Below are 225,017 nucleotides of genomic sequence, written 5' to 3'. Positions count from 1 at the left end.
GGGCTGGCGCCGGTGGCGATGAGCACCACGTCGGCCTTCAGCGTCGCGACGCGCCCCTCCTTGGTGGTGACCCGCACCCGGTGGTGGGCCATCCCCGGCACGTCGTCGACCAGCTCACCGCGGCCGCCGATCACCGTCACACCTTCGCGCAGCAGTTGGCTGCCGATGTCGGCGGACTGGGACCGGGCCAGCGTCTTGACGCGGTTGTGGATCTGGGGCAGCGAGATCTTGGCGTCCTCGATGCTGATGTCGAAGCCCAGGCCCGACGCGCGGCGCAGCTCGGTGCGCACCCCGGTCGAGGCGATGAACGTCTTCGACGGCACGCAGTCGTAGAGCACGCACGCCCCGCCCACCCCGTCGGAGTCGACGACGGTGACGTGGACGTCCGGACCACTGCCCGCGGCGACGAGGGCCGCTTCATAGCCGGCGGGCCCGCCGCCGAGGATCACGATGCGGGTTGCCACGGACACAATCTAGCCGCTGGGCCCCGGGGGACTGTGGCTGACGCTTCCGGGCGCGGCCGCGCGGTCGCCGGTTAAGCTCTCCTACCGTGCCGCTCTACGCCGCCTACGGGTCGAACATGCATCCCGAGCAGATGATGGAGCGTGCACCGCATTCGCCGATGGCCGGCACCGGCTGGCTGCACGGCTGGCGGCTGACGTTCGGCGGCGAGGACATCGGCTGGGAGGGTGCGCTCGCCACGGTCGTGGAGGATCCGCTGTCGAAGGTGTTCGTCGTGCTCTACGACATGACCAAAGAGGACGAGGAGACCCTCGACCGCTGGGAGGGCTCCGAGCTCGGCGTGCACAAGAAGATCCGCTGCCGCGTCGATCGGGTTACTGGGTTCTCGACGGACACCCCACTTGAGCCGGTGCTCGCGTGGCTCTACGTCGTCGACGCCTGGGAGGGCGGGCTGCCCTCGGCGCGCTACCTCGGGGTCATGGCCGACGCGGCCGAGATCGCCGGTGCCCCAGCCGAATACGTGCACGACCTGCGCACCCGCCCGTCGCGCAGCGTCGGCCCCGGCAGCCCGGGCTGACCCTCCCCTCCCCCCGCGAGCGTGCGGGTCTGCACACGACACGCCGCGGAAATCTCGGCAAGTGCGCACCCTCGCACCCCGTCGTTTTGACAGGGTGGTGGTATGGCCGTGCCTGAACTCCGGCTGCGCACCCCGAGTGCCGGACTGCTCGCCCTGCCGTGGGACCGACCCCTCGCGGAGTGGGCGGTGCCCGACGTGCCGTTACGCGACATCGCGGTAGGTCCGAGCCGCCACCTGGTCAAGTTCGTCGCCTGCGACGACGCCCTGTGGGCGGTCAAGGACCTCCCGCCGCGCATCGCGGAGAAGGAGTACGGCGTGCTCGGCGCACTGGAGGAAATGGGGCTGCCCGCGGTGCGGCGGGCCGGGCTGGTGCACCAACCCGACTTCGAGACCTCGCTGCTGCTGACCCGTTTTCTCGACGGGTCCTGGCAGTACCGGCGGCTGTTCCGCCGGCTGCCGCCCGAGGAACCCAAACACCGCGCGCGGTTGTTCGACGCGATGGCCACGCTGCTGGTCGAACTGCACCGCCACGGCGTGTTCTGGGGTGACTGCTCCCTGGCCAACACGCTGTTCTCCCGCGACGGGCAGGTGCTGCAGGCGTGGCTCGTCGACGCCGAGACCTCCGAGGTGCACCCGCGGTTGTCGGACGGTCAGCGCCGCCACGACCTGGACATCCTCGTCGAGAACGTGGCCGCCGACCTGATGGACCTGGCCGCCTACCTCGGTTCGCCGGAGGAGCTCGAGGATGCGCTGATCGCCGAGGCGCAGGACATCCCGAACCGCTACCAGCGGTTGTGGGACGTGCTGCACGCCGAACCGGTCTTCGCGTTCAGCGACCGCTACCGCGTCGAGGGCACGATCCGCAGGCTCAACGAACTCGGTTTCGCCGTCGAAGAGGTCACGCTGCACCCGGTCGACGACTCCAGCCCCGACCGGCTGCGCCTGCACGTCGCCGTCGGTGACCGCCGCTTCCACGCCGAACGGCTGCGCACGCTGACCGGTCTCGACGTCGGTGAGGGGCAGGCGCGCACGCTGCTCGGCGACCTGCGGACCTTTCAAGCGCGGCTGAGTCAGGAGCAGGGCCAGGACGTGGACGAGTCGACGGCCGCGCAGCTGTGGGTGATGGAGGTGGCCACGCCGACCATGCACCGGGCGCACAAGGCGATCGGCCGGGCGGGCACGCCGATCCAGGCGTTCTGCGATCTGCTGGAGGTGCGGTGGTTGCTCAGCGAACGCGCGGGGCGCGACGTGGGCACCGAACGCGCGCTGGTCGCGATGGCCCGTGACGTCATCCCGCCCGATTCGGCGGCCAAGATGGCGGTCGCGGAGGTCCCGACGCAACCGATGCCGGTCATCGAGCTTGACGACGACTGACTACGGGACCAGGGCGGCCTGTTCGATCAGGTTCACCATCACCCGCACGCCGACGCCGAGCGCCCGCTCGTCGAGAACGAACGTCGGCTGGTGCAGATCCAGTTGCGGACCCTTGCCGCTCCACACCCCGAGCCGCGCCATCGCGCCGGGCACGTCCTCGAGGTACCAGGAGAAGTCCTCACCGCCACCGGACTGGCGGGTGTCGGCGAGCACGTCGGGACCGATCTCCTCGATCGCGTGGGTGAGGATGCGCGTGGACACCTCTTCGTTGACCACCGGCGGCACACCGCGGCGGTACAGCACGCTGTGCTCGATCTGCAGCGGCGCCAACAGGGACGAAACGGCTTCGCGGACAATATCTTCCAGCGTCAACCAGGTCTGGCGCGACGCGGTGCGGATGGTGCCCGCGAGCGTCCCCGTCTGCGGGATCGCGTTCGCGGCCACACCGGCGTTGACCGCACCCCACACCATCACCGTGCTGTTGCGCGGATCGATGCGGCGCGACAGCACGCCGGGCACCCCGGTGATCAACGTGCCCAGCCCGTAGACCAGGTCGCCGGTCAGGTGAGGTCGCGAGGTGTGCCCACCCGGCGAGTGCAGCGTCACCTCGATCTGGTCGGCCGCCGACGTGATCGGCCCGGGCCGCACCGCCACTCGGCCGACCGCCAGCCGCGGATCGCAGTGCAGCGCGTAGATGCGGGACACCCCGCTGAGCGCCCCCGCCGCGATCGCGTCGATCGCGCCGCCGGGCATCAGCTCCTCGGCGGCCTGGAAGATCAGCCGGACCCCGACGGGCAGTTCGGGCACCGAGGCCAGTGCCATCGCCGCGCCCAGCAGGATCGCGGTGTGCCCGTCGTGGCCGCAGGCGTGCGCCACGTTGGGCACAGTCGAGGAGAACGGCAGACCGGTCCGCTCGGCCATCGGCAGCGCGTCCATGTCGGCGCGCAGCGCGATCCGCGGACCGTCCTCCGGCCCGAAATCACAGGTCAGGCCGGTGCCACCGGGCAGCACCTTGGGGTTGAGGCCGGCGTCGGCGAGGCGGGCCGCGACGAACTGGGTGGTCGCGAACTCCTGGCGGCCCAGTTCGGGATGCGCGTGGATGTGCCTGCGCCAGGACACCAGCTCGTCGTAGTGGGCGGACAACCAGCGCGCCGCAGCATGTTTGAGCACGCTCATGACGCCCGCCTCTCCTGTCGTTCCAACACCCGGTCGCGCTCGGTGGGGGTCTCGGCCAGACGGACCACCGTGCGCGCCAGCATGATCGCACCTTCGACCACAGCACGGTCCGCGCTGGGTCCCGCGGCGGCCGCGGTGAACGCGGGCTGGTGGATGGACGCACCGCCGGCGTCCACACCCACCACCGGGTGGATCCCCGGCACCACGTGAGTGAGGTTACCCATGTCGGTACTGCCCAGCGGCAGCGCGGCCTCCACTTCGGGCGGCACCGGGGTGCGGCCCATGCGGTGCATCTCGTCGCGGAACACCTCGGACAGCCAGCGATCCGGGTGCAGTTCGGCGTATGCGGGCGAGGTGGCGACGACCTCGTGATCGCAGCCGGTGGCGACGGCGCCCGCGGCGAAACACCCCGCGACCCGGCCCTCGAGTTCGCGCAGCGCGGCCGATTCCGCGGCCCGCATCGTGTAGCGCATCCGGGTGCGCGCGGGGATGACGTTGCTGGCCTGCCCGCCCTCGGCGACGATGCCGTGCACCATCTGGCCGGGCGCCAGCTGCTGGCGCAGCAACCCGATCGCGACCTGCGCGACCGTCACGGCGTCGCCGGCGTTGACGCCGAGGTGCGGGGCGACGGCGGCATGCGATTCGCGGCCGGTGTAGGTGACGTCGACCTCCGAGAGCGCCAGCGAGCGGGCCGCGGCGATGTCGACGGGGCCGGGGTGCAGCATCACCGCGACGGCGATGTCGTCGAACACGCCCCGCTCGAGCATCAGGACCTTGCCGCCGCCCGCCTCCTCGGCGGGTGTGCCGACCAGCACCACCGTCAGCCCGAGTTCGTCGGCGACCTCGGCGAGCGCCAACGCGGTGCCGACCGCCGACGCGGCGATGATGTTGTGCCCGCAGGCATGACCGATGCCGGGCAGCGCGTCGTACTCCGCGCAGATCCCGACGGTCAGCGGACCGCTGCCGTAGGTCGCGCGGAACGCGGTGTCGAGTCCGCCGACCGCGGGGGTGATCGCGAAGCCGTACTCGGCGACGAGCGCCTGGGTCTTGGCGCAGCTGCGGTGTTCGGCGAAGGACAGTTCCGGTTCCGCGTGGATGGCGTGCGACAGCTCGATGAGGTCTCCGCGACGGCGATGGACGGCGTCTTCGACGCTCGTCGATGCGGTTGCGGAGGGCATTCACGCAGTATCTCACTGCACAGGCGGCCGCCGAGCGACAGCTAAGCTCGCCCCCGTGACCAGCCCGGCAGAGGCGGCCGAACAGGCCGCGGCGGCGATCCGCGAGCGCACCGGCGTCGACGAACACGACGTGGCAGTGGTGCTGGGCTCGGGGTGGGCGCCCGCCGTCGCCGCGCTCGGCACGCCCACCGCGACGCTGCCGATGAGCGAGCTGCCCGGCTTCACCCCGCCGACCGCGGCGGGCCACGGCGGTCAGGCGCTGTCGGTCCGGATCCGCGACCACCGGGTGCTCGTGCTCGTCGGCCGCATCCACGCCTACGAGGGCTACGACCTGCGCCACGTCGTGCATCCGGTGCGGGCGGCGTGCGCGGCCGGGGTGCGGACCGTGGTGTTGACCAACGCCGCGGGCGGACTGCGTGAGGATCTCACCGTCGGGCAGCCGGTGCTGATCAGCGACCACCTCAACCTGACCGCACGCTCACCGCTGGTCGGCGCCCAATTCGTCGACCTGGTCGACGCCTACACCCCTCGGCTGCGCGAACTGGCCGCGACCTTCGACCCCACGCTGGTCGAGGGCGTCTACGCCGGGCTGCCGGGCCCGCACTACGAGACCCCCGCGGAGATCCGGATGCTGCGCACCCTCGGCGCCGATCTGGTCGGGATGTCGACCGTCCACGAGACGATCGCCGCGCGCGCCGAAGGCGCCGAGGTGCTGGCGGTCTCGCTGGTGACCAACCTCGCGGCGGGGATGACCGGCGAACCGCTGTCGCATGACGAGGTGCTGGCCGCGGGCCGTCAGTCCGCGACGCGCATGGGCGCCTTGTTGGCCGGGGTGATCTCGGCGCTCTGATCGCCGCGGCGCCGGGCCAACCGCCGGCTCGCCCACACCACCGCCCGCGCCAGCAGCGGGGCGGCGAACAGCATCAGCAGCACGCGCAGGACCTGCGCGGCGATGATGAACGTGACGTTGGAGCCGGTCTCCACCGCGGTCGCCAACACCGCGTACACCCCGCCGGGACTCGTCGCGAGGTAGCCCTCCAGCGGCGTCAGCCCCGTGTAGTGCGCCAACGCGACGCCGAGACCGGCCGTGCCGACACCCAGCAGCAGGATCAGCGCCAGCGCCGCGGGCAGCACCCGGGCGATCGCCCGCAGGGATGCGGTGGTGAACGCCAGCCCGGCCTGCCAGCCGATGACGAAGTAGCCGATCTGCACCAGCACACCCGGAACGGACAGCCCGAACGACAGCCCGGTCAGCTGCAGGACGACGGTCAGCGCCATCGGGCCGAGCAGGCCGGCACCCGGCAGCCGCAGCAGCCGGCCGCCCGCGGCGCCGACGACCACCAGCACGATGAGCATGCCGATGCTGAGATACCAAGGCGCGGTTGCACTCTGGGCCAGCCCGTCGGAGGGGTGCGATTTGTCGGGGTGATAGACGAACGCGACGACCAGCGGCATGGAGGCGGTCACCAACGCCACCCGCAGGTACTGCACCACCGACACGACGCGGTCGTCGCCGCCGAGGTCGCGGGCGATCGCCACCAGCCCGGAGGCGCCGCCCGCGGTCAACGCCAGCGAGCCGGTCAACGGTGTGACGTCGCGGTGCAACCCGAGCAGCGCACCGGCGGCCACGCTGAGCAGCAGGGTCGCCACCGCGATGCCTGCGACGAACGGCCAGTCCGAGCCGAGGGCGGCGAAGGCGTCGTGCTGCACCATCGTGCCGATGTAGACGCCGAGCACACCCTGGGCCGCCACGCCCGCGGGGCGGGGCACGCCGGCGGGCGCCAGCGACGCCAGGGCGAGCACGATGCCGACGGCCAACGCGGCGAACAGCCCCGCCGAGGGCACCCCGGCCAGGGAGAGCGGCACGGTGACGGCGGCCGACGCCGCCGCCAGCAGGAGCCACTTCAGGATCTGCCGCATCATCGATACCAAGTATGTCCTTCACATCTCGGCGCGGCAAGACCGGGAAATGCAACTTTCTGGCGGGAAATATGAAGGTATAACTTGTTCATGACCGATCGCACCGCCCCCGCCACCGAACTCCGTGAGGCGATCATGGCCGTCGCGCGGCAGATGCGCAGGCACCGGCCCGACCACGGTCTGACGCTCAGCCAACTCGAACTGCTCGGCGAGGTGAGCCGCACCGGCGTCAGCACCCCGGCCGAACTCGGCGCCTGCCTGCACGTGCGGGCACAGTCGCTGACCGACAGCATCAACGAACTCGTGGCCCGCGGGCTCATCTCCCGGCGACCCGACGAGCGCGACCGCCGCCGCCAGTTGGTCGAGATCACCGCCGCGGGCACGGCGCTGCTGGAGGCCGACCGCGCCGAGCGCGACGCGTGGCTGCACCGGGCCATGGCCGACACGCTGACCGACCTGGAATTCGACCTGCTGATGCTCGTCGCACCGGTGCTGCGCAAGCTGGCATTAAACGATGCGAAAGCGGGCACACTTGCCCCATGACTTCCTCGGCACTCTCGACGACCGTGCAGGAGTGGATCGCTCATGACCCCGACCCGGAGACCGCGGCGGAGTTGTCCCAGTGTGATCCGGAGGATCTCGACGAGCGGTTCTCCCGCTCACTGACATTCGGGACAGCGGGCCTACGCGGGCCGCTGCGCGGTGGACCCAACGGCATGAACATGGCCGTCGTCCTGCGCACGACCTGGGCGGTGGCCAAGATCCTCGAAGACCGCGGCTTCGGCGGGTCACAGGTCGTCGTCGGCCGCGACGCCCGGCACAAGTCCGACGAATTCGCCCGTGCCGCTGCCGAAGTGCTCGCCGCCCGCGGCTTCGAGGTGATCCTGCTGCTGGCCGCCGTGCCCACACCGGTCATCGCATTCACGGTGCGGCACATGCACGCCGCGGCGGGTATCCAGATCACCGCATCGCACAACCCGCCCACCGACAACGGCTACAAGGTGTACTTCTCCGAGGGGCTGCAGATCGTCGGGCCCGACGACACCGACATCGAGGCCGCGATCGCCGAGGCGCCGTTCGCCGACGAGATCGAAAGGGCCGTCGTGGAAACCGGCGGTATGGAGGAGATCGCGCACTACGTCGAACGCGCGGCCAACGTCCGCAAGTCCACGACGCCGGTGCGGGTCGCGTTCACCCCGCTGCACGGCGTGGGCGGTGAGTACGCGATGGACACATTCGTGCGCGCGGGCATCACCGATGTGCACGTCGTCGAGAAGCAGTTCTCGCCCGATCCGGACTTCCCGACCGTCGAGCTACCCAACCCGGAGGAACCCGGCGCGGTCGAGGCACTGCTCGAACTGGCCGCCGAGGTCGAGGCCGACGTGGCGATCGCCCTGGACCCCGACGCCGACCGATGCGCGGTCGGGGTGCCCACCCCCGACGGGTGGCGCATGCTCACCGGCGACGAAACCGGTTGGCTGCTCGGCGATTACATCCTCGCCCAGGTCGAACCCGGCGAGGTGGCGGCGGCGACCGTGGTGGCCAGCACCGTGGTGTCGTCGCGGATGCTCGCGGCAATCGCCGAGTCGTACGGCGCCCACTACACCGAAACGCTCACCGGGTTCAAGTGGCTGTCCCGCGCCGACGACGATCTACCCGGCAAGACCCTGGTCTACGCCTACGAGGAGGCCATCGGGCACTGCGTCGACCCGGCGGCGGTCCGCGACAAGGACGGCATCAGCGCCGCGGTGCTGGTGTGCGACCTCGTCGCGGTGCTCAAGGACCACGGCCGCACGGTGCTCGACGTCCTCGACGACCTGGCCCGCCGCCACGGTGTCCACGTCACCGCCGCGGCCAACCGCACCGTCGCCGACGCCGACGAGGCGGCCGCGCTGATGGCCCGGCTGCGCGACACCCCACCGGACCGCCTCGGCGGTCATGAGGTGACTGTCACCGACCTCGCCACCGCCGACGAGCCGATGCGGTCGGATGCGGTGATCTTCACCGGCGGTGACGCCGACACCTCGGTGCGGATGGTGGTCCGCCCGTCGGGGACGGAGCCGAAAGTCAAGTCCTACATCGAGGTTCGTCGCGCCCCGCGCGGCGACGACGTGACGACCGCGCGCGCCGAGGCGCAGCAGCTGTGCGACGAACTGGTGGCGCTCGCCGGCCAGTGGTAGCTCAGCGGGGGCCGAACTGGCGGTCCCCGGCGTCGCCGAGTCCGGGCACGATGTAGGCGGCCTCGTTCAGCCCCTCGTCGATGGTGGCGGTGAACAACCGCATGTCCGGGGCGGCGCGTTCCAGGGTGGCCAGACCCTCGGGCGCGACCACCACACAGATCGCGGTGATGTCGACGGCGCCGCGGGCCTGCAGCAGCCCGACCGTGTGCGCCAGCGATCCGCCGGTGGCCAGCATCGGGTCGAGCACGAACACCGGCTGCGTGCTGAGGTCGGCGGGCAGCGACTCCAGATACGGTGTGGGCTGGTGGGTTTCCTCGTCCCGGGCCACGCCGACGAAGCCGACCTGGGCCTCCGGGATCAGCGCGTGCGCCTGGTCGACCATTCCGAGCCCGGCGCGCAGCACGGGCACCAGCAGCGGGGGCCGGGCCAGCCGCGATCCGCGCGTCGTGGTGATCGGCGTGCGCACCTCGATGTCCTCGCGGGCCGCGTCGCGGGTGGCCTCGTAGACCAGCATCAGCGTGAGGTCGCGCAGGGCGGAGCGGAAGGCCGCGTTGTCGGTGGCCTGGTCGCGCAGCGTGGTGAGCCGCGCAGCGGCGAGCGGGTGGTCGACGACGCGCACATCCATGGGCCAGACCTTAGCGGGAACCGAACGCCGGTCGCAGACGTCGTAATCGCATGCTCGCCGACACTCACACCATCCGCGCGCTCGCGCACATCCACACCGCACACGCCGCCGAACTCGCGGCGGCGGCGGCCGCACTGACCGCCGTCCCGGTCGCCGCGGCGGCCGAGGCGCTCGGCCCGGTCGGCGCACGCTTCCTCGCGGCGCTGTCCGACTCGGCGTCAGCCGGGTCGGCCGAGGCCGCCGCGCTGGCCGACCGGTTCACCGGCGGTGCGGGCGCCGCGGCGGGTTCGGCTGCCGCCTACGACGGCGCGGCACTGCGCGCGGCCGCGCTGTTCCGGGTGTGACGGTGCCGGGCGCGCTGGTGACCGCACTGTCCGCCCCGCTGCGCGAGGTGCGTGCCCTCGTCGGACCCGGCTGGCCGGACGCCTCGGGCGGTCCGCCGGCCGCCGCGCTCGGCGCAGTGCGCGACGGGCTCGACGAGGTGGCGGCCGCGACGCGCACCACGTGGGCGGACACCGCCGACGGATGGGCCGGCGCGGGCGCGCAGGAGGCCGCCGCGTTCGCGGCCTCGACCGCGGCGGCGGTCATCGATCTGGCCGAGCGCACCGGCCGGCTCACGGCGCGCACCCGGGAGGCGGGCGCTGCGGTCGTCCGCGCCGGCGCCCGCCTGCAGGAGATCGTCGACCGCTTCGAGGCCCGCGCGGCCGCGCTCGAACCGCACCTCGACCGCCCCGGCGTCGCCGAAGAACTCGTCGCCGAAGCCCAGCAGGCGCTGCGCGATGCCGTCGCGATCGTCGAGGAGTTGCGCACCGAACTGGACACCCACGCCGGTGCACTGCCCCCGAGCGGTCCGGCGCCGACGGTGCCCGCCGGCTTCGGCGGCGGCATGCCGCGCGGTCTGGGCGGCGCCCCGGGCGGTGCTACCCCGATGGCGTCGCTGGCCTCGTGGGCGTCGCCTGCCGGATCCGGCGTCGGCACGGCCGCCGAGAGCGCCGCGCGTTCGCGTGCCGCGTCACCGGATCCCGGGCTGTTCGGCGACGGCGTGGCGGTGCGGTTACCCGACGGCAGTACCGCGACCGCGCCGAATGCGGTCGCCGCCGAGGCGGTGCGCCACGCCCTGACCCAGCTCGGGGTGCCGTACCAGTGGGGCGGCACCACGCCGGGAGTCGGGTTGGACTGCAGCGGGCTGACGCAGTGGGCCTACCGCGAGGCGGGCCTGGAGCTGCCCCGGCTGGCGCAGGAGCAGGATGTCGGGGCGCCGGTCGACCCCGGCTCACTGCGGCCCGGCGACCTCGCGGTGTGGGACGGCCACGTCGCGATGATCGTCGGCGACGGCGTCATGGTGGAGGCGGGTGATCCGGTCAAACTCTCGGCGGTCAGGACGACGAATGCCGGACAGGGTTTTCAGGGGTTCTGGCGGCCGACGGCGTGAGGACGCCGTCGACCAGACGCTGCACCGCGCACGCCGCCAGGCCGCCACCCTCGCGGACGCCGCCGACGCGCTGGCCGCGGGCCGCGGACGGGCGCGTTCGGCCGACGGTGTCGTCGCCGCGGAGGTCGACGGCCACGGCATCCTCCTGGCGCTGACACTCGCCGACCCGGCGACCCGGCTGCCTCCGGAACGACTGGGCGCGGCGATCGTCGAGACCGTGCAGGCAGCCGCCCGCGACGCCCGAGTGCGGCGGCACGCGGTGCTCGGCGATCTGATCGCAGAACTCGATCGTTAGGCTGTGCCGCATGGCTGCTGACATCGTGCCGGTTCGGCTCGGGCTGACCAAGGGCGACCTGTACACACTGTGGGCTCCGCGCTGGCGCGACGCCGGCGACGAGTGGGAGGCCTTCCTCGGCAAGGACGAGGACCTCTACGCCTTCGAGTCGGTCGCCGATCTGGTGGCGTTCGTACGGACCAACACCGAAAACGACCTGACCGACCACCCGGCCTGGGAGAAGCTGACCGAGGCGTCCGCGCACCGGTTCACCCCGAGCGAGGACCGCGAGTACGACCTCGTCGGCGTCCCCGAGTCCGCGGCCGAGAAGGCCACCGAGACCGTCGTGAGCACGCTGCACCGCGCGCTGGCGATCGCCTCGTCGATCGGATCGGTCTGCGACCTGCCCGCGGTCACGAAGTTCTTCAACGGCAACCCGCAGCTGAGCACGGTGGGCGGCGGTGCTGAGGCGTTCAAGGGCCGCAGCGGCCGCAAACGCTGGGGCGAGATCGAAGCGGTCATCGCGCGCAGCTGGGACGGCGTGCTCGACGCGATCGACGAGATCGTCACCGTCCCCGACGTCGACACCGCCGCCTCGGCGAAGGCCGCCGCCGAACTCGAAGAGCCTGCGCCCGAACCCGAGGTCGACGAGGACACCGACGCGGCGGCCACCGTCGAGGACGCCGAGGACGACGACACCGTCGCCGAGGATGCCGAACCGCTCGAAACCCCCTCGGCCGCAGCGGTTCTCGGCAGTGACGAGGACTTCTGGCTGAAGGTCGGCATCGACCCGGTGCGGCTGATGACCCGGTCGGGCACCTTCTACACCCTGCGCTGCTACCTCGAGGACGAACCGGTCTTCCTCGGTCGCAACGGCCGCATCAGCGTCTTCGGCTCCGAACGTGCCCTGGCCCGCTACCTGGCCGACGAACACGACCACGACCTGTCTGACCTGGCCACCTACGACGACATCCGCACCGCCGCGACCGACGGCTCGCTCGCGGTCGAGATCATCGACGAGAACGTCTACGTGCTCAGCGGCCTGTCCGACGACATCGCCGACGGCCCCGACACCATCGACCGCGACCAACTGGAACTCGCGCTCGAACTGCTGCGCGACGTCGGCCAGTACGCCGAGGACAACACCGTCGAGAAGACCCTCGACTCGGGCACCGCGCTCGGGGCGTTCGTCACCTACGCGCTGAATCCCGACGCCGCCGAGCGGCCCGAACCGCCCTACGCGGAGGCCGTGCAGCAGTGGGAGGCGCTGGAGGCGTTCGTGGAGTCCCGCCTGCGTCAGGAGTGACCCGGGAATAGGTGACATGTCACCGATTGTTGGGTGCGAGTATCCGCAACCGACGATCGGAGACACGTCATGAAACTGCTCGAGAACAAGACCGCCCTGGTCACCGGCGCCAATTCCGGCATCGGACTGGCCAGCGCCCAGCGGCTGGCCGACGAGGGTGCCCATGTGTTCCTCACCGGCCGCCGCCAGGAGGCGCTCGACGCGGCCGTCGCGTCGATCGGTGACGCCGCCACCGGGATCCGCGGCGACGTGTCGCGACCGGAGGACCTCGAACCCGTCGTCGAGGCGATCCGCGCCCGTGGCCGCGGGCTGGACGTCGTGTTCGCCAACGCCGGCGGCGGCGAGTTCGCCGCCCTGCCCGACATCACCCCCGAGCATCTGGCGACCACGTTCGGCACCAACGTGTTCGGCACGGTCTACACAGTGCAGGCGGTGTTGCCGCTGCTCAACGAGGGCGCCTCGATCGTGCTGACGGGGTCGACCTCCGCGCACAACGGGACGCCGGCCTTCAGCGCCTACGCCGCGTCGAAGGCGGCCATCCGCTCCTTCGGCAGGACATGGGCGGCCGAGCTGGTCGGCCGCGGCATCCGCGTCAACACCGTCACCCCGGGGTCGACCGAGACGCCCGGGCTCAAGGGGCTGGCCGCGGCCGGTCAGGAGCAGCAGATGCTCGACGAAATGGTCGCCGCCACCCCGCTGGGCCGCCTGGGCAGGCCCGAGGAGATCGCCGCCGCCGTGGCGTTCCTCGCCTCGGACCAGAGCAGCTTCGCCACCGGCAGCGAACTGTTCGTCGACGGCGGCGCCGAACAGATCTGACGCACCTCTACCGCGGCCGGTCCTCGTCGATGACCGGCCGCGGCAGCGTGCCGTGCCGCAGGATCGACTCGTACGCCGCCTCGAGGACGTCGGCCAGGGTGTTCTCCTGCGCGTCGGTGAGATCGGCGAAGAACAACTCCTTCACCCGGGCGGCGTGCCCGGGCGCGGCGGCCTCGAACTGCCGGCGGCCCTCGTCGGTGAGCACCACATCCGTCACCCGCCGGTCCCCCGCGGACTCGGACCGCTCGACGAGCCCGCGCCGCCCCATCCGCTGCAGGTGGTGCGAGAGCCGGCTGCGCTCCCAGCCGATCGTCGTCGCCAGCACGTTGACCTGTGCGCGATACCGCGGCGCGTTGGTCAGCGCATTGAGCACGGTGTAGTCGGCCAGCGACAACCCGCTGTCGGCCTGCAGCTGACGGTTCATCTCGTATTCGAGCCGGTGGTAGACCCGCATGTAGGCCAGCCACGCGCGGCGCTGCGACGGGTTCAGCCTGCGGTCGTCGCCGCTCACCCCGCCAGCACCGCGTAGCGCGGTTTGATGACGTCGTCGATCAGCGCCAGCCGCTCGTCGAACGGGAGGAACGCCGACTTCATCGCATTGATCGTGAACCGGGCCATATCGGTCCAGCCGTAGCCGAACGCCTCGACCAGGCGCAGCATCTCCTGGCTCATCGTGGTGTCGCTCATCAGCCGGTTGTCGGTGTTGACCGTGACCCGGAACCGGGTGCGCGCCAACAGGTCGAACGGGTGCTCGGCGATGCTGGCCACCGCGCCGGTCTGCACGTTCGAACTCGGGCACAGCTCCAGCGGGATGCGTTTGTCGCGCAGGATCGCCGCCAGCCGGCCCAACTTCACCTGACCGTCCGGCGCGATCGTGATGTCGTCGACGATGCGCACGCCGTGCCCCAGCCGGTCGGCGCCGCAGAACGCGATCGCCTCGTGGATGGACGGCAGACCGAACGCCTCACCGGCGTGGATGGTGAACCGCGCGTTGTTGCCGCGCATGTACTCGAAGGCGTCGAGGTGGCGGGTGGGCGGGTAGCCGGCCTCGGCGCCGGCGATGTCGAACCCGACGACGCCGCGGTCGCGGAACCGGATGGCCAGTTCGGCGATCCCGCGTGAGCGGGCGGCGTGCCGCATCGCGGTGACCAGACAGCGCACCGTGATCGTGCGGCCCGCGCCCGCCGCGGCCTTCTCCCCGTCGGCGAACCCGGTGAGCACCGCGTCCACGACCTCGTCCAGGCTCAGCCCACCCTCGATGTGCAGTTCCGGCGCGAACCGCACCTCGGCGTAGACGACGTTGTCCGCGGCGAGGTCCTCGACGCATTCGAACGCGACCCGGTGCAACGCCGCCGGGGTCTGCATCACCCCGACGGTGTGGGTGAACGGTTCGAGGTAGCGCACCAGCGACCCGCTGTGGGCGGCGGTGCGGAAGAACGTGGCGAGGTCGTCGACGTCGTCGGCGGGCAGGTCCTCGTAGCCGTGCTCATGGGCGAGTTCCAGCACGGTCGACGGACGCAGCCCGCCGTCGAGATGGTCGTGCAGCAGCGCCTTGGGCGCCTGGCGGAGGTTCTCCAGGGTCAGCGGTGTCGTCATCGGCACATCTCCTCACGTTCCCTCGTCAACCGGTGATCCGATCGATGACCAGCGGCCTGCGTTGCGGGGCGTGGTCGGCCACGCGGAAGCCGCCGCCGAGTTCGGCGCGCGCGGGTCCGAGGCGTTCGGGGGTGTCGGTGTAGAGCGTGAACAGCGGCTCACCCGCGCGCACGGGTTCCCCCGGGCGGCAGTGGATGCGGATGCCCGCACCGAACTGCACCTGCTCACCGGGCGCCGAGCGGCCCGCCCCGAGCCGCCACACCGCCAGACCCACCGCCATCGCGTCGATGTCTCCCATCGTGCCACCGCGGGGTGCCGTGACGGTGTCACTGTGGCCACCGATCGGCAGCGGCTGGGAGAGGTCTCCGCCCTGCGCGGTCACCAGCGCCCGGAACGCGTCCATCGCGGTGCCGTCGCGCAGCGTGTCGGCGGGGTCCTTCGCGTCGAGGCCGGCCGCGTCGAGCATCTCGGTGGCCAGCGCCACCGTCAGCTCGACCACGTCCTCGGGTCCGCCGCCGGCGAGCACGTCCAGCGATTCGGCGACCTCGACGGCGTTGCCGACGGCGCGGCCGAGCGGGACGCTCATGTCGGTGAGCAGCGCGCGCGTCACCAGCCCGTGCGCGGCGCCCAGTTCGACCATGGTGCGGGCCAGTTCCCGCGCCTGGGTCTCGTCGGGCAGGAACGCGCCCGACCCGACCTTGGTGTCGAGGACCAGGGCGCGGGCGCCCTCGGCGATCTTCTTGCTCATCACCGAACTCGCGATCAGCGGCAGCGATTCGGTGGTGGCGGTGACGTCGCGCAGCGCGTAGATCTTGCGGTCGGCGGGTGCGAGCTCGCCGGCGGCGAAGATCGCCGCGCCGAGTTCGCTAAGTTGTTGGCGGATCTGGCTTTTCGTGAGTTCGGCGGTGAATCCCGGGATGGCCTCGAGTTTGTCGAGGGTGCCGCCGGTGTGGCCGAGCCCGCGACCCGCGGCCTGGGGTACCGCACCGCCGCAGGCCATCACCACCGGCACCAGCGGGATCGTGATCTTGTCCCCGACCCCGCCGGTGGAGTGTTTGTCGACCAGCGCGAGGGGACGGCCGTCGGTCGCGCGACGCAGGTCGGTGAAGTCGAACCGCTCCCCCGAGGCGACCATCGCCGCCGTCCACCGGGCGATCTCGGCTCCGGTCATCCCGCGCAGGAAGATCGCCATCAGCAGCGCCGACATCTGCTCGTCGGCGACGCGGCCGCGGGTGTAGGCGTCGATCACCCAGTCGACCTGCTCGTCGGACAGCACACCGCCGTCGCGTTTGGTCCGGATGACCGTCGGAGCATCGAGATGCGACATGGGCCGGGGCGCATCGAAGTCGAAGCGCGTCACCGCTTCTCCCCCGCCACGCCGCGGGCCAGGTCATCGGGTCCGAACGCGTCGGGCAAGAGTTCGCGCAGCGGCCGCGGGCCCTGCCGATGGTCGATCAACAGCTCGGGTCCGCCGTGTTCGAGCAGCACCTGGCGGCACCGTCCGCACGGCATCAGCAACTCCGCATCGGGGCCCACACACGACAGCGCGACCAGCCGTCCGCCGCCGCTGGAATGCAGGGCGCAGACCACACCGCACTCGGCACAGAGACCCAGGCCATATGAGACATTCTCCACATTGCATCCGGTCACGATTCGGTCATCGTCGACGAGCGCGGCGGCGCCGACCGGAAACCCCGAGTACGGCGCGTAGGCCCGTGCGGAAACGTCAATAGCCCTGCGGCGCAACACTTCCCAATCGATATCGACAGCCACGTGCGTCCTCTCACCCCAGCTCTGAATGGATTCCGAAAACCGCGCCGGACCGCCCCCCGCGGCACATAGGCGACCCTAACTTTCGGCCTCTGAGCGGCGCATACGGCAACACGCTAGTTCGTTCGGCAGTACAAAGGGGATTAGAGTCGCCCCGAGGTTTGGGGCAGCGGTTCAGCCCGACAGGTCCGGGTATCCGCCCCCAAGCGTCCACCGATGGCGTTGGAGGACTAATGAGTACTGCGACAGCAGCGGACGACGTCTCGTCGCCGCGATCCAAACCGTCCCGCCGCCGCACCCTCTACCGTGGCGACCCGGGTATGTGGTCGTGGGTGCTGCACCGCATCTCCGGGGCGGCGATCTTCTTCTTCCTGTTCGTGCACGTGGTCGACACCGCGTTGGTACGGGTCAGCCCCGAGGCCTACAACAGCGTCATCGAGACCTACAAGACCCCGATCATCGGCCTGATGGAGATCGGTCTGGTCGCCGCGGTGCTCTACCACGCCCTCAACGGCATCCGCGTCATCCTGATCGACTTCTGGTCCAAGGGCGCGCGCTACCAGCGGAAGATGCTGTGGGTGGTCGCCGGCGTGTTCATCGCGGTGCTGATCGCCTCCGTCGGCGTGATCGGCATGCACATGGCGGAGAGGTTCCTCTAAATGGCCGAGAATCCGTACGACCACATCAGCGATCGCGGCGGCCCCGCCCCCGTCCTGCAGCGCAGCTACGACCGGCCGCCGAGCCTGGACAACCCGCGTGCGCCCAAGCGCCCGGGCGGGATGCCCAACTTCGAGAAGTACGCCTGGCTGTTCATGCGTTTTTCTGGTGTCGTCCTCGTTTTTCTTGCCCTCGGCCACCTGTTCATCATGCTGATGTGGGACAACGGCGTGTACCGCATCGACTTCAACTACGTCGCGCAGCGGTGGTCCTCGCCGTTCTGGCAGACCTGGGACCTGCTGCTGCTGTGGCTGGCCCAGCTGCACGGCGGCAACGGGCTGCGGGTGATCATCTCCGACTACGCCCGTAAGGACTCGACGCGGTTCTGGCTGAACTCGCTGCTGGCGCTGTCGATGATCTTCATCCTCGTCCTCGGCACCTACGTGCTGTTGACGTTCGACGCGAACATCTCGTAAGGACGTGAGCCCTACATGCTGATTGAACATCGCTACGACGTCGTCATCGTCGGGGCCGGTGGCGCCGGTATGCGCGCCGCGGTCGAAGCGGGCCCCCGCGCACGCACCGCGGTGCTGACCAAGCTGTACCCGACGCGCAGCCACACCGGTGCGGCCCAGGGCGGTATGTGCGCCGCCCTGGCCAACGTCGAAGAGGACAACTGGGAGTGGCACACCTTCGACACCGTCAAGGGCGGCGACTACCTCGCCGACCAGGACGCGGTCGAGATCATGTGCAAGGAAGCCATCGACGCGGTCCTCGACCTCGAGAAGATGGGGATGCCGTTCAACCGCACCCCCGAGGGCCGGATCGACCAGCGCCGGTTCGGCGGCCACACCCGCGACCACGGCAAGGCCCCGGTCCGCCGGGCCTGTTACGCCGCCGACCGCACCGGCCACATGATCCTGCAGACGCTGTACCAGAACTGCGTCAAGCACGACGTCGAGTTCTTCAACGAGTTCTACGCACTCGACATCACGCTCACCGAGACCCCCGGCGGTCCGGTGGCCACCGGCGTGATCGCCTACGAGCTCGCGACCGGCGACATCCACATCTTCCACGCCAAGGCGATCGTGTTCGCCACCGGCGGTTCGGGCCGGATGTACAAGACCACCTCGAACGCGCACACGCTGACCGGCGACGGGCTGGGCATCGTGTTCCGCAAGGGTCTGCCGCTGGAGGACATGGAGTTCCACCAGTTCCACCCGACGGGTCTGGCCGGGCTGGGCATCCTCATCTCCGAGGCGGTGCGCGGTGAGGGCGGCCGTCTGCTCAACGGCGAGGGTGAGCGCTTCATGGAGCGCTACGCCCCCACCATCGTCGACCTGGCGCCGCGCGACATCGTCGCCCGCTCGATGGTGCTGGAGGTGCTCGAAGGGCGCGGCGCCGGACCGAACAAGGACTACGTCTACATCGACGTGCGCCACCTCGGTGAGGACGTGCTCGAGGCCAAGCTGCCCGACATCACCGAGTTCGCCCGCACCTACCTGGGCGTGGACCCGGTCAAGGAACTCGTGCCGGTGTACCCGACGTGCCACTACGTCATGGGCGGCATCCCGACCACGGTCAACGGGCAGGTGCTGCGCGACAACACCACGATCGTCCCCGGGCTGTACGCCGCGGGCGAGTGCGCGTGCGTGTCGGTGCACGGCGCCAACCGGCTGGGCACCAACTCGCTGCTGGACATCAACGTGTTCGGCCGCCGCGCGGGCATCGCCGCGGCGAACTACGCCAACGGCCACGACTTCGTCGAGTTGCCGGAGCGGCCGGCCGAGATGGTCGTCAACTGGGTCGGCGACATCCTCTCGGAGCACGGCAACGAACGCGTCGCCGACATCCGCGGCGAGCTGCAGCAGTCGATGGACAACAACGCCGCGGTGTTCCGCACCGAGGAGACGCTCAAGCAGGCGTTGACCGACATCCATGCGCTCAAGGAGCGCTACTCGCGAATCACGGTGCAGGACAAGGGCAAGCGCTACAACAGCGACCTGCTCGAGGCGATCGAGCTGGGCTTCCTGCTGGAGCTGGCCGAGGTCACCGTCGTCGGTGCGCTCAACCGCAAGGAGTCCCGCGGCGGCCACGCCCGCGAGGACTACCCCAACCGCGACGACACCAACTACATGCGCCACACCATGGCCTACAAGGAGGGCAGCGACCTGCTCTCCGACGTGCGCCTGGATTACAAGCCCGTGGTGCAGACCCGCTACGAGCCGATGGAGCGGAAATACTGACATGAGCGCACCTGCAATCACCAAGGACGAAGCCACCACACCGCCGGTGCCCGAGGGCGCCGTGATGGTGACGCTGAAGATCGCCCGGTTCAACCCGGAGGATCCGGACTCGGCGGGTTTCCAGAGTTTCCGGGTGCCGTGCCTGCCGACCGACCGGCTGCTCAACCTGCTGCACTACGCGAAGTGGTACCTCGACGGCACGCTGACGTTCCGCCGGTCGTGCGCGCACGGCGTTTGCGGGTCGGACGCCATGCGCATCAACGGGGTCAACCGGCTGGCGTGCAAGGTGCTGATGCGCGACATGCTGCCGAAGAACCCCAAGAAGCAGCTCACGATCACCATCGAGCCGATCCGCGGCCTGCCCGTGGAGAAGGATCTCGTGGTCGACATGGAGCCGTTCTTCGACGCCTACCGCGCGGTGAAGCCGTACCTGATGACCAGCGGTAACGAGCCGACCAAGGAACGGATCCAGAGCCAGACCGACCGGGCCCGCTACGACGACACCACCAAGTGCATCCTGTGCGCGGCGTGCACGACGAGCTGCCCGATCTACTGGACCGAGGGTTCGTACGTGGGGCCCGCGGCGATCGTCAACGCCCACCGGTTCATCTTCGACAGCCGTGACGAGGGTGCCGCCGAACGGCTGGACATCCTCAACGAGGCCGACGGGGTGTGGCGTTGCCGGACCACGTTCAACTGCACCGAGGCGTGCCCGCGCGGTATCCAGATCACCCAGGCGATCCAGGAGGTCAAGCGCGCGTTGATGTTCGCGCGCTGAGGTTTCCGCTCGCGAGCAGACGCAGAATCGCCCTCTTCCGTGTGGAAGAGGGCGATTCTGTGTCTGGTGGGCGCCTCAGATGACGACCACCGGGATGAAGACCCCGAACAGCCAGAAGCCCCATGTCCGGAAGCCCGGGTCGAAGATCGGCCGCACCGGATATCCCCAGTAGTCGATCACTGCGGGCGGATGCCCACGCCAGTGGGCCGGCGGCGGCGGTCCCCAGCCCCACGGCGGGCGGTCGTCGTTACGCCATCGGTTGGCCCGCCACCACTTGTCCCAGTCGCCGCCGCGGTCGTGCCAGTCGCGGTCCACCCACTCCCGGTCGTGATCCGGCTTGGGTTTCCAGTGCGGATCCGCGCCGGCGGGGGCGATGCCGACGCCCGCAGCGGCGGCGGTGAGCGCACAGGCGGCGACGCCGCTCGCGAGCATTCTCTTGATGGTCATTGTTCGCGACTCCTTGTCTACGTGGAACTGACCCGGATCGCCCCGACTCGATATGACCCCTGCCTCGATTGTCCGCCGCCACCCCACCCCCGACAACCGCGCGAGCAGACACAGATTCGCGCGAATGCCCCGGGATTCGTGCGAATCTGCGTCTGCTCGTGCTGTCACACTTCGGTGGACTGTCTCGTCTCCAAGGTATGACGACAACACGGATCGCACCCGTCCCGCCCGACCAAGCGTCCCTGCTGACCCGACTGCTCTACCGCGTGGCCAAGCGCCGCTTCGGTGAAGTGCCCGAACCGTTCGCGGTCGCGGCCCACCATCCACGACTGATGCTCGCCAACGTCGTACACGAGGGACTGCTGCAGAGCGGGTCGAAGACGCTGCCGGCCAGCGTGCGGGAACTCGCGGTGTTCTGGACCGCGCGCACCGTCGGGTGCTCGTGGTGTGTGGACTTCGGCTCGATGCTGCAGCGCCTCGACGGTCTCGATGTCGACCGGCTCACCGACATCGACGACTACGCGACCTCCTCGCGCTACACCGACGACGAGCGCGCGGCCATCGCCTACGCCGACGCCATGACCACCGACCCGCATACCGTCACCGACGAGCAGGTGGCCGATCTGCGCCGCCGCTTCGGGGACGCCGGTGTGCTGGAACTGACCTACCAGATCGGGGTGGAGAACATGCGGGCGCGGATGTACGCGGCGCTGGGCATCACCGAGCAGGGGTTCAGCACGGATGCGTGCCGGGTGCCCTGGGCCGCTACCGACGAAGCGGCGACCCCGTGAACTTGTCCGGGTTGGCGATGTCCCACACCGCGACCACCTTGCCGTCGCGCACGGTCACCGCCGTCACCCGCGGCGCCACCTCGGGGTAACCGTCACGCGCGGGGGCGCCGGGGGTCCAGCTGCCGAGCTGACCGTTGACCAGCGCGGGCTGCGCGGCATCCAGCCAGCCGGGTCCGTACCGTCGCGCAAGCCCGAACAGGAACCGCACCACCTTGTCGGCGCCGCGGATGACCTGCGCGGCCGTCGGGGCCCGTCGGTTCGCGTCGCCGGTGAACGTGACGTCCGAATGCAGTAGCGCCACAAGGGCTTCCATGTTTCCCGCGGCCAGCGCGGCCATCAGCGCCCCGGCCACCTCGGCGTGTTCGCCGTCGTCGGCCGGCGGCGGCGCCCCCCCCCCCGCCCGGCGGGCCCGCGACGCGAGTTGCCGCGCGGCCGGGACCGTCACGCCCAGCACGCCGGCGATCTCGTCGAACGGCACCGCGAACCCGTCGTGCAGGACGAAGGCCACCCGCTGATCGGGGGTGAGTCGTTCGAGCACCACCATGGCGGCGAACCGGGCGTCGTCGGCGGCGACCACCGCGGCAAGTGGATCGTCGCCGTCGAGTCCGGTCACCACCGGTTCGGGCAGCCACTCCCCGACGTAGGTCTCCCGCCGGTGCGCGGCCGAACGCAGGAGGTCGAGGCTCAACCGGCTCACCACCGTGGTCAACCACGCCCGCAGATCGTCGATCTCGCCGCCGTCACCGCTGCGTTGCCACCGCAGCCACGCGTCCTGCACGGCGTCCTCGGCGTCGGCCAGGGTCCCCGTCAGGCGGTAGGCGACGGACAGCAGATGCGGTCGCAGCCGTTCGAACTCGTCGACCCGCGTGGTCATATCGCCGAGTTTAGGAGCGGCCCCGACGCGCCGAGACTACGGTTGATGATCGATATCGCGGGGAAATCGAGCAGCAACCGTAGTCTCGGCGGTACTTGAAGCCCGGAGGTGGCCCACCATGATTCGAGCAGTCATCCCCACGATCGCCGTTGCGGCCGCCGCTATGGGCGGGGCGTTGGCCGGGGCGCCTCCCGCCGCCGCCGACGAGGCCGCCTACCTCGAACTGCAGCAGTACTTCGCGTTCCTGACCGCCGACCAACTCCTGCGCGAGGGCTACTGGGTGTGCCGGGCCGCCGAGAGCGGGATGGGCTCCTCGGAGATCGTCCCACTGGTGATGGATCACCTCAAGGACGAGGGTTCCTCGGTCGCCATCGCGAACCGGATCGTCTCGACCGCGATCGTCCAGCTCGACTGCTGACTACCGCTTGGCGAACACCGTGCGGTGCCACTCCTTGTCGGCGACGGCGGTGATATCGCTCATCACGTGCTTGATGGTGAGGTACTCCTCGAACGAGTAGTCGCTCATGTCCTTGCCGAAGCCCGACGCGCCCACCCCGCCGTGCGGCATCTCGCTGATGATCGGGATGTGGTCGTTGATCCACACGCACCCGGCGTTGATCTCGCGTGATGCGCGCTGGGCGCGGTAGACGTCGCGGGTCCACGCCGAGGCGGCCAGCCCGTAGTCGGTGTCGTTGGCCTGCCGCAGCGCATCGTCGTCGTCGGTGAACGACCGCACGGTGAGCACCGGACCGAAAACCTCGTCGCGGTAGATCTCCGAGCGCTCGTCGACGTCGGCGACCAGCGTCGGCCGGTAGAACGAGCCGGGCAGGTCCGGGATGGTCCCGCCGGTGACGACACGGCCGCCCTCGGCCGGGGCGCGCGACACCATGGCCGCCACCTTGTCGCGGTGGGCGGCGGAGATCAGCGGCCCGAGATCGGTGTCGGGGTCCTGCGGATCACCGACGACGATTTTGCTCATCACCTCGCCGACCCCGGCGACGAAGTCGTCGTAGAGGTTGCGGGCGACGATCGCGCGGGTCGCGGCCGTGCAGTCCTGTCCGGTGTTGATCAGCGAACCGGCGACCGCACCCTGGATCGCGGCGTCGAGGTCGGCGTCGTCGAACACCACGAACGGCGCCTTGCCGCCGAGTTCGAGCTGGGTGCGGTGGCCGTGCACCGCGGCGGCCGACATGACCTTGCGGCCCACGACCGTCGATCCGGTGAACGTCACCAGGTCCACCCCGGGGTGCCCGGCCAGCGCGGTGCCCACGTCGGCGCCCAGGCCCGTCACCACGTTCAGCACGCCCGGCGGCAGGCCGGCCTCAGAAGCCAGCCGGGCCAGCGTCAGCGTGGTCAACGGGGTCAGCTCACAGGGTTTGATGACGACGGTGCAGCCGGCTGCCAGCGCGGGCAGCACCTTCCACACCGCCATCTGCAGCGGGTAGTTCCACGGGGTGATGGTCGCGACGACGCCGATCGCCTCGCGCCGGATGCTGGAGGTGTGGTCGCCGGAGTACTCCGCGGTCGCCTTGCCCTCGAGGTGCCGGGCAGCGCCCGCGAAGAAGTCGATGTTGTCGATGCTGCCGGGCACGTCGAACTCGCGGGCCAGCCGCACCGGCTTCCCGGTCTGGCTGACCTCCTCGGCGATCAGCAGTTCGGTGGCCTCCTCGGCCAGTTTGGCGAGTTTGGCCAGCACCGCCGACCGCTCGGCCGGGGTCGCAGTGGCCCAGCCGGGCAGCGCGGCGCGCGCCGCGGCGACCGCCACGTCTACGTCGGTGTTCGTCGCGCGGGCGTACTGGGTGACCACCGAACCGGTCGCGGGATCCACGATCTGGAATGCGCCGCCGCCGGTCTGCACCGGGGCCCCGTCGATCCAGCTGCTGGCGAGCGCCACCGAGTCCGACATTCCTGAGTTCGACACAACCGCTGTCATGGGTGCAACGCTAGCCGACCCGTTCGGCCGCGGCTACGCATCCCGCATAGGCGGCGCCGTCAAACGAACGATTTCATCAATCTGGTTGCCCAATACGACGGAATCCGTGCACAATGCCACATATGGCCAATCCCGACGGCGAGCCCGACATCCAACCGGTGTCGCTGCGCGTCAGCCAGTCGCGCCCAGGTACATACTTCCAGCTCGACGAACTCTCGAAGGCGATCATCGAGAAGTTGCAGCAGGACGGCCGGCGCTCGTATGCGGGAATCGGCAAGGCGGTGGGTCTGTCTGAGGCCGCGGTGCGACAGCGTGTGCAGCGCATGGTCGACGCCGGCGTCATGCAGATCGTCGCGGTGACCGATCCGATGCAGCTCGGTTTCGCCCGCCAGGCGATGATCGGCATCCGCTGCACCGGCGACACGACCAAGATCGCGGAGAAGCTCGCCGCGATCCCGTCGGTCGACTACGTGGTGCTCACCGCGGGTTCGTTCGACGCCATCGCCGAAGTGGTCTGCGAGGACGACGACGACCTCCTCGACCTGTTGAACACGAGGATCCGCGCACTGCCGGGAGTGGTATCCACCGAGACGTTGGTATACCTCAAACTGGTTAAGCAGCAATATAATTGGGGAACACGATGACGCAGGACTACATCACCGAGCCCGTGACGAACGAGCTCGGCGCCAAAGCCAACCGGCACCTGTGGGGGCATTTCGCCCGCCACGGTGAAGGCATCACGCCGCCGATCATCACCCGCGGTGAGGGTGTGCGGATCTTCGACGACAAGGGCCGCAGCTACATCGACGGTCTGAGCGGTCTTTTCGTGGTGCAGGTCGGCCACGGCCGCAAGGAGCTCGCCGAGGCCGCCGCCAAGCAGGCCGAGACGCTGTCGTTCTTCCCGCTGTGGAGCTACGCCACCCCGCCGGCGATCGAGCTGGCCGATCGCCTCGCGAACTACGCCCCCGGCGATCTCAACCGCGTCTTCTTCACCACCGGCGGCGGCGAGGCCGTCGAGAGCGCGTGGAAGCTGGCCAAGCAGTACTTCAAGCTGACCGGCAAACCCGGTAAGTACAAGGTGATTTCGCGGTCCATCGCCTATCACGGCACCCCGCAGGGTGCGTTGGCGATCACTGGCATCCCGGCGTTCAAGGCACCGTTCGATCCGCCGACTCCCGGCGGTTTCCGCGTGCCCAACACGAACTTCTACCGCGCTCCTGAGCAGTTCAGCTCGGACCCCAAGGCGTTCGGGCAGTACTGCGCCGACCGCATCGCCGAGGCCATCGAATTCGAGGGTCCCGACACCGTCGCCGCAGTGTTCCTCGAGCCGGTGCAGAACGCGGGTGGCTGCTTCCCGCCTCCCCCAGGCTATTTCGAGCGGGTCCGGGAAATCTGCGACGAGTACGACGTGCTGCTGGTCTCCGACGAGGTCATCTGCGCCTACGGCCGCATCGGCTCGATGTTCGCGTGCGACGACTTCGGCTACGTCCCGGACATCATCACCAGCGCCAAGGGTCTGACGTCGGGCTACTCCCCGCTCGGCGCGATGATCGCCAGCGACCGGCTGTTCGAACCGTTCAACGACGGGATGACGACCTTCGGCCACGGCTACACCTTCGGTGGCCATCCGGTCTCGGCGGCGGTCGCGCTGGCCAACCTCGACATCTTCGAGCGCGAGGGCATCAACGACCACGTCAAGGAGAACGCCCCGGCGTTCCGCGCCACCCTGGAGAAGCTCTACGACCTGCCGATCGTCGGCGACGTCCGCGGCGAGGGCTTCTTCTACGGCATCGAGCTGGTCAAGGACAAGGCCACCAAGGAGACCTTCAACGACGAGGAGTCCGAGCGGCTGCTGCGCGGCTTCCTGACCCCGGCGCTGTGGGAGGCCGGGCTGTACTGCCGCGCCGACGACCGTGGCGACCCAGTCGTGCAGCTGGCCCCGCCGCTGATCAGCGGGCAGGCCGAGTTCGACGCGATCTACGACATCCTGCACGGCGTGCTCAGCGAGGCCGGCCGCCGGCTCTGACCCCTCTTCGCACTCGCCGAGCCTGCTGGGAGATCGCGATCCGCCCGGATTTCGCGATCTGACAGCAGGCTCGGCGCGTAGCGTCGGCGGCGTGGCCTCCACTCGCAAGCCGCCGATCGACCCCGTCCGCTGGCACCCGCCGCCCGTCGACGACCTGCCGCCCCTACCGTCGCCCCCGGTCACCGTCGTCCCGCTGCCCGGGCACGCCCCCGAGGATGTGGTGGTCGACGCCGAGGGTCGGCTCTACACCGGCGTCGACGACGGCCGCATCCTCTGGTTGACCGCCGACGGTGGCGATCCGACGACCATCGCGAACACCGGCGGGCGCCCGCTCGGGCTGGCCGTGGCGCGCGACGGCCGGCTCCTGGTGTGCGACAGCCCCCGCGGCCTGCTGGCGCTCGACCCGGACAGCGGCGCCATCGAGCCGTTGGTCGAGGCGGTCGGGGGCCGGCATCTGCAGTTCTGCTCGAACGTCGCCGAAACCGCCGACGGCACAGTGTTTTTCACCGAATCGACCAGTGCCTTCACCTACGAGCACTTCAAGGGTGCGGTGTTGGAGTCACGCGGGCGCGGCGGGTTGTTCCGCCGCGACGTCGACGGCACAGTGACCACGTTGGCCGACGGGTTGTACTTCACCAACGGGGTGACGGTCACCGCCGACGGGTCGGCGCTGGTGTTCGCCGAGACGCTGGGGCGGTCGCTGTCGAAGTACTGGCTGACCGGTCCGCGGGCGGGCACCATCACCTCACTGGTCACCAACCTGCCCGGCCATCCCGACAACCTCTCGACGGGCGCCGACGGCCGGATCTGGGTGGCGATGGTCTCGCCGCCCAACGCCGCCGCCGAATGGTTGGCCCCGCGGCCTCCCGTGTTCCGCAAGCTGATGTGGCTGCTGCCCGACCGGTTCACCCCGCAGATCGCCCCCGAGGTGTGGGCGGTGGCGTTCGATCCCGACAGCGGCGCACCCGTCGCCGGGCTGCGGACCACGCATCCGGAGTTCGGCATGGTCACCGGTCTCGTGGAGTCGGGCGGGCGGCTGTGGATGGGGTGCATCGGCGCCCCGGCGTTGGCGCACGTCGCGCTCGACGACCTGACCCTCTGAGGCCCTGCGCCGAGACTGCGGGGAGGTCACCGAAACGCGCGAAAACACGATCTCCCAGCAGTCTCGGCGGAGAGCAAAGGCCCGGCGAGTCACACTGACCACATCCGTCACAGCGAGCCTCCGGGCCACAACGGCCTCGATCCCCTAATCTCCGCGGTGATGTCCTGCTCACGGAAGCTCTCCACGCGCGCGGCGGCGGTGGTCGCGGCGATGGCCGTGCTGGTCACGCCCGCCCTGGTGGTGACGCCTGCCGCGGGTGCGCAGCCCGCCCCGCAGATCGCGACGTGTCCGTACCGCGAGACGACGCCGCCGGCGATCGACGCCTCCGAGGTGCCCAAACCCGGTCAGGCGCCACCGGTCGCGCTGTCGGTGCCCGCGACACCGCTCGGCGGGAAGGCGCTCGCGGGATGCGGCATCATCACCGCACCCGGCGCCCCGCCGGCCCCGGAGGACGTCTCGGCCGAAGCATGGCTGGTCGCCGACATGGACACCGGCGACGTGATCGCCGCCCGCGACCCGCACGGCAGGCACCGCCCGGCCAGCGTCATCAAGGTGCTCACCGCGATCCAGTCGCTCGAGGAGCTCAACCTCGCCAAGGCGGTCCCGGGCACCGAGGAGGACGCCGCGGCCGAGGGCACCCGCGTCGGCGTCGCCGCAGGCGGCCTCTACACGGTCAATGATCTGCTGCACGGGCTGCTGATGTACTCGGGCAACGACGCCGCCCACGCGTTGGCCCGCCAGCTCGGCGGCATGGACACCGCGCTGCTCAAGCTCAACCAGCTGGCGAGCAAGCTCGGCGGCCGCGACACCCGGGTGGCCACCCCGTCCGGTCTCGACGGGCCGGGGATGAGCACGTCGGCCTATGACCTCGCGCTGTTCTACCGGTACGCGTGGCGCAACCCGACGTTCACGAACATCGTCGCCACCCGCACCTACGACTTCCCCGGGCGCGACGGCAACCCGCCGTACCCGATCGAGAACGACGTCAAGCTGCTCTACAACTATCCGGGAGCACTGGGAGGCAAGACCGGCTTCACCGACGACGCCGGGCAGACGTTCGTCGGCGGCGCCGAACGCGACGGCCGCCGACTGGTGGCGGTGCTGTTGCGCGGCACCCGCCAGCCGATTGCGCCGTGGGAGCAGGCCGCCCGGCTGCTGGACTACGGGTTCGGCCTGCCGTCCGGCACCAAGGTCGGCACGCTGATCGAACCGGATCCCTCGCTGGGGCCGAAGCCCGAGAACGCCGAGACCGACACCACCGCACAGGCCGCGGCGGTGCTACCCGCCGCCGACGCGATGCCCGTGCGGGTCGGGGTCGGGGTGATCGGCGCGATCATCGTGTTCGCGTTGATCATGGCGGCCCGCTCGCTGAACCGGCGCCCGCAGCACTGACCGTCACGCCCACCGGCGCAGCAGCTCCTCGGCACCGGCACTCAGCCGGGCGATCAGCGCGGCGGCGGGCTCCGCGCCGGTCACCATGCCGACACCCTGCCCGGCGTTGACCGGGGTGGCTACCCCGTCGGCGTCGGTCAGCACCCGTTCGGGGAGGTGCTCGGGCCACGGATAGCCGGCGGCGATGTCGAATTCCCGTGTGAGCGTGGTCTGTTCGCCGGCCGCGGCGACCATCGCCGCACGCGCGGACGGATCCGTGGTCGCCTCCGGGCACGCCGCGAACACCGAACCCAGCCAGGCCGCCGAGGCGCCCGCGGCCAGTACGGCGGCCACCCCGCGCGCGTTGGCGATACCGCCCGCGGCGAGCACCGGGACGTCCACCCGGTCGAGCAGTTCGGTGAGCAAAGCCAGTGTGCCGAGCCGTGGCTCACCGTGCCCGCCGCCTTCCGCGCCGCGCGCCACCACGACGTCGACACCCGCCGCGACCGCACGGTCTGCAGCCGAGACCGTGCCGACATGAGTGACGGCCGCGACGCCCGCCGCGTGGGCGCGGGCGACCCAGCCGAAGTCCTCGCCGAAGCTCACCGACAGCAGTGCGGGCCTGGCCGCCAACGCCCGCTCCAGCAGCTCCGGGCGCGCCTCGGCCACCCAGTGCACCAGCCCGATCCCGAACGGCCGCCGCAGATCCGAGAGCTCGGCCAGCTCCCGATCGAGTAGTTCGGCGGTGCCCGCGCTGCCCATCCCGACCATGCCCAACCCACCGGCGCGCGAGACCGCGGCGGCCAACCGGCCCCCGGCGGCGCCGCCCATCGGGGCGTTGACGATCGGTACCTCGAGGCCGAGAGTCCGGCACCACGGCGTCGACAGGGGCTTCATCGAGGGCATGAAGTGCGACGTTACCGCTTTGCTACGGTGGTGTTGTCAGCAGATGACACCGGACGAGCGGCACCGTACCCGGCCAGCGACAAGACGGCGCTAGAAGGGTGTGCCGTGTACTGGCTGATCTTGATCCTCTCGGGCGCGCTCGAATCGGTGTGGGCGGTCGCCCTGAGCCGGTCCGAAGGGTTCACCCGACTGGTTCCCAGCTTGATTTTCCTTGTCGCAGCGCTGCTTTCGATGGCCGGGCTGGGTTATGCGCTGCGGGAGATCCCTGTCGGCACCGGATACGCCGTGTGGGTGGGCATCGGCGCGGCGCTGACGGTGGCGTACTCGCTGGCCTCCGGCGCGGAGAGCACCACACCGATCAAGGTGGCGCTGATCCTCGGGATCGTCGGGTGCGTCGTCGGACTGCAGTTGGTCAGCGAAAGTCACTGACGACGGCGCAGCCGCGAAAGACCAACGGCGCCAAGCGCTCCGACCGCTGCGGCGGCGACGGCACCGGGCACCCCGACGCCCTCGCGGACCTGCACCCGGGTGGTGATCTGGGCCGGACTGGGCGGATCCACCGGCGCGGCGAGCATGTTGTCGCGCGAGGTGGCCGCCCACGCCGTCGCGAACAGGATGAGCCGCGCGGTGATGTAGGCGAACACCATCAGGCCAAGGACGGGGCCGAACGTCGCGCCCGCCGGACCGTTGACCACCGACTGCAGATACACCGACCCGAGCTGCTTGAACACCTCGAATCCGACCGCCGCCAACAGGCCCGCGCGCACCGAACTGCGGAAGCTGATGGACTCCCGCGGCAGCCGCGCGATGATCCACGTAAACAACAGCCACGACACCAGAATCGACACCAGCAGCGAGGCGATGCGCAGCCCGAGGCTCAGCCCGGGCAGTTCCGGGATCTGCAACCAGGACAGGATCTTGCGCATGAGTGTCTTGTCACCGAGCGCGGTCATGCCGATCGTGACCGCGAGCGCGACGAACGTCGACAGCAACGCGAGCAGATCGGACAGTTTGGTGCCGATGAACCCGGCCTGCTCGCCGCGCTGCAGACCCCACATCTGGCTGAGCGCCTCGCGCAGGTTGTTCATCCAGCCCAGCCCCGCCCACGCCGCGGTCGCGAGACCGATGAGCCCGACCGAGGTCCGCGACTCGATGGCGGAGTTCATCACCTCGATGACCTGCTGGCCCATGTCGCCGGAGACCGCGGTGCGGATCCGGCCCTCGAGGTCGGCCAGCAGTTCGGGTTGGTTGGCCAGCACGAAACCGCCGATGGAGAAGCCGACCATGATGAGCGGGAACAGCGCGAACACCGTGAAGTAGGTGATGCCCGCCGCGTAGAAGTCGCCCTTGCTGTCCTGGTAGCGCTGCTGGGCGAGCATGACGTGGTCGAACCAGGCGTAGCGGGTTCGCAGCCGGTCCAGCACACCGGGTTTGGCCGGTTCGTCCACTACCAGCCTCCAGTCGTCACGCCCGCGGGGGCAGGAATCCCAGTCGGTCGTATACCCGTTGCAGCGTTTTCGCAGTCACTTCGCGGGCGCGTTCGGCGCCGGCGGCCAGCACACCCTCGAGTTCGGTGGGATCGGCCAGCAGTTCGTCGACCCGGTTCTTGACCGGCGTGACGAACTCGACGACCGCGTCGGCGGTGTCCTTTTTCAGATCGCCGTAGCCGCGGCCCTGATACGCCTCGACCAGCGCCTCGACGTCGGTGCCGGTGACCGCAGACTGGATCGTCAGCAGGTTGGACACCCCGGCCTTGGCCTCGCGGTCGAAGCGGATCTCCCGCTCGCTGTCGGTGACCGCCGAGCGGATCTTCTTGGCCGTCTTCTTCGGATCGTCGAGCAGGCTGATGAGCCCGGCGTCGGTGCCCGCGGACTTGCTCATCTTCGCCGTCGGGTCCTGCAGGTCGTAGATCTTGGCGGTGGCCTTGGGGATCATCGGTTCGGGCACGACGAAGGTGTCGGGGAACCGGGCGTTGAACCGCTGGGCGACATCGCGGGCCAGTTCGAGGTGCTGGCGCTGATCCTCGCCCACCGGCACGAGGTCGGTGTCGTAGAGCAGCACGTCGGCGGCCATCAGCACCGGGTAGGTGAACAGCCCGACGGTGGTGGCGTCGGCGCCCTGTTTCTGGGATTTGTCCTTGAACTGCGTCATCCGCGACGCCTGCCCGAAGCCGGTGAAACAGCCCAGCACCCAAGCCAATTCGGTGTGCGCCGGAACGTGGCTCTGCACGAAGACGGTGCTGCGCGACGGATCGATGCCCAGCGCCAGGTATTGCGCCGCGGTCACCAGGGTGCGCTGCCGCAGTGTCGCGGGGTCCTGCGGGACGGTGATCGCGTGCAGGTCGACGACGCAGAAGTACGCGTCGTAGCCGTCCTGCAGTGCCGTCCAGTGCGTCACCGCTCCCAGCGCGTTACCCAGGTGCAGCGAATCCGAGGTGGGCTGCACACCCGAGAAGACGACACGGGGCACGGCGGGCGGGGTCTCGACCGGAGAGTTCATGATCCCTCGATCTTTCCACGCGCCCGGATCACGAGTACTCGACGGTGACCGGCGCGTGGTCGGACCACCGCAGCGCGTACGCCTCGGCCCGTTCGACGCGGGCGGTGTGCGCGCGGGGCGCCAGCGACGGGCTGGCCAGCTGGTAGTCGATGCGCCAGCCGGCGTCGTTGTCGAACGCCCGACCGCGCCACGACCACCACGAGTACGGGCCGGGCACCTCGGGGTGCAGGGCGCGCACCACGTCCACCCAGCCGGTGCCGAGCAGGTCGGTGAGCCACGCCCGCTCGCTGGGCAGGAACCCGGACTTCTTGAGGTTGCCCTTCCAGTTCTTGATGTCCAGCTCGGTGTGCGCGATGTTCCAGTCGCCGCACACGACGGCGTCGGTGTCGCGGATCTCGGCCATCCGCACCGCCAGCGCGGCCATGAAGCGTTCCTTCTCCAGCTGGCGGTCGGTCTCGGCCTCCCCGGTCTGGACGTACACGCTGGCCACCGTCAGCCCGCCGGTGTCCACCTCGAGGTAGCGACCGTGCTCGCCGAACTCGTCGGACGCCATGCGGCGGTGCTCGTTGATCGGATGCCGGGACAGCACAGCGACGCCGTTGCGGCCTTTGAGGTGCGGGCTGGCCGAGGCGAGGAACCAGCCGTCGGCCAGGGCGGGGGCCAGCGCATCGGCGAGCTGTTCGTCGTCGGCACGCGTCTCCTGCAGGCACACCACCTCGGTGGGGGTCTCCTTGAGCCACGCCAGCAGCCCCAGGTTCTCGGTCGAGCGCTGTTTGACCGCCGCGCGGATGCCGTTGACGTTGATCGTGCTGACTATCACGGCGCCAGACCCTAACCCACCTCCTTGCGGTACCGGCGGTATCACCTTAATGTCGGGCGACATGACCGAACGCGCACCGATCCACGTCGGATCCGGCGAACCGATGTTGCTCCTGCACCCGTTCATGATGTCGCAGAGCGTGTGGAAGAACGTGGCGCCGGCAATCGCGGAGACCGGCCGCTACGAGGTGTACGCGCCCACGATGCCCGGCCACAACGGCGGCACCAAAGGCCCGTTCTTCCTGGACAGCGCCTCCCTCGCCGACGACGTGGAACGCCGGATGGACGCCCTGGGCTGGGAGACCGCCCACATCGTCGGCAACTCGCTGGGTGGCTGGGTGGCCTTCGAACTGGAACGGCGCGGACGCGCCCGCACGCTGACCGGGATCGCCCCGGCCGGCGGGTGGCGGCACTTCACCCCGGCCAAGTTCGAGATCGTCGGCAAGTTCCTCGGCGGCCTGCCGGTGTACGTGGTCACGCTGGTCTTCGGCCGCAAGGTCCTCAAGCTGCCGTTCACCCGCTGGCTGGCCCACCTGGCGATCAGCGCGAGGCCCGAGCGGCTGTCGGACGAGGATCTGGTCGACATCATCGACGACGTCTCGCACTGCCCCGCGTACTACCAGCTGCTGGTCAAATCGCTTACCCTGCCCGGGCTGCTCGAGATCGCCGACGCCGACGTGCCCACGCACCTGGTGATCTGCGAGAAGGACCGGGTGCTGCCGCATCCGCGGTTCACCCGGCACTTCACCGACCACCTGCCCGAGGACACCGAGATCACCCACCTCGACGACGTCGGGCACATCCCGATGTTCGAGGCGCCCGACCGCGTCGCGCGGCTGATCGTCGATTTCGTCGACCAGCACGCGACGCCGCCGCCGCACCAGGCGCTGGGCGGTTAGGCCTCTTCGGTGACCGGTGCGACGGTCGCCGCCTCCAGCGCCTCGTTGAGGGTCTTGCTCGGCCGCATCACCGCGGTGGTCTTCTCGCGGTCCGGGTAGTAGTAGCCGCCGATGTCGACGGTGTTGCCCTGCGCCTCGTTGAGCTCGGCGACGATGGTCTCCTCGTTGTCGGCGAGCGACTTGGCCAGCGGCCCGAAGTGGTCGGCGAGTTCCTTGTCCTCGGTCTGGTTCGCCAGCTCCTGGGCCCAGTACAGCGCGAGGTAGAACTGGCTGCCCCGGTTGTCGAGTTCGCCGGTCTTGCGCGACGGGCTCTTGTCGTTCTCCAGCAGCTTGCCGATCGCCGAGTCCAGCGTCTTGCCCAGCAGCGTGGCGCGCACGTTGTCGGTCTTGGACCCCATGTCCTCGAAACACGCACCGAGAGCGAGGAATTCGCCGAGCGAATCCCACCGCAGGTGGTTCTCCTCGACGAGCTGGTGGACGTGCTTGGGCGCCGACCCGCCCGCGCCGGTCTCGTAGAGCCCGCCGCCGGCCATCAGTGGCACGATCGAGAGCATCTTGGCGCTGGTGCCCAGCTCCAGGATCGGGAACAGGTCGGTGAGGTAGTCGCGCAGGATGTTGCCGGTCACCGCGATGGTGTCCTGACCGCGCGTCACGCGCTCGAGCGTGTACCGCATGGCCCACACCTGCGGCATGATCTGGATGTGAAGGCCCTCGGTGTCGTGGTCCTTCAGGTACTCCTTGACCTTCTTGCGCAGCTCGGCCTCGTGCGGACGTTCGGTGTCGAGCCAGAACACCGCGGTCATGCCCGATGCGCGCGCCCTGGTGACGGCCAGCTTCACCCAGTCCCGGATCGGGGCGTCCTTGACGATCGGCATGCGCCAGATGTCGCCCTCTTCGACGTTCTGGCTCAGCAGCACCTCGCCGGTGTCGATGTCGACGATGTCGGCAACCCCGGCCTCGGGGATCTCGAACGTCTTGTCGTGGCTGCCGTACTCCTCGGCTTTCTGCGCCATCAATCCGACGTTGGGGACGGTGCCCATCGTGGTCGGGTCGAACTGGCCGTTGGTCTTACACCAGTTGATCATCTCCTGGTAGATCCGGGAGAACGTCGACTCCGGGTTGACGGCCTTGGTGTCCTTGGTGCGGCCGTCGGCGCCGTACATCTTGCCGCCGAGGCGGATCATCGCGGGCATCGAGGCGTCGACGATGACGTCCGACGGGGAGTGGAAGTTGGTGATGCCGCGCGCCGAGTCGACCATGGCCAGTTCGGGCCGGTGCTCATGGCAGGCGTGGATGTCGTTGATGATCTCCTCGCGCGTCGACGCGGGCAGCTGCTCGATCTTGTCGTAGAGATCGCTCATCCCGTTGTTGACGTTGACGCCGAGCTCGTCGAACAGCTTCTGGTGCTTGGCGAACGCCTCTTTGTAGAACACCTTCACCGCGTGGCCGAACACGATCGGGTGGCTGACCTTCATCATGGTCGCCTTGACGTGCAGCGAGAACATCACGCCGGTCTCGTAGGCGTCCTGCATCTGCTCTTCGTAGAACTCGCACAGAGCCTTCTTGCTCATGTACATGCTGTCGATGATGTCGCCGGCGTCGAGCTTGACCTCGGGCTTGAGGACGATCTCCTCGCCACCCTTCGTGGTGAGCACCATCTTGACCTTGCGGTCCTTGTCGATGGTCATCGACTTCTCACCGTGGTAGAAGTCGCCGTGCTTCATGGTCGCGACGTGGGTGCGCGACGCCATCGACCACTCGCCCATGCTGTGCGGGTGCTTGCGGGCGTACTCCTTGACCGCCTTGGGGGCGCGCCGATCCGAGTTGCCCTCGCGCAGAACAGGGTTCACCGCGCTGCCGAGGCAGTTGGCGTAGCGGGCGCGGATCTCCTTCTCCTCGTCGGTCTTCGGATCACCCGGGAAGTCGGGCAGGTCGTAACCCTTGGCCTTGAGTTCCTTGATCGCGGCCAGCAGCTGCGGCACCGAGGCGCTGATGTTGGGCAGCTTGATGATGTTGGTGTCCGGGTCCTGGGTGAGCTTGCCGAGCTCGCCGAGGTTGTCCGGTACTCGCTGCTCGTCGGTCAGCCGCTCGGGGAATTCGGCGAGGATGCGGGCGGCGACGGAGATGTCACTGGTCTCGACGTTGATGCCCGCGGGCTCGGCGAACGTCCGCACGATCGGCAGGAAACCGTATGTCGCCAGCAACGGCGCCTCGTCGGTCAGCGTGTAGATGATGGTCGGCTGCTCGGCGCTCATGTGGTGTTCTCCCGGCGTCAGATCGAAGCTCCGCTTTGTCGGTTACGACGCTACCCGGCAGCGACCCGCCCGGTTACGCCTCCCTGCAGATCCGCCCGCGCTGGTGGCAGGTCCGCCGGACGGTGAGATAAGCTTCCTCACGGTCATGAGCGCCAGCGTCAAGCCCCGGCTTGCTGGCCGGCAACCCTCCAACCGCGGTGGGGTGCCCCGGGTGATGACCAGGTTGAGTAGCCATGACGGCTACGCGGCAAGCGCGGGTCCGCGCCGACGGACCCCCAGACACAGATGGAGGTCCGTTTCGCATGAGCACGCCAGAAGACCTGATCGCGAACTGGTCGTTCGAGACCAAGCAGGTCCACGCCGGCCAAACGCCTGACGCGGCGACCAACGCCCGCGCACTGCCGATCTACCAGACCACCTCCTACACCTTCCGCGACACCGACCACGCCGCGGCGCTGTTCGGGCTGGCCGAGACCGGCAACATCTACACGCGGATCATGAACCCGACCACCGACGTCGTCGAACAGCGCATCGCCGCGCTCGAAGGCGGTGTCGCGGCGCTGTTCCTGTCCTCCGGACAGGCGGCCGAGACCTTCGCGATCCTGAACCTGGCGAAGGCCGGGGACCACATCGTCTCGAGCCCGCGTCTCTACGGCGGCACGTACAACCTGTTCCACTACACGCTGCCGAAGCTGGGCATCGAGGTCAGCTTCGTCGAGAACCCCGACGACCTCGACAGCTGGCGGGCCGCGGTGCGCCCCACCACCAAGGCGTTCTTCGGGGAGACGATCTCCAACCCCCAGATCGACATCCTCGACATTCCTGCCGTCGCCGGCGTCGCCCACGACAACGGCGTCCCGCTGATCGTCGACAACACGATCGCGACCCCGTACCTGATCCAGCCGTTGAGCCACGGCGCCGACATCGTCGTGCACTCGGCCACCAAGTACCTCGGCGGGCACGGCAACGCGATCGCCGGCGTGATCGTCGACGGCGGCACCTTCGACTGGACCAACGGCCGCTTCCCCGGCTTCACCGATCCGGACCCGAGCTATCACGGGGTGGTGTTCGCCGAACTCGGCCCGCCGGCGTATGCGCTCAAGGCCCGCGTGCAGTTGCTGCGCGACCTCGGCTCGGCCGCCGCACCGTTCAACGCGTTCCTGATCGCCCAGGGGCTCGAGACGCTGAGCCTACGACTGGAACGCCACGTCGCCAACGCGCAGCGGGTCGCCGAATACCTGGCAGGCCACGACGACGTGCTTTCGGTCAACTACGCCGGGCTGCCCACCTCGCCGTGGTACGAGCTCGGAAAGAAGTTGGCGCCGAAGGGAACCGGTGCCGTGTTGGCGTTCGAGCTGGCCGGCGGCGTCGATGCGGGCAAGGCCTTCGTCAACGCGCTCACCCTGCACAGCCACGTCGCGAACATCGGTGACGTGCGCTCGCTGGTGATCCACCCGGCCTCCACCACGCACGCGCAGCTGAGCCCCGAGGAGCAGCTCGCCAGCGGGGTCACCCCCGGACTGGTGCGGCTCGCCGTCGGCATCGAGGGCATCGACGACATCCTCGCCGACCTCGAACAGGGTTTCGCGGCCGCCAAGGCGATCGCCTGAAACCGAAGAGACCGCAAGTGACAATTTCTGACGTGCCCATCACGACCTTGCCCGCAGAAGGCGAGCTCGGCGTCGTCGACATCGGCCCGCTGACCCTGGAGAGCGGCGTGGTGCTCGATGACGTGTCCATCGCCTTCCAGCGCTGGGGTGAGCTGTCGCCCGCCCGCGACAACGTGGTGATGGTGCTGCATGCGCTGACCGGCGACTCCCACATCACCGGCCCCGCCGGCCCCGACCACCCCACCCCCGGCTGGTGGGACGGCGTCGCCGGACCGGGCGCCCCGATCGACACCGACCGCTGGTGTGCGGTGTCGACGAACGTCCTCGGCGGCTGCCGCGGTTCGACAGGACCGTCGTCGATCGCCCCTGACGGCAGGCCCTGGGGCTCCCGCTTCCCCACCGTGACGATCCGCGACCAGGTGGCCGCCGACCTCGCCGCACTGGAGGCGCTCGGCGTCACCCAGGTCGCGGCCGTGGTGGGCGGTTCGATGGGCGGCGCCCGTGCGCTCGAGTGGATCGTCGGGCATCCCGACACCGTCCGCTCCGCGCTGATCCTGGCCGTCGGCGCCCGCGCGACCGCCGACCAGATCGGCACGCAGAGCACCCAGGTCGCCGCGATCAAGGCCGATCCGGACTGGTGCGGCGGCGACTACCACGACACCGGGCGCACACCGTCGACCGGACTGGCGATCGCCCGCCGCTTCGCCCACCTGACCTACCGGGGCGAACTCGAATTGGACAACCGGTTCGGCAACGACGCCCAGGGCGACGAGAACCCGACGACCGGCGGCCGGTACGCGGTGCAGAGCTACCTGGAGTACCAGGGCGACAAGCTCGTCGAGCGGTTCGACGCGGGCACCTACGTCACGCTGACCGATGCGCTGTCGAGTCACGACGTCGGCCGCGCTCGCGGCGGAGTGCGGGCCGCACTGGCGGGCTGCCGGGTGCCCGCGCTGGTCGGCGGCGTCACCTCCGACCGGCTCTATCCGTTGCGGCTGCAGGAGGAGCTGGCCGAGATGCTGCCCGGCTGCGCGGGTCTGGAGGTCGTCGACTCGATCTACGGCCACGACGGCTTCCTGGTCGAGACCGAGGCCGTCGGCAAGCTGATCCGGCGCACCCTGGAGTTGGCGGCGCGATGACCCAGGAGTCGACCGACCCGTCGCTGTCCTTCGGCGCCCAGGCCGCGGCGTACGAGCGGGGCCGGCCGTCGTATCCGCCCGAAGCCATCGACTGGCTGCTGCCCGGCGGCGCCCACACCGTGCTCGACCTCGGTGCGGGTACCGGCAAGCTCACCACGCGGCTGGTCGAACGCGGCCTCGACGTCATCGCCGTCGACCCGATCCCCGAGATGCTCGAGGTGCTGACGGGGTCGCTGCCCGACACCCCGGCGCTGCTCGGCACGGCCGAGGAGATCCCGTTGGACGACGACAGCGTCGACGCGGTGCTCGTCGCGCAGGCCTGGCACTGGTTCGACCCCGAACGCGCCATCAAGGAGGTGTCCCGGGTGCTGCGGCCCGGCGGGCGGCTCGGGCTGGTGTGGAACACCCGCGACGAACGCATGGGCTGGGTCAAGGATCTGGGCCGCATCATCGGCCACGAGAACGATCCGTTCACCGATCGGGTGTCGCTGCCGAAGCCGTTCACCGGCATCGAACGCCACCACGTCGAGTGGACGAATTACCTGACACCGCAGGCACTCATCGATCTGGTGGCCTCTCGCAGCTACTGCATCACCTCCCCCGCCGATGTGCAGACCCGCACGCTGGACCGGGTCCGCGAACTGCTCGCGACCCATCCGGCGCTGGTGAACGCGACGGGGCTGGCGTTGCCGTACGTCACGGTGTGCATCCGGGCCACGCTGTCCTGATCCTTCGCCGAGCGCACGGTTGTTGCCGGACCCTCTCGGGCGATGCGTACGACAACCGTGCGCTGGGCGGTCAGGCCTGGGTGGTGGTGAGCCGGCGCAGCTGCGCCGAGGCCACCGACACCGCCGCGAGGTCGGGTTCGGCGATGCCGCGGAACTCCTCCATCGTGCGCCGGGCGCGTTCCAGTCGCGGCCGGTTGTAGGCCTCGAACTCCTCGACCACGCTGACGTCGTCGGTGACCGGATACACACGACGGCTCACGTCGAGGGTGAGACCCCGCAGTGAGCGGTACAGGTCCTCCCGCAATGCCAGCCGGGCGAGTGAGTGCCAGCGGCCTGCGCGCGGCAGCGACGACACCGCGAGCAGCAGCGTGTCCACCCCGAGGTGGTCGGACAGCTCGAAATAGATGTGCGCGAGTTTCGTGGCGTCCTCGTCGTGCAGGTGGGCCAGGTCGACGATGTCGAGAAGGCTGAACGCGTACAGGGATTCGCTGATGGTCCCCGCGATCGCCGACGGCACACCCTGCTCGACCATCTCCTCGCGCGCCCGCGTGACCGCGGCCAGTTCGTTGCCGCGCAGCATCGCCCCGAGCTTGCCGCGCAGGGTCGCGACGTGGTGGGTGAACCGGGTTGTCTCGCAGTCGATCTGCAACGGTGCGGGCCGGTTGAGCAGGAACCAGCGCGCCGCCCGGTCGAGGAGTCTGCGGCCCTCGATGATCAGTGCATTGGTCAGCGCGGGCGGGAGGCCGGCGGCGTAGACGTCGGCCCACAGCGCGTCGAGGTCGAACACCTCGGACACCACCGCGTGTGCCCGCACGATGTCGCCCGTCGTCGCGCCCGTCTCCTCGGCGAGCCGGAACGCGAAGGTCAGCCCGGAGGTGGCGAGCATGTGGTTGACGATCGCGGTGGCCACGATCTCCCGGCGCAGCGGATGGTCGGGCAGCCGGTCGCCGAGCCGCCGCCGCATGGTGGCCGGGAAGTAGCGACGCAGCATGTCGCCGAAATGCGGGTCGTCCAGCTCGTCGTGGGCGAGCAGATCGGCCTTGAGGTCGAGTTTGACGTGGGCCATCAGCGTCGCCAGCTGCGGTCGCGTCAGACCCTCCCCCGCCTTGGCGAGTTCGGCGAATTCTCGTGCGCTGGGCATGATCTCGCGTTCGCGGTGCAGGCCGCGCCGCCGCTCCAGGTCGGTGGTCATCCTGGCGTGCACGCTGACCATCTGGGCGGCGTTGGACTGTGCGTCGCCGAGCAGCCGGTTGTGGGCGCGGTTGTTGTCCAGCACGAGGGCGGCGACCTCGTCGGTCATTTCCGCGAGCAGCCCGTTGCGGGCGCTGCGGGGCAGCAGGTCCGCGCCCACCGCGGCGTCGAGCATGATCTTGATGTTGACCTCGTGGTCGGAGCAGTCGACGCCGGCCGCGTTGTCGATCGCGTCGGTGTTCACGCATCCGCCGCGGCGGGCGAATTCGACGCGGCCCCGTGGCGACACCCCGAGGTTGCCGCCTTCGACGATCACCCGCGCGCGCACCTGGTCGGCGTCGACGCGCAGGCTGTCGTTGACCTTGTCGGCGACGTCGGAGTGCTGTTCGTCGGAGGCCTTGACGTAGGTGCCGACGCCGCCGTTGAAGAGCAGATCGACCGGGGCCCGCAGGATGTGGCTGATGAGTTCGTTGGGGGTCAGCGTGGCCGACGCGTCCGCGATGCCCAGTGCGGTGCGCATCTGCGCCGAGACCGGGATGGTCTTGGCGGTGCGCGGCCACACCCCGCCGCCGGCGCTGATCAGCGCGCGGTCGTAGTCGTCCCAGGAAGAGCGGGGCAGGTCGAACAGCCGCTGCCGCTCGCGGTGGGCGCGGTCGCCGGCAGGGTCGGGGTCGACGAAGATGTGCCGGTGGTCGAACGCGGCGACCAGACGGATGCCGCGGCGCAGCAGCATGCCGTTGCCGAACACGTCGCCGCTCATGTCGCCGATGCCGACCACCCGGTATTCGCCCTCGTCGGGGTCGATGCCCAGCGTCGCGAGGTGACTGTCGCCGCTGACCCACGCGCCGCGCGCGGTGATGCCCATCGCCTTGTGGTCGTAGCCCGCGGATCCGCCGGAGGCGAAGGCGTCGCCGAGCCAGTAGCCACGCTGGGTGGCGACGGCGTTGGCGGTGTCGGAGAACGTCGCGGTGCCCTTGTCGGCGGCGACGACGAGGTATGGGTCGGCGTCGTCGTGGCACACCACACCGCTGTGCGGGGGCGTGGTCCCGGGGGCGGCGCTGTCGACGACGTCGAGCAGCGCCGAGATGAACTGCCGGTAGCAGCGCAGGCCCCGGCTGCGCGCGGCGGCCGGGTCGGTGCCCGGGGTCGGCCGCACGACGAACACACCCTTCGCGCCGACGGGCACGATCACCGCGTTCTTCACCGCTTGGGCCTTGACCAGGCCGAGCACCTCGGTGCGGTAGTCGTCGTGACGGTCGGACCAGCGCAGCCCGCCGCGCGCCACCAGACCGAAGCGCAGGTGAACGCCCTCGAAGTCCGGGGCGTAGACGAAGATCTCCGACAGCGGCCGCGGCTGGGGCAACTCGTCGATGTCCTGGGCGCGCAGCTTGTGGACCAGATACGGCGCCGCGGCGCTCAACGCCTCGGGTGCGAACGCGTTCGTGCGGTCCGTCGCCTCGATGAGGTTGCGGTAGGCACGCAGGATTCGGTCGGCGTCGATGTGTACGACGCGGTCGATCTGCGCGGCCAATTCCTCTGCGGCGTCTGCCATCTCGGCCTGGCGCTGCGGACTGTGCGCTGAGCGGTCGCCGCCGCCGAAACGCGCCTCGAACAACGCGACGGCCGCCTGCGCGGCGGCCGGATGTTCGAGCAGCACGCTCTGGATGCGGCCCTGCCCGTACGGCATCGGCGACTGGCGCAGGTAGCGGCTGTAGCTGCGCAGTACGCACACCTGCCGCCATGTCAGGCCGGCCGCGGGCACCAGGGTGTTGAAGTTGTCGGCCTCGGCGCGGCCGGTCCAGATCGCGTGGAAGGTCTCGCGGATGCGCTGGTCGGTCTCGCGCCAGTCCCTGGCGAACCCGGCGGCGGCCTCGCGGCCGGTCTGCAGCACGAGATCGTAGACGTGGACCGGGGTTCCGTCGGGGCGGGTGGTTGACGTGGTGTGTTCGTGCAGGACTTCGAGGTCCATGCTCTGCAGCGCCGGAAGCATGCGCCGCAGCGGTACGGGCCGCGCGGCGGCGAGGACGAACCGCAGACGGGCGTCGTCTTCGGTGCGGGCCAGTTCCACGGCGATGTCGTCGCCGCTCAATGCGTCGATACGGGCGGAGTGCACGTCCACGGAAGCCCCTGTCGGTCAAAAGATCTCGGTCGTGGCGATACGCCACGAGGATCTGACCTCGGTGGCAGCGCCGCCATCCGTTGATGAGTCTGGCCTGTGTTGCGTGCGAGCCGCAGTGACATTCAGTCACGAGTCGGTGCGGACTGCTTACAGTGTGTAACGCCCGCCGAACGTGAGCCTGTGCACGAGTTTCGCGCGATTTCTCGCGCGCGGGCTCACGCTCGGCGAAGGGAAGAAGGGGCTAGCTGGTGCCGAGCGGGTCGATCGTCCACGCGACGTAGAGCATCGTCGCGCTGACCGTGGCGGTCGTGACGACGTCGACCATCCTGCTGCGCACCACCAGCAACCCGGCCCGCTCGTCGGGCAGCGAGATGCGCAGCGCCGCAGCAACACCCACACCCACGGCGAGGACCAGCGCACCACGCCGCCAGTAGCCGGCGATCACCAGACCGAACGCGGCGACGACTATCAGGCCGACCACGAGGATCGGCCACTGTCCCGCGAAGACCTTGCGGGCGAACTCCTTGACGGTCACCCGCGCGCGAGGACCTCGGCGCGCTCGACGACGTTCGTCAGCAGGAACGCGCGCGTCAGCGGGCCGACGCCGCCGGGGTTGGGCGACACGTGGCCCGCGACATCCCACACATCGGGGGCGACGTCGCCGACGAGCTTGCCGTTGTCGTCGCGGCTGACCCCGACGTCGATCACCGCCGCACCCGGCTTCACCATCTCCGCGGTCACCATGTGCGGCACCCCCGCCGCGGCGACGATGATGTCGGCCTCGAGGGTGAACTGCGGCAGGTGTCGGGTCGCGGTGTGGCACAACGTGACCGTGGCGTTCTCCGACCGGCGGGTCAGCAGCAGTCCGAGCGGACGGCCGACCGTCACGCCGCGACCGATCACCACCACGTGCGCCCCGGCTATCTCCACCTCGTAGCGCCGCAGCAGATGCACGATCCCGCGCGGGGTGCACGGCAGCGGCGCGGGTTCGTTGAGCACGAGCCGGCCCAGGTTCGTCGGATGCAGGCCGTCGGCGTCCTTACCCGGGTCGATGCGTTCGAGGGCGGCGTTCTCGTCCAACTGACCCCGAGGCAGCGGGAGCTGCACGATGTAGCCGGTGCACTCCGGGTTGGCGTTGAGCTCGTCGATCGTCGCATCGAGTTCGGCCTGGCTGATGTCGGCGGGCAGGTCGCGGCGGATCGAGTTGATCCCGACCTTCGCGCAGTCGGAGTGCTTCCCGCGGACATAGGCGTGCGAACCCGGATCGTCACCGACGAGCACCGTCCCCAGCCCCGGGGTGCGGCCCTGCGCGGTCAGCGCGGCCACCCGTTCCTTGAGGTCGACGAAGATCTCGTCGCGCGTGGCTTTACCGTCCAGCGTTATCGCACCCACGTCAGTCAGTTTGTCACGTCGGTGTGGCAGGCTTCGGGTATGAACACCCCGCCCGATGTGTTCACCCCGGCCAAGCTGGGCCCGGTGACGCTGCGCAACCGCATCATCAAGGCCGCGACGTTCGAGGCGGCGACGCCGAACGCGCTGGTCACCGATGATCTGATCCACTATCACCGGCTGCCCGCGGCCGGCGGCGTGGGCATGACCACGGTCGCCTACTGCGCGGTGGCGCCCGGCGGCCGCACCGACGGCTGGCAGATCTGGATGCGTCCGGAGGCGGTGCCCGGACTGCGCCGCCTGACCGAGGCCGTGCACTCCGAGGGCGCGGCGATCAGCGCGCAGATCGGCCATGCCGGCCCGGTCGCCAACGCCCGCACGAACAAGGCGAAGGCGCTGGCGCCGGTGCGGTTCTTCAACCCGCTGTCGATGCGGTTCGCCAAGAAGGCCACCCGCGAGGACATCGCCGACGTGACCGCGGCGCACGCCAACGCCGCCCGCCTGGCGATCGAGTCCGGTTTCGACGCCGTCGAGATCCACCTCGGCCACAACTACCTCGCCAGTTCGTTTCTGTCGCCACTGATCAACAAGCGCAAGGACGAGTTCGGTGGGTCGCTGGAGAACCGCGCCAAGGTCGCGCGCGGCGTGGTGCAGGCCGTCCGCGAGGCGGTCGGGAACCAGATCGCGGTGACCGCGAAACTCAACATGACCGACGGCATCCGCGCGGGCATCCCGCTCGAGGAGTCGCTGCAGACCGCCAAGTGGCTCGAGGAGGACGGCGGGCTGGACGCCCTGGAGCTCACCGCCGGCAGCTCCCTGGTCAACCCGCTCTACCTGTTCCACGGCGACGCCCCGGTCAAGGAGTTCGCGGGCGCGTTCAAACCGCCGCTGAGCTGGGGCATCCGCATGACCGGTAAGAAGTTCTTCCGCGAATACCCCTACCGCGAGGCGTTCCTGCTCGACAAGGCCCGGCTGTTCCGCGCCGAACTGACGATGCCGCTGATCCTGCTCGGGGGCATCACCAACCGCGAGACCATGGACCTCGCGATGGCCGAGGGGTTCGAGTTCGTCGCGATGGGTCGCGCCCTGCTCGCCGAACCCGATCTGCTGCAACGCATTCAGGCCGAGGATGTGCGCGGGTCGGTCCGCTCGGCGTGTACCCACTGCAACAAGTGCATGGCCACGATCTACAGCCACACCTACTGCGTGGTGACCGGCGCCCCGGATTCGCTGCCCGTACTGGGGTGAGGCCGTGGAGGCGACCAACGACGCGATGGTCACCTACCGCTACGTGCGAGTCGGGCTGGTCGCGCTGGTCGTCTTCCTGGCCGTATCCGTCGGCCTGACCTGGCAGCAGACCTGTCTGCAGAGTTCGATCAGCGCGTTCTTCTACACCCGCAGCCACGCGGTGTTCGTCGCCGCGCTGTGCGCCGCCGGGATCTGCCTGATCGCCTATCAGGGCAGCCGGCTCGGTGAGGACGCGCTGCTGAACTTCTCGGGCTTCCTCGCGTTCGTCGTCGCGTTGATCCCCACCGACGCCGACGGCCTGTGCCAGCCCTGGTTGCCGACCGAGGCCGACCCGTACGGCGCGGTCGCCAACAACATCACCGCCCTGTTCGTCGCCGCGCTCGCGGGCTGCGCACTCTATGTGGCCCTGCAGAAGTGGCGTCCGCGGCAGCACCCGCCCACCGCCGAACCCGACCACTGCGCCTCGCTGTGGAAACGCATCGCCGGGGTGCTGCTGCGCATCGAACCGTGGCTGCCCAAGGCGCTGTTCGCGCTCGTCGTGGCCGGGGCGCTGCTGTCGTTCTGGGACTGGTTCCTGGACCGCGCACACGTCATCGCCGCAGTCGCCTTCTTCCTCGGCATCGTGTTGGTGGCGGTCTATCACGCCTGCTACGCGCGCGCCGCCGATCGCACCCGCCTGGCCCGGTTCTACGCCGCGATCGCCGCGGTGATGCTGGCGACGGTGGTGCTCGCGGTCGTCTTCCTGCTCGCCGACGTGCGGTTCGGCGTCTTCGTCGTCGAGGCGGCGCTGATCGCCGAGTTCGCGGTGTTCTGGGGTGTGCAGACGTGGGACGTGTGGGATCCCGATGACCGCTACCCCGACGCCGCGGTGCCGAGCCTCGCCGACGCGAGGTGATGATCAGCCGGAATCTCCTGGCCTACCTATAGAGTTGGTCCCGATGAGCCGACCGTCCCCACCTGCGCTGACCGTTCGGTACGAAGGATCCACCCGCAGTTTCGCCCCCGGCAACGACGTTGTCATCGGGCGCGATCTGCGGGCCGACGTCCGTATCGCCCACCCCCTGATCTCACGCGCGCACCTGGTGCTGCGCTTCGACCAAGGCCGCTGGGTGGCGATCGACAACGGCAGCCTCAACGGCATGTTCGCCAACGGCCGCCGCGTCCCCGCGGTGGACATCCGCGACGGGCAGACCCTCAACATCGGCAACCCCGACGGCCCGCAGCTGATCTTCGAGGTCGGCCGCCATCAGGGTTCGGCGGGGCGGCCGCCGCAGACCACCGCGGTCCCCGTCGCACGCGCGGCGACCGGCGGCTGGACCCCGAGCGCGCCGCCGGCGTCCCGGCCGCAGCCGCGTTACCCCACCGGGGCGCAGCCGCCGGTGTATCCGTCCGGGCCGCAGGCGCACCACGCGCCGCCACCTCCCCCGCCGGCGCGGCCACACACCGCAGGCCACGCCATGTCCGTGCCGCCGCTGTCGGAGCAGGCCGCGCTCGAGCCGGTGACCCGGATGGGGCCGACGGCGGCGCCGCGGTCCGCCGACGCGGGGAACCTCGCGACGAGCATGCTGCGCATCCTGCGCCCTGGCCGGGCCCCGGAGGCGCCGGCCGGAGCGATCAAGATCGGTCGCGCGAGCGACAACGACATCGTCATCCCCGACGTGCTGGCCTCCCGCCACCACGCCTCACTGGTCCCCGCGGCCGGCGGCACCGAGATCGTCGACGCCCGCAGCATCAACGGCACGTTCGTCAACGGCGCCCGAGTCGAATCGGCACTGCTGCGTGAGGGCGACACCGTCACGATCGGCAACGTCGACCTGGTGTTCTCGGGCGGCACGCTGGTGCGGCGCACCGAGACCGCAGCAGCGACGGCCACCGGCGGCCTCGACGTCCGCGCCATCACATGGACGATCGAGAACAACAAGACCCTGCTCGACAACATCTCGTTGACCGCGCGCCCCGGAACGCTGACCGCGGTGATCGGGCCGTCCGGTGCGGGCAAGTCGACGTTCGCGCGGCTGGTCGCCGGCTACACCCATCCGACCGCGGGCTCGGTGGCGTTCGAGGGCCACAACATCCACTCCGAGTACGCCTCGCTGCGCTCCCGGATCGGGATGGTCCCGCAGGACGACGTGGTGCACGGACAGCTGACCGTCAAACAGGCGCTGATGTACGCCGCCGAACTGCGGCTGCCCCCGGACACCACGAAGGCCGACCGCGAGCAGGTCGTCATGCAGGTCCTCGAGGAACTCGAGATGACCAAACACCTCGAGACCCGCGTCGACAAACTGTCCGGTGGCCAGCGCAAACGCGCATCGGTCGCGCTGGAGCTGCTGACCGGCCCGTCGCTGCTGATCCTCGACGAGCCCACCTCGGGTCTGGACCCGGCGCTGGACCGGCAGGTCATGACGATGCTGCGCCAGCTCGCCGACGCCGGCCGCGTCGTGCTGGTGGTGACGCACTCGCTGACCTATCTCGACGTGTGCGATCAGGTGCTGCTGCTGGCCCCCGGCGGCAAGACCGCGTTCTGCGGGCCGCCCAGCGAGATCGGCCGGGCGATGGGCACCACGAACTGGGCCGACATCTTCAGCTCGGTGGCCAGCGACCCCGAGGCCGCCAATCAGCGGTTCCTCGCACTCAACGGGCCCCCGCCCACGGATCAGCAAGCTTCCGACGACGAACCAAGCGATCTCGGCGCACCGTCGAAGACGAGTCTGCGCCGGCAGTTCTCGACCATCGCGCGGCGCCAGATGCGGCTGATCATCTCCGACCGCGGCTACTTCGTGTTCCTGGCGCTGCTGCCGTTCATCATGGGCGTGCTGTCGCTGTCGGTGCCCGGCACCGTCGGCTTCGGGATCCCGGACCCGATGGGCGACGCACCCAACGAACCCGGTCAGATCCTGGTGCTGCTCAACGTCGGTGCGATCTTCATGGGCACCGCGCTGACGGTGCGCGACCTGATCGGCGAACGGGCGATCTTCCGGCGCGAGCAGGCCGTTGGTCTGTCGACGACGGCGTACCTGTTCGCGAAGGTCTGCATCTACGCGGTGTTCGCGATTCTGCAGTCCTCGATCGTCACCGCGATCACGATCGCCGGTAAGGGTGCCCCCACCCAGGGCGCGTTGACGTTCCTCAGCCCGACGGCGGAGTTGTTCGTGGTCATGGGTGCGACGACGGTGACCGCCGCGATGGTCGGTTTGGCGCTGTCGGCGCTGGCGAAGTCCAACGAGCAGATCATGCCGCTGCTGGTGGTGGCGGTGATGAGCCAGTTGGTGTTCTCCGGCGGCATGATCCCGGTCACCGATCGGCTCGTGCTCGACCAGCTGTCCTGGTTCACCCCGGCGCGGTGGGGCTTCGCCGCCTCGGCGTCGACGATCGATCTGATCAAGCTGGTCCCGGGTCCGCTGACCCCCAAGGACTCGCACTGGGAGCACACCGGCTCGGCCTGGTGGTTCGACATGGCGATGCTCGGCGCGCTGTGCGCCGGGTATCTGAGCTTCGTTCGCTGGAAGATCCGGCTCAAAACCGGTTAGTTTCAGTTTCAACAAGGTTCGGCAAATATTCGCGTCCGCGTCATTAGTGAGGTTATGGTGGTCCCTGTGCGCGGCCGACCCGCCGTGGTCGGTCGCCGTCGAAAGGCGCGTGAGAAGGGGGGCCCGGTGAACGCACCAGCGGCACCCCCTGTCCGCCGGGAGTCGTGGGCCACTCCTGATCTCGGCGAGGCCTTCGACCTGCTGCGAACCGAATACGGCGCCAGCCTGCGGATGAGGGAATCCCGCACAAAGGCCCGCGCGTTGAGCGTGGACCGGCGTCAGACGTCGGCGTTCGAATGCCATGACGTGCGGCTGCCCGCCCAGCTGCAGTTCGACGTCGAGGACTACGGCGCCGTGGTCATCGCCGAGCTGCAGGCCGGCACGGTCACCGCCAACAGCGATGCCCACGGGGTGTCCTACCGGCGCGGTGACGTGTTCATGTCCAACTTCCCCGGCGCGCATTACCGCTGCCACTGTGACCACGCGTTATCCCACACGGTGACCATCCCGGTGCGGGTGCTGGCGCAGTCGGCCGGTGTCGCACCGTCGTCGCTGCGGTTCATGTCCGGCAACCCCGTCAGCACCGCGGCCGCCGAATTGTGGGTCAACACCCTCACGTCCGTCGAGCGGCTGCTCGCCGACCCGGTGACGGCGAACCCGATCGTGCTCGGCAAGGCCGCCCGCATGCTGGCGACGCGGGTGCTCGAGATCTTCCCGATGACCCGCACTCCCGGCACCGAACACCCCGGCCGGCTGGTGCCCAACTTCCTGCGCCGCGCGATCGGCTACATGGAGGAGAACGCCGACGGCGACATCGGCGTCGCCGACATCGCCGCGGCGGTCGAGCTCACCCCCGACGGTGTGACCTATCTGTTCCGTCGGCACCTCGGGGTGGCCCCGCTCGAGCACCTGCGGCGCATCCGACTGGACCGCGCCCACCGCGAACTGCTCGACCAGGCCCCCGAATCGACGACGGTGTTCGCGATCGCGGCGCGCTGGGGTTTCGTCGACCTGGCGGCCTTCGAGGAGCAGTACTACGGCTCCTATGGTCAGAGCCCGCAGGTCACGCTGCAAGCCGGCTGACCGGTAGATTCACGAGGTGACACGCGCGCTGCACCTGGTTCGACGCTGCCTGGCCGGCGCTCCGGCGACGTTCGTCTGGCTGGCCGTCCTGGCCGCCACCACCTGGATTCAGCGTGAAGCGGGGCGGGAGCGCGCACAGCTGCTGCGCAGCCAGTCCACCAACCTCAACCATCTGTCGGAGGAACCGACGCGGGTGCTGGCGGCAAGCCTGTTCTGGCTCGACGGCAGCAGGTGGTGGCCGTACGTGCCTGCGTTCGTCACCGTGCTCGCCCCGGCCGAACGGCGGCTCGGCACCACGCGGTGGCTGCTGGTCGGCACCGCCGCGCACGTCACCGGCACCTATCTCGGTCAGGGGTATCTGCGCAGGTCGATCCGAGCCGAACAGGCCCCGCCGAAGCTGGCCGATGCCCGCGACGTGGGGGTCAGCTACTTCCTGCTCGGCGTTGCGGGGACGCTGTCGGCGTACCTGCCCCGCCGCTACCGCGGAGTCCTGCGCGCGGCGGGTGCCGCGGCGCTGACCGCCAACGTGATCGCGCGGCCGACGTTCACCGAGGTCGGCCACCTCAGCGCCTACGTGACCGGGCTGGCGCTGACCCCGATCGCTCCGGGACGTGACCGGCGGCCGTATCCGGGTACACAGGGGTATGCGCGCCACTGAGGTCAGGGCTCTCGGCGAGGTCGCCGGTGAGGGTGTCACGGTTCTGCACGGCGTCGTCCGCGGGATGCACAAGGGCATCGCTAGCCGGGTGTTCGCGTCGGTCGGCCCGGCAGCACGGCCGGTCCAGGTGATCCACGACGCCATCGCCGAGACCGTCTACACCGCTGTCGGCGCAGCGGGACAGCGCATCCCCGAGGCGATCGGCGCATTGGCGGCCAACCGGTTCGACGACGACATGCCCGTCGACCGGCTCCCCCGCGCCGCGGAGGCGATCGCTGCGCTCAACGGCATCTACGGCGATGAACTCGCCGACCGCGGCAACGCGTTGGCCACCACCATGGCGGTGCGCCTCAACGGCCACGCGGTCGATCTCGCGCCCGCGCCGCTGGCCCGGGCGTTCCCCGAGGCGACGAACCGCATCGTGGTGTTCGTGCACGGGCTGTGCCAGACCGAGTCGTCATGGCGCCGCCCGCCGCGGATCGCCACCCCCGACCCGCGGCCCTACGGCGAGCGGCTGCGCGACGATCTCGGCTTCACCCCCGTCGACGTCCGGTACAACACCGGGCTGCACATCTCGACCAACGGGCACGCGCTCGACGAACTGCTCGTCGCGCTGACCGAGGCGTGGCCGGTGCCGGTGTCCGACATCGCGCTCGTCGGGCATTCGATGGGTGGGCTGGTGGTGCGCAGCGCCTGCCACTACGGCGCCGAGAACGGCGACGACTGGACCCGACGGGTCCGGCAGGTCGTCTGTCTCGGCTCGCCGCACCTGGGCGCCGATCTGGAGAAGAGCGTCAACGCCGCGTCGTGGGCGTTGGCGAAGTTGCGCGAAACCCGTTCACTTGCACAGTTTCTCAACCTCCGTAGCGACGGGATCAAGGATCTGAGGTTCGGCGCGTTACTCGACGACGATTGGGGCGCGGCCGATCCCGACGAATTCCTGCGCGACCGGTGCGCCGAGGTGCCGTTCCTGCCCGATGCGTCGTACCACTTCGTGGCGACGTCGGCGGCGCCCCGGCCGGTCGGCATGGTGTTCGGCGATCACCTGGTGCGGCCGGCGAGCGCATCCGGGCGGGGCCGCCACCGCCGGATCCCGTTCGAACCAGACAACGGTCTGGTGATGACCGGGCTGCACCACTTCGACCTGCTCAACCATCCCGACATCTACGACCGGTTGGTGCACTGGCTGCACGTCAGCTAGGTCATAGTGGCGAGGTTGTGCCAAAGGTGTCGCAGACTGTCGGTGCCGCCGAACAGCGTGGTGAAGTGGGTGGAGTCGATCAACACGATGTGACCCGCCCGCGCTCCGGTCGGCGGCATCCAGATCAGCGCGTTGAACTCGGTGTTCCCAGCCGCGGTGAACGGGTGCGGACGGTCGGGGTCGACGCGCTGACGGCCCAGCACCCGCAGCTCGTCGCTCTCCGGCGCGGTCAGTTCGTAGTGCGGCAGGTGCGGGTGGAAGTTCAAGGTTGCGACGTCAGTCAGCAGTCCGGTGGTGTCGAGGTCACGAGAACCGTTGAGTGGCGCGATGTCCCGGGTGCCCGGCACTACAGCCGGGCGCAGGCCCCAGACGTTGCGCACCGGCACCCCGAGCGCCGCCATCAGTGACCGGGTGTACTGGCCGAAGCGCTGCTGACGCGGCACGAGCCGGTCACCGTGGTGTTCGTACTCCATCTGCCGTTGGCCGTAGTCCTCGGTGAACCCGACGTCATGGTGCGGGGCGAGGAGCAGGCAGGTGCCCTCGCGCTCCAGCCAGCGGGTCAACGCGGCAATCTCGTCCGCACCGGCGTGCTGGTCGGACAGCAAGTGGTCGAGTCCGAACACCATGAGGGTGTCGGCGTCGGCGAGGATGCGCTCGTCGATGGGCAGGAAGTAGCCGGCCTGGTCGACCCGTTGGAACACCGCGACGGGATGGCCGGTGGCGGCTTCGGCGACCTGTTGGAAGGCCAGCGCGGATCGGTGGAAGAGTTCGAGGGTGCCCGCGATGCCCTGCAGGAACATCGCGGCGTCGTATTCGGGGGTCTCGTAGGCCGGCCACAACACGTTGCGCACCTCGGTCATGGTCGAGAACCGGTTCTCCATGGCCGCCGGATCGCGTTGCGCCTCCCAGGGATAGCTCCACGTCCAGTAGATGCTGATTCGCCGCTTCCCGTCGTGCGCCCGGGCGGCGTGATTCTGGTTGTAAGTGCGTGCCGGTGGTCTCATGGTCGTCTCTCAGGCGCTCAGGTTTGCGAGGTGGCGCAACCCGCCGATGCCGGGTAGGAAGAAGTAGCCGCCCCCGGTCAGCGTGGTGAAGGCGGGCAGACCCTTGTGCACCGTGCGGATGGGCCGCTTCGGAACGGTGAACTCCAGTGTGCCGTCTTGCGTTCCGCAGATCGGGTCGTGTTCGTTCCCGAGCTCGTGGAACGTCTTGTCGTTAATCCATACGTTCTGAGCGAACTCGAACTGCCGGACCAGGTCGGCGCAGATGATGAACGCCGCGATGCCCCGATCGACGCCGTCGTCGGGCGCCCCCTCCGGCAGCGCGGGCCCATAGGTGGCGCCCCGCCGGATCATCCGCCGCCGGTTCATGTAATGCGCGGTGTCGCGCGGATTGAGCCTGCGCGCGTGCGCCCCGAGCGGACAGGCGTAGCCGAACGGATCCATCTTCTGATAGTCGAAATCGTTGTTGCGCTGTGGGTCCGCTCCCAGGTCCGGATCGTCCGCTTTGGGTGCGAGCACCAAAGGTGCGCCGCTGCGCCAGCGGCCCATGAACTTCGCGGCGAGCAGTTCCTGCCCCTCCGGAGTGTCCGCATGTTCGCGCAGGTAGTCGCGGAACACGGCCACGTGTTCGCGCAGCCGCCGGTAGGCCAGATAACTTCCGTTGCGGGACAATGCATCCGGCTGGGGAAGATCCCTGACGGGTCCGTTCTCGTCGGGGTAGCCGAGGATGAACTCCCCTGGCTCCAGCGGCGCACCGGAGCCCGGCGTCGGCTCCTCTCCGGATCCCTTCATCACCGGTTGCGACAGCCGGTCACGAAAGCCGAAGTGGTCGTGCGCGTAGTTGAACGGTGGGGTGGCGTTGAGGTCGAGGTGCGAGATGGACCGCACCCCCGGCGTGCGTGCGAGCAGCTTGTCGTGTTCGCCGACGCAGCGCCGGTACTCGGCGTCGTCGCGGGCGAACAGAATCGCGATGGCGTGCAGGTCCGGGGTCGCCAGGCCATCGGTCCAGTGTTCCGGTGCGCTCTCGCCGGTGTCGCCGAGGATGTCGGCGCGCGCGGCCATCCCCTCGCGGAAGGCGTCGGGGAACGTGGCCAGCGATTCGTCGGACACGCCGAGCGCGCGCAGGCCGGTCCAGGTGAACGCCAGCGTGACCCAACGCTTCGAACGATCCATGGTCTCGCGCGCCTGCGCGGCGGACTGCGTCGTGTCGATCAGCTCGGACAACCACGCCCGGCCCGCGGAGGGCTCGTCGAAGGTCAGGAACTCATAACGTCCGGTCAGCGCGGGCGTTCGGGTCAGCAGGATGTGCTGGATGTCGTCGAGTTCGAGCACGTGGCGTCCTTCACGTCACTGCGGGTTCGGCCGGCGCGCCCTTGGTCCATGCCCAGCCCGCGATGAGCCATGACGGACCACGGCGGTGCAACGCGAAGGTCAGCGAGGCGCCGGTCTGCACCATGCGGCGGCCGCGCAGGTCGAACGACATGGTCGCCGGGAGCACGACGTAGGCGTCGTCCCCGGTGACAGCATTGTGGGCGGGCGCGGCCAGTTCAACGAAATATCCTGTTGCGCCGAGATGTTCGCTCTCGGCCATGACGTCGGAGTACCAGTCGCGCGGTGCCGTGGCACCCTGCCACAGGTGGGGTGCCATCCCGTCGAGGATGCTGCCCGAATCGGTGAAGCAGGCGGCCATCGCGTCGACGTCCCCGCCGTTGAACGCTGCGACGTACCGGCGGGCGACGTCGACCGGTTCGTCTGCGACGGTGGTGTTCATTGCATCTGGTCGAGCATGGTGGAGAAGGCCGCCTTGAGCCGGAGCGCCTTCTTGATCTCGTCCGCGGTGACGAACGGGTACTCGCCGTACTCGAGGAAGCTCGGATAGTGGTGTTCGCGAACGAACTTCACGAAGGCCTCCGGGTTCTCCTTCCAGTCCTCCGGGAAACCCTCGAGATTGGTGAACACCGTGGTGATCCCGGTCTGGCTGAACAGCTGGACGGCGTCCTCGGTGTACTTGTCGAAGTCGGTGTCGAAAATCCCCTGGTACTGGAAGTGCAACCCGGACCCGACGTCGAAGAGCACCCAGCGCAGATAGTGCAGGCGCAACGGAGCCAGGACGTCTGGACTGCCCGCGACGGCCTCCTCGATCTGCTTACCGTAGGCGCGGACGGCCTCCTCGCGGCCCTCCTTGACCTTCGCGATGATCGAGAATCCGTAGCAGGCCGGTGTGCGGGGGAAGACCGGACCGTAGCGTCCGCGCTCGAGCTCGAGATACCCCTCGCGAGGAATCGCCATCGCGGCGGGATGTGCCCAATCTTGATCGGTTGCCGACATTCTCGGCTCCTCTGCTCGCACCCGATGGCCGGACAGTAACACCGCCGCAGCGGCGCCGACGCGGAACGAGCCCGCGGGACCGAGAAGCCTCCGATGTCTTGCTCATCGCAAGCACCGGGCGAACGTGTCAGCGCAGCGTGACCAGCTCGCTGACCGAATCCCGCGGCAGATCGCCGTCGACGATCGCGGTGACGGTCATGTTCTTCAGCGTGATCGCGCCGTCGTGGTTGTCCAGGAACGCCGTGTCAGCGGCGTCGCGACCGGTCGCGATGCGCACCAGCGACTGACGCGGCGCCAGACACGTCGCATCGACCACCCGCCACCGCCCGTCGACGAACGCCTCTGCCACGGCGTGGAAGTCCATCGGGCTGCAGCCGGGCGCGTAGACCGACACCAGCCGGGCCGGGACGTTGACCGCCCGCAGCAGCGCGATCACGAGGTGGGCGTAGTCGCGGCACACCCCCGCGCCGGCCAGCAGCGTGTCGGCGGCGCCGTCGATCGGGTCGCTCGAGCCGGGGACGTAGTCCAGCCGCGACCCCACCCACGATGACACCCGCTCCAGCAACGCCGCCGGGTCGTCGATGTCACCGAATTCCGTTGCGGCGAAACCGAAGAACTTGTCCGCTTCGGCGTATCGACTGGGCCGCAGGTAGGTCGACAGGTCGATCTCGCGGACCTCGGGCGGCTCGGCGAAGCCGGTGATGGTCGCGGAGTAGGACGCGGTCACCATTCCGGTGGCGGCGTCGAACTTGTGGATGCGGGTGCCGTGCTCACCGATCAACTCCGTCGCCTCGACCGGAGTACCGTCGTGGGCGAAGGACAGCGTCTCGGTGATCTCGGCGCCGGGCTGCGCGGCCAACGCGATCTGGAACTCCAGGGTGGTGGGCGCGGTGACCTCGATCTCGAGCTCGGCGCCGACGGTGCGGCTCATGGTGTCGCGGGACATCGGCACAGTCTTGTCGGGATCGCCGGTCACCGCAGCACGAGCCCGCCGAATTACACATGTGTCCGCCGTGGCGGTATTTGATCGAAACCGTGTTCGACCAGCGCTACGTGACTACAGCGTGATCCAACGGGCCGCATCGGATGTCGAACCGCTCCCGTACGGCGTCCAACGCCTGGCGCTGGTGCTCGCGCTCTCGCCGATGGGTCACCATGAACCGGGCCGTGTTCATCATCCGGCGCGGCAGCGGATACCAGCGGTCGAAGTCGAGGCCGCACTCGGCGAACACCTTCGTCGGCAGCGCGTCGGCCATGAGCCCGATGTTGTACTGCGCAAGGGTCAGCAACGCGTAGGGGAACACCGTCCGCGACTTGGGCTGCAGCGCCTGGACGTCGAGTTCGTAGAGCGGGGTCTCCGGCAGCCGTCCCGACAGCAGCATGTGTGTCATGAAGTAGCCCATGTACGAGCTCAGATGCAGTGTCGCCGAACGGACCTGGATCGACACCACCGAACCGCCCGCCGACATGTACGGTTCGTAGGGATCCTCCCGATGAGTGACGTACCCCGTACAGTTCACGATCCAGCTCCCGGGCGTGACCGGCAGCCGGGCACCGCTGCGCAGCACCATCTCCGCGCCGCCGTCACGGTCGACCACGTCGGCGAAGTAGTCCATGTGCACAGAGTGCAAACCCCTTGTGATGGTGTGGCATTCGTCGTCGGACAGCACGCCCAGGACGAAGTTGTTGGTGTCGGGGGTGAGCCAGGTGCCCCACCGGTCGCGGTGCCACCGCCACACGTCGTCCTCGTTCGTCCCGTCGAACCGGCGGGACGTCTCCGTCGCGAAGCTGGTGACCGGAGTGCCTCCGAACCAGCGACGGGCGCCGCCGGGGAAGAACTTGTCGCGGCAATTGAAGAACGTGCCGCCGCCCGCGACGAGGTTCACCTCGCGCCCGGGGCGATGCGTGATCAGGGCGTGCGCGGTGTCCATCGCGGTCTTCCCACCGCCGATCACCCACACGGGGCTGTCGCTGTTCCCGATGTCACCGGCGCGCACATCGCAGTGATCCGGTGACACCGAGCGCACACGCTCGCTCGAGGTGGGCAGTGGATCGTTGGGGGTGATGCGGAACCCGTAGGCCTTCACGAGCTTGCCTGCATCGATCTCGAGCGCCTCCCCCGCTGCCGACCGGCATTTCACCGACACCCGGCCGCCGACTTCCTGGTCGCCCGTCATCTCCCACCCGAAGTACTCGTCGACCTTCACCCGGGTACGGATCTCGTCGAGGCAGTACTGCAGGTGGTCGAGCACCTCGTCCTTCGTCGCGAGGTAGGACCGTTCCCGGCCCAGCGTCCACGCGATGTCGCCCGCGGTGAACATCCCATGCGGTTGATGCAGGCGCACATAGGGATACGTGTCGACCCACATACCGCCGACGCGGGATCTGCGGTCGACGAGGATGATGCGCTGATCGGGTCCGAGATGCCGGCTCGCCGCGAACAGGGCGTTGAGACCCGCGATACCGGCGCCGACGATGCACAGATCGCAGCTCTCGGTCATGGCCACCTCCTCGACCGCCCCAGTATTCGCTGGTGAAGCACGAGATGACCAGGGACCGTTGCGGACGCAAGTAGTGGCGTTCCGGACCGCAAGATTCGCCGCCATCGAATCCACGCGGACGTAAGCTGCCGACAGTAGGGCGTCTTCAATGGAGAGGACCGGCCATGCGAATTCTGCGACGCTGTGCGGCTACTGGTGCCGGGGTGGTGACCATCCTGTCGGCAAGTCTTGTGGCGGGACCCCCGTCCGCCTCCGCCGACTGCACCGAGACCGACGGAATCACGATGTGTCAGAACGTGATCCGCACCGCTGACACCGGTCCCGTCGAACAGGAGCTGTGGTACCCGTACCCGTGTGAGGACGACTACCTCTGCAATGACGGGGTCTCGGTGGTCTTCGACTACGACAACGACAACGACAACGTCCGGCCGCCCGACTCCGGCGACCGGCCCGACAGACCGGACTTCGGCCGGCCCGGCCGCCCGGGCAACCGCCCCGGTGGTGGCGGCGGAATCGGAGGCGGGCGATGAGACCCGGCCCCTATGAAAGGAGTGACATGACAAGGACACTCCGCGCCTTCGGCGGTTCGATCGCCGTCGGTGCCGCGATGTGCGCAGCGCTCGTTGGGGGTGGCGCCACCGCTGCGGCACAACCCCCGCCTCCCCCACCGCCACCGAACTGCACGGCAGCGGATCTGTCGGGGGTCTCCTCCGGCGTCACCGCGGCCACATCGGCCTATCTGTTCACCCATCCGGACGTCAACGCGTTCTTCACGAGCCTCAAGGGGCTACCGAAGGAAGAGGTGCGGGTGCGCGTCGCCGAATACGCCACCGCGAACCCTCAGGTGAAGACGGACCTCCAAGGCATCCGGCAGCCGATGGTCGATTTCCGTAATCGTTGCGACGCAAACTGATCGCCGAACATGCGCTCGTCGCAGCGCTGGCTGGCCGCAGCGTCCGCCGGCACCCTCCTCCCACTGGCCGCGCTGACATCTACCCCACCGGCGGCGGCGGATTGCACGAACGCCAACGGAGTGACCGTGTGCGCGCAGGGTGACGTTCGCGGCTCGAACACCGGCGGGGGCGCGGGCGGCACCACGGGTACGTACTACCCCTACCCGTGCGAGTACGACTATTACTGCGACGACTGGGGCGTCGACATTCTTCTCGACGTCGACGCCCCCGATTTCGACGTCGGCCGCCCCGGTAATCCAGGCGCAAGGCCCGACAACAACCTTCCGGGTGGCGGGCGGCGTGGTGGGGGCGGACGCCGGTGATCCTCAGCCGCCGTGCACGTCGAGTCCGTGCGCGGCGGCATAGGCCAGCGCCTGGTCGATGTCGATCCGCGCGCCGCGCACCTTGGCGGTGGTCCACAGCGTCGGATCGATGCGCGCACCCCGCAGATCGGCCTTCTCGAGTCGGGCGTCCTGGATGCGCGCGCCCTGCAGATCGGCGCGCCGCAGCACCGCCTCGCGGAGATCGGCGCCGACCAGGTTGGCCTCACGCAACCGGCAGTCGGACAGTTCGACGCGCCGCAGATCGCACCCGCCGAGCACCGCGAGCGTCAGGTCGACCTCGACCAGTGTCACCGGCCGCAGCCGGGTCTCCGTGAACACCGACCCCAGCATGCTGCAGTGACGAAAGGTGCTGTGCCACAACGTTGCCCGCCGGAAGGTGCAGTTCCGGAACGCCGAGCCGACGTGCTCGGACTCCGACATGTCGACCCCGCTGAAGTCGCAGTCGTCGAACACCACGCGTTCGGTGCGCAGCCGGCTCAGATCCTCGTCGCGGAAGTCGCGGCCGACGAACTCCTCATCGCTCCACTCGGCCACGTCAGCCCGGGAGCGCCGACAGGCTGTGCAGCGAGTACTCGGTGATCGCGATCAGCGCGGCCTTGGCGGATTCACGACTGCGCGCGTCGACGGTGATCACCGGGATGTGGTCGGGCAGCGCCAGGGCCTTGCGCACGGCCTGGGTGGGATGCCGTGGCGCACCGTCGAACTCGTTGACCGCCACGAGGAACGGCAGCTTTCGGGCCTCGAAGAAGTCGACCGCGGCGAAACTGTCCTGCAGGCGACGCACGTCGACGAGGATGATCGCGCCGATCGCCCCGCGCACCAGGTCGTCCCACATGAACCAGAACCGGCGCTGACCCGGTGTGCCGAACAGGTACAGCACCAGATCGTCGGCCAGCGTGATCCGCCCGAAGTCCATCGCCACGGTGGTGGTGCGCTTGTCCGGCGTGCCCGACAGCGCGTCGACCCCCGTCGAGGCGTTGGTCACCAGCGCTTCGGTGCGCAGCGGCATGATCTCCGACACGGCGCCCACGAACGTCGTCTTGCCTGCGCCGAAGCCGCCGGAGACGACGATCTTCGTCGCGCTCGGCCGACGCCTGTCAGAGTGCTCGTAGGCCACGCAGCGTCCTTCCTATGAGTTCGCGACGTTCGTCGATGTCCGCCGAATCGTCGAGGGTGGCGTGCACCCGTAGACAACCCTGCGTCACCAGGTCCCCCACAAGCACGCGCGCCACGCCGAGCGGGACCGACAAACGTGCCGCGATTTCCGCCACAGAGGGGCGCGCACCGCACAGCGCCAGGATCTCGCCCCGCACATCACCGGCCGGCCAGCGCGGCGGCCGCACCGCGGTGAGCGTCTCGATCCGGGCTTCCAGCGGCAGGTAGACCCGGGCTTCGGTCCGACCGGCGGTCAGCGTGTAGGGCCGGACCAGGCTGGGTTCTGCGGCGCCGTACGGGTCGTCCACGGCATGCTCACGAGTGCTGCGGGGCGCGGCGCTGGGCCTGCACGACGTTGCCCACACGCTCGACCAGGATCGCCATCTCGTAACCGATCTGCCCGATGTCGCAGGACCGGCTGGCCAGCGTCGCCAGATTGGATCCGTCGCCGACGCGCATCAGCAGCAGATACCCGTTCTCCATCTCGACGACGGATTGCAGCACGTGGCCGCCCTCGAACAGCTGGGCCGCGCCGGTGGCCAGGCTCGCCAGACCGGAGGCGACGGCGGCAAGCTGGTCGGCCCGTTCCACCGGCATGTGTTCGCTGGCGGCCATCAACAGACCGTCGGCGGACACCAACACCGCATGGGTGACACCCGACACTTCGCGGGCGAACCGGGAGACCAGCCAGTCGAGCGATTCGCGTTGCGAAGAGCGGGTCATTCGGGATCGGTTCCTCTGGCTTCTCGGGACTGGGCGCGGGCCGCGTGCACCCCACCGAAGTGGCTGCTCATGCTGGCCCGGATGGCCTCGGGATCGCGGCGCGGAGGTGCGTCGGACCCAGCCGCCGATGCTACCGGCTCATCCTCGTCGTCGCTGCGGTGATGCGCGCCGCCATTACGCCGGCCGCCGCTGCCGGGCACCAGGCGCGCGCCCGGATCGCGGACGGGCAGGCCCTCGTCGGTCCGTTCCCGCACCGGGGCCTCGTCCGCCGCGGCGGCCGCCGACCACCCGTGATCCCACACCGACTTCCAGTCCAGGTCGGCGCTTCTGCCCAGCTCGGTCGGGTCGACCAGCCACTCCGACAGCATCGACTGGTAGATCGCGTCGTCGGCGGCCGCGGGCGCGGGTTCAGGTGTGCGTGGCGGGGTGTCGCGCGGGGCGAAGAACGCCGACGTGTCCGACGGTGTGCTGACCGGCATGCGCGGATCGGTCTGTGCGTCCGCGGTGCCGGTGATGCCGCTGGCCCCGCGAACGCGTTGCGGCAACCCGGCGCCGAGCTCGGCGGGGCCGGTGGGTTCGGTGAGCGCGACCGGTTCGGGTTCGCGCGGCGGGGTGACGACGGGCGTGGGCGGCGCGTACGTCCGCTGCGGGGTCTCGGCGTGGGCGAGCAGTTCCGCGGGCACGTACACCCCGGCGGTGGTCCCGGAGCTGGGCTCGTCGACGACGGTGCTGCGCAGCCGGACGACGAACCCGTGCTGCGCGGCCAGCCGGCCCACCACGAACAGACCCATGTGTCGGGCGGTGTACGGGGTGACCTCACCGCCGGACTGCAGACGGGCGTTGGTGATCCGCAGATCCGCCTCGGCCATCCCGAGCCCGGTGTCGCCGACCTCGATGACCAGGCCGCCGTTGCCGGTGTGCACGGCCGACACCCGCACCTGGGTGGTCGGCGGGGAGTACCGCAGCGCGTTGTCGAGCAGTTCGGCGAGCAGGTGCACCAGATCGCCCGCCGCGGAGCCGACGATGCGGCTGTCGGGGACCGCGGCCGTCACCACCCGCGCGTAGTCCTCCACCTCGGAGGCGGCGGCGTTGATCAGCGTCGCGACCGGCACCGGGTCGGCCTGATCGCGCGGGATCGCCGCCCCGGACAGCACCAGCAGGTTGGCGCCGTTGCGGCGCATCCGGGCGGCGAGGTGGTCGAGACGGAACAGGCTCTGCAACCGCTCGGGATCGTCCTCGTCGCGCTCCAGCCGGTCGATCAGCGCCAGCTGCTGGTCGACCAGCGACCGGCTGCGCCGCGACAGCGTCTCGAACATGTCGCTGATCTGCAGCTGCAGCCGGGCCTGCTCACCGGCGAGGAACACCGCCTGTTCGTGCAGTTCGTCGACGGCGTGGGCGACCTGCCCGACCTCCTCGGTGGTGTGCACCGGGATCGGGGTGACCGGGCCGGGGTCCTCGCCGCCGCGGACGCGGTCGAGTTCGTCGGGCAGATCTTCGTGGGCGACTTTGAGGGCGCTGTCGCGCAGCCGGCGCAGCGGTCGCACCAGCGAGCGAGCGACCAGCAGCACCAGCACGAGCGCGGCGACGAACGCCAGCAGCACCAGCACGGCGTCGCGGATCGCGGCGGACCGTTCGGCGTCGGCGGCGCTGGTCACCGCGGCCGGGATGGCCTCGGTGGTCTCGTCGATCAGCTGCTCGGCGATGTCGGCGGTGACGGCCTGGGAGCGCAGCAGCTCGGGATTGCCGGGCAGCGGCACCGCGGGATCGCTCATCATCGACATGCGCGTGAACATCTCGGTACGCAGGGTGTTGGCCTGCGGGGACGCCCCGCCGAGCAGTTCGGCCATCCCGTTGACCGTCGACGGTTCGGTACCGGCCACCGTGTTCATCGCGGTGCGGAGTTCGGGTTCGGGCAGGTCGCCGCCGCGGGTGACCAGCATGTGCTGCAGCGCCATCTGACCGCGTGCGCCGATCGCCCGGGACAGGGCCTCGGCGCGCATCTGCACGTCCGGATCGTCACCGCGCGCGGAGCCGGTGATCGCGGTCTCGGCGGTCAACAGCAACGGCGCATAGGTGATGACACGCTGGCGCAGATCGATGGTGTTGGCCATGACCTTGTTGACCAGATCCTGGCCGTAGTCGAGCAGCGTGGTGACCGCGAGCCGGACGTCGGGGATGACGTCGGTGTTGTCCAGTGTCTGCCGCAGCGCGGCCTTGTCGGTGTCGTAGGCGGCCAGCGCGGACTGGGTGTCCTGCCCCTCGGTCGCGGCGACGACCGCGTTCTCCAGGGCGGCCATGTAGCCGTTGATGTCCGGGATCAGCTCGGCACGTTCGGCAGCCAGCCGGAGGTCGCTCGCGCGGTCCAGATTGCCCGAGATGTGAAGGCCGCCGAAGGTTCCGGCCAGCACCAGTGGCACCAGCACGATCGCGAGCACTTTCCACCGGACCGGCCAGTTCGCCGGAGACCAGCGCGACGGTCGTTTGGTCGGCGCGGTCACCGGCGCCGGGCCGCGCGACCGGCCCCGTATCCGCATGTCAGTACTGAAGCGTCATTCATGGAGGTTTCCTGCTGTTCGCACCTGTTTGCGGGCGCGGGATCGCGCCTGGTACGCCTGGCAATTCGACGAGTATGACAGCCGTGAGCTGGGGTTTCCACAATTCTCACTGAACAGGCAGAGTTCGTGATCAGACCGATGCGCAGTCGTGCGCTGATCGAGCAAAGCCCAGCTAGGCGGGCCGCAGGATCGCGACGAGGAAGTCCGAACCGTCGGTGAACGGCCGCAGATCCCAGGTGGACAACAGCAGATCGGGGGCGAAGCCGGCACGGGTTGCGTCGTCGAGGAAGTCGCCGAATTCGTAGTCGCGTCCGGCGCCGAAACCGATGACCGCGCGTCCGTCGGGCTTGAGGTGGGCCCGCAGCCGGCGCAGCACCTCGGCGCGGGTGCTGGGCGCGAGGAAGGCCATGACGTTGCCCGCGGAGACGATCAGATCGAACGGTTCGGCGAGGCCGCGGGCGGGCAGGTCGAGTTCGGCGAGGTCGCCGACGAGCCAGCGCGGCCCGGGGTGGTCGTGTTCGGCCGCCTCGATCAGCGCCGGGTCGACGTCGACGCCGACGACGTCGTGCCCCGCGGCGGCGAGGTAGCCGCCCACCCGGCCCGGCCCGCAGCCGGCGTCGAGGATGCGGGCGCCGCGCGGTGCCATGGCGTCGATGAGGCGGGCCTCGCCGACCAGGTCTTCACCGGCGCGCGCCAGGGCCCGGAACCGCTCGATGTACCACTGCGAATGTCCCGGGTCGGCGTTGACCTTCTGCATCCAGAGGCTGGTTTCGACCATGCTGGCATTATCCCGGTGTGTTCAAGGTGCTGTTCTACTCGCCGCGCATCGCGCCCAACACCGGCAACGCCATCCGCATGGTGGCGGGCACCGGCTGCGAGCTGCACCTGGTGCGGCCGCTGGGGTTCGACATGTCCGAACCGAAGCTGCGCCGCGCCGGCCTGGACTACCACGACCTCGCCTCGGTCACCGTGCACGACGATCTGCCTGCCGCGTGGAGGGCGATCCTGCCCGCATCGGTCTACGCGTTCACCGCGCATGCGACGGCGTCGTTCGCCGAGGTCGCCTACCGGCCGGGTGACGTGCTGATGTTCGGGCCCGAACCGACGGGGCTGGACTCCGAGACGCTGGCCGATCCGAACGTCACCGCGCAGGTGCGGATCCCGATGTTGGCCGGCCGGCGGTCACTGAACCTGTCGAACGCCGCGGCGGTGGCGGTGTACGAGGCGTGGCGCCAGCACGGGTACCCCGGAGCCGCCCCCTTACCCCGTTGACTCTGCGCTGACGGCGCAAACGTGCGAGTGGACGGCGCCCAGGACGCAGAGTCAACGGGGATCGTCAGGTGAGTTCGACGGCCAGCGAGGTCGGCTGCCCGCCGTTGATGGGGTTGAGGTCCATCGGACAGGCCGATACGACGACCACGCAGTCCATGACCGCCTCGAAGGTCACCGCGTCCCCCGCCCTGCTCCGAGCGGGCAGCCAGCGGAGGTCGCCGTCGGTACCGACGGGAATGTCCATGAAGACGTTGACCGGTTGTGGCACGACGCCCGTGGTCAACTGCAGGTCGGCCAGCGCGGTCCGTAGGTTGTCCGCGCACGAGGCGTGCCCGGCGGCCCCGAGTGCTTCGTAGCGCGCCGGGTCACAGGCGGCGATGAGCATGTCGTGCGCTCCCGGGGAGGTATCGGCGGTCAGCGTCAGGATCGGCCTGCGCCTATTGGTCTCGAACCGCTCGCCGATGCGCGGGAACAGCCTGCCGGTCGACGTGCGCGTATGCGACGCGGACAGGTGCTCGTCCGGATCGGCGGCCGCGAACGCGAACAGGTCGCCGACCTGGCCGCCCTCGACGTCGATCAGGCGGAAGCCGTCGCCGCGTCGCAGGCGGAATGCCCGGCCCTGGCCGGCCGGTATCACGGTGGCCGCGGGGTCGTCGGCCCGGCTCACCAGCTTTCCCAGTGCGACACCTGCTCGGCGGGCAGCCGCTTGGCCTTCCTGAAGTCGGTGCCCTTGGTGTAGGCGATCGGGAACAGCCCGGCCTGGCTGTACTTGTCGAACGGGATGCCGAGCAGCTCGGCGGCCTGCTTCTCGCCGTCGTTGAGCAGGTGCAGCGTCGTCCACGCCGACCCGAGGCCGCGCGAACGCAGCGCCAGCATGAAACTCCACGCCGCGGGCAGCAGCGAACCCCAGAACGACGCCGACATTCCGGCGGGCGCACCGTCGGGCCTGCCTTCCAGGCACGGGATCATCATCACCGGCACCTCGTGGAAGTGGTCGCTGAGGTAGCGCGCGGAGTCGCCGACGAACTCCATGCGCTCACCGCGCACGTCGTCGTACTTCGGCTTGGGCAGATCGAGGTAGGCGTTCGCGTTGACGCGGTAGATGTCGGCGAGCGCCTTCTTCTTGTCCGGGTCGGTGACGAAAACCCATTGCCAGCCTTGGGCATTGGAACCCGTCGGGGCCTGCAACGCGAGTTCGAGGCATTCCATGACGACCTCACGCGGGACCGGCTTCTCCAGATCCAGGCGCTTGCGCACCGAACGGGTGGTGGTCAGCAGTTCGTCGACAGACAGGTTCAAAGTCATGGTTCGAGGCTACCCACGCCGGCGCGGGCACCGGATCAGCGGAAGTCCCGCGACTTCGAGGCGACCCGCATGTCGAGCTTGTCCAACCGGTCGGCCACGACGGTGACCGCACCGGTCGCGTTCTGCACGATGCCGCGGATCACCATGGCGGGCGCGGTCTGCGCCAACCGGCGCTGCCGCGACCACAGCTGCGGTGAGCAGATCACGTTGACCATCCCGGTCTCGTCTTCGAGGTTGAGGAACGTCACACCCTGCGCGGTGGCCGGCCGCTGCCGATGGGTCACCGCCCCGGCCACCAGGATCCGGGTGCCGTCGGGTACCTCGAGCAGCCGGCTGGCGGGGACGACACCCATCGCGTCGAGGCGCTCGCGCAGGAACTGCGTGGGATAACTGTCCGGGGACACCCCGGTGGCCCACACGTCGGCGGCGGCCAGTTCGAGCTTGCTCATCCCGGGCAACGACGGGATCTGGCCGGCCGAGCCGACCCCGGGCAGCCGGTCGGGGCGTTCCGCGGCGGCCGCCCCCGCCGCCCACAGCCCCTCCCGACGGGTGACGCCGAAACAACCCAGCGCCCCCGCGGTGGCCAGCGCCTCGGTCTGCGGCACCGACAGCTGCACACGGCCGGTCAGATCCAGCAGATCGGCGAAGGGCCCGTTGGCCTCCCGCTCCTCGACGATCCTCTCGGCGAGGTCGTCCCCGATGTGGCGGACCGCGCCGAGCCCGAGCCGCACCTCGGTGCCCGCGTTCTCGAGCGTGGCGTAGGCGAGGCTGGCGTTGACGTCGGGGCCGTGCACGGTGACACCGTGGCGGCGCGCGTCGGCCACCAGGGACTGCGGCGAGTAGAAACCCATCGGCTGCGCGCGCAGCAGCGCCGCGCAGAACGCCGCCGGATGGTGCAGTTTGAACCACGAGGAGTAGAACACCAGCGAGGCGAAACTGAGCGAATGACTCTCGGGGAAGCCAAAATTCGCGAACGCCTCCAGCTTGTCGTAGATCCGGTCAGCCACCTCGCCGGTGATGCCGTGCCGCTGCCGCATCCCGTCGTAGAACCGGCCGCGCAGCCTGCGCATCTTCTCCGTCGACCGTTTGGAGCCCATCGCGCGGCGCAGTTGATCGGCCTCGGCGGCGGTGAATCCGGCGCAGTCGACGGCCAGTTGCATCAACTGCTCCTGGAACAGAGGCACGCCGAGCGTCTTGCGCAGCGCGTTCTCCATCGACGGGTGGTCGTAGGTGACGGGCTCTTCCCCGTTGCGCCGCTTGATGTACGGGTGCACCGACCCGCCCTGGATGGGGCCGGGCCGGATCAGCGCGACCTCGACCACCAGGTCGTAGAAAATGCGCGGTTTCAGCCGCGGCAGCGTGGCCATCTGCGCACGGGACTCCACCTGGAACACGCCGACCGAATCGGCCTTCTGCAGCATCTCGTAGACGGCGGGTTCGGACAGGTCGAGTTTGGCCAGGTCGACGTCGAGGCCCTTGTGTTCACGGACCAGGTCGATGCAGTAGTGCAATGCCGAGAGCATGCCGAGTCCGAGCATGTCGAACTTCACCAGACCGATGGCCGCGCAGTCGTCCTTGTCCCACTGCAGCACACTGCGGTTCTCCATACGCGCCCACTCGACCGGGCACACGTCGGCGATCGGCCGGTCGCAGATCACCATGCCGCCGGAATGAATCCCCATGTGGCGCGGCAGATTCGAGATCTGCAGCGCGAGGTCCACCACGGGTTCGGGGATGCCGTCGACGTCGGGGGAGTCGGCCAGGCCGTTCCACTTGCTGAGCTGTTTGCTCCAGGCGTCCTGCTGCCCCTGGGAGAAGCCGAGCGCGCGGGCCATGTCCCGGATGGCGCTGCGCCCGCGATAGGTGATGACGTTGGCGACCTGGGCGGCGTAGTCGCGGCCGTAGCGTTCGTAGACGTACTGGATCGCCTGTTCGCGCAGATCCGATTCGATGTCGATGTCGATGTCGGGCGGTCCGTCGCGGGCCGGCGACAGGAAGCGTTCGAAGAGCAACTCATTGGCGACGGGGTCGACGTTGGTCACCCCGAGCGCGTAGCAGACCGCGGAGTTGGCCGCCGACCCACGGCCCTGGGCGAGGATGCCGTTCTCCTTGCAGAACCGGGTGATGTCGTGCACGACGAGAAAGTAGCCCGGGAACTCGAGCTTCTCGATCACCCGCAGTTCGTGTTCGATCTGTGCGTAGGCCTGCGGCGCCCGCTCCGGCGGACCGTAGCGGTTCCGGGCGCCGAGCATCACCAGATGCCGCAGCCAGCTGTCCTCGTTGTGACCGGCGGGCACGTCGAACGGGGGTAGCTGAGGGGCGATCAGCGCCAGCCCGAACGCGCACTGCTCCCCCAGTTCGGCGGCGGCGGTGACCGCCTGCGGGCAGTGCGCGAACAGCCGGGCCATCTCCTCCCCCGACCGCAGATGGGACCCACCGAGCGGGGCGAGGTAGCCGGCGGCCTCGTCGAGCGAGTGCCGGGCCCGGATCGCACCCATCGCCATCGCCAGCCGACCGCGGGACGGTTCGGCGAAATGTGCTGCGGTGGTGGCCACGACGGGCAGGCCGAACCGCGGCGCCAGTGCGGCCAGGGCGGCGTTGCGCTCGTCGTCGAGGGGGTGGCCGTGGTGCGTCAGTTCGACGCTGACCCGGTCGCGGCCGAACCGGTCGACCAGATCGGCGAGCGCGGCTTCGGCCGCCTCCGGTCCGCCCTCCGAAAATGCTTGCCGGACATGCCCTTTGCGACACCCGGTGAGGATGTGCCAGTGTCCGCCCGCGGCCTCGGTGAGGGTGTCGTAGTCGTAGCGGGGTTTGCCCTTCTCCCCTCCGGCCAGGTGTGCGCGGGCGATCTCCCGCGACAACCTGCGGTACCCCTCCGGACCGCGGGCCAGCACCAGCAGGTGCGGACCCGGCGGATCGGGTTCCTCGGTGCGCGCGACGTTGCCGAGCGACAGTTCGGCGCCGAACACTGTCCGCATGTCGAGTTCCCGGGCCGCCTCGGCGAAGCGGACGACGCCGTAGAGCCCGTCGTGGTCGGTCAGCGCGACGGCCCGCAACTGCAGGCGCGCGGCCTCCTCGACGAGTTCCTCCGGGGTGCTGGCGCCGTCGAGGAAGCTGTAGGCCGAATGGGCGTGCAGTTCGGCGTACGGCACGCCGCCACCGGAGCGTGGGAGCTCGGGGGCCTGGTAGGCGCCGCGTTTGCGCGACCAGGCGGGGCTGTCGCCACCGTCGCCGGGCGGTTCGCGCAGGGACTCACCGGCGCGGCGGGGCTTGCCGTTGAGTACCCGCTCGATCTCCGGCCATGTCGGCCCGTTGGAGAAACCCACCTCCACAGTGTATCGAACGTGCGTTCGATGAACTCTCGCGATGCTGCCGAACCCCCCCGACGACCTCTACAGTGTCTTTGCCTAGGGAAGGGATTCGGGGGATGGCGTCGAACAGATACATCGGCTACGTCGGCAGACTGGCTGTGGCGGTCGGAGTGGGTGCCGCAGTCGCGGTAGCGAGTACGGGCACCGCGTATGCGGAGACGGAGTCGACGTCGAGTGCGACCCATGCCGACTCGGAGAAGCCGTCGGCGGGCAACGCCGAGACCAAGGCCCCCGATGAGACGGCCTCCGATGAAAGAGCCTCTGAGGACACGGCCTCCGACGAGCCCGCCGACGATGAGGCCCCCGAGGACGAGCCTGCCGACGACGAGCCTGCCGATGACGAGCCGGCCGAGAAACCGTCGCTGACCAAGAAACTGCGCCACTCCGCCGAGCGGTTCGAGGCCGAACAGGTCGAGAAACTGCGCAGCGTGTTCACCCCGCGCCCGATCGACGACGCCGAGCCGGAGACCGAGCGGCTCACCGGAGCCCAGGACGAGCCCGCCGACGAGCCCGCCCCGGTGGCCGCGGCCGCCACCGCCACGCCGAGGGTCTCCGACCCGTTCCGGCCGACCGATCCGGACCCCGACGGCGTACCCGACGCGGTGCTCGGCCTGCGCAACCTGCTCATGGGCGCCGTCGGCCCGGAGTTCCGGCCCTACGTCCGCGAGGGCGTCGAGGCGATCTACCGCGGCAGCCAGATCGTGCCGTTCGTCAACACCGTCGTCCCCGCCTACAAGATCGTCCCGGCGCTGTTCGAGGCCGCACAGGGCAACCGGTCGGGCGCCCAGGTCATCATCAACGAACTGCTCCTGACCACCGGACCGGTGTCGCTGCTGTACTACGGCTACGACCAGATCGCCGACCTGGCCAACATGGAGCCGCAGGCGCGCCTACTCAAGGAGCAGTTCTACGCCTCGGTGTGGGACACGGTGGATCCGCTGGCGCTGCTGCACGTGGCCGGCCAGCACGGTCTCCGCTAGGGCAGATCCTCGGGCGTGATCTGATCGCGCGGCACGACGACCATCGGGACGTGCAGTACGCGCAGCATCTTGGCCGCCGTCGAGCCGAGGAACAACCGTCGCGGTGCGCTCAGCCGGCTCGAGCCGACCATGATGAGGTCGCCGTCGCGCCAGTCGAGTTTGCCGACCGCGTCCTCGACCCCGCGTCCGTCGACGACCGTCGAGGTCACGGGGAACCCTTCCGGCAGACTGCTTTTCGCGGCTTCCAGGGTCTGGGCGGCATGTTCGAGCGCCCGGTTGAGCACCGCGTCGTTGTCCCCGCGCAGCACGCCGAACGTCGGGTCGAGCGCCACCAGGGACACCAGCCGCAGCGGGGTGCCCGCCGCGGAGCTGAACCGGACCGCGTGTTCGAGCAGCAGGTCGGCCCCCTCACGGCGGCCCAGCGCGCACGTCACCTCGCGGACCCGGTCGACCGGGGATTCGCGCAGCCCGCGCGGCGCGACCGCCACCGGCATCGGCGCCGAGTGCAGCAGCTGGTTGACCACCGAACCCAGCGAATAGCTCGCCGCCAGCCCGCCACCCGATCCGCCCACCACGATCGCGTCGGCGCCGAGCCGGCCCGCCTCGTTGATCAGCCCGTCGGCGGCCGATTCGGTGAACAGCACGTGGCTGCGGACACGCACATCAGGCGGCACCGTCTCCAGCGCCTCGCCCAGCCATTGCTTCGCCTGACCGGTCAACAGATCGTCGCGCTCGCCGGTCGGCACCATCGCGGGCAGCATCCGGTCGGACGGCAGCACCAGGCACACGTCCAGGTCCGCATCGAGGGTGCGCGCCAGGCGCACCCCGAGCGCGAGCGCATCCGCGCCACCGGGGGTGGCGAGATAACCGACGACCAACCTCATGACCGAACCACCGCCCATCTCGCACGTCCGGCGAACGCCGCGGGTTCCAATCCTGTCAATCAGACCCGGTTTTCACCGGCGCTTGACGGAATTCACGGCCGATACTGCGCGGTTCCGTCCTCGAGCACGAGCCGGGCGCCGGATCCGTCGGGTGCGGCGGCCTCGGTCCGGAACACCGCGTCCCTCTCACCGGTGCGCCAGACCGAGGTGGTCAACGTCTCGCCGGGGAACACCGGCGAGGTGAAGCGGGCGCCGATCGCGGTGATGCGGGTGGCGTCGCCATCACCGAGCGCGGCGACCAGCGCGCGTCCGGCGACCCCGTAGGTGCACAGGCCGTGCAGGATCGGTCGCGGGAAGCCGGCCAGTTCGCGGGCGAACCAGGGATCGCTGTGCAGCGGGTTGCGGTCGCCGGAGAGCCGGTAGAGCAGCGCCTGGTCCTCCCGGGTGGGCAGGGCGATGCGCGCATCCGGTTCGCGGTCGGGGATCTCGGGCGCCTGCGGCCGCGTGCCGGGCTGCCCGCCGAATCCGCCCTCGCCGCGGATGACCGCGGTGGACACCGTCTCGGCGACCACCTCACCGGTGTCGGGATCGGTGCCGGTGCCCTTGAACACGAGGATGGCGTTGCGGCCCTCACCCTTGTCCTGGATGTCGGCGACCTCGGAGACGACGCTGAGCCGGCCCGCCGGTTTGAGCGGCGAGTACAGCCGGATCTGCTGGGACCCGTGCAGCAGCATGCTGAAGTTGAATGAGCCGACGGCGCCGACGGCGCCCCACGCCGGCGAGGCGATGACGGCGTAGGTGGGCAGCACCTGCTGGTCGATGTCGTGACTGTTCTCGGTGGTGAACGCGAGGTCGTCGACGCCCGCTCCGACACCGAGCGCGTAGAGCAGGGTTTCGCGATCGGTCCACTCGTAGAGCACCGGCTCGGATTTCCGGCCGATGGCATCGGGGTCGATCGGCATGGGTCACTCCCTTCTCAGCGGTGAACGGGACACTATCTTTCGCGGTTGAACCGCCGATTTCTGGATACCGGATAGGCCATGGCCGAACCCGCGGGCTGGCAGGCGATGCGCTCGGTGCTGTTGCTCTGCCGCTCGATGAGCGCAGCTGTGGACCAGGAGCTCAAAGAGGAGTTCCGGCTGCGGTTGATCGACTTCGAGATCCTCAAACAGTTGCAGTCGGCCGGCGGCGGGACCTGTCTGCTCAGCGAGGTGGCGCGGGCGCTGTTGGTGCACGGGACCACGGTCAGCATCGCCACCGAGCGCCTCGCACAACGCGATCTGGTGCTGCGCGAGGCCCATCCGGGCGACCGCCGCGCAACGCTGGTGAGCATCACCGAGGAGGGACGCGCGCTGGTGGAGGCGGCGACGACGGCGCTGGCGGCCGCGGACTTCGGGCTGACCGGCCTCACCCCGCGCCAGGTGAGCGCGCTGAGCCACGTCAAGACCGTCGCCCGCGCCCCGAGGGACTGACCCGCACGGGCGTATCCTTCGCCCGTGCACACCCAGGACAGCGAGTCCGCTGCGCGGATACCGGTTTTCGCCGATGTGGACACCGGCGTCGACGATGCGATGGCGCTGGTGTATCTGCTCGCCAGCCCCGATGCCGACCTGGTCGGGATCGCCTCCACCGCGGGCAACATCGGTGTCGACCACGTCTGCCGCAACAACATCGGACTGCTCGAATTGTGCGGTGCGCGAAGCATTCCCGTGTCCCGCGGCGCGGACGGCCCGGTCGCCTCGAGCCTGCGCACGGCCGAGGACACCCACGGGCCCGAGGGCCTGGGGTATGCGCAGCTGCCACCGAGTGAGATGACACTGACCGAGTACGACGCCGCCGAGGCGTGGGTGCGGGCCGCACGGGCGCACCCCGGTCAGCTGGTCGGGGTCGCGGTCGGACCGCTGACCAATCTCGCGCTGGCGCTACGGGCCGAACCGGCGCTGCCGACCCTGCTGCGGCGGTTGGTGATCATGGGCGGGGCGTTCGACTACCGCGGCAACACGACCGCGGTGGCGGAGTGGAACGTCAGCGTCGACCCGGAGGCCGCCGCCGAGGTGTTCACCGGGTGGAGCGCGGCGGGGTTGGCACCGCCGATCGTGCTGGGGCTCAACCTCACCGAGCACATCGCGCTCACCCCGGCGCTGCTGTCCCGGCTGGCGGTCGCCGCCGGGTCACCGACGGCAGGGATGAGCGTGCTCGACGCCCGTGGCACCCGGTCGGCGGCCGCCAACCCGTTGATCCGGGTGCTCGAGGACGCGCTGCGGTTCTACTTCGAATTCCACTTCGACCAGGGCGAGGGTTACCTCGCGCACCTGCACGATCCGCTCGCCGCGGCGGTCGCCCTCGACCCCGATCTGGTGCAGTGCCGGTCCACGACGGTGGATGTGGAGCTGGTCGGCAGGCTGACCCGCGGGATGACGATCGCGGACTGGAACGGCCGCTGGGGCCGCCCGCCGAACGCGCTGGTCGGCATCGGCGTCGACGCGGGCGCGTTCTTCGAGCGGTTCATCGAGCGGGTCGGTCCGTTCGCCCGCGGCCTGGCGGACGTCAGTCGTCGGTGACGTTCACCGTGACGTCGATGTTGCCGCGGGTGGCGTTGGAGTACGGGCACACCTGGTGGGCCTTGTCGGCGATCTCGCGGGCGGTCTTCTCGTCGACGCCCGGCAGCGCCACTTCGAGTTCGACCGCGAGGCCGAAGCCGCCGTTGTCGAGCTGACCGATCGAAACCCGCGCTCCCACGGTCGAATCGGTGACGTCGACCTTCTCCTGGCGGGCCACCAGGCGCAGCGCGGAGTGGAAGCAGGCGGCATAGCCGACCGCGAACAGCTGCTCGGGGTTGGTGCCGTCACCGCTGCCGCCCATCTCCTTCGGGATCGCCAGGTCGAAGTCCAGGCGGCCGTCGGAGCTGCGGCCGTGGCCGTCGCGGCCTTCGCCGGTGGCGAGCGCTTCTGCGGTGTAGAGAGCCTTCATGTCGGGTCCTTCCAGGGATCATCGGGGGTGTTCATGAGCACATCGCTCAGTCGGCGGACGGCGACGCGTAACTGTTCGGCCTCGTCGGCGGACAGCCCGGTGGCGGAGAACAACTGCTCGGGGATGCACTGCGCGCGTTCCTCGAGCGCCTGCCCGGCGTCGGTGAGGACCACCTCGACCTGACGTTCGTCGGTCCGCGACCGGCGCCGGTTGACGTATCCGTTGGCCTCGAGCCGTTTCAGCAGCGGCGAGAGGGTGCCCGAATCCAGATGCAACCGCTCCCCGAGCCGCCCGACCGTCACCGGCCCGTCCTCCCACAGCACCAGCAGGGCCAGGTACTGCGGGTAGGTGAGGTTCAGCTCCGTCAACACCGGCCGATACGCCGCCGTCATGGCACGCGTCGCCGAGTACAGCGCGAAACACAGGTGCTGATCGAGGCGAAGCATGGCCATACGGAAACAGTAGCGCGCAATTCAATTGTGCACAATTAAAAGTCGGTGAGAGCTACGCCGGCCTACTCATAGGCGCCCTCCACGTACCACCGCCGTTGCCGATAACACAGCAGCAATGCCGCCCGCCCCCTGCTGCCGTCGACCAACACCTGCGCCCTGGCGGTGCGCCCCTTGGCCCGGTCGGGATCCCACCACCGCTCGTCGACCGCCCACGGCCCCGCCCACCAGGCCAGATCCCCGCGATACCCGCCGCCGTCGAGGCGTGCCGGCGGGCCGGAGAACAGTCCGCGGTGGGTCACCCGCACCGGGTTGCCGTCGGCGTCGAGCACCTCCACCGGATCGTCGAGCAGTACCGCAGGCGACGGTTCGGGCAGCTGACCGGGCCACGGCTGCCGGGGGTCGGCCTGCGGCACCGGCTCGTCCCCGAACGCGGTGAAGGTGATCCGTTCGGCCGGGCCGCGCCCACCGCTGAGCACCGGGACCTGCACCGCCTCCGGCCCCAGCAGACCCTGCACCCGCACCAACGCCCGCCGCGCCCGCAGCCGGTCCTCCTCACCGACGCCACCCCACAGCGGCAACTGCAACGCCTCGGCCGAGATGACCTCGACCGGACGCAGCCGCAGCACGGTGATCGGCGCGGTGGGCCGGTCGTTCGGGTTGCGCCGGTTCAGCCATCCGTCGAGCTGCCACCGCACCCGGTCGGCGGTGGCGTCCTCGGTCAGCGGTTCGGCGCACCGCCAGACCCGCTCGAGCTCCTTACCGTCCTCGGTGACGGCATGGATCGCCAGCCGGGTGCAGCCGACCCCCGCCGATTCGAGGCTGCGGTGCAGTTCGCCGGCCAGCGACCGGCCGGCGAACGCGGCGGCGTCCACCCGGTCGATCGGCGGATCGCAGTTCATCACCGCGTCGAGTTCGGCGGGCGGTTCCCGCCCCGACGGCCCACGCGAGGGCTCCCCCCGCGCGAACCGGTGCGCGGCGACGGCGTCCGCCCCGAACCGGGAGGCGACATCGGTGCGGGACAGTGCGGCGAATTGACCGATTCGGCGAATACCCATCCGCCACAACAGATCCGCGAGTTCCTCCCGGCCGGGTGCGGCCAGGCTGGGTTCGGTGGCCAATTGGCGGATCGACAATGCGGACAGGAAGTCGGCGTCCGAACCGGGCGCCACGATGCGCCCCGCCCGCGCGGCGAACACCGCGGTCGGCAGTTGATCGGCGATACCGACCTGACACTCCACGCCTGCCGCGGCGACCGCGTCGACCAACCGTTCGGCGGCGGCCTGTTCGGACCCGAAGTACCGGGCCGCGCCGCGGACCGCCAGCACGAGCAGACCCGGCCGCAGCACCTCCGCACGCGGCACCAGATCGTCGACGGCGGCGGTGACGTTCTCGAAGTGGCGGGCATCGCGGGCCGGGTCCGCCGGTGCGACGTGGAGTTCGGGGCAGCGGGCCTGCGACTCGCGGCGGCGCAGCCCACGACGCACCCCGGCCGCACGCGCCGACGCCGAACACGCGATGACCCGGTTGGCCAGCGTCACCGCCACCGGATCCGTCGGCGACAGGTTCGCCGCCGCTGCGGCGGCGACCGCAGGCCAGTCCATGCACCAGACCGCCAGCACGCGGGCGGCCGCCTGAGAAGACCCAGTCACCTCACTCACCGACCGCACGGGCGGGACCGTGACCCCGACCCCTCGCCCGCATGGCCAGCCGCACGCGGCTGATCCGCCCGCACCCCGGCGTCGGCGCCTCCCGGGACCCGGCACCGGCCACCTCGAACCCGCACACCCGCGCGTCCAACCGGGCCACCGCCCCCGGCCAGTCCCCGTCGGTGACCAGCAGCGTGCATCCCTTCTGCCGGGCCCGCGCCGTCACCGCACGCGCCCGGCCCGCGGGCACCGACCGCCCCGCCAGCCCGAGCACCACCAGATCCATCCCGTCCATGAGGACCGCCGCGACCTCCACCGGGTCACCGCCCGGATCGGGGATGACGGCCAGCCGGCTGAGGTCGGCACCCATCTCCACGGCCGCCAGCAGACCGACACCGGGCTGGCCGACGATGGCGGCGTGCCCCCCGGCCGCCGTCGTGGCCGCGACCATGCCCAACGGCAGGGACCGCGCCCCCGAGAGCACCGCCACCGACCCTCGCGGCAACGACCTCGGCAGCTGCTCAGCCAGCGATTCGGGCAGCGGCAGCAAACTTTCCGAGGCCGGAGCAGGGTCCGCGGCCGGTGCCGGACCCCGGCGGCCGGAGCCGACCTTGCCCGCCACCGCGGCCATCTGCTTGCGCAGGTATTCGACCTGCTCAGCACGGGTACGCTGGGGTTCGCCGAGGTTGGTCGCCGACGTCACAACCGCACCTCCAGCATCACCAGGAACACCCGTCATTCGAACTGTTGTTCGATACGACGAGTAAACACCGGCCCACCGACAAGCGTCAAGCCCGGCAGGTGGTCCTACCGGGCTTGACGCTAGATCGTCACTACTCCCACTCGATGGTGCCGGGCGGCTTACTCGTGACGTCGAGCACCACCCGGTTCACCTCGCGCACCTCGTTGGTGATGCGGGTGGAGATCCGTTCGAGCACCTCGTAGGGCACCCGCGTCCAGTCCGCGGTCATCGCGTCCTCACTGGACACCGGCCGCAGCACGATCGGGTGACCGTAGGTGCGGCCGTCGCCCTGCACCCCGACCGACCGGACATCGGCCAGCAGCACCACCGGGCACTGCCAGATCTGATTGTCCAGCCCCGCCGCGGTCAACTCCTCGCGTGCAATGGCATCGGCCTGGCGCAACGTCTCCAGTCGCTCGCGCGTCACCTCACCGACGATGCGGATGCCCAGACCCGGACCCGGGAACGGTTGGCGCGCAACAATTTCCTCAGGCAGTCCGAGTTCACGGCCGACCGCGCGGACCTCGTCCTTGAACAGCAGTCGCAGCGGTTCGACGAGCTTGAACTTCAGATCGGCGGGCAGACCGCCCACGTTGTGGTGGCTCTTGATGTTCGCCGTGCCCGTACCGCCGCCGGATTCGACGACGTCGGGGTAGAGCGTGCCCTGCACCAGGAACTCGACCGGCGCACCGCTGTCACCGACGATGTCGATCACCGCACCGTCGAATGCGGTGATGAACTCGCGGCCGATGATCTTGCGCTTGCCCTCGGGATTGGTCACCCCCGACAGCTCCTCGAGGAACCGGTCGGCCGCGTCGACGGTGACGAGGTGGGCGCCGGTGGCGGCGACGAAGTCGCGCTGCACCTGCGCGCGCTCCCCCGCCCGCAGCAGGCCGTGGTCGACGAACACGCACGTCAACCGGTCGCCGATGGCGCGCTGCACCAGTGCCGCGGCGACCGCGGAGTCCACGCCTCCGGACAGCCCGCAGATGGCCCGCCCGTCGCCGATCTGCTCGCGCACCTGCTCGACGAGCGCATCGGCGATGTTGGCGGGCGTCCACTTGGCGTCGATACCGGCGAACTCGTGCAGGAACCGGCTGAGCACCTGCTGACCGTGCGGGGAGTGCAGCACCTCGGGGTGGTACTGCACACCGGCCAGCCGGCGGGCGCGGTTCTCGAACGCCGCGACCGGGGCGCCCGAACTGGTGGCCACCACCTCGAAGCCCGCCGGCGCCTCGGTGACCGCGTCACCGTGGCTCATCCACACCGGCTGGGTCGCGGGGAGCTCCGAATGCAGTTCTCCGCCAGCCACTTTGAGTTCAGTGCGGCCGTACTCGCTGGTGCCGGTGTGCGCGACGGTACCGCCGAGCGCCTGGGCCATCGCCTGGAAGCCGTAGCAGATGCCGAACACCGGCACGTCGAGATCGAAGAGTGCGGGGTCCAGTTGCGGGGCGCCGTCGGCGTAGACGCTCGCCGGGCCGCCGGACAACACGATCGCCTGCGGATCCTTGGCCTTGATCTCCTCCACAGACGCGGTGTGCGGGACGACCTCGGAGAAGACCCGGGCTTCGCGGACCCGGCGCGCGATCAGCTGCGCGTACTGCGCGCCGAAATCGATCACCAGCACGGGCCGCGGGGATGGGGAATTCACCGGCTCAGTCTAGTGGGCCTGATTCCGGCGATCACGTTACTGTCGAGGCGGCAACGGTTACCCCAGCGGGGACACCCCTCCCTGAAAGCGAGGTTCGCCTGTGCTGGGTCTGCCCGAGCGGATGACGGCCTGTCTGTTCGACCTCGACGGTGTGCTCACCGATACGGCCAGCGTCCACACCCGGGCGTGGAAGGCCATGTTCGACGCGTATCTGCAGACGCGCGCGCAGCGCACCGGCGAACCGTTCGTCCCATTCGACGCGGGTGCGGACTACCAACGCTACGTCGACGGCAAGCGCCGCGAGGACGGGGTGCGGTCGTTCCTGGCCAGCCGCGGCATCGAACTGCCCGACGGCGGACCCGGTGACCCGCCCGACGCGGAGACCGTGCACGGGCTCGGCAACCACAAGAACGAGATGTTCCACGAGACGGTGCACCGCGACGGCGTCGAGGTCTTCGAAGGTTCGCGGCGGTATCTCGAGAAGGTCAGCGCGGCAGGTCTGGGCGTCGCCGTGGTCTCCTCCAGCGCGAACACCGAGGAGGTGCTCGACGTCACCGGGCTGGCGCGCTTCGTGCAGTACCGGGTCGACGGCGTGACCATGCGCGAGGAGAAGATCGCCGGTAAGCCGGCGCCGGACTCGTTCCTGCGGGCGGCCGAACTACTCGGTGTCGCACCGGATCACGCCGCCGTCTTCGAAGACGCCCTCGCCGGGGTGGAGGCCGGACGGGCCGGACACTTCGGTTGCGTGGTGGGGGTCGACCGGGTCGGGCAGGCCGAGGAGTTGCGCCGCCACGGCGCCGACGTCGTCGTCACCGACCTCGCCGAACTCCTGGAGGGCACCGCGTGATCCCCTACGACGTCTTTCCCGTCGAACCGTGGCAGGTGCGCGAGACCCGGCTCGACTTCGACCTGATCGACGAGTCGGAATCGCTGTTCGCACTGTCCAACGGGCACATCGGGTTACGCGGCAACCTCGATGAGGGCGAACCGCACGGGATGCCCGGAACGTATCTCAACTCGTTCTTCGAGATCCGGCCGCTGCCCTACGCCGAAGCCGGTTACGGCTACCCGGAGGCCGGCCAGACCGTCGTCAACGTCACCAACGGCAAGATCATCCGGCTGCTCGTCGACGACGAACCGTTCGACGTCCGCTACGGGGAACTCATGTCCCACGAGCGCGTACTCGACCTGCGGGCGGGCACGCTGCGACGGCACGCACACTGGCGCTCACCGGCGGGCAAGCAGGTCAAGGTGGAGTCGACCCGGCTGGTGTCGCTGTCGCAGCGCGGCGTCGCGGCCATCGAGTACATCGTCGAGGCGCTCGACGAATTCGTCCGTGTCACCGTGCAATCCGAGTTGGTCGCCAATGAGGACCAGCCCGAGAAGGCCGGCGACCCGCGGGTGGCGGCGGTGTTGCGCAAACCCCTCGAACCGGTGCACCACGAGCAGACCGACCACAGCGCGCTGCTGGTGCACCGGACCAAGGGCAGCGGTCTGATGATGGCCGCCGCCATGGATCACGAGGTCGATGTGCCCGGGCGCGTCGAGACCAGCACCGACGCCGGCGCCGACCTCGCCCACACCACCGTGATCTGCGGGCTGCGCCCCGGCCAGCGCCTGCGCATCGTGAAGTACCTGGCCTACGGGTGGTCGAGCCTGAGATCCCGCCCGGCACTGCGAGATCAGGCCGCCGCCGCGCTGACGGGTGCGCGCTACGTCGGCTGGCAGGGCCTGCTCGACGCGCAGCGCGAGTACCTCGACGAATTCTGGGACTGCGCCGACGTCGAGGTCGAGGGCGATCCGGATCTGCAGCAGGCGGTGCGGTTCGGGCTCTTCCACGTGCTGCAGGCCAGCGCCCGCGCCGAACGGCGCGCCATTCCCGGGAAGGGGCTCACCGGAACGGGCTACGACGGCCACGCCTTCTGGGACACAGAGGGTTTCGTGCTGCCCGTGCTGACCTACACGAAACCGTCGGCCGCCGCGGACGCGCTGCGGTGGCGGGCCTCCACGCTGCCGCTGGCCAGAGAGCGTGCGGCGCAACTGGATCTGGAGGGGGCGGCGTTCCCGTGGCGCACGATCCGCGGCGAGGAGTGCTCGGCGTACTGGCCCGCGGGTACCGCCGGCTGGCACGTCAACGCCGACATCGCGATGGCGTTCGACCGCTACCGCACCGTCACCGGCGACCACTCCCTCGAGGACGAATGCGGGCTGACGGTGCTGGTCGACACCGCGCGGCTGTGGATGACCCTCGGCCACCACGACCGCCACGGCGTCTGGCACCTCGACGGTGTCACCGGCCCCGACGAGTACACGGCGGTGGTGCGCGACAACGTGTTCACGAACCTGATGGCCGCCCACAACCTCCGGGTGGCCGCCGAGGCCTGTGAGCGGCGCTCGGAGGTCGCCCGCGAGATGGGTGTCAGCACCGAGGAGATGGCGGCGTGGCGCGAGGCGGCAGCCGCGGCGCACATCCCCTACGACGAGGAACTCGGCGTCCATCCGCAGTGCGCGGGTTTCACGACGTTGGCCGAATGGGACTTCACCGAGAACACCTCCTATCCCCTGCTGCTCAACGAACCGTACGTGCGGTTGTATCCGGCCCAGGTGGTCAAGCAAGCGGATCTGGTGCTGGCGATGCAGTGGCAGAGCCACGCGTTCACCGACGAGCAGAAGGCCCGCAACGTCGACTACTACGAACGTCGCACCACCCGGGACTCCTCACTGTCGGCGTGCACGCAGGCGGTGATGTGCGCGGAGGTCGGGCACCTCAACCTCGCCCACGACTACGCGTTCGAGGCCGCGATGATCGATTTGCGCAACCTGCACCACAACACCCGCGACGGTCTGCACATGGCGTCGCTGGCCGGGGCGTGGACGGCGCTGGTCGCCGGGTTCGGCGGACTGCGTGACGACGAGGGCATGCTGGCGTTGAACCCGCATCTGCCCGACGCGTTGACCCGGCTGCGATTCCGCTTGCGCTGGCGCGACTTTCGCGTCACCGTCGAAGCCGGGCACGACTGCGTCGTCTACACCCTGCGCGACGGGCCGGACGGCCGGCTGGCGATCCGGCACGCGGGTGAGGAGATCGTGCTCTCCACCCACGAGCCGACGACCGTCCCGGTGCGGCCACGCACCCCGCTGCTGCCCACACCGGTACAGCCGCCGGGACGGGAACCGCTGCGCAGCCGCCTCACCGAGTCGGGCTGATCAGGCGCCCTGGGCGTCGGCGGTGGTGGGATCGCGGCGGTTGACCTCTTCGCGGGTGGCGTTCCAGTCCAGCGCGGCGGGTGCGCCTGCGGGCACCACCGGCTGGTTCGGCGCGATCGGGTCGAGGCGGCGGTAGCCCTCACCCTGCGCGGGCCGCAGATCCTCTTCGCCCTTGTTCGGCCACAGCGACGCGGCGCGTTCGGCCTGGGCGCTGATGGTCAGTGACGGGTTGACGCCCAGGTTGGCCGAGATCGCCGCCCCGTCGGTGACGTACAGCGTCGGGTAGTTGTACACGCGGTGGTACGGGTCGATGACGCCGTGTTCGGGGCTGTCGCCGATCGTGGCGCCGCCGAGGAAGTGCGCCGTCAGCGGGATGTTGAACAGCTCACCCCACGTGCCGCCCGCGACGCCGTCGATCTTCTTCGCGATCCGCCGCGTCACCTCGTTGCCGACCGGGATCCACGTCGGATTCGGCTCGCCGTGGCCCTGCTTGCTGGTCAGCCGGCGGGTGCCGAGCTTCGTGCGCTTGGTGAACGTGGTGATCGAGTTGTCGAGGTTCTGCATCACCAGCGCGATGAGCGTCCGCTCGCTCCAGCGGCGCACGTTGAGCAGCCGCAGTGTGCCGCGCGGATCCTCGCGGGCGTTGACGAACAGCTGCTTCCAGCGCGGCACGTCGGTGCCCTCGGGGCCGGAGCCGTCGGTCATCAGCGTCTGCAGCAGCCCCATCGCGTTGGAGCCCTTGCCGTAACGCACCGGTTCGATGTGGGTGTCGGAGGTCGGGTGGATCGACGAGGTGATCGCCACCCCGTGGGTGAGGTCGAGGTCGTCGGTGACCTGGAAGCGACCGGCGCCGACGATCGACTCCGAATTCGTGCGGGTCAGCATGCCCAGCCGGTCGGACAGCTGCGGCAGTTTACCGGCGTCGCGCATCTTGAACAGCAGCTTCTGGGTGCCGAACGTACCCGCCGCGAGGACGACGTTGTTCGCGGTGAACGTCCGCTTCTGACGCCGCACCTTGCGCCCGGTGCGCACGGTGGTGACCTCCCACAGTCCGTCGTCGCGCTGTTCGAAGCTGGTCACCGTCGTCAGGGGATGTACTTCGGCACCCGCCCGCTCGGCGAGGTACAGGTAGTTCTTGACCAGGGTGTTCTTACCGTTGTGGCGGCAGCCGGTCATGCACTCGCCGACCTCGATGCAACCGCGGCGAGCCGGGCCGACACCGCCGAAGTAGGGGTCGGGCACGGTCTTGCCCGGGGTCTTCTGCCCGTCGGGGCCGAAGAACACCCCGACCGGCGTCGGCACGAAGGTGTCCCCCACGCCCATGTCCTCGGCGACCTCTTTGACGACGCGGTCGGCGTCGGTGAACGTCGGGTTGGTGACGACGCCGAGCATGCGCTGCGCCTGCTCGTAGTGCGGCAGCAGTTCGTCGTTCCAGTCGGTGATGTGCTTCCACTGCGGGTCGTTGAAGAACGGCTCGCGCGGTACGTAGAGGGTGTTGGCGTAGTTGAGCGATCCGCCACCCACGCCCGCGCCGGCGAGGATGAGGACGTCGCGCAGCAGATGGATCCGCTGGATGCCGTAGCAGCCCAGCTGCGGCGCCCACAGGAAGTTCTTCAGATCCCACGAGGTCTTGGCGAAGTCCTCGTCGGCGAACCGGCGGCCGGCTTCGAGGACGCCGACCCGGTACCCCTTCTCGGTGAGCCGCAGCGCGGTGACGCTGCCCCCGAAACCCGAACCGATGATCAGGACGTCGTAGTCAGGCTGCATTCCACCAGTATGAACTTACCGATGGGTAACTAGCCACTAACCCCTCCGCGCGAGCAGACACAGATTCGTGTGATCGCGGCTGCGATCGCACGAATCTGTGTCTGCTCGCGGCAAGTTGTCCACAGGCGAGTTGTCCACCCCTACCGGCCGGCGGGCCAATGCCCGAGAGTCGACGCATGAATGGGGCGGAGCGCGAACTCTTTCACCGAGCCGGCGGCATCGCGACGGCGCGCGAACTGCGGACCGTCATGACGCGCCCGCGCTTGGACTGGCTCGTACGGCGGGGCGAGGTGCTACGGGTGTGCCACGGCGTGTACGCCGACCGGGTACCCGATCTGCGAGGACGGCTGCGGGCGCTCGACCTGTACCTGCGTCAGGAGGCCGTCGCGTGTCTGGGGACGGCGGCCTCCCTCTACGGGTTCGACGTCGAGAACACCGTGGGGCTCCACATCCTCGACCCGGGCAGGCGCATCCGTCCGACGGTCGGCGTGTCGGTGCATCAACGCGTCGGGGCACCGCTGCACCGGGTTGCCGGCCGTGCTGCTACCGCGCCCGCGTGGACTGCGGTGGAGACCGCACGTCGCCTCTCTCGTCCCAGGGCCCTCGCCACGCTCGACGCCGCTGTCCACTCCACCTGGTGCGACACCGCCGAGCTGGCGCGAGCCGTCGACGCGCAGTTCGGCCGTCGGGGCATCGTCGCGGTGCGCGACCTGTTACCGCATGTCGACGGACGCGCGGAGTCAGCCATGGAGAGCGAGGCGCGGCTCGTGATGATCGACTACGGCCTGCCCACACCGGTTCTGCAATATGAGATCCACGGACGCGACGGCGTCGTGTGGCGGGTCGACTTCGCGTGGCCGGACGAGCGGGTCGTCGCCGAATACGAGAGCGTGGAATGGCACACCGGCCGCGACGAGATGGTCCGGGACCGAAAACGCGTCGCGGCGCTCCAGGACTTGGGCTGGACCGTGATCCCGATCGTCGTCGATGACGTGCGACACCACCCCGCCCAATTTGCGGAGCGCATCGCCACTCACCTATCCCGCCGCCTGGCGGGCTGAAGCCCGCGAGCAGTCACAAATTCAGGCGATCGAGACCCTTGGAACGCGAATCTGTGTCTGCTCGCGCCGAAACTACGCGCCGACCGTCAGACCGACCTTCTGGAACTCCTTGGGGTCGCAGTAGCCCGCCTTGGCCATCGACCGGCGCAATCCGCCGACGAGGTTGAGCGAACCGAACGGATCGTCCGACGGCCCGACGAGCACCTGTTCCAGCGACGGCCGCTCTCCGAGTGCGACCTGCAGTAGCGCGCCGCGCGGCAGCGACGGGTGCGCGGCGGCGGCGGGCCAGAACCAGCCGCCGCCCATCGCCTCGGCCGCACTCGCCAGCGGGGTGCCGAGCACGACGGCGTCGGCGCCGCAGGCGATCGCCTTGGCGAGGTCGCCCGAGGTGTGGATGTCACCGTCGGCGAGCACGTGTACGTAGCGGCCGCCGGTCTCGTCGAGGTATTCGCGGCGCGCGGCGGCGGCGTCGGCGATCGCGGTCGCCATCGGCACGCTGATCCCGAGCACCTCGTCGGAGGTGGTGACCCCGGAGGTCGACCCGTAGCCGACGATGACGCCGGCCGCGCCGGTGCGCATGAGGTGTAGCGCGGTGCGGTGGTCGAGCACGCCGCCGGCGACCACCGGGACGTCGAGTTCGGAGATGAAGGTCTTCAGATTGAGCGGTTCGCCCGCCCCGTCGTGATCCTTCGCGACACGTTCGGCGGACACGATCGTGCCCTGGATGACCAGCAGGTCGATCCCCGCCTGCAGCAGCGCGGGTGTCAGCGCCTGCGCGTTCTGCGGGCTCACCCGGACCGCGGTCGTCACCCCGGCATCACGGATCCGGGCCACCGCCGCCCCCAACAGCTCGGGGTCCAGCGGTGCGGCGTGCAGCTGCTGCAGCAACCGGATCGCGGCCGACGGGTCGGGCTCCTTGTCGGCGGCCTCGACGACCTGGCGGATCTTCTCCTCCACGTCGGCGTGCCTGCCGATCAGGCCCTCACCGTTGAGGACCCCCAGCCCGCCGAGACGGCCGAGTTCGATCGCGAACTCCGGCGACACCAGGGCGTCGGTCGGATGCGACACGACCGGGATCTCGAACCGGTAGGCGTCCAGCTGCCACGCCGTCGACACGTCCTTGGACGAGCGGGTGCGCCGCGACGGCACGATGTTGATGTCGTGGAGTTCGTAGGTACGGCGGGCGGTCCGGCCCATACCGATTTCGACCATGTCTCGCACAGTGGTGTGTCCCCAGTCCCGTCAGCGGGCGTAGTAGTTGGGCGCTTCGGCGGTCATCGTGATGTCGTGCGGATGGCTTTCCTTCAGCCCGGCCGCGGTGATCTGCACGAACTGTGCCTGCTGCAACGCCTCGATGGTCGGTGAACCGGTGTAGCCCATGGCCGCCCGCAGACCGCCGGTGAGCTGGTGGATGACCTGGGCGAGCGGCCCGCGGTACGGCACCCGCCCCTCGATGCCCTCGGGCACCAACTTGTCCTCGGACAACACGTCGTCCTGGAAGTAGCGGTCCTTGGAGAAACTGCCCCGCAGGTTGCCGGTCGCGCCGCGGCCCTGCATCGCCCCGAGCGACCCCATCCCGCGGTAGCTCTTGAACTGCTTGCCGTTGACCAGGATCAGCTCACCCGGCGCCTCGGCGGTACCGGCGAGCAGCGATCCCAGCATCGCGGTGGACGCGCCGGCGGCGAGCGCCTTGGCGATGTCGCCGGAGTACTGCAGACCGCCGTCGGCGATCACGGGCACGCCGTGCGGTGCGCATGCTGCGACCGCCTCGAGGATCGCGGTGATCTGCGGCGCCCCGACCCCCGCGACCACGCGGGTGGTGCAGATCGAACCCGGTCCGACGCCGACCTTGACCGCGTCGGCGCCGGCTTCGACGAGGGCGGCCGCACCTGAGCGGGTCGCCACGTTGCCGCCGATGACGTCGACACGTTCGCCGAGCGCGGTCTTGACGCGGTGCACCATCTCGAGCACCCCGCGGTTGTGGGCGTGCGCAGTGTCGACGATCAGCACGTCCACCCCGGCATCGGCCAGCGTCATCGCGCGGGCCCAGGCGTCGTCACCGACACCGACCGCGGCGCCGACGAGCAGCCTGCCGTCGGAGTCCTTGGTGGCCAGCGGGAACTGCTCGGTCTTGACGAAGTCCTTGACCGTGATGAGCCCGGTCAGCTTGCCGTGTCCGTCGACGATCGGCAGCTTCTCGATCTTGTGGCGCCGCAGCAGTCCGAGCGCGGCCTCGGCCGAGACCCCCTCCTGCGCGGTGATCAGCGGGGCCTTGGTCATCACCTCGGAGACCGGCTTGGACTGGTCCACCTCGAAGCGCATATCGCGGTTGGTGATGATGCCGACCAGCGCGCCCTGCTCGTCGACGACGGGCAGCCCGGAGATGCGGAAGCGGGCGCACATCGCGTCGACCTCGGCGAGTGTGTTGTTCGGCGCGCAGGTCACGGGGTCGGTGACCATCCCGGCCTCCGACCGTTTGACGGTCTCCACCTGGCCGGCCTGTTCGGCGACGGGCAGGTTGCGGTGCAGCACACCCATACCGCCTGCGCGGGCCATCGCGATGGCCATCCGGGATTCGGTGACGGTGTCCATCGCCGAGCTGACCAGCGGCACCCGCAGCCGGATGCGTTTAGTCAGCTGGCTCGAGGTGTCGGCGGTCGCGGGGATGACATCGGAGGCGGCGGGAAGCAGCAGCACATCGTCGAAGGTCAGCCCGAGCATGGCCACCTTCGTCGGATCGTCGCCGCCGGTCGGGACCGGTACGGCGATGGGAACGCTGCGTTCAGCGATCGACATGGGCGGGCCCTCCATAGGCACTTGGGCGGATACTCAATCCTATCGGTTACGGATGCCCTGCCTCGGCCCCGCACGCCGGATCGCCACACCGGTAACGGCTGGCGGGATCACAGGGGTGCTGCGTAAGGTGGAGCCGTGCGAGACCACCTGCCACCTGGTTTGCCGCCCGATCCGTTCGCCGACGATCCCTGCGATCCCTCGGCGGCCCTCGACGCGCTCGAACCCGGTCAGCCGCTGGACCCGCAGGAGCGCACCGCCGTCGAGGCCGACCTCGCTGACCTCGCGGTGTATGAGGCGCTCTTGGCGCACAAGGGGATTCGCGGTCTGGTCGTCTGCTGTGACGAATGCCAGCAGGATCACTACCACGACTGGGACATGCTGCGGGCGAACCTGCTGCAGCTGCTCGTCGACGGGACCGTGCGGCCGCACGAGCCGGCCTACGATCCCGAACCCGACGCCTACGTCACGTGGGACTACTGCCGCGGATACGCCGACGCCTCGCTCAACGAAGCGACGTCGGACTCAGACGGCTACCGCTGAGCGGTTCGTCACTCTTCTTCTACTGCCGCCGCACCGGGGGCCGGTAGCACGACCGTGGTCGTGGTGGCCGGCACCGAGATCCGCGTCTGTTCGACGCTGGGCGCCGACTGAGCCGGCGCCTCTTCCTCCACCACCGGGGGCGCGGCCGCCGTCGTGCCCGGCGTGGGCGTGGGCTTCGCTGCCGAGGTGGTCCCCGCCGTCGTGGCCGGGGTCGTGGCCGCCGCGGAGGTCGGCTCGGGCGCGGTGACGCCGGACGACGGCGGCGGCAGCTGCACCGGAGCCGACGACGACGGCGCCGAAGTGGGCGCCGTCGACGGGGTGGGCGACGGAGCGGGTGGTGACGTAGTGGTCGGCTGAGGACTTGACGGCGGCGTCTCCGACGGCGGGATGCTCGACGGGGACGTCTCTGGCGCCGAACTCGACGGCGACGTGGCCGACGGATCGGTCGACGACGGCGGCCTCGACGGTGTCGTGCTGTCCGACGGCGATGTCGCGTCCGGCCCCAGCAGCGCGGGCAGCGGGATGTCCGACGGCACCTCGGGCAGCACCACCGGCGGGGCGTCCGGCGGCACGGTCGCGGCCGGGTCGCGGGTCTCCACCTTCACCGACAGCTGCTGCCACTGCTCGACGAGCTCCTGCTGACGGCCGGTGTCCCCCACCGCGGCGACCGTGGTCGTCAGCGTCTGCAGTTTGTCCTGCGCGGCGGTCCAGTCGCCCTGGTCGATGAGCTGTTGCACCTGGGCCATCTGGGTCTGCGCGGCGAGCGCGACCTGATCGTCGCGGGTGGCGTGCTGTTCGCCGAAGAGCATCGTGCGCACACCATAGAGCGGGTCGCCCGGTCCGGCGCCGTAGACCACCGAACCGAAGCCGCCCAGGCAGAGCACCGCGGCGGCCAGCGAGCCGACGACGGCCAGTGAGAACCGGCGGCGGTGCGTGGTGGTCGTCGAGCGGTCCAGTGCGATGGCCGCGTCGCGCGGGGTCAACACCGCCGACATCGTGGGCCGGCGGACCTCGTCGCGCCACCCCGCCAGCAGGTAGGTCAGTTCGGCTTCGGCGGAGTCGTTCGCGTACACCGGCTGTTCGCCGGCCAGCGCGTCGAGCAGGCGGTCGGTGTAGTTGATCTCGGGCAGCGACGGCTCACCGCCGTTCGCGGAGCCGTTCGGGGAACCGTTGAAGGGTCGGCGCGGGAAATCAGGCACGGTCATGCCCTCCCGTCGCGATGATCTCGGCCTTGAGCCGCGCCAGAGCGCGGTGCTGGGCCACCCGGACCGCGCCGGCGGTGCTGCCGACGGCCTCGGCGGTCTCCTCGGCGCTCATCCCGACGACGACGCGCAGGATGAGGATCTCGCGCTGTTTGTCGGGCAGCACTCCGAGGAGTTTGTCCATCTGGGCCGACGACTCGGCATTGATGGCGAGCTGTTCGGGGCCCGCCTCCGAGGAGAACCGCTCGGGCACCACGTCGGTGGGATCCGACTTGTTGCGGCTCGCCGCTCGGTGCGCGTCCGCGATCTTGTGCGCTGCGATGCCGTATACGAAGGCGAGGAACGGTCGTCCCTGATCCTTGTAACGCGGCAGCGCCGTGATGGCGGCCAAGCAAACCTCCTGCGCAACGTCGTCGGCGGAGAGACCGCTCCGTTCCGTCGCGCCGATCCTGGCTCGGCAGTACCGCACGACGATGGGACGAATGGTCTCCAACACTTCGCGGAGTGCGTCACGATTGCCCGCCACTGCCTCAGCGACGACAGCATCGAGACGTTCTCCCGAAATTGTCATCGTGGGTGTGTTCTCCAACGTTACGAACGGCGTATTCGGCGTTCTAGCTCAGCTAAACAATAACGATGCCTGCGGGCGCCACCCGGACTAGCGATCCGCCCACACGCCGCCCCTGTGACGCACAGTATCGGCGCTGGCGTCGCGAAAGTCCGTGACCTGCGTCGGCGTGTACTGCGCGCTGCCGATGTCGGCGAGCAGACTGGCCAGCGCCCAGTGCAGTGGGATCAGCCCCAGACCGGCCGCCCGGTCGAGTGCGGCGTCGGCGATCGCCCTGCACCGGTCGGTCTCCCCGTGACTGCACAGCGCCGCGGCGAGCACGACCTCCGATTTGAGGCGGTGCCGCACCGAGGGGTAGTCCGCGGCAGCCGCCACCGCGCGTTCGGCGTGCTCGACGGCGAGCGCACCCATCCCGCGCACCATCGCCAGCTCGGCGCTCACCCACTGCAGCCGTACCGGTAACCGGGGGTCGTCGGCGCCATCCACGGCCCCGGCCGCGCGGTCCAGCAGCCGTTCGGAGGCACCGAACCGTCCGACGCCCAGTGCGTCGGCGGCGAGGCCGATCACCGCGTCGGCGGTCGCGGCGGGCGTCTCGGCAGTCAGCAGCGCGCGGCCGTCCCAGCCGGCGGCCTCGCGATGCCGGCCCAGTTGGCGGAGGAAGGACGCCCGGGTGCTCAGCGCCAACGATCGCGGTCCGGCGGAGCGGTCGAGTGCGGCCAGTTCGGTCAGCGCGACGGCGTAGCGGCCCTGCCCGCCGGCGCACACCGCGCGCAGCCAGCGCTCGCGGGGATCTGTCGCCGCCGGTAGCGGCCACCGATCAGGGTGCTCACCGAATGCGGCGTCGAGCAGCGCGGCGCGGGTGGTGGTCATCGGGGTGCGACGTTATCAACGCCGCTTGCCGCGGTGTCCTCGGCAAACCGGTACCGGGCCAACGCGGCGAGCGGTTAACTCTTTGTGGGCGCTGAGTTACGGCGATGTTAATCGGGCCCGGGATCGCGCCATTGCTCAATGGCAACCATGGTGGCAAAAGCCGTCGTCGGAGCGCTTGCGAACCCGCCCGATACCACGTTTCGCGCCAGCGGCAAGTCAGAAGGATGAACGTGACGTAAATTCTCTAGCTGGGGTTATGCGATTGAGCACATGATCACGCTATTGACGGAAAATCTTTCGCCCTTCTACGTTGTGTGCACGAGTGGTCACCGGCGACAAGCTCTGACGATCTGTACCACGACGCAGCGCTACCGCGTCCCCGAAAAGGGTGTTTAGAGAGGGGTTTTCCCAATGCCTCAGCCACAGCAGCTGCCCGGGCCCAACGCCGACATCTGGGATTGGCAGATGCACGGACTTTGCCGGGGCGTCGATTCGTCGATGTTCTTCCACCCCGACGGAGAGCGTGGCCGCGCCCGCGCTCAACGCGAAATGCGCGCCAAGGAAATGTGCCGCCGTTGCCCAGTGATCGCCCAGTGCCGTTCCCATGCCCTCGCCGTCGGCGAACCGTACGGCATCTGGGGCGGATTGAGCGAATCCGAGCGCGAGATGTTACTCAAGCGCGGAATTCGCCGGACCGCCTGACCACTCCCCTCAACGAACCGGAAAGCCCCATCTCAGCAAAGCCGAGATGGGGCTTCTCCGTCTCCGCGGCCGGTATCAGCGATTCACGGTGATCTTGAAGATGAGCGCGCTCAGCGGGCCGAACGCCCCGTTCCCGCCGATATAGAGGCGTTTGGTGTCGTAACCGGCCACGTCCTTCATGGTCTGGGCGCCGAACCGGGCCGGGAGTTCGCCGACGATCGCCTCGACACCGAGCAGGGCGTGCCGGATCTCGATCCGCTCCTCACCCGTCGCGGTGGCCACCACCTCGCCGATCCGCCGCCCCCCTCCCACGGCCGGGATGCCGACGCAGCTGACCCCTTCGCGGTCGAGGTAGCGGTGGATGTCGTCGAGAGTCGCGTCCGCGCCGACCACCAGGCTGAGGTTCCCGAGGTTGGCGGTGACGTCGGTGCGCCCGCCGGCGGTGAGCGGTCCCGGTGTCGCCGCGGCCGGGTGTCCGGCCAGCGCCGCGCCGACGGCCGCCGCGAAGGCGTCCACGACGGGCTCGTCGGGCGACGGCGGCGGCAGCATGACCCCGGGATTGAGCCTGCCCGCCGGATCGAACGCCGCCTTGATCGCGCGCTGGGCGGCGATCTCGACCGGGGTGAACCGCTTGGTCATGAACGGGATCTTCTCGGTGCCGACGCCGTGCTCCCCGGTGATGGTGCCGCCGAGCGCAAGCGCGGCGTCGATGATCTCGTTGTTGGCCGCCTCGAGCGCCGCGGCCGCCTTCGGGTTGTCTCTGTCGTAGAACGTCGTCGGATGCAGGTCGCCGTCGCCGGCGTGGCCGCACACCGCGATGAACAGCAGCCCGTCCGCATGGCGGGCGGCGGTCGCCTGGATCGCCTCTTGCATCTCCGGGATGCGGTCGCGCGGCACGGTGACGTCACCGATGAAGAAGCCCTTACCGCTCTGCACCACCGAATCGGGCGCGTGCAGCCTGCCGTACCAGAGTCGGTCCCTGGCGTCCTCGTCCTCGGCGATCCGGACCTCGGTCGCCCGCTCCCGCAGCACCCGCTCGACGACCGCCTGGTCGCGCCGCACTTCGGCCTCGGACCCGTCGACGTCGATGAGCACGATCGAGGCGGCGTCGAGGGGATAGCCGGTGTCGTAGAACTGCTGCAACCCGGCGATGCCGTCGCGGTCGAGCCATTCCACGGCGGCGGGCACCACCCCGGTGGCGATGATCGCGGAGATGGTGTCCGCCGCCTGCCGCGCGGTGTCGAACGCCCCCATGAGGCTGTGGGTGACCTCGGCGATCGGCCGCAGCGCGACGGTCACCTCGGTCACGACACCGAGCGTGCCCTCCGACCCGACGAGCAGCCCGAGCAGATCCGGCCCGTCGTCGTCGGCGCGCCACGTCACCGTCGTCGCATCCGGCAGCACGACCTCGGCGGCGAGGATGTGGTTGTAGGTGACGCCGTACTTGAGCGCATGCGGTCCACCCGCGTTCTCGATCAGGTTGCCCCCGACCGTGGACAGGTGCGAGGACACCGGATCCGGGGAGAAACATAGCCCGTACGGCGCCAGCCGCTCCTGCAGATCCGAGTTGACCACGCCCGTTTCGACTCGCGCCCAACGGTTCTCGGCATCGACATCGACCACGCGGTTGAGGTGCGTCAGGTCCAGCAGCACGCTTCCGCGAGAAGGCATCATGCCGCCCGAGCAGTTCGACGCCCCGCCCCGCGGGACGACGGTCACGCCGTTGTCGGCGGCGATCCGCATGATGGCCGCGACCTGTTCGGCGTCGCTGGGGCGCAGCACCATGTCCGCGCGGCTGCCCACGCCCCAGAAGTCATGGCCGCGTTCGGTCACGACGGTCTCGTCGGTGATCACCTCACAGTGGTCGGCGAAGGCGGCGCCGAGGTCGGCCGGTTGTGCGGTGACGGTGTCTGATGTCATGTGATCACTCCGTTGAGTTGGACAGTTGTCGTAGCCACGCTTCTTCCTCGCCGGGCGCGGGCAGCACCCGTCCGCCCTCGATCGCGAGGTGCGCCGGACTGTTCTCGAGGACGACCAGGATCCGGCCGGGCGGGATTCCGGTGACCCGGGCCGCCGCGGCGGCGATCTCGGCCACCAACTGGCTGCTCTGCGCCTCCGGGTGCCCGGTGCGCACCCAGCCGTTGATCAGAAGCGGTTGCGCGGGAACGCCGTTGGTGTACACCTGGTCGGCCTCCAGTTCGTGGAAGACGACGTTGATGTAGGTGCCGGGGACGTGGTTGATCATCGAGTGGATCCGGGTGATCTCGCCGGCCAGGTTGGCCTTGGTGTCGGAGCCCAGGGTGGACGCGGTGGTGGTGCAGGTGTAGACCGGCATGCTCACCCCAGGAACGGCAGTTGCGGCTGGGTCGGCACGACGATGACCGTGGGCCCGTCGGCGTCCAGCGCGGCGGTGAACTCGCGGGCGAGGTCTTCGGTGCCGCCGACCTCGACCGTGCGGCACCCGAAACCCGTTGCCAGCGCGGCGATGTCAAGGCCGGGGAGGTCCAGACCGGGGACGTTGGGGGTCTTCTCCAACAGTGCGAAGGACTTGAGGATGGCGTACTCGCCGTTGCGCATCACCACGAACACGATGGGCAGTTTGTGTTGGGCCGCGGTCCAGATGGCCTGGATGGAGTACTGGAACGACCCGTCGCCGATGGTGGCGATGATCTTGCGGTCGACGCCGCGGGCGCGGTCGCCGAGCGCGACGCCGACCGCGCCGGGCACCCCCCAGCCGATGCCGCCGCTGCCCGTCGCGAAGAAGCTCGCGCTGCGGGTGGTCGGCATCGAAGCCAGCAGTTCGGCCATCGTCGACGTCGACTCCATCACCACCGCGGCATCGTCGGGCCGCAACAGACCCAGCACGGTGTACACATCGCTGGGGACCAGTGGCGCAGTGGCTTTCGGCATCTCCGTGCGGGTCTCGCGCCGGAATCCCGGCGCGGCGACGCGTTCGGCGGGTGCCTCGACCAGTGTGGCCAGTTGCTCGAGTGCGGCGTGGACGTCGCCGAGCAGGCTGTCGCCCACCGGGGCGACCGCCGAGATGTGCGGATCGGAGGTGATGTGCAGCAGGTCGGTGCCTTCGGGCAGATACTCCCCCGCCACATACGGGTAGTAGCGGAACACCTGGGCGCCGATCACCACCGCCAGGTCGTGACCGTGCAGGGCCTCGTTGACCCCGGCGATCGTCATCGGGAGCGGTCCGGCGTAGAGCGGGTGGGTCTCGGGGAACGAGCACCGGTCCCACAGCGCGCTTCCGTACACCGGCGCCTTGAGCTTCTCGGCGAACGCGACCCCGGCGTCCCATGCGCCGGCGCGGTCGACTTCCGGGCCGAGCACCAGCACCGGGTTCTCGGCCCGGTTGATCCGCTCGGCGAACGCATGCAGCCGGTCGCTGTCGGGCAGGACCCGGTTACTCAGGGACCGGATCACCGCCGGGCGGCGCGCCGGCTGGTTCCAGTCGTCCAAGGGGATCGACAGGAACACCGGCCCGGCGGGCGGTTGCGTCGCGATCGCGTAGGCCTGCATGAACGCCGCGGGAACGTCTTCGGCCCGGACCGGCTGGTAGGCCCACTTCACCCAAGGTTGCGGTTGCAAAGTCTCGTCGCGGTTCGCCAGGTACGGATCGCACAGCAGCATCTCCCGGGTCTGCTGCCCGGCGGTGATGATGAGCGGGGTGTTGGCCCGGTAGGCGGCGACCAGGCTGCCCAGCGCGTTGCCGGTTCCGGCCGCGGTGTGGAGGTTCACCAGCGCCGGCTTGCCGGTGGCCTGTGCGAAGCCATCGGCGATCGCCAAGACCGAAGCCTCCTGCAGCGCAAGCACATACGTGAAATCGTCGGGGAAGTCCTGCAGGAAGGTCTGTTCGGTCGAGCCCGGGTTGCCGAACACGGTCGTGAGGCCGAGCGTTCGGAGCAGTTCGTAGGTCACATCGTGGACAGTGGTTTCGTCGGTCATGATCGGATCCCACACCCGCAGGCGCCGAATGCACCCCCGGGGAACCCCCGGGTCTGCGGTGACCGGGGGTACCGAGCGAAGTCAGGGACAGTCTCGGTTCCGCACCGCGAAACCGCGCGGGACATGCCAGGATCAGGTTCCGTGAGCCCGGGAGCCCGGCGCGGCACCCTGGTCGGGCGCCGACACGAACAGGCGACGCTGCGCGGCCTGCTCGACCAGGCCCTCGCCGGACGGAGCGCCGTCCTGGTGCTCCGCGGCGAGGCCGGCATCGGCAAGACGGCGCTGCTGACCGAACTCCTGGCCGACAGCGACGGGCTGCGCACCGTCTCCATCAGCGGGGCGGAATCGGAGATGGAGCTCGCCTATGCGGGCGTACAACAGCTGTGCGCACCGCTGGTCGGCCGAATCGACCGGCTCCCCGATCCGCAGAAGCAGGCCCTGCGGTGCGCGCTCGGCCTCCGCGAAGGGGACGCCCCGGACCGTTTCCTGGTGAGCCTGGCGGTGCTGACCCTGCTCGGTGAGGCCGGCGCCGAACAGCCGACCGTCTGCGTGATCGACGATGCGCAGTGGGTCGACCGCGCGTCGCTGCAGGCGCTCGCGTTCGTCGCGCGCCGGCTCGCCGCCGACCCGGTGGCGATGCTCTTCGCGGTCCGGGAGCCGAGCGCTGAACGGGAGCTCGCCGGGTTACCGGAACTGCTCCTGTCACCGCTGGCCGACACCGACGCCCGCACGATGTTGACCACCATGACGCCCGGCGGCCTCGCCGCGGTCGTAGGCGAGAACATCCTCGCCGAGGCGAACGGAAACCCGTTGGCACTGCTGGAGTTTCAACGGGCGTTGGCACCCGCGGAGTTGGCGGGCGGCTACGGTCTTGCCACCGCCCGCCCGTTGGCGACCCGGATCGAGCGGACGTTCGCCGAACGGCTGCGGGAGCTGCCTGCCGCGACCAGGACCCTGTTGCTGCTGGCGGCCGCCGAACCGACCGGCGAGCCGGGGTGGCTGTGGGCGGCGGCGGGCAGCCTCGGCATCGGGGTGGACGCCACCGTCGCGGCGGAGCGCAGCGGCCTGATCACGGTCGCATCCCGGCTGCGGTTCCGTCACCCGCTGGTGCGCTCGGCGGTGTACCGCGACGCGCCCCTGGCGGAACGCCGAGCCGCGCATGCCGCGCTGGCGGAGGTCATCTCGGGGCCGTCGGCCGACGAGCACCGCGCGTGGCACCGCGCGCACGCCGCCGCGGCCGCCGACGAGGATCTGGCGACCGACTTGGTGGTGTCGGCGGAGCGGGCACGCCGACGCGGCGGTGCGGCCGCGGCGGCCGCGTTCCTGGCCTACGCCGTCGAGCTGACCCCGGATCCGGTCCGCCGGGCGCAGCGGGCGCTTGCGGCCGCGCATGCCAAACTCGACGCCGGTGACGCCGAGGCCGCGGCCCGGCTGCTCACCGCGGCCGAGCGGGTCGAGGACCGCACCCTCACCGCGCGGGCACACCTGTTGCGCGCCAAGGTTGCCTGGGCCACTCACCGCGGGCGGGATGCACCTCCCCTGCTACTGGCGGCGGCCGAGCGGCTGCGTCCACTCGATGCTCGGCTGTCCCGCGAGACGCACCTGGAGGCGCTGATGGCCTCGATGGTCGTGGGCACACTGCATTCGGCGCCGAGCACGTCCGCCACGGCGGTGGCCGAGGCTGCCCGTCGGGCGCCGCCTGCCGCCGTGCCGCCCACCGCCACGGACCTGTTCCTCGACGGGCTCGTCGTCCGGCTGACCGAGGGGTACGCGGCCGCGGCACCCCTGCTGCAAGGGGCGGTGCGCGAATACCTTCTCGAGCAGGAGTCTGGGAGCGCCGACCCGCGGTGGCACGACATCACCAACCGGGTGCTGCTCGATCTGTTCGATCAGGACGCCTACAACGCGATCACCGCACGCCAGCTCGAGTTGCTGCGGGCCGCCGGGGAGTTGACGGTGCTGCCCGCGGCGCTGACCGCCTACGCCGGGGTGTGCGTCACGTCCGGTGATTTCGCCGCGGCGGCCCACCTGCTCGAACAGTCCGAGGCGATCTCCGCGGCGACCGGGACGCCACCGCACCGGTCCATCCACGCCTACCTGACGGCCTACCGGGGTGAGGAACAACGGTGCCGCGAGTTGGTGCGGGCCATTCTCGACGAGTCCACCGCGCGCGGCGAGGGCAGCGAGGTCACGGTCGCCCGGTACGCGGCGGCGGTGCTGCACAACGGGTGCGCGCAATACGAGGAAGCCATGAGCGCCGCCGCCGCCGCCCTGCGCTTCGAGGACGTCGGGATGTACGGGCATCTGCTCACCGAGATGGTCGAGGCGGCCGCGCACTGCGGTGACACGGTCGCGGCGAAGGCGGCGGCCACCGAGCTGATCGAACGCACCACCGTCTCGGGCACGTCGACGGCGTTGGGTTACGCGGCGCGGGCCCGTGCGCTCACCGCGGGGGACGACAGCGCCGACGCCGAATACCGCAGTGCGATCGAACATCTCGAGAACAGCCCGGTCACCGTGTACCGCGTCCGCACCCGCCTGCTGTACGGCGAGTGGCTGCGTCGCACGAACCGGCTGGCCGAGGCGCGTGACCAGTTACGCACCGCCCACACCGAATTCGTGGAGATGGGCGCGGACGGCTACGCCGAACGCACCCGTCGCGAACTACGCGCCGCGGGTGAGGCGACGCGCCGCCGTGAGACGCCGCGCGCGGTCATGTTGACCAGCCAGGAGAGCTACATCGCCCGGCTCGCCGGTGAGGGGTACACGAACTCCGAGATCGCGGGCCACCTGTTCCTGAGCCCCCGCACGGTGGAATGGCACCTGAGCAAGATCTTCGCCAAACTCGGTGTGACGTCCCGCCGCGAGCTGCGGCGCCTGACGACCTAGCGTGCGGCCAGTTCCCGCAGCACCGAATCGGTGGTCGGCCAGTCCATGCACTTGTCGGTGATCGATTGCCCGTAGGTCAGCGGCCGCGCCTCCGACGACTGCGCACCCCCGACGAGGAAGCTCTCCAGCATCACCCCGCTGACCGGAAGACCGTCGCGGATGGCCTGCGCCACCTCCGCGGCGACACCCGCCTGGCGGATGTGGTCCTTACCGGAATTGGCGTGGCTGCAATCGATCACGACCTTGCCCGGCAGTCCGGCCGCGACCAGTTTGGCCGCCGCGGTGGTGACCGAGTCCGCGTCGTAGTTGGGTCCGTCGGTGCCGCCGCGCAGGATGACGTGGCAGTCCTCGTTGCCCTCGGTGCTCACCACCGCACCGCGGCCCATGTCGTCCATCCCGAAGAAGACGTGCTGCGCCGCAGCGGCTTTCACGCCGTCGACGGCGACCTGGATGTTGCCGTCGGTGCCGTTCTTGAAGCCGACGGGCATCGACAGCCCCGACGCGAGCTGACGGTGCACCTGTGATTCGGTGGTGCGGGCCCCGATCGCGCCCCAGGCGACGGCGTCGGCGATGTACTGCGGGCTGGTCGGTTCCAGGAACTCGCAGCCGACCGGCAGCCCGATGTCGATGATGTCGAGCAGCAGCTGGCGGGCGGTGCGCAGTCCGCGGGCGACGTCGAAGGTGCCGTCCATGCCGGGGTCGTTGATCAGACCCTTCCACCCGATCGTGGTGCGCGGCTTCTCGAAGTACACCCGCATGACGATCTTGAGCCGGTCGGCGAGGTCGTCGGCGACCTTGGCCAGGCGGCTGGCGTAGTCGAGTGCGGCGACCGGGTCGTGGACCGAGCAGGGGCCCACCACGACCAGCAGCCGGTCGTCGCGGCCCGCCAGAATGTCGGCGATCTCGGTGCGGTCGCGCGCGACCCGCTCGGCGCGCCGGGCGCCCAGCGGGAACTCGGTGAGCACCTCGTGCGGGCTGGGGATCGCACTGAAGCTGCGAATGCGCCGGTCAGAGGTGGCGGGCGGGGTGGCGATCTGCGCCAGGTTCATCGAGGTGCCTTTCTGGTGGTGGGCACCTGCGTGGCCGTCCGGTGCCCTCGAATGACGAAAGGCAGCGACCGATGGTCACTGCCTGGGCTCCGGGTGGATGCGTGCGTTAGCGCTGCGCTTTATCGGCTCCGCCCGGAGCCTCGATAAAGCGCCAATAGCCGACGCGCACCGCGGTGTTCACGCCGCCCACCCTATACCACCGTCTGGATCCGTCCAAAAGAAGGTCAGCAATGGCGGGCCGGATGTGGGATCAACGCCGGCACCGTACGCCGGTACTGGCAGTACTGCTCCCCCAGCGCGGCGGTCAGGTCGCGCTCCTCGAACCGGATGGCCACCAGGATGTACGCGGTCGTCACCGCTGCGAACAACAGGTGGCCCGCCGTCATGGTGGGAGCGGCCCAGAAGGCGATCAGGAATCCGAGCATCAGCGGATGACGCACCACGCGGTACAGCAGCGTGGTCTTGAAACCTGTTGTGGCGTCGCGTCTTCCGCGCCAGGCGAGGAAGCCCTGCCGCAGGCCGAACAGTTCGAAGTGGTTGATCATGAAGGTCGAGGCCAGCACCGTCACCCAGCCGAGGGCGGCCACACCCCACACCACACCGCGCAGCGCGGGATGGCCGATGTGCCAGACGGTTCCGTCGATCGTGCGCCACTGCCAGCACAGCAGGGCGAGCAGCAGGCTGGCCGCCAGCACGTAAGTGCTGCGCTCCATGGATTCGGGCACGATGCGGGTCCACCATCGCTTGAAGGCCGGACGAGCCATCACGCTGTGCTGCACCGCGAAGGCCATCAGCAGGGCCAGATCGACGAGGACGGCGACGCCGGTGGTCGCGGCGATGCCGTGGTCGACCGTGCGCGGGACACCGAAACCGGCGACGAACGCGATGGCGTATCCGAATGTGGCGAGGAACGCCAGGTAGCACAGTGCGCTGTAGGCCAACACCAGCCAACCGGCCGGTGCGGTGGTGCGGGCAGTGGAAGTGGTCATGGCTCGATGGTGATCCGCCGGGCCGCGCACCGAATGGGGCAAATGCCTCATTCGGTGCGCGCCACAGCGGTCAGGGCACGAGCACGGTCTTGCCCGGCAGGCGTCCGGCGTCGGCGTCGTCATGCACGGCGGCGACGTCGCGCAGCGGGCGGCGGTCGGCGACGTGGATGTCGAGTTGTCCGGCGTCGACGCGGCGGACCAGGTCGGCGAGTTGGGTTGCGTCGCTGCGGACGAACACGCGGTGGGTCCGCACGCGATCGTCGGGTCCGGCGGTCATGGTGCCGACCAGGATGCCGCCGTCGGCGACGAGGCCGGCCAGCGCGGCGGTCTCTTCCTCGCTGGTGCTGATCAGGTTGAGCACGACGTCGAAGGGCGCCCCGTCGACGTCGACCGGCTCACTGCGGTAGTCGATGTAGTCGATGAGTCGGTCGGCGCCGTAGCGGCGAAGGCGTTCGGCGGCAGCGGTTTTGGCGGTCGCGGTGACGACGGCCCCGGCCTGCTTGGCGAGTTGGACTGCGTATCCCCCGACGGCTCCGCCCGCGCCGTTGATCAGGATGGTCTGCCCGGCGCTCAGCCCGGCGACCTCGAACAGCGCCTGCCACGCCGTCAGGCCGACCACCGGCAGAGCGGCGGCGTCGGCGAGCGCCACCGATCGCGGCGCGGCGGCCAACACCTCGGCCGGCGCGGTCACGTACTCGGCGGCGGCGCCGCGGGCGGCCATGGGAAGCAGCCCCACCACGGGATCGCCGACGTTCCAGCCGGTGACGCCGTCACCGAGCTCGGCGACGGTGCCCGCGACGTCGATACCGGGCACGTGCGGGAAGTCGATCGCGAACACCTCGGACAGGTAGCCGCCGCGGATGCCCGCATCGACGGGGTTGAACGACGTCCCGGCGACACGCACGAGGACCTCGCCGGGTCCGGCGTGCGGCTGCGGCACGTCCTCGTACTGCAGGACGTCGCCGTCGCCGTACCGGTGGTAGACCGCTGCCTTCATGACTCCTCCTTGGTTATTGCTTCGATTTCGAAGCGTCTGTCAGGTGTAACTGCTTCGAGGTTGAAGCGATTCCCGCTAAGCGGTTCGAATTCGAAGCAATACACTCGAGAGGTGGCCGACGCCCTCGAACCCGCTCAGTTGCGTACCTACTTCGCCTTGACCGAGGCGGTCAGCGTGCTCCAGTACGCGGTGCAACAGCAGCTCCGGGCCGAAGGCGGTCTCAGCTACGTGCAGTTCGAGATCCTGGCCAAGCTCGTCGATGCCGGGCGGCCGCTCACGATGACCGATCTGGCCGACGGCGTGGTCTACAGCCGCAGCGGATTGACCCATCAAGCGGGACTGCTGGAGCGGGCCGGGATGATCACCCGCGAGGCCAGTTCCGACGACCAGCGCGCCACCCTCGTCCGCATCACCGACGCGGGCCGCGACCGGGTCGCCACAGTACTGCCCGGACACATCGAGGTCGTGCGGAATCTCCTGTTCGAACCGCTGTCCGCCCACGACGTCGCGACGCTCGGCGGGATCATGACCCGGGCCCTCGGACACATGCGTTCGCGCCCACCGCGATCGGCCGCGCCGCGGAGACGCCGCGTCGGCCGGTGAATGTCACGTGGGGTGATTCGCCAACCAGTCGAGCAGGAGGTCTGCCACCGTGTCGGGTTGCTCGTCGAGCATCCAGTGCGACCCCGACAGGATCTCGAAGCGGTATTCGGCGCCGACATACCTCTCGGTGAGCCGGGCGCCCTTCTCCATGAGGGCGGCATCGCCGTCACTCCAGACGTACATGGTGGGAACGGCCGTCTTCGTGCCGATGCCGGGGAGCCCGGACAGCGGCATCGCGCGGTACCAGTTGAGCGCGGCGGTCAGCACCCCCGGCTCACTCATCGCGCGAGCATCGCGGTCCGCGGCATCCTTCGGTTGTCCGCCCTTCGACTGCATGAACGCCGACAGTCGGGACGGATCCCCGTCGCTGCCGAGGAAGTACTTCTCCGGGACGCCCGGGAGTTGGAAGAAATAGACGTACCAGGAGGCGAACGCCTGTCGGCTCGTGGGCATGGCTCGCAGGAACGCCGCGGGATGCGGCACCGACAGCGCGGTCAGGGATGTCAGACGCTCGGGCATCGCCGCCGCCACCGCCCAGGCCACCATGGCCCCCCAGTCGTGCCCGACCAGGTGCACCCGCGCGGCGCCGCAGACGTCGAACAGCGCGCGAACGTCCTCGACCAACTCGGAGACGCCGTAGTCACGGCGGCGGGTCGGCCTGGCACCAGGTGAATACCCGCGCTGATTCGGCGCCAGGCAGCGGTAGCCGCCGGCGGTGAGCCGGTCGATGACACCGTTCCAACTCGTGTTCATCTGCGGGAAGCCGTGCAACAGGACCACGACGGGCCCGTCGGCCGGACCTTCGTCGATCACGTCGAAGACGAGACCACCACGGCGGTACTGCTTCATGGGTTCAGGATGCGCGCGCGTCGCCCGTCACACCGGCGAATGCGCTACTCACGGGCACGGTCCTTACAGACGAAAAGGCCCGAGTGGCAGGTCATCCCAGGGGTGAGGTACGTGATCCGATCTTGTCGGTCGTCTCGAGGGGGACCCGGGTGCCGTTGAGGAACAGGCTCAACAGGCTGAACCACGCGATCGTCGCGATGTACTTGCGCGTCGTCGTCACCCCGAACCGATCGAGCAGGCCCTGCAGGGTGTCGTCGGTGAGCGTGCCCGTCAGGAGCAGCTCGTCGGTAGCCGCGATCAACAGCCGGTAGTCGGCAGCGAGATGCTCTGAATCACGTTCGCCGGCAACCGCTTCGATCTCGGAGCGCGTCAGACCCGCGTTACGGGCCATCTGTTCGTTGGCCTGCCACTCATAGGGGCTGTTGAGCACCGAGGCCGCGCGCAGGATCACGACCTCACGGTGCTTGGCGTCGATGTCCGGTTCGCCGAACACGGCTTTGACCATGCCGGCCAGCGCAGGAAAGAAGTCCCCGGTGCCGCTCATCATCTTCATGACGTTGAGCGCGGTGTCGGAGTCGTAGCCGTCGCCGACCGCGCGAGCGATGTCGGCGTCGTCGGGCAGCGGCACCACGACGGTGGTGTCATACGGTGTGGGTTTTCCCATGATGTTTCCGTCCTCCTCGGTCGCCTCGGTGCAACGAAAAACACCCCCGGGGAACGTCCCCGGGAGTGTTTCCCGCGTGGCCATGATCCTCGTCCTCGCCCAACGAGCACTAGTGGTTACTCATCACCTTGGATGCTGCCTCAGCTCGCGCCGAGAGGACACTCCGAGTTTGGCGAAGACCTTGCTCAAGTGCCATTCCACTGTCCGGGGACTGAGGAACAGGTGGCTGGCGATCTCGGAGTTGGTATAACCGTCACCTGCCAGTCGGGCGATATAGCTTTCCTGCGTCGTCAAGGCCACCGTCGACCTGCTGCCGCGCGCGTGCTGCAGGGGCTCGCCTGCTGCCGCGAGTTCTCGGCGTGACCGGTCCGCGAAGCCGTCGGCTCCCATCTGCACGAACAGCTCGTGGGCGATTCGCAGCTGCTCGCGGGCGTCGGTTTGGCGGTTCTGACGCCGCAACCACTCGCCGTAGACGAGATGTGTGCGGGCGTAGTAGACGACGACGGGACTGCGCTGCAGGTTCGCCAGGGCTGCTTCGTATTCGGCTTCGGCGGTCGGACCATCGTCGATGAGGGCCCTGGATCGGGCTGCCAGGCCCAGCGCGCTGTCAGATCCGCTGGCGGTCGCCCGCTCAGCGAGTTCGTCGAGCGCAGCTTCGGCCGCGCTTCGGTGACCACTCCTGATGGCCGCCTCGACCATCTCGACCAGGATGTAGCCGCGCAGTGCGATGTCGTCGTACTCCAATGCCGAGCTACATGCGGCGAATGCCTTGTCGTACCGGCGAAGTCCGGTGTGGAGGATGGCCGCTGAAAAGTGTGCCTGGGCGATTGCGCTGCCCTCGCCGCGTTCGGTGGCTTCTTTGATCGTCGCGTGCACCATCTCCCCGCACAGCCGCTCCTGTCCGCGGTATGCGGCGAGATACGCCTCGACGGAACGGTGGGGCGGTGTCCCCGTCGCTTCGGCTATCGACCTGGACTGCTCGATCAGCGCAGCGGCCTGCGCGAAGTCGCCTGTGTTGACGCAGGCGCCCGCGTTGGTGGTCAGAACGTTGGGAAGGGCCGTCAATTCGCCTGCCGCGGTGAGCAATTCAAGCTGGCGGCGACTCAAGGCGTTATAGCTGGCCTCGTCGAATCGTTCCAGCAGGACACGCAGGGCAATCAAGTGCCATCGTGGATCGGCAGTGCCGGCCTTATCGTCGTCCAGGTACGCGGTGATGGCGCGTTTCAGCAGCGGGGCTGCGGCGACATATCCGTCGGTGAGTCTGACCACCGTCCCGTCCAACAAGAGGTCGACGGCTCTGGGCGGTCCCGACACCGTGGGGGCGTTGCGCGCTGCCTCGGCAACGGCTACCGCGGTGGAGAACCGGCCGACGACCGCCGCCGCCATCAGCGCTTCGAGATAAGTCTCTCGCGCGAGCGCGGGATCCAGGTCGCGCAGTTGTTCGGCAGCCGCCAGCAGTAACGGGGGCGCGTCGCTGCCACGGTTGGTGGCGAAGGCGACCTTGGCGCGCACCAGATCCGCTCGCGCACCGAGTAGTTCGTCATCGGCGCCGGCAACCGCTTCCAGCAGTCGTGCTGCGGCCTCTGGGTCGCCCGCGTCCAGCTTGGACAGGGCCGCCGCCAGTGCTCGCTCGGCACGACGGACGGGGTCAGGTGTGAGTTCAACGGCATACGCCAAAAATGCTGCCGCTGCGGCACTTCCACCCCGGCACCGAGCCCGCTCTGCTGATTGCACCAACTCCACGGCGACACCCTCGCTGGGTGCCTCTGCGGCATGGGCGTGGTGCCAGGCGCGATGCTCATCCGCGAGCGGGCCCGAGATCACCTCGGCCAGTGCGGCGTGAGCCTGCCGCCGCTCCGATGGGACGGCGTCGCGGTATATCGCCGACCGCACCAGCGGATGGCGGAATCGTAGTCTGGTGTCGATGCTCACCAGGCCGCTCTGCTCCGCTGGGACACCTGCGTCGACACCGATTCCGAGCCGCGCGGCGGCGGCCCACAGCCACGACGGCTCGCCGGTGGGCTCGGCGGCTGCCAGAAGCAGGAGCATGCGGGTCTTCGACGGCAGTTCGCCCAGCCGCTGGCCGTAGGACTGTTCGATCCGCGTCGCCAGCGACTTCGCGGCTGTCAGTCCATATCCGCCCGCCAGCTGCGCCCGTGGCAGCGCACGGTTCAGTTCGAGCAGCGCCAGCGGATTGCCGTCCGCTTCGGCCAGGATGTTGTCGCGCACGATGTCATCGAGGCGGGCGGGCATCATCGAGGAGAGCAGTGCCCGAGCATCCGCATCGGCGAGGCCGCCGAGGTGCATTTGGGGTAGTGCTGCCAGCTCCTGCTCGGCCTGCAGGTCACGCGCGGCGAAAATCATCGCAACGGGGTCGGCGGAGAGTCGGCGTCCAGCGAACGCGAGCGCCTGGAGCGAGGCGCGATCGACCCACTGCGCGTCGTCGATGAGGCAGATCGTGGGCCGCTCCGCCCCCGCGTCCGCGAGCAGCGATAGCACCGCCAAACTCACCAGCAGGCGATCCGGCGCCGAGCCGCCACGAAGCCCGAGTGCCACCTGGAGCGCGTTTCTCTGCGGGTCGGGCAACCGGTCCAGAGAACCCAGCAGTGGGGCACACAGTTGCTGAACCGCGGCGTAGGCGAGTTCCATCTCTGATTCCGCACCGCTGAGGGCGATGACGCGCAGGTCCGCGGCTCGATCACGGACGTCCAGCAACAACGCGGTTTTGCCGATACCGGCCGCACCCCGAAGGCACAGAACCGCACTCCCGCCGCCTCGCACACGGTCGATCAAGCCGGACAGCTCCTGCTGCTCGGCGCGCCGACCCACCAGTGTGTCGCGTCCGGCGTCGCCGACCATGCGGTGATCTTGACATGGCGGCTCGACCACGGCAGCCGAAGTCCGCGGCTTCGGTGTAGTTGGTCGCGCTCAGCGCAACCAACTACACCGAAATCACTGACTAGTGGGCGTGGCCGTGATGGCCGTGCCCGTGATCCTCGTCCTCGGCCGGCTTGTCGACGACCGCGGTCTCGGTGGTGAGCACCATCCGGGCCACGGACGCGGCGTTGAGCACCGCGGACCGCGTCACCTTCACCGGGTCGACGACACCGTCGGCGAGCAGGTCGCCGAACTCCAGGGTCGCGGCGTTGAAGCCCTGCCCCGCAGGCAGTTCGCTGACCTTGTTCACCACGACCGAGCCGTCCAGCCCGGCGTTGGTGGCGATCCAGTACAGCGGAGCCGGCAGTGCCTTCTCGAACACCTCGACACCGAGCGCCTCGTCACCCGACACGGATCCGCGCAGGCTCTCGAGCGCCTTGCGGGCGTGCACGAGGGCGGCGCCACCACCGGTGACGATGCCCTCCTCGACGGCCGCCTTGGCCGCGGCGACCGCGTCCTCGACGGCTTCCTTGCGCTTCTTGAGATCGGTCTCGGTGGCCGCGCCGACCTTGATCACCGCGACGCCGCCGGCCAGCTTGGCCAGCCGCTCTTCGAGCTTCTCGCGGTCCCACTCCGAGTCGGTGGCCTCGATCTCGCTGCGCAGCTGCTTGGCGCGGTCGGCGATGGCCTCGGCGCTGCCGCCGCCGTCGACGATCACCGTGCTGTCCTTGTTGACCACCACGCGGCGCGCGGTGCCCAGCACGTCCAGCCCGACCTCACGCAGCACCAGGCCGACGTCGGGGTTGACCACCTGACCGCCGGTGACGATCGCCAGGTCCTCGAGGAACGCCTTGCGGCGGTCACCGAAGAACGGCGCCTTGACCGCGACGGCCTTGAGCGTCTTGCGGATCGCGTTGACGACCAGCGTCGACAGCGCCTCACCCTCGACGTCCTCGGCGATGATCAGCAGCGGCTTACCGGATTCGGCGACCTTCTCCAGCAGCGGCAGGAGGTCGGGCAGCGAGCTGATCTTGTCGCGGTGCAGCAGCACCAGCGCGTCCTCGAGCACCGCCTCCTGGGAGTCGAAGTCGGTGACGAAGTACGCCGAGACGAAGCCCTTGTCGAAGCCGACACCCTCGGTGACCTCGAGTTCGGTGTTCAGGGTCGAGGACTCCTCGACGGTCACGACACCGTCGTGGCCGACCCGGGTCATCGCCTCGCCGACCAGGTCGCCGATCTGCGGGTCCCGCGAGCTGACCGTGGCGACCTGAGCGATACCACCCTTGTCGTCGACCGGGGTGGCCGCGGCGAGCAGCGCCTCGGACACCGCGTCGGCGGCCTTGCTGATCCCCGCGCCCAGGGCGATCGGGTTGGCACCGGCCGCGACGTTGCGCAGCCCGGCGCGCACGAGCGCCTGGGCGAGCACGGTGGCGGTGGTGGTGCCGTCGCCTGCGACGTCGTTGGTCTTGGTGGCGACCGACTTGACCAGCTGGGCGCCGAGGTTCTCGAACGGATCCTCGAGGTCGATCTCGCGGGCGATGGTGACACCGTCGTTGGTGACGGTCGGACCGCCCCACGCCTTGGCCAGCACCACGTTGCGTCCGCGCGGCCCGAGGGTCACCCGTACCGCGTCGGCGAGCTTGTCAACGCCGACTTCCATTGCGCGGCGCGCAGTTTCGTTGAATTCGATCTGCTTGCTCATATGTGTCTTCCTGTTTGCGGCATGCAACGCATGCCGCCCCGGACATCACCCGTGTACAACGGGGATCTCCGGGGCGGGCACGGGTGCTTACTTGTTGACGACAGCCAGCACGTCGCGGGCCGACAGGATCAAGTACTCCTCGCCGTTGTACTTGATCTCGGTGCCGCCGTACTTGCTGTAGATGACGGTGTCGCCCTCGGACACGTCCAGCGGGATCCGCTTTTCGCCCTCATCGTCCCAGCGGCCGGGGCCGACGGCGACAACGGTGCCTTCCTGCGGCTTCTCCTTGGCCGTATCCGGAATGACCAGACCGGACGCGGTCGTGGTCTCGGCCTCGTTGGCCTGGACGAGGATCTTGTCCTCGAGTGGCTTGATGTTCACGCTCGCCACGATGGAGCCCTCCACTAGTTCGGTGTAGGTCCAGGTGGTCCCGGACCCGAATGTTTCCAGCGTTTACAGATGTCCGGCATGCGTCCGAGCCCGAGCGCCGTCGTCGCGGGTGCCGGCACAGGGTTGGCCGCCTGCCACCTAGCACTCTATACATGCGAGTGCTAGCACTCAAGGGTGGGGATGTGCCTGTTCGCCGAAGTGTCGCGGGTCGATGTTCAGGTGGGCCGAGACGTCCCCGACGTGCTCGACATCGACTTGCCGGGCGGTGAAGTACCACCCGTCGTCGTCGCGCGCGAAGGTGTCCCGGTACCGGCCGACGACGATCGGCTGCAGTGGCACGATCTCGGTCGCCTGGACGACGCAGAACGTCGACCGCGCCGCCGCGGTGTCGCCGTCGACCGCGACGATCGGGTTGAGGACGAGGTGGCGGGTGCGCGGGGTGTTGCCGTGTTCGGGATAGCGTCTGGTCGTGGCCGCGAACAATTGCGCGATGGCCTCGGCGCCCTCGACACCGGCGAACGAGCCGCGGCGGAGCAGTCGGCCGACGCCGTCGAAGTCGCCGGCGTCGACGAGTTCGGCGTAGCGGTAGAGCAGTTCGTGGATCGCCAGCGTGTCGGTGACGCTCACGCCACCTGGCTCCGCACCACGGGCAAACCGGGGTCACTGGCCGCGTCCAGCGGCGACGGTGGTGCGCCCGCCGCGATGAGGTGGGCGGCGAACGAGGCGATCATCGCGCCGTTGTCGGTGCACAGCCGCGGCCGCGGGATGCGCAGCGTGAGACCGGCGTCGGCGCAGCGCTGCTCGGCCAGCTCCCGCAACCGGGAGTTGGCCGCCACCCCGCCGGCGATCAACAGCGTGGACACCCCGAGATCGGTCGCGGCGCGCACCGCCTTACGGGTCAGCACGTCGGCCACCGCCTCCTGGAATCCCGCCGCGATGTCGGCCTGGGACGCCTCAGGATGGCTCTCGACGTAGCGCGCGACGGCGGTCTTGAGGCCGGAGAAGCTGAACGCGTACGGCTCGTCGCGGGGGCCGGTCATGCCGCGCGGGAACACGATCGCGTCGCGGTCGCCCTCGCGGGCCAGATCGTCGAGCACCTTGCCGCCGGGATAACCCAACCCGAGCAGCCGCGCCACCTTGTCGTAGGCCTCCCCCGCCGCATCGTCGACGGTGCTGCCGAGTTCGATGATCGGCTCCCCCAGCGACGTCACGTGCAGCAGATGGGTGTGGCCGCCGGAGACCAGCAGGCCCACGCTTTCGGGCAGCGGGCCGTGCTCGTAGACGTCGGCGGCCAGGTGCCCGCCGAGGTGGTTGACGCCGTAAAACGGCACCTGCCACGCTGCCGAATACGCCTTGGCCGCAGCCACTCCCACGAGCAGGGCGCCGGCCAGGCCGGGACCGATCGTGGCGGCGACGACGTCGGGTTTGCGCACCCCCGCGGTCTGCAGGGCGCGGCGCATGGTCGGGCCGAGCGCCTCCAGATGCGCGCGGGAGGCGATTTCGGGCACCACCCCGCCGAAGCGGGCGTGTTCGTCGACGCTTGAGGCCACCTCGTCGGCGAGCAGGGTGACGGTGCCGTCGTCGGACAGGTCGGCGATGCCGACACCGGTCTCGTCGCAGGAGCTCTCGATGGCCAGGATGATCACGGCACTTCTCGCTTCGCAACGCTCGGTGGGTCTCGCCTCATCGTATAGGCGTCGGCGCCGCTGACCCGGTAGTAGCGCTTCCGCAACCCGACCCGGGTGAACCCGACGCTCTCGTACAGGCTGATCGCGGCGACGTTGTCGGTGCGTACCTCGAGGAACACCACACCCTCGTCGGCGAGCGCGAGCAGCCGGCCGAGGATCTGGCGGCCGACGCCGTGGCCCTGATAGTCCGGGTCGACGCCGATGGTGTGGATCTCGTACTCGTAGGGCGCCTTCCGTCCCAGTTGGGCGATGCCGCCGTAGCCGATGAGGATGTCGTCGGTGCGGGCGGCCACGTAATGGTTGTGCCGCGAACCCAGCTCGGCGAGGAACGCGCGGGCCGGCCACGGGTCGTCACCGGGAAACAGCTGCGACTCGAGTTCGGCGCATCGGGCGGCGTCGTCCTTGGTCAGCGGCCCGTAGGTGACCTTCACCGTCGGGCCTGTTCGGCGCGCGGCGTCGCGTCCGGACGGCGCAGGTACAGCGGCACCAGCGCCTCCGGGTCCCGCGACCAGTCGGCGACCGCGCGCACCAGCCCGGCCACCGTCGGATACTGCGGTCCACTCACCTGCAGCGCGAAAAGCGCGGCGTGGTCGGGTGATCCGGCCACCGTCGCCGCCCCGGACGGCACGTCGGCGGGGGCGTTGACGGCGGGCCCGTTTACGCGCAGCCCGTCGCGGTAGCGGGCCCAGTACACCTCCTTGCGCCGGGCGTCGGTCACCACGAGCGCTTCTCCGGGGAGATCGACCCCGATGGCGTCGAGGCTGCACACCCCGTGCACCGGGATGCCGAGCGCGTGCGCATACGCGGCGGCGGTGGCCATCCCGACCCGCAGGCCGGTGAACGGGCCGGGTCCGCACCCGACCACGACGGCGGTGAAATCGGCGAAGGTGACCCCGGCATCCTGTACGGCGGCAAGCACATTGGGGGTCAGGCGTTCGGCGTGCGCGCGGGGGTCGACGGTCACCCGCTCGGCGAGGACGCTGACCTGATCGCCGTCGCGGCGCACCACCCCGGCGGTGACGGCGGGGGTGGCGGTGTCGATGGCCAGGACGAGTCCACTCACTACCGGCTCCACTGCCAGATCGCGGTGCGCGCCTCGGTGTCCACCGCACGCTCCAATCGGATGTCGAGGTGGCTGTCGGACAGGCGTTCGGCGACACCCTCACCCCATTCGACGACGACGACGGCGTCGTCGAGGTCGGTGTCGAGGTCCAGGGAGTCGAGTTCGGCGAGCAGGTCGGTGCCGGGATGGTCGAGCAGCCGATACATGTCGACGTGCACCATTGCCGGCCGGTCCGGTCGTCGGGCGCGGTGCACCCGCGCCAGCACGAACGTCGGCGAGGTGACCGGACCCTCGACATCCATCGCCTGCGCGATTCCCTTGGCCAGCACGGTCTTTCCTGCGCCGAGTGGTCCGGACAGCACGACGACGTCGCCGGCGCGCAGTTCGGCGCCCAACCGTGCGCCCAGCGCCATGGTCTCCTCCGCGGTGGCCAGTTCGGCCGTCCCGCTCTGCCGGTCAGCCACGGGGTCTGGCCCGCTCGCGGAGCCGCCGCGTCAGCGCGACGAGTTTGGACGGGGTGGCGCGTTCGACGAGTCGGACCAGCGCGTCGTCGATCTCCTCGGGTTGTTCGAGTTGCACGAGATGCCCCGCGCCGCGGACGATCACGAGTTCGCTCTTGGGCAAGGCGTCGGCCATCTCCTGGGAGTACTCCATCGGGGTGAGCAGATCACGGTCACCGCAGGCGATCATCGTCGGGACCTTCGCCAGCGTGGTCAGACCCGCCGTCTCGTCGTGCACCTCGAGGGCGTGCAGGAATTCGACGAGCGTCACGATCGGGGTGTCGTGCATCATCTTCTCGGAGAACGCGACGACGCTCGGGCTGATCTTCTCGTCACCATAGGACGCCGCCCGCAGGATGGGGCCGATCACCGCGCGGGCCAGCCCGCGGGTGCGGTGCACGGTCCCCGGCGCGTAGCGTGCGGCGAACCGAACCGCCTCCAGCGCAGGGTTTTTCAGGATCTCACCGAGCGGCGACGCGGAGACACCCTCGGCGGCGGAGGAGATGATCGCCGCGCCGACGATGCGGGTCGGATACCGCTGCGGGTACTGCCGGGCGTGGGAGAGCACCGTCATCCCGCCCATGGAGTGACCGACCAGGACGACCGGTCCACGCGGGGCGACGACGGCGAGGACCGCTTCGAGGTCCTCCCCCAGTTGCGTGACGGTGTAGGTGTCCGGCGGCGCCTGGCCGGACTGGCCGTGGCCACGCTGGTCGTAGAACACCATCCGGACCTGCTCACCCCACTGGTCCGACAGGCGGGCACGCTGGAAGTGGAAGGCGCCCATCCGCAGGCAGAAACCGTGGGCGAAGACAACGGTCAACGGCGCGTCGGCCGGCCCGACCTCCCGGACGGCCAGCGGGACGCCGTCGGTGGTGGTGACCACGGAGCTGCGGTCGGCGTCGAGCAGCTCGAAATCCTCACCCGCGTAGGGGTCGTCGTCGGTGACGCGGCGGGTCACCGAGCGGGCGACGGTGACCGCGGCCAGTGAGCCGACGGCGGCGATCCCCGCGGCACCGGCCAACCAGCCGGCGCTGCCCCGCCGTCGCATCTCGTTGTCGCTCAACGGCTGTCCCGTCGATAGGTGCGGACGACGCGACCGCGGGGGCTGGTGACGATCTCGTAGTTGATCGTGCCGACGAGCTCGGCCCAGTCCTGGGCGGTGGGTTCGCCGCGGGTGCCGGGCCCGAAGAGGATCGCCTCGTCGCCGTCGGTGACGTCGACCGGGCCGGGGCCGAGGTCGACGACGAACTGGTCCATGCAGACCCGCCCGACGCCGGGATACAGCCGGTCGTTGATCAGCACCTGCAGGCGGCCGCTGAGGCTGCGGTAGACCCCATCGGCGTACCCGATCGGCAGCAGCGCGACGGTGGTGTCGCGGTCGGCGACCCAGGTGTGACCGTACGACACGCCGTCCCCCGCCTTGAGGGAACGAGTCCGTGCGACAGGGCATTTCAGCGTCATCGCGGGTCGCAAGCCCATATCACCGCGGGTGGGGATCGGGGTCTGCCCGTAGAGCGCGATACCGGGCCGGACCATGTCGAAGGCGAGGTCGGGGCGGGTCATCGCCGCGGGCGAGTTGCACAGGTGCGCGACCTCGAAGTGCACCCCGGCCTCGGCGGCCCGGCGGCGCATCGCGCTCAGGCGCTCGGCCTGGCGGTCGTTGGTCGGGTTGTCGGGTTCGTCGCCGCACGCCAGGTGGCTCATCAGCCCCACGACCCGCACCGCATCGTCGGCCTGCGCACGGGCGAGGCGGTCCAGCAGAGCGGGGTACTCGGCGGGGCTGACACCGTTGCGGCTCAGCCCGGTGTCGGCCTTGACGGTGACGCTCGCGGTGACCCCGGTGCGGTGCACGGCGTCGAGCACTTCCTCGAGCTGGCGCGGGGACGACACCGCGAGTCCGATGTCGGCCCGCAGCGCGGGGGCGAAGTCGGTGCCCGGGGCGTGCAGCCAGGCCAGCAGCGGCGCGGTGATGCCGTCGCCGCGCAGCGCGAGCGCCTCGCCGACGGTGGCCACCCCGAGATCGGTGACGCCCACGGCGAGCACCGTCCTGGCCACTTCGGTGGCGCCGTGGCCGTACGCGTCGGCCTTCAATACAGGCATGACCCGCGCACTGCCTGCGCATTCGCGCAGTACCGCGAGGTTGTGGACGATCGCGTCGAGGTCGATCACCGCCTGCGCGGTCGGCGTCGTGGCCGTCTCTGTTGTCTGCATGGTCATGTCACCCGTGCCGATTGTCCCAGAGACGGACTCCCCCACGTCTCCGAGATCAGACTTGGGGCACGCTGCGTGGTCCAGAGCGTGCGACAAGTCTGATCTCGGCGGGCCGGTTCTAGTGGGCGAACGGCTGCACCTCGTCGAAGTGGCCGCCGGGTTTGAGCTCGTCGAGGTGGTTGAGCACGGTCACCATGTCGTCGCGCAACGCCCGCGCGAGGTCGGCGGAGAACCCCTCCCGCACCACGATGCGCAGCACGGTGACGTTCTCCGCGCCCTCGGGCATCGTGTAGGCGGGCACCTGCCAGCCGTAGGACCTCAGCGTCTGCGAGATGTCGAACTCGGTGTAGCCGGGGTTGCCCCGCAGGCGGAAGCTGACCACCGGGATCGCCGAGCCGTCGGTGATCAGTTCGAAGTGCTCACTGGTGCGCAGTTCGTCGCCCAGCCACCGCGCGGTCTGTGACAGCGACTGCATCACCTGCGAATATCCGCCGCGGCCCAACCGCAGGAAGTTGTAGTACTGGCCGACCACCTGGTTGCCCGGCCGCGAGAAGTTCAACGTGAAGGTGGGCATGTCGCCGCCGAGGTAGTTGACCCGGAACACCAGCTCCTCGGGCAGCTGTTCGGCGTTGCGCCACACCACGAATCCGATACCGGGGTAGGTCAGGCCGTACTTGTGGCCGCTGACATTGATCGACACCACGCGCGGCAGCCGGAAGTCCCACTGCAGGTCCGGATGCAGGAACGGCACCACGAACCCGCCGCTGGCCGCGTCGACGTGCACGGGCACGTCCACCCCGCCGTCGGCGGCCAGCTTGTCGAGTGCCGCGCAGATCTCGGCGATCGGCTCGAGTTCACCGGTGTAGGTGGTGCCCAGAATCGCGACCACGCCGATCGTGTCCTCGTCGACGTTCTCGAGCACCTGTTCCGGCGTGATGACGTAGCGCCCCTCCTCCATCGGCAGGTAGCGCGGCTCGACGTCGAAGTAGCGGCAGAACTTCTCCCACACCACCTGGACGTTGGACCCCATCACCAGATTGGGGGTGCGCCCCTTCCAGGCGTCCCCGCCGACCCGCTGGCGCCACCGCCACTTCAGTGCCAGCCCGGCCAGCATGACCGCCTCGCTGGACCCGATCGTCGACACGCCGATCGCGGTGGCAGGGTCGTCGTCGCGCAGATCCTCGGCGTGGAACAGATCGGCCACCATGCACACGCAGCGCTGCTCGATCGCCGCCGTCGCGGGGTACTCGTCCTTGTCGATCATGTTCTTGTCGAAGGTCTCGGCCATCAGCTTCTCGGCCTCGGGGTCCATCCACGTGGTCACGAACGTGGCGAGGTTCAGCCGGGAGCTGCCGTCGAGCATCAGTTCGTCGTGGATGAACCGGTAGGCCGCCTGCGGATCCATCGCCTCGTCGGGCAGTCGCAGCGAGGGCACCGGCGCCATCGCCAACCGGCCGGTGTAGGCGGGCGAGACGTGCTGGACGCGACTGTGCGAATGCGCCATGAAAGGTCCTCTCCAGGTCAGATGGTGCCGAGTGCGGTGCGGATGTGGTGCAGGATGCGCGACGCCGACGTGGGCGCCGGGCGGGGTCCGGGATCGGCGGCCGACGCGTTCGCGGCGTGCGCGTGGACGAAGGCGGCGAGTGCGGCGGCCTCGCCGGCGGGGAGTCCGGCGGCCAGCAGGGCACCGATCATCCCGGACAGCACGTCACCGGAGCCGGCGGTGGCGGCCCACGCTTCGCCCGCCGGGTTGAGGTAGGCCGTGCCGTCGGATTCGGCGACGACAGTGACGTTGCCTTTCAACAGGACCGTCGCGCCGAACTGTTCGGCCAGCCGTCGTGCCGAGGCGACGCGGTCGTCCCCCGGAGGTGATCCGGCCAGGCGCGCGAACTCCCCCGCGTGCGGGGTGAGCACCGTCGGTGCGTCGCGGTCGGCGACGAGTTCGGGGTGGGCGGCCAGCAGGGTGAGACCGTCGGCGTCGACGATCACCGGCAGGTCGGTGTCGAGCGCGAAGCACAGCGCCGACGCCCCGGCCTCGTCGGTGCCGAGCCCGGGCCCCACCACCCAGGACTGCACCCGCCCGGCTGATGCCGCGTTCGGTGCGGCCACCACTTCTGGCCAGTGCGAAACCATCTCTGCCGCAGCGCTACCCGCGTAGCGGACCATACCGCTGGTCGCGGCGACGGCGGCGCCGGTGCACAGAATCGCCGCGCCGGGATACGTCGACGAGCCCGCGAGCACCCCGGTCACGCCCTGGGTGTACTTGTCGTCCTTCGGTCCCGGCCGCGGCCAGCGCGCCCGCACATCCGCGGCCTCGATCCCGAGCAGATCCGACGGCGCCAGGTCCAGCCCGATGTCGACGAGTTCGACGCGCCCGCACTCCCCCAGCGCGTGCACCGGTTTGAGCCCACCGAACGTCACGGTCAGCGCCGCGTGCACGTGCGGACCGTCGGCGGCGCCGGTCTCGACGTCGATACCGCTGGGCAGGTCGACGGCCACCACGGGTGTGCCTGCGTCGTCGACGGCGGCGAACACCTCGGCCGCGCCGGGCCGCAGCGGCCCGGATCCGGAGATGCCGACCACGCCGTCGACGACGAGATCCGTTGTCGACGGCACTGTTTCGACCACCCGTCCGCCTGCGGTCCGGAACGCCGCCAAGGCCTTCGGATGAGTACGGTCGGGGGTGAGCAGCACCGCGTTCGCCGATACGCCGCGTCGGCGCAGGAACGTCGCCGCCCACAGTGCGTCACCGCCGTTGTCACCCGATCCGACGACGGCGCAGACCTGCCGTCCGGCGACACCACCGGTGCGGGCTGCCAGCTCCCGGGCGATCGCGGTGGCCAGGCCGTATGCCGCGCGGCGCATCAGGGCGCCGTCGGGCAGGCGCTGCAGCAACGGTGCTTCCGCGTCGCGGACCGCCTTCGCGCTGTAGTAGTGCCGCACGAGCACACACCCTACGTGGGCGAGCGGCGAAATCGGTGTGGTTACTCGACGATGTCGGCGGTGGCCGGGCCGAACAGATAGAGCGCGTCGAGCACGGGGGCCGGGTCCGCCGACCAGTCCATCGCCGCCAGTTGGGCCCGGCTGCGCCGCCCCAGCCGCCACCGCAGCGCCTCGAAACGCGATGTCCGCAGCCGTAATTCGTCACCGGTGGCGGGGCCGCAGCGGTACTCGGCATCCTCGACGACCACTCGCAGCGGCACCGGCGGGTCCAGGATGTCGAGCACCTGTTCCGAGGCGTGCCGGACCGCCGCGGAGTCGCGGGCGCCCGGCCGGTCCAGCGCACCGCGGATGTCGTGCTCGTGAGTGACGATGTCGGCGACCGGGGCGATCAACCCGCGGGTGCGGGCCGCCTCCTCGAGCCGGCGCGTGTTCTCGGCCCACCCGCTGAGCATCTCGTCGACGCCGACGTCGCGGAACCGGGCCACCTGCGCGGCCGTCTGCGCGTCGGTGGGTACCCCGGCGAGCCTGCCGTCGACCCATTCCTCGGCGACGCCCACGACGTGGGCCACCACGTCGCGCACCGTCCAGCCCGGACATGTCGGCACCGCCGTACGCCACCCCGCCTCGTCGAGCGGCCGGACCAACCCGGCGATCCGCTCCCGCGACTCCCGGTAGAGGCCGGCGCTGCGCGCTGCTTCAGTGCCCGGCACAGCAACTCCCTTCGACCCCGGCGTGCGCGCCGTATGCGTCGTGCCAAGACCACCATTCGTAGGGTGCGTCCTGCGGATACCCCTCCGGGGAGTCCTCCCAGGTCTCCTGCCGGCCGAGCGCGGTCATGTCGAGGAACGCCCAGGTGTTGACGAACGCCTCGTCGCCGCGCTCGTTGATGAAGTACGTGCGGAACACCTGGTCGCCGTGACGGATGAAGGCGTTGGTGCCGTGATACTCCTCGCAGCCGAAGTCGGCGTCGAAGTCGTCGGTCAACGTGTACCACGGGTGGTCCCACCCCATCCGCTCTTTGATCCGCCGGAGATCGGCCTGCGATCCGCGGGAGACGTAGACCAGCGTGGTGTCGCGCGCGTTGAGGTGGGCCACGTTGCCGATGTGGTCGGCCATCAACGAACACCCCACGCAGCCGTGTTCGGGCCAGTCGTCCACTCCGGGATCGATGAAGGCGCGGTAGACGATCAGCTGGCGGCGCCCGGCGAACAGGTCGAGCAGTGTCGCCGGACCGTCCGGCCCCTCGAACGCGTACTGCTTGTCGACCGCCATCCACGGCATCCGTCTACGCATGGCCGCCAACGCATCCCGCGCCCGCGTCAGCTCCTTCTCCTTGACCAGTAATTGCCGGTGGGCGTCCTCCCATTCGGGCGCCGACACGATCGGTGGTGTCTTCATGGACCCTCCAGAACATTAAACAGATGCGTTGAACGTCACTACGGCCAGCACAACACACCCGCCCGTTATAGTCAACAATATGGTTGAAGATCAGGTGCTGGATCGGGCGTACGCCGCGCTCGCCGATCCCACGCGCCGTCGGCTCCTCGAGGCACTGCGCGACGGCGACGCCCGCATCACCGATCTGGCCGCCCCGCTGCCCATGACCTTCGCCGGCGTCTCGCGCCACGTGGGTGTGCTGGAGTCAGCGGGCCTGGTCACCCGCGAGGTGCGCGGCCGCGAACACTGGCTGTCGCTGCGGCCCGACGGTCTGGCGATGGCCGCGAAGTGGATGGACGAGCAGACCGAGTTCTGGTCGACCCGCGCCGACGCCTTGGCCGACCGGCTGCGCCGGAAGCGGCGAGACCGATGACCGAGGCGCCCGCGGTTCGCGTGCGGCGGGTCATGCCCGCCCCACCGGAGATGGTGTTCGACGAGTGGCTCGACCCGGAAGCGTTGACGGACTGGATGTGTCCGCATCCGACCCGGGTGGTCGACGTCGTGGTGGAGCCGCAGGTCGGCGGGCGGGTGCGCTTCGACGTGGACGACGTGGGCACACCGGTGTTGATCACCGGGCAGTTCCTCGAGATCGACCGTCCCCGCCTGTTGCGGTTCACGTGGAGCAACTCGGACTGGCCCGATCCGACGACGGTCAGCGTCGTCGAGGTCACATTCGTCCCGCACGGCGAGGACGAGACGCTGATGTCGATCGAGCACACCCTCTTGCCTGCAACGGCTTTCGACGACTTCCACGGCGGCTGGACGAAGACGGTCGAGCAGCTCGCGGAGCGCCTGGGGCGTTAGACGCCGTCCCAGAAGCGGTGCGCGCGTTCGGCGATCTCGTCGGCGTACTCGCCGTTGATCGCGTGCGACGCCTCGGCCCACACCTCGATCTCACCCTGTGGCAACAGCTTTCGCGCCCTCTCGGCGGCACGGTCGGCGCGCAGCATCACGCTGCGCCCGCCGAGCAATCCCAACACCGGAACCTCAAGAGACCGTAATTGTTCATCGGTGATCGGCTGGGGCGGCGGCAGGCTCAACACGAAGTCGCGACTGCCCGCGTCGATCAACCGGGCCTCCATCACCAGGTCGCCGGCGTCGGCGCCACCGGAGATCCAACTCAGCACCCGTCGGCGGACCGACCCGGGCACCCCCGGGGCGAACATCGCGACCGAGGCGATCAGCGTGCGCACCGGGATGCGGTCGAAGGTCATCACCGGATCGAGCAGCACCAGCGAGGCCACGCGCCCGGGACGCCTGACCGCCAGGTTCACCGCCGCCCACCCGCCGATCGATGCCCCGAGCAGGTGCACGCGGTCCAACTCCAACCCCGCCAGCGCCTCGCCGAGCCACCGCGCCTGATCATCAGCACCGGTGATGGGCGCGGTCTGCACCGACATCCCCGGCTCGCCGAGTAGGTCGAGGATGTAGACGGTGCGCCGGGGTAACAGCGACGGCAGATTCGTCCGGTACATCGGCGTGCACGCGTTACGACCCGGCAGCAGTAGCACCGGTATACCCGGGGCGCCACCCGGGAAGCGGTACACCCGCACCGTGCCGAACGACGTGGGGACGTCGAACTGCGCATCGAACGGCGGCAGCGTCGCCATCCCGTCCCGGTACACCGCGCGGAAGTGCGCGAACGCGGCGTCACTGCGGTAGTGACCGACGCCGGCCGCCACTATTCGACGGTGACCGACTTGGCCAGGTTACGGGGTTTGTCGACGTCGTACCCGCGAGCGCGGGCCACCTCGGCGGCGAACACCTGCAGCGGGATCGTCGACAGCAGCGGCTGGAAAAGCGTTGTGGTGGCCGGGATCTCGAAGATGTGGTCGGCGAACGGGCGCACCGTGTCGTCGCCCTCCTCGGCGATCACGATCGTGGTCGCGCCGCGGGCCTGGATCTCCCGGATGTTCGACAGGAGCTTGGCGTGCAGCATCGACGCACCCTTGGGCGACGGCATCACGACGATCACCGGCAGGTCCTCGTCGATCAGCGCGATGGGCCCGTGCTTGAGCTCACCGGCGGCGAAGCCCTCGGCGTGCATGTACGCCAATTCCTTGAGCTTGAGCGCACCCTCGAGCGCCACCGGGTAGCCGACGTGGCGGCCGAGGAACAGCACCGTCGGCTTGTCGGCGAAGCGCCGCGCGAGCGCGACGACGGGGTTGAGCTGTTTGAGCACCTGTTCGACGCGGCCGGGCATGGCCTCGAGTTCGTGGTACTCCCGCGCCACCTCGTCGGGATACTTGGTACCGCGGGCCTGCGCCAGCGCGAGCCCGACCAGGTAGTTCGCGGCGATCTGCGCGAGGAACGTCTTGGTCGCCGCGACGCCGATCTCCGGTCCGGCGCGGGTGTAGAGCACCGCGTCGGCCTCGCGCGGGATCTGGCTGCCGTTGGTGTTGCAGATCGCCAGCACCTTGGCCTTCTGCTTCTTGGCGTGCCGCACGGCCTCGAGAGTGTCGGCGGTCTCCCCCGACTGCGAGATCGCCACGACCAGCGTGCTGCGGTCCAGCACCGGGTCGCGGTAGCGGAACTCGCTGGCCAGTTCGACCTCGACGGGCAGCCGGGTCCAGTGCTCGATCGCGTACTTGGCGAGCAGACCGGAGTGGTAGGCCGTCCCGCAGGCCACTACGAACACCTTGTCGATGTCGCGCAGTTCCTGGTCGGACAGGCGCTGCTCGTCGAGCACGATGCGGCCGTCGACGAAGTGGCCGAGCAGGGTGTCGGAGACCGCGGCGGGCTGTTCGGCGATCTCCTTGAGCATGAAGTACTCGTAGCCGCCCTTTTCGGCGGCCGACAGATCCCAGTCGATGTGGAATTCACGGAAGTCGACGTCGGTGTTGCCGTGGAAGTCGCTGACGGTGTACCCGTCGGCGGTGACGACGACGGCCTGGTCCTGGCCGAGTTCGACGGCGTGGCGGGTGTGCTCGATGAACGCCGCGACGTCGGAGCTGACGAACATCTCCCCGTCGCCGATCCCGAGCACCAGCGGCGTCGACCGGCGCGCGGCCACGATCGTGCCCGGTTCGTCGGCGTTGGCGAACACCAGCGTGAAGTGGCCCTCCAGCCGGCGCAGCACGGCCAGGACCGAGGCGGCGAAATCGCCCGCGGTGTCGCCGTAGCGGTACTGGCGGCCGACGAGGTGGACGGCGACCTCGGTGTCGGTGTCGCTGGCGAACTCCACGCCGGCGGCCTCGAGCTCGCCGCGCAGCGGGGCGTAGTTCTCGATGATGCCGTTGTGGACGACGACGATCTTGCCGTCGGAGTCGCGGTGCGGATGGGCGTTGCGGTCGGTCGGCCTGCCGTGGGTGGCCCACCGGGTGTGGCCGAGTCCGCTGCACCCGGAGAGCGTCTCGGGCGCCGAGCACTCGAGGACTTCGCCCAGGTTGGCCAGCCGGCCGGCCCGCCGGTGCACGGTCATGCCGCCGTTGCCGTCGAGCAGTGCGATACCCGCGGAGTCGTAGCCGCGGTACTCCATCCGGTGCAGCGCGTCGACCACGATGGCGCAGGCGGGACGGTGCCCGACGTAGCCGACGATTCCACACATAGGAAACCAGGGTAGTGCAAGAGCCGGGGTGCAGTCGGTGAGCTACGGTCGTCACGTGGCCAGCACAAAGAAGCTGTTCAAGGCCTTGACCCGCCGCGGCCCTCATCGCGTTCTGCGCGGTGACCTGGCCTTTGCCGGATTGCCCGGTGTGGTGTACACGCCGGAGACGGGGTTGAATCTGCCCGGTGTGGCGTTCGGCCACGACTGGCTGGCCAGTGCGCTGCGTTACAGCGGCACCCTGGAGCACCTCGCCTCCTGGGGCATCGTCGCGGCCGCGCCGGACACCGAGACCGGGATCGCGCCGTCGGTGCTCAACCTGGCCTTCGACCTGGGCACAACGCTCGACATCATCACGGGTGTGCGGCTCGGACCGGGCAAGATCAGCGTGCACCCGACCAAGTTGGGCGTGGCCGGGCATGGGTTCGGGGGGTCGGCGGCGGTGTTCACCGCGGCGGGTATGCCGGGCCGCCTGAAGGCGGCGGCGGCGCTCTTCCCGACGGTGGTCCGCCCGCCCGCGATCCAGCCGGCCGCGACGCTGCAGATGCCGGGCCTGATCCTGGCGGATCCGGGCGACCCGATGTCGCTGCGCTCGAATGCGGTCGAGCTGGCGCGGGCGTGGAAGCCGGCGACGCTGCGCGCGGTCGACAAGGTGACCGCAGGTGGGCTGGTCGAGGGCCGCAGGCTGGCGCGCGCGATCAAGATGCCGGGTGAGGACAAGGGCACGCAGAAGATCGTCCGCGCGCTGCTGACCGGCTACCTGCTGCATGAGCTGACCGGCGACAAGAGCTACCGCGACTTCGCCGACCCGGAGGCGGTCCTGCCCAAGACCGAGGTGCTCGATCCGCATTCCGACGATCCGGTCGATCTGGAGAACAAGGTCGTCGCGCTGCTGAAGCCGTGACCCGACGTGCCCAACCAACCGGTTGGGTGCTATAACTTCGTGATGCGTACAGGCATCTTCCTGAGCTATGCGGGCGGCTTTCGCGAAGCCGTCGAGGACGTCGTCGAACTGGAGAAGGTGGGCGTCGACATCGCCCTGGTGGCCGAGGCCTACTCCTTCGACGCGGTCAGCCAGCTGGGATATCTGGCGGCCAAGACGTCGCGGATCGAACTCGGCTCCGGTGTGGTGCCAATCTACGTGCGCACACCGTCGCTGCTGGCGATGACGGCCGCGGGCCTGGACTACGTCTCCGACGGGCGTTTCCGGCTCGGCATCGGCACGTCCGGCCCGCAGGTGATGGAGGGCTTCCACGGCGTCCCGTTCGATGCGCCGCTGGGCCGCACCCGCGAGGTGGTGGAGATCTGCCGCAAGGTGTGGCGGCGGGAGAACCTCGAGTTCGACGGCAAGCACTACCAGATCCCGCTGCCCGCCGACCGCGGCACCGGGCTGGGCAAGTCGCTGCATCTGATCAATCACCCGGTGCGCGAACGCATTCCGATCACGATCGCTGCGCTGGGACCGAAGAACGTCGAGTTGACCGCCGAGATCGCCGAGGGCTGGCAGCCGGTGTTCTTCTACCCCGAGAAGGCCGACGCGGTGTGGGGTGACGCGCTGCGCGCCGGGTTTGCCAAACGCGATCCGGAGTTGGGACCGCTGGACGTGATGGTGAGCGCGGCGCTGGCCATCGGCGACGACGTCGAGGACCGGCTGGCTTGGGTGAAACCCCAACTGGCGCTGTACATCGGTGGCATGGGCGCACGCGGTAAGAACTTCTACCACAACCTCGCGACGCGCTACGGATTCGGCGAGGTGGCCGACCGCATCCAGGAGTTGTACCTGGCCGGGAAGAAGGCCGAGGCCATCGACGCGGTGCCCGACGACTTGGTGCGGTCGGTGTCGCTGATCGGGCCCAAGGGCTTCGTCAAGGAGCGGTTGGCCGCCTACGCCGAGGCCGGTGCCACCACGTTGCTGCTGCAACCGGTGACCGCGGACCGCCGCGAATCCGTGCGGTACGTCGAGGAACTGCACGCGCTGCTGCCCTGACCGACGCGAGACTGAAAGCACGCAGCAAAAGTGCGAGAGCACCCCTGCGTGAGTTCCGTATCGCGGATACCCCTTTCGCCTACTCCCCCACCTGCGGCAGCTCGTCGGCCGCGATCTCGCACGGAGTCCCCGCCGTCGGCTCGGGCACGGGTGCGACGGGTGCGGTCAGCGGCTCGGCCGGGGCGGGCGTCGGCGCCGGGGGTTCGGGTGCGTCGGGTTCGGGCACGGGCTCGGCATCGGGCACGGGTTCGGGTTCCTGCTCCGCCGTGGGCTCGGCTGCGGGCTCCTCGGCCTCGTCTTGTTCCTTATCCTCTTCCTCGTCCGGCTCGTCCTGCTCCTCGTCCACGTCGGGGTCTTCGTCGGGGTCTTCGTCGGGGTCTTCGTCGGGGTCGGGCATCTCACCGAGCGCATCGCCGATCGTCGGCGCCAGCCCGCCGATCATCTCGCCGAGTTGCTGACCGATCCCCGACAACCCGGACATACCGGACAGCCCAGAGCCCATGTCCGGCAACGCTGTTCCCGCCATCGGCGCAGTCGGTGCGGGCGGCGGCGCGCCAGGAGCCGTCCACGCGCCACCACCCGCCTCCGGGAACGGCGCCGGTGCCCCGGCCCGCACCGCGCTGACCGCGCCGTCGAAACGCTGCGCCATCGCATCGCCCGCAGACTCCATGGCGGCGACCCATTCCGCGCGGACGTCGCGCTCGACGAACGGCGCCACCTCGGCGTCGACCAGCTCACTGGCCGCCGACCGGTCACCCACCCCGGTGGTGACCGTCTCCGCCGCCGCACGCCACTGGCCCCGCACGCCGGCGGTGCGGGCATCGACCTCCTCTGCACCGGCCACCTTGGCATCGACCAGCCGCCACAGATCGTCACGGAGCGCACCCACCTGCTCGGCCGCAGCCGCCAACGCCGCCACGGCCTGCGACGACGCCTCGCTGTGGCGACGCAGGACGTCGGCCGCCGCGTCGGCACCCGCACCCATCCACGCCGCACTCAACGCGGACAACTGGGCGTCCTGACGCTGCTGCGCCTCCCGCACCTCGGTCAGCGCGGCGAGCAGCGCCGCGTGATCGTCGTCGAGGGCGTGCAGATCCAGCCCCGCCTCGGCGGCATACGCCTGTTCGACCCGCTCGGTGAGGTCGTACCCGCACGCACCGAGCTCCTGACACGCCGCCGCGTAGCGCGTGAGGTCGTCGACGACGGGCCTGCCCTCCGCCAACCGGCCCGCCACGTCGAACGTGCCCGCCACCGCGTCACCCGACCCGGGCTGCGGCATCGGCGTCGGCATCGGCATATCGCGTCGCCGAGGCACGCAGCGCCGCCGCTATCCCGCTCGCCGAGCGCGCCCAGCCGGACAACGCGACCGCGAGGTCGTCGACCGCGGCACGTAACGCCTCCCCCTGTGCGGCATAGGCCCGGCCTGCGACGGACCCATCGAAGGCCAGCGTCGAGAAATGTTTGCGCACAGCGTCTTCGACGATGCCTGCCGCGGCCTCGTACTGAGCGGCGATGCCGACGAGTGCCGCACCGTCGACGCGGGCGGCCCGAACTGATCCCATACCAAGTAGGACGCCACCCAGACCGCGACGGTTCCCCGCCTCAGCGTTGTTCGCTCACCGATTCGGCGACGCGCACCGCCAGTTGCCGTGCCGTGTCCTCGTCGGCGGCCTCGACCATCACCCGGACCACCTGTTCGGTTCCGGAGGGCCGCAACAGGATTCGTCCGGTGTCGCCGAGCGCGGCTTCGGCCTCGGCCACCGCGGTCTGCACCGAGGGTGCCTGCGCGACGGTCGCCTTGTCCGCGACCTGCACGTTGATCAGCACCTGCGGCAGCGTCTGCATCGGTTCGGCCAGCGCCGCCAACGACTTGCGGGTCTGCGCCATCCGCGACATCACCCGTAATCCGGTGAGGATGCCGTCCCCGGTGGTGCCCATCGCGGGCATGACGATGTGGCCGGACTGTTCGCCGCCCAACGCATATGACCCGGCGCGCAGTTCCTCGAGCACATACCGGTCGCCGACGCTGGTGGTGCGCACCTCGATACCGGCCTCGCGCATCGCCAGGTGCAGGCCGAGGTTGCTCATCACCGTCGCGACCAGGGTGTCGGAGGCCAGTTCGCCGGACTCCCGCATGGCCAGGGCGAGGATCACCATGATCGCGTCACCGTCGATGACTCGGCCGTTGGCGTCGACGGCGAGGCAGCGGTCGGCGTCGCCGTCGTGGGCCAGCCCGAGGTCGGCGCCGTAGGACACCACCGCCGACTGCAGGGTCTCCATGTGGGTCGACCCGCAGCCGTCGTTGATGTTTAGCCCGTCGGGGTCGGCGTTGATGGTCAGCACGTTGGCGCCCGCGGCACGGTAGGCCAGCGGGGCGGCCTGCGATGCGGCGCCGTGGGCGCAATCGACCACGACGGTCAGCGCGTCGAGGCGGGTGGTGACGGCCTTCCCGACGTGACGCAGGTAGCGGTCGAGGGCATCGGGCGCGTCGACCACTCGGCCGATCCCTGCGCCGACCGGCCGATCGCCGGGGCCCTGCTGCACGAGTTCGGCGATGCGGTCCTCGGTGGCATCGTCGAGTTTGTGCCCGCCGGGGGCGAAGATTTTGATGCCGTTGTCGGGCATCGGATTGTGGGACGCGGAGATCATCACGCCGAAGTCGGCGTCGTAGGCGCTGGTCAGATACGCGACCGCAGGGGTGGGCAGCACGCCGACGCGCAGCGCGTCGACGCCTTCGCTGGTCAGACCCGCGATCACCGCCGCCTCGAGCATCTCGCCGCTGGCGCGGGGATCGCGGCCGACGACGGCGACCCGCCGTTGTGCGTGTCCCGCGGTACTCAGCCGCCGCGCGGCCGCCGAACCGAGGGCCAGGGCCAGCTCAGCGGTCAGATCGCGGTTGGCGACCCCGCGCACCCCGTCGGTGCCGAACAGTCGAGCCATGGGAACAAACTTCTCACATGAGGTGGTCGCGGAGCCAATGCCGTGCACAGCACACCGCCCGCATCCGGGTGGATGCGGGCGGTGAGCTCGGGAATCGATTATCCGATCGGCGCGGAATCGGCCGGGGCGGTCTCACTGGACTCGTCCTGGCCCGGGATCTGCACACCGTCGGTGCCGGAGGTCCCGGCCGGGGCCTCGGCGGGCGCCTGGGCCGGCGCCTCGGCGGGCGACTCGGTGGCCGCGGCCGTGATGGCGAGCGTGCCACCCGGCAGGTTCTCGCACACCGTCTGCTGGGTGCCCTCGGTGGTGACCTTCTCGACCAGCGCGCTCACGTCGGTGGCCGGGGTGCCACAGATCGCACCGGCGGCGGTGGCGGCGGTGTCGGCGTCCACAGCCTCGAGGATCGGGGTGGTGCCGACCGCGACGGTCACGACGCCCTCGGGCGCCTCAGCGGGCTGTTCGGCGGGCTGGGCATTGGCCAGGCCGAGCCCGGCGGTGAACAGCAGCCCACCGCCGAGGATCGTGCCGGCAGCGGTGTTCTTCAAGATCGTGTTCATGGGGAGTGCTCCTTTTCAGTCACGAAGCCACGGCCCGGTTCGGTACGAGTGACTGACTCGTCCCCGGAGGCGGAAGGTCCGCCGACGCCGGATCACGGCGCCCGTGCTTCCGTTCGAGGTTTTCCCATCCGCCGGTCGGAATTCAAGTGCGGCGGGCAAATTGCGGCGATTGCAGACCGTGCGCGATTAACTCGCTCAACGGGTGTTCAGCCGCGAATCGCCAGCGCATCCCGCAAATATTGGTCAGGTATCCCGCGGCCGATCTTTTACTGAATTCACGGTGTGTGACGGCTCACAAATGCGAAACGCCGGGCACATCGAAGCGATGTGCCCGGCGATCCGGAAACGACGATCAGCGCTTGCTGTACTGAGGCGCCTTACGGGCCTTCTTGAGGCCGTACTTCTTGCGCTCGATGGCACGCGGGTCACGAGTGAGGAAGCCCGCCTTCTTCAGCGCGGGACGGTCCTCGGGCTGCACCAGGATCAGCGCACGGGCGATGGCCAGACGCAGCGCGCCCGCCTGACCGGACGGCCCGCCACCGTCGAGGTGGGCGTAGACGTCGAAGCTCTCCAGTCGGTCGACGAGGACCAGCGGGGCCTTGATCAGCTGCTGGTGCACCTTGTTGGGGAAGTAGTCCTCAAGGGTGCGGCCGTCCAGGATGAACTTGCCGGTGCCGGGGACCAGGCGGACCCGGACCACGGCTTCCTTACGGCGACCGACGGTCTGGATGGGACGGTCGATGTAGACCGGCTCACGGGGCTCGACGTCCGCGGCGTAGTCCTCGGTCGTCACTTCGGCGGTCTCAGTTGCGATCGGCTCTGTCATTGCGCCACCTGCTTGATCTCGAACGGAATCGGCTGCTGGGCAGCGTGCGGGTGGTTCGGTCCCGCGTACACCTTCAGCTTCTTCTGCACCTGACGGCTCAGCTTGGTGTGCGGCAGCATGCCGATGATCGCGTTCTCCACGACCCGGGTCGGATGCTTCTGCAGCAGCTCACCGATGGTGCGGCGGCGCAGACCGCCGGGGTAACCCGAGTGGCGGTAGGCGTACTTGTTGTTGAGCTTGTCGCCGCTGACGGCGATCTTCTCGGCGTTGATGACGATGACGAAATCGCCACCGTCGACATTGGGCGTGAATGTCGGCTTGTGCTTGCCGCGCAGCAGTTTGGCTGCTTCGACGGCGAGCCGGCCGAGCACCACGTCGGTGGCGTCGATGACGTACCACGAGTGCGTGGTGTCACCCGCCTTCGGCGTGTACGTAGGCACAGTGCTTACCCTTCTCATCTCGGGTTTTACCCCGCATAGGACCCCGGTGACCCGGGTGACGGTCTGGCGTGACGGGGGTTGGTCCCGGCGACCGACGTTGACCCGGGGACCCGCGTTACCGTGACGGCACCGCACGCCAACGAGGCAGCCTACCCGCCCGCGTCGTCGCAGGTCAAAACACAGAACTGTGCGGTCCCTCGGGGCTCCCCTCCCGTCGGGACCGCACAGGGTCTGTGGACGTGGGTCACCAACCCCACGCGTTGGCCGCGCTGCGGTCGGTGGCCGCCACATCGTCGGCGCCGTCGCGCACGGCGGCGCCCAGACTGAACAGGATCTCGTTCAGGGCGGCGGCCGCCTGGTCCCAGCGCACCTGTTCGGTGCGGTAGGCCTCGGCGGCGTACCGGGTCCACACCTGTTGCAGCGGCGCGATCTGCGCTCGCAGTTCGTCGAGTGCGGCGTTGAGCCGGCCGTGCGTGGCGTGGATCTCCTGGCGGACGCTGTACTCGATCTGGTCGAAGTCGTAGGACAGAACCTGGTCCATGGTGTCTCCCATTCTCGCAATCAGAGGGTGGTGCCGATGACACCGATTTGGTGGGAGTGCCCGTCAGCCGCGGCGACCAGCGTCTGCTGATTGGCACGCATGGTCTCGGCGATGCGCGCCAGCGCGGTGTGCAACTTCACCGATTCGCCGTTCCAGCGGTCCACCACCTCACGGAAGCGGACCGCCGCCGCCCCGCCCCAGACCGACGGCGGCACGCTGGTCATCCGGCCGATAAAGGACTGCAGCATCGCGCGGATCTCTTCGTTGCGGGCGTCGATCACACCGGCGACGGAGCCCATGAGCTCGAAGTCGGTGTTGAGCGCCCCGCCGGTGGGTGTCGTCATCGCATCGCTTCCCTTCTGTTGTTCTGCTCTATGACGTTCGACGCTGCGGGTCGCCGTGCGGTTCCACTGGCGGGCAATCTTTTTCAGAACACCGCATGCGCAGACCGCACTGCCGCATCGCACGCGGGCCGGATGAGGTCGGTGTGACCCGGCGGGCTCTGGCATCCGATCCCGATCCGCAGCGTGCCGTCGGCCCACACGGCCCAGTCGGTCTGGTGGCCGTCGCGTCGCTCCCGATAGGTCACGGCACCGCGGCCACCGCGTTCGTCGGCGGCGCGGAAGTCGGTGAACACGTCGTCGGGTTCGGCCTCGAGCGCGGTGCGCAGCGTGTCGGCCACCTGTTCGAGGGACTGCCGGTTCGGCAATGCCGACTGGGTGATGTGCAGGGCCACCATGGGGTCGGCGGGTGAGGTGACCTGGACGCGGGCCGATCCGCTGCCGTCGGTGACGCGTTCGGCGGTCCACAGCGCGGGGACGACGACCCCGGCGCGGCCCTCCACGAGCAGGGTGGTGGGCTCGGCGGGTGTGGGCACACGCTGGTGGGTGACGGCGACGGCCCCGACCCCTGCCGTGGCCACCACCGCGCCGGCGAGCGCCGGGATCACGCGTCGGCCGGTGCGCCGCGGTGCGGGTGCGGCGACCGGCGGTGCGAGGCGCAGCGGTTGAGCCCCGGTCACGGTGGCCGTGATCCCGCGCCGGCGCACAGCGGCGACGATCGACGCGGACAACGCTTCCCCGCCGAGCGGCGCGTCGACGAATACTCTTTCCGGACAGCCGACTTCACGGAGCACCGCACCGCAGACGGTGTCGTCGGCGGTGCGGGTGAACACGCGAAGCGCCGCCCCGGTGACCGCTACGTGGTCGGCCGCGATCTCGACGACGACCGTCGTACCGCCGTCGGCGCCGAGCGCAGTCGCGCGGCTGATCGCCGCCACCGGTCGGGACTGACCCTCGGCCGCGGCGAGCAGCGTCTGTACCCGCCGTCGACTCCACCATGTGGGGTGCACCAGGGTCAGCGCGTCGTCGCCCGGACCGACGGCGGTGAGCAACAGATCGGTGAGGACCGCGCGCACCGCCTGCGGGCGGTCGCCGACGAGCATCACGGTGTCATCGATGGATTCGATTGCCGCCGCGCACAATTCATAGTCGACGGGGGTGGGTCCGCGCACCGTCCCGGGTCCGACCTCGACGGTGGTCACGGCGGATCGGTCCAGGCGACCTGGATCAGCTGATCAGGCGTGCCGCGGGTGATGAGCACCGCCCGTCCCGGCGGTAGCACGCTGGGTCGCACCGACCCCAGCAGCACGCCCTCCTCAGGGCTCGCGCTCATCATCAGTCCCATCGCGCCCAGGTCGCGCAGTCGGGACAGCAACGGGTCGAACATCGCCCTCGCGGCACCGCCCGAGCGCCGGGCGACGATCACGTGCAATCCGACATCGCGGGCGTGCGGCAGGAACGGCAGCAGCGGCGCCAGCCCGGTGCCGCCGGCCACGAGGTCGTAATCGTCGATGACGACGTAGAACTCGGGACCCGTCCACCACGACCGGGTGCGCAGTTGCTGTTGGGTGACGTCCGGCCCGGGCATCCGGGCGGCGAGGCGTTGGGCCAAGGCCGGCACCGCGGCCGCCAGCCCGGCCTCGGCCATCACGTAGCCGGCCAGATGCTCGGAGTCGACGGCGCCGAGCAGGCTGCGGCGGAAGTCGACGACGAGCAGCTGCGCTGCGCCCGGCGGATGGACGGTCAGGCCGGCGCACAGGGTGCGCAGGGCGGCGGTCTTGCCGCACTCCACATCACCCAGCAGGATGAGGTGCTGCTGGGCGTCGAAATTGGTTGTGACAGCGGCGCCGCCGGCCTCACCGACACCGATGACCACCCGTGTCGGGGACTGCGCGGCGACGATGTCGGATCGGTGGACGAACGCAGGCAGCCGGGTGATCGGCGGGGCGCTGCGGCCGGCGTACCGGGTGCGCAGGGTGTCCGCGGCCGCGGCGAGGGCGGCAGGCAGCCCGTGGGTACCCGCATCGCCGTCGAGGCGGGGCACCGCGACGATCATCTCGCGGCCGTCGCGGGTGAGCCCGAGTCCCGGCACACCGTCGGCGAGTTGGCGGGCCCGTTTGCGGTCCATCTCCGATTCGGCCGGATCCCCCAGCCGGAGTTCGATGCGCGTTCCGATCTGGTCTTTGAGGGCGGGGCGCAGATCGGCCCACCGCGACGCCGTCAGGACCACGTGCACGCCGTAGGACAGGCCCTGAACGGCCAGCGCGGTGATCGACGGCTCGAGGTGCTCCAGATCGCGACGCAGCACCGACCAGCCGTCGACGACGAGGAACACCTCGCCGTAACGGTCGTCCCCGGTGCGCCGCCTGCGGTACTCGGCGACCGACTCGATGCCCTCGCGGCGGAACCGGATTTCCCGTGTGCGGACGAGGTTTTCGCATTCTCCCACGATGCGGCGGATCAGCTCGGTGTCCTGCCGTCCGGCCACCGCCCCGACATGCGGGAGCTCCGCCATCGCGGCCAACGCCCCACCGCCGAGATCGAGTCCGTAGAACTGCACGTCCCGCGGATCGTTCGTCGCGGCCAGCGCCAGCATCAGGGTTCGCAGCACCGTCGACTTGCCCGAGCGGGGGCCGCCGACCACCGCGACATTACCGGCGGAGCCGGCCAGTGCCACGGTGTACAACTCCCGCCGCTGTTCGAAGGGGCAGTCGACGAGCCCGATCGGAACCGTCAGCGGCGCAGCCTGATCGGTGGGCGCGCGGGACAGGACCGCGTCCAGTGCGGGCGGACCGGACAGCGGCGGCAGCCACACCCGGTGCGCGGGCGGCCCGTGACCGGCCAACCGGTCGACCACGGTGTCGAGCAGTGTGGCCGCCTCCCGCCCGGCCGGTGGTGGCGGTGCACCGCTCGGGTCCGGCGGTTCGGCGGTGAACAGCCGGGGCCTCGGCTCCGAATCGGTCGCGGCGTGGGGTGCGGCGACCGGACCGGAGACGAACGCCGCGCGGAACCGCACCATGTCCCCGTCAGCGGTCTTCAGGTAGCCGACGCCCGGGGTGTTGGGCAGTTCGTGGGCGTCCCCGACACCGAGGACGGCGCGGGATTCGCCCGCGGAGAACGTTTTCAGGCAGATCCGGTAGGACAGGTGGGTGTCGAGTCCACGCAGCCGGCCTTCGTCGAGGCGTTGGCTGGCCAGCAGCAGGTGCATGCCCAGCGACCGGCCCACCCGGCCGATCGCGAGGAACAGCTCCGCGAAATCCGGGTGCTGGGTGAGCAGTTCGGAGAACTCGTCGACGACGATCAGCAGCACCGGCAGCTCCACCAGATCCGGCCGGCCGGCGCGGGCCTGCCGGTAGGCGGCGATGTTGGCGACGTTGCCCGCCGCACGCAACAACTGCTGGCGGCGGTGCATCTCGCCGGCAAGCGCGTCGCGCATGCGTGCGACGAGGTGTGACTCCTCGTCCAGGTTGGTTATCACCGCCGAGACATGTGCAGCCCGCTCGAGGCCGAGGAAGGTGGCGCCGCCCTTGAAGTCGACGAGGATGAGGTTCAACGCATCCGGCGGGTGTGAGGCGATCAGCCCCAGCGTCAGGGTGCGCAGCAGTTCGGACTTTCCCGAACCCGTCGCGCCGATGCACAGGCCGTGCGGGCCCATGCCGTGCTGGGCGGCCTCCTTGAGGTCCAGTTCGACCGGAAGGTCGTTCTCGGACAACCCGATCGGCACCCGCAGGAACCGCCCGGCGCTGCGGGCACGCCACACGGTCGCGGGGTCGAGGTGTGTCGGATCGGCGATGTCGAGCAGTTCCGGCCAGGTGCGCGGTGCGGATCGGGGCCGGCGCCCACCGATGTCGGGGGCGTTGCCCGCCACCGCCCTCACGCAGGCTTCGGCCAGATCTCGAGTGAGCCCGTCGGCACGGCCCGTCTTCTCGGCGCCGGTCCGGTCGCGGACCGTCACCACACCGTCGTCGACCCACACCGTCTCGTCGGCCGCCTCCGTCGTTCCGAGATGCAGCACGGTCACGCCCGCCGCGGGGCTCGGCGGCGTTCCTCCGTCGACCACGACGACGGTGTGCGCCCCGGCGGCCTGGTGGTGCGGCGCCCACTTCAGCCACTCCCATTCGTGCGCGGCATCCGCGGCGGCGCGCACTGCCAGCTCCGCCGGACTGTGCAGCACGATGAGCTCACACAGCGCGGCCCGCACGAGCGCACGCGTGGCGTCCGGATCGCCGCCGAACCCGATACGGCCGGGTTCGCCTATGTCGATGGTCAGCGGGAGACCGGCGACGGTGGCACGCTCCTCCACCAGCGCCCGCACCGCGTATGCGGTCACCGGGTCGGCGTCCTCACCGGTCCGGGACGGCGGTGCGACGAGTCGCACGGCCATCGGCGCCCGCCCCGAACCGATTCGGACGCAACCGAACTCCGGGTCACCGCGGGTGCGTTCCCACAACCGTGTGCCACCGGCCAGTGTCCACAACAGCTCGGGGTCGGGGTGGCGCCGGCGTTCGTCCTCGTACTGCGTCTGCGCCGTGCCTGCGACCGCCCGGTCGACGCCGTCCAGGTAGCGCAGGTAGTCGCGGCGATCGCGGTCGATCTGGCCGCCCCGCTGCGTGCCGCGCGCACCGAACACCAGCGTGCCGAGCAGCGACATCACCATCAAGACGGGAAAGAAGCCGAACATCGGATTGCGGGCCTGGCCGGACCTGAAGTAGAGCAGCATCATGCCCCCGGCCGCGACGATCATCGCGAACGGCATCAACCGGGCGAGCGGGTGCCCACCGGCGGGCCGGGGCACCGCCGGGGGCGCGTCGAGTACGACTTCGGATTTGTCCATCAGTGATTGGACGCCGCCCGCCGCGGATCGGTTCCCCGTCCCCAGGAACGAATTTCGGTGCATCGACCTGTCGTGGGGCGGGGTTACCGTGACGACATCTCGAGCGAACGGGGAAGCCATGTCCGACAACATGTGTCACGTCTCGGTCCACGCCGGCGACGTCGATGCCGTCGACCTCGCACTGCCCGCCCGGATTCCGGTGGCCGCACTGCTACCCGACATCGTGCGGATGACGGGTGTGGATGCCGGGGCAGCCGGGCGCTGGCAACTCGCCACAGTGTGCGGCACCGTCCTCGACGAGTCGGTGCCGCTGTCCGAACAACACGTTCGCGACGGGGACCGGTTGCTGTTGAGCACCACGTTGCCGCGGCTGCCCAGCTTCGACCGCGCCGACACCGTCACGGCGGTGCTGGCGGCGGCTCCACCGTCCGCCGACCCCGGCGCGCTTCGAGTGACCGCGGGGTTGACCGCGGCCGGGGTGGGCGTGCTGGCCGGTGCCACACTGCGGATCTCGCCGCTCGGCGCTGCCGTGCTGATGTGCGCCGTCGCCGGGGTGACCGTCGTCGCGGCCCGGTCCGGACGCGGCGCATCGGTCTGCGGCCCGCTGGGCTGCCTCGCGGTCGCGGTTGCGGCGCTCGCCGGATTGTCGGCCGTCCCCGGTCCGGCCGATGTACCGCATTGGCTGTTGGGTTCTGCTGCAGCAGTGGTAGTTTCGGTGGTACTGCTGCGGATGGGCATCGGGTGGGCCGTGGTGTCGACGGCGACAGGCTGTCTGGGTGCGCTAGGTATGGCCGTGTTCTCGAGTGCCGCGGTGTGGCAGATGTCGTGGCATTCGGTGGGTGTGGTGGGCGTGGCGCTCGCGCTCGGTGCGCTGAGCCTGGCGCCACGGGTGTCGGTGCTGGCGGCCGGGCTGGGCCCACCGCCCTCGCTCCTCGCGGAACCGGTCGACGATGCGGACCGCCGGGCTCGCGTGGGTCACCGGATACTGGCCGGGCTGGTGGTGGGCATCAGCGCTGCGGCGGCCGTGGCCACCGCGGCGGTCGCCGTCTGCTGTCTGCGTGGAGAGGCGCACTGGGTTTCCACCGCGGTGTTGTGCGCGGTCACCGGATCGGCCTTGCTGCTGCGGGCGCGGTGCTACTCATCGGGCGCGTGTCGATGGACGCTCATGTTGTCCGGATCATGCTCACTTGCAGGCGCTTTCGTTCTCCTCGCGGCTGCGTGGGACTCCTGGGCAGCGGTCGCAGCCGTCGGGGTCGGCATGGCGGTGATCGCCGCCGACGGCCGGGGCGAACTGTCGCCGGTCGCCGCCAGAGCCGTCGACGTGTTCGAGTACGCAATCCTGGCGGCGGTGGTGCCCGCGGTGTGCGCGGCCCTCGACGTGTTCGCGCTCGTCCGGACCTCGAGCCTGATGTGACGGCCCGGCTCGCCGCTGCGGCGGCCACCGGACTCGTCGTCGCGGCCGTGCCGTTGGCCACCAGCCCGGTGGCGTCCGCGGTGACCCCGCCCGCCGTCGACGAGAAGTTTCTGCCCGACGCGGCACCACCCGCGCCGCGGGACCGCACCGAACTGCGCTCACCGTGTGCGGGCGCGGTGCGCCGACCGGGTTCCTCCGGTGGCCGACGGCAGTTGGACATGCTCGACCTGCCCGACGTGTGGCCGCTCAGCCGCGGCGCGGGTCAGACCGTCGCGGTCATCGACACCGGGGTGGCGCGGCATCGGCTGCTCCCCCGCCTGCTCCCCGGCGGTGACTACGTCTCGACCGGCGACGGCACCGACGACTGCGACGGACACGGCACGCTGGTGGCCGGGATCATCGCCGCGACAGGAGAATTCAGCGGCGTCGCGCCCGACGCCGCCGTGCTGGGAATCCGCCAGTCCAGCAACAGGTTCGGACCGGTCGACGAACCCGGCGCCGCCGGCTACGGCGATGTGCAGACCCTCGCCGCCGCGGTCCGTGCCGCGGCCGACCAGGGGGCCACAGTGATCAACGTGTCGTCGGTGGCGTGCCTGGCGGCGGCCGACGCACTCGACGATCGCGCCTTGGGCGCGGCCCTGGCCTACGCCGTGGACGTCCGCAACGTCGTCGTCGTGACCGCGGCGGGCAACGTGGGCGGGGCCGGGCAGTGTCCCGCCCAGAACCCGCAGGGCACCGACGGCCCCGATTGGGAGCACGTCGAAAGTGTGGCCAGCCCCGCCTGGTACGACGACCTCGTCCTCACCGTCGGATCGGTGACCGCCGAGGGTGCTCCGTCGACATTCAGCCTCGCCGGACCGTGGGTGGACGTCGCCGCCCCCGGTGAGGACGTCGTGTCCCTCGATCCCGACGGTGACGGACTGGTCGACGCGCTGCCCGCGGCAAAGGGCGAGACACCGCTGGCCGGAACGAGTTACGCCGCGCCGGTGGTGGCCGGGATCGCTGCTTTGGTGCGTTCCCGGTGGCCGCAGTTGACCGCACGACAGGTGATGGCGCGTATCGAGGACACCGCGCACCGGCCCGCGGCCGGGTGGGATCCCGTCGTCGGGCACGGCGTCGTCGACGTCGCCGCCGCCGTGAGCGGGGGTGCGCCCGTCGCGCCGGAACACACGCCGCCACGGTCGGTGGCGGTCCGGGCGGAGGTGGCGGCCGATCCGCGACCACGCCGGATCGCGGCGGTCGGTGCGGGGCTCTGCGTGGCGGTGACGGCTCTGGTGGGGGTGAGCGCCTCAGCGCACCGGCGCGCCCGCGCCGATCGCGTCGCGCGTGACTGAGGCTGCGGCACGGCTCAATTCGGGTCCCCGGGGCAGCCGCGCGAGCACCGGCCAGGGCGCCGGAACCGGCGGCGGCGCGATCCCGAGGCTGCGGGCGGTGTCGTCATCGGGAACGCCGAACACCACACCGCGGTCGGTGATCAGTAGCCGCGGCTGTGCGTCACCGCCCGCTCCGGTGACGCCGACCGGTCGGGCGTAGACGCTGCACCCGGGTGGAACCGTCACGGCGTCGACGTTCGGCCCCGTCCCGTCCGCCTGTGCCAGCGTCACGGAAGGTTCTGCTGGGGCAACGTCTCCGAGCATGGTCGTGACGCCGGAGCCGGCCATCGCCCAGTGCGCGCACAGTACGGCGGGATCGGCGACGGTCACCCGGTCGGGATGTGTGGCGGTCGGCAGCGTGTCGAGGACCTCGGCCGCGGCGATCGCGCCCGGGGCGACAGTGGGGATGTCCCCGTCTCGCTGGCGGACGGTGAACCGGATCAGATCGGCGGTGACCTCGCCGATGCGCTGCACACCGTCGGCGAGCACGACGTAGTACTCCGTGACCCCGGCACGCTCGAGACGGACGACGGTGCCGACAGGGTGACCGGCGAGCGCACCGCGTTCCCCGACATGGGGCACGGTCGGCGCGGTGATCGGCGGATCCTCCGGCACCGCGTCGAGCAACGTACGCGACACCGGCCGCGGAGCCACACCGTCGAGCCGCAGCGCACGGACGACCGCGCGGTCGCGCAGATCGACGGCGGCGCGGCGCCCGTCGTACAGCAGATACGTCGTCGCCGGACCTTCCGAACGCGCCGACACCAGGACGGCGGCACCGAAGACCCCCGGGCGTTGCGGCCCCACGGACACCGTCGTCGACGCCGCGTCGTCGCACACCGTCCAGCCGGCGTCCAGCGGCGCGATCCCCGGGGCGATCGCCCCCGGTGCCCCCGCGATGCCGACCTGCGGTCCCCGCGCCGCGGCGGCCACCGCTCGCGCGCTCACCGGACGTGGTTCGGCCGGCTCACCGACGATCAGCCGCGCCGAGGCGAGGTTGGGCACCGGATGCAGGGTGTCGTCGATGCGGACGTAGAGCGCCCCCGAGTCGGCGTCCATGACGATCCGCGCATCACCGAGACCACCCTGCGGGCGCAGGACAGCCAGCACCGCACAGCCCGCCACCGCGATCGCCGCGAGCACCGCCCCGGCGGCGAGGGCGATCGACTGTCCGCGCAGCGGATCGTCGAGCATCCCGGCGTCGGCGCGCACGAGCGCGTGCACCATCCGGCGCATCAGGAACCGGTAGCCGCTGACGTGCAGCCCGGTGGTCGGTCGGCCCATATCACCCCCGAAGGCAAGCCTAACCGCGGTTCGAACCCCCACTCGACGCGGATTTCCTTCGTACCTGAGAGGTTTCGCGACTGCATCCGCAGTGTCGGCGGCCGGGCTTACAGTGGATCGAGCAGTGGGAGGTGGGCCCGATGTTCCAAGCGGTGCGGCAGTACTGGCGCCAGCCCGAGCACTTCTATTGGCTCACCTCGTTCCTGGCGGCCCGCGAGGCGCAGTCGGCGACGTGCCGGTTGATCGCGATGTTCGTCGCGATCCTCGGGGCCGTCCCGCTCGCGATGCAGTGGAGCGCCGCGGGCCCGGACACCCTCGCCGAGCGCACGCTGGGCGGAGTGGTGACCGTCGCCTGTCTGGTGATGGCGGGGTTCTGGCTACGCCGCCGCTGGCCGTCGCGGCTGCAGTCCGGGATGTTCGTGGTGCTGACCGCGGTGAGCATCTCCGCGGGATGTCTCATCATGTCCGACCCCGCGACGGGTCTCTTGCTCGGGACGGGCTTCGCGGTGCTCGGCGCCTACGTCGCGCTGTTCCACACCGCCCGCTACATCGTGCTGGTGTTCGTACTCGCCGAGTTCACCGGTGTCGCCCTGGCGTTCCGGTTGGCCGAGACGGCCGATGTGGTGTGGACGGTGACGGCGCTGACCATTGTCATGACGGTCACCGTCGCGGTGCCGTTCGCCTGCCATCTGCTGCTCTACGCCGTCGACATCGACGTCGACAACGCCGACATCGACCCGCTGACCGGCCTGCTCAACCGGGAGGCCTTCTACCGCGCCGCGGGCCACGTCGTCTCGCGCAGCCGCGACGACGACCAGCGGCTGGTGCTGGTGGTGATCAACCTCGACAACATGCGGCTGCTGTGCGAGACCGACGGCGAGCTCGCGTGCGAGCGGGCCCGTGTGGCGATCGGGCAGACCCTGCGGGAGACCACCCGCCACAACGCCTTCGTCGCCCACACCGGTGACGACGAGTACCTGATCGCCGACACGTTCTCGACCACGGACTCGTTCCCGCTCGTCGAACGTGTTCGCAAGGCGATCGCGGCGACGCCGCCGCGGGTGACGGCGAGTATGGGGGTGGTCAGCACCCCGATGCGCGGGCTGGCCGCGTGCCCGCCGTCGGATCTGCTCGACGAACTGATCACGATCGCGACGATGGCGATGTACGACGCCCGCCGCGCCGGCGGCAACCAGGCGCGCTACGTGTCGTGCGACCGGCCCGCCGTGCTCGACCACGCCCGCCAGCTCGGCGCCGACGACTCCTAGCCGTCCTCGGACTCCTTGGCGCGCCGCTCCCGGTATGCCGCGACGTGCTGGCGGTTCCCACAGTTGCCGGTGTCGCAGAACATCCGCGACCGGTTTCGGGACCAGTCCACCAGCACCGCCTCGCAGTCGGGGGCGGCGCACACCTTGAGCCGCCGCAGTTCGCCGCCGCGGATCAGGTCGGCGAGCGCCATGGCGATCTCGGCGCCCATCCGCTGCCACAGCGGGTCGTGGATCGACGCCAGGTGCAGATGCCACTCCGGCATCTCCGGGTGGCGGGTCAGCCACGGGGACGCCCGGGTGTCGGTGAGCAGGGCGTTGACCTGACCGACGGTGCGGGCGTCGTCGTCCGCGGTCGCCCAGATCTTGCCCAGCCGCCTCCGTAGCCGGTGCACCCCGTCGAGCTCGGCGTCGTCCCGGTCGCGCCGGCCGGTCCAGCCGAAACCGTCCAGGTACTCGTCGAGCGCGGCCTGGTCGGCGAGCTGTTCACCGTCGATGCGGTCGCTGTTCACCAGCACACACGCCGCCCGCAGTGTGAGTTCGGTGTCATGAGTGAAATTCATTTGACTCATGACTCCTTCCGTCGATAAGGTCAGGACCAAAGCTCATTTTACTCATTACATCCTCTGGAGGTGTCCATGGCGAGCGGCGCGCTCACCACCCAGCGTGCACCGGTCGACCACTTCCGCACCGGGCTGATGTTCGCGGTCGGCTCCGCGTTGGCGTTCGGCATGTCCGGACCGCTGGGCAAATCGCTGATGGTCGCGGGCTGGAGCCCGACCGCGGCGGTCACCGCGCGACTCGCCGGCGGAGCGCTGATCATGGCGGTCTTCGCGTGCGTCGTCCGCCCCGGCTGGCTTCGTGAGGCGCTCACCCACTGGCGCACAGTGTGCATCTACGGCGCCGTGCCGATCGCCGGGGCGCAGCTCTTCTACTACAACGCGGTCAACCACCTCTCGGTCGGCGTGGCCCTACTGCTCGAGTACACGGCCCCGCTACTGGTCGTGGGGTGGCTGTGGGCGACCACCCGCCGCAGGCCGACAAACCTGACGCTGGCCGGCGTCGCCCTGGCCGTGATGGGCATCATGCTCGTCCTCGGCGTGATCGACTCCGGTGGATTCGCCGCCGCGAACGTCAACATCATCGGCGTCGCGTGGGGGCTGGCCGCCGGTGTGTGCGCCGCGTGCTACTTCCTGATGTCGGAGCGGGTCGCCACCGGCGGCGAGAACGCCGACAGTGTCCACCCCATCACGCTGGCCGCGGGCGGCCTGGCCGTCGGCGGCGCGATCACCGCGCTGCTCGGTGTGGTCGGCATCATGCCCATGATTTTCACCGCCAACGACGCCGTGGTGGCGGGCTGGACGGTGCCGTGGATCGTGCCCGTGCTCGCACTGGGCCTGATCCCGACCGCGACCGCCTACACGCTGGGCATCATCGGCATCGCGCGGCTGCGGCCGCGGTTCGCCTCGCTGGTGGGCCTGTCCGAGGTGCTGTTCGCGGTGCTGGCCGCCTGGTTGCTGCTGAGCGAGTCGATCACACTCACCCAGGCCGTCGGTGGAGCGGTCGTGTTGGTCGGGCTCGCGCTGGCCCGGCAGGGGGAACTGGCCGGCGAGACGATGTGGCCGGAATTGCCGGTCGAGGAGCACCCGGAACCGGGATCCGTTGGCTGTAGCTAGCCCATCTATGTGATTATGTGCCGGTGAGATCGCTTCGCGTTGCTGCGCGCCTGGCCGCCAGCGCCCTGTCCGTCGTCACCGCGGGTGCGCTCGTCGCCGCGGGCCCCGCTCCCAGCGCTGCCGCGCAGGGCTGCTCCGATGTGGAGTTGATCTTCGCCCGCGGCACCAGCGAGCCGGCGGGTATCGGACGGGTCGGCCAGGCTCTCGCCGACGCGATGCGTCCCATCCTCGGCGGCCGCACGCTGAGCACCTACGGCGTGAACTACCCCGCCACCTATGACTTCCTGACGACGGCGGCGGGCGCCTCGGACGCGACCGCCCGCATTGCGTCGGTGTCGTCGCAGTGCCCCGGCACCCGGTTCGTGCTCGGCGGCTACTCGCAGGGCGCCGCGGTGGTCGACATGCTCGCGGGCGTCCCGCCGCTCGGCGACCGGATCGGCGAGATCGGTTCGGCCCCACCGCTGCCCGGCAACCTGTCCAGTGACGTCGCGGCGGTCGCGGTGTTCGGCAACCCCGCCGCCAAGTTCGGCAACCCGGTCTCGGCGCGGGGTCTGTTCGCCGGCCGCAGCCTCGATCTGTGCAGCGACGGGGACCCGATCTGCTCGAACGGCCGCAACCCGTTCGCGCACACCCGCTACGAAACTTCCCCTTTCATAGGTCAGGCGGCGGGTTTCGCAGCCGGGCTCGTCTGACGATCATGTCGATTACCATCGGCGAAATGCATGATCAATCTGCGTCGCCTCAACGGTTTCGGCGGTGTCTGACGATCCTGGCTTCGGTGATCGTCGCCGCTGGTTCCCTTCTCGCGCCCGCGGCGCTGCCGAGCACCGCAGCCGTCGCCTCCGCCCAATCGTGCCCGCCGGTCGAACTGATCTTCGCGCGCGGCCGCACCGAGTCCCCCGGCGCCGGAATCATCGGCAACGCTCTGATCAGCGCCCTGCGCAGTAAGACCGACAAGACCGTCAGCCTGTACTCGGTGCAGTACCCCGCCGACACCGAGGTCGACGTCGGCGCCAACGACATGAGCTCGCGCATCCAGGACATGGCGGGCCGCTGCCCCGACACCCGGCTGGTGCTCGGCGGCTATTCGCTCGGCGCCGCGGTCACCGACATCGTGCTGGCCGCGCCGATCGCGGCGTTCGGCTTCGAGAAGCCGCTGCCACCGGGGATGGACACGCACATCGCGGCGATCGCGCTGTTCGGCAACGGCGCCGCGTGGGTCGGGCCGATCACGAACTTCAGCCCCCTCTACCGCGAACGCACCATCGAGCTGTGCCACGGCGCCGACCCGATCTGCAGCCCGGCCGATCCGAACACGTGGCGGGACAACTGGCCCGACCACGCGGCGCGCGCCTACATCAACGCGGGCATGGTCAACCAGGCCGCCGACTTCATCGCAGGCCGGATCTAGTCCAGAACGCGCAGATCCCGCGTCACCAACGTGCGCGCCGCGAGTTCGTCGTCCGGCGGGTAGTCCACGCCGACGAGCGTGAGGCCCTGTGCGGGGGCGGCGGCGAACTCGCTGGACCGCCGGGTCGCGCTCAACAGCCCGGCGCACCAGCCGGGTTCGCGGCGGTGCTCCCCCACCGCGAGCAGCGCACCGACCAATGACCGCACCATCGACCAGCAGAACGCGTCGGCGGTGACGTACGCCGTCACCAGATCGTCCTCGCGCGTCCACTCGAACCGTTGCAGATCGCGGATCGTGGTGGCGCGCTCGCGGTGACGGCAGAAGGCCGCGAAGTCCCGCAGGCCGACCAACTGCGCGCTGGCCGCGTTCATCGCGTCGACGTCGAGCGGGCGGGGCCACGGTGTGACGAACCGCGCCAGCTGCGGCTGCACCCCGTACGACGCGGTGCCGAGCCGATAGGTGTAGTGGCGCCGCAGCGCCGAGAAGCGTGCGTCGAAACCCGCAGGCGCACGGGTGATGTCGCGGACCCGCACGTCAACGGGCAGGAAACGGCCGAGTCTGCGCACCAGGGGCTGGAATTCGGGGTCGTCGGGGCGCGGGGTGCGCGGATAGGCGTGGTGCAGAGCCGCGTCCGGGACGTCGACGTGGGCGACCTGTCCGGTGGCGTGCACACCGGTATCGGTGCGCCCGGCCGCGCGGACGGTCAACGGGGTGCGGAAGACCGTCGTGAGCGCCTCGTCGATCACTCCGGCGACGGTGCGCTGTCCGGTCTGCGGCGCCCAGCCGGCGAAATCGGTGCCGTCGTAGCTGACATCGAGCCGAAGACGAACAAACCCGCCATCGGAATCGATGGCGGGCTTGTTCGGCATGTCACTAGGACTTGTCAGCGTCCGAACCCTCGGCTGTGGGGTCGTCGGTCTCGGTCGACCGCGAGGCCTCCGAAGCCGTGGTGTCCTCCGCGTCGGCCACGACCGCGTCGTCGGTAGCCTCGGGGCCTTCGGCGGCCTCGGGCTCCACGGCGGCCTGCGGCGCGGCGGCAGCGGCGACCTTCTGCGAACCGGCGGCACGGCGTGCGCGGTTGGCCTCGGACGTCACCGTCTTCTCCCGCACCAGCTCGATGACCGCCATCGGGGCGTTGTCACCCTTGCGCGGCTCGACCTTGATGATGCGGGTGTAGCCACCCTCACGGTCGGCGAAGAACGGGCCGATCTCGGCGAACAGGGTGTGCACGACATCCTTGTCCCGGATCTTCTTGAGCACCTCACGCCGGTTGTGCAGATCGCCCTTCTTGGCGTGGGTGATCAGCTTCTCCGCGTACGGACGCAGCGCCCGTGCCTTGGGCTCGGTCGTCTTGATCCGGCCGTGCTCGAACAGCGACGTGGCCAGGTTGGCCAGCAGCGCCTTCTGGTGCGAGGACGACCCGCCGAGGCGAGGGCCCTTGGTGGGCTTGGGCATTGCGACTATCTCCTTATGGGGCCGACCCCCGTATCAGGTAGGGCCGGGACGGAATTGCTTGGTTACAGCTGTTCGGTTTCGGCGAAGTCCTGGTCGGTGTCCAGGTCGTAGCTCGCGTCACTGTTCCAGGTGCCGGTGGCCGCGTCGTAACCGGCGACCTCCGACGGATCGAACGTGGCCGGGCTGTCCTTGAGCGACAGACCCAGCTGATGCAGCTTGATCTTCACCTCGTCGATGGACTTCTGACCGAAGTTACGGATATCCAGCAGATCGGACTCCGTGCGGGCCACGAGCTCGCCCACGGTGTGCACACCCTCGCGCTTGAGGCAGTTGTACGAACGCACGGTGAGGTCCAGGTCGTCGATCGGCAGCGCGAAGCTGGCGATGTGGTCGGCCTCGGCCGGCGAGGGTCCGATCTCGATGCCCTCGGCCTCGACGTTGAGTTCCCGTGCCAGACCGAACAATTCGACCAGCGTCTTACCCGCCGAGGCGAGCGCGTCACGCGGGCTGATGGAGTTCTTGGTCTCGACGTCGAGGATCAGCTTGTCGAAGTCGGTGCGCTGCTCGACACGGGTGGCCTCCACCTTGTAGGTCACCTTGAGCACCGGGCTGTAGATCGAGTCGACCGGGATACGGCCGATCTCGGCGCCGGACGCCTTGTTCTGCACGGCAGGCACGTAACCGCGGCCCCGCTCGACGACCAGCTCGACCTCGAGCTTGCCCTTGTCGTTCAGCGTCGCGATGTGCATCTCCGGGTTGTGCACGGTCACACCGGCCGGCGGCACGATGTCCCCCGCGGTGACCTCACCCGGACCCTGCTTGCGCAGGTACATGGTGACCGGCTCGTCCTCTTCCGAGGAGACGACCAGGCTCTTGAGGTTCAGGATGATGTCGGTGACGTCTTCCTTCACCCCGGGCACGGTGGTGAACTCGTGCAGCACACCGTCGATCCGAATGCTGGTGACCGCCGCGCCGGGAATCGACGACAGCAGCGTGCGCCGGAGCGAGTTGCCCAGCGTGTACCCGAAACCGGGCTCCAACGGCTCGATGACGAACCGCGACCGGTTGTCGGCGACCGTCTCTTCGGACAGTGTGGGGCGCTGAGAGATCAGCATGTGTTTTCTCCTTCTTCACGACACCCGCTATTTGATGCCGCGTGACCCTGCCGCCATCGGGACGGCCGGGGGTGTTACTTCGAGTAGAGCTCGACGATCAGCTGCTCGGTCAGCGGCACGTCGATCTGCGCGCGCTCCGGCAACTGGTGGACGAGGATGCGCTGGCGTTCGCCGACGACCTGCAGCCACGACGGGATCGGCCGGTCACCCGCGGTCTCCCGCGCGATCACGAACGGATCGGTGTTCAGCGACTTCTCCTTGACGTCGATGATGTCGTACTGCGACACCCGGTAGCTGGGGATGTCGACCTTGACGCCGTTGACGGTGAAGTGGCCGTGGCTGACGAGCTGGCGGGCCATCCGGCGGGTGCGCGCCAGGCCGGCGCGGTACACGACGTTGTCCAGCCGGCTCTCGAGGATGCGCAGCAGGTTGTCACCGGTCTTGCCGGGCTGCCGGTTGGCCTCGTCGTAGTAGCGACGGAACTGCTTCTCCAGCACGCCGTAGGTGAAGCGGGCCTTCTGCTTCTCCTGCAGCTGGGTGCGGTATTCGCTCTCCTTGATCCGCGCGCGACCGTGCTGGCCGGGCGGGTAGGGGCGCTTCTCGAACGACTGATCGCCACCGACGAGGTCGACGCCGAGGCGGCGCGACTTGCGGGTCGCGGGTCCGGTATAACGAGCCATTTCCTAAATCCTCCCTAGACCCGGCGCCGCTTCGGCGGACGGCAGCCGTTGTGCGGCTGCGGCGTGACGTCGGCGATCGCGCCGACCTCGAGGCCGGCGGCCTGCAACGAACGGATGGCGGTCTCACGGCCCGAGCCGGGCCCCTTCACGAAGACGTCGACCTTCTTGACCCCGTGCTCCTGGGCCTTGCGAGCGGCGTTCTCGGCGGCGAGCTGCGCGGCGAACGGCGTCGACTTACGCGACCCCTTGAAGCCGACGTGCCCCGACGACGCCCAGGCGATGACGTTGCCCTGGGGATCGGTGATCGAGACGATCGTGTTGTTGAACGTGCTCTTGATGTGCGCGGCGCCGTGCGGGACGTTCTTCTTCTCCCTGCGGCGGGTCTTCTGCCCCTTCTTCGCGGAGGAAGCGGCTGCTTTCTTCGGTGGCATCTACTTACCTGGCCTTCTTCTTGCCGGCGATGGTGCGCTTCGGGCCCTTGCGGGTGCGCGCGTTGGTCTTGGTCCGCTGGCCGCGCACCGGCAGGCCACGGCGGTGCCGGAGACCCTGGTAGCAGCCGATCTCGATCTTGCGGCGGATGTCCGCCTGCACCTCGCGGCGCAGGTCGCCCTCCACCTTCAGGTTCGCTTCGATGTAGTCGCGCAGCTGGGTGACCTGATCGTCGGTCAAGTCCTTGGTGCGCAGATCCCGGTCGATGCCGGTCGCCTCCAGGATCTCCTGGGAGCGGGTACGGCCGACGCCGTAGATGTAGGTAAGTGCGATCTCCATGCGCTTGTCGCGCGGGAGGTCAACGCCCACTAGTCGTGCCATGGGTGTGCCATTCCTTCTTCTTGGCGGAGGTCTGTTCCCAGTCCGCTCCCGCCGTGGTGGCGGGGCCCGGCCTCCGTCCGGGCGTGTACGAACAGCCAATCTGTTCGGTGGTACTGGGAGGTCAGCATTCAGTTGTGTTCAGGATGTGGCCGGCTGGAGCCGGGCCGGGATCAGCCCTGCCGCTGCTTGTGGCGCGGGTCGGAGCAGATGACCATGACCCGCCCATGCCGACGGATCACCCTGCACTTGTCGCAGATGGGCTTGACGCTCGGGTTCACCTTCACGGCGTGCAGATCCTTCTTGTTCGTTCTGGTCTGATTTTTTACTTGTACCGATACACGATGCGGCCCCGGGACAGGTCGTAGGGAGACAGCTCCACCACGACACGGTCCTCGGGCAGGATGCGGATGTAGTGCTGCCGCATCTTGCCGCTGATGTGGGCGAGAACCTTGTGTCCGTTCTCCAACTCAATGCGGAACATCGCATTGGGCAGGGGTTCGACCACGCGGCCCTCTACCTCTATGGCACCGTCTTTCTTTGCCATAACTTTTCGGAGATCCTCCGTTGTCTTCTGGTTGTTCGGCGCCCGCCGCCGAAGTCGACGACGCACTGCACTGGCACAGTTGCGCTCCGACCACGAAACGTGAGCCGGTAGTCGGATATTCCGGAAACCAGAGGCACGCAAGAGCCGGCGCGGGCACCGCACCGTTGGTCAATACTACCCGCTTCGCTGGGCTGCCCAAAATCGTCTCGATTGCCACATCGGCGTGGCGCCACAGCCGTCAGAATGATTACGACGATACTCCCGCGCGCCGGCGCCCCTGAAGGGATTGTTGTGACCACTGTCTACCTGGCGGCATTCATCGTCGGAGGCGTCGCCGTGCTGGTGGCGCTGCTGTTCGGCGACTTCGATGCCGACGGGCTGCCGTTCCTCAGCCTGACCGCGGTGTCCGCGGCGCTGCTCGGGGCGGGCGCGGGCGGGTTGGTGGCGGGCTGGTCCGGTCTGAGCGCCGCGGCGACCGGAGTGATCGCGGTGGTCACCGGCCTGGTCCTGATCGCCGCGCTCAGCGGACTGCTCCTGCCCTACCTGCGGCGTCAGCAGGCCAATTCGCACCGCGGCCGGTCCTCCTACATCGGACTGCTGGGCACCGTAACCCTCGATGTGCCCGTCGACGGCTGGGGTGAGGTCTCGTTCGTCGACGCCGACGGCAACCGCGTGCGCTCGCGGGCCGTCACCGCCGAGGTAGCGGCGCTGCCCAAGGCCACGCCCGTCTACATCGCCGACGTCGACGCCGACTACGTCCACGTCGTCGCAGTTCCGCAGACCTGAACCCGGAAAGGCCAGACCCGTGTCCACCACGCTCATCATCGTGATCGCCGTCGTCGCCGTACTACTGCTGGTCGCGGTTCCGCTGATCTACGTGAAGAACTACATCAAGGTGCCGCCCAACGAGGTCGCGGTGTTCACCGGTCGCGGTCAGCCCAAGGTGGTCCGCGGCGGGGCGCGGTTCCGGATGCCCGGCATCGAGCGGGTCGACATCATGAGCTTGGAACCGTTCAACGTCAGCATCAACCTGCAGAACGCGCTGTCCAACAACGGTGTCCCGGTCAACGTCGAGGCCGTCGGCCTGGTCCGGATCGGGTCGGCCGACGAGGCCGTGCAGACCGCGGTGCAGCGCTTCCTCACCTCCGACCTCAACGAACTGCAGCGCCAGATCAACGAGATCCTCGCGGGCAGCCTGCGCGGGATCACCGCGACCATGACCGTCGAGGATCTCAACTCCAATCGCGACACCCTGGCCCGCAGCGTGGTCGACGAGGCAGGCGGCGACCTCGCGCGGATCGGTATGGAGGTCGACGTCCTCAAGATCGCGGGCATCTCCGACCGCAACGGCTATCTCGAATCCCTCGGCCAGCGCCGCATCGCCGAGGTCAAACGCGACGCCGCCGTCGGCACCGCCGAAGCCGAACGCGATTCGCAGATCCAGTCGGCCAGGGCGCGGCAGGAGGGGTCGATCGCGCAGGCCGAGGCCGATACCGCGATCGCCACCGCCAACCAGAAGCGCGACGTCGAACTGGCCCGGCTGCGTGCGCAGACCGAGGCCGAAAACGCCCAGGCCGATCAGGCGGGGCCGCTGGCCAATGCCCGCGCCCAGAAGGACGTCGGCATCGCGATCGAACAGGCCGAGGCCGCACGGGTGCAGGCCCGCATCGAGGTCGAGCAGCGCCGCGCCGAACAGTCCCAGGCCGCGCTGCAGGCCGACGTCATCGCACCGGCTGAAGCGCAACGGCAGGCCGACATCGCCCGCGCCGAAGGCCAGCGGCAGGCCACGATCCTCGCCGGGCAGGCCGAGGCCGACGCCCGCAAGGCCGCGGCGGACGCGTTGCGCGTCGAGCGGCAGGCCGAGGCCGACGGCATCAAGGCGCGACTGGTCGCCGAGGCGGCGGGAAAGAAGGAGATCGCGGCCGCGCTGAACAGCTACTCCCCCGAGGCGGCGCGACTGCAGACGCTGCCCGATGTGCTGGAGTCGGTGGTCAAGGCAACCGAGGCGGCGGCAACACCGCTCGCGGAGATCGAGCGGCTGTCGATCATCGGCGGTGCCGGCGACACCCAGGACGCGGTCGGTGGACTGCTGGGCGTCAGCCCGCTGGCGGTGGCGAAGATCGTGGAGGCGTTGAAGGCCTCCGGCATCGATCTGCCGGCGATGCTCGGCGCCAAGACCGCCGACGTGTCGACCAACGGTCAGGCCGAATCGGCGGCGCCGCCGGCGTCCTGAGGCCTCACCGCGCTTGCCCCAGATCCACCTCGACCGTTACGACCGGCCCATCGCGCTCATAGTTGCACGGCCAGCCGGAATCGCTGAGGACCCGGTGCATTTCGCGGTTGTCGGCGAGCACGTCGGCGATGAAGGACCGCTGACCGTGGGCCTGAGCGATGCGGCCCAACGTACGAAGCAGCACCGTCCCCACGCCACGATGGTGCTGACCGTGGGCGACCACGAGGGCCACCTCCGCACATCCCGGTTGACGGGTCTCGGTGTAGTTCGCCACCCCGACCAGGGTGGCGGCGTCATACGCCACCAGCGTGCACCGGTCCGGCGACGTGTCGACCAACGAACTCACCCATTCGTCGATGTAGCGGGGATGCGCGGTGAAGAACCGCAGATACCGCTCCTCCTCGGACAGGGCGTTGGCCAGGGCGGTGATCGCCGCGCGGTCGTCTTCGGTCACTTCCCGCAGCGTCACCCTGCTGCCGTCGAGCAGTTCGGCGGTGGCCGGCACCTCCTTCCCTCTCGACACCTCGGCCGGCTCCCCCATCAGCGCACCACGAGCACGGAATGCCGTCGCGCGCCGTGGCATAGGGCGTTGTGCGCGCCGACGATCCGGGCCACCGCGTCGGCGTCCGCGTCACCGACGACGACCATGCCGACGCTGCCATCCGCCCGGTCGGCCAGGTACTGCACAATCCCGGCATTGGTGCGCACCACGTGCGCCGGCACCTCGGGATAGCGCCGCGCCACCAGGCCCGCGTGCCGGTCCAACGCGTCGTAATCGATCTCCCCGGATTCCCACCGACGAACGCCGACGATCACCACCGGGCAACCGAACAACCGGGCCTCCTCCAGTGCGGCCTCGACGACGCGGTCGCTGTCGGGGGTCAGATCGGTGGCCACCGCGATACAGCCGACATCCGGCGTGGCGCCACGGCGAATAACGGCGACGGAGCACAGTGCGTGCGCGGCGACCATGGCGGCGGTGGAGCCCAGGACAACGCTAGACACAGCACCGATGCCGACCGAGCCGACGCACACCAAAGTCGCGTTCTCGGATTCGGCCACCAGAGCCCGTTCGGGGGCGCCCCATACGATGTCGGTGTCGACCTCGAGGCCACCGTCGACCGATCGCGCGACGGCGGCGGCGGCCCGCAGCGCCGTCTGCGCGTACTCGCGTTCGAGGCCGAAGTCGCCATCCTGCGCGTCGGCGCCTCGCGACGCTTTGATGGCGTGCACCAGCCGCAGCGGCACGTCACGGTGGGCAGCTTCGACGACCGCCCATCTCACCGCGTCCAGCGCCGCGTCGGAGCCGTCCACGCCCACGACAACGGGGTGTATCGGATGTAAGGGGGACATCGGATCTCCTTGTCGGCGGGTGTGGACCGCGCCATGACGTTATGGCAGCGCCGGCGAGGCAGACGGAGTCCTTGGACCCACCAGCCCGGGTCTTTGGTCCTCACCGGGACGCCGATCAGGTGACCAAGGCCTCCATCGGGAGGCAGGCGCGGGCTCCTACCGTCGGATCAGTGAACGGTCCATTGAGGGAGGCAACATGACAGCACCAGCGAAAGAGGGCATCGTGGTCGGAGTCGACGGGTCACCGGGCGCCCAGCGAGCCGTCACGTGGGCGGCGCGCGAAGCGGCCGGCCGCGACCTCCCGTTGACCGTGATCAACGTCTTCCCCGACACCGAGATGCGGATGTGGCTCGATGTGCCACCGTCGGACGCGTTCTGGCACACGATCGAAACCCGCAACCAGGAAATCCTCGACGAGGCAGTCAAAGTCGCCGAAGCCGCCACCGCGGACGAGGGGCCGATCATGGTGCGCGCCCGCAGCGTGTCGGGCCACATCGTGTCGACGATGGTCGATCTGTCCAAGGACGCCGCGATGTTGGTGGTCGGAAGTAGCGGCCTCGGTGCGATCGGTCGACGGTTGCTCGGTTCGGTGGGGCGCGGTCTGGTGCACCACGCGCACTGCCCGGTGGCGGTGATCCACGACGAGGAGATCACGCCCGAGAAGGCCGATGCGCCAGTGGTGGTCGGTATCGACGGGTCGCGGGCATCCGAGTTGGCCACCGCCATCGCGTTCGAGCAGGCCTCGCGGCGACACGTCGATCTGGTCGCGGTGCATGCCTGGAGTGATCCGATCATCTACGCCTACCCGAGTGAAGAATGGGTGCGGTTCCGGCCGGAGGCAGAGGAGCTGCTGTCGGAACGGCTGGCCGGATGGCAGGAGCGCTATCCCGACGTCACGGTGCGCCGTGTGGTGGTGCGCGACAATGCGGTGCGCCAACTACTCGACCAGTCCGATCACGCTCAGCTCGTGGTCGTGGGCAGCCATGGCCGCGGCGGATTCGCCGGGATGCTCCTGGGATCGGTGAGTTCCGCGGTCGCCCAGGCCGCCCACGTGCCGGTCATCGTGGCCCGGCAGTCCTGACTGTCCGAGGGACCGCTGAGCGGCGTCTGCCCATGCCAGGTCCGGCGGACATCACCTCGTCGCCGTCGAGCAATTCCCGCTGACGTGGGGCCGGATTGGTTCCAGCGCAGTGGTTCTCACGCACTGCCTGTGGCTGATTCCGCGTGACTCCGGGGCGCGCGGGGGCGGAAGTGTCGCCGACGCGTCGATGGCCACGGCCCGCGGCGCGTTCGTCACCGGCCAGCGGTGACGGCGCCAAATTCCCGAGCGTCGTTTGCACGCAGCGCGCTGGCCAGGATGAGCAGGAAGGCGGTCTGCGCGAGGATGCCCGGCGCCAGAACGGGTGCGGGCCCAACCATCTTCGTGACGGCGTACCACCATTGCTGGGTTTCCGACATCGCGTCCCACGAGTCGGCGTAGCGCTGATCGAGGGGGCCGGAGTGATGGTTGACCGCGGCGTGGTCGAGCACACCGTACAGCGATGCGCCCATCACCATCAGGGCCAGCGTGCGCGCCAGCAGGTGCGCGGCTCTTCTGCGAGTACACGCCAGGCCGACGGCGACGGTGAGCACGGCCGCCGCCGCCCAGGGGATGAGTTGTTCGAAGCCGTTCCAATGGCGTTCCGAGGCCAACTCGAAGGCGGTCGCGACGATCCCCGCCGCCGTCACCGCCAGTAGGGATCGTCGTACCCACGGCGTCGTCACGGCGTCAGCGCCGAGACGATCTTGTTCACGGTCTCCTCACCAGGGTTGTACTTCTCCAAGTTGTCCCGCAACTTCTGCATATTGGGATCGTCGGGCGGATATGGGCGGTACTCGACGACCTCGTGTGCCCAGCGCTCGGCGTTGCTCACCCCGGCGGACTCAAGGGCTGCGGCGATGTCCTCCACCGAGGAGGTGTTGGCGGACACCTTCCCACCCGCGTCGCCGGGAAGCGCGGAAGTGGTTGCTGGATTGGGTGGTTCGGCGGTTTCCGAGGTGGTGGACCCACCACAAGCGCCCACGGTGAGCGCAACGGCGATGATCGTGACGATCAAGGAAAGCCTTGCCTTCGGGATCATTTGATCCTCCTTCGGTGGGAAATCCGAGTTTATGAGCGGCGGTTCGCGTAGGGGACGCGTTTCCAGGAACCGGTGCTGCCCCGCTCCGGCGCCAGTTCGCTGACGAGGGCCTCCCGGCAGCGGACTGCGGTCAGGGTGCTGGGCCGTGGGCAGCCGGCCCCCAGGTCGGGGACCAATGACCCTTCCGCGCACCGCTTCTCGGCGAGACAGTGATGCGGTGGAACGTTTGACTGCCCTGGATGCCGGATTCCTGCAGGCCGAGGACGCGGACCGGCACATCAGCCTCGCGGTCGGCGGCCTGGCGGTCCTGGACGGTCCGATGCCGGACTACGTGGCCATCGTCGACGCGATGAGCGCGCGGCTGCTACAGGTTCCGCGGTTCCGCCAGGTGGTGCATTTCCAGCCCCTCGATCTCGAGGCCCCGGAATGGCGGGACGACCCGCATCTGGACATCGGTCACCATATCCACCACGCCGCCCTCCCCCATCCCGGTGACGACGCGGCACTGTTCCGCTTCGCCGCCGAGGTGATGGAGCAGCGCCTGGATCGGGATCGGCCGCTGTGGCAGTGCTGGATCCTCGAAGGGCTCGCCGACGACCGGTGGGCGATCCTGATGAAGATCCACCACTGCATTGCCGACGGCATCGCGACCATGCGGTTACTCACCGGGCTCAGCGACGACGGCGGCCACGACACCTATCTCAGTGAAGTACATGCGGCGAAACACACTGTGCTACAGGCAGATACACATTCCTCAATAAGTCTGAACCCACTCCGGTGGGTCGGTGGCGCCTACCGGACCGCGACGGGTGTGGCGAAGGCGGCCGCCGTCACCGTGGAAGGCACGCTCGAGATCCTCGACGGGCTGATCCGCACGGGGCAGGAGTCACCCTTCCTCGGGGAGGTCTCCGCGATGCGGCGTTTCAGCGCGGCCGAAGTTTCGCTCGACACGGTGGCCGAAATCTGTGACACCTTCGACGTGACGCTCAATGATGTCGCGCTGGCCGCGATCACCGACAGCTTCCGCGCCGCGTTCCTGCGCCGCGGCCGCGAACCCCAGCGCACCTCCCTGCGGACGCTCGTTCCCGTGTCGACGCGCACCCGCAACGCCCTCGACCGAACCGATAATCGTGTCTCGGTGATGATTCCGTACCTGCCGGTGGACAAACCGGACCCGGTCGAGCAGTTACGTGTGGTGCATCGCCGCCTCAACCGGGTCAAAGCCGGCAACCAGCGCCGCGCCGCCTCCACCGTGCTGTCGGCGATCAGGTTCGTTCCGTTCGCGGTCAGCGCCCGGGTGGTGCGGACCGTCACCGGACTGCCGCAACGAGGGATCGTCACACTGGCCACGAACGTCCCCGGACCTCGACGGCGTCTGCGGATCGCAGGCCACGACGTAGTTCGGATGCTGCCGATCCCGCCGATGGCGCTCGGAATGCGAACGGCCGTGGCAATCCTCAGCTATGACGATCGTCTGGTGTTCGGGATCGCCTCCGATTTCGACGCCGTACCCGACGTCGACGAACTGGCCCGCGGCATCGAGACGGCCACCGAACGCCTGGCCGCGGCGGCGCCTGCGCGCAGCGCCACGGCCGAAGCGGCGAACTGAAATCCGCGTCCCGCCGCCGGGACGCGGACGCGTAGGGGACTCGCCATCACCCGTACAGTGCCGCGCCTGCGGTGACACCTGCGCCCGCAGCGACCAGCAGCATCGGGCGTGCCGGCTCGAAGCGGGTGTCAGCGTTGCGGTAGGCCGCTATCAGTGCCGCGGTGTGCGTGTGGTCATCCGGAGCGGTGCGGATTCGTTGCGCATCAATTCCCAGGCGGTCGGCCAGGGCCGCGCGGAATCCTGGACGCGCCGGCGCGGCGATGAGCCACCCGACGTCCTCGAGCGCCACGTCTGCGACGGCCAGACACTTGCGAACCGCCTGCGCCGCGGCGTCGGCGAAGGTGTCATCGACGTCTCGCGCCTGCCCAAAGCGCAGCACGTTGCGCATACCGGTGAAACCGACCTCGGAATGCACGATATCGGCAGTGTCCGCCACTGTGACCCACTGTGGTTGACGCAAGCCCGGATCCATTGCGCTCCACCGGCAGAGCAGCGCACCGCCCACCGGCGCGTACGGGAAGGCGCGGCTGCGCCCACGCCCTGGGTCGGCGTCGCTGGCGACGATGAGGCTTTCGGTGATCGACCCCGACCGCAGCCATGCGTCGGCGATCTGCAGCGCGGTCAGCACACCGCACGTCCCGTTGGCGACGTCGAAGGAGAAGGCGCCGTGGTCGCGCGGATGCGGATCTTCGGGGTGCACTCCCAGTTCGTCTTGGATCAGCGCCGCCAATGCCGGTTCGCCGAGGTTGCGGTCGCGGTAGATCCCGGCGTTGATGAGCAATGAGACGTCGTCGGTGCGCTGATCGGCGGCGGCGAGACAGTCGCGTCCGGCTTCCACGGCCAACTGCAACGCGCTGTGCCGGTGCCGCCAACCGCCGTGCACCACGGCGGCGCGGTCAATGACGGTGCCCATAGTGGTTCACCAGGCTTTCGTCGATGCGCAGCAGCACCACACCGATCTCCAAGCCGGAGGCCAGGGCGATCAACGCGACGGTGTCACCGGGTTCGATGTGGCCGGCGGCGAGTTCCTCGACCAGCGCGACCGTGTGGGTGGTGGATGCGGTGTTGCCGTAACGGTCGACGGTGATCACCGCATCGTGGCGGGGGGCCGCGCCGAATTGTCGGGTCACCGCGGCCATGCCCTTGCGGATGGCCCGCGCCGAGGTCTGGTGGGTGATCACGTGATCGACCTCGTCGAGCGAGATCCTGACGGCGTCGAGCACCTCGCCGAGCAGCATCGGGGTGTCTGCCATCGCGGCCTGTTGGATGGCGCGGGACTTGGTGAACATCCGCGCCCCGGGGTCGTGGCCTTTCGGATAGGCCAGACACAGCCGGCTGTAGCGGGCGATGGTGGTGAACCCGGTGAAGATGATGTTGCCGTCACCGGCCGGCGCGCGTTCCAGGAGCAGCGCCGCGCCGGCATCGCCGAGGGTGAGCGACGCCAGTTCGGGGCTGAGGATCCCGCGAATGTGCTTGGCGGCGTTGCGTTCCAGTCCGGAGATGTATTCCCCGCTGACCACCAGGCCGCGGGTCACGCTGCCCTGGCGGATCCAGTTGTTGAGCACCGCGACGCCGGTGAGCATGCCCGCGCAGGCGTTGGACAGGTCGAAGGTCATCGCCGACGTCGCCCCGATCGCGCGCGCCACCGCGCCGGCCATCGTCGGTTCCATGCGTTGGGTCAGGCCGTCGAATCGGGTGATGCTGCAATTGATCACCACATCGAGGGCGGACGCGTCGGCGTCTGCGTGGCTCAAGCAGTCGCTGGCCGCGGCGATCGCCATACTGTGCGAATCATCGCGCCCATCGGATACCCGCCGTTCCCGGATCCCGGTGAGCCGTTGCAGGTCGATGCGGGTGCGGTGCCGCGTTGAGGCCATCAATTCCTCGGTGGTCAACCGGCCCGGGGGCAGATACCGTCCCGCCGCGGCCAGGCGGGTGGTGTAGGGGGCCGCGAAGCCGTCGCTGGGCTCGGTGACCAACCAGTGCGTACCGGTCATGGTCTGTCTCCTCGAACTGAGTCACGTTGCGGCCCGATCGTTTCCGAGCCTACGAACCGCCAGCCGTGCCGCGAAGGGTCTTTTGGCACCGGTTGGTCCGCCGCAGGTCCTGCCGGGCGGGTGCGGTCCGGCGAGGTGTGCAGGCGGACGCGGCGCCTGCCGTGCCTGCGGCGATGACGGCGATATCGGTGTGGGCGCCGATGACGGCCACCGTGCCGAGGCGGCGCGCGAAGGCGCAGGCGGCGTACACCTTCGGTCCCATGGAGCCCGCGGGAAACCGGACACCGGTGAGGTGTTCGGCAGTGACCACGCGCAGGCCGCCCGATGTCGTCGTGCACGGGAGCTGTTCTCACGGCTGATCTTGTCGGGCAGGGCCGCTGGTCGTCTGCCCGAAGGGACCATCGGCGTTCAGCGGCAACCTCAACCAACGGGCACCGGACGAAGGGGCCGAAGGTCCCTATGGCTCGGGGGTCACCGAGCCCTAACGTCGGTCCGGAGGGGCCCGCCACCGGACCCGCGTGGGGAAGGAATTGGGATATGACCGAGAACGCTCCGGGTCCGGAAATTGTTGTCGGGGTCGATGATTCGCCCGCATCGTCGCCGGCGCTGCGGTGGGCCGCCGCCGAAGCGGCGTTGTGGGAGAGCCCGTTGACGATCGTCTACGCCGCGGCGCCGACCGTGGCCACGTGGTCCGCGATTCCCATGCCCACCGGACTGCTCGAGTGGCAGCGGTCGATCGGCGAGCAGGTCCTCGCGGAGGCCGAGCAGGTCGCCAAGGACGTCACCCACGGTTCGGTGCCGGTGCGAACCGAGTTCCGCACCGGTTCGCCTGCGGCGACGTTGGTTGATCGCACACGACAGGCCCGCATGGTCGTCGTCGGCAGCCGTGGCCACGGCGCGCTCGCGCGGGCGGCGCTGGGCTCGGTCAGCACCGGTGTGGTGCATCGGGCGCACTGCCCGGTAGCGGTGATCCACGACGAGGAGGTGACGACGCCGGCGACGACGGCGCCGGTGGTGCTGGGGTTCGACGGGTCGCCCGCCTCAGACGGTGCCACCACTCTGGCGTTCCAGGAAGCGCAGCGGCGCGGTGTGGAGCTCGTCGCGGTACACGCGTGGTGGTCGGCCGGTGCCTTCGACTTTCCGGGGATCGTATGGGAGGACCTGCTCTCAGAGGTCGACCGTGAGGTCGCGGCCCGGCTGGCCGGCTGGCAGCAGCGTTTCCCCGACGTGACAGTGAAGCGGGTGGTCGAGCCCGACCTGCCCGCGCACCGGCTGATCAACCATGCCAGATACGCGCAGCTGATCGTGGTCGGAAGCCACGGCCATGGCGGAGTCGCCAGTACGCTGCTGGGATCGGTGAGCACCGCGATCGTCCAGGCGGCCCGCACCCCGGTCATCGTCGTCCGTCCGCAGTGAATCCCGCTGCAGCACCACGCTGACCCGATCAGCCTCGCGGGTCGGCGTTTTCACCAACCGCTGGCTGGTGGTCGGATCGCCGCCCAGGCGGTGGTGCAGCTGGCGATCACCTGTCTTCCGGCGATGAATGCGTGTTCCAGACGGCGCCCCTCGATGGGGTGGTGTGGTTGCGGATCTTCGGCGTCGCCATTGTGGTCAGTGCGGCCGTCGCCGCGGAGAAGATGTACCGGTCGCGACGACGGGACGTCGGGAGCGCGCCGGGCCACCAGTCCGGCGCCGATCACCATATCGCCACTTTTCACGAGCACTTGCGCTGACCTGCATCAGCCGTGGGCATCAGTGCGAGTCGTGGGGTGCGATCCGCACTTCGGTGATCGCATGGCGGCCGACGCCGATGACCACCGCCCGGTGGTGCGGGAGATCGACGAAATCGCCTGGCGTGGTGGGTATTCGTCCCAGGCGGTACAGCACCAGCCCGGCGATGGTGGCGTAGTGACCGGTCAGTGGATCGTCGAGTTCGATCCCCACGTCGGGCAGATCGTGCACCGGAAAGGTGCCGGGCAGGATCAGACTGCCGTCCGGCACCGTCCTGACCGACCTGATGTCTTCGTCGGCCTCGTCGTAGATTTCGCCGACAATCTCTTCGAGCAAGTCCTCGAGCGTGACGATGCCGTCGACGCCGCCGCGCTCCCCGACGACCAGCGCGAGATGTTCGTGGGCCGAGAGGAGTTGGTGCAGGGCCGCGGTGACCCGCAGGCTGTCGGGCAGTCGCAGCACCGGCCGTGCGACTGCGGCGACGGTACCCCGTTCGCCGAGCAGATCGCGCAGATGCACCACACCGAGGGTGTCGTCGAGCTCCGTGGAGCGGACGACCGGCGCCCGGGTGTGCCCCGATGCCGCCAGGTCGTGTCGCGCCCGCGCCACGGGCAGCTCAGCGTTGAGCCGGAAGACCGCCGTCCGGGGGATGATGACCTGACGCAGGGCGCGTTCGTGGATTTCCAGAGCACCGGAGATGATGGTGTGCTGCTCGGGGGTTAGACCGCCGAGGCTGCCGATCAGGTGGCGGAACTAGTCCACGGTCGCCTCTTCGCGTCCGACGGCGGGATCGCCACCGAGGATGCGCACGACCAGATCGGTGGCTCTGCTCAGGACCCACGCCACCGGTGCGGCCACGGTGGAGAGGGCGGTCAGCGGTGCCGCCGCCACGACCGCCCACCGGCGGGCATACTGCATTCCAAGCCGTTTGGGTGCGAGTTCGCCGGCTACCAGCGTCACGCCGGCGACCACCACCGTCACGGCGGCGACGCTGACGCCGGGCGCCGCAGCGGGGCCGAGGAAACTCAACAGACCCGTCAACGGTTGCGCGAGCGTGACTGCCGCGGTGGCCGAGGCGAAAAACCCGGCCAGGGTGATGCCGAGTTGAATGGTCGTGAGGTAGCGGTTGGGCTCGCGAGCCAATCGCACCGCCGCGCGACTCCGTCGCCCACCGTGGTGGGCGAGTTCGCGCAGTTGGCCCTCCCGCAGCGAGATGAACGCCGCTTCACTGCCGGACAGCAGCCCGTTGAGGATGACCAGCGCGATCACCAACGCCACATTCAGCCAGTAGTCATTCACGGTGAGAACACCCACACCGCCGCCCTTCGATGTGCGCGAGTGGTCACTGCATCCCTGCTCCGGCGGGTTGCGGTGAGCGCGCGGTCAGAACGCGGTTGACCAACGTCATCGCCGCCCTCATCTGTTTCTCGGCCTGGGCGATGGTGGCGTTGAATTCGCCGTCGTAGTTGTTGGGCGACTTCGCCACCACCGCCAGGCACATGTGCGCAGCGGAGTGCGCATCCTCGGCCGCGGCGGTGAGTTCCGCGGTGACCTGCCGGTGCGGAGACGGCAATTCGGCGGGCACCTCGACGGCCGCGGCGTCGTGCATGTGCTGGCAGGCCGATTTCAAGGCGGCCGCATCGAACCTGCGCAGCGCACTCTCGGCGTCGTAGAGGGCGTCCTGGAGTCCCGTCACCCCTGGCTGAGCCGTCGACCACCACTGGCGCAGCGCGACTTGTTCGGGCGGGGCCGCGACCTGAGGGGTGGTGGAGCGATCGACGGCCAGGATCAGGAGCAGCACGCCGCCGACGGCGGCGACGATGAGGGCGAGCACCGCGCCCCGGCGACGGATCGAGCGGTATCGACAACGTCGTCCATCCTCGTCGGGCGGCGTCGGCAGCGGGGTGCCGCAGACCGGGCAGACACCGCCCCCGGCCGCCCCCTGATGATCGGTCGGGCAGGCGTCGGGATAGTGCTGGCCACCGCTCGTCATTGCGGCCGGGCCACGATCACAGGAACGTCCACCGACTGTGCGACCGCCGAACTGACCGAGCCCAGCAGCATACCGGCGAATCCTCCGCGTCCGTGGCTTCCGAGCACCACCAGTTGTGCGTCGCGGGAGGCCTCGATGAGGACCCGGGCAGGTCTGTCACACACCACGATTCGATGCACGCTTACATCCGGATACCGGTCCTGCCGACCGGCCAGGCGTTCGGCGAGCACCTCTTCGGCCTGTTGCTGCCACCCGTCGCTATCCACTCCCACGCCGGACGGGATCTCCGTGTCGCTCCAGGCGTGGACCGCGACAAGCTCGACACCGCGGCGGGATGCCTCGTCGAGGGCGAGCGCGGTGGCCGCTTCAGAAGCGGGAGAGCCGTCGATCCCGACGACGACCGCAGCGTCCGGACGCGGCAGGTGACCGCCGCTCCGACTGTGGATCACCGCGACCGGGCAGTGCGCGTGGTGCAGTAGCGCAGTGCTGACCGAGCCCACGAACACACGTGCCACGGCGCCCAGCCCGCGTGCGCCGACGACGAGCATCTGAGCGTCCTTGGATGCATTGATCAGCACGGCGGCCGGGCCGTCGAACATGATCTCGCAACGGATATCAAGACGGCGGCCAGTGCCCGCGGTATTCAATACGGTTTGCCGGGCGCGGCGCAGGACATCCTCGGCGTAGTGGTTGGCCGTCGCCGAGATCGCCTGCTGCAGAGGCAATGTCGGCCAGCTGCTCACCAAGGGAGTGACCGCGTGGACGAGCGTGATCGGCGTGCCGGTTGCCTGCGCCTCGGCAGCGGCCCACTGTAGCGCGACCTCTGATCCCGGGGATCCGTCGACTCCGACCAGGATTCCGTAACGAGGTGAGTGGATGGACATCCCTGGTGCCGATCACTTCGAGCTGCGCGACGCGAGATAGGTCGTGATGATCGCCATCACGGCGATCACGACGGCGATCAGTACCGCGGCGGTGGGCCAGTCCATGACGATCTCCTCGACTGTGTGTCCGGTTGGTTCGCCCTCGACGTTAGAAATACCGCGCGCACCGCGTCAGGGCCGATGGTCCCGGATCCGTGGTGCCGGTGGTCCTGTCCGCGGCTGCGTCAGATCACCAGCACCGCGGCACCGGCGACACGACCGACGCTGAGGTCCTCGAGCGCGAGATCGGCACGGTCCAGCGGATATTGCGGGGTCATCACCTCGATGTGATGGCGGCCGACGAAGTCGAGGAACGCTCTGGCGTCAGTGCGGGTGTTTGCGGTCACTGACCGCACCTGGCGTTCCTGGAACAGGTGGCGCTGATAGTCCAGCGAAGGGATGTCGCTGAGATGGATGCCCGCGATCGCGAGCGTTCCTCCGCGCTCGAGGCTCTCGAGGGCGGGTAAGACGAGGTCGCCGACGGGCGCGAAGAGAATCGCGGCGTCCAGTTTCACCGCCGGCGGGTCGGCGGCGCCCTGCACCGATGCGGCTCCCAGTGCTCGTGCCAACTCTTGTGCGTGGCCCCCACGGGTCATGACGTGTACCTCCGCGCCCTGTGCCCGAGCGACCTGAGCGGTGATGTGGGCGCTGCCACCGAACCCGTAGATCCCCAGTCGGCCGCCGGGCGGTAGGTCGGCGCGCAGCAAAGAGCGGTAGCCGATGATGCCGGCGCACAGCAGCGGGGCGAGTTCGGCGTCGGTGTATCCGGTCGGCAAGCGGTGCACGAACTGAGCAGGGGCCGTAGTGTATTCGGCATATCCGCCGTCGGCGTCCCACCCGGTGTAACGCGAGCGCGGACACAGGTTCTCCTGTCCGCGGCGGCAGAAGCGGCACCGTCCACAGGTGTGCCTCAGCCAGGCGACACCCACCCGGTCGCCAACGGCGAACTCCGCGTCGGTGTGGGGACCCAGCGCGACCACCTCACCGACGACTTCGTGCCCGGGAACCACGTGCTGCCGGTGCACCGGCAGGTCCCCCTCGGCGATGTGCAGATCGGTGCGGCACACACCGCATGCCCGTACCGCGATGAGGAGCTCCCCATCGCCTGGGTGGGGCACCTCGGTGGTGAGCCAGTCCAGCGGTCCGCTCCCCACGGGTCCGGGGAACCTGATCCTCCAGGCCTTCATGGCATCGGCAACCATCGCAGTCGTCTCCTTCCGGTCATCGCGGGAGCCAAAGGATCAACCCGCCGGGGTGATCAACCCGTAGTGACCGTCGTAGCGGTGGTACAGCACGCAGGCGCGGCCGCCGGCGGCTTCGATGAAGAACAGGTAGGGCGAACCGGACAGTTCGAGGTGTTCTGTGGCCTGCTCGGTCGTCCAACACGGTGCCGGCAGGCCGCTGATCGTGACCGGGAGGTCGAATGGAGCGAGGTCTTCGCGGTCCCGAGGGGCGACGAGGGTTAGTCGGTAGCCGGTCTGGCCGTCCCGGGACAGCACGGCCGCATAGCCGGTGGCCTTCTCGGTGAACAGGTGGAAGTCGTAGTCGAGCAGATCCATCTCCACCGCAGCCTCATCGAGCGTTAATGTGCCGAGGCTGAACGCTTTTCGTCGCACCACCCGGCGGTCCTCGGCGGGGCGCGGGAAGTATGCGGGACGCTGCTCGGGTTCGGACTGGTGGCGCCACTCGTGCGGCGCGCCGGTGGGCAGTCCGCCGCGCCGCGCCTCCCAGTGTTGGGCGGCGCGGCGGAGCCGCCTCCGCAGCCGGTCGTCGAGCCGGTCGATCGCCTCGACGGCAGTGGCGCCCTCGACGTGGGCGCGGACCCACCGGCCGTCCACATCCACGTTGGCTTGCGCGAGCACCGGTCGCTGCACGGCCGGATCACCGTGCCGGGTCAGTCGCACCCGGGCTGCCCGCACAGGGCGGTCGGCGACCCGAAGCGACCGGCCGATCTTCGCCTTGGCGTAGTCGACGGCTTCCCGCAGATCCCCGCTGGCCGAGACCTTGATGTCCAGAGGTGCTGGTGACGCGACGCTGGTGTTCACGGTATCCGTTTTATGCGGCAGGCGTGCTGGTGGTAAGGGTATTTGGTCGTCAATGAGCAGGGACCGACAGGATTGGTTGCGATTGCCCGCAATCGTGTGTCGACGAGGCGATGAACCCCGGCTGCTCACCACCCGCGATCAGGTGAGTCGCGTCCTTCTGCTGATGGGGCGGCAGCGCCGTCCGGTCGGCCGCCCGTCCGTCGGGTGGCGTTCGACCGCGGCGTAGGCGATGTTGCATCCGTGGTCTCGCATACCCGCACAGAGGTCGGGCATCACTGCCAGTCCAACGTGGCACACGTGCGGTCGGAGTCGGTGAGATTCGGGTGACGCTCCAGTCCGCCGTGGTCTTGTGGACGATCACGAGGTCAACTGCTCACCCGAGGTGAGCACGCCGTAGCGCACCGCTGGCGCGACGTTGTCCATCACCCGGTCGAGCAGCGCGTTGAACGCCGAGCCGTTCGCGAAGAGCTTGCGGTAACCGTGGTGGGACAGGAACGCGTCGAGACGCCGGTCGATCGGCCAGTCCGCGTAGAGAGTGTCGGTGAACTCCGACCGGAGGAACTGCCATGCGACGTCATCGAGCTGGCCTGGGCTGGGCGTGAGGCGATCGGTTCGCATCATTGACGACTCCCTGTGTCGGTGAAGCAGCCGCCTTCCATGGTCCGAGACGCAGGGAAAGCACAGTAGAGACGAAAGTCACCAGCACGGGGTCCGAGTCGCCGCCGTCGCTCTGCCCGGGGGCCTCTGCCCGCGACGTCGACCGAAGCGCAGCATCGGACTATGAGCACAGCAGCGAAACAAGTCGCGATCAACAACCTGCGCACGGTCAACAAGTACGTCCTCAACCCGGCGATGCGCCTCGCCGCAGGCCGCAGGCACTGGTATGCCTCGGTCATCCGCCATACGGGACGCCGGTCTGGCAAGCGGTACGCCACACCGGTGGTGGCGGAGCCGGTCGCCGACGGCTTCGTGATCCCGCTGCCCTACGGCACCGACGTCGACTGGTTGCGCAACGTCGTCGCCGCGGGAGGTGCCACCCTCGTATCGGGTGGCCGCACCGTCGAGGTGGTCGACCCTCAGGTGATCGACGCCGCGACCGCCGCGCCGCAGTTGTCGGCGCGGCGACGGAGAGCCTTCGCCCGCTTAGGTGTTGAGCGATTCCTGCGTCTGACCGCCGCACCCACCGGCACGCGTTGACGAGGTGCGGGTTCACTCCCGGACCACGAGGGCCGACGAGCGGCCGTGTGAGGAGGCCCGGTGACCCGGCGCGCCCAGAATGCCCGCCAGTCGGCCGGTGTTCGGCGGCGCCGATCGCCGTCAGTTCGATCGGTTCATCGTCGTCGCGAACGAAGCGCGCGACATCGCGGCGGCAGGCCACGGGATGGACGTGGATGTCGTCGCACCGTTCCCGCACTGCGCCACCGCAGAGTCGAGATCGGCGCCTGCCCCGCCTCGGCGCGGGTGCGGGCCCAACAACAGCACCGGCAGCCGGCGCAGCCGCGCTTCACGCATCGCGGCGGCGATCACCACCTCGTCCTCGGCTGCCCCGGTGGCCGCGACAGCGATCCAGGGGACCGCGCCGGGCGCATTGTGGTGGTCCGGGCGGATCACCGCGACCGGGCATTGCGCTCGTTCGGCGAGATCGGCGGCGGTGGACCCAATCACAGCGCGCGCGTAGCCTCCGATGCCGACCGAGCCGACACAAATGAGATCGGCGTCCCGGGACCGCGCCACGAGCACCGCCGCGGGTTGGCCGATGGCGGTCTCACTGGACACCACCTTCACCGGACGGTCCGTCGGCGGACGGGTGAACCGGCCCTGTCGCGCTGACGAGGGTCAGGGGGACCGACCTGCTCAGCGCTTCCTCCACGGCCCAGACGGCGGCGTTGGCCGCCGCCTCAGAAGGGTCGACACCCACGAGCACCGACGCTGCTGCCTCGCTCATGGCCGTCTCCCTGCTGCGTCGTGGTCTGTTGCCGGGGTTACCGAGCGGCCTCGAGCAGCACGCGCCGCTCGGCGGCGGCGACGCTGCGTCTGGCCGCGGCCAGTGCGTCGGGGTTCACCGACACCGAGGTGATGCCCATGCGCACGAGGTGTTCGGCGAACGCGGGGTTGGTCGACGGCGCCTGCCCGCACAGTGACGAGGTGATCCCGTGCCGCCGGGCGGTCGCGACGATCTGTCCGATGGCGTCGAGCACCGCCGGGTCGGATTCGTCGAACAGCTCGGCGCAGATGTCCGAATCGCGGTCGACGCCCAGCATGAGCTGGGTGAGGTCGTTGCTGCCGATCGAGACGCCGTCGATGCCCATGCCGATGTACTCGGGCAGCCAGTGCACCACCGACGGCACTTCGGCCATCACCCACCGGTGCAGTCCGCGCTGCCGGCCCAGCGGGCTGGCGTCAACCAACGTCAAGCACTCTTCGAGTTCCCAGCGGGTCCGGACGAACGGGATCATCACGTGCACGTTCGGGGACTCTTCGCGCACCCGCGCCAGCGCCTCCAGTTCCAGGGCGAACAGGTCGGGTTCGCGGATGTAGCGGTAGCACCCGCGGTATCCGATCATCGGGTTGTGTTCGACGGGTTCGAAGGCCGCTCCCCCGATGAGGCCGCGGAACTCGTTGGTGCGGAAGTCGGTGGCCCGGTACACGACCGGGCGCGGCGCGAACGCCGCCGCGATGTGTCCGACCGAGCCCGCCAGCCCCTCGACCAGCCGCTGTTGTTCACCGTGAGCGAGCAGATCACGCGGATGGCGCCCGCCGAGCACTTCGGTCAGCATGAACTCCGCTCGTAGCAACCCGACACCGTCAGCACCCTGGGCCGCAACGGCCTCGGCGGTGTCGGCCATCGCCAGGTTGACGTACACCTTGGTGCCGGTCACCTCGGCCGCGGACCATCCGGCGGGTGGTCCGGTCGGGGTGCGCCCGGCCGCCACCCGGGTGTCTTCCATCACGCCGGACACCACCGTGCCGTGGGTGCCGTCCACGGTCACCACCGCCCCGTCGTGAAGATCGGTGGTGGCCGTGCGGGTTCCGACCACGCACGGCACCCCCAGTTCGCGGGCGACGATGGCGGCGTGGCAGGTCATTCCCCCGGTATTGGTGACCAGCGCAGCGGCGCGGCGGATGGTCGGCAGCCAGTCGGGATTGGTCATCGGCGCGACGAGGATCTCCCCCTCGCTCAACTCGCTGCCCTGGTCGGGAGTCTCGAGCACCCGGACCGGGCCGGAAGCGGTACCCGGAGCGGCGGCCAATCCCCGGGCCAGCACCGGATGCTTCTCATTGGTCGGCGCCGCCGGATGCCGCAGGGTGGTGATGGGCCGGGCCTGCACGAGATAGGTCTGGCCGCCCTCGATTGCCCACTCAGTGTCCTGTGGGCACCCGTTGTGCCGCTCGATGCCGAGGGCGAGGAGTGCGATCGACTGCAGTTCGGCGTCGGTCAGCACCCGGGCGTCGGCGTGGGCGGCGTCGAGGGACACTGACGTGTCGTGTCCGTCGTCGCCTCGCACGATTTGGAACGTCTTGTGCCCCAGGCGCACATCGACGACGTCGAGAGTCTCTTTGAGCAGCACGTAGGTGTCGGGTTCCACCGCCCCGGACACCACGACCTCCCCGAGGCCGAACGCCGCCTCGATGACCACCCGATCGCGGGCTCCGGTGCTCGGGTCGGCGGTGAACGCGACGCCAGCCTTCTCCGAGGCGATCATCCGCTGGACGACGACAGCCATCGCCGGTGCGCCCGCAAAGCCGCGGCTGGCGCGGTAGGTGATCACCCGGGGGGCGAACAGCGACATCCAGCACCGCAGCACCGCGTCGACGACGGCGTCTTCACCACTGATGTTGGTCATGGTCGCGTTCATACCGGCGAAGGAGGCGTCCCGACCGTCCTCACCGGTGGCCGAGGAGCGCACCGCCACAACGGTGTTCGCCCCGAGCGCGCGGTATGCGGTGAGCAGCTCCGCCCGGACGCGGTCAGCGACGCCGGCCTTGTGCACCAAGCCCTGCAAACGCTCCGCGAGGTCGTCCAGGCGGACGGGGTCAGACACGGCGCCGAGCGCGTCGCGGTGCAGTGCAGCAAGTTCGGCGTCCACGCCGCCGGCGCGCATGGAATCGCGGTAGCCGTCGCGCAGCAGCACGAATCCCGGCGGAACGGGCAGCGCCGCGGCGACGAGTTCGCCCATGTTCGCGCCCTTGCCGCCGGCCTCTTCGGCGTCGGCGATGCGTAGTTCGGCGATGTCACGGACAAAGATGGCGTCAGGCATGCCACCAACTGTGGCGGCCGGACCGCGCCGCGCCGTAGCGTCCGAGGACCGCAGCGCCCGCGGAGAAGGTCACCGCTCCACAGGGCCGAAAGTCCCATTGCGGCAAACGTCGTGGCCGGGCGGCCACTTGCCCGGCCGACGGTGTCGCCGACCGGGCACGCGTTCCGGGACGAGGTTTGTGCTCATGGGGTTGCGTCGGCGCCGGCCGGTCAGCGATGTCGGGCGCCGATATGAACCCATCTACTTCGACAGTGGGTACCACCGCACTACCACCCGACCCCTGAACCGCCAACCGCGCCGACGGCCCTCCCTTTTAGGACTAGGTGCAGCAGTTCGGATCGAGCACCACGCACAAGGCTTGCAGCGCTTCGGGTTTCACCCGGTGAAAGACGTTCATACCGCGCCGGTCGGAGATCACCAACCCGGCCTTGCGCAGCTGCCCCAGATGATGACTGACCGTGGATTCGGCCAGCTCGAGCACCGCGGCCAGATCCCCGCTGGTCTCCTCCCCGGGGCGTGAACTGAAAAGCAGCGACATGATCTTCACCCGCATCGGATCGGCCAGCGCTTTCAGCCGCATCGCCACCTCCAAGGCGTCGGCGTCGCTGAGCGGCCCGGCGGCCACCGGGGCGCAGCACACCGGGGCAGACATGTCGATCACGGGCAGCGCCTTGGGCATGACATCCATCCTGCCACAGATCTTGACATATATCGAAAAGCTGGCATTCTGAGCGTGACGGGCAGTTCGATATATGTCTCAAACTTAGTGGAGGTGGATCATGTCCCGTGTTCAGTTAGCGCTCAACGTCGACGATCTTGACGAGGCGATCACGTTCTACACCAAACTGTTTGGCGTGGCCCCGGCCAAGGCGAAGCCCGGCTACGCCAACTTCGCGGTGACCGAGCCCCCGTTGAAGCTGGTGCTGCTCGAAAACCCCGGCAAGGGCGGCACCATCAACCACCTCGGCGTCGAAGTCGAATCCAGCGATAAGGTGCACGCCGAGATCGCCCGACTGACCGGCGAGGGTCTGTTCACCGACGCGGAGATCGGCACCACCTGCTGCTTCGCCACCCAGGACAAGGTCTGGGTAACCGGCCCGGCCGGGGAGAAATGGGAGATCTACACCGTGCTCGCCCACTCCGAGACGTTCGGCACCAGCCCCCAAATACTCGCCGACGGCGAGGCCGACCCGAGTGGCGTCTGCTGCGGCAGCACCGCCGCCACAGAGGCCGAATCTGAAGCAGCCAAGACGACGTCCTGCTGCTGACCCCGATCCCCCGCATCAAGGGCCCACCATCGCCACGATGGTGGGCCCTTCGCGACGAGGACACCCCTTGACCATGAATTCGATAGGTATCAATATTGATGGATGTCGAAATCATCGGTTCGGGTCGACGAGGCGTGTTGCCCGCCCGGGGCGCTGCTACGCGAACCCCTCACAGCAGCTGAGGCCACCGATATGGCGGTCAAGCTCAAAGCCCTGGCCGATCCGGTGCGGCTGCATCTGTTCTCGGCGATCGCCAGCCACGCCGGCGGCGAAGCCTGCGTCTGTGACATCTCGGTCGGGGTGGAGGTCTCCCAGCCCACGGTGAGCCATCACCTCAAAGTGCTGCGCGATGCTGGCCTGCTGACCTCGGAGCGTCGAGCGTCCTGGGTGTATTACGCGGTGGTGCCCGATGCGCTGGCCAGCCTGGCCGTCCTGCTCGGCCCCACGGTAGGAGTCTCGGCATGACCGACACCACCACCGCAGCGCCGGTGGTCGGCAAGCTGTCCATCCTGGATCGGTTCCTGCCGGTCTGGATCGGCGCGGCGATGATCGGGGGGCTGCTGTTGGGGCGCTGGATCCCCGGGTTGAATACCGCGCTGGAAGAGGTCCAGATCGACGGCATTTCACTGCCCATCGCTCTGGGCCTGCTGATCATGATGTATCCGGTGCTGGCCAAGGTCCGCTATGACCGCCTCGACACCGTCACCGGCGACCGCAAACTGCTGCTCTCCTCACTGGTGTTGAACTGGGTACTCGGTCCGGCGCTGATGTTCGCCCTGGCCTGGCTGCTGCTACCCGATCTGCCCGAATACCGCACCGGCCTGATCATCGTCGGGTTGGCCCGCTGCATCGCCATGGTCATCATCTGGAACGACCTGGCCTGCGGGGACCGCGAAGCCGCCGCCGTCTTGGTCGCCTTGAATTCGATCTTCCAGGTCGTCATGTTCGCCGTGCTGGGCTGGTTCTACCTGTCCGTGCTGCCCGGCTGGCTGGGCCTGGAACAAACCGCGATCGGCACGTCGCCGTGGCAGATCGCCGAATCGGTCCTCATCTTCCTCGGCATCCCGCTCGCCGCCGGCTACCTCTCCCGCCGCATCGGAGAAAAAACCAAGGGCCGCGACTGGTATGAGTCGACGTTCTTACCGAAGATCGGGCCGTGGGCGCTCTACGGGCTGCTGTTCACCATCGTGATTCTGTTTGCGCTACAAGGTGATCAGATCACCCACCAACCGTGGGACGTGGCCCGCATCGCCCTGCCCTTGCTGGCGTATTTCGCGATCATGTGGGGCGGCGGCTACCTGCTCGGCACCCTCTTGGATGTGGGCTACGAGCGCACCACCACCCTGGCGTTCACCGCCGCGGGCAACAACTTCGAACTGGCCATCGCCGTGGCGATCGCCACCTACGGCGCCACCTCCGGCCAGGCCCTGGCCGGCGTCGTCGGGCCGCTCATCGAAGTCCCCGTCCTGGTCGCCCTGGTCTACGTCTCCCTGGCACTACGCAACCGCTTCAGCCACCACACCTCCCAACACCTGCCGACCACCGGCTCGACGACGCGAACGGAATGATCGACGATGACTGACAGCCCCGTCACCCACCAACTGCGCCACAATCTATCCGTCGACCAACAACTGGCCCTCAAAACCGCGGCGACACAGTTGGCGACCGACTTCGCCGACACATTCGGCACCGAAACCATCGAACGGTTTCTGCACTCGTCCTACGACCAATTCGCCGGTCGCGCCACCATTCCCAACTTCCTGCCCCTGCTCGCCGAGCGGTTCGCCCGCCAACGCCTGCACGCCCTGGCGAGGGTCGAAGGCAAGATCAGCGACGGCAAGCCCACCGTGCTGTTTCTCTGCACCCACAACGCCGGCCGCTCCCAGATGGCACTCGGGTACTTCACCCACTACGCCGGCGACAACGCTGTTGCCTGGTCCGGCGGATCCGAACCCGGCAACGAGATCAACCCCGCCGCCATCGAAGCCATGCGTGAGGTCGGCATCGACATCACCGGCGAATACCCCAAACCCTGGACCGCCGAGATCGTCCAAGCCGCCGACGTCGTCATCACCATGGGCTGCGGCGACGCCTGCCCCATCTTCCCCGGAAAACGCTACGAGAACTGGGAACTGCCCGACCCCGCCGGCCAAGGCCTCGACGCCGTGCGACCGATCCGCGATCAAATCGACCAGCGCATCCACCAACTGCTGGCACAGCTGAACGTCCCGGTCAGCCGATAACCCACGAACACCAAGGGGCAAAACGATCATGGCTGACACATCGGTGTTGTTCGTCTGCGTGAGTAACGCCGGAAAATCGGTCATGGCCGCCGGGCTCATGCGCCAGGCCGCCGCACCCGACATCCGCATCAGCTCGGCCGGCACCCACGCCAAAACCGCCGTCAACGACCTCTCAGCGCAAGCACTGGCCGAAATCGGCGTCGACATCAGCGACCATCAACCAACTCAGCTCACCGGGCAGATGATCAACGACGCCGACCTGGTCATCATCATCGGCAGCCAAGCCCATCTCGAGGACCACCCCGGCACCCTCATCCAACAATGGGACACCGACGAACCCTCCCTACGCGGCATCGACGGTATCGACCGCATGCGAATCATCCGCGACGACATCAACGCCCGCGTCCAGGCGCTCACCGCCAGCCTCACAAGACAGTCGCCCTGACCGAGCAGCAGCGACAGCTCCCAGCGCACCGAATCAATCGCCGCCACCACACGCAGATCATCCGGATTTAACCCGTCATCCGCAATCATCGCGCGCCGTTGACCATTGTCTGACACCCGACCAGCCCGGCCCGCAGCCTCTTCCTGGCCCCCTGGCAGCCCAAGGTCAAAGGCCCACCAATTCGTCGCCGTCTTCGAAGAAGTACGTGTCCCCGTCTGGGCGCAGGGAGTCGAGGCGGCAACCCGGCACGATGGCCAGTGTCCGGCGCGGGTCGTCAATGAGCACGACGATCCGCAGCTCTGCGGACTCCGCAGCCCCGGTCCCGGTCACCGACGGTCATGCTGGATGGCCGACTGCACTACCCCGAACCGACGACGCGCGCGGTCATCGGCGGCGCGCTGGTCCTCGGCCGACACGATTACCGCGTCGGGTCCCGGAAACACCGTTGCGAGGTGATCGCTGTCGAGCCAGCGCACCACGTACGGCGGTGCGCCGTCCGCGGAGTGCACCTCGGTCACCATCCCCCGCTGGTCCGGCCGACCGATCGTCGTTCCCTTGATGATGAGCCAGTCACCCACCTTGGCCTTCATCGCCGCTCCTCTCGTCAACTCCCGAATCTCGTTGCTGCACAATGCGCCTGCCAGAGCCCAGCGGCCCAGGACCACTGGGTACAACGTCACCCTGCGGGGCCAGGGCTGGGGACTTAAGGCCCTGTCGCCGCGGGCCGGCGACGCCGACACTCAACCCATGCAGGTTCCGCGGCACGACGACCGCCGGCCTCCCCAAGACGGCGCGTTCCATCACCTCGCCGCCGCCGACGACGAGCCCATCCCACCCCGGCTGCGCGCCATCGCCGCCGCGGTCGAGGAGGCCGAGGCCGCCGGCATCCCGGGTGACTCGGTGCTCGGATCTGGCATCGTGCTCCGGGTGGCGGTCGTCGAGGGCTTGCGACGCGTCGACCGCGCTTCGGTGGAGACGGCCCGGTGAGCTCGGGCGTGATAGACCCGCGCCGGCATGACGCAGTTCTGATGAGCCTCGACGGTGTGCTCGCCGACACCGCAACTGGTCACATCGAAGCGTGGACGCACGTCTTCGCTGACTTCCTCCCCCGGTGGACCGCCGCGCATCCCGGCACCCACGCCGACTTCACCGCCGCGGACTACCATCGGATCTTCGCGGGGCGGACCAGCCACGACGGTGTGACAGCGTTCCTCGCCGCCCACGGAATCGCCCTGCCGGCCGGATCACCCCTAGACGGGTCCGCCGACACCATCAGCGGCCTGGTCCACCGTGAGCAGCGATGGCTGACCGACCACGTCGGCAGCGGTGTGCCGCCTCACCAAACGGCCGTAGCGCTGGTGCGCCACCTGATCCGGGCGGGCCTGCGGGTGGCGGTCTACTCGCCGAACACAGCGTGCGCACCGGTGCTGCGCGCGGCCGGGCTCGAAACGCTGGTACCCGTCTGCGTCGACGCCGGGACCGGCCCAGGGTTTTCGCACGACGAGTGCGGCGCCGGGCTGCTGTTGGCCGCGGCGGAACGTCTCGGCGCGGCACCGGAGCGGACCGTGGTCCTCGACGGGTCGGCCCCCGGCGTAGGGGCCGCCCGCGCCGGCGGCTTCGCACTGATCATCGGCGTCGACCGCTCCGCTGACGACGACGAACTGCGCCGCGCCGGCGCCGATGTCGTCGCGGCCGACGCCGCCGACCTGCGACTGCGCGACGAGGTACCCCGCCCGCCGCAGCCGCCCGACGCGCTCGACGCACCCGGGGACCTGTTGAGCGCGCTGCACGGGCGGGACCCGTTCGTGTGCCTCGACTTCGACGGCGCGCTCTGCGACGAGGTGGCCGACCCGGCGCATGCCGAACTCGTCACGGGCGCCACCGAGGCGCTCGAGGCGCTGGCCGCACAGTGTCCGGTGGCGATCCTGAGCAGCCGAGACCTCGACGATCTCCGGCACCGCGTCGGCCTGGCCGGGATCTGGTACGCCGGCAGCGGCGGATTCGAGATTGCCGACCCCGACGGGTCAGTGCGGCAACATGATTCGGCTGCCCAGGCGGTGCCGCTGCTGCAGGCGGCCGTCGAGGCACTCGACCGCGACCTGCACGGCATCGCGGGTGTCCGGGTACAGCCCGGCCGGTTCGGCGTCGCGGTGCACTACCGTGACGTGGCGCCCGCCCGCGCGCACGACGTCGTGGTCGCCGCCCACGCGGCCGCCCAACGCAGCGGTCTGCGGGCGACCGCGGGCCACTGGGTGGTCGACCTGCGCCCTGACCTCGACTGGGGGAGGGCCGACGCGCTGGCCTTCCTCATGAACTCCGCAACGCCACCCGACAGCAACATCGCCGTCTACGCCGGGGAAGCTGTGACCGACGAGGACGTCTTCGACCGGCTCCGGCTGACCGGCATCACCGTGGCGGTTCGGCACGGTGAGCGCCACACTCGCTCCACCGCAGCGCATTTCGTCGTCGCCTCGCCGGCGCAACTGTGCGCGCTACTGCGGGCACTGACCCGTGCACTGGACACCGCACGGACCTCGGATCCGGGCTGGTCCTTCACCTACGAGGGGTACGATCCGCCCACCGAGAGGCTGCGCGAGGCGCTGTGCACCGTCGGCAACGGCTACCTCGCCACCCGCGGCGCAGCACCCGAGGCGCGCGCCGACGCGCTGCACTACCCCGGCACCTACGCCGCCGGCGTCTACAACCGGCTCGACGACATGCTCGACGGCCGACAGATCGCCCACGAGAGCCTGGTCAACCTCCCGAACTGGCTGCCGCTCACCTTCCGCATCGACGGCGGTGCGTGGTTCGACGTCGACGCCGTCACCCTGCTGGACTACCGGCAGAGCCTCGACCTGCGTTCGGCGGTGCTCACCCGGAAGCTGCGATTCCGCGACCGAGCCGGGCGCACCACCTCGCTCACCCAGAACCGGTTCGTGGCCATGCACACCGCCCACATCGCCGCGCTGGAGACCATCATCGCTGCCGAGGACTGGTCGGGCACCCTGGAGATCCGCTCCACCATCGACGGCGACGTCCGCAACGCCGGCGTCGCCCGGTACCGCCAGCTGGCCGACGCACACCTGAGCCGCCCTGTCGTTCGCCCGATTTCGGGCGACGCGGTGTCGATGACCCTGCAGACCACGCAGTCGCGCATCACCGTCGCGCTCGCCGCCCGCACCACCGTGTGGCGCGACGGCGAGCCCGCGCCCGCGACGTACCGCCTCCTCGAGGACGAGTACTCCATCGGCCACCACATCGTCACTGCACTCGATGCGGGACAACGCATTTCGGTGGAGAAAGTGGTCAGCGTCGTCACCAGCCGCGACACCGCGATCACCGCACCCGCCGAGGCCGCCGAACGGCACCTGTCCCGGCAGGGTCGAATCGCCATCCTTCGCGAGGCCCACCAGCTGCGGTGGAGTCATCTCTGGCAGCGCATGACCATCGACTTCGACGACCACCTGGACGAGCTACGGGTGCTGCGCCTACACATCCTGCACCTGCTGCAGACGGTGTCCTACCTCAACGATGACCTCGACGCCGGGGTCCCCGCCCGTGGCCTGCACGGGGAGGCCTACCGCGGCCACGTGTTCTGGGACGAGCTGTTCGTGTTCGCGGTCCTCAACCTGCGGTTGCCCACTGTCACCCGGTCGTTGCTGCGGTACCGCTACCGGCGGCTGCCCGAGGCGCGCCGCGCTGCCGCACTCGCCGGCTACCGCGGGGCGATGTTCCCGTGGCAGTCCGGCAGCGACGGCCGAGAGGAGAGCCCGCAGGTCCACCTCAACCCACGATCGGGACGGTGGAACCCCGACCCCAGCCGCCGGGCTCACCACGTCGGCATCGCGGTGGCCTACAACGTGTGGCAGTTCTACCAGGTCACCGGCGACCTTGCCTACCTCATCGACTACGGCGCCGAGCTGCTGGTCGAAATCGCCCGGTTCTGGGTCAGCCGAACCGCCTACGATCCCCGGCGCGACCGGTACCTGATCACCGGGGTGATCGGACCCGACGAATTCCACTCCGGCTACCCCGGCCGGCCCTACGAGGGCGTCGACAACAACGCCTACACCAACGTGATGGCCGCCTGGGTGATCCTGCGGGCACAGGAGGCGTTGCGGCTGCTGCCGCTACCCAACCGGCTCGACCTCAACGAGCGGCTGGGCCTGTCGGACGCCGAACTGGCCGACTGGGACCGGGTCAGCCGGCGGCTGTACGTGCCGTTCCACGACGGGCGGATCAGCCAGTTCGACGGCTACGACGATCTCGAAGAGCTGGACTGGCAGAGGTATCGCGACCGCTACGGCAGCATCGACCGGCTCGACCGCATCCTGGAAGCCGAAGGCGACGACGTCAACCGCTATAAGGTGTCCAAACAAGCCGATGTGCTGATGCTGCTGTACCTGTTGTCCTCCGAAGAACTCGGTGAGGTCCTCGACCGACTCGGTTATCGGCTGGAGCCGCAGCGGATTCCGGACATGGTCGACTATTACCTGGCACGGACCTCGCACGGGTCGACGCTCAGCGCGGTGGTCAACACGTGGGTGCTGGCCCGCGCTCACCGCGATCGGGCGTGGGAATTCTTCCGGCAGGTGCTCGACTCCGACATCACCGACATCCAGGGCGGCACGACCGCCGAGGGGATCCATCTGGCGGCGATGGCGGGCAGTGTGGATCTCGTCCAGCGGTGCTTCACCGGACTGGAGATGCGCGCCGACCGCCTGGTGCTCTCCCCGTACTGGCCGGAACCCTTGGGCCCGTTGAGCATCGCGATCAAGTACCGCGGTCACCATCTGCGCATCCGGGTCAGCGGCCGAGGAGCCGAGGTCAGCGCGGCACCCCGCGACGTGCCCGCGGTGACCCTTGAATGCCGCGGCCGTGTGGTCTCCCTGTCGGCCGGTCGCACCGTGCGTTTCCGGTACCGGCCTGAGCGACGATGAGGACCAAAGTCCTCACCGCCGAGGCGTTTCGGCCGCCGCGCACACACGGACCCGGTGCTGTCATGGAGGTCACAGGGGGTGTTCCGACCAGGAGGTGACCGTGCTGTCGATTCCGAGGCACAAGACCGCGGTGACGCACACCTATATGGTCACCGACCGGCTGCACCGGCAGTCGCCGGTGCGGGTCAGCGCCGACGGCGTCATGCCCACCGTGGCCGGCTGGCTGGCCGAACTCGGCGTGCACGCCAGTCCGCTGGTGGGCGAACTCGGCCGTACCGTGCGCGCCGGCGATTGGCCGGCCACCCACGCGATCGCCGACCAGCTGTCGGTCGACGTGGCCGGCGCGGGCTGACCGGTGCCCTCGTTTCTGCGCGGCGCGGACGCCTTCATCTGGTCGGTGGGCGCCGATCCCCGGTTACGGCCGACCATCGTGACGCTGACCGTGCTCGACCGCTGCCCGGACTGGGCAGTGCTGGTCGAGCGGTTCCAGGCGCTCAGCGCGGCGGTCCCGGCGTTCCGGCGCTGTGTCGCGCCTTCCCCGGGTCCGCTGCCGCCGCGGTGGCGCGACGATCCCGACTTCGACATCGCCTTCCACGTGCGCCGGGTGGCGGCGCCGCATCCGCACAACCTCGACACGGTCGTGGACATGGCGCGGCTGGCGGCGATGTCGGACTTCGACCTGGCGCACCCGCTGTGGGAAGTCGTCCTCGTCGAGGGGCTCGACGACGGTAAGGCGGCGCTGCTGTGCAAACTGCATCACGCCCTCGCCGATGGGACCGGCGCCGTCGCGATGGCGACGCACCTGTTCGACCACTCGGCCGTCCGGCGCCCCGACCGCGCCGGGGCGCATGGCGACCGCCCACCCGGCCCGCGCCCACATCCCCTGCTGCCCGAGACTCTGCGCGCGCTGACCGGCCCGTGGGCTCTGGGCGCCTCGCTGATGCGCACCGTGCTGACCACCGGGGGCCCGCGGTCACCGATCATGCGGACCCGCAGCACCTCTCGCTGTCTGGCGGTGTACCGCCTGCCCGAAGCCGCGCTGCGCGCCGCCGGCCATGCCGCCGGCGGATCGCTGAACGACGCCTTCCTGGCCGCGATCACCGACGCACTGCACCGCTACCACGACCGACACGGAAGTCGGCTGGAGAAGGCGTTGCTGATGATGCCGATCAGCATCCGCGGTCCGGCGGACCCGGCGGGCGGCAACCGCACCATGTTGATGCGGTTCGATGTGCCGGTCGGCCCGGGGTCGGTGGCCGATCGGATCCGCGAGATCCACCGCCGGACGCACCGGGTGCGCGCCGAGCGGGCCGTGACCCATGCCCCCCTGGTGGCCACCGCGCTCAGTGTGACACCGCACGGGTACGTCAGTTCGGCATTGCGCACCGTCGATTTCATCGCCAGCGACGTCCCCGGTATCCCCACACCGGTGACTCTGGCGGGCGCGCGGGTGGACATGCAGTACGCGTTCTCCCCCACGCTGGGCGCGGCGTTCAACGTCACCCTGCTCACCTATGCCGGCGAGTGCGGTATCGGGGTCAACGTCGACACCGCGGCGGTGCCCGACATCGACGTCTTCTTTGAGTGCGTGGCGGCGGGTTTCGACCGGGTGCGGGACTTCGCCGGCCAGGCGGCGGCTGGGCGCTGAGGCGCCCGGCCAACCGCCTTTGACCCTGACCGATAGGGACTTTCGGCCTCCGCGCCCCGGCGCCGGACGCGGTAGCGTCACAGCCATGTCGCAGGAACGTGAGCCGGTGTCGGTGCTGTCGCAGAGCGAATGCTGGGATCTGCTGAGCAGTGTCACCCTCGGACGGCTGATCACCAGCGTCGATGGCCAGCCGGAGATCTTCCCGGTCAACTTCGTCGTCCAGCGGCGTACGGTGTTGTTCCGCACCGCCGAAGGCACCAAGCTGGTCAGCGCCGCCATCAACCACAATGTGCTCTTCGAGGCTGACGACCACACCGTCGCCGCCGGGTGGAGCGTGGTGGTCAAGGGGGTGGCGCGCATCCTGCGGGACCAGGAGGAACTCGCCGAAGCCGAACGGGGGCAGCTGCTTTCGTGGACATCGACGGCCAAGCAGCATTACGTCCGCATCCGCCCCTTGGCGGTGACCGGTCGCCGGTTCCACTTCGGGCCCGCGCCGGTGCGCTAACCCGGGTGGCAGGTCGCCCCGGCGGCTGCCTGGCGGTGCCGGTGGCTTTCGGCGCGGCGCCTGATGCCGATCAACATGCCCCGAGTGAGGAGCGCACGGGCCGGCCCGAGCAGTTCGGCGAGCATGACCTCACCGGGGTGCCGCAGCGCCAGCCGCGACCGGATGGTCAGCCGGCACCGGTCGGCCCCCCGCACCATCACGTGAAACGACCACACCAGTGTCCACGGTGCGACCGGTGGTTCGGCGACCAGCACGATGGTTTGACCGTCGACGACCTCGGCGACCCGCAACTCGATGCCCTGGCGTATTCCCAGCCAGCCTTGCGGCGCCAACCGCACCGTGTCCCCCACCGCCAGATGCTGCCACTCCCGGTGGATCTCATCGGCATTTCGGTACCGCAGTCCCAGCGTGTTCTCCACCTTCTCGTAGCTGTAGAGACCGCCCCGGTTCTGGCCGATCTGCACCAACCAGGGCCACACCTCGGCCGCAGGCGCGTCGATCCACACCGCCTCGGTGGCTTGGATGGTGGGTTCGTGCACCAGATCATCGCCGGGCAGCGGGTCCTCCGCCTCGCCCTTGGTGGTCCCCCAGTCACGGAAATACCGTCGTGCGACGTAGAGCAGTGCCGCCACCGAGCCGATCGTGACCGTACCGTTCGTCATGGCTGTCAGCGTGCCGCGCCAGTACCCCACCCACTAGGGCCGGTGGTCCTTTCTCCGGTGCCGCGGGAGCCGGCGTCCGTGGCGTTGGTCGCTTGCCGAACGAATGACCCCTGTCGGGGGGACTTCTGTCCCTAGTGGGCACCTGGCTGCCGATGGTCGGATACCGATGTCGACACCGTCGAGACGCACAAGCGATCGAAACCCGTGCGGCTGATCGCAACACCGAGCAACTCACGCCCGGGCCGGCGCACCGGCCCCATCAGCGCCGAAACCTCGAGCGAGGCAACATGACACGCACGCAACGACCGCCCCGCCCACAACCGCGGCGGGTATTCCGGGACCGCGGCGAAGCCGGCCGGGTGCTTTCGACGCTGCTGGGTGCCTACGCCGGGAAGCCAGACGTGATCGTCCTGGGGCTCGCGCGCGGCGGCGTGCCGGTGGCCTGGGAGGTCGCCGCGGCCCTGGATGCTCCGCTCGACGCGTTCATCGTCCGCAAATTGGGAGCCCCGGGCCACGAGGAGTTCGCACTGGGTGCCCTGGCCAGCGGCGGCCGCATCGTGCTCAACGACGATGTGGTGCGCGCGCTGCGCGTGAGCCCGCAGCAACTACGCGACGTCGCCGACCGGGAGGCCCGCGAATTGCTCCGCCGCGAAGCCGCCTACCGGCCCGGACGTCCCCCGCTCGACGTGACAGGCAAGACGGTCATCCTCGTCGACGACGGGCTGGCGACCGGGGCCAGCATGATGGCGGCGGTGCAGGCGTTGCGGGAGGCCGACCCGGCGCAGATCGTCGTCGCCGTACCCGCCGCGCCGGAGTCGACCTGCCGGGAGATCGCCGGCATCGCCGACGACGTGGTGTGCGCCAGCATGCCGACCCCGTTCGCTGCGGTCGGCGAATCGTTCTGGGATTTCCGGCAGGTCAGCGACGACGAGGTGCGCGCCTACCTGGCCACCCCGACCGTCGGCGCGGCCGCCGTGCGCGGTGCGCCCGCCCAGGTGCCGGCGGCGGTGGTGCGCCGGTGCGCGATCGACGCCCCGGACGGGGTGCCCCCGTTCGAGGCGCTCGAGGAGATCGTCGGCGACGCCCGCATCGTGCTGATCGGCGAGGGTTCGCACGGCACCCACGAGTTCTACGCCGCCCGCGCGGCGATCACCCGCTGGCTCATCGACGAGAAGGGGTTCTGCGCGGTCGCCGCCGAGGCGGACTGGCCCGACGCCTACCGCGTCAACCGCTACGTGCGCGGCCTCGGCGCGGACACGACCGCCGAGGAGGCGCTGCGCGGCTTCGAACGCTTCCCCGCCTGGATGTGGCGCAACGTGGTGGTGCGCGATTTCGTCGAGTGGTTGCACGCTCACAACCGGCAGTGCCGCGCCGCCGACCGACGCCAGAGTGGGTTCTACGGCCTGGACCTCTACAGTCTGCACCGGTCCATGCAGGAGGTGATCGACTATCTCGACCGGGTGGACCCGCACGCCGCCGACCGGGCGCGCCGCCGCTACGCCTGCTTCGACCATGCCTCCGCTGACGACGGTCAGGCCTACGGCTACGCGGCCGCGTTCGGCGCTGGCCTGTCGTGTGAACGCCAAGCGGTCACTCAACTGGTCGACATGCACCGCAGCGCAGCCGAATACCTGCGCCGCGACGGGCTGCTCGCCGAAGACGAGCTGTTCTACGCGCAGCAGAACGCCCAGACCGTGCGTGACGCCGAGGCCTACTACCGTGCGATGTTCGGTGACCGGGTGACGTCGTGGAACCTGCGCGACCGCCACATGGCGCACACGCTGGAGTCGCTGCTCGCCCACCTCGATCGCCATCCCGGCGCCGCACCGGCCCGAATCGTGGTGTGGGCACACAACTCTCACGTCGGCGACGCCCGGGCCACCGAGGTGGCCGCCGACGGCCAGCTCACGCTGGGTCAGCTGGCCCGGCAGCGATTCGCCGGCAGCTGCCGCCTCATCGGTCTGACCACCTACACCGGCACCGTCACCGCGGCGAGCGAGTGGGGCGGGGTCGCCGAACGCAAAACCGTGCGCCCCGCGCTCGACGGCAGCGTCGAGGAGCTGTTCCACGAAACCGGCCGGCCGGCGTTGCTTGTCTCTCCGATGATCAGCCGCGCCGCCGCTGAACCGCTGTCGGCTGTACGGCTGGGTCGCGCGATCGGGGTCATCTATCTGCCGGCCACCGAACGACAAAGCCACTACTACCACGCGCGGCCCGCCGACCAGTACGACGCGCTCATCCACATCGACCGGACCCGCGCGCTCGAGCCGCTGGACGTGACCAGCCGGTGGGCGGTCGGCGACACCCCCGAGACCTACCCCAGCGGGCTGTGACCGCCGCGATGCACCCCGCCCCGCAGGCCCCGCAGCTCGTCACGTTGACGGTCAACCCGGCCCTCGACATCACCACCGACGTGGACACCGTCCGCCCCACCGACAAGATGCGGTGCGGGCCGGCGCGCTACGACCCCGGCGGCGGTGGCATCAACGTCGCACGGGTCGCTCACGCCCTGGGCACTCGTGCCTGTGCCGTGTTCCCCGCCGGCGGTGTGACGGGTGGACTGCTCACCGAACTGCTCGACCGGGCCCAAGTGCGCTTTCGCCGGGTACCGATCGCCGAGCCCACGCGAGAAAGCTTCACAGTCAACGAATCCCGTTCGGGTCAGCAGTTCCGTTTCGTGCTGCCCGGGCCGGTGCTCAGCGGCGACGAGCAGGCAGCGTGCCTGCGCGCCGTCGATGAGGCGGCGCGCACGGCGCCGTACGTGGTGGCCAGCGGCAGCCTGCCGCCCGGGGTTGACGCCGATTTCTATCAGGTCGTGGGCGACGTGTGCGCCCACACCGGTGCGCGGTTCGTGCTGGACACCTCCGGGCGCGGGCTCACCCACATCACCTCCGGGGTGTTTCTGCTCAAGGCCAGCGTGCGAGAACTGCGCGACTGTAGCGGCGGTGACCTCACCACCGACGTCGAACAGGTCGCCGCCGCACGCGCGTTGATCGACGGTGGACGCGCCGAGATCGTCGTCGTCTCCCGCGGCGGCGACGGGGCCCTGCTGGTCACCGGGCACAGTAGCCACCACTTCCCCGCGGTGCCGGTGGCCGCCGGCAGCGGCGTCGGCGCCGGTGACGCCATGGTGGCCGGGATCGTCGTCGGCCTCACCCGCGGCTGGGACCTCGGCAAGGCAGTGCGCCTCGGCATCGCCGCCGGCGCGGCAATGCTGCTCACCCCCGGCACGGCGACCTGCACCCGCGCCGACGTCGAGCGCATCTTCGACACCGCACCCGAGCCCACCGTGATCCGATGACCCCCAAAGTCCGTCGCGGCCGGGGACTTTCGGCTCTGCTGGCCCCGCCGCGGCCGGCGCAGGCTTACGGGCATGGGAAAACAACGACCACTTCTGGCGGATACGATGGCCCTGGCCGGTCTCGCGGCGCTCTACCACCTGCACGTGCGGCCGTGGATGTACACCTGGGGTGCGCGTCGCGACGAGGTCGCCGCGACTCTTCCCGGCGACGACCTCGTCGCGCCCGGCGCGACACGCACCACCCGCGCGGTGACCGTCGACGCCCCACCGGAGGTGGTGTGGCCTTGGCTGGCGCAGATCGGCGAGGACCGCGGCGGCTTCTACAGCTACTGGCTCCTCGAACGCGCCGTGGGCGCCGACATCCACAACGCCGACACCATCCACCCGGAATGGCAGCAGCTGACGGTCGGCCAGACCGTCTGGCTGGCCCGCCGCTACGGACCGGCGGCCCGCCAGATCGTCGCCGCCGTGGCCACCGACTCGCACCTGGTCCTGATGTCTCCGGACGACTTCGAGCGGACGCGCCGCGGCGAGCAGGCCACCGGGTGCTGGTCGTTCGTGCTGCGCCCCGAAGGCCGGCACACCCGACTGCTGGTGCGCGGCAGTGGGACACCTGTCGGGCACGCCTGGTTCGACATCGCGCACTTCGTGATGGAACGCAAGATGCTGCTCGGCATCGCCGACCGGGCCCGCCGCAGCCGCCACGCCGCCGCGCCCGGCCCGGTCGAATCGCCGGTGACCCACGCCGAGGACTTGATCGGCAGCACCGGCCACGGGTAGGCCCACCGCCCCCGGTTCCGGCATGCTGCTCCCATGCTGTTGTTGAGCGCGCTGACCGGGCGGGGGGTGCACACCCCCGACGGGCGAGCAATCGGCGCGCTCGCTGATCTGACCATCCGGCTCGGCGACCGCCACGGCGCGACGCTGATCGAGCGGATCGTGATCCACCGCCGCCGCGCACCGGCGCTGCTGATCCCGTGGTCGGCGGCGGCGGCGCTGCGCCACAACGCCATCGAGGTCAGCGGCGATTTCACCGCGTTCGCGGTCGGCGCGGTCGGCGCGGCCCTGCACCCCGACGAACTGCTCCTCCACCGTGACGTGCTCGACTCCCAGGTCGTCGACATCGCCGGCCAGCGCCTGGCCCGCGTCGCCGACGTGGTGCTGGCCCACCGCGGCGACGGCCGGCTCGAGGTGGTCGGCGTCGAGGTCGGCTTCGGTGCGGTGCTGCGTCGGCTCGGCCTGCACCGCCTGGCCGCGCGGACCCGGCCCGACGCCGTCGCCTGGCCGGACTGCCACCTCACCTCCGAGCGCGGGCACACCCTGCAGCTCGCCACTCCGCGTTCCGCGGTCCACCTCCTGGACGCGCGGGGTCTGGCGATGCTCGTCGCACGGCTGGACGTGCAGTCGGCCGCCGACGTGCTGGCCGCCCGCGGCCCCACGGTGGCCGCCGGGGTGATCGCGGCCAGCCATCCCGTCGTCGGCGAGCGGATGCTGCGCGCCATGACCGACACCCAGACCGCCGAAGTCCTCGCGGAGATGCCGCCCACGCGCGCGGCGCACTGGCGGCGCACCCTGGCCGTCCCCCGCCCGCTGCGGGGCAGACGGCTGCTGCGCTTCCACGTGTGGCCGCGCCGCCGCCACCCGGTGCCGGGACCCAACCGGTGAGGCGCCGCGGCGCGGCGCTGGGGGCCCTGCTGGCGGTGCTGGGCCCCGGGCTGCTCGCGGGCCTGTCCGACGACGACCCGGCCGGGATCACCACGTATTCGCTGCTCGGCGCCGACCACGGCTACCAGCTGCTGTGGGTGCTGCTGCTGTCCACCGTGGCGCTGGTGATGTTCCACTGGCTGGCCGCCCGCATGGGCGTGGTCACCGGCCAGGGGTTGATCGGCCTGGTCCGCCACCGGTACGGCGTGCGGGTCGGCGCGGTCGTGCTGAGCGCGCTCGTCGTCGCCAACGTCGGCACCACCTGCGCCGAATTCGCCGGCGTGGCAGCAGGAATGGAATTGTTCGGCGTGCCCCGCGGCCTCAGCGTCCCGGTGGCGGCGGTGGTTGTGTCGCTGCTGGTGCTGCGCGGCAGCTTCCACCGCATCGAGCACCTCCTGCTGCTGCTGTCGACGGTGTTCTTGGCCTACATCGCCTCGGGTCTGCTGGCCCGCCCCGACTGGGGCGCCGCCGCGCACGGTCTGCTGGTCCCGACGATGCCTGCGGATTCGGCGACCATCGCGATCGTCACCGCCACGATCGGCACCACCCTGGCACCGTGGGGGCTGTCGTTCATCCAGTCCTACGCCGTCGACAAGAAGCTGCGCACGGAGGATTTGCGGCTCGAAGGTGTCGACGTCGTCACCGGCGCCGCACTCACCGGCGTCATCGGGTTCTTCGTCGTCGTGGCGTGCGCGGCCACTCTGCACCGCGACGGCCGCACCATCACCGACGCCGCCGACGCCGCGGTGGCGCTGCAACCGCTGGCCGGCCCTGCGGCCGCAACGCTGTTCGCCGCCGGGCTCGTCGGCGCCGCCCTGCTGGCCGCCTCGGTGCTACCGCTGTCGACGGCCTACTCGGTGTGTGAGTACGCCGGCTTCGAAGCGGCGCTGGATGATTCATTCGCCGACGCCAAGACCTTCTACGTCACCTTCGGGGTGGTCACCGCGCTCGGCGCCGGGACCGTCCTGATCCCGGGCGCCCCGCTGGTGACCATCCTCGTCGCCACCCAGGTGCTCAACGCCGTACTGCTGATCCCGTTGCTGTGGGTGATGATCGGCATCGGCCGCGACCGCGACCTCATGGGACGGTTCCGCCTGACCGGCGGCGCCACCCTGCTGTACGCGGCGGTCACCGCGGTCATCGTCGTCTGCGTGGCAGCGCTGGGGATCGTCTCGCTGACCGGATGACCGCGCCGAGACGACACGAGTACGGAGATCCGCCCGCCACCGCGGGGCTGCCACTAGGTGCCGGCGGAGGAACTCTGCCTGCGTGGACCGGATTCGGGCGAAGAGCTCCCCCGAGTACACGTCGAAGTGACCGGCCGGATACCGGTGCAGTTCGACATGGTTCATCAGTGACGCGATCCGTGCGGCGAACCGCGGTGAGGCCTGCAGGTCCTCGTCGGCGATGCACATCAGCACCGGCATGCGTAGCTTCTCGGCGGTCCCTCTGCGGTAGCGCGGCAGCGCGAACAGCATCCGCGGGGCGAGGGCGTTGCGCCAGCCGACCGCTTGGCCGCCGAGCGCCTCGAAGATGGTGCGCGCCTCGGGCTCGGTGAACACCGCGACTTCGCCCCGGCGCGCCACCACGGGCACCAGGAGCGGCTCCCGGCCGAGTGCGCCCCGACCGGCGTCCCACACCGCCGCCGCGGTGAACTGCGCAGTGCGCCAGAGGATGTCCCGGTCGAGGCGCTGCCGGAAGGTGCGACCCCGATGCCAGCCGTCGATCAGGGGCACCTGGGCGATCACCGCGGCGATGTCGGGATCGGTCGCCGCGACCGCGAGGACATGCCCACCGCTGAGCGATGTGCCCCACAGCGCGACCCTGCGGGCGTCGATGTCGTCGCGGTGACGCAGATGCCGCACGGCGGCCCGGTAGTCGTCGCGTTGGGCGGCGACGTCGATGACCTGTCGTGGCTGCCCCCCGCTGCGCCCGAAGCCGCGGTAGTCGAAGACCAGCACCCCGATCCCGAGCGCGGCGAATTCCTCGGCGTACCGGGGCAACCCGAGGCGTTTGGTGCCGCTGCCGCCGTGGGCCATGACCAAGCCCGGCAGCGAAGCTGCGCCCTGGGGGCGGTAGAGGTCGGCGGCGCACCGCGTACCGCCGGACGGGAAGAACACTTCCTCGACCTGTACTGACATCAGCTGTCCTGCCGATCGGGTGAGCGCGCCGCTGTCCACCCTCCACCGGTGGCCGCCGGCGTTCAAGGGAACACCGCGCGCTGGCCCACACTGCCGGCAGCGCGGGACTCGACGGTCACATGAGCATCCGACGGGCCGAAAGACCCTAGCTCTCGCCGGGTGCGGCTGATGCACTCGAACCGGGCACACCGTCGGGCCGCCCGCCTGCTCGACGCCGCGGGCTTGAGCCGCATGCGGCCCGGAAGGACGATGATGGAACACCACTCCACGGCCATGCCGCAGCGGATGCTTCGGCGGTGCCGCCCGTTCATCGAACCCGTGCTGGTGGCACTGACGGTGGCCGCGCTGGCCGGCGGCGGCGTGGCGTGGCTGGCCGGATGGCGGTCCGTCGCCGACGGCTGCTGGATCGTCGGCACCGTGCTGGCGGTGGTGCCCGCGGTGGTGTGGGTGCTGGCGGCGCTGCGACGCGGCCGGATCGGGGTCGACCTCATCGCGGTGCTGTCGCTGGTCGGCACACTGCTGGTGCACGAGTATCTGGCCGGGGCGCTGGTCGCGGTGATGCTGGCCGGCGGTCGCGCCCTCGACGCCGCGGCCACCCGACGCGCCAGCCATGACCTGCGCGCCCTGCTCGAACGCGCCCCGCGGTTCGCGCGGCGACGCGCCGGCGCGCGGGTCGCGGTGATCCCGCTCGACGACGTCGCCGTCGACGATGTGCTGATTGTCGGTCCCGGCGAGGTGGTGCCCGTGGACGGGCGCGTGCTCGACACGGTGGCGGTTCTCGACGAGTCGGCACTGACCGGTGAACCGCTGCAGGTCGAACACGCCGTCGGCGAACCGGTGCGCAGCGGCGTCCTCAACGCCGGCGGCGCCTTCGAGATGCGCGCCACCGCGACCGCCACCGACAGCACGTACGCCGGCATCGTGCGGTTGGCGCAGCAGGCCGGCGCCGAGAGCGCCCCGATCGTGCGGTTGGCCGACCGGTACGCCGCGTGGTTCCTGCCGCTGGCGCTCCTGGTGGCCGGCGCCGCATGGGTGTTCAGCGGCGCGGCGGTACGGGCGGTGGCGGTGCTGGTGGTGGCCACCCCCTGTCCGCTGCTGCTGGCCGCGCCGGTCGCCATCGTGTCGGGGCTGGCGCGGGCCTCCCGGGCGGGGGTGATCGTCCGCAGCGGCGGGGCGCTGGAAAACCTCGGGCAGGCAACGACATTGCTCATGGACAAGACCGGCACGGTGACGATGGGTCATCCGCGGGTGGTCGACGTGGTCGCCGCCCCCGGCGGCGCTGCGGCCGAGGTGCTGCGGCTGGCCGCTTCGGTCGACCAGTTCTCACCGCACGTGCTGGGCGAGGCGATCGTCACCGAGGCGCTGGGCCGCAAACTGTCGTTGACGCTGCCCACCGATGTGGTCGAAGAGCCCGGCCGCGGCGTCACCGCCACTGTCGGCGGCCGTCGCGTTTTCGTCGGGAAGTTGCCGGCGGACCGGACGCGCGTCGACTGGCAGCGCGGCGTGGTCACCCGCGCCGGGCTCGACGGAGCCGCGATCGCCTGGGTGTGCCGCGACGGGCAGCCGGTGGGTGCGGTGCTGCTGCGAGATCCGTTGCGCCGCCACGCGCCGCGGACCATGCGCAGGTTGCGCGGCGCCGGCTTCACCCGGCTGGTGATGCTCACCGGCGACCGCCCGGAGCCGGCCCGGGAGGTCGCCACCGTTCTGGGTCTCGACGCGGTGTACGCCGAACAGAGCCCGGCCGACAAGGTCGCCGCGGTGCGCGCTGAATGCGGACGCGCGGTGACGGTGATGGTCGGTGACGGCATCAACGATGCGCCGGCCCTGGCCGCGGCGACCGTGGGGGTGGCGATGGGGGCGCGCGGGGCGACCGCCTCCTCCGAGGCCGCCGACATCGTGTTGACCACCGACCGGCTCGACCGGCTGGCCGACGCCATGGACATCGCCCGCCGGTCACGGCGTATCGCCGTGCAGAGCGCCGCGGTCGGCATGAGCCTGTCGTTGCTGGCGATGGTTCTCGCCGCGGTGGGATGGATACCGCCGGCGGCCGGCGCGCTGCTGCAGGAGGGCATCGACATCACCGTGATCCTCAACGCGCTGCGCGCGCTGCGGGCGGGTCGCGACGCCGCCACCGACCTGGCCCCGACAACCCGGGATCTGCTGCACCGGTTCGCCGCCGAACACGATGCGTTACGCGACGCGCTGGACGTGCTGCGCGACAGCGCCGACCAGCTGGCCGCCGCGCCGGATGCCGCCGCGCTGGCCGCCGTGCACGCCGCGCACCGGATGCTCGCCGAGGAGATCCTGCCCCACGAACTGGCCGAGGAGGCTCAGCTGTACCCCGCGTTGGCGCGCCCGCTCGGCGGTGACGAGGCCACGGCCACCATGAGCCGCACCCACGCCGAGATCCAGCGCCTCACCGACCGCGTCGGCGCCCACCTCACCACCGCCGACGCCGCGGCAGCGATCCGCCCCGAACAGGTCGACGACCTGCTGGCGTGCCTGTACGGGCTGTACGCGGTGCTGCGGCTGCACTTCGCCCAGGAAGAGGAAAGCTACTTCGTCCTGGCCGAGGACGACAGCACGACCTGACCGCCCGCAGGGGCCGTTCGGAGGGCACGGTCGGGCCGATGGTCCCTAGCCGCCCCACCCAGCCCGCGGTGTGATGGAGACGTTCCGCTTCCCATGGAACATCGACAACTCCCCCGGAAGGGCCGCCATGACCGCTCATCCCACCACCATCGACAGTTCGCCTGCCGAGCAACCACTGCGCGACCAGGTGTGTGCGGCAGCCCTGGAGTACTTCGGCCGCGCCGGATTCGACCAGTCCATGGCGCAGCTGACCACCGCCACCGGTGTCGCCGACAGCACCCTGCGAGACCTGTTCGGGTCCCCCGAGGGCCTGCGCGAAGCCTGCGACGACTACCTGATGGAAACCGTCCGCCGCGCGAAGACCGCGGCGGTGACCAGCCACGACCCCAGCAGCTGGTCGGCGCAGCTGGCCAATATCGAAAGCTACGCCCCGCTGCTGTCCTATCTGGTGCGCAGCCTCGAGGGCGGCGACCAGGCCGGCCGGAACCTGTTGCAGCACATGACCGACAACGCCCAGGAGTACCTCGAAGCCGGGGTGGCGGCGGGGACCCTCAGACCCACCGCCGACCCGCGTGGCCGCGCCCGTCTGCTGGCGATGTTCGGCGGCGGCGCGTTCCTGCTCTACCGCAAACTGCACCCCGACCCCACCGATATGGCCGCGGTGGTGCGCGACTACGCCCGCGACCTGCTCATGCCGACCCTCGAGCTCTACACCTACGGCCTGATGGCCGACGACGCGATGTACCGGGCGCTGACCGATGCGAGGAAAGAGGGTGCTGACCATGCCGACACCAGGTCCTGATCGGGAGACGGTGCACGCGGCGCTGTCGCTGGCCGCGCGCGCCCCCTCGATCCACAATTCGCAACCATGGCGCTGGCGCGTCGGCCACGACAGCCTGCATCTGTACGCCGAGCGCTCGCTGCACCTGCCCCACACCGACCCCGACGCCCGGGAACTGCTGATCAGCTGCGGCGCCGCGCTCAACCACGCCGTGGTCGCGCTCGCCGCGCTTGGGTGGCGCGCGGAGATCCACCGCTTCCCGAACCCCGCCGAACCGGGGCACCTGGCCGCCCTCGCGCTGCACCGCCAAACCCCGCACGAGGCCGACATCGCGCTCGCCGCCGCGATCCCGCGCCGCCGCACCGACCGCAGGCTCTTCAGCCCCTGGCCGGTCGCCGCCGGGGACATCGCGCTGATCGGCGCGCGCGCTGCCCGCGCCGGGGTCCTGATGCGCCGCGTCGAGGCCACCTCGCAGCTGCGGTCGGCCGTGGCGGCCGCGGTGCGCCAGCACGCCGCCGATCTGGGTTACCTGGCCGAACTGGCCACCTGGAGCGGACGGCACGCCGCGACGGCGGGGGTACCTGCGGCCAGCGTGCCCGCCGCCGTCGCCGGGGCACCGCTGCCGGCCCGCGTGTTCGCCGGGGCCGCGCTCAAACAACCAGAAGGCGCCGAACCCGCCGACGACAATGCGGTACTGCTGGCGCTGGGGACCGCCGACGACGACGCGCTGGCGCGGCTGCGCGCCGGGGAGGCGGCCAGCCTGGCGTTGCTCACCGCGACCGCGATCGGGCTGGCGAGCTGCCCGGTCACCGAACCGCTGGAGATCCCCGCGACCCGCGACGCCGTACAGACCGAGGTGTTCGGCGCGAGCGCGTTCCCTCAGCTGCTTTTCCGGGTCGGGTGGGCCCCGGTGAACGCCGACCCGCTGCCGCCCACCCCGCGCCGACCGCTGGCCGAGGCGGTGTCCCGGCTCGACGGGTCCCCCTGGGAGTAGGGGGCCGGTCATGGCAGGGAACGCACCCAGGGGGTGGAATGTGCTGCGCGCCATGGGTGATCGGGATTCGATGGTGCGGCCCGTGGACCGGGTCGAGGCCTTGGTGGTGGCCGTGTTGGCGGTGACGGCGGTGTGCTTCGCGGCCGTCGCCGGCGCGATCGGCACCGCCCAGTACGACGCGCGGTCGCGCGTCTACGCCGAGCAGGCGCGCGGCGATCGGACCGTCACCGCCACCGCGGTCGACGACACCAGGGTTATCGCCGAACCGGACGCCGCCGCCCGCGTCACCGTCGCGCGCTGGGATGCCGCCGGCCGCACCCACCTCGAGGAGGTGCCCACCGCCGAGCGGCTCAGCGCCGGCGCTCAGTTCACCATCTGGGTGAACGCGGCCGGCGACCGCATCGCGGGCCCGTCGCCGCCGTCTCGGGCCGCGCGCGAAGCGGCCGCGGTCGCGGTGGCGGCCTGGGTGACGGTGGCCGCTGCGGCAGGATCGCTGGGCTGGTTGGTGCACCGGCAGTCCAACCGCTCCCGGTATGCCCGATGGGACCGGGAACTCGCGGACGTGACCGGCCAGGACGGCAGGAACCCGCGCGGGTGACCGGCCGCGCTCCGCTCAGGCCAGCGGTGCGACCCAGCACACGCGGGTGCCCCCGCCGTCGGCGGGGCCGATGGTGAAGTGGCCGCCGGACTCCTCGGCGCGGCCGCGCAAATTCGCCAACCCGCTTTCGGTGAGATTGTCGGGCACCCCGATCCCGTTGTCGCGCACCTCGATCCGCAGGTCGTCGCCCACGGTCACCAACACGCTCAGCGCGGTGGCGCGGGCATGCCGCACGGCGTTGCTGACCGCCTCGGAGAGCACGGCTTCGGCGTGGTCGGCGAGGTCGGCGCCCACCACCGACAGCGGCCCCACGTACTGCACCGTCGTCCGCAGCTCGGCACCGGCGAACCGGGCGATCGCCTCGTCGAGCCGTTGCCGCAGCCGGGTGGCGGCGACCGGGCCGCCCTGCAGGTCGAAGATGGCGGTGCGGATCTGCTGGATGACGCTTTGGAGGTCGTCCACGCATTCGGTGAGGCGGCGTTGCACGTCGGGGTTGCGGGAGCGGGGAATGGTGCCCTGCAGCGCCAGTCCCACGCCGAACAGCCGCTGGATCACGTGGTCGTGCAGGTCGCGCGCGATGCGGTCGCGGTCGGTGAGGATGTCCAGTTCGCGTATGCGGCGTTGCGCGACCGCGGCTTGCCAGGCCAGCGCCGCCTGGTCGACGAAGGCGGCCATCATCTCCAGCTGCTCGTCGGTGAACACGGGGCTTCCGACGCGCCGCAGCAGCACCGCCACGCCGATGACCGTGTCGGCGGTCCGCATGGGCAGCAGCAACGCTGGTCCGGCGTCGTCGAGCAGACCGGTCACGGTGTCGACGGCGTCGGTCAGCGTGGGGGCACGCCGGTGGAAGGTCTCCCCGATCGGGTTGCCGGCCACCGGAATCGGCGGCGTGTGGGCCGGGTCGGCGCGGATGTCGCCGGCGGCCTCGACGATGAGCAGCTCACACACATCACTGAGCGGAGCTTCGTCGTCGCCCGGCACCGCGACGAACGCGACGTCGGCGTGGGTCAGTTTGAGTGACTCCTCCACCACCAGCCGGTGCACCCGGGCCGGGTCGGCGCCACCGAGCAGTTCGGTGGCGATGTCGCGGGTGGCCGCGATCCACGCCTGCCGGGTGCGGGACTGCTCGAACAGGCGGGCGTTGTCGATGGCGATGCCGGCCGCGGCGGCCAGTGCCTGGGTGAGGACTTCGTCGTCCTCGCTGAACGGTTGACCCGACGTCTTCTCCGACAGGTAGAGGTTGCCGAAGACCTCGTCGCGGATCCGGATAGGCACCCCGAGAAAGGTCCGCATCGGGGGATGGTGGGCGGGGAACCCGACCGAGGCGGGATGGTCGTGGATGTTCTCCAGGCGGATGGGTTGGGGGTCGTCGATGAGCACACCGAGCACACCGCGCCCCTGCGGGAGCGGCCCGATCGCCTCGCGGGTGGGTTCCTCGATGCCCTCGTAGATGAATTCGACCAGTTCGTGACCGTGTCCGCGCACCCCGAGAGCGCCGTAACGGGCGTCGATCAGCTCGATCGCGGTGTGCACGATGGTACGCAGCGTGGCGTCGAGATCGAGCCCGGAGGTCACGGTCAGCATCGCGTCGACCAGACCGTCGAGCCGGTCGCGGCCGGCGACGATCTCCTCAACCCGGTCCCGCACCTCGGTGAGCAACTCCCGCAGCCGCAGCTGCGACAGTGTTTCGCGAATCGGGCGGATGCTGGTCTGGTCATCCGGTCCAGCGCCGGTCATCCCGCCATCCTGACACCGGAATAGGTGCCGCGGAAGAGATCGGCTAGCGAATTAACGAACGAAACTAAAGATCGCCGCTCGGCTCGTGACCACGGTCGAGCCGTGACATGAACACCGCCGCCTGGGTGCGGCGCTCCACCCCCAGTTTGGCCAGCAGCCGCGACACATAATTCTTGATCGTCTTCTCCGACAGGAACATGCGCGCGGCGATCTGCTTGTTGGTCAGCCCCTCCCCGAGCAGCCCCAACAGCACGCGTTCCTGGTCGGTCAGCCCGGAGAGCGGATCGGACTCCTCGGCGGCCCCCCGCAGCTTGGCCATCAGCGCGGCCGCCGCGCGGTTGTCGAGCAGCGAGCGGCCAGCCCCGACTTCCCTGATCGCCGTGGCCAACTCCATGCCCTTGATGTCTTTGATCACGTAGCCGCTGGCGCCGGCGAGGATCGCGTCCACCATGGCTTGATCGGAAGTGAACGACGTCAGCATCAGACACCGCAGGTCCGGTAGCCGGGACAGCAGATCGCGGCACAGTTCGATGCCGTTGCCGTCGGGTAGCCGCACATCGAGGACGGCGACCTGGGGACGCAGCGCCGGGATGCGGGCCAGCGCCTCGGCCACCGAGCCGGCTTCACCGATCACCTCCAGGTCGGATTCGGCGCTGAGCAGATCGACCAGGCCGCGGCGCACCACTTCGTGGTCGTCGACGAGGAATACGGTCACCATGCTCACAGCCGTACCTCAAGCACCTCGTCGAGACGACGCCGGGGCGTCAGCGGTGCGTCGGCATCCAGCGCGGGTGCCGTCCCGACGCGGATCAACACCTGCGGCAGATCGCGATCGACGAGGCTGGAGATGATGTCGCGACTGGCCCGCAGTTCGGTCAGATGGGTGAGCGTGCAGGTCGCCATCCCCGCCAGCGTCGCCTCCAACAGCACCCGTGACAGCGTTTCACCGCAGTCGAGGATGTCGCGGCGGGTGTCGTCGTGCGCCGAGATGACGAGCACCTTCGAGCGGTCCTCCGGCACGCTCATCCGCCGTTCGAGCCCACCATGGGTGACCGGGAAGTGCCGGCCGATATCGACGCGGTCGCTTTCGGCCGCCGACACCAGCGAACTCTGCGGGATGCCGTCCGAGACCGCCAACCACCCGGTCCACCAGTTCAATTCGGCGTGGTAGTCGGAGTCGTAGAGGCGCAGCGACTCGGTCAGCTGGGAGGCTTCGGCGAGTTGTGGACGGGCGTCGTCGGCGATGACGTCGAGCATCGCCAACGATTCGTCGACGGCGCTGCGGAGCAGCATCTCCAGCGCGTCCCAGTCCGGCGGCGCCCCGAACGGCAGTCGGTCGGTGCGGCGCCGCCCGATCGCCGCCGCGCGGGCGCGATGGCCGTCAGTCACATACGACATCGGCGAGAAGTCGATGCTGGCCAGGTGGCGGTGGTCGTTGGGGTTCGGGTAGCGCTCGACATGAGCGATCCAGCCGCTGGCTGTCATGGCGACCCGCAGGTGGTGCAGCACGGCCCCGCAACTGAGCAGGGCTTCGCGCCCCGAGTGGTCGGTCGCCACCAATCGGTCGGCGTCGAGGAACAGCTGCAGCCCGCTTCGGTCGGCGACCCAGCGCCACGGCTGGCTGTTGTGCACCGACGGGGCACGGCACGCCAACTGCACTGCGTCGCTGATCGTGTCGATGTCGGGTCGTGTCGCGGTCATCACCCCACAGTCACCGCATCGCCGCCACGGCGGAAGGGTCTTTCGTCACCTGCCTCTGCAGGTGAGGACTTAAGGCCCGCGCGGTCGGGACTTTCCGCCGCACGCCGGTGGCCGAAGGCCGCTGTGCCGCCGCACCGCGAGCGGCCACGATGACACCATGACCACGACGGAGCGCACCGCCCCTGCGGACGACGCCCGGCTGGCCGACCTGGCCGCCGAGGTTCACGAGACCCACACCGGTGTGGTGATCCTGGTGGGCGACAGAGCGTTCAAGGCCAAGAAGCCGATCCGCACGGACTTCCTCGACTTCCGCAGCCCCGCGCAACGCGAGGCGGTCTGCGCCCGCGAGGTCGCGCTCAACCGCCGGCTGGCGCCGCACAGTTACCTCGGCGTGGCGCATCTGCAGATCCCCGGACATGACGCCCCCGAACCGGTGGTGGTGATGCGCCGCTACCCTGACCGCGACCGGTTGCGCGCCCTGGTGGCCCGCGGCGCGCCCACCGACGACCACCTCACGGCACTGGCGGGCATGGTGGCGCGGTTCCACGGCATCGCCGAGCGCGGCGACGAGGTCGACGCGTGCGCGACGCCGGCCGCGGTCGGACAGCGGTGGTGTGAGAACCTCGCCGAACTCGACCACCATCCCGAGACGGTGCCCGCCGCCGCCGTCGACGAGGTCCGCCGCCTGGCGTTGCGCTACCTCGACGGCCGGCACGCACTCTTCGCCGGGCGCATCGCCGACCGCCGCATCGTCGACGGTCACGGCGACCTGCTCGCCGATGACATCTTCTGCGCCCCCGACGGTCCGGTCGTGTTGGACTGTCTGGAGTTCGACGACCGGCTGCGCCGCGTCGACGGCATCGACGATGCGGCGTTTCTGGCCATGGATCTGGAGTTCCTGGGCCGGCGTGACCTCGCCGAGCACTTCCTTGACCGCTACCGCGAATTCGCCGGCGACAGCGCGCCGCGCTCGCTGGTCGACTTCTACATCGCCTACCGCGCCGTCGTACGCGCCAAGGTCGACTGCATCCGCGTCGCCCAGGGCCACCCCGCCGCGGCCGCGGACGCCCGCTGGCACCTGGAACTGGCCGCCGAACACCTCAAAGCGGCCACCGTCCGGCTGGTCCTGGTCGGCGGGGGTCCCGGCACCGGCAAGACCACGCTGTCCGAGGCGCTCGGCCAATCCGTGGGCGCCCAGGTGATCTCGACCGACAACGTGCGCCGCGAACTGCAGGCCGGCAACGTCCTGCACGGCGATGCCGGCGCCCTCGACAGCGGGCTGTACGCCCCGGGAAACGTCGCGCTGGTCTATCGGACGGTGCTCGACCGCGCCGCAGCCCTGCTGGCCCGCGGCGAGTCGGTGATCCTCGACGGCACCTGGCGCGACCCGCAGCACCGCCGCGCCGCCCACCGGTGCGCCGACAATGCCTACGCGGTCCTGGTCGAACTGGCCTGCGCCACCGATCTTTCGGCCGCACAGCAGCGCATCGAGCGGCGCACGTCGACGACATCGGACGCCACGCCGCAGATCGCCGCCGACATCACCGCACCCGTCTGGTCGGGCGCCCACCGCGTCGACACCGGGAAGCTGCTGGCCGACTCGGTCGCCGAAGCACAACAAATCTGTTGCCTGGCGATCTGACGCCGGCACGAACAACAGGAGGTTTGGTCATGCACGCCATGGTTTACCACGGCCCGGGCAGGCGCTCGTGGGAGCAGGTGCCCGACCCGGTCATCGAACACGCCACCGACGCCATCGTCCGCGTCGACGCGGTCACGATCTGCGGCACCGATCTGCACATCCTCAAAGGCGACGTCCCCGAGGTGGCGCCCGGCCGCATCCTCGGCCACGAAGCCGTCGGCACCGTCACCGAGATCGGTTCCGCAGTACAGACTCTCGCCGTCGGCGACCGGGTGCTGGTGTCGTGTATCAGCGCCTGCGGCGCTTGCCGCTACTGCCGCGACGGGCAGTACGGCCAGTGCCTCGGCGGTGGCGGCTGGATCCTCGGCCACCTCATCGACGGCACGCAGGCCGAATACGTGCGTGTGCCCTTCGCCGACAACTCCACCCACAAGGTGCCCGACCGCGTCAGCGACGAGCAGATGGTGCTGCTCGCCGACATCCTGCCCACCTCCTACGAGGTCGGCGTGCTCAACGCGGCGGTGCGCCCGGGTGACGTGGTGGCGATCGTCGGCGCCGGCCCGATCGGCCTGGCCGCGGTGCTGACCGCGAAGCTGTACAGCCCCAGCCGCATCGTGGTGATCGACATCGCCGAGACCCGGCTCAAGGCCGCGACCGATGTCGGGGCCGACATCGTGGTGGACTCGACATCCCAGGATCCGCGCACGGTCATCGACGACCTCACCGACGGGTTGGGAGCCGATGTGGCGATGGAGGCCGTCGGCGTGCCCGAAACCTTCGAACAGGCGGTGCGGCTGGTGCGGCCCGGCGGACATGTCGCCAACATCGGGGTGCACGGGAAACCGGCGACCCTGCACCTCGAGGACATCTGGATCAAGAACCTCACGATCACCACCGGGCTGGTGGACACCCACTCCACACCCACCCTCATCGGCCTGCTGGCCGGCCAGCAGATCGACACGGCACCGATGGTCACCCACCACTTCGGCATGGACGAGTTCGACCTCGCCTACGACGTGTTCAGCCGTGCGGGCGAGACCGGCGCGCTCAAAGTCCTGCTGACCCGCAGCACCCACGCCGACTGATCCCGAAGGGCACCTCATGGCGCAGCGCACGCCTCCGTTGGTCGTCGGTATCGACGGCTCCGCCCCCAGCCTGCGCGCCGCACAGTGGGCGGCCGCGGTCGCCGACCGGTGCGGCACCTCGCTGCGGCTGGTGCACTCCACCGTCACCGTCGGCCACTCCTTCACCGACGCGGCGGTCGTGGCGATCCATGCGGCTGCCGTCGCGGCGCAGCAGGACACCGCCCACCGGGTACTAGACGCAGCGAAAACCTTTGTGACCGAACACTATCCGAGGTTGATAGTGGATGTTGTGACGGTCGACGCACCGGCTGGCGACGCGCTGGTCCGCATGAGCGGTGAGGCCGCCCTGGTGGTGTTGGGCTGCGACGACGTGACTCCGGCCGCGGCGCTGCTGATCGGTTCCACGACCCTGCGGATCGCCGGGGCCGCGGCGTGCCCGGTGGTGGCCTGGCGCGAGGTCGCGCGGCCCGGCACCGAGCCGGTCGTGGTGGGCGTGGACGGCACCCCGGCCGGTACGGCTGCGCTGGCGGCCGCCTTCGAATTCGCCGACCGGTACGGCGCGCCGATCACCGCGGTGCACTCCTGGTGGACGGGGATGGACGGCGACGAGGTGACGGTCCCCCACCTCATCGACTGGGATGCGCTGCGGGAGGCGGAATGGTCACTGCTGACCGACGCGGTCGAGCCGTGGCAGCAGAAGTACCCCCACGTGCAGGTGTCGATCCTGCTCGATGACGCCAAGCCCGGTCGCGCGTTGCTCGCCCGCCTCGCCGGCGCGCAGCTCGTCGTGGTCGGCAATCACCGCGGCAGCGTTCTCAGCGCGGCGCTGCTGGGCTCGACGAGCCTGAACCTGCTCCACCATGCCCGTGTCCCGGTGATGATCTGCCGCGCGGGATCCGCTTAACCGCTTTCGGCGGTGCGCTTGATCGCGGCCAGCGTCTCCGGGATGCCGGAGTGGGCGGCCGCGGTCCGCTCGGCGATCTGCGCCTCGGCGTCGGCGCCGTAGCGCTCACCGAATCCCGCGACGCCCCGCGGCAGCAGGTGCCAGTGCTCGGTGAGCCGCGTCCCCTCCCCCTCGGGTGCGACGGTGAAGCCCCACCGCACCCAGCCGCCGTTGACCTCCCAGACGAAGGAGCGGCCGTCGGCCACGGTCACCTGACTGCGCGTCTCCCACACCCGCTCCGGGGTCTCGTTGCGGCCGGTGAACCACGCGCCGGCGACGGCACCGGCATCCGGATCGTCCCACCAGCAGGCCCGGCACACCGGACTCCACTGCCCCATCCGCGTCACGTCGGACACCAACGCGTACACGTCCTGTGGGTCCCGTGCCACGAACACCGAGTCGGAGTATTCGAGTTCGCCCATGGCCCGCAGCCTAGGACGGCGCATACTTGATCACGATGACAGGCCTAGCCGCGGCACCCCGCAAACCCGTGATACTCAGCGTCGACGACGATCCGGCCGTCTCGCGCGCGGTGGCGCGCGATCTGCGTCGTCACTACGGCGAACATTTCCGGATCGTGCGCGCCGAATCGGGCCCGGATGCACTCGAGACGCTCAACGAACTGAAACTGCGCGGCGAGACGGTCGCGGTGTTCGTCGCCGACTACCGGATGCCGCAGATGAGCGGTATCGAGTTCCTCGAAGAGGCGATGGACCTGTTCCCGATGGCCCGTCGGGTGTTGCTCACCGCCTACGCCGACACCCACGCCGCGATCGACGCGATCAACGTCGTCGACCTCGACCACTACCTGCTCAAACCGTGGGATCCTCCGGAGGAGAAGCTCTATCCCGTCATCGACGCGCTGATCGAAGCGTGGCGCGAGACCGGGGACCGGGCCATCCCGCACACCAAGATCATCGGGCACCCGTGGAACGCCCGGTCGTCGGAGGTGCGCGAGTTCCTGGCCCGAAACCGCTTGTACTACACGTGGTTCCGCGCCGACGATCCCAAGGGCAGGCAGCTGCTGGAGGCCGCGGGCCAGGACGGGATGACGCTGCCGGTGATCATCACCGAACAGGGTGAGACGCTCGTCGACCCCAGCGACGCCGAACTGGGGTCGACCCTCGGCCTGACGACCACCCCGGCCGAAGACTTCTACGACCTGGTGGTCATCGGCGGCGGGCCCGCGGGCCTCGCCGCGGCGGTGTACGGCGCCTCCGAGGGCCTCAAGACGGTGCTCATCGAGCGCACCGCGACCGGCGGGCAGGCCGGGCAGAGCTCGCGCATCGAGAACTATCTCGGCTTCCCGGACGGGCTGTCGGGGGCCCAACTCGCCGAACGCGCACGCAGGCAGGCCGAGAAGTTCGAGGCCGAGTTGATCACCGCGGCGGAGGTGACCGCACTGGAGATCGACGGCTCTGCCCGGACCGTGAAACTGTCCGACGGCCGCTCGATCGGCGCCCGCTCGGTAATTCTGGCGATGGGCGTCGAGTACCGGCAGCTGCCCGCCGAGGGCTGCGACGACCTCACCGGAGCGGGCGTGTATTACGGCGCGACGGCGTCGGTGGCCGCCGACTGCGAGGACGACGAGGTGTACGTGATCGGCGGCGCGAACTCCGCCGGGCAGGCCGCGATGCACCTGTCGCGCACCGCCAAGAAGGTCACGATCGTCAGCCGCCGCAGGCTCGAGGATTCGATGTCGCACTATCTGATCCAGCAGATCAGGGCGAACCCCAAGATCCGCGAGCTGCCGAACACCGTGGTGCACGCGGCCAAGGGCAACGGCCATCTCGAGGGCATCTGCCTGGAGAACACGCTGACCGGCGCGCGCGAGGAGCACAACTGCGGGCGCATGTTCATCTTCATCGGCGCCGAACCGCGCACCGAGTGGCTGGACGGCATCGTGGTCCGCGACGACCACGGGTTCATCCTCGCCGGGCCGGATCTGCGCAACGTGTCGGGCTGGACGCTGGACCGTCCGCCGCACCATCTGGAAACAAGTGTGCCGGGTGTGTTTGTTGCAGGTGATGTGCGCGCCGAATCCGCCAAGAGGGTGGCCGCCGCCGTCGGTGAAGGGTCGATGGCGGTGATGCTGGTGCACCGGTATCTGGCGGAAGCCTGAAAGGGATCACGATGGGCGAGATGTGTGTGCGCGACGAGCTTCGCACCCTGTTCCTGTTCGAGGCGCTCTCCGACGAACAGCTCGACATACTGTGCGCCGCCGGCCACATCCAGACGTTCCCCGAGGGTCCGCTGTGCAACGAGGGTGACCCGGCCACCTGCTTCTACGTCCTGATCGACGGTGAACTGGTGATGTCGAAACGCTCCGGCGGGGCCGACATCCAGACCGGCCGCACCTCGCAGCGCGGGGTGTACTGCGGCGCGTGGTCGGCCTACGTACCCGGTGAGGAGCACGTCTACGAGGCCACGGTGCGGTTGACCAAACCGTCGCGGTTCTTCGTGCTGGACGCCGACGCGTTCGCCCGGTTCATGCAGACCCAGTTCCCGATGGCGGTACACCTGCTCGAGGGCCAGACCGTCGGCCGCCGTCGTCAGCACCAGATCATCGGCCAGCGCGAGAAGCTGCTCGCGCTCGGCACGATCACCGCGGGTCTGACGCATCAGCTCAACAACCCCGCCGCGGCGACGGCCCGCGCGGTCGCCGACCTGCAGGAGGGGGTCGGCAAGATGCGCCACAAGTTGGCGATGCTCGCCGACGGCAAGTTCAGCCCGGAGGCGCTGCGGGTGCTGGTGAAGATCCAGGACGAGGTCGCCGAACAGGTCGCCAAGTTCCGCAGCCAGGACCTCACCGCGCTGGAGACCTCCGACCGCGAGGAGCAGATCGGCGACTGGCTCGAGGACCACGGGATCGCAGGCGGCTGGGACTACGCCCCCACGTTCGTCGAGGCCGGTCTCGACGTGGACTGGCTCGAGCGCATCTCGGCGTCCATCGACGACGTCATGGGAGACGACTGCGCGGCCTCCCTGCCGAGCGCGCTGGGCTGGTTGAAGTACACCATCGACACCGAACTGCGGATGCGGGAGATCGCCGACGCCAGCAAGCGGATCTCCGCCCTGCTCGCCGGCGCGAAACAGTATTCGCAGATGGACCGTGGCGCCTATCAGAGCGCCAACGTGCACGAGCTGATCCACAGCACGATCAAGACGATCTTCGGCGACAAGGTGGGCAAGGACAAACCGGTCAACCTGATCTGGGAGAAGGACACCTCCCTGCCCGAATTGCTCTGCTACCCCGGCGATCTCAACGAGGTGTGGACGAACCTCATCGAGAACGCGATCCAGGCGATGGGCGGTGCGGGCACGCTGACCGTCCGCACGATGCGCGACACCGATGGGCGGGTGCGCGTCGAGATCTGCGACGACGGACCCGGGATCTCCGAGGACCTCATCGACCGGATCTTCACACCGTTCTTCACCACCAAACCCGTCGGCGAGGGCACCGGGCTCGGCCTGGACCTGGCGCGGCGCATCATCGTCGAGAAGCACCACGGCGACCTCCGGGTTGAATCCCGCCCCGGGGACACCCGGTTCATCGTGTGCCTGCCGCTGGAGGCCCCCGCTGCGGCGGAATAGTTTCCGGTGGCGTCCGTTGCTACCGGAATGACCAAACCCGATCTCGGCACCTACGGCGTGTTCGGCCGTGGCGTTACCCCCGCACAGGCCAAGGACATCGAGGCGCTCGGCTACGGCGCCGTGTGGGTGGGCGGTTCGCCGCCCGCCGAACTCAATTGGGTCGAGCCGATCCTCGACGCGACCACCACGCTGCAGCTGGCCACGGGCATCGTGAACATTTGGACCGCCGACGCCGGTCCGGTCGCCGAATCGTTCCAGCGCATCGAGGCCGCCCATCCGGGCCGGTTCCTGCTCGGGATCGGCGTCGGACACCCCGAGGCGCATCAGGCCTACCGCAAACCGGTGGAAGCGCTCACCGAGTACCTCGACAAGCTCGACGAGTACGGGGTGCCGCGGGACCGCCGCGTGGTGGCCGCGCTCGGTCCGAAGGTGCTCAAGCTCTCGGCCGACCGCTCCGCGGGTGCGCATCCGTATCTGACGACTCCCGAGCACACCGCCCACGCGCGTGAGGTGATCGGCGCCGAGGCGTTCCTGGCGCCCGAGCACAAGGTCGTGCTGACCACGGACGCCGAGGAGGCCCGCGCCGTCGGTCGCAAGGCGCTGGACATCTACCTCAACCTGGCCAATTACGTGAACAACTGGAAGCGGCTCGGATTCAGTGATGAAGACGTGGCGAAACCGGGTAGTGATCGATTGGTGGACGCCGTCGTGGCCCACGGCACCGTCGACGCCATCGCGGCCCGGCTGAAGCAACACCTCGACGCCGGCGCCGACCATGTGCCCGTGCAGGTGCTGACCGGAGCTGACAAGCTGGTGCCCGCACTGGCCGAGCTGGCCGGACCCCTCGGCCTGCAGTGACCTGCTCGACAACCGAATGAAGGAACACTCATGACCGAAGGCGTATCCCTCAAGCCCGGCCTCGGCCGCTACGGCGTCTGGACCGGTGGCGCACCGAAGCCCGAACAGGCCGCGCAGATCGAGGAGCTGGGCTACGGCGCGGTCTGGGTGGGTGCCTCCCCCGCGGCCGATCTGGCGTTCGTCGAACCCATCCTCGATGCGACCGAGACGCTGCAGGTGGCGACCGGCATCGTCAACGTGTGGGCGTCGCCGGCCGAGGAGGTGGCCGAGTCCTACCACCGCATCGAGGACAAGTACCCGAGCCGGTTTCTGCTCGGGGTCGGCATCGGCCATCCCGAGGCCACTCAGGAGTACCGCAAACCGTATGACGTGCTGGTCGAGTACATCGACAAGCTCGACGCGGCCAAGGTGCCGACCAGCCGCCTCGTCATCGCCGCGCTGGGTCCGAAGGTGCTGCAGTTGGCGGCCCGCCGCAGTGCGGGCGCGCATCCGTACCTGACGACACCCGAGCACACCGGTCAGGCGCGCAACCTCGTCGGCCCGACGGTGTTCCTCGCCCCGGAGCACAAGGTGGTGCTGAGCGACGACATCGACGAGGCGCGCGAGATCGGCCGCGGGACCGTCGACTTCTATCTGGGCCTGAGCAACTACGTGAACAACTGGAAGCGGCTCGGCTTCACCGACGAGGACGTCGCCAAACCGGGCAGCGACAAGCTGATCGACGCGGTGGTGGCGCACGGTTCGGCCGACGCGATCGCCGCCAGGCTCGAGGAACACCACGACCGCGGGGCCGACCATGTCGCGATCCAGGTGCTCGGTGGCTGGGACAAGTTGATCCCGACGCTGAAGGAGTTGGCGGGTCCGCTCGGCCTGAAGAAGTGACCGCATAGGGTTTCACCCATGCGGTTGCTGGTCACCGGCGGTGCGGGGTTCATCGGCGCCAACTTCGTACACGCCACCGTGCGGGAGCACCCCGACTGCGCGGTGACGGTGCTCGACGCGTTCACCTACGCGGGAAGTCGGGAGTCGCTGGCGCCGGTGGCCGACCGGATCCGGGTGGTCGAGGGCGACGTGAGCGACGCCGGCCTGGTCGACACGTTGGTTGCCGAATCCGACGCCGTCGTGCACTTCGCGGCCGAGACCCACGTCGACAACGCGTTGGCGCAACCGGGTCCGTTCGTGCAGACCAACGTCGTCGGGACCTACACGGTGCTCGAGGCGGTGCGCCGCGCCGGCGCACGGTTGCACCACGTCTCCACCGACGAGGTGTACGGCGATCTCCCCCTCGACGATCCGCGCCGCTTCACCGAGTCCACGCCGTACAACCCGTCGAGCCCCTACTCGTCGACCAAGGCCGCCGCGGACCTGCTGGTCCGCGCCTGGGTGCGGTCTTACGGTGTGCGCGCGACGATTTCGAACTGTTCCAACAACTACGGGCCGTACCAGCACGTCGAGAAGTTCATCCCGCGCCAGATCACCAACGTACTGACGGGGCGGCGGCCCAAGCTCTACGGCAGCGGCGCCAACGTGCGGGACTGGATCCACGTCGACGACCACAACAGCGCGGTGTGGCGGATCCTGCGCGACGGGACCGTGGGCCGGACGTACCTGATCGGCGCCGAGGGGGAACGCGACAACCTGTCAGTCCTGCGCACGCTGCTGCGGATCATGGACCGCGACCCCGACGATTTCGACCACGTCACCGACCGCGCCGGGCACGATCTGCGCTACGCCATCGACCCGTCGACGCTGTACGACGAACTTGGTTGGAAGCCAAGGCATCTCGACTTCGAGGAAGGACTGCGGGAGACCGTGCAGTGGTACCGCGACAACGAGGCGTGGTGGCGTCCGCTCAAGGACGCCGCCGAGGCGGCCTACGAGGAGCGTGGCCAGTGACCGTCCGCGAACTGTCGGTCCCCGGCGCGTGGGAGCTCACCCCGACCGTCCACGCGGACGGGCGCGGAGCGTTCTTCGAGTGGTTCACCGACCGCGAGTTCACCTCGTTCGCCGGCCACCGACTCGACCTGCGGCAGGCCAACTGTTCGGTGTCGCGGGCCGGGGTGCTGCGTGGCCTGCACTTCGCCGCCGTGCCGCCGGGACAGGCCAAGTACGTCACGTGCGTACGGGGTACCGTGTACGACGTCGCCGTCGACATCCGGGTCGGCTCCCCCACGTTCGGCCGCTGGGATGCGGTACTGCTCGACGACAGAGACCGCCGCTCGATCTACCTGTCCGAGGGGTTGGGCCACGCTTTCCTTGCGCTGCAGGATGATTCGACGGTGATGTACCTCTGCTCGACGGGCTACGACCCGGCCCGCGAGCACACGGTGTCCCCCGTCGACCCGGCGCTGGGCATCGACTGGCCATTCGACGGTGAGCTGGTGCTGTCCGACCGCGACGCCGCCGCGCCGACGCTGGCCGAGGCCCACGACGCCGGCCTGCTGCCTACCTGGGACGCCTGCCGCGCGTACGTCGAGCAACTCCGCCGAGAAGTCTGATCCCGAGGCCCAGTGAAGCCCTCTTGTCAATCACCCCGACCAGTTACTAGGATGTCCTAGTATCTCGAGCGAGGGGCTTTCTCATGACCAACCAGATCCAGCACTTCATCAACGGCAAGCGCACGAGCGGTGAGTCCACCCGCACGGCCGACGTGTTGAACCCGAGCACGGGGGCGGTGCAGGCACAGGTCCTGCTCGGCTCGCGCGCCGACGTCGACGCCGCGGTCGCCGGCGCCGCCGAGGCCCAGAAGGAGTGGGCGGCGTGGAATCCGCAGCGCCGCGCCCGCGTGATGATGCGGTTCATCGAACTGGTGAACCAGAACGTCGACGAGCTGGCCGAACTCCTGTCGAAGGAGCACGGCAAGACCGTCCCCGACTCCAAGGGCGACATCCAGCGCGGTATCGAGGTCATCGAGTTCGCGATCGGCATCCCCCACCTGATCAAGGGTGAGTACACCGAGGGCGCGGGCACCGGCATCGACGTCTACTCGATGCGTCAGCCGCTCGGCGTCGTCGCGGGCATCACGCCGTTCAACTTCCCCGCGATGATCCCGCTGTGGAAGGCCGGCCCCGCGCTGGCGTGCGGTAACGCGTTCATCCTCAAGCCCTCCGAGCGCGACCCCTCGGTGCCGGTGCGCCTGGCCGAGCTGTTCCTCGAGGCCGGGCTGCCCGCGGGCGTGTTCCAGGTCGTCCACGGCGACAAGGAAGCCGTCGACGCGATCCTCGAACACCCGGTCATCCAGGCCGTCGGCTTCGTCGGCAGCTCCGACATCGCGCAGTACATCTACGCCGGCGCGACCGCCAACGGCAAGCGCGCGCAGTGCTTCGGCGGCGCCAAGAACCACATGATCGTCATGCCCGACGCCGATCTGGACCAGGCCGTCGACGCACTGATCGGCGCCGGCTACGGCAGCGCCGGTGAGCGCTGCATGGCGATCAGCGTCGCGGTGCCTGTCGGCGAGGAAACGGCCAACCGGCTGCGCAACCGCCTCGTCGAGCGCGTGAACCAGTTGCGCGTCGGTCACAGCCTCGACCCCAAGGCCGACTACGGCCCGCTGGTCACCGAGGCCGCGCTCAACCGCGTCCGCGACTACATCGCCCAGGGCGTCGAGGCCGGCGCCGAAGCCGTCGTCGACGGCCGCGAGCGCAAGAGCGACGAACTGCAGTTCGGCGACGAGAGCCTCGAGGGTGGCTACTTCATCGGGCCCACCCTGTTCGATCACGTCACCCCCGACATGTCGATCTACACCGACGAGATCTTCGGGCCGGTGCTGTGCATCGTGCGCGCCCACGATTACGAAGAGGCCCTGCGGCTGCCGACCGAACACGAGTACGGCAACGGCGTGGCGATCTTCACCCGCGACGGTGACACCGCCCGCGACTTCGTGTCGAAGGTCCAGGTCGGCATGGTCGGCGTCAACGTGCCGATCCCGGTCCCGGTGTCCTACCACACCTTCGGTGGCTGGAAGCGGTCCGGATTCGGCGACCTGAACCAGCACGGGCCGCACTCGATCCTGTTCTACACCAAGACCAAGACCGTCACGCAGCGCTGGCCGTCGGGCATCAAGGATGGCGCCGAGTTCGTCATCCCGACCATGAAGTAGGGACCGATGGATTCTTTCGGCCTCGACGACGACGAACGCGTGATCGCCGAGACGGCGGCCGCGTTCGCCGACAAACGGCTCGCCCCCTACGCGTCGGAATGGGATGAGGGGCACCACTTTCCGACCGACGTGCTGCGGGAGGCCGCCGAACTCGGCATGGCGGCGATCTACTGCCGTGAGGACGTCGGCGGCAGCGGGTTGCGCCGCATCGACGCGGTGCGGATCTTCGAACAGCTCTCGGCGGCCGACCCGGCCATCGCGGCGTTCCTGTCGATCCACAACATGTGCGCGTGGATGGTGGACACCTACGGCTCCGAGGAGCAGCGCAAGACGTGGGTGCCGCGGCTGGCGTCGATGGAATCCATCGCCAGCTACTGCCTGACCGAACCGGGCGCCGGATCGGATGCGAGCGCCCTGCGCACCAGGGCGGTTCGCGAGGGTGACCACTTCGTCCTCGACGGGGTCAAGCAGTTCATCTCGGGCGCGGGCACTTCCGACGTCTACGTGGTGATGGCCCGCACGGGAAGCGAAGGGCCACGCGGTATCTCGGCGTTCGTGGTCGAGAAGGACACGCCGGGGGTGAGTTTCGGCGCCCAGGAGCAGAAGATGGGCTGGAACGCCCAGCCCACCGCGCAGGTGGTGTTCGAGGATGCCCGGGTGCCCGCCGAGAACATGCTCGGCGGCACCGACGCCGAGGGCAGCGGGTTCGGCATCGCGATGAACGGGCTCAACGGCGGCCGCCTCAATATCGCCGCGTGCTCGCTCGGCGGCGCGCAGACCGCCTACGAGAAGGCGGCCGCGTACCTGGCCGACCGGCAGGCCTTCGGCGCCACCCTGCTCGACGAGCCGACCATCCGGTTCACCCTCGCCGATATGGCGACCGCCCTGCAGACGTCACGAATGCTGTTGTGGCGGGCGGCGTCCGCGCTCGACGATAACCACCCCGACAAGGTGGAGCTGTGCGCGATGGCCAAGCGGTACGTCACCGACGCCTGCTACGAGGTGGCCGATCAGGCGCTGCAGCTGCACGGCGGCTACGGCTACCTGAAGGAGTACGGCGTGGAGAAGATCGTCCGCGATCTGCGGGTGCATCGAATCCTCGAGGGCAGCAACGAGATCATGCGCGTGGTCATCGGGCGCGCGGAAGCGGCCCGGGCGCGGGCATCGGCGTAGGGAGACGAAATACAGTGAGCACGATCGCGTTCCTCGGCCTCGGCAACATGGGTGGGCCGATGGCGGCCAACCTCGCCAAAGCGGGTCACACCGTGCGGGGTTTCGATCCGGTGCCCGCACTGCGGTCCACCGCTGAGGGCAACGGCATCACCACCTTTGACAGCGGCGGTGAGGCGGTGGCCGGCGCCGAGGTCGTGATCACCTCTCTGCCCAACGGCGCGGTCGTGAAGAGCGTCTACGACGAGGTGCTGCCCGCCGCCTCCGAGGGCGCGCTGTTCATCGACACCTCGACCATCGCGGTCGACGATGCGCGCGCGATCAACGCCGCAGCGACCGAACGCGGTTTCGCCCAGCTCGACGCCCCGGTGTCCGGCGGGGTGAAGGGTGCGACGGCGGGCACGCTGGCGTTCATGGTCGGTGGTGACGACGCCGCCGTCGAACGGGCCCGCCCGGTGCTGGAGCCCATGGCGGGCAAGGTCGTGCACTGCGGGGCCTCGGGCACCGGTCAGGCCGCCAAGCTGTGCAACAACATGGTGCTCGCGGTGCAGCAGATCGCGATCGGTGAGGCGTTCGTACTCGCCGAGAAGCTCGGGCTCGAAGCTCAGTCGCTGTTCGACGTCATCACCGGCGCGACCGGTAACTGCTGGGCCGTGCACACCAATTGCCCTGTGCCGGGGCCGGTTCCGACGTCGCCGGCGAACAACGACTTCAAACCGGGCTTCGCGACGGCGCTGATGAACAAGGACCTCGGCCTCGCGATGGCCGCGGTCGAATCGAGCGGGGCCTCCGCACCGCTGGGCAGCCACGCCGCCGAGTTGTACGCCAAGTTCGCAAAAGACCACGCCGACAAGGACTTCAGCGCGATCATCGAGACGCTGCGGGGCTGACTCAGGCGGCGGGCGCCGTCCTGCGCATCGCACCGCGGGCGTAGAGGCGTTCACAGGCCTTGAGCCGCAACGGTTCTGCGCCCGCGTAATCGGCCCGCACCGCCAGCGCGCCCACCGCATCGCGCGACGGACGTTCCGCACCGACGAGCACGGTGGCCAATCCGGCGGCGGTCGCCGTACGCAGCCCGGCCGTCGAACCGGTCAGCGCGAGGACGTGGTCGGTGGTGACGCCGAGTTCGCGCAGCGCCAGGTGGTGGCCCTCGACGCCGGGGGCCGACACGTCGTCGCGGGTGACGATGGTCTCGACCTGACCCTCCCCGACGAGCTGGCGCACCAGCGGTTCCGCCCAGGAGCGCCGCCCGGCGGTCACCACCGCGACGGGCACCCCCGCGGCGAAGGCGTCGCCGATGAGGTCATCGAGGCCGGGCCGGGGGCTGGCGCCCGCGTCGAGCACCATCTCGTCGAACATCATCGCCTTCGTCGAGCAGATCTCGCCGGCGAGGAGCTCGACCAGCACGTCGCATTCGGGGCCGACGCAGTGGTTACGCAGTTCGGCCAGCACCCGCTGGCGTTCGTCGCGCAGCACCATCAGCCGCCGGTAGCGCGCCGCGGACCATGCGATGGGCACGCCGTGCGCGGCGAACGCGGCGTTGAACACCACGCGGTGCACGTCGTAGTCGAGGTCGGTCAGCGCCTCGAGATCGAACACCAGCGCCCGTAGCGGGGTGACGTCGGCGTCGACCGGCCGGGTGCCGTCCCACCAGAACCGGCCCGCACACCATGTTCTCTCACGTGTTGTCTGCACATGATCACAGTGGCCTACGTCACACCATTTCGTCCTCCCCCTTGCGGGGGATTCTATGGTGATCGCATGACCGGGCCTGTGCGCATCGTTCTGGTCGACGACCACGAGATGGTCATCGAGGGCCTCAAGGCCATGCTCGCGACGTTCGCCGACCGTGTCACCGTGGTGGGGCAGGCCGTCGGCGCGGAGAAGGCCGTCGACGTCGTCGCCGAGCTGCAGCCCGACATCGTGCTCTGCGACGTCCGGATGCAGGGCGCCAGCGGCCTGGACCTGTGTCTGCAGCTACGCGCCCGCGACCCCGAGCAGAAGGTCGTGATGCTCTCGGTCTACGACGACGAGCAGTACCTGTTCGAGGCGCTGCGGGTCGGCGCATCCGGGTACCTACTCAAGAGCATCAGCAGCGACGAGCTGGTCCGACAGCTGGAACTGGCCCATCAGGGGCAGACCGCGATCGACCCCGGGATGGCGGCCAGGGCGGTCGACACCGCCGCCCGGATCCAGCGCGACGAGTTCTGGCCCGGCGCCCGCCAGGGCCTCACCCAGCGCGAGAGCGAGATCCTGTCGTTCGTCGTCACCGGGCTCTCCAACCGCGGGATCGCCACCAAACTCGTGATCGGCGAGGAGACCGTGAAGACCCACCTGCGCTCGATCTACCGCAAACTCGGCGTCGGCGACCGCGCGGGTGCGGTCGCGACGGCACTGCGCGAGGGCATCTACCGATGACCACCCGCTCGCTGCTGACCGCCGACCGCGAACTCGCCCTGCTGCGCGAACTCATCCAGGCGGCGTCCAGCGGGCCGGGGGTCGAACCGCTGGCCGCCGCGGCCGCCCGCATGATCACCGCGGCCACCGGCGCCGACGTGTGCTTCGTGCACGTGCTCGACGATTCCGACCGGTCGCTGACGCTGGCCGGGGCCACCCCGCCGTTCGACAGCGAGATCGGCAAGATCCGGCTGCCGCTGGGCCAGGGCATCTCGGGCTGGGTGGCCAGCCACCGGGAGCCGGTGGTGATCAGCCACGACAAGGAGTCCGACCCCCGATACATGCCGTTCCGGTCGCTGCGCGGCAAGGACTTCACCTCGATGGTGTCGGTCCCGATGGAGACCGACCCCGGCGGCCTGGTCGGCGTGCTCAACGTGCACACCGTCGAACGGCGCGAGTTCACCGGACCCGACGTGGAGCTGCTGCTGGTGATCGGTCGGCTCATCGCCGGGGCGCTGCACCAGGCGCGGTTGCACCGGCAACTGGTCGCCCGCGAACGCGCCCACGAGAACTTCGTCGAGCAGGTCATCGAGGCCCAGGAGATCGAGCGCAGGCGGCTGGCCGGTGATATCCACGATGGGATATCCCAGCGCCTGGTCACGCTGTCCTACCGGCTCGACGCCGCCGCCCGCACCATCGACGATCCGCAGGGCGTGGCCGAACAGCTCGGTGAGGCCCGCGAGCTGGTGGCGCTGACACTGGCCGAGGCGCGCGCGGCGATCAGCGGGCTACGGCCCCCGGTGCTCGACGACCTCGGCCTGGCCGGCGGGTTGGCGAGCCTGGCGCGGTCGATCCCGCAGGTGCACATCGACACCGACCTCGCCGAGCGTCGGCTGCCCGACCACGTCGAGCTGGCGCTCTACCGCATCGCGCAGGAGTGCCTGCAGAACGTGGTCAAACACTCCGGCGCCGCGACGGCACGGCTGACGTTCAGCGTGGCCGACGACGTGGCGCGGCTCGAGATCATCGACGACGGGGTCGGGTTCGACACGTTCGAACACCCGCTGGGCGGCGACGACATGGGCGGCTACGGGCTGCTGTCGATGGCCGAGCGCGCCGAGATCGTGGGCGGGCGGCTCAACATCCGGTCCCGGCCGGGGGCGGGGACGGCGGTGACGGCGACGATCCCGCTGCCCTCGGCCACCTAGCGCAGGCGGCAGTCGTGCTGCCGGTGCTGTTCGACGGCGGCGACGACGTCGTCGGCCATCGCGCGCAGCGCCTCGAGCCGCTCCGGACCCAGCACGTCGACGAACATCTCGCGCACCCTGGCCGCGTTGGCAGGTGCGCACTCCCGCAGGGCGGCCAGCCCGGCGTCGGTGAGCACGATGTCCGGGTAGCGCCCGGCGCCGGTTTCCCGACGGACCAGACCGCGCGCGGCCATCCGGGTCAGGTGGTGCGACAGCCGGCTCTTCTCCCACTGGGTGGCCGCGCCGAGTTCGGCCGCCCGCATCCGCCTGCCGTCGGCCTCCGACAGCGTCACCAGGATCTCGAAGTCGGAGTCGGAGAGCCCGAACTCGCGCTGCAGGTGCTGGTGCAGGTGCCGCCCCAGCGTCTGGTGCATCGCCATGTACGCGCGCCAGGCGCGTAGTTCGTCCTCGCTGAGCTCACCTTTCGTCGCCACATCGCCGATCCTAACCCACAGAGTTGACACGTCAACCACAACGGCCTACCGTCGAAATAGGTTGATACATCAACACGAGGAGGTTCGATATGACGGACAAGACCATCGCGGTCGTCGGCGCCACCGGATCGCAGGGCGGCGGCTTGGTCCGGGCGATACTCGACGACGGCGAGTTCACGGTGCGGGCGCTGACCCGCGATCCGTCGTCGGCCAGGGGCGCGGCGCTGCAGGAGGCCGGCGCGGAGGTCGTCGCGGCCGACCTGGACGACGAGGAGAGCCTGGACCGGGCGTTCGACGGTGTGCACGGCGCGTTCGTCGTCACCAACTACTGGGCGCCGCTGACCCCCGAACAGGAGGCCGCCCGCTCCCGCGCGGAGATGGAGCTGGCGCAGGCCCGCAATGCCGCCCGCGCCCTCGAACGCGCAGGCGCCCGCCATGTCGTCTGGTCGACGCTGGAGGACACCCGCGGCCACTTCGCCGACGATGCCGCGGTTCCCGACGTCGAGGGTTACAAGGTCCCGCACTTCGACGCCAAAGCCGAGGCGGACACGGTCTTCGCCGACCTGCCGGTGACGTACCTGCGGACCACGCTGTTCTTCGAGAACTTCGTCGACTCCTTCCCGCCGCGGCGGGGTGACGACGGCGCGCTGACGCTCGCGCTGCCGATCGCCGACCAACCGCTGGCCGGGATCGCCGTCGACGACATCGGCCGCAGCGCGCTGGGCGTGTTCAAACGCGGCGAAGCCCTCGTCGGCCAGACGGTGAGCATCGCCGGCGACATCCTCACCGGCGCGCAGTACGCGGCCGCGCTGACCGACTCGCTCGGGGAGCCGGTCACCTACCTGCCGGTGCCGTTCGACGCGTTCCGCGCGCAGGGGTTCCCGTCAGCGGTCGAGATGGGCAACATGTTCCAGTACTACGCGGAGAACTCCGCGGCGTTCACCGCCGCCCGCGACCTGGACTGGGTACGCGAACTCAACCCGCGGCTGCAGACGTTCCGCGAGTGGCTGGCCACCACTCAGAAGTCGCCGGCGTGACGGCGCAGCGTCTCGATGGCGGCGGCCAGCGACCGCGATTCGTCGGTGGACATCCCGATGTCGGCGAACACGTCGTTGTTGAGCGTCACCGTGGCGTCCTCGACGGTCGACCGGCCGAGTTCAGTGATCCGGACCAGCGTGGTGCGGCCGTCGGTGGGGTGCGGGATGCGCTCGACCAGGCCGCTGGCCTCCAGCCGCCGGATCGCGTGGGTGACGCTGGTGACGTGCACCTGCAGCCGGTCGGAGGCCTTGGTGATCGGCAGGGCGCCGGAGCGGCTGAACGCCAGCAGGCGCAGCAGCTCGAACCGGGAGAAGCTCAGGTCGTAGGGGCGCAGCGCGTTCTCGACGCGCGCCAGGAGAATCTGATGGGCCCGCATGACGGAGGTGACGGCGACCATCCCGTCGGCCACCTCACCCCAGCCGGCGGCTTCCCAGTTCGCCCGGGCCCGCGCGATCGGATCGTGCGTATCGGTCGCGTCGGTCACCGACCTTTCATACCATTGCCCGCGCTCAGAACGTCTTCTCGAGCAGCACCTCGCGGGTGTCGGCGGAGACCAGCTGCACCGCGGCGATGTCGTCGCGCCGCATGTCGGTGTTGCCGCTCGGCAGCGCCGTCGCACCGGCCAGCCCGAGCCAGGTGGCGATCTCGGACGAAGCACCGTCGCGGCCGACCACGACCATGCCCAACCGGCTCGGCGGCGCCGACGCCCCGCCACCGGACCATTCGCCGTACGTGCAGGCCATGTCGATGCGGGTGCCCCACCCGAAGTCCGTGAGGCTGATCGAGGCGTTGATCGGGGTGGGCGCGAGTTTGGTCATCTCGTAGCTGGTGGCGGTGACCTGGGGCGTCTCCCCACTGAACACCCCCGGCCGGATCGCGACGACCACGCCGACCGCGAGCACCGCGGCGGCCACCCCGACCACGGCCGAGGTCAGCCAGCGCGACCGCCGCCTGCGCCAACGGGCCTTCGCCAGCACCGTGTCCAGCACCTCCGGCCGCAGCGGCGGCGCCTCCTCTGATTGGACCAGGTCGAGCGCACGCACGTCGTCGGCGTCGAGCATCGCCAGCAGCGCGGGCATCCCGCTCAGTTCGGCGACCGCGGCTCGGCACCGGTCGCACGTCTGCATGTGCGCCTCGAACTCGCGCCGGTCGGCGCTCGACAACGACCCCAATACGTATGCGGCGTCCCACTGCAGATAGGGATCGCCCACTGCCTCGATCATCGCGTCACCCCCATCTCCTGCAGGTTCAACCGCAACGCCCGCACCGCGTAGTGCAACCGCGATTTCACGGTGCCCTCCGGTATGCCCAGCTCCGCGGAGATCTGAGCCGTCGTCCACCCGTCGTAGTACGCCCGCCGGACCACGGCCCGGTGGTCCTCGGACAGCTGCGAAAGCGCCGACCCGACCAAGAGGCGGTCCAGTGCGGAGTCCACCTTGTCGGGTTCGCTGGGCTGGGCGACGGATTCGACGTCCGAGGTGCCGGTCTCACGCCGGAAGCGGGCGCTGCGCCGCTCGTCGATCACGATGTTGCGCGCGACGGTGAACAGCCACGCTCGCGGAGACCCGTCCGGGCGGTGTCGCCACGCGCGCAGCAGCGTCTCCTGCACGACGTCCTCGGCGGTGGCCGGGTCGCCGGTCAGTTTCAACGCATAGCGCCACAGCGCGCCGGCGTGCTCGTCGTAGAGCACGCGCAACATCGCGTCCTCGGTGTCCTCCATCGCGAACCTCCGCCTGGTACACGAGTTCCGTGGCGGTTCGGTTCGACGGCCCGATCAGCTCGCAGGCAGGGTGAGGATGCGGGGTCCGTCCTCGGTGGCCGCCACGGTGTGCTCCCAGTGTGCCGCGCGGGAGCCGTCGGCGGTGATCACTGTCCATTCGTCGGCGAGGACTTTGGTCTTCGTGGTGCCGAGGGTGAGCATCGGTTCGATGGCCAGCACCGATCCCGGGGCCAGATGGGGGCCGCGGCCCGGGGCGCCCTCGTTGGGCAGGAACGGGTCCATGTGCATCTGCCTGCCGATGCCGTGGCCGCCGTAGCCGTCGACGATGCCGAACCCGCGCTGATAGCGCGCCTCGGCGGCGCGGGTGCCCTTCTCGATGGCGTGCGAGACGTCGGTCAACCGGTTGCCGGGCACCATCGCGGCGATCCCCGCCTCCATGGATTCCCGGGTGGCCGCCGACAGTGCCTCGTCGGCGGGGATCAGCGGGCCGACACCGAAGGTGACGGCCGAGTCGCCGTGCCAGCCCTCGAGGATCGCCCCGCAGTCGATGGACACCAGGTCGCCCGACGCCAGCGTCTCGCCCTCGGACGGGATGCCGTGCACGACGCGGTCGTTGACCGAGGAGCAGATGCTGGCGGGGAAGCCGTGGTAGCCGAGGAACGACGGGATGCCGCCGCCGTCGCGGATGACGGCCTCGGCGATCGCGTCGAGCTCCTTGGTGCTGACACCGGGGACCGCGGCTTCGCGGACCGCGGCCAGTGCCGCCGCGACCAGGGCCCCGGCGGCGGCCATCGCATCCAGCTCACCGGGGGTGCGCTGGGCGACGACCTTGTCCCTGCGGAGCCTCAGGCCGGCCACGGTTACTTGCCCAGCGCCTGCAGGGCGCGGGCGAAGACCTCGTCCATGGAGCCGACGGCGTCGACGGTCTTCAGCTGGTCGCGGTAGTGGTCGAGCAGCGGCGCGGTCTCGTCGCGGTACACCTTCATCCGGTTGAGGATGATCTCTTCGGTGTCGTCTTCGCGGCCACGGCCCTTGAGGCGGGTGAGCAGTTCGTCCTCGGAGACGCGGAACTCGACGACCGCGTCGAGGGACAGGTTGCGCTCCTCGAGCATCTTCTCCAGCGCCTCGGCCTGTTCGACCGAACGCGGGTAGCCGTCGAGGATGAACCCGTTCTCGGCGTCGACCTGGCCGATGCGGTCCTCCACCAGAGCGTTGGTGAGGGTGCTGGGCACGAGGTCGCCGGCGTCGAGGTACCGCTTGGCCTCCAGGCCGAGTTCGGTCTCGCCCTTGATGTTGTCGCGGAAGAGATCGCCGGTCGAGATGTGCGGGATGCCGAGCTTGTCCGCCAGCTTCGCGGCCTGCGTGCCCTTACCCGCGCCGGGCGGTCCGAGTAGAACGATTCTCAACTTAGGAACCCTCTCTCACTTCAAAAAGCCTTCGTAGTTGCGCTGCATCAGCTGGCTTTCGATCTGCTTCACGGTGTCCAGGCCGACGCCGATCATGATCAGCACCGCGGTGCCGCCGAACGGCAGGTTCTGGACGGTGCCGGTGTTGCCGATCTGCAGGAACAGGTTCGGCAGCACGGCGATCACACCGAGGTAGATCGAACCCGGCAGGGTGATCCGGCTCAGCACGTAGCGCAGATAGTCCGCGGTCGGCTTACCCGGCCGGATGCCCGGGATGAAGCCACCGAACTTCTTCATTTCGTCGGCGCGCTCGTCCGGGTTGAACGTGATGGACACGTAGAAGTAGGTGAAGAAGATGATCAGCGCGAAGTAGATCCCGATGTACCAGGGACTGCTCGGGTCGGTGAGGTACTCCGCGACGAAGCGGTCCCACCAGCCGGTGCCCGGGTTGGAGCTACCGCTCTGGATCAGCTGCGTGATCAGGTGCGGGATGTAGATCAGCGAGGACGCGAAGATCACCGGGATGACGCCGGCCTGGTTGACCTTGAGCGGCAGGTAGGTCGACGTGCCGCCGTACATGCGGCGGCCGACCATGCGCTTGGCGTACTGGACCGGGATGCGGCGCTGGCCCTGCTCGACGAACACGACGCCGATGATGATGATCAGCGCGGCCACGCAGACCAGCGTGAAGACCACGCCGCCGCGGCTGTCGAGGATCGACTTGCCCTCGCCGGGGATGGCGGCGGCGATGCTGGCGAAGATCAGCAGCGACATACCGTTGCCGATGCCGCGCTCGGTGACCAGCTCACCCATCCACATGACCAGGGTGGCGCCCGCGGTCATCACGATCACGATGACGATGAGCGAGAAGATCGCCGAATCGTCGATGATGTCGAGCGAGCAGCCCTGCAGCAGGCCGCCGTTGGCGGCCAGGGCCACGATGCTGGTGGACTGCAGGATGGCCAGCGCGACCGCCAGATAACGCGTGTACTGCGTCATCTTGGCCTGTCCGGCCTGCCCCTCCTTGCGCAGCTGTTCGAACCGCGGGATCACCACGGTGAGCAGCTGCACGATGATGCTCGCGGTGATGTAGGGCATGACGCCCACCGCGAAAACCGACAACTGCAGTAGCGCGCCGCCGGAGAACAGGTTGATCAGCGAGTAGATCTGGCCCGAGTCGCCACCGCTGACCTGGGCGATGCACTCCTGCACGTTCGGGTAGTTGACCCCGGGCGACGGAAGTTGTGCGCCCGCGCGATAGAGCAGCACGACCCCGATGGTGAACAGGATCTTGCGCCTCAGATCGGCAGTCCGCAGCGACGAGATGAAAGCCGAGAGCACTCTTTCCTCCTGCGCAGCCGACCTCGTGAGCGCGGCGTGCCAAATGGGGCTGGACAAACCAGCGTCATGGTCAAGTCGTACGCACCGTCTCAAGCAGCACATCAAGCCTGCTAGCGGCGCGCGTCAAACAGTCTACGAGAGTAACAGCCACCACCCCGCACCCCCGCATCGCTGGGCGGCTCGCAGATTGCTTTCAGATTCGAAGCGTACAGTCGCCGACACTGGTTACATCGGCTAATTATCTGCGGAAGGGGTCCACGATGGCTCGATCCGACAATGACACGTGGGATCTGGCGTCCAGCGTCGGCGCCACCGCTACCATGGTCGCGGCCGCGCGGGCCGTGGCATCGCGGCAGCCGGATGCGGTGATCGACGACCCGTTCGCCGAACCTCTCGTGCGTGCGGTGGGTGTCGACTTCTTCAGTCGCCTCGCCTCCGGCGACATCAAGCCGACCGACCTCGACCCTGAGGGCACCGGCGGCGTGGGCAACATGGATCGCTTTGCCGACGGGATGGCCGCCCGCACCCGCTTCTTCGACGACTTCTTCTCCGACGCCGTCGACGCCGGAGTCCGACAGGCCGTGATCCTGGCGTCCGGGCTGGACTCGCGCGCCTACCGGCTGCCGTGGCCGGCCGGCACCGTGGTGTTCGAGATCGACCAGCCCGACGTGATCGCGTTCAAGACCGACACCCTGGCCCGGTTGGGCGCACGGCCCACCACCGAGCACCGGACGGTCGCGGTGGATCTGCGCGACGACTGGATCGGCGCGCTGGAGGCCGCCGGGTTCGACCGCGCCAAGCCGACGGCGTGGATCGCCGAAGGACTGTTCGGGTACTTACCGCCCGAGGCGCAGGACCGGCTGCTCGACCAGATCACCGAGATCAGCCCGGCGGGCAGCCGGGTGGCTGCCGAGGGTGTGGTGAGTTCACCGGACGCCGACGAGGAGCAGATCCGCGAGCGGATGCAGTCCCTGCGCGAGCAGTGGCGCCAGTTCGGGTTCGACCTCGACTTCTCCGAGCTGGTCTACACCGGCGAGCGCGCCGAGGTGGCCGAGTACCTGGGCGCGCGGGGCTGGCGCACCGACACCATCACCGCCACCGATCTGTTGGCCAAGTGCGGGCTGCCGTCGGCGCAGCACGGCAGCGCCAACTTCGCCGACGTCCGGTACGTGACCGCAGTCAAGTAGGGAGCGCGCGATGGCACGCAGCGATCAGGACACCTGGGATCTGGCGTCGAGTGTGGGGGCGACCGCGACGATGGTCGCGACCGGACGGGCGGTCGCCAGCCGCGGCCCCGACGCGTTGATCGACGACCCCTACGCCGAGGCGCTCGTGCGCGCGGTCGGGGTGCCGTACTTCGTGAAGCTGCTCGACGGGGAGATCACGCTCGAGCCGGACAACGCGGCGATGCTGTCGGTGATGACCGAGGTGATGGCCGTCCGGACCCGGTTCTTCGACGACTTCTTCCTGTCATCGGGCCCGGAGGTACGGCAGGCGGTGATCCTGGCGTCGGGTCTGGACGCGCGCGCCTACCGGCTGCCGTGGCCCGACGGCACGGTGGTCTACGAGATCGATCAGCCCGAGGTCATCGAGTTCAAGACCCGCACGCTCGCCGATCTGGGCGCCACGCCGGCGGCCGAGTTGCGTCCCGTCGCGATCGATCTGCGCGACGACTGGCCCGCCGCGCTGCGGGCGGCGGGTTTCGATCCGGCGGCGCCGACGGCGTGGATCGCCGAGGGGCTGCTGATCTATCTGCCGCCCGAGGCGCAGGACCGGTTGTTCGACAACATCACCGCGCTCTCGGCGCCGGGCAGCCGGGTGGCCACCGAATTCCACCCGGACCCGTCCGCGCGGATCGGGGCGAGTTCGCAGCGCATGAGCGAGGAGTGGCGCCGCCACGGCCTGGAGTTGGACATGGCCGAGTTGTTCTACGACGGTGAGCGCAACCCGGTGGTCGAGTACCTGCGCGAGCGCGGCTGGACGGTCGACGCGCGCAGCAGGCCCGACATGTTCGCCCACTACGGGCGGCCCTTCCCCACCGGCGACGAGGTCGAAGCGCTGCGCCAGTCCTTCGCCGTCACCGCGATCAGGAATCAGGAGTAAGTCAGATGACCCGTACCGAGGGTGATACCTGGGATCTGGCGTCCAGCGTCGGTTCGACGGCGACCGGCGTGGCCGCGTCCCGCGCACTGGCGTCCAAACAGCCCGACCCGCTGATCTTCGACCCGTACGCCGATCCGTTGGTCAAGGCCGTCGGCCTGGATTACTGCAACAAGCGCGCCGACGGTGAGTTGCACGTCGAGGGCCACCCGATGCTCGACAACCGGCGCGCCTCCGAGCAGATCGCGGTGCGGACGCGGTTCTTCGACGACTTCTTCATTACCGCGACCGCGGCGGGGGTGCGGCAGGCGGTGATCCTGGCCTCGGGGCTGGACACCCGCGCGTATCGCTTGGACTGGCCGGCGGGGACCGTCGTCTACGAGATCGACCAGCCCGAGGTCATCGAGTTCAAGACCCGCACGCTGGCCGACCTCGGCGCCTCCCCCACCGCCGAACTGCGCACCGTGGCGATCGATCTGCGCGACGACTGGGCGGTCGCGCTGCGGGCCGCCGGCTTCGACCCGACCGCACCGACGGCGTGGATCGCCGAGGGGTTGTTGATCTATCTGCCACCCGAGGCGCAGGACCGGTTGTTCGACAACATCATCGCGCTGTCGGCGCCGGGCAGCCGGATCGCCACCGAGCACATGGACTTCGGGGCGAACCGCGACGCGTGGCTCCAGCGCGTGAGCGAATGGTCCAAACACGTCGGCTCGGAGATCGACCTGCTCGACCTTTTCTACACCGAGGACCGCACCGCGGCCGGTACGTATCTCGCCGAACGGGGTTGGGACATCGAGGTGCTGACGTCGGTGCAGGCGTACGCTGCCAACGGGTTCGAGTACCCCGCCGAGATGGCGGCGGTGGCGTCGGACTCCGGGTATCTGACCGCGACATTGAAGTGAGGTAGCCGATGGCCCGCTCGCACGGGGACAGCTGGGATGTGGCGTCGAGTGTGGGCGCGACGGCGGCGATGGTGGCGGCGGGCCGGGCGGTGGCGAGCCGGGATCCGCGCGGGCTGATCGACGATCCGTACGCGGCGCCGCTGGTGCGTGCGGTGGGGATCGACTTCTTCACCAAGGTGGCCGACGACGGGTTCGACGCGGCCGGTCTCGATCCGGCGACTGCGGCCGGGATTCAGGCCCGCATCGACGAGATGGCGTTGCGCACAAGGTTTTTCGACGACTACTTCCTGGAGTCGGTGGGCGCGGGTATCCGGCAGGTGGTGATCCTCGCGTCGGGTCTGGACTCGCGGTCCTACCGGCTGCCGTGGCCCGACGGCACGGTGGTCTACGAGATCGACCAGCCGGCGGTGATCGAGTTCAAGACGTCGACGCTGGCCGGCATCGGCGCCTCCCCCATCGCCCAGTTACGTCCTGTCGCAATGGATCTGCGGGAGGACTGGCCCGCCGCCCTGCAGGCGGCGGGGTTCGACAGCGCCGCGCCGACGGCGTGGTGCGCCGAGGGACTGCTGATCTACCTGCCGCCGGAGGCGCAGGATCTGCTGTTCGACAACATCACCGCGTTGAGCGCGCCGGGCAGTACGGTCGCGACCGAATACGTGCCGGGAATCCGCGATTTCGATCCCGAACAGGCCGCCGCGGCGGGCGCGCAGATGCGCGCGTTCGGGGTCGACATCGACATGCCGTCGCTGATCTACCACGGTGAACGCAAGCACGTCATGGAGTACCTGACGTCACTCGGGTGGGAGATGACCGGGCTACCGCGCGCCGACCTCTTCGCCCAGCACGGGGTTCCGTTGGTAGAGCACGAGGTCGACCCGCTGGGCGAGATCGTCTACGTCAGCGGCACGTATCAGAACCGGTAGTCCCCGAACCACATCGCACTGACGCCGCTCAGCGAGCGCTCGGCGGTGTCGACGAGGTTGAGCACCGAACGGCCGACCAGCACGCCCAGCGCATCGGGCAGCGACGCCACCGCGGGCTGCGAGGACTGCTTGGGTCGCAGGACGTCGAGGAGCGACGAGCCCGGGTAGTTGACGATCCGCACGTCGGCGTCGCGGTCCAGGCCGGCGACGGCCTTGGCGCGGTCGACGGCGGTGCGCAGGCCGCCGAGTTCGTCGACCAGTCCGCGGTCCTTGGCGTCGGCGCCGGTCCACACCCGGCCGCGGGCGACCTCGGCGACGTCGTCCACGGCGAGGCCGCGACCGTCGGCGACGCGCTCGACGAAGTCGTTGTAGAACAGGTCGGCCTCGGCTTCGACGTGCGCGCGCTGTTCGTCGGTGAACGGCGAATTCGCCGACCACGCATCGGCGTTGGCGTTGGTGCGCACCGCGTCCGAGCCGACCCCGAGCCGGTCCTTGAGTTCGCGGGCCACCAGCTTGCCGGTGACCACGCCGATCGATCCGGTGATCGTGCCGGGGTTGGCGACAATGGCGTCGGCGCCCATCGACACGTAGTAGCCGCCGGATGCGGCGACGGCGCCCATGGAGGCGACGACGGGGGTGCCGCCCTCGCGGGCGCGCAGCACCTCGCGCCAGATGGTCTCCGAGCCGGTGACCGATCCGCCGGGGCTCTCGACGCGCAGCACGATCGCGGCGACGTCCTTGTCGGCGGCGGCTTCCCGCAGGGCGGCGGCGATGGTGTCGCCACCGGCGCTCGAGCTGCCCATCGGTGTCAGGCCGGGGCCGCCGCGGCCGCTGACGATCGGGCCGTGCAGGGTCACGACCGCGATGGCGGGTTTGGCCTTGCGGCCGGGCACCGACGGTCCGCCGCCCGATGCGGTGGCGCGGGCGTAGCGGGTGAGGAACAACCGTGGCGGTGCATCGGGGCCGTCGACGTTCTGTGGCGAGATCCCTTCGGCGCCGGTGAGTTCGGCGATGCGTGCGTAGGCCTCGTCGCGGAACCCGATCCGGTCGACGAGGCCGCCCGCGGTGGCGTCGTCGCGCAGCAGCGGGGCCTTGTCGGCCAGCGCGTCGAGAGTGGCCGTGTCGAGCTTGCGTGACTCGGCGACGGCGGCGAGCACCTGCTGGTTGAGGCTCTCGATCAGCCGGCTGTCCGCTTCCCGGTGCGGTTCGGTGTAGCTGTCCTGTGTGAAAAGGTTTGCGGCGGACTTGTATTCGCCGCGGGCGGTGAACTGCGCCTCGATACCCGCCTTGTCGAGGGCGTCACGCAGGAACAGTGCGCTGGTGGCGAAACCGACCAGGCCGACGGTGCCCGACGGTTGCATCCACACCTCGCGGAAGGCGGAGGCGAGGTAGTAGGACAGGGTGCCGGGGTAGGTCTCAGCCCAGGCGACCGACGGTTTGGCGGCGCTGAACGCGGTTATGGCCTCGCGCAGTTCCTGGACCGGCGCGGCGGGAGCGGCAGAGATCTGGACGCGAGCGATGAGCCCGGCGACCCGGTCGTCCTCGGCGGCGCGGTGGATGGCGTCGACCACCTGGCGCAGCACCATGGGCCGCCCGCCGGCGGTGATCATCGCGAGCGGGTCGAATCCGCTGGTCTCCGGCGGCACCGACATCAGGTTGATCTCGAGGATGCAGCCGTTGGGGACGCCCTTGTGGCGGGCGGTGTCGACCCGTCGGACCAGGGCGCGCACGTCGTCGGGGCCGGGGATGCCGGGGAGGAAGGCGAACATACGCCCGAGGGTACCGGCGAGCGGCGGGACCGCGGCCGGGCCGCCGTACCGTGGTGACGTGCGGTTCTCGATCTCGATCCCCCAGCGCTTCCCGGACAGCTTCGACGCCGAGGGGGTGCGCAGCTATCTGGCGCGGGCCGAGGAGTTGGGTTTCGAAGGCGGATGGGTGTTGGAGCAGCCGATAGGGCCGACGCCGTTGATCGCGCCGCTGGAGCTGTTGGCGTACGCGGCGGCGTGCACCACGCGGTTGCGGCTCGGGGTGGGGGTGCTCGTGACGTCGCTGCATGATCCGTTGCAGTTGGCGGCGACGATCACCGCGGTGGACAGGCTCAGCCATGGGCGGCTCGATGTCGGGGTGGCGTCAGGGGGCGGGCGGCGCAAGTTCGCGGCGTTCGGGGTGGCGCGAGAGACCTTCGTCGGGTACTTCACCGAGGGCCTGGAGCTGATGAAGGCGGCGTGGTCGGACGACCCGCGGGTGACGTTCCAGGGGCGGTTCCGTGAGGTGGAGGATCTGCCGATCCAGCCGAAGCCGGTGCAGCGGCCGCATCCTCCGATCTGGTTCGGCGCCAACGCCCCTGCGACGCTGCGGCGGGCCGTGCGCCATGGTGACGCGTTCCTGGGCGCAGGGTCGTCGACGACGGAGAGCTTCGCCACGGCGGTGGCGACGGTGCGGCGGGAACTCGATGAACAGGGCGGCGACGCAACGCGATTCCGGATCGGCAAGCGGGTGTACCTGATGGTCGACGACGATGCGACGCGGGCCAGGGAGCGCGTACTCGAGGGGCTGCACCGGATCTACGGCAACATGGCGGGTATCGAGGCGGTGCCGGTGGCGGGTACCCCGGACGACGTCGCGCGAGGGCTGCAGGAGGTCATCGCCGCGGGCGCGCAGATGGTGCTGTGCAATCCCCTCGGCGCGACAGTCGCCGAGGATCGCGAGCAGATGGAACGCCTTGCCGCCGAGGTGCTTCCGCGACTCGGCTGACGCGCCCCTTCGACTACTCTCACCAACCCCGCGGTCGAACCTCCGCAGGACAATTCGGCTCCCCCTCAGAATGGGGGTAGTTCGTCGTTCTCGGCAGCCGCACGGGTGTTGTCGAATAGATCTGCGAGACAATCTGGTTCGCCGTCAATCTTCGGTGGCGGTGGCCTGTACTGGTCGAGGTAGGCCTGGTTGCGCGCGCGTTCGGCGGCGATGTGAGCGCGGCGTTCGGCGGCGCGGGTGCGGCGGCGTCTGGGCATCT

226 protein-coding genes, 3 pseudogenes and 2 riboswitches (1 of these 231 running past the window's edge) are annotated in these 225,017 nt (G+C 69.8%); of the genes and pseudogenes, 100 read left to right on the top strand and 129 right to left on the bottom strand.

Translation table 11 applies throughout. The features are described 5' to 3' along the window. Positions 1-464, bottom strand: partial view of an NAD(P)H-quinone dehydrogenase gene (locus AU194_RS15980; RefSeq protein ID WP_059090245.1) — the 5' end (the start) only. The gene continues 949 nt to the left of window position 1, outside the view; 464 of the gene's 1,413 nt are visible here — the first part of the coding sequence; it begins with the start codon at positions 462-464; its stop codon lies beyond the left edge, outside the window. Positions 465-550: 86 nt separating this feature from the next. On the opposite strand from AU194_RS15980, the gene AU194_RS15975 reads away from it, so the two are divergent. Both AU194_RS15975 and AU194_RS15970 read left to right on the top strand, forming a co-directional pair. Beyond that, a complete protein-coding gene (locus tag AU194_RS15975) occupies positions 551-1,039 on the top strand; it encodes a gamma-glutamylcyclotransferase (protein WP_059090213.1) in 489 nt (162 codons plus the stop codon). Between the two features lie 102 nt (positions 1,040-1,141). Next, entirely contained in the window at positions 1,142-2,413 is a 1,272-nt protein-coding gene (locus tag AU194_RS15970; RefSeq protein ID WP_059090212.1) for a DUF4032 domain-containing protein, read from the top strand. On the opposite strand, the gene AU194_RS15965 is transcribed toward AU194_RS15970, so the two are convergent. Next, complete coding sequence (locus AU194_RS15965) at positions 2,414-3,589, bottom strand: amidohydrolase (RefSeq protein WP_059090211.1); 1,176 nt, start codon at positions 3,587-3,589, stop codon at positions 2,414-2,416. Beyond that, positions 3,586-4,767, bottom strand: a complete 1,182-nt coding sequence (locus tag AU194_RS15960) for a M20 family metallopeptidase (RefSeq protein ID WP_059090210.1) — start codon at positions 4,765-4,767, stop codon at positions 3,586-3,588. The genes AU194_RS15965 and AU194_RS15960 overlap by 4 nt, the downstream gene beginning before the upstream one ends. 55 nt (positions 4,768-4,822) lie before the next feature. On the opposite strand from AU194_RS15960, the gene AU194_RS15955 reads away from it, so the two are divergent. Next, positions 4,823-5,617 (top strand): purine-nucleoside phosphorylase, encoded by a 795-nt coding sequence (locus AU194_RS15955; RefSeq protein WP_059090209.1) that lies wholly within the window; start codon positions 4,823-4,825, stop codon positions 5,615-5,617. Here AU194_RS15955 and AU194_RS15950 read toward each other — a convergent pair. Beyond that, positions 5,563-6,687 carry an AbrB family transcriptional regulator gene (locus AU194_RS15950; protein ID WP_082698670.1) on the bottom strand — a complete coding sequence of 375 codons (1,125 nt, stop codon included), beginning with the start codon at positions 6,685-6,687 and terminating at the stop codon, positions 5,563-5,565. The two genes, AU194_RS15955 and AU194_RS15950, sit on opposite strands and share 55 nt — an antisense overlap. Before the next feature lie 90 nt (positions 6,688-6,777). On the opposite strand from AU194_RS15950, the gene AU194_RS15945 reads away from it, so the two are divergent. Further along, a complete protein-coding gene (locus AU194_RS15945; RefSeq protein WP_059090207.1) occupies positions 6,778-7,230 on the top strand; it encodes a MarR family winged helix-turn-helix transcriptional regulator in 453 nt (150 codons plus the stop codon). Then, positions 7,227-8,867 carry a phospho-sugar mutase gene (locus AU194_RS15940; RefSeq protein ID WP_059090206.1) on the top strand — a complete coding sequence of 547 codons (1,641 nt, stop codon included), beginning with the start codon at positions 7,227-7,229 and terminating at the stop codon, positions 8,865-8,867. Before AU194_RS15945 ends, AU194_RS15940 begins: the two co-directional genes overlap by 4 nt. A 1-nt stretch (position 8,868) precedes the next feature. On the opposite strand, the gene upp is transcribed toward AU194_RS15940, so the two are convergent. Next, positions 8,869-9,492 carry a uracil phosphoribosyltransferase gene (gene upp / locus AU194_RS15935; protein WP_059090205.1) on the bottom strand — a complete coding sequence of 208 codons (624 nt, stop codon included), beginning with the start codon at positions 9,490-9,492 and terminating at the stop codon, positions 8,869-8,871. Positions 9,493-9,542: 50 nt separating this feature from the next. On the opposite strand from upp, the gene AU194_RS15930 reads away from it, so the two are divergent. The 5 genes from AU194_RS15930 (at position 9,543) to AU194_RS15910 (ending at position 13,320) form a co-directional block, all read left to right on the top strand. Continuing rightward, entirely contained in the window at positions 9,543-9,836 is a 294-nt protein-coding gene (locus AU194_RS15930) for a hypothetical protein (protein ID WP_059090204.1), read from the top strand. A 2-nt stretch (positions 9,837-9,838) separates the two neighbouring features. Then, positions 9,839-10,924 carry a C40 family peptidase gene (locus AU194_RS15925; protein WP_059090244.1) on the top strand — a complete coding sequence of 362 codons (1,086 nt, stop codon included), beginning with the start codon at positions 9,839-9,841 and terminating at the stop codon, positions 10,922-10,924. Next, complete coding sequence (locus AU194_RS15920; protein ID WP_082698669.1) at positions 10,881-11,219, top strand: YbaB/EbfC family nucleoid-associated protein; 339 nt, start codon at positions 10,881-10,883, stop codon at positions 11,217-11,219. Before AU194_RS15925 ends, AU194_RS15920 begins: the two co-directional genes overlap by 44 nt. A 10-nt stretch (positions 11,220-11,229) precedes the next feature. Next, positions 11,230-12,504: a hypothetical protein gene (locus AU194_RS15915; protein ID WP_059090203.1), complete on the top strand. Its 1,275-nt coding sequence runs from the start codon at positions 11,230-11,232 to the stop codon at positions 12,502-12,504. Between the two features lie 69 nt (positions 12,505-12,573). Beyond that, positions 12,574-13,320: an SDR family NAD(P)-dependent oxidoreductase gene (locus tag AU194_RS15910; protein ID WP_059090202.1), complete on the top strand. Its 747-nt coding sequence runs from the start codon at positions 12,574-12,576 to the stop codon at positions 13,318-13,320. A gap of 7 nt (positions 13,321-13,327) precedes the next feature. Here the strand turns inward: AU194_RS15910 and AU194_RS15905 are convergent, their stop codons facing one another. From AU194_RS15905 to AU194_RS15890, 4 genes are read right to left on the bottom strand one after another with little or no spacing between them, the layout of a single operon-like run. Next, positions 13,328-13,831: a MarR family winged helix-turn-helix transcriptional regulator gene (locus AU194_RS15905; RefSeq protein WP_059090201.1), complete on the bottom strand. Its 504-nt coding sequence runs from the start codon at positions 13,829-13,831 to the stop codon at positions 13,328-13,330. Beyond that, positions 13,828-14,916 carry an adenosine deaminase gene (locus tag AU194_RS15900; protein WP_059090242.1) on the bottom strand — a complete coding sequence of 363 codons (1,089 nt, stop codon included), beginning with the start codon at positions 14,914-14,916 and terminating at the stop codon, positions 13,828-13,830. The genes AU194_RS15905 and AU194_RS15900 overlap by 4 nt, the downstream gene beginning before the upstream one ends. Before the next feature lie 25 nt (positions 14,917-14,941). Continuing rightward, the gene (locus AU194_RS15895) at positions 14,942-16,243 is read right to left on the bottom strand and encodes a thymidine phosphorylase (protein ID WP_059090241.1); all 1,302 of its coding nucleotides are present in this window, start codon (positions 16,241-16,243) and stop codon (positions 14,942-14,944) included. 29 nt (positions 16,244-16,272) lie between these two features. After that, positions 16,273-16,689, bottom strand: coding sequence for a cytidine deaminase (locus AU194_RS15890; protein WP_059090200.1), 417 nt, complete (start codon positions 16,687-16,689; stop codon positions 16,273-16,275). 230 nt (positions 16,690-16,919) lie between these two features. Here AU194_RS15890 and sdhC point away from each other — a divergent pair, with 230 nt between their 5' ends. The 4 genes from sdhC to AU194_RS15870 are packed head-to-tail and all read left to right on the top strand — an operon-like array spanning position 16,920 to position 20,367. Further along, a complete protein-coding gene (sdhC, locus tag AU194_RS15885; RefSeq protein ID WP_082698667.1) occupies positions 16,920-17,345 on the top strand; it encodes a succinate dehydrogenase, cytochrome b556 subunit in 426 nt (141 codons plus the stop codon). Continuing rightward, positions 17,346-17,819, top strand: a complete 474-nt coding sequence (locus tag AU194_RS15880) for a succinate dehydrogenase hydrophobic membrane anchor subunit (protein WP_059090198.1) — start codon at positions 17,346-17,348, stop codon at positions 17,817-17,819. 15 nt (positions 17,820-17,834) lie between these two features. Then, positions 17,835-19,589, top strand: a complete 1,755-nt coding sequence (sdhA, locus tag AU194_RS15875; protein ID WP_059090197.1) for a succinate dehydrogenase flavoprotein subunit — start codon at positions 17,835-17,837, stop codon at positions 19,587-19,589. Between the two features lies 1 nt (position 19,590). After that, positions 19,591-20,367, top strand: a complete 777-nt coding sequence (locus AU194_RS15870) for a succinate dehydrogenase iron-sulfur subunit (RefSeq protein ID WP_059090196.1) — start codon at positions 19,591-19,593, stop codon at positions 20,365-20,367. 75 nt (positions 20,368-20,442) lie between these two features. On the opposite strand, the gene AU194_RS15865 is transcribed toward AU194_RS15870, so the two are convergent. After that, complete coding sequence (locus AU194_RS15865) at positions 20,443-20,814, bottom strand: hypothetical protein (protein WP_059090195.1); 372 nt, start codon at positions 20,812-20,814, stop codon at positions 20,443-20,445. 164 nt (positions 20,815-20,978) lie between these two features. Here AU194_RS15865 and AU194_RS15860 point away from each other — a divergent pair. Continuing rightward, positions 20,979-21,605 (top strand): annotated as a pseudogene (locus AU194_RS15860) (carboxymuconolactone decarboxylase family protein); the annotation flags it as partial. Here AU194_RS15860 and AU194_RS15855 read toward each other — a convergent pair. Further along, positions 21,580-22,479 carry a sigma-70 family RNA polymerase sigma factor gene (locus tag AU194_RS15855; RefSeq protein WP_059090193.1) on the bottom strand — a complete coding sequence of 300 codons (900 nt, stop codon included), beginning with the start codon at positions 22,477-22,479 and terminating at the stop codon, positions 21,580-21,582. The pseudogene AU194_RS15860 and the gene AU194_RS15855 sit on opposite strands and share 26 nt — an antisense overlap. A 118-nt stretch (positions 22,480-22,597) precedes the next feature. Here AU194_RS15855 and AU194_RS15850 point away from each other — a divergent pair, with 118 nt between their 5' ends. Continuing rightward, positions 22,598-22,897: a DUF732 domain-containing protein gene (locus tag AU194_RS15850; protein ID WP_059090192.1), complete on the top strand. Its 300-nt coding sequence runs from the start codon at positions 22,598-22,600 to the stop codon at positions 22,895-22,897. Here the strand turns inward: AU194_RS15850 and AU194_RS15845 are convergent, their stop codons facing one another. After that, positions 22,898-24,385 carry a gamma-aminobutyraldehyde dehydrogenase gene (locus tag AU194_RS15845; protein ID WP_059090191.1) on the bottom strand — a complete coding sequence of 496 codons (1,488 nt, stop codon included), beginning with the start codon at positions 24,383-24,385 and terminating at the stop codon, positions 22,898-22,900. Between the two features lie 149 nt (positions 24,386-24,534). Between AU194_RS15845 and AU194_RS15840 the strand changes: the two genes are divergently transcribed. From AU194_RS15840 to AU194_RS15825, 4 genes are all read left to right on the top strand, one after another. After that, the gene (locus AU194_RS15840; RefSeq protein WP_059090190.1) at positions 24,535-25,056 is read left to right on the top strand and encodes an Lrp/AsnC family transcriptional regulator; all 522 of its coding nucleotides are present in this window, start codon (positions 24,535-24,537) and stop codon (positions 25,054-25,056) included. Then, entirely contained in the window at positions 25,053-26,438 is a 1,386-nt protein-coding gene (locus tag AU194_RS15835) for an aspartate aminotransferase family protein (protein WP_059090189.1), read from the top strand. The genes AU194_RS15840 and AU194_RS15835 overlap by 4 nt, the downstream gene beginning before the upstream one ends. 91 nt (positions 26,439-26,529) lie before the next feature. Further along, positions 26,530-27,540 carry an SMP-30/gluconolactonase/LRE family protein gene (locus AU194_RS15830; protein WP_059090188.1) on the top strand — a complete coding sequence of 337 codons (1,011 nt, stop codon included), beginning with the start codon at positions 26,530-26,532 and terminating at the stop codon, positions 27,538-27,540. Between the two features lie 159 nt (positions 27,541-27,699). Next, the gene (locus AU194_RS15825) at positions 27,700-28,932 is read left to right on the top strand and encodes a D-alanyl-D-alanine carboxypeptidase family protein (protein ID WP_059090187.1); all 1,233 of its coding nucleotides are present in this window, start codon (positions 27,700-27,702) and stop codon (positions 28,930-28,932) included. Positions 28,933-28,935: 3 nt separating this feature from the next. Here the strand turns inward: AU194_RS15825 and AU194_RS15820 are convergent, their stop codons facing one another. Next, positions 28,936-29,817, bottom strand: a complete 882-nt coding sequence (locus tag AU194_RS15820) for a nitronate monooxygenase family protein (protein ID WP_231743396.1) — start codon at positions 29,815-29,817, stop codon at positions 28,936-28,938. A gap of 30 nt (positions 29,818-29,847) precedes the next feature. Further along, positions 29,848-29,911, top strand: a riboswitch (guanidine-III (ykkC-III) riboswitch). 11 nt (positions 29,912-29,922) lie between these two features. Here AU194_RS15820 and AU194_RS15815 point away from each other — a divergent pair. Continuing rightward, positions 29,923-30,246 (top strand): multidrug efflux SMR transporter, encoded by a 324-nt coding sequence (locus tag AU194_RS15815; RefSeq protein WP_059090185.1) that lies wholly within the window; start codon positions 29,923-29,925, stop codon positions 30,244-30,246. Here AU194_RS15815 and yhjD read toward each other — a convergent pair. Genes yhjD through AU194_RS15800 form a run of 3 tightly spaced genes read right to left on the bottom strand, consistent with a single transcriptional unit; the run spans position 30,240 to position 33,136 of the window. Next, complete coding sequence (yhjD, locus tag AU194_RS15810; RefSeq protein WP_059090184.1) at positions 30,240-31,265, bottom strand: inner membrane protein YhjD; 1,026 nt, start codon at positions 31,263-31,265, stop codon at positions 30,240-30,242. The two genes, AU194_RS15815 and yhjD, sit on opposite strands and share 7 nt — an antisense overlap. A gap of 16 nt (positions 31,266-31,281) precedes the next feature. Continuing rightward, complete coding sequence (trpS, locus tag AU194_RS15805) at positions 31,282-32,316, bottom strand: tryptophan--tRNA ligase (protein ID WP_059090183.1); 1,035 nt, start codon at positions 32,314-32,316, stop codon at positions 31,282-31,284. Between the two features lie 28 nt (positions 32,317-32,344). After that, positions 32,345-33,136 carry an exodeoxyribonuclease III gene (locus tag AU194_RS15800; RefSeq protein ID WP_059090182.1) on the bottom strand — a complete coding sequence of 264 codons (792 nt, stop codon included), beginning with the start codon at positions 33,134-33,136 and terminating at the stop codon, positions 32,345-32,347. A gap of 61 nt (positions 33,137-33,197) precedes the next feature. On the opposite strand from AU194_RS15800, the gene AU194_RS15795 reads away from it, so the two are divergent. Next, entirely contained in the window at positions 33,198-34,034 is an 837-nt protein-coding gene (locus AU194_RS15795; protein WP_157576114.1) for an alpha/beta fold hydrolase, read from the top strand. Here AU194_RS15795 and AU194_RS15790 read toward each other — a convergent pair. Then, entirely contained in the window at positions 34,031-36,289 is a 2,259-nt protein-coding gene (locus tag AU194_RS15790) for an NADP-dependent isocitrate dehydrogenase (RefSeq protein WP_059090180.1), read from the bottom strand. The two genes, AU194_RS15795 and AU194_RS15790, sit on opposite strands and share 4 nt — an antisense overlap. A gap of 141 nt (positions 36,290-36,430) precedes the next feature. Further along, positions 36,431-36,549, top strand: a riboswitch (SAM riboswitch). 42 nt (positions 36,550-36,591) lie between these two features. On the opposite strand from AU194_RS15790, the gene AU194_RS15785 reads away from it, so the two are divergent. From AU194_RS15785 to AU194_RS15775, 3 genes are read left to right on the top strand one after another with little or no spacing between them, the layout of a single operon-like run. Then, a complete protein-coding gene (locus tag AU194_RS15785; RefSeq protein ID WP_059090179.1) occupies positions 36,592-37,899 on the top strand; it encodes a bifunctional o-acetylhomoserine/o-acetylserine sulfhydrylase in 1,308 nt (435 codons plus the stop codon). A 17-nt stretch (positions 37,900-37,916) separates the two neighbouring features. Further along, positions 37,917-39,038, top strand: coding sequence for a homoserine O-acetyltransferase (locus tag AU194_RS15780; RefSeq protein ID WP_059090178.1), 1,122 nt, complete (start codon positions 37,917-37,919; stop codon positions 39,036-39,038). Then, positions 39,035-39,766 (top strand): class I SAM-dependent methyltransferase, encoded by a 732-nt coding sequence (locus AU194_RS15775; RefSeq protein ID WP_059090177.1) that lies wholly within the window; start codon positions 39,035-39,037, stop codon positions 39,764-39,766. The genes AU194_RS15780 and AU194_RS15775 overlap by 4 nt, the downstream gene beginning before the upstream one ends. A 70-nt stretch (positions 39,767-39,836) precedes the next feature. Here AU194_RS15775 and AU194_RS15770 read toward each other — a convergent pair whose 3' ends face one another. The 3 genes from AU194_RS15770 to AU194_RS15760 all read right to left on the bottom strand — a co-directional run bounded on the left by AU194_RS15770 (position 39,837) and on the right by AU194_RS15760 (position 44,468). After that, positions 39,837-43,076 (bottom strand): NAD-glutamate dehydrogenase domain-containing protein, encoded by a 3,240-nt coding sequence (locus AU194_RS15770; RefSeq protein WP_059090176.1) that lies wholly within the window; start codon positions 43,074-43,076, stop codon positions 39,837-39,839. A 241-nt stretch (positions 43,077-43,317) separates the two neighbouring features. Beyond that, entirely contained in the window at positions 43,318-43,611 is a 294-nt protein-coding gene (locus tag AU194_RS15765; protein WP_059090175.1) for a DUF3017 domain-containing protein, read from the bottom strand. Then, positions 43,608-44,468, bottom strand: coding sequence for a bifunctional methylenetetrahydrofolate dehydrogenase/methenyltetrahydrofolate cyclohydrolase (locus tag AU194_RS15760; protein ID WP_197417633.1), 861 nt, complete (start codon positions 44,466-44,468; stop codon positions 43,608-43,610). The genes AU194_RS15765 and AU194_RS15760 overlap by 4 nt, the downstream gene beginning before the upstream one ends. A gap of 39 nt (positions 44,469-44,507) precedes the next feature. Between AU194_RS15760 and AU194_RS15755 the strand changes: the two genes are divergently transcribed. The 6 genes from AU194_RS15755 to AU194_RS15730 all read left to right on the top strand — a co-directional run bounded on the left by AU194_RS15755 (position 44,508) and on the right by AU194_RS15730 (position 52,185). Continuing rightward, positions 44,508-45,713, top strand: coding sequence for an NADH:flavin oxidoreductase (locus AU194_RS15755; protein WP_059090174.1), 1,206 nt, complete (start codon positions 44,508-44,510; stop codon positions 45,711-45,713). Between the two features lie 4 nt (positions 45,714-45,717). After that, positions 45,718-46,608 carry a hypothetical protein gene (locus AU194_RS15750; RefSeq protein ID WP_059090173.1) on the top strand — a complete coding sequence of 297 codons (891 nt, stop codon included), beginning with the start codon at positions 45,718-45,720 and terminating at the stop codon, positions 46,606-46,608. 43 nt (positions 46,609-46,651) lie between these two features. Continuing rightward, complete coding sequence (locus tag AU194_RS15745; RefSeq protein ID WP_059090172.1) at positions 46,652-49,243, top strand: FHA domain-containing protein; 2,592 nt, start codon at positions 46,652-46,654, stop codon at positions 49,241-49,243. Positions 49,244-49,369: 126 nt separating this feature from the next. Continuing rightward, a complete protein-coding gene (locus AU194_RS15740) occupies positions 49,370-50,326 on the top strand; it encodes a helix-turn-helix domain-containing protein (protein WP_059090171.1) in 957 nt (318 codons plus the stop codon). A 16-nt stretch (positions 50,327-50,342) separates the two neighbouring features. Continuing rightward, complete coding sequence (locus AU194_RS15735) at positions 50,343-50,984, top strand: rhomboid-like protein (protein WP_059090170.1); 642 nt, start codon at positions 50,343-50,345, stop codon at positions 50,982-50,984. Next, entirely contained in the window at positions 50,971-52,185 is a 1,215-nt protein-coding gene (locus AU194_RS15730) for a triacylglycerol lipase (RefSeq protein ID WP_059090169.1), read from the top strand. Before AU194_RS15735 ends, AU194_RS15730 begins: the two co-directional genes overlap by 14 nt. Here the strand turns inward: AU194_RS15730 and AU194_RS15725 are convergent. From AU194_RS15725 to AU194_RS15700, 6 genes are all read right to left on the bottom strand, one after another. After that, complete coding sequence (locus AU194_RS15725; protein WP_059090168.1) at positions 52,182-53,189, bottom strand: hypothetical protein; 1,008 nt, start codon at positions 53,187-53,189, stop codon at positions 52,182-52,184. The genes AU194_RS15730 and AU194_RS15725 overlap by 4 nt on opposite strands. A 9-nt stretch (positions 53,190-53,198) precedes the next feature. Then, the gene (locus tag AU194_RS15720; RefSeq protein WP_059090167.1) at positions 53,199-54,518 is read right to left on the bottom strand and encodes a hypothetical protein; all 1,320 of its coding nucleotides are present in this window, start codon (positions 54,516-54,518) and stop codon (positions 53,199-53,201) included. 10 nt (positions 54,519-54,528) lie between these two features. Then, on the bottom strand, positions 54,529-54,957 hold the full coding sequence (locus AU194_RS15715) for a nuclear transport factor 2 family protein (protein ID WP_059090166.1): 429 nt from the start codon (positions 54,955-54,957) through the stop codon (positions 54,529-54,531). After that, positions 54,954-55,514, bottom strand: a complete 561-nt coding sequence (locus AU194_RS15710) for a hypothetical protein (protein ID WP_059090165.1) — start codon at positions 55,512-55,514, stop codon at positions 54,954-54,956. The genes AU194_RS15715 and AU194_RS15710 overlap by 4 nt, the downstream gene beginning before the upstream one ends. 127 nt (positions 55,515-55,641) lie before the next feature. Continuing rightward, entirely contained in the window at positions 55,642-56,460 is an 819-nt protein-coding gene (locus tag AU194_RS15705) for a transglutaminase family protein (protein WP_082698673.1), read from the bottom strand. 103 nt (positions 56,461-56,563) lie between these two features. Beyond that, complete coding sequence (locus tag AU194_RS15700; protein WP_059090164.1) at positions 56,564-58,015, bottom strand: FAD-dependent oxidoreductase; 1,452 nt, start codon at positions 58,013-58,015, stop codon at positions 56,564-56,566. A gap of 164 nt (positions 58,016-58,179) precedes the next feature. Between AU194_RS15700 and AU194_RS15695 the strand changes: the two genes are divergently transcribed. Genes AU194_RS15695 through AU194_RS15685 form a run of 3 tightly spaced genes read left to right on the top strand, consistent with a single transcriptional unit; the run spans position 58,180 to position 59,291 of the window. After that, entirely contained in the window at positions 58,180-58,545 is a 366-nt protein-coding gene (locus AU194_RS15695; protein WP_059090163.1) for a hypothetical protein, read from the top strand. Positions 58,546-58,571: 26 nt separating this feature from the next. Further along, positions 58,572-58,928: a heme-binding protein gene (locus tag AU194_RS15690; protein WP_059090162.1), complete on the top strand. Its 357-nt coding sequence runs from the start codon at positions 58,572-58,574 to the stop codon at positions 58,926-58,928. Between the two features lie 9 nt (positions 58,929-58,937). Continuing rightward, positions 58,938-59,291 carry a hypothetical protein gene (locus tag AU194_RS15685; protein ID WP_059090161.1) on the top strand — a complete coding sequence of 118 codons (354 nt, stop codon included), beginning with the start codon at positions 58,938-58,940 and terminating at the stop codon, positions 59,289-59,291. A gap of 3 nt (positions 59,292-59,294) precedes the next feature. On the opposite strand, the gene AU194_RS15680 is transcribed toward AU194_RS15685, so the two are convergent. From AU194_RS15680 to AU194_RS15655, 6 genes are all read right to left on the bottom strand, one after another. Continuing rightward, a complete protein-coding gene (locus AU194_RS15680) occupies positions 59,295-59,846 on the bottom strand; it encodes a pentapeptide repeat-containing protein (RefSeq protein WP_059090160.1) in 552 nt (183 codons plus the stop codon). Position 59,847: 1 nt separating this feature from the next. Next, entirely contained in the window at positions 59,848-60,429 is a 582-nt protein-coding gene (locus AU194_RS15675) for an ATP/GTP-binding protein (protein ID WP_059090159.1), read from the bottom strand. Then, complete coding sequence (locus AU194_RS15670; RefSeq protein ID WP_059090158.1) at positions 60,410-60,775, bottom strand: DUF742 domain-containing protein; 366 nt, start codon at positions 60,773-60,775, stop codon at positions 60,410-60,412. The genes AU194_RS15675 and AU194_RS15670 overlap by 20 nt, the downstream gene beginning before the upstream one ends. A gap of 7 nt (positions 60,776-60,782) precedes the next feature. After that, entirely contained in the window at positions 60,783-61,190 is a 408-nt protein-coding gene (locus tag AU194_RS15665; RefSeq protein WP_059090157.1) for a roadblock/LC7 domain-containing protein, read from the bottom strand. Further along, positions 61,187-63,724, bottom strand: a complete 2,538-nt coding sequence (locus tag AU194_RS15660) for an ATP-binding protein (protein WP_059090156.1) — start codon at positions 63,722-63,724, stop codon at positions 61,187-61,189. The genes AU194_RS15665 and AU194_RS15660 overlap by 4 nt, the downstream gene beginning before the upstream one ends. A gap of 193 nt (positions 63,725-63,917) precedes the next feature. Then, positions 63,918-64,523: a bifunctional 2-polyprenyl-6-hydroxyphenol methylase/3-demethylubiquinol 3-O-methyltransferase UbiG gene (locus tag AU194_RS15655; RefSeq protein ID WP_059090155.1), complete on the bottom strand. Its 606-nt coding sequence runs from the start codon at positions 64,521-64,523 to the stop codon at positions 63,918-63,920. 17 nt (positions 64,524-64,540) lie between these two features. Here AU194_RS15655 and AU194_RS15650 point away from each other — a divergent pair, with 17 nt between their 5' ends. Next, positions 64,541-65,017 (top strand): tRNA (cytidine(34)-2'-O)-methyltransferase, encoded by a 477-nt coding sequence (locus tag AU194_RS15650; RefSeq protein ID WP_059090154.1) that lies wholly within the window; start codon positions 64,541-64,543, stop codon positions 65,015-65,017. A gap of 64 nt (positions 65,018-65,081) precedes the next feature. On the opposite strand, the gene AU194_RS15645 is transcribed toward AU194_RS15650, so the two are convergent. From AU194_RS15645 to AU194_RS15635, 3 genes are read right to left on the bottom strand one after another with little or no spacing between them, the layout of a single operon-like run. Further along, positions 65,082-65,684, bottom strand: a complete 603-nt coding sequence (locus AU194_RS15645) for a DUF1989 domain-containing protein (RefSeq protein ID WP_231743395.1) — start codon at positions 65,682-65,684, stop codon at positions 65,082-65,084. After that, positions 65,681-66,322 (bottom strand): nitroreductase family protein, encoded by a 642-nt coding sequence (locus AU194_RS15640; RefSeq protein WP_059090153.1) that lies wholly within the window; start codon positions 66,320-66,322, stop codon positions 65,681-65,683. Before AU194_RS15640 ends, AU194_RS15645 begins: the two co-directional genes overlap by 4 nt. 35 nt (positions 66,323-66,357) lie before the next feature. Next, entirely contained in the window at positions 66,358-69,648 is a 3,291-nt protein-coding gene (locus tag AU194_RS15635) for an error-prone DNA polymerase (RefSeq protein WP_059090237.1), read from the bottom strand. Between the two features lie 101 nt (positions 69,649-69,749). Between AU194_RS15635 and AU194_RS15630 the strand changes: the two genes are divergently transcribed. Next, positions 69,750-70,673: a hypothetical protein gene (locus AU194_RS15630; RefSeq protein WP_231743394.1), complete on the top strand. Its 924-nt coding sequence runs from the start codon at positions 69,750-69,752 to the stop codon at positions 70,671-70,673. Here AU194_RS15630 and AU194_RS15625 read toward each other — a convergent pair. Continuing rightward, entirely contained in the window at positions 70,670-71,557 is an 888-nt protein-coding gene (locus AU194_RS15625) for a universal stress protein (RefSeq protein WP_059090236.1), read from the bottom strand. The genes AU194_RS15630 and AU194_RS15625 overlap by 4 nt on opposite strands. Before the next feature lie 92 nt (positions 71,558-71,649). After that, positions 71,650-72,519 (bottom strand): MaoC family dehydratase, encoded by an 870-nt coding sequence (locus tag AU194_RS15620; RefSeq protein WP_059090151.1) that lies wholly within the window; start codon positions 72,517-72,519, stop codon positions 71,650-71,652. 78 nt (positions 72,520-72,597) lie between these two features. Here AU194_RS15620 and AU194_RS15615 point away from each other — a divergent pair, with 78 nt between their 5' ends. Together AU194_RS15615 and AU194_RS15610 are read left to right on the top strand one after the other, a co-directional pair. Continuing rightward, positions 72,598-73,029, top strand: coding sequence for a MarR family winged helix-turn-helix transcriptional regulator (locus tag AU194_RS15615; RefSeq protein WP_059090150.1), 432 nt, complete (start codon positions 72,598-72,600; stop codon positions 73,027-73,029). Between the two features lie 24 nt (positions 73,030-73,053). Then, positions 73,054-74,118 (top strand): nucleoside hydrolase, encoded by a 1,065-nt coding sequence (locus AU194_RS15610; RefSeq protein WP_255374835.1) that lies wholly within the window; start codon positions 73,054-73,056, stop codon positions 74,116-74,118. Here the strand turns inward: AU194_RS15610 and AU194_RS15605 are convergent. The 5 genes from AU194_RS15605 to guaA all read right to left on the bottom strand — a co-directional run bounded on the left by AU194_RS15605 (position 74,105) and on the right by guaA (position 79,018). Beyond that, positions 74,105-74,527, bottom strand: coding sequence for an organic hydroperoxide resistance protein (locus AU194_RS15605; protein WP_059090149.1), 423 nt, complete (start codon positions 74,525-74,527; stop codon positions 74,105-74,107). The two genes, AU194_RS15610 and AU194_RS15605, sit on opposite strands and share 14 nt — an antisense overlap. Continuing rightward, positions 74,524-74,979, bottom strand: coding sequence for a MarR family winged helix-turn-helix transcriptional regulator (locus tag AU194_RS15600; RefSeq protein WP_059090148.1), 456 nt, complete (start codon positions 74,977-74,979; stop codon positions 74,524-74,526). Before AU194_RS15600 ends, AU194_RS15605 begins: the two co-directional genes overlap by 4 nt. Before the next feature lie 62 nt (positions 74,980-75,041). After that, entirely contained in the window at positions 75,042-76,580 is a 1,539-nt protein-coding gene (locus tag AU194_RS15595) for a DNA polymerase Y family protein (RefSeq protein WP_059090234.1), read from the bottom strand. A gap of 49 nt (positions 76,581-76,629) precedes the next feature. Then, positions 76,630-77,328, bottom strand: a complete 699-nt coding sequence (locus tag AU194_RS15590) for a hypothetical protein (RefSeq protein WP_059090147.1) — start codon at positions 77,326-77,328, stop codon at positions 76,630-76,632. A gap of 130 nt (positions 77,329-77,458) precedes the next feature. Beyond that, complete coding sequence (gene guaA, locus AU194_RS15585; protein WP_059090146.1) at positions 77,459-79,018, bottom strand: glutamine-hydrolyzing GMP synthase; 1,560 nt, start codon at positions 79,016-79,018, stop codon at positions 77,459-77,461. 121 nt (positions 79,019-79,139) lie between these two features. Here guaA and AU194_RS15580 point away from each other — a divergent pair, with 121 nt between their 5' ends. Together AU194_RS15580 and AU194_RS15575 are read left to right on the top strand one after the other, a co-directional pair. After that, complete coding sequence (locus AU194_RS15580) at positions 79,140-79,865, top strand: beta-phosphoglucomutase family hydrolase (protein ID WP_157576122.1); 726 nt, start codon at positions 79,140-79,142, stop codon at positions 79,863-79,865. Next, positions 79,862-82,225: a glycoside hydrolase family 65 protein gene (locus AU194_RS15575; RefSeq protein ID WP_059090144.1), complete on the top strand. Its 2,364-nt coding sequence runs from the start codon at positions 79,862-79,864 to the stop codon at positions 82,223-82,225. The genes AU194_RS15580 and AU194_RS15575 overlap by 4 nt, the downstream gene beginning before the upstream one ends. Here the strand turns inward: AU194_RS15575 and AU194_RS15570 are convergent, their stop codons facing one another. Continuing rightward, the gene (locus AU194_RS15570; RefSeq protein ID WP_059090143.1) at positions 82,226-83,992 is read right to left on the bottom strand and encodes a GMC oxidoreductase; all 1,767 of its coding nucleotides are present in this window, start codon (positions 83,990-83,992) and stop codon (positions 82,226-82,228) included. Positions 83,993-84,168: 176 nt separating this feature from the next. Here AU194_RS15570 and AU194_RS15565 point away from each other — a divergent pair, with 176 nt between their 5' ends. Continuing rightward, entirely contained in the window at positions 84,169-85,053 is an 885-nt protein-coding gene (locus AU194_RS15565; protein ID WP_157576112.1) for a type IV toxin-antitoxin system AbiEi family antitoxin domain-containing protein, read from the top strand. Positions 85,054-85,125: 72 nt separating this feature from the next. Here AU194_RS15565 and AU194_RS15560 read toward each other — a convergent pair whose 3' ends face one another. Next, positions 85,126-86,265, bottom strand: a complete 1,140-nt coding sequence (locus AU194_RS15560) for a GuaB3 family IMP dehydrogenase-related protein (protein ID WP_197417632.1) — start codon at positions 86,263-86,265, stop codon at positions 85,126-85,128. A 30-nt stretch (positions 86,266-86,295) separates the two neighbouring features. After that, the gene (guaB, locus tag AU194_RS15555; protein ID WP_059090233.1) at positions 86,296-87,849 is read right to left on the bottom strand and encodes an IMP dehydrogenase; all 1,554 of its coding nucleotides are present in this window, start codon (positions 87,847-87,849) and stop codon (positions 86,296-86,298) included. A 135-nt stretch (positions 87,850-87,984) separates the two neighbouring features. Here guaB and AU194_RS15550 point away from each other — a divergent pair, with 135 nt between their 5' ends. Beyond that, on the top strand, positions 87,985-88,389 hold the full coding sequence (locus AU194_RS15550; protein ID WP_011768106.1) for a DUF5319 domain-containing protein: 405 nt from the start codon (positions 87,985-87,987) through the stop codon (positions 88,387-88,389). Between the two features lie 8 nt (positions 88,390-88,397). Here AU194_RS15550 and AU194_RS15545 read toward each other — a convergent pair whose 3' ends face one another. The 3 genes from AU194_RS15545 to AU194_RS15535 all read right to left on the bottom strand — a co-directional run bounded on the left by AU194_RS15545 (position 88,398) and on the right by AU194_RS15535 (position 91,029). Continuing rightward, a complete protein-coding gene (locus AU194_RS15545) occupies positions 88,398-89,594 on the bottom strand; it encodes an anti-sigma-D factor RsdA (RefSeq protein ID WP_157576110.1) in 1,197 nt (398 codons plus the stop codon). Then, the gene (locus AU194_RS15540) at positions 89,581-90,162 is read right to left on the bottom strand and encodes a sigma-70 family RNA polymerase sigma factor (RefSeq protein WP_059090140.1); all 582 of its coding nucleotides are present in this window, start codon (positions 90,160-90,162) and stop codon (positions 89,581-89,583) included. The genes AU194_RS15545 and AU194_RS15540 overlap by 14 nt, the downstream gene beginning before the upstream one ends. Positions 90,163-90,249: 87 nt before the next feature. Beyond that, the gene (locus AU194_RS15535; protein WP_059090139.1) at positions 90,250-91,029 is read right to left on the bottom strand and encodes a hypothetical protein; all 780 of its coding nucleotides are present in this window, start codon (positions 91,027-91,029) and stop codon (positions 90,250-90,252) included. 411 nt (positions 91,030-91,440) lie between these two features. Between AU194_RS15535 and AU194_RS31215 the strand changes: the two genes are divergently transcribed. Beyond that, on the top strand, positions 91,441-91,731 hold the full coding sequence (locus tag AU194_RS31215) for a WhiB family transcriptional regulator (protein ID WP_011558573.1): 291 nt from the start codon (positions 91,441-91,443) through the stop codon (positions 91,729-91,731). A 75-nt stretch (positions 91,732-91,806) separates the two neighbouring features. Here the strand turns inward: AU194_RS31215 and AU194_RS15530 are convergent, their stop codons facing one another. From AU194_RS15530 to mdlC, 3 genes are read right to left on the bottom strand one after another with little or no spacing between them, the layout of a single operon-like run. Next, on the bottom strand, positions 91,807-93,651 hold the full coding sequence (locus AU194_RS15530; protein ID WP_059090138.1) for an FAD-linked oxidase C-terminal domain-containing protein: 1,845 nt from the start codon (positions 93,649-93,651) through the stop codon (positions 91,807-91,809). Between the two features lie 4 nt (positions 93,652-93,655). Beyond that, positions 93,656-94,066 carry a tautomerase family protein gene (locus AU194_RS15525; protein ID WP_059090137.1) on the bottom strand — a complete coding sequence of 137 codons (411 nt, stop codon included), beginning with the start codon at positions 94,064-94,066 and terminating at the stop codon, positions 93,656-93,658. 2 nt (positions 94,067-94,068) lie between these two features. Next, positions 94,069-95,685: a benzoylformate decarboxylase gene (mdlC, locus tag AU194_RS15520; RefSeq protein ID WP_059090231.1), complete on the bottom strand. Its 1,617-nt coding sequence runs from the start codon at positions 95,683-95,685 to the stop codon at positions 94,069-94,071. 141 nt (positions 95,686-95,826) lie between these two features. Between mdlC and AU194_RS15515 the strand changes: the two genes are divergently transcribed. After that, a complete protein-coding gene (locus AU194_RS15515) occupies positions 95,827-98,574 on the top strand; it encodes a LuxR family transcriptional regulator (RefSeq protein WP_231743392.1) in 2,748 nt (915 codons plus the stop codon). Here AU194_RS15515 and AU194_RS15510 read toward each other — a convergent pair. The 3 genes from AU194_RS15510 to AU194_RS15500 all read right to left on the bottom strand — a co-directional run bounded on the left by AU194_RS15510 (position 98,571) and on the right by AU194_RS15500 (position 101,609). Further along, positions 98,571-99,623: a 3-deoxy-7-phosphoheptulonate synthase gene (locus AU194_RS15510; RefSeq protein ID WP_059090135.1), complete on the bottom strand. Its 1,053-nt coding sequence runs from the start codon at positions 99,621-99,623 to the stop codon at positions 98,571-98,573. The two genes, AU194_RS15515 and AU194_RS15510, sit on opposite strands and share 4 nt — an antisense overlap. 224 nt (positions 99,624-99,847) lie before the next feature. Further along, positions 99,848-100,612: a methanethiol S-methyltransferase gene (mddA, locus tag AU194_RS15505; RefSeq protein ID WP_231743390.1), complete on the bottom strand. Its 765-nt coding sequence runs from the start codon at positions 100,610-100,612 to the stop codon at positions 99,848-99,850. A 70-nt stretch (positions 100,613-100,682) separates the two neighbouring features. Next, the gene (locus AU194_RS15500) at positions 100,683-101,609 is read right to left on the bottom strand and encodes an NADP-dependent oxidoreductase (protein WP_059090134.1); all 927 of its coding nucleotides are present in this window, start codon (positions 101,607-101,609) and stop codon (positions 100,683-100,685) included. A 111-nt stretch (positions 101,610-101,720) separates the two neighbouring features. Between AU194_RS15500 and AU194_RS15495 the strand changes: the two genes are divergently transcribed. Further along, complete coding sequence (locus AU194_RS15495) at positions 101,721-102,212, top strand: MarR family winged helix-turn-helix transcriptional regulator (RefSeq protein WP_059090133.1); 492 nt, start codon at positions 101,721-101,723, stop codon at positions 102,210-102,212. Positions 102,213-102,215: 3 nt separating this feature from the next. On the opposite strand, the gene AU194_RS15490 is transcribed toward AU194_RS15495, so the two are convergent. The 16 genes from AU194_RS15490 to AU194_RS15415 form a co-directional block, all read right to left on the bottom strand. Continuing rightward, on the bottom strand, positions 102,216-103,061 hold the full coding sequence (locus tag AU194_RS15490) for an alpha/beta fold hydrolase (RefSeq protein WP_059090132.1): 846 nt from the start codon (positions 103,059-103,061) through the stop codon (positions 102,216-102,218). Between the two features lie 91 nt (positions 103,062-103,152). Continuing rightward, the gene (locus tag AU194_RS15485; RefSeq protein WP_059090131.1) at positions 103,153-103,725 is read right to left on the bottom strand and encodes a carboxymuconolactone decarboxylase family protein; all 573 of its coding nucleotides are present in this window, start codon (positions 103,723-103,725) and stop codon (positions 103,153-103,155) included. A 123-nt stretch (positions 103,726-103,848) separates the two neighbouring features. Beyond that, the gene (locus tag AU194_RS15480; protein WP_059090130.1) at positions 103,849-106,584 is read right to left on the bottom strand and encodes a LuxR family transcriptional regulator; all 2,736 of its coding nucleotides are present in this window, start codon (positions 106,582-106,584) and stop codon (positions 103,849-103,851) included. A gap of 100 nt (positions 106,585-106,684) precedes the next feature. Then, the gene (gene groL / locus AU194_RS15475; protein ID WP_059090129.1) at positions 106,685-108,304 is read right to left on the bottom strand and encodes a chaperonin GroEL; all 1,620 of its coding nucleotides are present in this window, start codon (positions 108,302-108,304) and stop codon (positions 106,685-106,687) included. 87 nt (positions 108,305-108,391) lie between these two features. Next, complete coding sequence (gene groES / locus AU194_RS15470) at positions 108,392-108,694, bottom strand: co-chaperone GroES (protein WP_041310041.1); 303 nt, start codon at positions 108,692-108,694, stop codon at positions 108,392-108,394. Positions 108,695-108,862: 168 nt separating this feature from the next. Then, positions 108,863-109,321, bottom strand: coding sequence for a nuclear transport factor 2 family protein (locus tag AU194_RS15465; protein ID WP_059090128.1), 459 nt, complete (start codon positions 109,319-109,321; stop codon positions 108,863-108,865). Then, positions 109,318-110,340 (bottom strand): tRNA (adenosine(37)-N6)-threonylcarbamoyltransferase complex transferase subunit TsaD, encoded by a 1,023-nt coding sequence (gene tsaD, locus AU194_RS15460; RefSeq protein ID WP_059090127.1) that lies wholly within the window; start codon positions 110,338-110,340, stop codon positions 109,318-109,320. The genes AU194_RS15465 and tsaD overlap by 4 nt, the downstream gene beginning before the upstream one ends. Continuing rightward, the gene (rimI, locus tag AU194_RS15455; RefSeq protein WP_059090126.1) at positions 110,337-110,813 is read right to left on the bottom strand and encodes a ribosomal protein S18-alanine N-acetyltransferase; all 477 of its coding nucleotides are present in this window, start codon (positions 110,811-110,813) and stop codon (positions 110,337-110,339) included. The genes tsaD and rimI overlap by 4 nt, the downstream gene beginning before the upstream one ends. Continuing rightward, complete coding sequence (tsaB, locus tag AU194_RS15450; RefSeq protein ID WP_059090125.1) at positions 110,810-111,445, bottom strand: tRNA (adenosine(37)-N6)-threonylcarbamoyltransferase complex dimerization subunit type 1 TsaB; 636 nt, start codon at positions 111,443-111,445, stop codon at positions 110,810-110,812. The genes rimI and tsaB overlap by 4 nt, the downstream gene beginning before the upstream one ends. Next, on the bottom strand, positions 111,445-111,909 hold the full coding sequence (tsaE, locus tag AU194_RS15445; RefSeq protein WP_059090124.1) for a tRNA (adenosine(37)-N6)-threonylcarbamoyltransferase complex ATPase subunit type 1 TsaE: 465 nt from the start codon (positions 111,907-111,909) through the stop codon (positions 111,445-111,447). Before tsaE ends, tsaB begins: the two co-directional genes overlap by 1 nt. After that, positions 111,902-112,996: an alpha/beta fold hydrolase gene (locus AU194_RS15440; RefSeq protein WP_197417635.1), complete on the bottom strand. Its 1,095-nt coding sequence runs from the start codon at positions 112,994-112,996 to the stop codon at positions 111,902-111,904. The genes tsaE and AU194_RS15440 overlap by 8 nt, the downstream gene beginning before the upstream one ends. Positions 112,997-113,007: 11 nt before the next feature. Continuing rightward, positions 113,008-114,159 (bottom strand): alanine racemase, encoded by a 1,152-nt coding sequence (gene alr, locus AU194_RS15435; protein WP_059090229.1) that lies wholly within the window; start codon positions 114,157-114,159, stop codon positions 113,008-113,010. A 118-nt stretch (positions 114,160-114,277) separates the two neighbouring features. After that, positions 114,278-115,663, bottom strand: coding sequence for a glutamate decarboxylase (locus tag AU194_RS15430; RefSeq protein ID WP_059090122.1), 1,386 nt, complete (start codon positions 115,661-115,663; stop codon positions 114,278-114,280). A gap of 17 nt (positions 115,664-115,680) precedes the next feature. Continuing rightward, positions 115,681-117,102, bottom strand: coding sequence for an NAD(P)H-hydrate dehydratase (locus AU194_RS15425; RefSeq protein ID WP_059090228.1), 1,422 nt, complete (start codon positions 117,100-117,102; stop codon positions 115,681-115,683). 41 nt (positions 117,103-117,143) lie between these two features. Beyond that, entirely contained in the window at positions 117,144-117,812 is a 669-nt protein-coding gene (locus AU194_RS15420; protein WP_059090121.1) for a maleylpyruvate isomerase N-terminal domain-containing protein, read from the bottom strand. Beyond that, positions 117,799-118,500: a DUF899 domain-containing protein gene (locus AU194_RS15415; RefSeq protein WP_059090120.1), complete on the bottom strand. Its 702-nt coding sequence runs from the start codon at positions 118,498-118,500 to the stop codon at positions 117,799-117,801. The genes AU194_RS15420 and AU194_RS15415 overlap by 14 nt, the downstream gene beginning before the upstream one ends. A 79-nt stretch (positions 118,501-118,579) precedes the next feature. On the opposite strand from AU194_RS15415, the gene AU194_RS15410 reads away from it, so the two are divergent. Both AU194_RS15410 and AU194_RS15405 read left to right on the top strand, forming a co-directional pair. Next, on the top strand, positions 118,580-118,912 hold the full coding sequence (locus AU194_RS15410) for a helix-turn-helix transcriptional regulator (RefSeq protein WP_059090119.1): 333 nt from the start codon (positions 118,580-118,582) through the stop codon (positions 118,910-118,912). Next, complete coding sequence (locus tag AU194_RS15405) at positions 118,909-119,343, top strand: SRPBCC domain-containing protein (RefSeq protein ID WP_059090118.1); 435 nt, start codon at positions 118,909-118,911, stop codon at positions 119,341-119,343. Before AU194_RS15410 ends, AU194_RS15405 begins: the two co-directional genes overlap by 4 nt. Here AU194_RS15405 and AU194_RS15400 read toward each other — a convergent pair. Both AU194_RS15400 and glmS read right to left on the bottom strand, forming a co-directional pair. Continuing rightward, positions 119,340-120,221: an alpha/beta fold hydrolase gene (locus AU194_RS15400; protein WP_059090117.1), complete on the bottom strand. Its 882-nt coding sequence runs from the start codon at positions 120,219-120,221 to the stop codon at positions 119,340-119,342. The two genes, AU194_RS15405 and AU194_RS15400, sit on opposite strands and share 4 nt — an antisense overlap. Next, entirely contained in the window at positions 120,221-122,086 is a 1,866-nt protein-coding gene (gene glmS / locus AU194_RS15395; RefSeq protein WP_059090116.1) for a glutamine--fructose-6-phosphate transaminase (isomerizing), read from the bottom strand. Before glmS ends, AU194_RS15400 begins: the two co-directional genes overlap by 1 nt. Before the next feature lie 55 nt (positions 122,087-122,141). Here glmS and AU194_RS15390 point away from each other — a divergent pair, with 55 nt between their 5' ends. Together AU194_RS15390 and AU194_RS15385 are read left to right on the top strand one after the other, a co-directional pair. Further along, a complete protein-coding gene (locus AU194_RS15390; RefSeq protein WP_059090115.1) occupies positions 122,142-122,987 on the top strand; it encodes a dienelactone hydrolase family protein in 846 nt (281 codons plus the stop codon). Positions 122,988-123,029: 42 nt separating this feature from the next. Then, a complete protein-coding gene (locus AU194_RS15385) occupies positions 123,030-124,070 on the top strand; it encodes an LLM class F420-dependent oxidoreductase (RefSeq protein ID WP_059090227.1) in 1,041 nt (346 codons plus the stop codon). A 79-nt stretch (positions 124,071-124,149) separates the two neighbouring features. On the opposite strand, the gene AU194_RS15380 is transcribed toward AU194_RS15385, so the two are convergent. The 10 genes from AU194_RS15380 to eccCa form a co-directional block, all read right to left on the bottom strand. Then, positions 124,150-125,361 carry a hypothetical protein gene (locus AU194_RS15380; protein ID WP_231743403.1) on the bottom strand — a complete coding sequence of 404 codons (1,212 nt, stop codon included), beginning with the start codon at positions 125,359-125,361 and terminating at the stop codon, positions 124,150-124,152. Further along, entirely contained in the window at positions 125,327-125,632 is a 306-nt protein-coding gene (locus AU194_RS15375) for a type VII secretion target (protein WP_059090114.1), read from the bottom strand. Before AU194_RS15375 ends, AU194_RS15380 begins: the two co-directional genes overlap by 35 nt. 40 nt (positions 125,633-125,672) lie before the next feature. Further along, on the bottom strand, positions 125,673-127,010 hold the full coding sequence (gene glmM / locus AU194_RS15370; RefSeq protein WP_059090113.1) for a phosphoglucosamine mutase: 1,338 nt from the start codon (positions 127,008-127,010) through the stop codon (positions 125,673-125,675). A gap of 98 nt (positions 127,011-127,108) precedes the next feature. Next, on the bottom strand, positions 127,109-127,567 hold the full coding sequence (locus tag AU194_RS15365; protein WP_059090112.1) for a hypothetical protein: 459 nt from the start codon (positions 127,565-127,567) through the stop codon (positions 127,109-127,111). Positions 127,568-127,919: 352 nt separating this feature from the next. Next, a complete protein-coding gene (gene rpsI / locus AU194_RS15360; protein WP_082698662.1) occupies positions 127,920-128,393 on the bottom strand; it encodes a 30S ribosomal protein S9 in 474 nt (157 codons plus the stop codon). Continuing rightward, positions 128,390-128,833, bottom strand: coding sequence for a 50S ribosomal protein L13 (gene rplM, locus AU194_RS15355; protein ID WP_059090111.1), 444 nt, complete (start codon positions 128,831-128,833; stop codon positions 128,390-128,392). Before rplM ends, rpsI begins: the two co-directional genes overlap by 4 nt. 244 nt (positions 128,834-129,077) lie before the next feature. Further along, positions 129,078-129,374, bottom strand: coding sequence for a WXG100 family type VII secretion target (locus AU194_RS15350; protein WP_059090110.1), 297 nt, complete (start codon positions 129,372-129,374; stop codon positions 129,078-129,080). A gap of 20 nt (positions 129,375-129,394) precedes the next feature. Then, positions 129,395-129,718 (bottom strand): WXG100 family type VII secretion target, encoded by a 324-nt coding sequence (locus AU194_RS15345; RefSeq protein WP_059090109.1) that lies wholly within the window; start codon positions 129,716-129,718, stop codon positions 129,395-129,397. Positions 129,719-129,801: 83 nt separating this feature from the next. Then, a complete protein-coding gene (locus tag AU194_RS15340) occupies positions 129,802-130,917 on the bottom strand; it encodes a type VII secretion-associated protein (protein WP_231743388.1) in 1,116 nt (371 codons plus the stop codon). Further along, a complete protein-coding gene (gene eccCa, locus AU194_RS15335) occupies positions 130,914-134,549 on the bottom strand; it encodes a type VII secretion protein EccCa (protein WP_059090108.1) in 3,636 nt (1,211 codons plus the stop codon). Before eccCa ends, AU194_RS15340 begins: the two co-directional genes overlap by 4 nt. A 118-nt stretch (positions 134,550-134,667) precedes the next feature. Here eccCa and eccD point away from each other — a divergent pair, with 118 nt between their 5' ends. Then, positions 134,668-135,963, top strand: a complete 1,296-nt coding sequence (eccD, locus tag AU194_RS15330) for a type VII secretion integral membrane protein EccD (protein WP_059090107.1) — start codon at positions 134,668-134,670, stop codon at positions 135,961-135,963. Beyond that, positions 135,960-137,297 (top strand): type VII secretion-associated serine protease mycosin, encoded by a 1,338-nt coding sequence (gene mycP, locus AU194_RS15325; RefSeq protein ID WP_059090106.1) that lies wholly within the window; start codon positions 135,960-135,962, stop codon positions 137,295-137,297. The genes eccD and mycP overlap by 4 nt, the downstream gene beginning before the upstream one ends. Here mycP and eccB read toward each other — a convergent pair. Beyond that, on the bottom strand, positions 137,253-138,620 hold the full coding sequence (eccB, locus tag AU194_RS15320) for a type VII secretion protein EccB (RefSeq protein ID WP_059090105.1): 1,368 nt from the start codon (positions 138,618-138,620) through the stop codon (positions 137,253-137,255). The genes mycP and eccB overlap by 45 nt on opposite strands. A 140-nt stretch (positions 138,621-138,760) precedes the next feature. Here eccB and AU194_RS15315 point away from each other — a divergent pair, with 140 nt between their 5' ends. Next, complete coding sequence (locus tag AU194_RS15315; RefSeq protein WP_059090104.1) at positions 138,761-139,888, top strand: diguanylate cyclase; 1,128 nt, start codon at positions 138,761-138,763, stop codon at positions 139,886-139,888. Here the strand turns inward: AU194_RS15315 and AU194_RS15310 are convergent. Continuing rightward, a complete protein-coding gene (locus AU194_RS15310; RefSeq protein WP_059090103.1) occupies positions 139,885-140,448 on the bottom strand; it encodes a CGNR zinc finger domain-containing protein in 564 nt (187 codons plus the stop codon). The genes AU194_RS15315 and AU194_RS15310 overlap by 4 nt on opposite strands. 75 nt (positions 140,449-140,523) lie before the next feature. On the opposite strand from AU194_RS15310, the gene AU194_RS15305 reads away from it, so the two are divergent. From AU194_RS15305 to AU194_RS15295, 3 genes are read left to right on the top strand one after another with little or no spacing between them, the layout of a single operon-like run. Then, positions 140,524-141,561, top strand: a complete 1,038-nt coding sequence (locus tag AU194_RS15305) for a DMT family transporter (RefSeq protein WP_059090102.1) — start codon at positions 140,524-140,526, stop codon at positions 141,559-141,561. A 17-nt stretch (positions 141,562-141,578) separates the two neighbouring features. Further along, positions 141,579-142,253 carry a cutinase family protein gene (locus AU194_RS15300; protein WP_082698661.1) on the top strand — a complete coding sequence of 225 codons (675 nt, stop codon included), beginning with the start codon at positions 141,579-141,581 and terminating at the stop codon, positions 142,251-142,253. 26 nt (positions 142,254-142,279) lie between these two features. Next, positions 142,280-142,972 carry a cutinase family protein gene (locus AU194_RS15295; protein WP_231743386.1) on the top strand — a complete coding sequence of 231 codons (693 nt, stop codon included), beginning with the start codon at positions 142,280-142,282 and terminating at the stop codon, positions 142,970-142,972. Here the strand turns inward: AU194_RS15295 and truA are convergent. The 8 genes from truA to infA all read right to left on the bottom strand — a co-directional run bounded on the left by truA (position 142,969) and on the right by infA (position 147,576). Beyond that, on the bottom strand, positions 142,969-143,841 hold the full coding sequence (gene truA / locus AU194_RS15290) for a tRNA pseudouridine(38-40) synthase TruA (protein WP_059090100.1): 873 nt from the start codon (positions 143,839-143,841) through the stop codon (positions 142,969-142,971). The two genes, AU194_RS15295 and truA, sit on opposite strands and share 4 nt — an antisense overlap. A gap of 4 nt (positions 143,842-143,845) precedes the next feature. Further along, complete coding sequence (gene rplQ / locus AU194_RS15285; RefSeq protein WP_059090099.1) at positions 143,846-144,427, bottom strand: 50S ribosomal protein L17; 582 nt, start codon at positions 144,425-144,427, stop codon at positions 143,846-143,848. 62 nt (positions 144,428-144,489) lie between these two features. Next, positions 144,490-145,542: a DNA-directed RNA polymerase subunit alpha gene (locus AU194_RS15280; RefSeq protein ID WP_059090098.1), complete on the bottom strand. Its 1,053-nt coding sequence runs from the start codon at positions 145,540-145,542 to the stop codon at positions 144,490-144,492. Positions 145,543-145,616: 74 nt separating this feature from the next. Further along, positions 145,617-146,222 (bottom strand): 30S ribosomal protein S4, encoded by a 606-nt coding sequence (gene rpsD / locus AU194_RS15275; protein WP_059090097.1) that lies wholly within the window; start codon positions 146,220-146,222, stop codon positions 145,617-145,619. Between the two features lie 14 nt (positions 146,223-146,236). Beyond that, on the bottom strand, positions 146,237-146,653 hold the full coding sequence (gene rpsK / locus AU194_RS15270) for a 30S ribosomal protein S11 (protein ID WP_011558523.1): 417 nt from the start codon (positions 146,651-146,653) through the stop codon (positions 146,237-146,239). Between the two features lie 4 nt (positions 146,654-146,657). Then, positions 146,658-147,032 (bottom strand): 30S ribosomal protein S13, encoded by a 375-nt coding sequence (gene rpsM / locus AU194_RS15265; protein ID WP_011558522.1) that lies wholly within the window; start codon positions 147,030-147,032, stop codon positions 146,658-146,660. 170 nt (positions 147,033-147,202) lie between these two features. Further along, entirely contained in the window at positions 147,203-147,316 is a 114-nt protein-coding gene (gene rpmJ / locus AU194_RS31210; protein WP_003879483.1) for a 50S ribosomal protein L36, read from the bottom strand. A 38-nt stretch (positions 147,317-147,354) separates the two neighbouring features. Further along, positions 147,355-147,576 (bottom strand): translation initiation factor IF-1, encoded by a 222-nt coding sequence (infA, locus tag AU194_RS15260; RefSeq protein ID WP_003418601.1) that lies wholly within the window; start codon positions 147,574-147,576, stop codon positions 147,355-147,357. A 291-nt stretch (positions 147,577-147,867) separates the two neighbouring features. Here infA and AU194_RS15255 point away from each other — a divergent pair, with 291 nt between their 5' ends. Together AU194_RS15255 and AU194_RS15250 are read left to right on the top strand one after the other, a co-directional pair. Continuing rightward, complete coding sequence (locus tag AU194_RS15255; protein ID WP_059090096.1) at positions 147,868-148,362, top strand: hypothetical protein; 495 nt, start codon at positions 147,868-147,870, stop codon at positions 148,360-148,362. A 19-nt stretch (positions 148,363-148,381) separates the two neighbouring features. Continuing rightward, positions 148,382-149,809, top strand: coding sequence for a flotillin family protein (locus tag AU194_RS15250; RefSeq protein WP_059090095.1), 1,428 nt, complete (start codon positions 148,382-148,384; stop codon positions 149,807-149,809). 4 nt (positions 149,810-149,813) lie between these two features. Here AU194_RS15250 and AU194_RS15245 read toward each other — a convergent pair whose 3' ends face one another. Both AU194_RS15245 and AU194_RS15240 read right to left on the bottom strand, forming a co-directional pair. Beyond that, positions 149,814-150,350, bottom strand: a complete 537-nt coding sequence (locus AU194_RS15245; RefSeq protein WP_059090094.1) for a GNAT family N-acetyltransferase — start codon at positions 150,348-150,350, stop codon at positions 149,814-149,816. After that, positions 150,350-151,129 (bottom strand): universal stress protein, encoded by a 780-nt coding sequence (locus tag AU194_RS15240; protein WP_197417630.1) that lies wholly within the window; start codon positions 151,127-151,129, stop codon positions 150,350-150,352. Before AU194_RS15240 ends, AU194_RS15245 begins: the two co-directional genes overlap by 1 nt. Before the next feature lie 229 nt (positions 151,130-151,358). Here AU194_RS15240 and AU194_RS15235 point away from each other — a divergent pair, with 229 nt between their 5' ends. After that, on the top strand, positions 151,359-152,243 hold the full coding sequence (locus AU194_RS15235) for a universal stress protein (protein ID WP_059090093.1): 885 nt from the start codon (positions 151,359-151,361) through the stop codon (positions 152,241-152,243). A gap of 212 nt (positions 152,244-152,455) precedes the next feature. Here AU194_RS15235 and AU194_RS15230 read toward each other — a convergent pair whose 3' ends face one another. Continuing rightward, the gene (locus AU194_RS15230) at positions 152,456-152,926 is read right to left on the bottom strand and encodes a hypothetical protein (protein ID WP_059090092.1); all 471 of its coding nucleotides are present in this window, start codon (positions 152,924-152,926) and stop codon (positions 152,456-152,458) included. Further along, entirely contained in the window at positions 152,923-153,282 is a 360-nt protein-coding gene (locus tag AU194_RS15225) for a hypothetical protein (protein WP_059090091.1), read from the bottom strand. The genes AU194_RS15230 and AU194_RS15225 overlap by 4 nt, the downstream gene beginning before the upstream one ends. 217 nt (positions 153,283-153,499) lie before the next feature. Here AU194_RS15225 and AU194_RS15220 point away from each other — a divergent pair, with 217 nt between their 5' ends. Further along, the gene (locus AU194_RS15220; RefSeq protein WP_059090090.1) at positions 153,500-154,891 is read left to right on the top strand and encodes a wax ester/triacylglycerol synthase family O-acyltransferase; all 1,392 of its coding nucleotides are present in this window, start codon (positions 153,500-153,502) and stop codon (positions 154,889-154,891) included. A 46-nt stretch (positions 154,892-154,937) separates the two neighbouring features. Here AU194_RS15220 and AU194_RS15215 read toward each other — a convergent pair whose 3' ends face one another. From AU194_RS15215 to AU194_RS15205, 3 genes are read right to left on the bottom strand one after another with little or no spacing between them, the layout of a single operon-like run. After that, positions 154,938-155,804, bottom strand: coding sequence for a 3-oxoacyl-[acyl-carrier-protein] synthase III C-terminal domain-containing protein (locus AU194_RS15215; protein WP_059090089.1), 867 nt, complete (start codon positions 155,802-155,804; stop codon positions 154,938-154,940). Then, on the bottom strand, positions 155,788-156,888 hold the full coding sequence (locus AU194_RS15210) for a 3-oxoacyl-ACP synthase III family protein (RefSeq protein WP_059090088.1): 1,101 nt from the start codon (positions 156,886-156,888) through the stop codon (positions 155,788-155,790). Before AU194_RS15210 ends, AU194_RS15215 begins: the two co-directional genes overlap by 17 nt. A gap of 49 nt (positions 156,889-156,937) precedes the next feature. Next, the gene (locus AU194_RS15205; protein ID WP_059090087.1) at positions 156,938-157,198 is read right to left on the bottom strand and encodes a hypothetical protein; all 261 of its coding nucleotides are present in this window, start codon (positions 157,196-157,198) and stop codon (positions 156,938-156,940) included. Between the two features lie 227 nt (positions 157,199-157,425). On the opposite strand from AU194_RS15205, the gene AU194_RS15200 reads away from it, so the two are divergent. Further along, positions 157,426-158,304, top strand: coding sequence for a universal stress protein (locus AU194_RS15200; protein WP_059090086.1), 879 nt, complete (start codon positions 157,426-157,428; stop codon positions 158,302-158,304). A 50-nt stretch (positions 158,305-158,354) separates the two neighbouring features. On the opposite strand, the gene AU194_RS31850 is transcribed toward AU194_RS15200, so the two are convergent. From AU194_RS31850 to AU194_RS15165, 8 genes are all read right to left on the bottom strand, one after another. Then, on the bottom strand, positions 158,355-158,591 hold the full coding sequence (locus AU194_RS31850) for a hypothetical protein (RefSeq protein WP_157576104.1): 237 nt from the start codon (positions 158,589-158,591) through the stop codon (positions 158,355-158,357). A 49-nt stretch (positions 158,592-158,640) separates the two neighbouring features. Next, the gene (locus AU194_RS32625) at positions 158,641-159,270 is read right to left on the bottom strand and encodes a CBS domain-containing protein (RefSeq protein ID WP_255374836.1); all 630 of its coding nucleotides are present in this window, start codon (positions 159,268-159,270) and stop codon (positions 158,641-158,643) included. A gap of 102 nt (positions 159,271-159,372) precedes the next feature. Next, positions 159,373-159,918 carry a CNNM domain-containing protein gene (locus AU194_RS32620; protein ID WP_231743381.1) on the bottom strand — a complete coding sequence of 182 codons (546 nt, stop codon included), beginning with the start codon at positions 159,916-159,918 and terminating at the stop codon, positions 159,373-159,375. A gap of 43 nt (positions 159,919-159,961) precedes the next feature. After that, the gene (locus AU194_RS15185; protein ID WP_059090084.1) at positions 159,962-160,612 is read right to left on the bottom strand and encodes a hypothetical protein; all 651 of its coding nucleotides are present in this window, start codon (positions 160,610-160,612) and stop codon (positions 159,962-159,964) included. Continuing rightward, positions 160,609-161,496, bottom strand: a complete 888-nt coding sequence (locus AU194_RS15180; RefSeq protein WP_059090083.1) for a universal stress protein — start codon at positions 161,494-161,496, stop codon at positions 160,609-160,611. Before AU194_RS15180 ends, AU194_RS15185 begins: the two co-directional genes overlap by 4 nt. A 224-nt stretch (positions 161,497-161,720) precedes the next feature. Continuing rightward, entirely contained in the window at positions 161,721-162,737 is a 1,017-nt protein-coding gene (locus AU194_RS15175; protein WP_059090082.1) for a zinc-binding alcohol dehydrogenase family protein, read from the bottom strand. A 39-nt stretch (positions 162,738-162,776) separates the two neighbouring features. Then, complete coding sequence (locus tag AU194_RS15170; protein ID WP_231743374.1) at positions 162,777-163,580, bottom strand: sigma 54 modulation/S30EA ribosomal C-terminal domain-containing protein; 804 nt, start codon at positions 163,578-163,580, stop codon at positions 162,777-162,779. A 357-nt stretch (positions 163,581-163,937) separates the two neighbouring features. After that, the gene (locus tag AU194_RS15165) at positions 163,938-164,201 is read right to left on the bottom strand and encodes a hypothetical protein (RefSeq protein WP_059090081.1); all 264 of its coding nucleotides are present in this window, start codon (positions 164,199-164,201) and stop codon (positions 163,938-163,940) included. Positions 164,202-164,360: 159 nt separating this feature from the next. On the opposite strand from AU194_RS15165, the gene AU194_RS15160 reads away from it, so the two are divergent. Beyond that, positions 164,361-164,777 (top strand): nitroreductase, encoded by a 417-nt coding sequence (locus AU194_RS15160; protein ID WP_059090080.1) that lies wholly within the window; start codon positions 164,361-164,363, stop codon positions 164,775-164,777. Positions 164,778-164,897: 120 nt separating this feature from the next. Here AU194_RS15160 and AU194_RS15155 read toward each other — a convergent pair whose 3' ends face one another. The 4 genes from AU194_RS15155 to AU194_RS15145 all read right to left on the bottom strand — a co-directional run bounded on the left by AU194_RS15155 (position 164,898) and on the right by AU194_RS15145 (position 168,518). Beyond that, on the bottom strand, positions 164,898-165,356 hold the full coding sequence (locus AU194_RS15155) for a universal stress protein (protein WP_255374834.1): 459 nt from the start codon (positions 165,354-165,356) through the stop codon (positions 164,898-164,900). Further along, a complete protein-coding gene (locus tag AU194_RS32860; RefSeq protein WP_255374833.1) occupies positions 165,346-165,525 on the bottom strand; it encodes a universal stress protein in 180 nt (59 codons plus the stop codon). Before AU194_RS32860 ends, AU194_RS15155 begins: the two co-directional genes overlap by 11 nt. 37 nt (positions 165,526-165,562) lie before the next feature. Then, positions 165,563-167,839 (bottom strand): phosphoenolpyruvate synthase, encoded by a 2,277-nt coding sequence (gene ppsA / locus AU194_RS15150; RefSeq protein WP_059090079.1) that lies wholly within the window; start codon positions 167,837-167,839, stop codon positions 165,563-165,565. Between the two features lie 319 nt (positions 167,840-168,158). Next, complete coding sequence (locus tag AU194_RS15145; RefSeq protein WP_059090221.1) at positions 168,159-168,518, bottom strand: Rv2640c family ArsR-like transcriptional regulator; 360 nt, start codon at positions 168,516-168,518, stop codon at positions 168,159-168,161. 100 nt (positions 168,519-168,618) lie between these two features. On the opposite strand from AU194_RS15145, the gene AU194_RS15140 reads away from it, so the two are divergent. The 5 genes and pseudogenes from AU194_RS15140 to AU194_RS15120 all read left to right on the top strand — a co-directional run bounded on the left by AU194_RS15140 (position 168,619) and on the right by AU194_RS15120 (position 171,795). Next, complete coding sequence (locus AU194_RS15140) at positions 168,619-169,107, top strand: ArsI/CadI family heavy metal resistance metalloenzyme (protein WP_059090078.1); 489 nt, start codon at positions 168,619-168,621, stop codon at positions 169,105-169,107. 102 nt (positions 169,108-169,209) lie between these two features. Further along, on the top strand, positions 169,210-169,572 hold the full coding sequence (locus tag AU194_RS15135; RefSeq protein ID WP_059090077.1) for a metalloregulator ArsR/SmtB family transcription factor: 363 nt from the start codon (positions 169,210-169,212) through the stop codon (positions 169,570-169,572). Then, positions 169,569-170,639, top strand: a pseudogene (gene arsB, locus AU194_RS15130) (ACR3 family arsenite efflux transporter); the annotation flags it as partial. The gene AU194_RS15135 and the pseudogene arsB, both read left to right, overlap by 4 nt. A 42-nt stretch (positions 170,640-170,681) precedes the next feature. Beyond that, a complete protein-coding gene (locus tag AU194_RS15125; protein ID WP_059090075.1) occupies positions 170,682-171,350 on the top strand; it encodes an arsenate reductase ArsC in 669 nt (222 codons plus the stop codon). A 28-nt stretch (positions 171,351-171,378) separates the two neighbouring features. After that, entirely contained in the window at positions 171,379-171,795 is a 417-nt protein-coding gene (locus AU194_RS15120) for a low molecular weight phosphatase family protein (RefSeq protein WP_059090074.1), read from the top strand. A gap of 165 nt (positions 171,796-171,960) precedes the next feature. Here AU194_RS15120 and AU194_RS31845 read toward each other — a convergent pair whose 3' ends face one another. Both AU194_RS31845 and AU194_RS15115 read right to left on the bottom strand, forming a co-directional pair. Beyond that, positions 171,961-172,125 (bottom strand): hypothetical protein, encoded by a 165-nt coding sequence (locus AU194_RS31845; RefSeq protein ID WP_157576102.1) that lies wholly within the window; start codon positions 172,123-172,125, stop codon positions 171,961-171,963. After that, positions 172,122-172,385, bottom strand: coding sequence for a DUF1918 domain-containing protein (locus AU194_RS15115; protein ID WP_059090073.1), 264 nt, complete (start codon positions 172,383-172,385; stop codon positions 172,122-172,124). The genes AU194_RS31845 and AU194_RS15115 overlap by 4 nt, the downstream gene beginning before the upstream one ends. Positions 172,386-172,542: 157 nt before the next feature. Between AU194_RS15115 and AU194_RS15110 the strand changes: the two genes are divergently transcribed. The 5 genes from AU194_RS15110 to AU194_RS15090 all read left to right on the top strand — a co-directional run bounded on the left by AU194_RS15110 (position 172,543) and on the right by AU194_RS15090 (position 178,888). After that, complete coding sequence (locus AU194_RS15110) at positions 172,543-172,782, top strand: hypothetical protein (RefSeq protein WP_059090072.1); 240 nt, start codon at positions 172,543-172,545, stop codon at positions 172,780-172,782. A 41-nt stretch (positions 172,783-172,823) separates the two neighbouring features. Next, positions 172,824-176,735: a trehalose-phosphatase gene (otsB, locus tag AU194_RS15105; RefSeq protein ID WP_082698659.1), complete on the top strand. Its 3,912-nt coding sequence runs from the start codon at positions 172,824-172,826 to the stop codon at positions 176,733-176,735. Between the two features lie 100 nt (positions 176,736-176,835). Next, complete coding sequence (locus tag AU194_RS15100; RefSeq protein WP_369804127.1) at positions 176,836-177,087, top strand: hypothetical protein; 252 nt, start codon at positions 176,836-176,838, stop codon at positions 177,085-177,087. A gap of 3 nt (positions 177,088-177,090) precedes the next feature. Next, entirely contained in the window at positions 177,091-178,383 is a 1,293-nt protein-coding gene (locus AU194_RS15095) for a wax ester/triacylglycerol synthase domain-containing protein (RefSeq protein ID WP_059090070.1), read from the top strand. An 85-nt stretch (positions 178,384-178,468) separates the two neighbouring features. Further along, entirely contained in the window at positions 178,469-178,888 is a 420-nt protein-coding gene (locus AU194_RS15090) for a pyridoxamine 5'-phosphate oxidase family protein (RefSeq protein ID WP_059090069.1), read from the top strand. Here the strand turns inward: AU194_RS15090 and AU194_RS15085 are convergent. After that, positions 178,885-179,550 carry a hypothetical protein gene (locus AU194_RS15085; protein ID WP_059090068.1) on the bottom strand — a complete coding sequence of 222 codons (666 nt, stop codon included), beginning with the start codon at positions 179,548-179,550 and terminating at the stop codon, positions 178,885-178,887. The two genes, AU194_RS15090 and AU194_RS15085, sit on opposite strands and share 4 nt — an antisense overlap. Positions 179,551-179,837: 287 nt before the next feature. Here AU194_RS15085 and AU194_RS15080 point away from each other — a divergent pair, with 287 nt between their 5' ends. The 5 genes from AU194_RS15080 (at position 179,838) to AU194_RS15060 (ending at position 185,742) form a co-directional block, all read left to right on the top strand. After that, positions 179,838-181,883: an erythromycin esterase family protein gene (locus AU194_RS15080; RefSeq protein WP_059090067.1), complete on the top strand. Its 2,046-nt coding sequence runs from the start codon at positions 179,838-179,840 to the stop codon at positions 181,881-181,883. An 8-nt stretch (positions 181,884-181,891) separates the two neighbouring features. Next, positions 181,892-182,851, top strand: a complete 960-nt coding sequence (locus tag AU194_RS15075; protein ID WP_059090219.1) for a 1-phosphofructokinase family hexose kinase — start codon at positions 181,892-181,894, stop codon at positions 182,849-182,851. Positions 182,852-182,923: 72 nt separating this feature from the next. Continuing rightward, positions 182,924-183,631: a hypothetical protein gene (locus AU194_RS15070; RefSeq protein ID WP_059090066.1), complete on the top strand. Its 708-nt coding sequence runs from the start codon at positions 182,924-182,926 to the stop codon at positions 183,629-183,631. A 33-nt stretch (positions 183,632-183,664) separates the two neighbouring features. Further along, positions 183,665-184,516 carry a PRC-barrel domain-containing protein gene (locus AU194_RS15065; protein WP_059090065.1) on the top strand — a complete coding sequence of 284 codons (852 nt, stop codon included), beginning with the start codon at positions 183,665-183,667 and terminating at the stop codon, positions 184,514-184,516. After that, the gene (locus AU194_RS15060) at positions 184,513-185,742 is read left to right on the top strand and encodes an NRAMP family divalent metal transporter (RefSeq protein WP_059090218.1); all 1,230 of its coding nucleotides are present in this window, start codon (positions 184,513-184,515) and stop codon (positions 185,740-185,742) included. Before AU194_RS15065 ends, AU194_RS15060 begins: the two co-directional genes overlap by 4 nt. 132 nt (positions 185,743-185,874) lie before the next feature. On the opposite strand, the pseudogene AU194_RS32615 reads toward AU194_RS15060, so the two are convergent. Beyond that, a pseudogene (locus AU194_RS32615) lies at positions 185,875-186,696 on the bottom strand (alpha/beta hydrolase); the annotation flags it as partial. Between the two features lie 249 nt (positions 186,697-186,945). Between AU194_RS32615 and AU194_RS15055 the strand changes: the two are divergent. From AU194_RS15055 to AU194_RS15040, 4 genes are all read left to right on the top strand, one after another. Next, the gene (locus AU194_RS15055; RefSeq protein WP_082698671.1) at positions 186,946-189,288 is read left to right on the top strand and encodes a heavy metal translocating P-type ATPase; all 2,343 of its coding nucleotides are present in this window, start codon (positions 186,946-186,948) and stop codon (positions 189,286-189,288) included. Positions 189,289-189,415: 127 nt separating this feature from the next. Continuing rightward, entirely contained in the window at positions 189,416-190,090 is a 675-nt protein-coding gene (locus AU194_RS15050; protein ID WP_059090064.1) for a TetR/AcrR family transcriptional regulator, read from the top strand. Next, entirely contained in the window at positions 190,071-191,063 is a 993-nt protein-coding gene (locus AU194_RS15045; RefSeq protein ID WP_059090216.1) for a hypothetical protein, read from the top strand. The genes AU194_RS15050 and AU194_RS15045 overlap by 20 nt, the downstream gene beginning before the upstream one ends. Before the next feature lie 10 nt (positions 191,064-191,073). Next, positions 191,074-191,661, top strand: coding sequence for a hypothetical protein (locus AU194_RS15040; protein ID WP_157576100.1), 588 nt, complete (start codon positions 191,074-191,076; stop codon positions 191,659-191,661). Positions 191,662-191,676: 15 nt separating this feature from the next. Here AU194_RS15040 and AU194_RS15035 read toward each other — a convergent pair whose 3' ends face one another. From AU194_RS15035 to AU194_RS15025, 3 genes are all read right to left on the bottom strand, one after another. Continuing rightward, entirely contained in the window at positions 191,677-193,398 is a 1,722-nt protein-coding gene (locus tag AU194_RS15035; protein ID WP_059090062.1) for a GAF domain-containing sensor histidine kinase, read from the bottom strand. 64 nt (positions 193,399-193,462) lie between these two features. Continuing rightward, positions 193,463-194,116: a response regulator transcription factor gene (locus AU194_RS15030; protein ID WP_059090061.1), complete on the bottom strand. Its 654-nt coding sequence runs from the start codon at positions 194,114-194,116 to the stop codon at positions 193,463-193,465. A gap of 2 nt (positions 194,117-194,118) precedes the next feature. Beyond that, positions 194,119-195,099 carry a hypothetical protein gene (locus AU194_RS15025; protein WP_059090060.1) on the bottom strand — a complete coding sequence of 327 codons (981 nt, stop codon included), beginning with the start codon at positions 195,097-195,099 and terminating at the stop codon, positions 194,119-194,121. Positions 195,100-195,256: 157 nt separating this feature from the next. Between AU194_RS15025 and AU194_RS15020 the strand changes: the two genes are divergently transcribed. Genes AU194_RS15020 through AU194_RS15010 form a run of 3 tightly spaced genes read left to right on the top strand, consistent with a single transcriptional unit; the run spans position 195,257 to position 198,730 of the window. Next, positions 195,257-196,741, top strand: a complete 1,485-nt coding sequence (locus AU194_RS15020; protein ID WP_059090059.1) for an AAA family ATPase — start codon at positions 195,257-195,259, stop codon at positions 196,739-196,741. 29 nt (positions 196,742-196,770) lie between these two features. Beyond that, a complete protein-coding gene (locus tag AU194_RS15015) occupies positions 196,771-197,826 on the top strand; it encodes a zinc-dependent alcohol dehydrogenase family protein (protein WP_059090058.1) in 1,056 nt (351 codons plus the stop codon). A 16-nt stretch (positions 197,827-197,842) separates the two neighbouring features. Next, positions 197,843-198,730: a universal stress protein gene (locus AU194_RS15010; RefSeq protein WP_059090057.1), complete on the top strand. Its 888-nt coding sequence runs from the start codon at positions 197,843-197,845 to the stop codon at positions 198,728-198,730. Here the strand turns inward: AU194_RS15010 and AU194_RS15005 are convergent. Then, positions 198,727-199,191 (bottom strand): SRPBCC family protein, encoded by a 465-nt coding sequence (locus tag AU194_RS15005; RefSeq protein ID WP_059090056.1) that lies wholly within the window; start codon positions 199,189-199,191, stop codon positions 198,727-198,729. The genes AU194_RS15010 and AU194_RS15005 overlap by 4 nt on opposite strands. Before the next feature lie 35 nt (positions 199,192-199,226). On the opposite strand from AU194_RS15005, the gene AU194_RS15000 reads away from it, so the two are divergent. From AU194_RS15000 to mmsB, 9 genes are all read left to right on the top strand, one after another. Continuing rightward, positions 199,227-200,891: an FAD-dependent oxidoreductase gene (locus AU194_RS15000; protein WP_059090055.1), complete on the top strand. Its 1,665-nt coding sequence runs from the start codon at positions 199,227-199,229 to the stop codon at positions 200,889-200,891. Positions 200,892-200,902: 11 nt separating this feature from the next. Continuing rightward, positions 200,903-202,363, top strand: coding sequence for an ATP-binding protein (locus tag AU194_RS14995; protein WP_059090054.1), 1,461 nt, complete (start codon positions 200,903-200,905; stop codon positions 202,361-202,363). A 27-nt stretch (positions 202,364-202,390) separates the two neighbouring features. Next, complete coding sequence (locus AU194_RS14990) at positions 202,391-203,221, top strand: LLM class F420-dependent oxidoreductase (protein ID WP_059090053.1); 831 nt, start codon at positions 202,391-202,393, stop codon at positions 203,219-203,221. 30 nt (positions 203,222-203,251) lie between these two features. Then, positions 203,252-204,103 carry an LLM class F420-dependent oxidoreductase gene (locus tag AU194_RS14985; protein ID WP_059090052.1) on the top strand — a complete coding sequence of 284 codons (852 nt, stop codon included), beginning with the start codon at positions 203,252-203,254 and terminating at the stop codon, positions 204,101-204,103. 18 nt (positions 204,104-204,121) lie between these two features. Next, positions 204,122-205,117: a dTDP-glucose 4,6-dehydratase gene (rfbB, locus tag AU194_RS14980; protein WP_059090051.1), complete on the top strand. Its 996-nt coding sequence runs from the start codon at positions 204,122-204,124 to the stop codon at positions 205,115-205,117. Further along, positions 205,114-205,719, top strand: coding sequence for a dTDP-4-dehydrorhamnose 3,5-epimerase (gene rfbC / locus AU194_RS14975; RefSeq protein ID WP_059090050.1), 606 nt, complete (start codon positions 205,114-205,116; stop codon positions 205,717-205,719). The genes rfbB and rfbC overlap by 4 nt, the downstream gene beginning before the upstream one ends. 83 nt (positions 205,720-205,802) lie before the next feature. Further along, the gene (locus AU194_RS14970) at positions 205,803-207,323 is read left to right on the top strand and encodes a CoA-acylating methylmalonate-semialdehyde dehydrogenase (protein ID WP_059090049.1); all 1,521 of its coding nucleotides are present in this window, start codon (positions 205,803-205,805) and stop codon (positions 207,321-207,323) included. A gap of 6 nt (positions 207,324-207,329) precedes the next feature. Beyond that, entirely contained in the window at positions 207,330-208,496 is a 1,167-nt protein-coding gene (locus AU194_RS14965) for an acyl-CoA dehydrogenase family protein (RefSeq protein WP_059090048.1), read from the top strand. Positions 208,497-208,510: 14 nt separating this feature from the next. Continuing rightward, positions 208,511-209,383 (top strand): 3-hydroxyisobutyrate dehydrogenase, encoded by an 873-nt coding sequence (mmsB, locus tag AU194_RS14960; protein ID WP_059090047.1) that lies wholly within the window; start codon positions 208,511-208,513, stop codon positions 209,381-209,383. A 1-nt stretch (position 209,384) separates the two neighbouring features. Here the strand turns inward: mmsB and AU194_RS14955 are convergent, their stop codons facing one another. After that, a complete protein-coding gene (locus AU194_RS14955; protein ID WP_059090046.1) occupies positions 209,385-210,188 on the bottom strand; it encodes an HAD family phosphatase in 804 nt (267 codons plus the stop codon). A gap of 66 nt (positions 210,189-210,254) precedes the next feature. Here AU194_RS14955 and AU194_RS14950 point away from each other — a divergent pair, with 66 nt between their 5' ends. Beyond that, a complete protein-coding gene (locus AU194_RS14950) occupies positions 210,255-210,911 on the top strand; it encodes a response regulator transcription factor (protein WP_059090045.1) in 657 nt (218 codons plus the stop codon). Then, positions 210,908-212,098, top strand: coding sequence for a GAF domain-containing sensor histidine kinase (locus AU194_RS14945; RefSeq protein WP_059090044.1), 1,191 nt, complete (start codon positions 210,908-210,910; stop codon positions 212,096-212,098). Before AU194_RS14950 ends, AU194_RS14945 begins: the two co-directional genes overlap by 4 nt. On the opposite strand, the gene AU194_RS14940 is transcribed toward AU194_RS14945, so the two are convergent. After that, positions 212,095-212,571 (bottom strand): MarR family winged helix-turn-helix transcriptional regulator, encoded by a 477-nt coding sequence (locus AU194_RS14940; RefSeq protein WP_059090043.1) that lies wholly within the window; start codon positions 212,569-212,571, stop codon positions 212,095-212,097. The two genes, AU194_RS14945 and AU194_RS14940, sit on opposite strands and share 4 nt — an antisense overlap. 89 nt (positions 212,572-212,660) lie before the next feature. On the opposite strand from AU194_RS14940, the gene AU194_RS14935 reads away from it, so the two are divergent. Further along, positions 212,661-213,608: an NmrA/HSCARG family protein gene (locus AU194_RS14935; protein WP_059090042.1), complete on the top strand. Its 948-nt coding sequence runs from the start codon at positions 212,661-212,663 to the stop codon at positions 213,606-213,608. Here AU194_RS14935 and AU194_RS14930 read toward each other — a convergent pair. From AU194_RS14930 to secY, 6 genes are read right to left on the bottom strand one after another with little or no spacing between them, the layout of a single operon-like run. Continuing rightward, positions 213,590-214,093 carry a MarR family transcriptional regulator gene (locus AU194_RS14930; RefSeq protein WP_059090041.1) on the bottom strand — a complete coding sequence of 168 codons (504 nt, stop codon included), beginning with the start codon at positions 214,091-214,093 and terminating at the stop codon, positions 213,590-213,592. The two genes, AU194_RS14935 and AU194_RS14930, sit on opposite strands and share 19 nt — an antisense overlap. 25 nt (positions 214,094-214,118) lie before the next feature. Beyond that, positions 214,119-214,832: an anti-sigma factor gene (locus tag AU194_RS14925; protein WP_059090040.1), complete on the bottom strand. Its 714-nt coding sequence runs from the start codon at positions 214,830-214,832 to the stop codon at positions 214,119-214,121. Then, positions 214,829-215,329 carry a sigma-70 family RNA polymerase sigma factor gene (locus AU194_RS14920; RefSeq protein ID WP_059090039.1) on the bottom strand — a complete coding sequence of 167 codons (501 nt, stop codon included), beginning with the start codon at positions 215,327-215,329 and terminating at the stop codon, positions 214,829-214,831. Before AU194_RS14920 ends, AU194_RS14925 begins: the two co-directional genes overlap by 4 nt. A gap of 54 nt (positions 215,330-215,383) precedes the next feature. After that, positions 215,384-216,187 carry a type I methionyl aminopeptidase gene (map, locus tag AU194_RS14915; RefSeq protein ID WP_059090038.1) on the bottom strand — a complete coding sequence of 268 codons (804 nt, stop codon included), beginning with the start codon at positions 216,185-216,187 and terminating at the stop codon, positions 215,384-215,386. Positions 216,188-216,189: 2 nt separating this feature from the next. Continuing rightward, positions 216,190-216,735: an adenylate kinase gene (locus AU194_RS14910; RefSeq protein WP_059090037.1), complete on the bottom strand. Its 546-nt coding sequence runs from the start codon at positions 216,733-216,735 to the stop codon at positions 216,190-216,192. Between the two features lie 15 nt (positions 216,736-216,750). Then, the gene (gene secY, locus AU194_RS14905) at positions 216,751-218,076 is read right to left on the bottom strand and encodes a preprotein translocase subunit SecY (RefSeq protein WP_059090036.1); all 1,326 of its coding nucleotides are present in this window, start codon (positions 218,074-218,076) and stop codon (positions 216,751-216,753) included. A 260-nt stretch (positions 218,077-218,336) separates the two neighbouring features. On the opposite strand from secY, the gene AU194_RS14900 reads away from it, so the two are divergent. From AU194_RS14900 to AU194_RS14885, 4 genes are read left to right on the top strand one after another with little or no spacing between them, the layout of a single operon-like run. Beyond that, positions 218,337-219,263, top strand: coding sequence for a class I SAM-dependent methyltransferase (locus AU194_RS14900; RefSeq protein ID WP_059090035.1), 927 nt, complete (start codon positions 218,337-218,339; stop codon positions 219,261-219,263). Positions 219,264-219,273: 10 nt separating this feature from the next. Further along, a complete protein-coding gene (locus AU194_RS14895; protein WP_059090034.1) occupies positions 219,274-220,179 on the top strand; it encodes a class I SAM-dependent methyltransferase in 906 nt (301 codons plus the stop codon). A gap of 5 nt (positions 220,180-220,184) precedes the next feature. Beyond that, a complete protein-coding gene (locus AU194_RS14890) occupies positions 220,185-221,081 on the top strand; it encodes a class I SAM-dependent methyltransferase (protein ID WP_059090033.1) in 897 nt (298 codons plus the stop codon). A gap of 8 nt (positions 221,082-221,089) precedes the next feature. After that, positions 221,090-222,004 (top strand): class I SAM-dependent methyltransferase, encoded by a 915-nt coding sequence (locus tag AU194_RS14885; RefSeq protein WP_059090032.1) that lies wholly within the window; start codon positions 221,090-221,092, stop codon positions 222,002-222,004. On the opposite strand, the gene sppA is transcribed toward AU194_RS14885, so the two are convergent. Beyond that, positions 221,992-223,773 (bottom strand): signal peptide peptidase SppA, encoded by a 1,782-nt coding sequence (gene sppA, locus AU194_RS14880; RefSeq protein ID WP_059090031.1) that lies wholly within the window; start codon positions 223,771-223,773, stop codon positions 221,992-221,994. The genes AU194_RS14885 and sppA overlap by 13 nt on opposite strands. Positions 223,774-223,831: 58 nt before the next feature. Between sppA and AU194_RS14875 the strand changes: the two genes are divergently transcribed. After that, positions 223,832-224,758: an LLM class flavin-dependent oxidoreductase gene (locus AU194_RS14875; RefSeq protein ID WP_059090030.1), complete on the top strand. Its 927-nt coding sequence runs from the start codon at positions 223,832-223,834 to the stop codon at positions 224,756-224,758. A gap of 65 nt (positions 224,759-224,823) precedes the next feature. Here the strand turns inward: AU194_RS14875 and AU194_RS32610 are convergent. Continuing rightward, positions 224,824-225,017 (bottom strand): hypothetical protein (locus tag AU194_RS32610; RefSeq protein ID WP_231743373.1); only part of this gene is annotated, 194 nt, incomplete at its 5' end.

The organism is Mycobacterium sp. GA-2829, assembly GCF_001499965.1.
Taxonomy (GTDB): Bacteria; Actinomycetota; Actinomycetes; order Mycobacteriales; family Mycobacteriaceae; genus Mycobacterium.
This window is presented reverse-complemented; position numbering and strand designations above follow the sequence as displayed.

What these genes read in the sequence shown, in the direction of transcription:
- AU194_RS15970 (WP_059090212.1), top strand. Translation starts at nt 1,142, where the DNA reads ATGGCCGTGCCTGAACTCCGGCTGCGCACCCCGAGTGCCGGACTGCTC.
- AU194_RS15965 (WP_059090211.1), bottom strand. Translation starts at nt 3,589, where the DNA reads ATGAGCGTGCTCAAACATGCTGCGGCGCGCTGGTTGTCCGCCCACTAC.
- AU194_RS15960 (WP_059090210.1), bottom strand. Translation starts at nt 4,767, where the DNA reads ATGCCCTCCGCAACCGCATCGACGAGCGTCGAAGACGCCGTCCATCGC.
- AU194_RS15950 (WP_082698670.1), bottom strand. Translation starts at nt 6,687, where the DNA reads ATGCGGCAGATCCTGAAGTGGCTCCTGCTGGCGGCGGCGTCGGCCGCC.
- AU194_RS15945 (WP_059090207.1), top strand. Translation starts at nt 6,778, where the DNA reads ATGACCGATCGCACCGCCCCCGCCACCGAACTCCGTGAGGCGATCATG.
- AU194_RS15940 (WP_059090206.1), top strand. Translation starts at nt 7,227, where the DNA reads ATGACTTCCTCGGCACTCTCGACGACCGTGCAGGAGTGGATCGCTCAT.
- upp (WP_059090205.1), bottom strand. Translation starts at nt 9,492, where the DNA reads ATGGATGTGCGCGTCGTCGACCACCCGCTCGCCGCTGCGCGGCTCACC.
- AU194_RS15930 (WP_059090204.1), top strand. Translation starts at nt 9,543, where the DNA reads ATGCTCGCCGACACTCACACCATCCGCGCGCTCGCGCACATCCACACC.
- AU194_RS15920 (WP_082698669.1), top strand. Translation starts at nt 10,881, where the DNA reads ATGCCGGACAGGGTTTTCAGGGGTTCTGGCGGCCGACGGCGTGAGGAC.
- AU194_RS15915 (WP_059090203.1), top strand. Translation starts at nt 11,230, where the DNA reads ATGGCTGCTGACATCGTGCCGGTTCGGCTCGGGCTGACCAAGGGCGAC.
- AU194_RS15910 (WP_059090202.1), top strand. Translation starts at nt 12,574, where the DNA reads ATGAAACTGCTCGAGAACAAGACCGCCCTGGTCACCGGCGCCAATTCC.
- AU194_RS15900 (WP_059090242.1), bottom strand. Translation starts at nt 14,916, where the DNA reads ATGACGACACCGCTGACCCTGGAGAACCTCCGCCAGGCGCCCAAGGCG.
- AU194_RS15895 (WP_059090241.1), bottom strand. Translation starts at nt 16,243, where the DNA reads ATGTCGCATCTCGATGCTCCGACGGTCATCCGGACCAAACGCGACGGC.
- sdhC (WP_082698667.1), top strand. Translation starts at nt 16,920, where the DNA reads ATGAGTACTGCGACAGCAGCGGACGACGTCTCGTCGCCGCGATCCAAA.
- AU194_RS15880 (WP_059090198.1), top strand. Translation starts at nt 17,346, where the DNA reads ATGGCCGAGAATCCGTACGACCACATCAGCGATCGCGGCGGCCCCGCC.
- sdhA (WP_059090197.1), top strand. Translation starts at nt 17,835, where the DNA reads ATGCTGATTGAACATCGCTACGACGTCGTCATCGTCGGGGCCGGTGGC.
- AU194_RS15870 (WP_059090196.1), top strand. Translation starts at nt 19,591, where the DNA reads ATGAGCGCACCTGCAATCACCAAGGACGAAGCCACCACACCGCCGGTG.
- AU194_RS15865 (WP_059090195.1), bottom strand. Translation starts at nt 20,814, where the DNA reads ATGACCATCAAGAGAATGCTCGCGAGCGGCGTCGCCGCCTGTGCGCTC.
- AU194_RS15855 (WP_059090193.1), bottom strand. Translation starts at nt 22,479, where the DNA reads ATGACCACGCGGGTCGACGAGTTCGAACGGCTGCGACCGCATCTGCTG.
- AU194_RS15850 (WP_059090192.1), top strand. Translation starts at nt 22,598, where the DNA reads ATGATTCGAGCAGTCATCCCCACGATCGCCGTTGCGGCCGCCGCTATG.
- AU194_RS15845 (WP_059090191.1), bottom strand. Translation starts at nt 24,385, where the DNA reads ATGTCGGACTCGGTGGCGCTCGCCAGCAGCTGGATCGACGGGGCCCCG.
- AU194_RS15840 (WP_059090190.1), top strand. Translation starts at nt 24,535, where the DNA reads ATGGCCAATCCCGACGGCGAGCCCGACATCCAACCGGTGTCGCTGCGC.
- AU194_RS15835 (WP_059090189.1), top strand. Translation starts at nt 25,053, where the DNA reads ATGACGCAGGACTACATCACCGAGCCCGTGACGAACGAGCTCGGCGCC.
- AU194_RS15825 (WP_059090187.1), top strand. Translation starts at nt 27,700, where the DNA reads ATGTCCTGCTCACGGAAGCTCTCCACGCGCGCGGCGGCGGTGGTCGCG.
- AU194_RS15820 (WP_231743396.1), bottom strand. Translation starts at nt 29,817, where the DNA reads ATGCCCTCGATGAAGCCCCTGTCGACGCCGTGGTGCCGGACTCTCGGC.
- trpS (WP_059090183.1), bottom strand. Translation starts at nt 32,316, where the DNA reads ATGAACTCTCCGGTCGAGACCCCGCCCGCCGTGCCCCGTGTCGTCTTC.
- AU194_RS15795 (WP_157576114.1), top strand. Translation starts at nt 33,198, where the DNA reads ATGACCGAACGCGCACCGATCCACGTCGGATCCGGCGAACCGATGTTG.
- AU194_RS15790 (WP_059090180.1), bottom strand. Translation starts at nt 36,289, where the DNA reads ATGAGCGCCGAGCAGCCGACCATCATCTACACGCTGACCGACGAGGCG.
- AU194_RS15785 (WP_059090179.1), top strand. Translation starts at nt 36,592, where the DNA reads ATGAGCACGCCAGAAGACCTGATCGCGAACTGGTCGTTCGAGACCAAG.
- AU194_RS15775 (WP_059090177.1), top strand. Translation starts at nt 39,035, where the DNA reads ATGACCCAGGAGTCGACCGACCCGTCGCTGTCCTTCGGCGCCCAGGCC.
- AU194_RS15755 (WP_059090174.1), top strand. Translation starts at nt 44,508, where the DNA reads ATGAACACCCCGCCCGATGTGTTCACCCCGGCCAAGCTGGGCCCGGTG.
- AU194_RS15745 (WP_059090172.1), top strand. Translation starts at nt 46,652, where the DNA reads ATGAGCCGACCGTCCCCACCTGCGCTGACCGTTCGGTACGAAGGATCC.
- AU194_RS15730 (WP_059090169.1), top strand. Translation starts at nt 50,971, where the DNA reads ATGCGCGCCACTGAGGTCAGGGCTCTCGGCGAGGTCGCCGGTGAGGGT.
- AU194_RS15725 (WP_059090168.1), bottom strand. Translation starts at nt 53,189, where the DNA reads ATGAGACCACCGGCACGCACTTACAACCAGAATCACGCCGCCCGGGCG.
- AU194_RS15715 (WP_059090166.1), bottom strand. Translation starts at nt 54,957, where the DNA reads ATGAACACCACCGTCGCAGACGAACCGGTCGACGTCGCCCGCCGGTAC.
- AU194_RS15710 (WP_059090165.1), bottom strand. Translation starts at nt 55,514, where the DNA reads ATGTCGGCAACCGATCAAGATTGGGCACATCCCGCCGCGATGGCGATT.
- AU194_RS15705 (WP_082698673.1), bottom strand. Translation starts at nt 56,460, where the DNA reads ATGTCCCGCGACACCATGAGCCGCACCGTCGGCGCCGAGCTCGAGATC.
- AU194_RS15700 (WP_059090164.1), bottom strand. Translation starts at nt 58,015, where the DNA reads ATGACCGAGAGCTGCGATCTGTGCATCGTCGGCGCCGGTATCGCGGGT.
- AU194_RS15695 (WP_059090163.1), top strand. Translation starts at nt 58,180, where the DNA reads ATGCGAATTCTGCGACGCTGTGCGGCTACTGGTGCCGGGGTGGTGACC.
- AU194_RS15690 (WP_059090162.1), top strand. Translation starts at nt 58,572, where the DNA reads ATGACAAGGACACTCCGCGCCTTCGGCGGTTCGATCGCCGTCGGTGCC.
- AU194_RS15685 (WP_059090161.1), top strand. Translation starts at nt 58,938, where the DNA reads ATGCGCTCGTCGCAGCGCTGGCTGGCCGCAGCGTCCGCCGGCACCCTC.
- AU194_RS15665 (WP_059090157.1), bottom strand. Translation starts at nt 61,190, where the DNA reads ATGACCCGCTCTTCGCAACGCGAATCGCTCGACTGGCTGGTCTCCCGG.
- AU194_RS15660 (WP_059090156.1), bottom strand. Translation starts at nt 63,724, where the DNA reads ATGCGGATACGGGGCCGGTCGCGCGGCCCGGCGCCGGTGACCGCGCCG.
- AU194_RS15655 (WP_059090155.1), bottom strand. Translation starts at nt 64,523, where the DNA reads ATGGTCGAAACCAGCCTCTGGATGCAGAAGGTCAACGCCGACCCGGGA.
- AU194_RS15640 (WP_059090153.1), bottom strand. Translation starts at nt 66,322, where the DNA reads ATGACTTTGAACCTGTCTGTCGACGAACTGCTGACCACCACCCGTTCG.
- AU194_RS15630 (WP_231743394.1), top strand. Translation starts at nt 69,750, where the DNA reads ATGGCGTCGAACAGATACATCGGCTACGTCGGCAGACTGGCTGTGGCG.
- AU194_RS15625 (WP_059090236.1), bottom strand. Translation starts at nt 71,557, where the DNA reads ATGAGGTTGGTCGTCGGTTATCTCGCCACCCCCGGTGGCGCGGATGCG.
- AU194_RS15620 (WP_059090151.1), bottom strand. Translation starts at nt 72,519, where the DNA reads ATGCCGATCGACCCCGATGCCATCGGCCGGAAATCCGAGCCGGTGCTC.
- AU194_RS15615 (WP_059090150.1), top strand. Translation starts at nt 72,598, where the DNA reads ATGGCCGAACCCGCGGGCTGGCAGGCGATGCGCTCGGTGCTGTTGCTC.
- AU194_RS15605 (WP_059090149.1), bottom strand. Translation starts at nt 74,527, where the DNA reads ATGAAGGCTCTCTACACCGCAGAAGCGCTCGCCACCGGCGAAGGCCGC.
- AU194_RS15600 (WP_059090148.1), bottom strand. Translation starts at nt 74,979, where the DNA reads ATGGCCATGCTTCGCCTCGATCAGCACCTGTGTTTCGCGCTGTACTCG.
- AU194_RS15595 (WP_059090234.1), bottom strand. Translation starts at nt 76,580, where the DNA reads ATGGACTGGCCTGCGGTCGCCGCCGCAGCGGCGGCGAACCTGTCGCCG.
- AU194_RS15580 (WP_157576122.1), top strand. Translation starts at nt 79,140, where the DNA reads ATGACGGCCTGTCTGTTCGACCTCGACGGTGTGCTCACCGATACGGCC.
- AU194_RS15570 (WP_059090143.1), bottom strand. Translation starts at nt 83,992, where the DNA reads ATGCAGCCTGACTACGACGTCCTGATCATCGGTTCGGGTTTCGGGGGC.
- AU194_RS15565 (WP_157576112.1), top strand. Translation starts at nt 84,169, where the DNA reads ATGAATGGGGCGGAGCGCGAACTCTTTCACCGAGCCGGCGGCATCGCG.
- AU194_RS15560 (WP_197417632.1), bottom strand. Translation starts at nt 86,265, where the DNA reads ATGGTCGAAATCGGTATGGGCCGGACCGCCCGCCGTACCTACGAACTC.
- guaB (WP_059090233.1), bottom strand. Translation starts at nt 87,849, where the DNA reads ATGTCGATCGCTGAACGCAGCGTTCCCATCGCCGTACCGGTCCCGACC.
- AU194_RS15545 (WP_157576110.1), bottom strand. Translation starts at nt 89,594, where the DNA reads ATGACCGTGCCTGATTTCCCGCGCCGACCCTTCAACGGTTCCCCGAAC.
- AU194_RS15540 (WP_059090140.1), bottom strand. Translation starts at nt 90,162, where the DNA reads ATGACAATTTCGGGAGAACGTCTCGATGCTGTCGTCGCTGAGGCAGTG.
- AU194_RS15535 (WP_059090139.1), bottom strand. Translation starts at nt 91,029, where the DNA reads ATGACCACCACCCGCGCCGCGCTGCTCGACGCCGCATTCGGTGAGCAC.
- AU194_RS31215 (WP_011558573.1), top strand. Translation starts at nt 91,441, where the DNA reads ATGCCTCAGCCACAGCAGCTGCCCGGGCCCAACGCCGACATCTGGGAT.
- AU194_RS15530 (WP_059090138.1), bottom strand. Translation starts at nt 93,651, where the DNA reads ATGACATCAGACACCGTCACCGCACAACCGGCCGACCTCGGCGCCGCC.
- AU194_RS15525 (WP_059090137.1), bottom strand. Translation starts at nt 94,066, where the DNA reads ATGCCGGTCTACACCTGCACCACCACCGCGTCCACCCTGGGCTCCGAC.
- mdlC (WP_059090231.1), bottom strand. Translation starts at nt 95,685, where the DNA reads ATGACCGACGAAACCACTGTCCACGATGTGACCTACGAACTGCTCCGA.
- AU194_RS15510 (WP_059090135.1), bottom strand. Translation starts at nt 99,623, where the DNA reads ATGAACCTGGCGCAGATCGCCACCCCGCCCGCCACCTCTGACCGGCGC.
- mddA (WP_231743390.1), bottom strand. Translation starts at nt 100,612, where the DNA reads ATGACCACTTCCACTGCCCGCACCACCGCACCGGCCGGTTGGCTGGTG.
- AU194_RS15500 (WP_059090134.1), bottom strand. Translation starts at nt 101,609, where the DNA reads ATGAAGGCAGCGGTCTACCACCGGTACGGCGACGGCGACGTCCTGCAG.
- AU194_RS15490 (WP_059090132.1), bottom strand. Translation starts at nt 103,061, where the DNA reads ATGAAGCAGTACCGCCGTGGTGGTCTCGTCTTCGACGTGATCGACGAA.
- AU194_RS15485 (WP_059090131.1), bottom strand. Translation starts at nt 103,725, where the DNA reads ATGGGAAAACCCACACCGTATGACACCACCGTCGTGGTGCCGCTGCCC.
- AU194_RS15480 (WP_059090130.1), bottom strand. Translation starts at nt 106,584, where the DNA reads ATGGTCGGCGACGCCGGACGCGACACACTGGTGGGTCGGCGCGCCGAG.
- groL (WP_059090129.1), bottom strand. Translation starts at nt 108,304, where the DNA reads ATGAGCAAGCAGATCGAATTCAACGAAACTGCGCGCCGCGCAATGGAA.
- AU194_RS15440 (WP_197417635.1), bottom strand. Translation starts at nt 112,996, where the DNA reads ATGCGACGGCGGGGCAGCGCCGGCTGGTTGGCCGGTGCCGCGGGGATC.
- alr (WP_059090229.1), bottom strand. Translation starts at nt 114,159, where the DNA reads ATGCAGACAACAGAGACGGCCACGACGCCGACCGCGCAGGCGGTGATC.
- AU194_RS15430 (WP_059090122.1), bottom strand. Translation starts at nt 115,663, where the DNA reads ATGGCGCATTCGCACAGTCGCGTCCAGCACGTCTCGCCCGCCTACACC.
- AU194_RS15415 (WP_059090120.1), bottom strand. Translation starts at nt 118,500, where the DNA reads ATGAAGACACCACCGATCGTGTCGGCGCCCGAATGGGAGGACGCCCAC.
- AU194_RS15410 (WP_059090119.1), top strand. Translation starts at nt 118,580, where the DNA reads ATGGTTGAAGATCAGGTGCTGGATCGGGCGTACGCCGCGCTCGCCGAT.
- AU194_RS15405 (WP_059090118.1), top strand. Translation starts at nt 118,909, where the DNA reads ATGACCGAGGCGCCCGCGGTTCGCGTGCGGCGGGTCATGCCCGCCCCA.
- glmS (WP_059090116.1), bottom strand. Translation starts at nt 122,086, where the DNA reads ATGTGTGGAATCGTCGGCTACGTCGGGCACCGTCCCGCCTGCGCCATC.
- AU194_RS15385 (WP_059090227.1), top strand. Translation starts at nt 123,030, where the DNA reads ATGCGTACAGGCATCTTCCTGAGCTATGCGGGCGGCTTTCGCGAAGCC.
- AU194_RS15380 (WP_231743403.1), bottom strand. Translation starts at nt 125,361, where the DNA reads ATGCCGACGCCGATGCCGCAGCCCGGGTCGGGTGACGCGGTGGCGGGC.
- AU194_RS15375 (WP_059090114.1), bottom strand. Translation starts at nt 125,632, where the DNA reads ATGGGATCAGTTCGGGCCGCCCGCGTCGACGGTGCGGCACTCGTCGGC.
- glmM (WP_059090113.1), bottom strand. Translation starts at nt 127,010, where the DNA reads ATGGCTCGACTGTTCGGCACCGACGGGGTGCGCGGGGTCGCCAACCGC.
- AU194_RS15365 (WP_059090112.1), bottom strand. Translation starts at nt 127,567, where the DNA reads ATGAACACGATCTTGAAGAACACCGCTGCCGGCACGATCCTCGGCGGT.
- rpsI (WP_082698662.1), bottom strand. Translation starts at nt 128,393, where the DNA reads ATGACAGAGCCGATCGCAACTGAGACCGCCGAAGTGACGACCGAGGAC.
- AU194_RS15350 (WP_059090110.1), bottom strand. Translation starts at nt 129,374, where the DNA reads ATGGACCAGGTTCTGTCCTACGACTTCGACCAGATCGAGTACAGCGTC.
- AU194_RS15345 (WP_059090109.1), bottom strand. Translation starts at nt 129,718, where the DNA reads ATGACGACACCCACCGGCGGGGCGCTCAACACCGACTTCGAGCTCATG.
- eccCa (WP_059090108.1), bottom strand. Translation starts at nt 134,549, where the DNA reads ATGGACAAATCCGAAGTCGTACTCGACGCGCCCCCGGCGGTGCCCCGG.
- eccD (WP_059090107.1), top strand. Translation starts at nt 134,668, where the DNA reads ATGTCCGACAACATGTGTCACGTCTCGGTCCACGCCGGCGACGTCGAT.
- eccB (WP_059090105.1), bottom strand. Translation starts at nt 138,620, where the DNA reads ATGGGCCGACCGACCACCGGGCTGCACGTCAGCGGCTACCGGTTCCTG.
- AU194_RS15315 (WP_059090104.1), top strand. Translation starts at nt 138,761, where the DNA reads ATGTTCCAAGCGGTGCGGCAGTACTGGCGCCAGCCCGAGCACTTCTAT.
- AU194_RS15310 (WP_059090103.1), bottom strand. Translation starts at nt 140,448, where the DNA reads ATGAATTTCACTCATGACACCGAACTCACACTGCGGGCGGCGTGTGTG.
- AU194_RS15305 (WP_059090102.1), top strand. Translation starts at nt 140,524, where the DNA reads ATGGCGAGCGGCGCGCTCACCACCCAGCGTGCACCGGTCGACCACTTC.
- AU194_RS15295 (WP_231743386.1), top strand. Translation starts at nt 142,280, where the DNA reads ATGCATGATCAATCTGCGTCGCCTCAACGGTTTCGGCGGTGTCTGACG.
- truA (WP_059090100.1), bottom strand. Translation starts at nt 143,841, where the DNA reads ATGCCGAACAAGCCCGCCATCGATTCCGATGGCGGGTTTGTTCGTCTT.
- rplQ (WP_059090099.1), bottom strand. Translation starts at nt 144,427, where the DNA reads ATGCCCAAGCCCACCAAGGGCCCTCGCCTCGGCGGGTCGTCCTCGCAC.
- AU194_RS15280 (WP_059090098.1), bottom strand. Translation starts at nt 145,542, where the DNA reads ATGCTGATCTCTCAGCGCCCCACACTGTCCGAAGAGACGGTCGCCGAC.
- rpsD (WP_059090097.1), bottom strand. Translation starts at nt 146,222, where the DNA reads ATGGCTCGTTATACCGGACCCGCGACCCGCAAGTCGCGCCGCCTCGGC.
- rpsK (WP_011558523.1), bottom strand. Translation starts at nt 146,653, where the DNA reads ATGCCACCGAAGAAAGCAGCCGCTTCCTCCGCGAAGAAGGGGCAGAAG.
- rpsM (WP_011558522.1), bottom strand. Translation starts at nt 147,032, where the DNA reads ATGGCACGACTAGTGGGCGTTGACCTCCCGCGCGACAAGCGCATGGAG.
- infA (WP_003418601.1), bottom strand. Translation starts at nt 147,576, where the DNA reads ATGGCAAAGAAAGACGGTGCCATAGAGGTAGAGGGCCGCGTGGTCGAA.
- AU194_RS15245 (WP_059090094.1), bottom strand. Translation starts at nt 150,350, where the DNA reads ATGGGGGAGCCGGCCGAGGTGTCGAGAGGGAAGGAGGTGCCGGCCACC.
- AU194_RS15235 (WP_059090093.1), top strand. Translation starts at nt 151,359, where the DNA reads ATGACAGCACCAGCGAAAGAGGGCATCGTGGTCGGAGTCGACGGGTCA.
- AU194_RS15225 (WP_059090091.1), bottom strand. Translation starts at nt 153,282, where the DNA reads ATGATCCCGAAGGCAAGGCTTTCCTTGATCGTCACGATCATCGCCGTT.
- AU194_RS15215 (WP_059090089.1), bottom strand. Translation starts at nt 155,804, where the DNA reads ATGGGCACCGTCATTGACCGCGCCGCCGTGGTGCACGGCGGTTGGCGG.
- AU194_RS15210 (WP_059090088.1), bottom strand. Translation starts at nt 156,888, where the DNA reads ATGACCGGTACGCACTGGTTGGTCACCGAGCCCAGCGACGGCTTCGCG.
- AU194_RS15200 (WP_059090086.1), top strand. Translation starts at nt 157,426, where the DNA reads ATGACCGAGAACGCTCCGGGTCCGGAAATTGTTGTCGGGGTCGATGAT.
- AU194_RS31850 (WP_157576104.1), bottom strand. Translation starts at nt 158,591, where the DNA reads ATGGTGATCGGCGCCGGACTGGTGGCCCGGCGCGCTCCCGACGTCCCG.
- AU194_RS15185 (WP_059090084.1), bottom strand. Translation starts at nt 160,612, where the DNA reads ATGACGAGCGGTGGCCAGCACTATCCCGACGCCTGCCCGACCGATCAT.
- AU194_RS15180 (WP_059090083.1), bottom strand. Translation starts at nt 161,496, where the DNA reads ATGTCCATCCACTCACCTCGTTACGGAATCCTGGTCGGAGTCGACGGA.
- AU194_RS15175 (WP_059090082.1), bottom strand. Translation starts at nt 162,737, where the DNA reads ATGGTTGCCGATGCCATGAAGGCCTGGAGGATCAGGTTCCCCGGACCC.
- AU194_RS15165 (WP_059090081.1), bottom strand. Translation starts at nt 164,201, where the DNA reads ATGATGCGAACCGATCGCCTCACGCCCAGCCCAGGCCAGCTCGATGAC.
- AU194_RS15160 (WP_059090080.1), top strand. Translation starts at nt 164,361, where the DNA reads ATGAGCACAGCAGCGAAACAAGTCGCGATCAACAACCTGCGCACGGTC.
- AU194_RS32860 (WP_255374833.1), bottom strand. Translation starts at nt 165,525, where the DNA reads ATGAGCGAGGCAGCAGCGTCGGTGCTCGTGGGTGTCGACCCTTCTGAG.
- ppsA (WP_059090079.1), bottom strand. Translation starts at nt 167,839, where the DNA reads ATGCCTGACGCCATCTTTGTCCGTGACATCGCCGAACTACGCATCGCC.
- AU194_RS15145 (WP_059090221.1), bottom strand. Translation starts at nt 168,518, where the DNA reads ATGCCCAAGGCGCTGCCCGTGATCGACATGTCTGCCCCGGTGTGCTGC.
- AU194_RS15140 (WP_059090078.1), top strand. Translation starts at nt 168,619, where the DNA reads ATGTCCCGTGTTCAGTTAGCGCTCAACGTCGACGATCTTGACGAGGCG.
- AU194_RS15135 (WP_059090077.1), top strand. Translation starts at nt 169,210, where the DNA reads ATGTCGAAATCATCGGTTCGGGTCGACGAGGCGTGTTGCCCGCCCGGG.
- AU194_RS15125 (WP_059090075.1), top strand. Translation starts at nt 170,682, where the DNA reads ATGACTGACAGCCCCGTCACCCACCAACTGCGCCACAATCTATCCGTC.
- AU194_RS15120 (WP_059090074.1), top strand. Translation starts at nt 171,379, where the DNA reads ATGGCTGACACATCGGTGTTGTTCGTCTGCGTGAGTAACGCCGGAAAA.
- AU194_RS15115 (WP_059090073.1), bottom strand. Translation starts at nt 172,385, where the DNA reads ATGAAGGCCAAGGTGGGTGACTGGCTCATCATCAAGGGAACGACGATC.
- AU194_RS15110 (WP_059090072.1), top strand. Translation starts at nt 172,543, where the DNA reads ATGCAGGTTCCGCGGCACGACGACCGCCGGCCTCCCCAAGACGGCGCG.
- otsB (WP_082698659.1), top strand. Translation starts at nt 172,824, where the DNA reads ATGAGCCTCGACGGTGTGCTCGCCGACACCGCAACTGGTCACATCGAA.
- AU194_RS15090 (WP_059090069.1), top strand. Translation starts at nt 178,469, where the DNA reads ATGTCGCAGGAACGTGAGCCGGTGTCGGTGCTGTCGCAGAGCGAATGC.
- AU194_RS15085 (WP_059090068.1), bottom strand. Translation starts at nt 179,550, where the DNA reads ATGACGAACGGTACGGTCACGATCGGCTCGGTGGCGGCACTGCTCTAC.
- AU194_RS15080 (WP_059090067.1), top strand. Translation starts at nt 179,838, where the DNA reads ATGACACGCACGCAACGACCGCCCCGCCCACAACCGCGGCGGGTATTC.
- AU194_RS15075 (WP_059090219.1), top strand. Translation starts at nt 181,892, where the DNA reads ATGCACCCCGCCCCGCAGGCCCCGCAGCTCGTCACGTTGACGGTCAAC.
- AU194_RS15070 (WP_059090066.1), top strand. Translation starts at nt 182,924, where the DNA reads ATGGGAAAACAACGACCACTTCTGGCGGATACGATGGCCCTGGCCGGT.
- AU194_RS15065 (WP_059090065.1), top strand. Translation starts at nt 183,665, where the DNA reads ATGCTGTTGTTGAGCGCGCTGACCGGGCGGGGGGTGCACACCCCCGAC.
- AU194_RS15055 (WP_082698671.1), top strand. Translation starts at nt 186,946, where the DNA reads ATGATGGAACACCACTCCACGGCCATGCCGCAGCGGATGCTTCGGCGG.
- AU194_RS15050 (WP_059090064.1), top strand. Translation starts at nt 189,416, where the DNA reads ATGACCGCTCATCCCACCACCATCGACAGTTCGCCTGCCGAGCAACCA.
- AU194_RS15045 (WP_059090216.1), top strand. Translation starts at nt 190,071, where the DNA reads ATGCCGACACCAGGTCCTGATCGGGAGACGGTGCACGCGGCGCTGTCG.
- AU194_RS15040 (WP_157576100.1), top strand. Translation starts at nt 191,074, where the DNA reads ATGGCAGGGAACGCACCCAGGGGGTGGAATGTGCTGCGCGCCATGGGT.
- AU194_RS15035 (WP_059090062.1), bottom strand. Translation starts at nt 193,398, where the DNA reads ATGACCGGCGCTGGACCGGATGACCAGACCAGCATCCGCCCGATTCGC.
- AU194_RS15030 (WP_059090061.1), bottom strand. Translation starts at nt 194,116, where the DNA reads ATGGTGACCGTATTCCTCGTCGACGACCACGAAGTGGTGCGCCGCGGC.
- AU194_RS15025 (WP_059090060.1), bottom strand. Translation starts at nt 195,099, where the DNA reads ATGACCGCGACACGACCCGACATCGACACGATCAGCGACGCAGTGCAG.
- AU194_RS15020 (WP_059090059.1), top strand. Translation starts at nt 195,257, where the DNA reads ATGACCACGACGGAGCGCACCGCCCCTGCGGACGACGCCCGGCTGGCC.
- AU194_RS15015 (WP_059090058.1), top strand. Translation starts at nt 196,771, where the DNA reads ATGCACGCCATGGTTTACCACGGCCCGGGCAGGCGCTCGTGGGAGCAG.
- AU194_RS15010 (WP_059090057.1), top strand. Translation starts at nt 197,843, where the DNA reads ATGGCGCAGCGCACGCCTCCGTTGGTCGTCGGTATCGACGGCTCCGCC.
- AU194_RS15005 (WP_059090056.1), bottom strand. Translation starts at nt 199,191, where the DNA reads ATGGGCGAACTCGAATACTCCGACTCGGTGTTCGTGGCACGGGACCCA.
- AU194_RS15000 (WP_059090055.1), top strand. Translation starts at nt 199,227, where the DNA reads ATGACAGGCCTAGCCGCGGCACCCCGCAAACCCGTGATACTCAGCGTC.
- AU194_RS14995 (WP_059090054.1), top strand. Translation starts at nt 200,903, where the DNA reads ATGGGCGAGATGTGTGTGCGCGACGAGCTTCGCACCCTGTTCCTGTTC.
- AU194_RS14990 (WP_059090053.1), top strand. Translation starts at nt 202,391, where the DNA reads ATGACCAAACCCGATCTCGGCACCTACGGCGTGTTCGGCCGTGGCGTT.
- AU194_RS14985 (WP_059090052.1), top strand. Translation starts at nt 203,252, where the DNA reads ATGACCGAAGGCGTATCCCTCAAGCCCGGCCTCGGCCGCTACGGCGTC.
- rfbB (WP_059090051.1), top strand. Translation starts at nt 204,122, where the DNA reads ATGCGGTTGCTGGTCACCGGCGGTGCGGGGTTCATCGGCGCCAACTTC.
- AU194_RS14970 (WP_059090049.1), top strand. Translation starts at nt 205,803, where the DNA reads ATGACCAACCAGATCCAGCACTTCATCAACGGCAAGCGCACGAGCGGT.
- AU194_RS14965 (WP_059090048.1), top strand. Translation starts at nt 207,330, where the DNA reads ATGGATTCTTTCGGCCTCGACGACGACGAACGCGTGATCGCCGAGACG.
- AU194_RS14950 (WP_059090045.1), top strand. Translation starts at nt 210,255, where the DNA reads ATGACCGGGCCTGTGCGCATCGTTCTGGTCGACGACCACGAGATGGTC.
- AU194_RS14945 (WP_059090044.1), top strand. Translation starts at nt 210,908, where the DNA reads ATGACCACCCGCTCGCTGCTGACCGCCGACCGCGAACTCGCCCTGCTG.
- AU194_RS14935 (WP_059090042.1), top strand. Translation starts at nt 212,661, where the DNA reads ATGACGGACAAGACCATCGCGGTCGTCGGCGCCACCGGATCGCAGGGC.
- AU194_RS14925 (WP_059090040.1), bottom strand. Translation starts at nt 214,832, where the DNA reads ATGATCGAGGCAGTGGGCGATCCCTATCTGCAGTGGGACGCCGCATAC.
- AU194_RS14920 (WP_059090039.1), bottom strand. Translation starts at nt 215,329, where the DNA reads ATGGAGGACACCGAGGACGCGATGTTGCGCGTGCTCTACGACGAGCAC.
- AU194_RS14900 (WP_059090035.1), top strand. Translation starts at nt 218,337, where the DNA reads ATGGCTCGATCCGACAATGACACGTGGGATCTGGCGTCCAGCGTCGGC.
- AU194_RS14895 (WP_059090034.1), top strand. Translation starts at nt 219,274, where the DNA reads ATGGCACGCAGCGATCAGGACACCTGGGATCTGGCGTCGAGTGTGGGG.
- AU194_RS14890 (WP_059090033.1), top strand. Translation starts at nt 220,185, where the DNA reads ATGACCCGTACCGAGGGTGATACCTGGGATCTGGCGTCCAGCGTCGGT.
- AU194_RS14885 (WP_059090032.1), top strand. Translation starts at nt 221,090, where the DNA reads ATGGCCCGCTCGCACGGGGACAGCTGGGATGTGGCGTCGAGTGTGGGC.
- sppA (WP_059090031.1), bottom strand. Translation starts at nt 223,773, where the DNA reads ATGTTCGCCTTCCTCCCCGGCATCCCCGGCCCCGACGACGTGCGCGCC.